Source organism: Leptolyngbya sp. AS-A5, assembly GCF_039962495.1.
Lineage (GTDB): Bacteria > Cyanobacteriota > Cyanobacteriia > Leptolyngbyales > Leptolyngbyaceae > Leptolyngbya.
Genome location: NZ_JAMPLL010000006.1, coordinates 1 through 225,238, shown reverse-complemented (window position 1 = coordinate 225,238; position 225,238 = coordinate 1). Strand labels below are relative to the sequence as shown.

Here is a 225,238-nt window from a genome sequence, read left to right as displayed (position 1 = left end):
CGCAACGATTTCTCTCCGCGTTTGAACCGCTTCGAGGACACTTTCATCCAAAGCAACATGAACTAAGTGCAAAACGCTACCGAAAACAGCTGCGTCAACGATTTGAAGAGTGGCGAGAAGTTGCTGGGCTGAATTCTGCTGCGTAATCAGAGGGATCAAGACTGCTCAGGAATTATCGTGCCTAATTTTGAATCTGTTCCGTTAAGTTGATAATGCCCGTTTTACATCTCATCCCCGGAATCCTCGTACAGCAGAGGTGTATCTCGAAGCAGTACAGCTGGCTTAAACGATTGAAGTTCTAGAATACCGATATGAGTTACTACGTAGACTTGCACAATTACTGGATGACAACCAGCAAACCGATGAAGCGATCGCGTTACTCAATGATTATGCTGTTCCTCCAGTGACGCGATCGCTTCAAGTCTGCTTTTCCTAAATCTCCCTCCCAATCCGTCTTTCCTTCAAATGAGCAGAAGCAATATTCTTCTACCTTTGCTGTGCCAGAGGCAACGGACTTGCAGTTGAACGAAGTGTTTAAATTTCGGCTGTCAAATCTAGCTGCCTAACATTGAGCAACGCTTGAATATTTAAGGATTACTGTACTTAATCCTGAACCTACGTGGTTAAGTTGATAATCCCCTAGCCTCGAATGCTCAACTATCTAATGGAAAATAGCGTTCAGTCTCATCAGCTTGGATCAGGCTCAAAAGAGCCTCGCTGATCACCTTTTGCTCTTCCTCAGTAAAATTCATCTTAATTTGAGTTGCAATCTCATCTTCGCTGAGGTTTTCATCAATGAGGGCTTGAAAGCGTTGCAGAATAGTAGCAACACGATCGCTAGAGCCGTTTTCTGCATTCATGAGTTATTCCTCGCGGAGAATAGAGCTTGAATCAGTCTTAGTTAAAGAAAAATACACAAGAGATACATTCTAATCTTACCGTAATCATCATCGTGCAAGCATGGAAGATTGATGCTTATGTCGCAAGGATTTTAGATTGACAAACGAACTGGTTTCGTTCGTATTGCCGTCGGTTTTGAATAGATTGTCATTAAACTGAAGCTTCGTTTCAGAATCTGTAACTCATTCACAAACTTTATATTGACAAATCAGAATAAGGGTCAAACGTGCTTGTTGTTGAAACCTCGATAGTAATGCAATCACATTGACTAGGATGCCTACAATGTTCTGTGCGAATCCCGCATTTTCAAGTTCAAATCGACTAAGATAATGCAGCAAACTATCACACATTTTTCAGAAAAACTACTTTGGAGCAGCGCAATTTTAGGAATGGCGATCGGAATGATTCAACTTCCTGCGATATCGTCAATTGTAAGCAATGCTCCTCCAGATAATATCTATCACGAAAATGAGGACTTACCCGACGATGCCGATGTTTTCCCACGAATGGGCAAAATCGCCGGAACTGAGCGGGAGCAAACAAACTGTCGTGTTGCGCCATGGGGTCGAGTGGTAACGCGGTTCTCAGGAAATTCGTTTGTCCAAATTAATCACCGCCAGGTTGATCGCAAGGGTGAGTCCTGGCTTTAAACCGCGAGCACGTACTCGTGTAGCGAAGCTATCGCCATTGCTGGATTCATGACAGCCGTATTGACCTGCTGTGAAGGTTTTGGAGTAATTGAAATGACTATAAATTATCCAAACTCTCGCTCGCTCTTCTTTCTTATTGCAGGCTGTTTATGGTTCAGTAATATGATCGCTGGATGTGCCACAACTCAGCAACAGCCTCAAGCAACAACGACAATTTCACCCACATCAGTATCTTCTCCAGCACCCTCTGCGAGTTCAGTAACAACTCGTCTTTCGGAGATACAACAATGGACAACGATTTTGAAGGGCAACACTGTGCATGGACTGACCTTTAGCCCAAATGGAAAGCTGTTGTATCAGGACAAAACCCTTTTGGCTGAGATTCCCGTCACCTATGTCAGTAATGGCAACGTGAAGTATGCTCAATGCTTAATCGTGTCTGATCCGTCGCCCTCCGGCAGATTCAACATTGTCAAAGGCTGTGAAGAACCGACCGATGACGTGGGACTGTGTTGGGCGGTATTTTTAGTCGATCGACAAGCCAAAATTGCTAAGAAAGTCGGTATTGCAAAATATGGTGGACAAGATTGGGTGCAGTGGTCAAGCGATGAACGGTATGCTGTGTTTGCCGAATCCATGGAAGGAGTGACCTGGTTTGTCGCGCTTGATTTGCAATCCCAAGATGCCAAGATGTTTCAGCAGACCTCTGCTGTTGCAGATTTGAGCAGCTTCAAATGGTTGGACAATCGTACCTTTCAGGCGAACGTCTCTTGTGGAGATCGTTCAGATTGCGTCGCATCTCCATTTTGGGGAGATATCACTAAACTATTTAGTAAGTAACAGATTTGAAATGGCTCGTCAATTGTTTGTTCTCTCCATGACGATCTCAGCCCTGTTGGGTCTAACCTTAACATCGGCTGCCGTTGCTCAAACTCCGGCGCAGTCTGCTTGTCCGCAGTTCCTTACGCCACAGTTACCGACAAACTTTAAACCCAAGCTTGTACAGGAACTCACTGGACACACCAGCTTTGTTTACTCGCTGACTTTCAGTTGCGATGGGCGAAGGCTAATTTCAACTAGCAGCACGACCGATCGATCCGCTAGAGTTTGGGATTGGCGATCCGGTAAGCAGCTTTTTAGCTTCACTGCCAGCAACCCCTATGATTGGTTCACTGCCGCTTTCCTTTCACCCGATGGGCAAACCTTGGTGACAGCAGACTCTATCGGTAAAATTCAGCTTCGAGATCCTGAAACTGGCAGGGTGCGCTCAGATTTTCCGAGTCGGACTCGTGGGTCAGGCATCGTCACTTTCACTCGTGATGGACAGACCTTGATCAACGCGACGGGTACAGGAGGTGACTTTGGCATTACGTTGTGGAACTTCAACAGTCGCCAATCTCAACGGATTGTGGGTACTTGGGCAGATGTATGAGCGATTACGCCTGACGGCTACACCTTAGCGGCGGCTAGCAGTAATGGCACTGCCAAAGTTTGGAATCTTCGCAGTGGTCAAGTGGTTAGTACCTTACCCAACAGTTCGACTGCTGGAGCTGTAGCAATTGCGCTCACGCCCAGTGGTGAATCGCTCGTGGTGGCGTATAGTGATGGCGCTCTGAAACAATGGAATGCTAGAACTGGAAAGTTCAGTCGCACTCTGTTTCGAGGTATTCAACCGAAGTCGGTCGCAGTCAGCCCTGATGGTCGTACCTTGGCGATCGGCTACTACAACCATATCCGTCTATGGAACCTCAACACCAATCAACTTCTGCACAACTTGCCTGCCAATGCCCTCGGTTCTCAACTGTTGCGCTTCAGTCCCAATGGTCGGTTTTTAACCAATACCGATGAAACCGGTGCCATGATCCGTGTGTAGCAGCTTGCACCCTAATAGGTTGAAAGGAATGCTGATGCAGACGAGTTACATCTTCTGTGGTATCGCTTCAATTCGTCATCGAGAATTAGCTGAATGATTACAATGATTACCACAGCATCAGTGACGAATTTTCTTCAATCTCGTGTTGACCCATCGGTTTCAGATATTGTTTTGATTGGGTCAGGAATGTTTTCGCAAGCCTTTTCGTTTCGTCTCGATCAACAGCAATTTGTGATTCGGATAATTCGTATGAAGAAGACTTTCAGAAGGATGCCTTTGCTTATTGCCAGTTTGCATCAGCACGGTTACCGATTCCCAGGCTAATTCAATGCGATCGCTTGAACGAAGGTTACTATTTTGCGATCACAGAACAGTGCCCCGGCAGGACGTTGAATGACCTGGAACCGCGATTGATTCAACCAACCTTACCGAGCTTATTTGAAGCACTCCACGCGATCCATACTCTCGATAGCTCAAACTATACCGGCTGGGGACTCACCGATGCTTCTGGCAACGGTCGCTTTGCGTCTTGGCAAGAGTATCTGCTGTCGTTTTATAACCAAAAGTTCGCTTTCACCTGGGATCAACTCTTTGAACACACAGTTATGGAGCAAGCCTTCTTTAAGACAGTGTTTGCTGCGATGCAGATTGTTTTACCATTCTGTTCCACAGCTAAATATTGGGTGCATGGTGACTTTGGATTTGATAATGTCATGTCGAACAGGCAACGGGTCACGGGCGTTCTCGATTGGGCAGAATCTCGATTGGGAGATTACGTTTACGATATTGCTTATCTAGAGTTTTGGTCTGAGAATGTTTGCTACAAACAACAATGGCAAGCCTAGATTCGAGATCAAGAGATAAGATTGTCGCTTGTGAACTTTGAAGAGCGACTGCGCTGCTACATACTGCATATTGGATTAGGAGGATTAGCGATCGCGGCAATTCAGAATGATAGAGAAGATTACGCTAGGGTTAAAGCAAAACTACAAATGATTCTTGATGCTAGATGAAAGGGTATTTTCGTCCCAAAAGACAATATCTAAACGCAGGAGAAATTAAACTTGTCCAACAACCTGATGGAAGTAGTCCTTCAAATCGCTTAGAGAACAGTCTGGAGAAAGCAATGCGGTGTAATGGTCGGGGCGCAGCAGTAGCTTGAAGGGCTGATGACTACCGAAAATTTCAACCACTTTTGGGTAAAGCGGAATGACATGGAAATCAATGAAGTTCCCGTATTGCGCTTCGACTTCTTGTGCTAAATGATCATAGTTCTGTCGCCCATCAGAGAACACAAGCAAGTGAAATTTTAGATCGCGAAGCTGATGGTAAATGTTCTCCCCATCTATCAGAAAATAAGGCATACGATCGCCTGCTTTAATCTCAAACTTATGGTCTTGCTGATGTTGGCTGAGAGAACTATCGTCATAGTTCAAACCAATTTGAGACACCATCGGAAACAGGAACTCTTTCGCAGTATTGAATTGCGTCATAATCCCCGCAAGGCTTGGCAAGATCTTGTCGCGGAAGAAGCGGAAATACCAGCGATCGCTCGCTGCGATATCAAAAAATTGGTCAGTTGTATGCAACAGCCGTTTCGCATTCGCCAAGCGTTCCTCGTTATAGGTTGTCAGTAACGACTCATGTGCCTTGCCCTGCAACACAAATGCTAACTTCCAGGCAAGATTGTAAGCATCCTGAATGCCCGTATTCATCCCTTGTCCGCCAGCAGGTGTGTGGATATGGGCAGCATCACCTGCAAGAAAGCATCGACCTACAGAGAATTGTTCGGCGTGACGAGTATGAACTTTGTACGTCGAAAACCATCGCACTGTGTTGATCTCTAGCGGCAATTGCACCAGTTGCTTCACTTTCGCTTCCACTTCATCGAAGGTGACTTCTCGATCCGGCTGCTGATTGTATTCGGGCAAATTGCCAACCAATCGCCAGTGCTGCTCGCCTTGCATTGGAAACATCAGTGCAAACGAGTCACGTCCTGGGGCAGCGTAAAGGGTTGCCTCATCTCCCAGAAATTTTGCCTCCACATCTGCGACATAAAACAGGCGTGGGTAAGTCGAGCCTTCAAACAGAAGATTGAGCAAATGTCGGGTTGGACTGTTCGCACCGTCACAGCCAACCAAGTATTGAGCGACGATCGTCTGCGTTTCACCGCTTGCCGTTTTGACGATCGCCCTGACTCCCTGTGCATCTTGTGTCAAACTTTCTAACTCAGTCTGCCACTGCACGTCTTTTCCATGATGCTGAAGATGCTCGTAAAGCAGTCGCTCATTCTTGCTTTGCTCAAAAATGAGGAAAAACGGAAATGGGCTAAGTTGTCCACCGAAGCCCGAAAAGTCGAGATGGGCGCTGATTTTGCCTCCGTGCAGCAAGGCGACGTTCTGCACCTGTTCTCCCCCGGCAACGGCAGCTTCTGCCAAACCTGCTTGGTCGTAAATCTCCAGCGTCCGCGCGTGAACGACCAGTGCCTTAGATAGCTCAGTCACTCCTTGTTTGCGGTCAACAATGACAAAATTGATGTTGTAGCGCATTAACTGCACAGCGAGTGAAAGCCCAGTTGGTCCTGCTCCGACAATGATGACATCTGTTTGAAGTGCGGAATCTAGCATTGTTTAATGCCTCCTCTTCCTCTGTTGAAGCGATTGAACTAAACCGATCAGTTTAGCTTGCTATCACTAAACTAATTGGTTTAGTTTAGAATGTCAAGAATGAATGGATAATTCAGACTTAAGGACGATTGAGCATGAAACAGGAAAAATCGGAGCGTACCGATCGACAACTCTCACCCGAAAAAACCGAAGCGATTTTAGCCGGGGGAATGCAAGAGTTTTTAGTGCATGGGTATGCGGCAACGAGTATGGATCGAGTTGCGATCGCCGCTAAAGTTTCAAAAGCGACAGTGTATAGCCATTTTCAAGGCAAAGAAAGCTTGTTTATTGCGCTGATTCAACGGCTCGTTGAGCAAAAGTTCCAATCTATCTTTGGTGCAGCGGATGCTGAAATTTTGCAAATGCCGCCGCAGACTGTTCTAAGAGATTTTGCGAACCGAATGCTAGACATTGCCCAGAATGAGCCGCAGTTCTTGAACTTCATGCGGCTCATTCTGGGTGAATCTGGGCGATTTCCGCAGCTTGCTCGCGCTTTTGTCTCTAACATCGAGCAAACGGCTTTTAGAAAGCTCGTTCACTATTTCACGAATTGCCCTCACTTAACTCTGTCTGATCCAGAAGCAACAGCGCGAATTTTTATCGGTACGATCGTGCATTTTATGATTGTGCAAGAGATGTTACACGGTGGAGATATTTTACCGATGGAGCGCGATCGTCTCGTGAGCCAGTTGATTCACTTGATCACAAGCAACAATTGAGTTCAAGTCAGTGTCGTAGTCGATCTGAAGCGGCGTACATCAATGCGAGCAGTACGATCGTCAATCATCATAAAGCTCAGTCCCTGAATCCATCGCTGTGGAGCAGCATAGCTACAATTACTACCAAGAGCAGGTTCTCCTTGTGAAATCAGGGGTTGACCGATCGCTTTTGATACCTCTGCAAGGGTCATGCAATCTGAAGTGCCCCAATTTCCCTCAATGCTAGTTGAGAATTACTGCTCAAGTCTGTTCCTCTACCTTTGAGATTTTTGAGAATCACATCGGCTCTTGGTGAAAAGCCATCTCCATACTCGCGAGGATAGTACAAGATCACATAAAAAGCTCGACCATCAATTTCACCGATGTAAGCATGTGAGAAGATTTTTGGAATGGTGCTTTCTTCATTTGAAGTCATAGTTTGTCTTCTTCGTTCTAAAAAGCTATGACGTGGCATGTACAATCGCTTCAAAAATGGATATTTGGATCAGTTGCATTGAGTCTATTGGCAGGAACAATAATGGCTTGCCAAAACCAGCCATCGATCGTTGCCAGTTCTCCAACTCTTGCTCCGGTTTCCTCGGCACAAGATGTCTATCGCAACGATCGCTTAGGGTTCGAGTTTCGCTATCCTGAAAAGGATTTTGTGGTCGATCCATCGACCAAGGTTCCACCGACTGAGGCAGATAAGATCGCGACGATCGAGATCTGGACGAAGGAACGTTACCAAAAGCTCAAAGCAGGGGCTTATGAAGGTGGAACAGAATATCCTGCCAATGTTCAAGTTGCCGTTTATCAGAATTCAAAAAAGCTAGACTTGCAGAACTGGATACAACAGAATAATCGATTTGCCGCTCCACAGCAATTCAGGACAACCACGATCTCAGGTCAAACCGGAATCGCTTTTCAGTCGAGTGGACTATACGAGCATGAACATATTGCTTTTCAATCTGATGATGAGATTACTTTGGTTACGTTATCTAAAACTGGTTACGGCAATAATGATGCAGCTTACCGAACCGCCTTTGATCAAATCATTCGCACATTTAAGAAGATTTAGCATTTCTGGTAGGCACAATACCAGGCTTGGAAACAGAACCGCTGTAGCGTGCAGATAGAGCATTAAGAACGACAAGGTTAATCATGCACCAATACCGTCAAGGTTGAATCTCGTGCAGCCGACGATCGAGGAAACGGCGTTCGCTGTCATTGGTGACTAGCTCTAGTGCCCGGCCATAGCTTTGTGCCGCTGCTTCTGAAGCCCCGATACGACGGAGTAAATCGGCACGGGCAGCATGGAATAGGTGATAGTGGTCGAGTTCGGAGGTCAGCGCGTCCATCAGTTTGAGCGCCGTTTGAGGACTATCTACCATCGCGATCGCAACGGCTCGATTGAGGGAGACGATCGGGGACGGATGTAAGCGTTCCAAGACATCATACAGGCGAACGATCTGCGTCCAATCGGTGTCTTCTGCCCGTGCTGCTTGGCAGTGGAGAGCCGTGATCGCGGCTTGCAGCGCAAATGGGCCTGTTCCGCCGCGTAACGCCTCTTCAACTAGCGGTAGCGCCTCAGCGATTTGCGGCTGATTCCAGCGGCAGCGGTCTTGATCTTCAAGCAATACTAAATCGCCTCGCTCATCCAGACGAGCATCCCGTCGGGAGTCGTGCAGCAACATCAGTGCCACGAGTGCCGTTAGTTCTGAGGGCGGTTGTGGGGACATTAATGCTCTCAGAAGATGACCGAGCCGAATTGCTTCAGCGCACAGATCGGCTCTGATCATTGCTTCACCCCGTGTCGCCGCATAGCCTTCGTTAAAGATGAGATAGATCACACTCAACACTGCATCAATTCGTGGTGGTAAATCGGCTGTGTCTGGCACTTTGTAGGGAATGCCCGCATCCCGAATTTTGCGCTTAGCCCGCACCAGTCGCTGCGCCATCGTCGCTGTGGGCACCAGAAAAGCACGAGCAATTTCGTCGGTTTCGAGTCCACCTAGCATTCGCAAAGTCAACGATACCTGAGTCTCGATCGCGAGTGCCGGGTGACAGCAGGTAAAGATCAGCCGCAAACGATCGTCTGGAATTTCATCCATCTCGTAGGTTGGCTCCTCGCTCGCTGGAATCAACCCAGATGCCGCATACCATTCCAGCTTTTCCGTCAGCCGCGATCGTCGCCGCAGGCGATCAATTGCTTTATATCGGGCGGTACGGATAATCCAAGCGCGAGGGAGAGATGGAATACCGTCCGCTTGCCACTGATTCACCGCTGCCGCAAACGCTTCCTGTGCTGCCTCTTCTGCAATATCAAAATCTCCCACCAGCCGAATCAAAATGGCAATAATCCGCCCCCATTCCGCCCGGTAAACGGAAGCAATTGCCTGACTGACCTCTGATTTTGCAGTTGGAGCCATACCTAAACCTCAAAATTTTGAGTAAACCTGTCGATTTGAGCGATTCCCGTTCGACTGACTTACAAAAGGAGGGGGAAGCACGATCGTACTAGATGAAAAAATTCTTTGGCAACTTGTCGATTGCAACCCCTGCCGTTCGACTCACTGATTAAAGGAGGCAACCGGATGAAGTATGTATTACTGATTTACCTGGAAGAACATGTCATGAGCGAAGCTGAGCGAGAACAATGCTACACAGACTCGGCTCAATTGGCGCGGCAACTGGACTCGAAAGGGCAGTATCTCTCGACCGCACCCCTTCATCCCGTTGCCACGGCAACCAGCGTTCGGGTCAGAGCGGGGAAGTCGTTCGTCACCGATGGACCGTTTGCAGAAACACGCGAACAATTGGGGGGCTTTTTCTTGATCGATGCCCCGGATCTCGATGAAGCGATTGCGATCGCCAACCAAATTCCTGCCGCAAAAGTCGGTACGGTCGAAATTCGTCCGGTCGTTGAAGTTGCGGGACTACCAGGGCAACTCTGACTGCGCTTAACTTTCAAACTTAAAGTTCACCTTGAGGCAACCGACTATGCAAAACAATTCCAAGATCACGCCCTGTTTGTGGTTTGACGATCAAGCCGAAGCTGCCGCTCAGTTTTATACCGCAATTTTTCGCAATTCCAAGATTGTCCACATCGCTCGGTACGGAGAAGCGGGGCAGGAAATCCACGGAAAACCCGCCGGAACAGTCATGACCGTGAGCTTTGAACTCGATGGTCAACCGTTCACAGCACTGAACGGCGGTCCAGCCTTCAAATTCAATGAGGCGATTTCCTTCCAAGTCTATTGTGATACCCAGGAAGAGGTGAACGATTACTGGCAAAAACTGTCTGCGGGTGGGGATGAAACCGCCCAGCAGTGCGGCCGGCTCAAGGATCAATACGGGGTTTCATGGCAAATCATTCCCCGCATCCTCATCGAGTTGCTCAATCACCCGGATGCAGCAACCTCCCAAAAAGTTATGACTGCCATGCTGCAAATGAAGAAGATCGAGATTGATGAACTCAAGCGCGTTGCTGCCGAATAGCAATAAGCGCACCAAACCCTGAATTATCCAGCTCAAAACCAAACAGGAGATTTCACAATGAAAGTCATGGTTATTATCAAAGCAACTCCAGACTCTGAAGCAGGTGTGATGCCGAGCGAACAGCTTTTGACCGAAATGGGTCAATACAACGAAGCATTAGTCAAAGCAGGCATTTTGCTCGCGGGCGAGGGACTCCATCCCAGTTCGAGAGGCGTGCGGGTTCACTTTTCAGGATCCGATCGAAGCGTGATCCAGGGACCGTTCAGCCAAACTCAGGAGCTAATTGCAGGGTACTGGCTCTGGCAAGTGAACTCAATGGAAGAAGCGATCTCCTGGGTGAAGCGCTGTCCCAATCCGATGCCAGGAGAATCCGAGATTGAGATTCGTCCCGTGTTCGAGGCAGATGATTTTGGTGAAGCCCTGACACCCGAATTGAGGGAGCAGGAAGACCGCATTCGTACGCAGATTGAAACACTGAAACAAGAGTAACGGATGACGCACACACTCAAGTTATTTTCACGATCGAACCATTAACGCATCAACCATAGTGAATTACTGGAGAAAAACCTCATGCAACTGAATCCTTACCTGATGTTTGACGGGAACTGTGAGGCAGCATTTAAGTTTTACGAACATTGTTTTGGCGGCAAAATTGTCACGCTGATGACGCACAAGGAAGCCCCCTCAGCAGAGCAAGTGCCTTCTCAATGGCATGACAAAATCATGCATGTTTGCCTGGATTTGGGAGACCGCTTGTTGATGGGATCAGACTGTCCACCTGGATATTTTGAACCTCTCCAAGGCTTCTCTATGCAGATCAGCATTGATGACCCTACCCAGGCAGAGCGGATTTTTGATGCTCTAGCAGAAAACGGCACGGTCAAAATGCCTTTTGAGCAAACTTTCTGGGCATTTCGATTCGGAATGTTAGTCGATCAGTTTGGCATTCCGTGGATGGTGAACTGCGAGAAGGGAGCTTGACTCGTCATTTCTAATCAATGCTGTCCCCCTCCAACCATTTTCCACGTTCCCTTGTGGAGAATCTCTCGCTACACGGCTTTATATCCAGAGGAGATAAGATTGCCTGCGGAACTCCCACTCGCTCGGCAAGACTTCACGAGCATGGCTGTTGTTCTCGAACAACATCTGCTGGGTCGGCAGTGTGTGGTCGGTGAATAGGTGACGATCGCTGATTTTGTCCTCGCTTACACACTGGATTGGGCGAACGAGCTTCAGCTACTTGCCCCTTTTCCAACCTTGACAACTTACATGGAGCGAATGTATGAGCGACCCAAGGCACCGATGCGAATCGCGATTGCGCTAGCTAGTATCGGTAACTGGAGTGAGTACGATTAAGTTCTGCACGATTGTCGCGTCCTAGGCTTGATGGACTTGTATGCTGAGAGAGTGTGGGAGAACGACAAAGCAGCAGGTCATTCTTTTGTTTCTTCTATCTCTTGAGCATCGACTGAGCGTCGATAAGCCTCGACCTCCGCTAGAAAATCATCAAAGGTTGGATCATCGGCAAAAATACCTTGGTGTTTCCTCCAGGGATTAGCCTCTACGGATAATGGGCGAGACTCAACCTCGATTGTGACAAATTCACCCCTTGCCAATTTCTCTTCCAGCATCGCTTTTGCTTTCGCGGTGCCTCTGGCAAGCTTCGCTAGCGCTTCCTCCTTCGTTTGCCCTTCTGCCATCACACCCGGTACATTCACAACCGATTCGGCAAACTGCTGTTGGGGCGGATTCTGCACAAACACTTGATACTGCACGGTTCAAGCCTCTTGGTCGTTCGGCTTCAATTTTAACCAATTTCAATCTTTAATTTGAGCGAGCTTGTAATGTGGAATCTGCTGACTGTCTTTACTCAAATCGTCCCCAGAAAGCATAAAACTCAAAATCTCAACACAAATCGGAGCGATTATCGCTCAAAGCTTTTCTACAAGTGCGTCTGGGCGATTGAGGTAAGGATTGAGATAAAACAGGGTGCAATGTGAATTGAGATAAGCTACAATCCTCTCCATCGTTAGGTTTTAGAAATTAATCGCACTCGATTCGTAATCGAGCGGTCGCGGGTTCAAATCCCGCCATCGGCTTTCTAAGTAAATGGCTGATCCCGGAGTTTGATGAGGCTTTCAAGCTTCGCTTCTGTCATTTGCTACCTCATCTCACATAAATAAAAAACACCCCGACCACATCTTCGGAGTGCCTTTTACGTTAGACGCGTATTTGCGGCTATCTAAGTTCCCATATCAATAGAATAATTTTGCTCTGTTTCCCGTAAATCAGTCTTAAGGAATGGATGCTCTCGTCCGATCGGAATAGTTCATCACGCAATGCTGCAACTCTTGAGGCTGATGAAATCAGACTTCCTGCAGGAAGTTCAGTCGTTAACCTGCCTGAGCAACAGCAGCTTACTCAAGAATTAGAAAACCACTCCCACAATGGTTTGAGCTTGTTGAACGATCGCACTGATAAGCTGATGAGTTGCAGGGAGTGAATCAATTCCCATTCCCGCACAAAGCAGCATCATGTACAGAATCGAATACTTAAAGGTCGATCGAGCTACCATCAAATCCGACGGAGCCTGCATCAAATTCCAAGCTTTTTGCACAAAGATGCCGCCTAATAGAAGCGCGATCGCGGCATACACTGCACCCATCACATGCAGCGGATAAACTAACAGCAGCGACACCGGAATCAAAGATAGCGTGTAGTAAAAGATCTGCTTGCTCGTTGGTTCATTCCCATTCACCACAGGCAACATCGGAACACCAACTTTGGCGTAATCTTCACGAATCAGAATCGCTAGCGCCCAGAAATGCGGCGGAGTCCAAAGAAAGACGATCGCAAACAACACCCAAGCCGCCCAACTTAAATCACCTGTCACCGCAGCCCAACCGACTAGCGGCGGAATCGCACCCGCAGCCCCACCAATCACAATATTCTGGGTGCTATGGCGCTTTAGCCAGTGCGTATAGACGACCACGTAAAAGAAGATTCCCGACATTGCCAGACAAGCACTCAGCAAGTTCGCGAAATACGCTAACAATCCAAACGAAGTTAACGCCAATGTGACGGCAAAGATGAGCGCATCTCGAACACTGACTCGACCGGATGGAAGCGGACGGCTGCGAGTCCGTTCCATGATGTAGTCGATATCGCGATCGTACAAACAGTTAATTGTGTTCGCTGATCCTGCTGCAAATGCGCCACTGATCAACGTCACGATTAGCAGTACCGGATCAACCTGTCCCTGAGCCGCAATCCACATTCCACCTGCTGTTGTAATCAAGAGCAACAGAATAATGCGCGGCTTGGTGAGTTGCCAATAGCTTTTAATAACTTGAAGAAAATCTTGGTTGTGGCGGATTACGCCCGTTGCTGAATCTTGCATTTTTTATCTCGGTCAAACGTAGAGAGAGTAAGCATAAGTTATTCAGATCTTAAGCTTCAACTTTGACGACCTGCCCTTCAGCCGAATCGCGCAAAGCCAGCACCGTAAAGACCAGTAATGTTCCGAGTAAAGCGGCTCCGGTTAATTGGTGAGCGACGGTTAGCGGTTCAACTTGCAGCTGCAAGCGGAAAGTTGCTACTCCTAACGTAATTTGCAGTACCAGAAGCAATCCGGCAACATTGATTAAACGACGCAGAAGGGGATGCAAGGCAGGAGTACGCCAAGCCAAAATCACCAAAGTGAGCACAGATAGAATCGGCGGCACAATTCCTGCAATGTGGCTATTCATGATCGTACACAGTTGCGACTGTCCAAAGCATTGATGCAATGCCCACTGCGACGACACTAATCCGCCTAGAATGCTCTGAAAGTAAACAAAACCCGTCGCAGCAATTCCGACTAACCGAAGCTTTCCAACCGTTCCGGTGCCTTGATAAGGAATCAGTAAGGTTCCGATCGTCAATAACGTGCTGAAGAATAACAATCCGGTTCCCAAGTGCGCCGTCACAATATCAAAGCGCAGTAGCTCTGTGACCGTCAAACCGCCTAAAACGCCTTGAAACACAACTAAGAACAAGGCAAACAAAGCTGCCCAAGATGTCCACTTCGGTAAGTCGCGGCGGAACCACCAAGAAACGGCGACCAAGGCGATCGTACCGAATCCAATCGTGGTAGCAATCAAGCGATGGAACCATTCAAGAAACACTTCAAGATTCATCTGACTGCGAGGCACAAACTCACCATAACACAAGGGCCAATCTGGACAGGACAATCCCGCATTCATGACTCGCGTAGCACTGCCCAACGCCATTAGAAATAAAGTGGCGACTGCCAAACCGAAAACGAGGCGAGTAATCCAACTGCGAGCCTGAGTCGGATGAGAAATCGTGGAGGGATCAAACAGTGAATCAGACATAATTAATTCCGAAAGGCGGATAGTCGTTCTCTAGAAATAAAAGTTCATGAAGCGTGAAGCATCTGCTCTAGGTTCTACTTTAGTGACGTAATCTTAAATTAGGATCGAGTTTTGGAAATTCTTTGGATTTCGCTTAAATAAAGTCCACACTGCGTCTTTAGTTGGGGCTGATCCCAAAGAAAACCTTAAAGATCAAGAAATTTGCCCCCCAGATTCGATTCGCCTGCCCTACCGTGGAAGAAGACTAGACTGGATTGAGCAAGCATTCTCAATAGACACTGTTCTCTCTACTCGTTGGAAAATTGTCAAGACGGCAACATAGACAGCATAAATCTCTACCTAAAAGCTGTTTACCCAATATCCAGAATCTAGAACCCTTGAAGTAGTTATAGGCAAGATTGGTGAGCCGTGAACATTCCTAGTCAAATTTCAACTCTCCTCGCGGGCATCATTCTGACGCTCGTAAGCCTTTGGTATGGTCAGAACCATAACCTACTCCCGGTCGCTGCTTCCGAAGCAGCTCCACTGATTGATCAGTTGTTTGGTGCAATGTTGACGATCGGCACAGGCATTTTTCTTCTTGTGATCTTTGTGCTGGTTTATTCGTACTTCCGCTTTCGCCGTGATCCCGATGACCTCAGCGACGGGCCACCCGTCCACGGCAATATTCCGCTTGAAATTCTTTGGACGGCGATCCCGGCAGTGATCGTGCTGGGGATTTCGGTGTATAGCTTTGAGATCTACAACACTGAAAGCGGTATGAATCCGATGGATCACTCGATGGCGGCGCACTCGAAGCAGTCGCATCAAATGGCACAGATGAAAGGAGCGGCGATCGCAGCCCCGTTAATCGCGCAAGTTGATCCCGTCGCCAAAGATGCGGAAGTGCGTCAGAATGCTGCAACCGATGCGATCGAGGAAAAAATTCCTTTGCGAAAAGATGCTCCCGCTGCTGGAAACGTTGCCCCTAGAGCGGGTTCCATTCCCGCGACCGGACAAGAACCGTTAGTTATTAATGCCGCAGGAATGCAGTACGCTTGGCTGTTTACCTATCCTGAAGAAATTATTGCAGGTGAACTGCATTTACCTGTGGGTCGTCCAGTCGTCATGAATATCACGGCGAATGATGTGCTTCATGCGTTTTGGGTGCCTGAGTTCCGATTGAAACAGGACGCTGTGCCGGGAAGACAATCTGAAATTCGCTTCGTTCCGACCAAAGAAGGAGACTATCCGATTATTTGTGCGGAACTGTGTGGAGCCTACCATGGTGCAATGAAATCTCATGTCGTGGTGGAATCGCCCGAAGCTTATGAAACTTGGCTTCAAAGCCTGAAGGTCGCGCAGACCAATGCAAGCGATCGTACGATCGCGCTAAATCCTGCTGAGATGACGGACACCGAGTACCTCACACCCTACGCCCAAGAAGCGGGTGTCACTCCTGAACTGCTGCATCAACTTCATCCGATGAGCTAACCTCTAAAACACCTTTGCTATGACACAAGCAGCCCAAATTCAAGAACAAGCGAATCGCCCCGCTCACCCAGATAAAAAGGGCGATTGGAAACAATACTTTACCTTTAGCACTGATCACAAAGTCATCGGGATTCAGTACCTTGTAACAACCTTCGTCTTTTATCTGATTGGCGGCGTGTTGGCAACGATGGTGCGGACAGAGTTAGCGACTCCAGAATCTGATTTTGTCAGCCGCGAAGTGTATAATAGTCTGTTCACCGTTCACGCAACGGTGATGATCTTTTTGTGGATTGTTCCTGCGGGAACAGGCGGCTTTGGTAACTATCTTGTGCCTCTGATGATCGGGGCACGGGATATGGCGTTTCCGAAGCTCAACGCACTGGCATTCTGGATGATTCCGCCGGCTGGAATTCTGCTTATGAGCAGCTTTCTGGTGGGTGCGCCTGGTGCGGGATGGACGAACTATCCACCGCTGAGTCTGATCAGTGGAAAAGCCGGAGAAATGATCTGGATTCTCAGCGTGTTGACTCTGGGAACCTCTTCGATTTTGGCGGCAATTAACTTCTTGGTGACGATCGCCAAAATGCGGACTCCCGGCATGGGCTGGAACCAAATGCCTTTATTCTGCTGGGCGATGTTCGCTACCTCCATTCTGGCGGTGATTGCTACTCCGGTATTGGCGGGTGCATTGATTCTGCTGTCGTTTGATGTGTTGATTGGAACAGCATTCTTTAATCCCACTGGGGGCGGCGATCCGATCGTTTATCAGCATTTATTCTGGTTCTACTCGCACCCTGCGGTTTACATCATGATCTTGCCTGTGTTCGGCATGATCTCGGAACTGATTTCCGTTCACGCTCGTAAGCCGATTTTTGGATACAAAGCGATCGCTTACTCCAGTCTTGCCATCTGTGGCTTGGGCTTAATCGTCTGGGTTCACCATATGTTTACCAGTGGCACACCGCCCTGGATGCGAATGTTCTTTATGATCACGACGATGATCATTGCTGTTCCGACTGGAATTAAGGTGTTTAGCTGGTTGGCAACGCTTTGGGGTGGAAAATTGGACGACAGTTCCGCATTGCTGTTTGCGATGGGATTTATTGCGCTCTTCGTGATCGGTGGAATTAGCGGTGTAATGACGGCTTCTGTTCCGTTTGATATTCACGTTCACGATACTTACTTTGTCGTCGCTCACCTGCACTATGTTCTGTTTGGCGGTAGTGTATTCGGATTGTATGGAGCGTTCTATCATTGGTTCCCGAAAATTACGGGGCGCATGATGAATGAGGCTTGGGGCAAGGCTCACTTCTGGTTAAGCTTTGTTGGGTTTAACTTGGCGTTTATGCCGATGCACAAGTTGGGCTTAGAAGGCATGAACCGCCGGATTGCGGAGTACGATCCCAAGTTTGCAACGCTGAATTTGATTTGTACGATCGGTGCCTTTCTGCTGGCGATGTCAACCATCCCGTTTATTGTGAATGTCACTTGGAGTTGGCTACGCGGTGAGCCTGCGGGAGACAATCCTTGGCGGGCGTTGACGCTGGAATGGATGACCACTTCTCCGCCTCCGCCAGAGAACTTTATCGCTGATCCGGTGCTGGCAACAGGCCCTTATGACTACGGTTTAGCGCCACGATCGACTGAGGTAGATGTGCCATTCTCGGATGCCAGTAATCCAGCACTGTCGGCTGGCCCTAGCTCGACGCTAAGAGCAAAGCCTGATCCCGTAGTTGCTGCCAATCCGAGCGATCGGGGAACCGAAAGCAACAATCGATAAAGCCTTGTAAGGATGAAGTGGCTTCATCCTTTTGTCCTTTATTCTTGCAATACCCATGACGACTATCGATCCTGCAAAAACTTCTCGCGACTACCAACAAGAAGCGATCGCAGAACCTGCCCATCATCAGGAGCATCCCGATCTCCGCATTCCTGGACTGATTGTGTTTCTTGCGGCTGAAGGAATGATCTTTCTAGGGTTATTCATGGCATATATTGCCTTTCGTGCCGTGACTCCGGACTGGCCTCCGGAAGGAACGCCAAAACTAGAACTCTTACTGCCTGGAATTAACACGGCAGTTCTGATTGGCAGTAGCTTTGTGATTCACAATGCGGATCAAGCAATTCAGAAAAATGATGTGAAAGGCTTGCGGTTGTGGTTTGGGATCACGGCGCTGATGGGGGCTGTGTTCTTAGCAGGTCAGCTTTATGAGTATTTCCATTTAGAATTCGGACTGAGAACAAACATTTTTGCCAGCACGTTTTATGTTCTAACTGGCTTTCACGGGCTGCACGTTTGTTTTGGGTTGATTCTGATGTTGGCGGTACTGTGGCGATCGCGCGTTCCGAATCACTACAACAGCGAAAAACATTTTGGAGTCCAAGCCGCAGAAATCTATTGGCACTTTGTTGATGTCATCTGGATTATCCTGTTTATCCTGCTGTATCTTCTGTAAGTTTGATAAATTTAGAGGACGGATGGAGTAGTTTTGCTCCATCCGTTTTTAATTGAACTTAAAGATCTTGCGTTTTGCCTATTTATGCTGTCAACGTTTGTGATTACCCTGCGCGAAGGCGTAGAAGCAGCACTCGTCGTGGGAATTGTGCTGGCTTATTTGAGTAAAGCGGGTCGATCGAATCTCAATCCTTGGGTTTACGCTGGTATTGGTGCGGGTATAGTTGCCAGCGTTGCCGTTGGGGTTGTCTTTCTTTGGACATTGGGAAGTTTAGAGGCTTCCAATCAAGTATATGCGCCAGTGTTTAAACCATTGCTCGAAGCGATATTTGGATTGATTGCGATCGTGCTTCTGAGTTGGATGCTGATTTGGATGACAAAGCAGGCAAAATCACTCAAAGGAGAAGTCGAACGCGAAATCGATCAAGCAATGCAAACCAATGCCGCTTGGGGTGTGTTTGGCTTGATTTTCTTTGCGGTGCTGCGGGAAGGATTTGAAACTGTTGTGTTTATCGCAGCACAGTTTCAGCAAGGGTGGTCGCCTGTGATTGGTGCAGCGGGGGGATTAACAGGCGCGATCGTCGTTGGCATTCTCTTGTTCAAGCTGGGTGTGAAAATCAATCTGAAACAGTTCTTTCAGGGGATGGGAATTTTCTTGCTGCTGATTGTTTCTGGATTGGTGATCGGAGTATTGGCGCACTTGGATAAGAGCTTTGCAATTCTGTCTCAGTTGAATCCGCGCTATGCCAGCTTATGTCTCTCTGAGCCAAGTTCTTGCTTTCTGGGTGGATTGATTTGGGACGCTTCAACGGTGCTATCGCAGAAACAATTTCCAGGAGTCATTCTGCATACATTGTTTGGATATGTCGATCGACTCTATTGGATTGAAGCGATCGCTTATCTCAGCTTCCTTACGATCGTGGGTCGTTTGTATTTACAAAGCCTAAATCCTGTTAAGGAACCAAAACCGTCAGCGCTTTCGGAACAACCTTAAAATGCGCGGGCGTTGTCGTCGTGATTTCACCATCCGTATTAATTGATTTCGCCTTTGGCACATACACAAAAATCTCTTTTCCTTGCCAAGACTGCACCCAGCGAGATTGGGTATGAGTTCCACGGCGCAGAGCAGGCAGCGCCAGCGCCATTTGCCACCAGTGATCAATCTCTAGACTGTAGAGATCCAAGCGTTCATCGTCGATCGCGGCATCTTCCGCAACTGCCATTCCGCCACCGTAATAGCGACCATTGCCGACAGCGATTTGAACGGTTTTCACTTTCTGCGATCGACCATCGCACACAATTTCCGCTTTAAACCGCCGCGACTTCCACAACACCTGAAACGCAGTTGCAGCATAGGCAAATACACCCCAGCGCCGTTTAGCGGTCTTAGTTAAGCCGCGTGTAATCTGAACACTCAAACCCAAACTTGCAACATTAAAGAAATACTTGCCATTTACCCAACCGAGATCAATTTGTTGCTTCTTACCGTTCGCAATCACCTGACACGCTTCGGGCAAAGTTGAAGGAATGCCGAGCGTTCTCGCTAAATCGTTTGCCGTTCCGAGCGGCAGAATTCCAAGCGGCAACTTTGTTTCGATCAACCCTTCAACGGCAGCGTTCAGCGTGCCATCTCCGCCACCGACAATGACTAGATCCACGCGATCGCGATGCTCCCGAATCGTTTCCGCTAAGCGAGACGAACGATCGGTCGGTGCTTCGAGCAGTTCAAAGCCCAATACGTTTAACTGACTAATTGCAGCTTCAAGCTGAGCCTGTCCCTTACGGGCATTGCGATTGACGAGAAGGAGCGCACGACGAACCATGATAACCATCACAAGAATGCAGCCGATGCCGCGATTTTAGCGAATGTTCAACGTTCTCGCACGGATATACAACAATCGCTAAGATCGCGATCGAGCAAAAGTCGCCCAAAACGAAGCGAAATCCTCGATCGAACTCAGCACCTCGACACTAAGCCGTTAAGAAAACCACATCAGAATGATACAGTTTGATTCTAAGTATCCTCTTCCATCCGTCCTATGACTGCTCCAATCCTTGAAGTTGAAAACGTTCATGCAGGCTATGTCAAAGACCTGGACATTTTGCAAGGTGCGAATATGCGCGTCTATCCGGGTGAACTGGTGGCGATTATCGGACCCAACGGAGCCGGAAAATCAACGCTTGCCAAAACGGTGTTCGGATTGCTGAAGCCGCATACCGGAAACATTCGCTTCAACGGCAACGAAATCGCAGGACTTCGATCGGATCAAATCGTGCAGCGGGGCATGTCCTATGTGCCACAGCTTGCGAATGTGTTTCCGTCTTTGACGATCGAAGAAAATCTCGAAATGGGCGCATTTGTCCGAGATGTCCCGCTCCAACCGCTCAAGGACGAAATCTATCAGCGGTTCCCCCGTTTAGCAGAACGACGTAAGCAAAGAGCTGGAACCCTCTCCGGTGGCGAACGGCAGATGTTAGCGATGGGAAAAGCTTTGATGCTCAAACCGAATTTGCTGTTACTCGATGAACCTTCTGCGGCACTGTCTCCCATCTTGGTGAATAGCGTCTTTGATCAAATTAGACAGATTAATCGGGATGGAACCGCGATCGTGCTGGTCGAACAAAACGCCCGCAAAGCCTTGGAAATGGCGGATCGAGGCTATGTATTAGAAGCGGGGCGCGATCGATTTGAAGGAGTTGGATCAGAATTGTTGAACAATCCGAAAGTCGCAGAACTTTATTTAGGCGGAGGTAGGGCACGCGGTTAAAGAGGGATTAATCTTTCCTACTGTTGAGAGAGAGTGAGTAACCCCGAAAGACAGAGAACGACTGTAGTTTTTCTTTTTACAGTTAGGGAGTATAGGAAAGCACAGATTTTCTAACGTCATTTACTACTTTACCTTTTGAGGAAACCTATGAAATCTCACATGAACCTTGCTCAACGTACACTCGCTATTCTGAGCGCAACTGGAACCGCTGCCGTGATGGCATTGCCCGCATTTGCTCAAGCAGTGCCCACACAAGGCGTTGTTAACAATGGCGATGTCAACCGCCTGGAAAACCAAAATCAGTTCAATACTCAAACCCCCGGTAGCACTTCTGATAACTGTGTACCTGTAGCTGGTGGTGTGGGTGGCCCGATCGACTCCGAAACTTCGAGCAGCACTGGAATTGCACCGTCGAGCTATGACACTGCCAGAACTGGAGTTGACAATGGTAGCCTGACTCTGAATCCAGATCTCAGTGTCCGTAACAGCAGCGTTCGTAACAGCGCAAGCAGCTCGATCGGCGGCACCAATAATACTCAGAACTTAGACTCGAGTACCGCGGCTGCGAGAATTGGCGTTCCCAACACGGCTGGCACGACTACTAACCAGAGCGCTAACGCTAATATGAACGGCGACATGAGCATGAACCGCAGCATGAGCAGTTCGGTCAATTCGACCTCAGCGAACAACACTCAGAATTTAGATTCGAGCACTGCGGCTGCGAGAATTGGCGTTCCCAACACGGCTGGCGCAACGACAAACCAGAACATGATGGGTTCAACTGCGAACGAGAACACGATGGGTTCAACGACAACCTACAATTCCAATTCGGGTGTGCGTCCTGTTGCAGTCAATCGTCAGTTTGACGCAAACAACCCCAATCCGGCAGTAGCATACCGCTACAACGGTCCGGCAGGAACGGCTGGTCATGAAGTGATATCGAATTTGAATGCGCTCCAATACGGTCAACGATCGTTCAGTGCTAACGCTGGATCAAATCAAGTCGCTTCGTCGGTGTCTGTTGCTTGTGCGCCTCGTTAATAGCGAATTCGAGGATCGATGTAAGCGTTAATGATGTCGATCGCAATACTAGCGATCGCAACAATAGACGCAAAGAAAACAACGATTCCTTGCACGGTTGGATAATCTCGTTGAGAAATGGCTCGGTATAAGCGATTTGCAAGTCCGGGCCATGAGAATGTCACCTCTGTAAGAATTGCTCCCCCTAACAACGCAGCGAATGTCAGCCCCAGAATTGTGATCACTGGAATCATTGCATTTTTCAACGCATGATTGATCAGGATCTTCAATTCTGGGATTCCTCGTGCGCGGGCAGCTTCGACATATTCCGCTTGCAGAGTTTGCCTCAGATTAACACGCACGATTCGCTCAAAAATGCCGCTGATTAACACCCCAAGCGTAATCGCAGGCAGCGCAAGATAATAGAGCGCAACTAGAAATTGATCCAGATGACCACTGAGCAGACTATCGATCGTATACAGCCCCGTGACCGCTTGCGGAGGCGCGATCGTGAGCGGAAATCTCGTTCCCAGCGGAAACCATTTCAATCCAACAGCAAATACAAGCTGCAACACCATGCCGAACCAAAACATTGGAATGGAATAGGTGATGATGCCAAACAGCCGTCCACCTGCATCTAAGGCAGTGTTCGGACGCGAGGCGGAAATTGCACCCACAGTAATCCCAACCGCGAGCGCGATCGCCAACGACACGATTGCCAGTTCGACAGTTGCCGGGAAGAACTTACCAATAATTTCCCAAACGGCTTGTCCTTGAGTGGTTAAGGATTTACCTAAATCGAGTCGCAGCAACGACCCCATGTAGTCTAGGTATTGAAAAAATAAAGGTTTACCGAGTCCTAACTGATTGCGGAGTTCATCTTTCGCGGCTTGGGGTGCTCTTGGCCCTAAAAGTGCATCGACTGGATCGCCAGGAGTTGCTCTGAGTAGAAGAAACACGATCGTTGTGATCAACCAAATCATCATTGGAGCCATCAACAATCGGGATAAAACGTAGTAGCGTAACGCGCTCGATCGAGACATGAGTTGTTGCCTAGTGAAAATTGGTGCGTGTACCCGACACGGTAGAGGCGCTTCGGCGAAACGTCTCTACCCGGATTTATTGGAACCGATCGACCAGCGCCGCTCGCGCCTGTTCTCGATCGTCAAAATGAATCTTCTCCGTACCCAGAATCTGATAATCTTCGTGCCCTTTACCCGCGATCAACACGCCATCGCCGGGTTTTGCCTGCAAGATTGCGGTTCTAATCGCAGTCGCACGATCGCTAATCACAGTCGGGTTGACTGATTTTGGAATTCCAGCCACAACATCTTCTAGAATCTGCTCTGGATTTTCGGTTCTGGGATTATCCGAAGTGACGATCACCTGATCGGCTAACGCTGCAGCAATGCTCCCCATTTTCGGGCGCTTGGTACGATCGCGGTCTCCCCCACAGCCGAACACACAAATCATCTGTCCCCCAATAAACGGACGAGATGCTTTCAGCATATTTTCCAAACTATCCGGCGTGTGAGCATAGTCTACAATCACGCTGATATCTTGATCGGGTTTAATTTGAACTTGTTCCATCCGACCCGGAACTCCTGTAAATCCGGGTAGCGCTTCCACGATCGCGCTCAATTCCAACCCTAACTGTAATCCTGCTCCTACTGCTGCCAGCAAATTCGCTAAGTTAAACTGTCCGACTAACGGCGACTTAAACGCAGCTTCGCCCTTTGGAGTATGCAGTGTACCACTCACACCGTCTGATTCATAATTCAGATTGCTTGTCCACAGATCCGCTTGTTGCTGAGTGCTGTATGTCCAAACAGAGTCGCGATGCAACTGATTGACCAACTTCTGCCCATACGGATCGTCGAGATTGACGATCGCTTTCCCTCGCAAATAATCGCCATCAAATAAGAGCGCTTTGGCTGCGAAGTAGTCATCCATATCGCGGTGAAAGTCGAGGTGATCTTGGGTCAAATTGGTAAACACTGCTACTTCAAATTCGCAGCCCAATACCCGACCTTGAGCGAGAGCATGAGAACTTACCTCCATCACGCCATATTTGCAGCCAGCATCGATCGCTGAAGCTAACTGGTGCTGCAATTCCACCGGAAACGGAGTCGTATGCAGTGCCGTTTGCTGAAAGCCTTTCCAGCGCGTGTAGAGCGTTCCAAGTAGAGCAGTGGGTTTTTGCAATTGCGTCAGCAAATATTCAATCAAATGCGTGGTCGTGGTTTTGCCATTCGTGCCCGTGACCCCAACCAACTTCAGCTTTTGAGCCGGAAAATCATAAAACGCAGTCGCTAAATCGGCGCAAGCTTGAGCCATGTCGATCGCCGGAATCACGAGCGGTGGCGGCTCGGACTGAAACGCCGGATCGCCCATCGCCCGACTCGCAGCTTGCGGAGACACGATCGCCGCGATCGCACCTGCCGCGATCGCGCTTTGCCAAAAATCTCCTCCGTCCACACGAGTCCCCGGCATTCCGATAAACAAATCGCCCATCTGACAGGAAAGCGAATTCGTGGTTAACCGTTTGACTTCAGCATTGAGCGCGGGATGATTCGGAATCTCGCCCATGTTCGGAAGCTTGGCTAATAATTCTTTAAGCTGCATCGATAACTCCTTGCCCAATCGAGCTTCGCCTACGTTTTAAGCGTTTGATGACATATATTTCTGTAACATAGATTCCACTTGTTGAACGGTCGATCGTGGAGAAAGACGCGGCAGCATTTTATCCTCAAAATACAAAACCGGGATTTCGTATTGATACGCCTGAAACCAATCGTCGCGGGTCGTGATATCCCGAATTTCGAGTTCAAACGAGAAGCTGTGGATTTGCTCTAATTTCTCCTGCAACCCTTCACACAGATGGCATCCGGGCTTACTGTACAGAATAAGTTTCATGACTGCGTGCCAAATCATCCCCCGATATTATGACGAAAACGGTTTTAATTACAGGCGCATCAACGGGAATTGGTCGATCGACCGCTTTACTGTTCGCACAAAAAGGTTGGACAGTGATTGCAACGATGCGAACTCCCGAAAAAGCCGATTGGCTCACCGAAAACATTCATCCACTCCGGCTTGATGTCACCGATCGAAATTCAATTCAAAGCGCGATCGCTCAATCCTTGTCCCAATTTGGCGCGATCGATGTCCTAGTCAACAATGCAGGCTATGGATTGATCGGAGCATTCGAGAATTGTTCACCGGAGCAGATCCGTAAGCAGTTCGATACGAATGTGTTTGGACTGATGGAAGTCACAAGAGCCGTACTACCGCATTTTCGTGAGCGGCGATCGGGAGTGATTGTAAGCATTTCATCGATTGCGGGTCGAATATCGTTTCCGACCTACACAATGTACAACTCCAGCAAATGGGCGGTTGAGGGCTTTTCTGAAGGGCTGCAATACGAATTAGAGCCGTTTAACATCCGCGTCAAATTAGTTGAACCCGGTCCGATCAAAACCGATTTTTTTGATCGCTCTCCCGACATTGCCCGATCTGAAATTACTGCCTATGACGAGTTTGTCGATCGAGTTTTGGCAAACCTGAAACAGGCAGAGAATCAAGGCGAACCCGCAGAAGTTGTAGCAGAAACGATTTACCGAGCCGCAACCGATACTTCGCGGCGATTGCGGTATGGGAGCGATCGTGTCGGTCGCCTTTTCCTCACATTGAGAAAGGTGCTGCCTGACCGCGTGTTTAGTACAATTATTCGCAGTGGTATGACTCGCTAAATTTATGATCAAGATTCTTCATTTGTCGGATATTCATCTCGGTAGCGGGTTTGCTCACGGCAAGATTAATCCCGAAACTGGATTGAATACGCGACTGGAAGATTTTGTCGCTACTTTAGGAAAATGTATCGATCGCGCCATTTCTGAACCCGTGGATTTAGTGCTATTTGGCGGCGATGCGTTTCCGGATGCAACTCCGCCTCCCTACATTCAGCAAGCCTTTGCAGGACAGTTTCGCCGCCTTGCCGATTTAGGAATTCCTGTTGTTCTCTTAGTTGGAAATCACGATCAGCATTCTCAAGGGGCGGGCGGTGCAAGTTTGTGCATCTATCGAACGCTGGGTGTGCCTCATGTGGTTGTGGGCGATCGATTAGAAACGCATCGCATCCAAACCCGAAACGGTGACATTCAAGTGATTACCTTACCTTGGTTGACGCGATCGACGTTGTTAACTCGCCCTGAAACCGAAGGGTTATCAATGTCGGAAGTGGGACATTTACTGCTCGATCGATTACGAGCGGCAATGGAAGGTGAAATCCGTCGGCTCGATCCCACAATTCCAACCGTATTGCTGGCGCATTTGATGGTGGATGCCGCAAGCTATGGCGCAGAGCGATTTCTAGCCGTTGGTAAAGGGTTCACAATTCCATTAGAATTTTTAACTCGCGATGCGTTCGATTATGTGGCGTTAGGTCATGTGCATCGACATCAAATTTTGTCAGAAGATCCGCTTGTGGTTTATCCCGGCAGTATCGAGCGCGTTGATTTTAGCGAGGAACATGAGGAGAAAGGCTATGCTCTGGTGAAAGTCGAGCGCGGTTCGACCACGCTCGAATTCTGCCCGCTGCCTGTGCGCTCATTCTGCACGATCGAACTCGATTTAACCGAGTCGGACGATCCCCATTCAGAGTTACTGGCGGCGATCGAGAATAAGCCGATTGAAGATGCCGTCGTTCGCGTCATTTACCAAGTTCGTCCTGAGCAGATTGATTTGATCGATGATTCCGACTTGCACACTGTTTTATCGATCACGCACACCTACACGATTCAGGCAGGATTGCTCAGTCAGATGTCACGATCGCGCTTACCGGAATTAGGGGTCGGAAGTGCGATCGAGCCTTTAGATGCCCTCAGAGCCTATTTAGCCAATCGCGAAGACTTGAAACTGTTAGCTGAACCGATTTTAGAAGCGGCAAAAGCGTTACTAGCAGAGGAAGAGTTTTATATTGAATCGGATGCTGGAGAAATGGAAGCCGGGCAGACGCAATTGAAGCTGTTGTAGAAGCCAGTCGTTTTATCTGTAGCGATCCTGAATCAGTTGTGAAGTGGGGAGTGGGGTGTTGTTGCAAGAACGATCGCCAAACAAACCATCTTCAAAAATCAAATAAGGATTAATCCTTCACCTGAATTACATCGGTAGATTGATGGCAATAAATTCACAAAAATCTACAGTTTGATTATTAGCGGAACGATAAGTTCAGGAATCGCTAATCGCCTCAAATCTGCTGTTCTATTTTTGTAATTCATTTACTGGAAATTAATATGCCACGCCTAGTTGGGAAACGCTCAAATCCGACTCCCGCGATCGCGCTGATTATTCTCGCTGCCGCTGCCCTTGGAGTCTCACTTGAATACTACGGATATATGAATGTTGTTCCCGGATTTGGTCGTACTGTGCCTTATCCGATCGATCAAAATAACGACTTTGACGCAAGATAACTTGCTGAATTCTTATCAATTACATCCAAGCTTTAATAAGAGGGCATCATGAGAAAAGGAAGTGACATCATCGGCAGAACAATTCTTGCCTTTGATACTGGCAAGCGCGTGGCACGAGTTCAAGACCTCATCTTTGATCAAGACACCAATCAATTGCTAGGGATTCTAGTTCAAGAATCAGGTTTATTTCATTCAGCAAAGGTCGTTCCGCTTCAAGCAATCTCCGCATTTGGAAGCGACACTCTAATCATTCCAACTAAAGAAGCGATCATTTCTACACACCACGATGAGCGAATTCATCGGGTATTTCGTCGCAATATTATTCTCAAAGGCACCCGCATTGTTACCACCGACGGACGCTATCTCGGCTCTGTCGTCGATCTGTTCTTTGACGAGCAAACAGGCGCAATCGAAGGCTACGAAACGTCGGGCGGTATCTTTGCAGATGCTTATTCGGGTCGATCGTTTATTCCTGCACCTCAGACGATCCGCATCGGTCGCGATGTCACTTTTGTTCCACCCGAAACGGCGGAACTGATGGAAGAACAAGTCGGCGGCATCCGGGGTGCAATGCAAAGCGCATCGGCTCGCATTCAAGAAGGCTCAGAAGCGGCAGGTCAAAGCATTCAAACCGCAGCCCAATCGACACAGGAGCAGCTCCAACGCAGCGCAGAAGCCGCAAATACAAGACTCCAAGCCGCGACCACCACCGTCTCGAATGGATTTGAAAACGGAACGCACAGCGCCACCACAACGATGACAAATCAACTTGTCGATCCCGATGAGCAGTTTGCCTATGTGATTGGAAAGACGGTCGATCGCGATATCTACACCGATGACGGACAACTGCTGATTGGTAAAGATCAAGTCATCACCCTAACCGTTGCCGAAGCGGCTCGCTACGCAGGCGAACTAGAAAGCCTCTACCGCGCCGCAGGGGGAAGCTTGACTGCACCCGCTAACCGCCAGCTTCATGAATTGGGAGAGCGCGTTCAAACCGGATTTCAAGAAGTCAGCGATCGCGCCCGGACTGGATTTCAAACCTTGACTCAAAGAGCAAATGAAACCTTCTCGACGGTGACGGCTCGATTCGGAGTCGAACAAGCTAAAGGACGACGCGCCGATCGCATGATTCGCGCTGACAGTGGTGCGATCATCGCTGCACCCGGTCAGATCGTTACCGATATCGTGATCCAACGTGCCAAAGCCACCAACCGAGAAACTGCGCTCCTAGATGCAGTCGGATTGCATCCAACCGAAGCAGTTCGTGGTACGACAAACGATTCTTTAGCGATCGTCCGTACCCGCTTACAAAATCACTCCTCGATCGCATCGAGCCGACTGCATCAAGAAGCTGCAATCTTCCAGGAGGAAGCTGCGATCGCCCGCGAAAATGCCAAAACGCTGTGGCACGGCCTCAAGGAGCGCTTCGCTGAATACCAAGGTCGTAGCGCTAGTGCAATCCACCGCAATCGCGTCGAACACGCTTTGGGTCGTCCGGTGAATCGAGTCATTCTTGATCGTCAAGACAACGTGATCCTGAACGTGGGTGAAATCATTACTCACAAAGCGATCGAGCAAGCGGAAACCAGTGGTGTGATCAACATTCTGCTTAATTCTGTTTACAGCAAAGAACCGACGATTCGCGAAGAAGAGCTACGTGCCCCTGAGTCTGGGATGGCATCGCTAGAGCAAGAACACGCGATTCACAACTAACGGGGTTGAGAATTGGGGAGTAAGCTGTGTTTCGGATCTAAACAGAATCGAACAGCCGTACTCCCCGATGTTCTTTCGCGCTCGTCCTCTAAAAAAAATTCAGTTTTGCTTGGAATTTACCCAGTTTGTGTGTTAGATTAAGCAAGGTTACGAAATCCGCGGGTCGCTAGCTCAGCGGTAGAGCATTCGGCTTTTAACCGACTGGTCTCGGGTTCGAATCCCGGGCGACCCATACTTTTCCGGGGCTGCTATTTCTTAAGCTTCAATTGATTCAATAAGGGCACTCTACTCTTTTAACGGTGACATAACGGTTGAAGAAGTAGAGCGCTCTTTTATTCTGTTAGCGCTTCTAAAGCGATACGTAGCAGTGAAGCTCACACAAAAGCGGTGAAGCTCACACAGAAAAGGTAGGTAGCATGAGGCTACCTACCTGAAATGTAGATCAAATAATCTGGAGCAATTAGGTTCCAGAAGTCCAGGAGTTGATGTACTCGATTTGGTCAGAATTTAGACTGTCGATCGAGAAGCCCATCGCTTGCAGTTTCAACCGTGCGATCTCTTGATCTAATTCAGTCGGAACCGGATAAACACCTGGTTCTAACTGTCCTTTGTTCTTGACCAGATATTCTGCGGCTAAAGCTTGGTTCGCAAAGCTCATGTCCATTACCGCGCTTGGGTGTCCTTCTGCGGCTGCCAAGTTCACCAAGCGACCTTCACCCAGCACAACGACTGATTTACCAGACTTGAGCGTGTACTCCTCGGTGAAGTTGCGAACGGTCTTCACATCAGTTGCCCGTTCTTTCAGCGCTTCGAGATCGATTTCGATGTCAAAGTGACCAGAGTTACAGACGATCGCGCCGTCTTTCATCGCGTCGAAGTGTTCCCCGCGAATCACATGCTTGTTGCCTGTGACAGTGATGAAGATATCACCCTTCGCAGCGGCTTCGGACATCGGCATTAGTTGGAAACCATCCATCACGGCCTCGATCGCAGCAACCGGGCTGATCTCAGTGACGATGACGTTTGCGCCTAAACCACGAGCGCGATTCGCTGTGCCTTTACCGCACCAGCCATATCCAGCCACAACGATCGTCTTACCTGCTAGGAGAATGTTGGTCGCGCGGATAATGCCGTCGAGCGTCGATTGTCCGGTTCCGTAGCGGTTATCGAAGAAGTGCTTCGTTTCTGCGTCGTTGACGTTGATGGCAGGGAACGCCAAAGCACCATCTTTGTTCATGGCTTCCAAGCGAACCACTCCGGTTGTGGTTTCTTCGGTGGTTCCAATCAAGTCTTCAATTTGGTGTTTGCGTTGTTGCACCAGGGTTGCGACCACATCACAGCCATCATCAATGATGATGTTAGGACGGTGATCGAGAGCGATCTGGACGTGCTTATGATAGGTTTCGTTGTCTTCGCCTTTGATTGCGAAAACAGGGATTTCGTAGTCTGCAACTAAGCTGGCAGCTACGTCGTCTTGAGTCGAAAGCGGGTTGCTAGCAATCAGAATCGCATCGGCTCCGCCTGCTTTGAGGGCGATCGCGAGATTTGCAGTCTCGGTCGTAACGTGACAGCACGCAACGAGTCGAATGCCTTCAAACGGTTTTTCTTGAGCGAAACGATCTCGGATTTGCTTTAGCACTGGCATTTCCCGCCCAGCCCATTCGATCCGCTGTTTACCTGCGGGTGCAAGGGCAAGGTCTTTGACTTCGTACTTCAAACGGACGGGTGTTGCGGTCATGAAAATGTTTCCTTAATAAGAGACATCAAGTGCGGGATGTGAAAACCCCTTAATACGTTAACTTGCATTTTCAGGATCAATTCAACGATCGCTAAAGTTTCTAAATCGATTCCATAGCGATCAGTAAGGATTGACAAAGCAAGCTAATCCCTAATCTCAGGTTCGATACTGAGCGAAGTCAAGGTGAGAGGTAAAGCTTCTTACGTGCTTTACACAGCCTTTCTTGACTCTTTTGAAAAGCTTAACGTTTCTTCAAGAAATTTGGGCGATTTCACTGAAATCCGATACCATAGTACAGAAATACCATTCTTTTTCGAGGGAAGAACCGATCCAGTTTGGGGCGGCGATCGCTCTAAAATCTACCCCAAGATGTAGTGAATAGTAACTACAATAGAGAAGTAATGAATTCTCCCTTCTCCATGCAAGATGTCGTTCCAGTAGGTCGGTTTTTCTCGATGGGCGGTGGACGGGTTGGGCAGTATCTTTCGAATAGAGTTTTAAGTGTGAGGACTCCGTTTCGACGATATGCGCGATCGTCTGAGGTGTGTTATCTCGGTTTTGAGAAGTTTAGCCAAGCCCAGAAGTTTGCTCAATCCCTTGCAAGTTCAGGAATGCGCTTCTCGGTGCAGAAGAGTCAAGTGCTGACTCAGTTTCCGTATGAGATCAAGTTGTCTGGCGATACGGAGACGGCTCGACGACTCGCGTATTGGGATCGCAAAGACCACGATCGCGCCATTGTTGCATCGCATAAATCTGCGATCGCAGCATAGCTCGATCTCCTTGAAATCGTAGCGATTATGCACTACAATAGTACAAGTGATTCAGGTTCTTGTTCCATGACGAAGCATTATATTCTTCAGCTTGATCCGAGCGCCAAGTACGAATGGGATCGGTGTTCGCTTCGTGATCCGATTACTGCCGATCGCCCTGGTTTTGCGGAGCTAATCGCGCAAGCCGTGGGTGAGCAACCCGGTTCCTACCTTGTGTCCGTCAAGATTGAAGTGCAAGTCTTAGAGCAAGCTGCACCGCAGTCTCAGCACGAGACACAGCTTCCACCGATTTCTGAGTTGCCCACTCATGCGCCTGTTCTGCAAGGAATGGTCGCTTAATGGCTGAAAGGTTTGCTGCTGTTCGTAGTCGGCTGTCAGTTTTGACCCGATGGCTACTGACCACTTATTATTTTCAGGAATGTCAGTCATGAAACTTCGTTTAGATCAATATCCCACCGCGATCGCCCAAGCTGCCCAGCATGTGAATGAGCTAGAGCAGAAGATCGCTGAGATCCGCTATCATATCGCTCGGTTAGAAGGCAATGCCGATATGGTGGTGGCGTTTGAGACGGCGCTGAAGAACGATAACCAGCGCAAGGCGCGGCGGTTTGAAGTGCTGCAAGTGAATTCCGAGTATCAGCGGGGGATCGATGCCCTCAATCGCGCAACGACTGAGAAGGCAAATGCGTTTGCTCATCTAGAGCGGTTGCGGAATGAGTTCAGCGTAGCCAAGCTAGAAGCGCGGTTGGCGATCGCACAGCAATTGAGCGGGTTAGAATCGCGTGAATTGGTTGGACTGTAATTGGTTGAACTGTGGAGACGCGATCAATCGCGTCTCCACGGAGGGTTGAAAGACTCCCGGTGAATCTGTAGCAGTAGAGCCTTTTTGAGTTCTACTGCTTTTTCATAAAAAAAGACCTCCACCACTCGCGGCAAGGTCGTTCAGTTGATTCAAGTTCTCAGAGCATAGCGTAATCGAAAGGTGGATCGAATGCAAGAAAGAGTGGTGGTGGTGATTCGGGATTTAATGAAACTTCAAGGTGTGAGCATTCGACAGATCTCTGCCAGAATCGCTGAAGAGCATGGGGGAAGCGCATTAGGATACACACAGCAGATCAACCGTATCCTGAATGATCCAGCGTATGAACCGAGTTTTGCAACCGTTGAGAAGATACTATCAGCGTTGAAATTTTCAATGTGGCAATTGCCCTCGAATCTTAGAACGATCGAATCCCGATTAGATAAGTTAAGTGATGAAATTTATGAGATCAAGAACACCGTTGCTCAGCTTTGTGCATCGATTGAGGCAATATCCAACGATCGCGACAAAGTACAGTAACATCTACAAAAATTAGACTGTATGAGCATTAAGCAAATGCTACGTCTCGATTGAGCCGCGCTGACAAATCGATTTATGATTTTGAAGTGGAGTGGAGGCCTTGATATGCAGTGTGTGGTAGTTGATCCATCGGTTCCGGGGCGATTGGCACTCAAAGAAGTCGAGCGACCCTCGCTTTTGCCATCGCAAGCTTTGGTCAAAGTTGCAGCCATCTCGCTGAATCGGGGAGAAGTAAGACGCGCTCAAACCGCTGCCGCAGGATCACGACCGGGATGGGATTTGGCAGGAACGATCGTCACTGCTGCCGCTGATGGGTCAGGCTTTGCGGTTGGAACACGGGTGGTTGGATTTGTGTTGTCGGGGGCTTGGGCGGAATATGTGGCAGTACCGACGGATGCGATCGCAGCCTTACCGGATCAGGTTGCGTTTGCCGATGCCGCAACGCTTCCGGTTGCTGGATTAACGGCGCTGATGGGGCTTTCAAAGGGCGGATCACTCTTAGGAAAATCGGTTCTGATTACTGGCGCGTCGGGCGGTGTGGGATATTTTGCCGTTCAGTTGGCGCGGCAAGCAGGGGCGATCGTTACGGCACAACTGCGGCGATCGGACTGGATTAATTTTGTGAAAGAAGCAGGTGCTCATCGAACGATCGTCGGAGAATCACTGCAAGAATTTAGCCCGTATGATTTGATTCTGGATTCGACAGGCGGCAGTTTGCTTTCAAACGCATTAAGCGCGATCGCGCCGGATGGAATCTGTGTCACGTATGGAACGACGGCAGATGAAACGGTGACGATCGACGCGAAATCCTTTTACGGTGTGGGTGGCGCAAGCTTATACGGCTTCATTTTGTTCCACGAACTGAAGCGCCAACCTGCTGCCGCTGGACTCACAAAATTGGTGCAATTCGCTGCCGATGGAACCCTGAAACCCCATATCGATCGCATGGCTTCTTGGAAGGAAATCGCAACTCTCGCGCAGCAGCTAACCGATCGCCAATTTGTCGGCAAAGCGGTGCTGCATCTCGATTAGCATTCCACGATGTTTAGGGGATTGCTGCAAGAGGTCTAAAGCCGATCGCACAATTTCATCCGGTTCGATATCCAAGCACTCTAGATTGTAAGGGCACTCGAACGCATAGCAAGGATGGCAATCGGTAGGTTGTCGCAACAGTCGTGCAAATCCGCTGCGCGGCTCCCACTGGCATTCCAGTTCAGTCCCCGCAAACAGGATAATGCTCGGTGTTTTAGTTGCATCGGCAATGTGCATCGTTGAAGTATTGTTACTCAACATCAGTTCTGCATGAGCAATCAAAGCGGCAAGCTCTGACAAGCTAGTTTTGCCAATCAAGTCGATCGCGCAATTGCCCAATACTTCCAGCACAATTCCAGCCCGATCGCGATCTTTCTCGACTCCGGTGACAGCGACTTTCCAGCCTGATAGATTTGCAAGTTGTTTCGCTGCGATCGCAAATCGCTTTGCATCATAGTTGCGCGATTGGCAGCTTGTCCAAGCATTCAGAACAATGTAAGGCTGATCAATCAGTTTGAGATTCGGGAATTGAATTTCTAGGGAACGATCGCGCACCTCAAACCCGACCGACTCGATCAAACGTAGATTTCGTTCCACTTGATGCAGATCATCCGGTGCAGCAGGAATTTCATGCGTGAGCATTGCGCCGCCTGTTTCTTTTGATTCTCCTAACCGGAGCGGAATTCCTGCCAAACATGAAGCAAACGCGGCTGGATGCGGAGACTGACTAAAGCTTGTGAAGATGATCACAGCATCAAATCCGCGTAGCTTTTCAACTAACTGCCACTCCCGCGCTGGCTCAAACGGCAATCGCCCTAAATCCTGCCACAATACGCGCCATGTCAATACCTCATCGACCCACGGCAACGCCGCAGCCGCAGCCGAACCTCCGGGACTTGCCATTAAGGTCAACTTTGCTTCGGGCAAGTTTTCTTTAATCGATCGCAAGGCTGGACTGGTCATGATCACATCACCAATATTGTCCAACCGCATCACTAGCAAATTTCTAACCGATGTCCAAGGTTGAGCTAACACAGAATTTTCACTTAATCAAATGCTTTGAGCTTCCAGCAATTGAGTTGCAACTGCCATCACTCGATCGACAGAAATTTCATCGACACAAGTTGCCCAATCTGCGCTTTGCGCGGAGCGCAATTCCGTCGGAACCGAGCATTCGCCACTGTACCAACAGGACTGGACGGTAAAGTTTTCAATTCTGCGCTCTGGACAGTTCAAATAGCCTTGTAAATTAACGTGCGGTTGCGGTTGTCCGTACCGTTCATACCAGGATGGGCCAAATAATGTGATTGTTGGCGTTCCCACTGCTGCCGCAACTCTCGCGGCTCCAGTATCACTAGCAATCATCAAATCAACCTGAGAAAGCATCGCAGCCAGTTCTCGTAATGTTCCTAATTCCCATAATTTTGCGTTGTTAATCTGGTCTGAAATGAGTGCTGCTTGTTCGCGATCGGAGCCAACTAAAACCACGATCGCAGCCTCTAATCTCTGTCCCAGTTGAATAAAATTCCGTTCATCCCAGCGTTTAATTTTCATTCCTGCATCAGGACAAAGCACAACCAGAGGAGGTGCTAAACCTGCAAGTTTTTCTCTGGCAGCCTGGTACTCTTCAGGCGTGAGATACAGTTTAGGCGGCAGGATTGCAGATTCTAAGATCAAACCTTCTGACAATAGAATCTGAGTAAATCGATCGCTGACAAACTGATTCGGAGGTGGCGATCGCCAAAGATTTGATACCACACGATCAGCACGACTAGAAATTAATTGATCAATGCGATCGTAATTTGTATCTGAAACAATTAAGTCGAATGTCTGCTCAGATAAAAGCTGCTCGATCGCCTGTCTGACATTGTGTTTATCTGCATAGACAACTCGCTCAATGAATGGATCATGCTCCAACAATAATCCGCCTGGCGCAAACGTCAGCACGGTCATCTTGGCTTGATTATGACTGCGCCCCAATGCTTGAATTGCAGACAGCGCAATTAAAACATCTCCAATCCCACCCAATAGCTCAATAAATAGAATTTGCTGCATCTGAACGATTACGAACCCTCCCTGATTAGCTACCAGGTGCAGTAGGCTGCTGTCATTGCTCTAAAGAGAGAAATTACTCCGACTGCATCTGGCAACCCAGCTTAAGCAGCGATCGCTACAGGGAATTTTCAGTAGAACAGAGCAAAATTAGCAAAAATCGTTGCAGTCGCCCAAAACTCGCTTATAATCCAGCCAACTCTTCGAGCCGCGCTCGACAGCACTCTTTGCTTCTATCGCCATGCTGAAATTCTTCAAACTCGAACTCATTTCCGCGATCGCCCTTCTCATCAGCACTTCTGCGATCGCGGCTCCCTTAGAAACTTGGCGCTTCGATCCAAACACCAACCAGCTTGAAGTCACCGTGCCTGCTGGAATTACACCGCGCTATTCTCTCATGGCACAGCCGACCCGGATTGTGCTTGATCTTCCTGACACTCAGATTGCCGCTGTCAATCCAAGAGGGACGTTTTCAGGAGCCGTTCGCGAAGTTCGAGTGTCGCAATTTCAGCCGAATATTGCCAGAATCGTTTTGGAACTTGCCCCCGATACCGAATTAAGCAATCCGCAAGCTCAACTTCAACCCGTCAAAAGTACCGAGCAAGGGCAAAATCGCTCTGCTTCAGCAAGTGTCCGCTGGACGCTCCGTCCCATGCTTGCCGCTTCTGCAAATTCAAAAGCTGTGTTTAATGCGGCGCGTCCAGTTCAAGTCGCACCTGTTCAAACGTCAGAGGCTCAGACTGCGACTCCTCAAACTTCAGCGCCAGCAGCTGCGATCGCCCAAGCCTCTGCCAACGATTTTGGTTTACCACCTGCTCCACCTGCAATCAACGTTGCACCAGAAGCGCCGCCTTCGGTGACTGCACCCCCCTTGCCGCCTGCTCAGGCTCGCCCGTTGCCAACCGCACCCACGGCACCCACTGCTGGATCGAGCAATAAGCCAGGAAGTAGCCTATTGTTTCCGACTGCACCTGCACGATCGATACCGCAATCGAATCCGCTCCAATTGCCCGAAGTCAACTCTAGCTTGGAGATTCCTCGATCGTTTCCGCCCGTGATTGCTCCGGCTACTCCACCAGAAGTGACTGTTCCGCAGCTTGAGCAACGCTCAGATCCGCCACGATCAACACAGCGCCCCTTAGAAGATGCTCCAGTTCCAGCGCGATCGAGAGTAATTGAGTTTGGTCAGCCTTTGCCACGTTAACGTCAGTTCGATGCAATTTTCGCTGCCCCTCACAACTTCGGCTTATTCCAGACCCGCTAGAGCAAAGGATGCCGCCATGAATTTATGCAACCACTTGCATCGTTTACCAGCCTAAGCGGGTCGGTTGTTCATACACTCGTTTCAAGGTGTTGACATCCCTTGCTGAAATTAGAGGAGGAGTGCGAACCTGCGAGAAGTACATCACATCGGTTTCAAGCGAGCTGTGTCCCCAAATGCCTAAAGCGTGACCGAGTTCATGACGCGCCGCCGCAAGCATTGACAAATCTGGGCGGTTCGGCTGAACTCGAATAATCATGCGATGCTGCAAGATTGCATCTTGTTCATACAGTTCAAAGCGAACGTCCGCAAATCGAACGCGCTCAACGGGAGGAAATCGGAGCGGAATCGAAGCCCGATCGATCCGAATATCTGCGCTGTCCCTACGATCGACTAGTTCCAATGGAAAATAAGCTTTCCATTCATTTACCGCTTGCGTCATCAGAGTTACCCAAGTCTGACTCCACTGATCCGCAGGCTGAACGTAGACCTTCACCGGAAAGCGCGACCAAACGAGATATTCAGGTTCTGTTTTTTGCACTCGATCGAAGTAATCGCCCGATCGATCTGTCCACTGTGCCAAAACGGACGGTAACGGATGAACCCTCGGAACAGACAACGCCACCCCAGAAATCGCCCAAAACAAAACGCATCCGACTGCAAAAAGAGCAATCGAATGCGTCCTGAACCAGCGAAATCTTACCGACCCAGCCATCCCGCACTCAGAATCACTGTGATTCCCATAAAGAGGATCGTTAACAGCCAAGTGGCGCGATTCAGGGTTGTTTCTGCGCTCTTGGTGCTAGTAAACAGTTGAGCTTGACCGCCTAGACCGCCTAACCCATCGCCTTTGGGACTATGCAGCAGCACCAGAATCACGATTCCGACCGCAGAAAACATCCAAACTGATCTCAAAACTGTAAGTAGCGTCATAAGGTCAATACGATCGACATACCCTTCATTATATTGACATTGGCGTTGTATTGATTCGCTTTACGCGAGATTGGGCATTCTGGCAGAAAAACGTAGTTTCCCTGAGTGTCATGATTAACGCTGTTCGTTTTGCTGTAGTCGGCGGAGAAGCAAGCCTGAATGGCCTGATTAGAACGCTCCTTAGCTTGTTCAACTTCACCCTAATTCAGATTGGAGATGTTCGGCTTTCGTTTGCGACGTTATCGGCTCTTGTTCTTCAAATCGGCTGTGTCGCGATCGCCTCGCGCATTATTAAGCAGCTCATTAAAAAGCGAATTTTAGCCAGCTTTGGACTAGAGCTTGGGACACGCGAATCCCTTTCTTCGCTGGCAAGCTATGTCGTTGCGATCGCAGGCTTTTTCTTTGTTCTCGATTCTACCGGAATTAATCTAAGTTCTCTCACCGTTTTTGCGGGGGCGATCGGGTTGGCAGTTGGTATTGGCTTGCAAAATTTAGCGAACAATTTCATTAGTGGCATCATTTTATTGCTCGAACAGCCGATTCGCGTGGGCGATTTTGTCGAAGTTGGAACCGTACTCGGAACGGTTGAGCGCATCTCACTGCGATCGACCCAGATTCGGACGGGAATGGGCTTATCGGTGTTTGTGCCCAATAGTGTGCTGGCAAACAATAGTTTGATCAATTGGACGCATCTTGATCCGACTTGCTGTGTGGCGCTTCAGATTGCGGTTGCAGATACGAATGATTCGATGTTAGTCACAGAGGCAATGTTAGCCGCAGCGTATGAAGAACCGGATATTTTGTCTTCGCCGCGTCCGATCGTCTTTTTCAAGGGCATCGAAAATAACTCGTTTCTGTTTGAGATTGAAATCTCGATTGCTCAACCGATGCGAAGAAGTTCGATTAAAAGCGCTTTACTCTTCCGCATCCAAGCCAAGTTTCAGGAATATGGCATTACTTATCCGAGCAAGAGTGTTCTGATTCGGACAGAGCATCCGAATCAGATGCCTGTGTTCATCGAACAAGCTGCTACACCATTCGAGGAGTTAGCAACGAATCAAAAGTTGAAACGATCGACCGCCATCACGCTCAAAGAGATGCTTCGCAAGGTGAGCTACTTTTCAACTCTGAGCAATTTTGAACTGAGACACATTATCGAGGAGGGATATCAGAAAAAGTTTGCAGCAGGTGAGACTATCTGCCGCGAAAACGATCCCGGAGATTCGTTCTATATCATCTTGTCGGGTTCGGTGGATGTGTTTGTGGAGTCGATCGACAAGCAAGTTGCAGTCCGCGTGGCGGGCGAGTTTATCGGAGAAATGTCTTTGCTGATGGGAACGTCTCGAACTGCAACGCTACGAACTTTAGAGGAGACGATTTTATTTGTGGTCGATCGCGGCAATCTGCAACGGTTATTGCGAAAACAGCAGGAGCTTGCCGATCGTATTTCAGAAGAGTTAGTCAAACGGCAGGATAGCTTGGAGCGCTTAGGAATTAAGATTGGTGCTCAGGAAGAACCGCCGCTCGTTCAGATTCGCAAACGGATTCAAATCATATTTGGAATTTGATTGACGTTAACGAGCGTTGAGCTTTTTCTGCACTTTCGCGATCAAACGTTTGAAGGCAAGCTGAGTTAAACGCGATCGAGTCAAGGGTGCAATTGTGGCGGGATGAGCTTGTTTATGGTCAAAAAATTCATTCACTTCACGTAAAATTACGTTCAATCGGTGCAGAATATTGGGCGATCGATATTCATCAAAGAAACTAGCAGGTAAAGGGGGTGTAGGGTTAGCGATCGCTCTCAAAATTCGCTGAACATCATACTCGGTCGAATAACCCGCAATTTTCTGACAGTTAAATCCTGGATCTAAGTAATCTGACAATCCACCGTTCACGCTTGAAAACACTTGACATCCACACGCCATTGCTTCCATCGGTTGCAGTCCAAAACCCTCGCTCACACGCTGTTGCGCCCAATACTCGGCAGAATCGTATAAATAAACTTTAGTCCGATTGAAAACAGTTGAGAGACTATCAACGAAAGTATTGATAATCTCAACTTTACAACGCTGCTGAAGTGCAGGAATTAACTGATTAATCAAATACTCCGAGGATTTTCGTGTGTGGATCAAAACATCAATATCGCGATTCAGATCTAAAACGCGAAATTCATCAGAGATTTGATTTGGCAAATAATAGATTAGTGAATTTGGTGAAAGCTGTCCCCAATATCCTAGTGTATTGCGGCTAACCGTGACGATCGGAACACTCGAAGGCAATGTAAAACCATAGCCTGCACTATGAGCGTGATAAATCGCGTGATAGTTTTTCAATCGGTTGGCTAACTTTGCGACATCAAACCCCCAGCTCATCACAAAGATAATGTTGCTCAAGTCTTTCTGCTCCAGCACATCATCGAGAAACAAAGTGCCTTTCTCGCGTTGTCGATAAGTGACAATCTCTGCTGGACAAAGCTGCTTTGCCAGTTCAAAGGCTTTGAGTTCTGCCCATAAGCCTCCGCAGGCAAAGCGTTTTCCAGTCCCAGGCAGCAAGAAATAAAGCGATCGCATCTCAAGTCACATCATTCGGTGTGGGTATTCTATTGCAGCGATCGTTCCAGCGCAAGAAAAGAAATCAAGCCTTGCATCAAGGGTTCAATCCGGAAGGATGGCTCAAAATGAGGTACTTGATTCTGGTGACTCGGAATCAGAGACAGCAAGTGTGTTGATGGTGCAGCTTGATTGTCCTGGGTGTTAAACGATAGATCAAACTGCTTCACCTGATTCTGCTGTAGAGGAACTGATGAAAAGAATAATGGGGTCGTCGCTGGACGGTCACGTCCTCCTGTAGCAGAGCTATCGCTCACCTTTGCAATACAAGTCGAATCAAACGGAATCGAAGCATTCAGCACATCGATCGCCGCGCTTTGCCGCGCAGCATCAGCACGATCGAACCCCTTTGCCCAACTTAAACCGAACTGATACCGATCGTTGCGGCTCTTTGCCCAAACTGAACTCGCATTCTTCACCATGAAGTCTCTGTAACGCGAGTTCGGTGAAGTTTGATGCAGGTAAGCTAAATTGCGAATGAAAATGCCCTTAAACTGCGGCCCGTCCTCTCCACAGTTTGGCTCGCAAGGTTCGCGCAAAACTCCATTTCTAGAAAGATGCTGAATTGTTGCATTGGCGATCGTGTGAGCTTGATTCAGGTAAGAACGGTCTTTTGTACTCTTATACAAATCAACCAGTCCCCCAATCACTACGCCCTGGTTATAAGTCCAGGTTGTTTGTCCGTTGTTGCGGCAACGATCGTCGAGTCCATCATTAACTAAATTTTGGCGGTTGATCATACCTGATCGTTTGATCCAGTTCCAGCCGCGCTTTGACCAGTCGAGGTAACTTCCTTTACCGTAGTCATTCACGGTGCGTTGATGCAACCGGATAGCAATAGTAAAGAATAACTCATTCGTGATTGCGTTTTTATACTGACGATCTTTGCGCCACCACATGCCGCCGCCGCATTTTGAATCCCATCCTTTAGTCATGTCTCTGAAGATGGCTTTTGCGGTGTTGAGATAGCGCTTTTCACCGGTTAGATCGTATGCCTTAATCCACGTCAACGCCCACCAGCCTTGGTCATCATACACATCGGCTTCGGTGAATCCTGTTGATTTTTGCTTGTTGTAGGTGTTGGAGATGATGTGGCGGTAGGTGGACTGATTCGTCGTGCGCGAATAATCGATCGTCGTTTCGAGCGCGTTTGCTGCATTCCACCAGCCCGTCGATTTCCAAAGTCCTGTAGAACTGCTGTAAAACAGTTGAAGCGCAGCCATTCCAGCGGCAGCGGCTTGGCAAACTCCGGGTAGAACCATAACCGAGCATCTCCTTAAATCCTGGTCACAACAATTGGGTCACAAGGTAATTAAGGATACTGCCCTAGATTATTTTTTTAACATAACTCAAAAAACAAATATTACTCGCTGACTGCGTGTTGCTTTAACTCAGTCAGGCTGGCATATTCGAGTGCTGCGGCATGAGTTGAAGCCAACACAACCGGAGGCGCGACCCCTGCATCAAGCGCTTCTTTCCAACGAGCAGCACACAGACACCAGCGATCGCCCGGTTTTAATCCGGGAAAATCATAAAGGGGCATCGGAGTGCTGAGATCGTTTCCGCGAGATTTGGTGAATTCGAGAAACTCGGCGGTTAGCTGAGCGCAGACGACATGAACACCCGTATCTCCGGCTCCGGTGCTACAAAATCCGTCGCGATAATATCCCGTCATCGGCGAGGTGCAGCAGCTTTGAAGTTCCTCTCCTAAAACATTTCTAGCGCGTGAAACCATGATCAGTTCTCCCTATTGATGTCTAGTTTTCCAGGGCTTGCTGGAGTGCCTCTTGTTTGAATCCAACAAATACCGCCTTTCCATCCTTCACAAATAGTGGACGCTTCAGCAGCATGGCATCTTTTGCAAAAGCGTCCACCCATTGATTGTCTGTCCAAGCTTGTTTTTCTTCTCCTAAAGCCCGGTAAGACTGCCCTGACGTATTTCGCATCGGTTTTGCTCCCAAGGCTGAGACCCAGGCTGCGATCGCAGCCTGGGTGGGCGGTTGATCTTTTGTGTTGATAAAGTCGTAGGCGATCGCGCGATCGTCTAGCCATTTGAACGCTTTTTTACAGGTTCCACAGGTGGGAATGCCATAAACTTGCAGAGTCATCGATTCTAAGCTTTGATTGCCTTGATGATTCTAAAGCAGAACATTCACCAAGATCCAATAGATCACTAGCGTTCCAATAATTCCAATCCATAATTTTGCTTGGTTCATAATAATAAGGGTTTTATGTTACGTGAGTGATAAATTTTCCGCTTCGGCTTGAGCGGAGGGTTGCCCCCTAAATCCCCCACGAACGGGGGACTTTGAGCGAAGAGGTTCCCCGAACTTAGAGAGATTCTTAACGCTCACAGTTCCTAAATATGCGGGATTTAGAGGGCTACCCGGAGCATTATTGAAGCTATCTCCAGTTTGCGATCGTCACTGCCCCAATGGGATCTACCACAAGAGCGAGACTGGCTTAGCGCTCGACCAGTTGCCGGAAGCGGCGATCGTTCATGATTTGCTCAAATTCAGGATCGCCTTTGGCATCTTCCCGGTAGCGAGGATTGAGCCGAATGGCTTCTTCGAGGTTTTCGATCGCCGCCTGGGTATGTCCCTGAAGTGCGTAACAAATGGCTTTGTTGTAGTACGCAGGCGCATAGCTTGGCTGAATATCGATCGCAAAGTCAAAGCTTTCAAGCGCATCACGATCGCGCTCTAGCTGAATCAGCAGATAGCCGCGATAGTTCCAAACTTTGTAGGCTTCAGAATTGAGTTTGAGGGCTTCATCAAATGAAGCTAATGCTTCGGAATAGCGTGCCAACATTTGCAGCGCTAATCCACGATTCAGCCACGCGATCGAGTCTTTGGGACGAATTTGCACCGCTTGATTGAACGAGCGAAATGCTTCTTCGTGGCGCTGCAATTTGCCCAGGGCGACGCCCCGATCACACCACGCCTCTGAGTAATCGGGATCGAGTTGAATTGCGCGATCGTAAGACGCGATCGCCTCTTTGTATTGTTTCAGTCGTCCCAGCGCCAAACCGCGTCTCAGCCAGAGTTCCGGATTGTTGGATTGCTGCTTGATGGCGTGATCGTAATGTGCGATCGCCGCCTCAAATTGACCGGATCTAAATAACTCCTCAGCCTGGTCGAAATCGGTCGATTCTACTGACTCAGCCGTGGAGGTTTCAGCAGGCTCAGGACGGCGATTTTGGGCTTGTTCACGCAGTCCCGAAAGTTGAGAAACGAACTCAAGTTCTAAATGCTGAAGCTTGTTGAAAATCGCTTGTTTTTGCTGCACTGCATCGGATTCGAGGAGCCGCAACTTGTCGAGGAAGTTGGTTCTTCCTTGAAGCGCAGTCGATTCTAACTCTGAGAACTGAGATGAAACTTCTGCCCCTCGCTGGTCGAGATCGGCTTGCAGTTGTTTTTGACGCTGTTCGAGCTGCGATAATACTTCCGTTTCTTTCTGGTCGAGGTTGCGCTGTACCTGTTTTTGATGTTCCTCTAGGTGCGATCGAACTTCCGTCGCTGTTCCTGAAAGTTCCGTTTCTAACTGTTCAATCCGTTCGCTGACTTGATCGCGCTGCTGTTGGGTATCAAGCTGAAATGCGATTAGCTGGGCTGCAAATTCTGCTTTGAGATGACGCAGATCTTCGAGGAGTTGATTACGTCGATCTTCTGTGTCAGTTTGTACGTCGCTAAGTTGTGTAATGTAATCTTGCTCGAATTGCGTTAAGCGTTGCAACATTTGATCGCGCTGGTGTTGCGCGTCAGATTGTAGCTGATCGAGCTGCGTTGTAAATGCGGTTTGCGATTTCGTTAAATGTTCCTGTGTGAGTTGTTGCTGCTCTGTGGCAAATGCGCCAATTTCATCGAGTTGTGCGATTAATTGATTTTGTAATTCCGTGAATCGATCGACGACAAGCGCGCTTTGCTGGTCGGTATCGGTCTTTAACGTTGTGAGATGGGCGACGAAACCTGAAGCAAGATTTTCTAGCTCTCGTTTTGATAAATTAACTTGCGTTTCGAGTCCGGCTAAGAGTTCGGACTGCGATCGTGACAACTGAGCCGTTAAGCCCGTTAAACTTTCTGCATCTTCTGAAATTCGGCGCTGCAATTCCTGAACTTCGACTTCGAGTTGAGCGATCACATTGCGGGACTGCTGAATTCGGCGTTCTGCTTCCTGTTGAACATCTTGGAGCTGATGCTCAACCTCGGAGAGATGCTGAAGCTGCTCTAATCCCCGTTCGACAATTTCACGAATAATAATCCGTCGGAATCGCCACAACGCCACAAGCAGCGCGATCGGAAACACGGTTAAGGTAATCAGCGCCACATTCAGCAGCATACTGGAGCGAGTTAAGGCACGATCGATTTCCGATTCCACTTGCGATCGGACTTGCTGCTCTTGTCGCAGTTGGGTCAGTTCCTGCTGCGGGGATTGCTGCGCTCGGACAACTTCAATCGAACTGAGCGGAGCCGAACAGACGAGAAATCCGCCCAGTAGAAAGGCAAAAACTGATTGATTCTTTTTCAGCATAAAGAATTTCCGCTCGATCAATGGAAGTTGTACTATTGTCCAATTTACCAAGCCGATTCCAGAATTCGCAGAAATTATCTTAATGTTGCAGCTTTCTAAACGGTTTCCGGCTTACTATCGCGCTGCATCAGTTCGCCAACGGCTGACTGGGGCGTAATTTCTCCCCGCAGTAAGCGATCGACCTGAGTGGAAATTGGCATCGAAATTCCTTGAGCTTGCGCTAATTTGATTAAAACCTGAGTCGTGTTAATTCCTTCTGCGGTTCCTTCCAGTGTTGCTAGAACTTCGGAAAGCGTTTTCCCTTGTGCGAGTCCATACCCAACTTGATAATTCCGGCTCAAGGAACTGCTACAAGTTGCCAATAGATCACCCAAGCCCGACAAGCCGTAAAACGTCTCCGGTTTCGCACCCCAATACGTACCGAGCCGAATCATCTCAGCCAGTCCCCGTGTCACTAATGCCGATTTCGCATTCGCACCCAACTGCAACCCGTCACAGGCTCCAACGGCGATCGCAATCACATTTTTCAAGGTCCCACCCAGTTCAACCCCAAGCGGATCAGCATTGGTATATACCCGAAATCGCGCGGAGGAAAAGGCTTGCTGAACGCGATCGGCAACGGCTTGATCCCGACTCGCAACAACACTGGCAGCAGGTAGCCCTTGCTGGATTTCCTTAGATAAATTTGGCCCGGATAGAACTGCGATCGTACTCTCTGGAAATGCAGCCTGCCAAACCTGCGAGGGCAGCAACGGCAACGCCGTTTCACTGCCCGATTCAGAATCTAATCCCTTCGTTGCCGTAACGATCGTCGGCATCGTAATCGAAATTTGCTTAATCACCGATCGCACGCCTTTCATCGATACGGCTGAAATGACAAGATCGGATTGGGCAATCGTTTCATCCAGGGATCGATCACTTTGCCGCGACCACGCTGCGACCTCATGCCCATTGTCTCGTACCAATCCTGCCAGCGTTGACCCCCAAGCCCCCGCCCCGATTACCGTAATCCTCATCGCGGATACTGCTTCATCAGCGCCTGAACCTGCTCGGCATGATAGGAACTCCGAGTTAATGGAGTCGAAACCACCTGCAAAAAGCCGATCGATTCGCCATAGTCCCGCCAAGCATCAAACTGCTCTGATTTAACAAAATTCTGCACCCCTAAATGCTTCTGACTCGGTTGGAGATACTGCCCGATCGTCAAAATATCGCAGTTCACCGCTCTCAAGTCCTGCATCGTCTCGCGCACTTCAGCATCGGTTTCACCCAATCCCACCATGATCCCCGACTTGGTGTAAACGCTTGGATTAGTGTCGCGCACCTGTTTCAGCAATTCGAGCGATCGTGCATAATTCCCTTGCGGACGTACCCGACGATACAGCCGTGAAATCGTTTCAGTATTGTGATTCAGCACTTCAGGAGACGCACTTAAAATGACCTCCAGCGCGTCCCAATCGCCGCACAAATCCGGAATCAAAACTTCGATCGTCGTTTTCGGTGAAACCGATCGGATCTCCTGAATACAGCGAACAAACTGCGATGCTCCACCATCCGGCAAATCATCCCGATTCACCGAAGTCACCACGACATGATTCAACCGCATTCGTCGCACCGCTTCCGCGAGTCGAGTCGGCTCGGTCGGATCAAGCGGCTTTGGCTTCTTCTCAAAATCAATATCGCAATAGGGGCAAGCACGAGTACAAGCAGGCCCCATGATCAAAAATGTCGCTGTTCCCGCATTAAAGCACTCACCGATATTCGGGCAAGATGCCTCTTCGCACACCGTATTCAGCGCTAAATCTCGCAAGACTTCTTTGACAGTTCCGACTCGCTCCCACTGAGGAGCTTTGACCCGTAGCCATTCCGGTTTAACAACCACTGCTTTACCTATGTGTGCGATCGCGTTTTGCGTGTTCTATCTTAATTTGTCCTGACTCTTCTTAACAACCCTGGAATTTTTCGCAAATCCCTCGACGCAGACGCAAACTTGCATTATGATGAAATACGCATTGCAAAAAATGCTTTGCGGGATGTAGCGCAGCTTGGTAGCGCACCTCGTTCGGGACGAGGGGGTCGTAGGTTCAAATCCTATCATCCCGATTTTGGTTAATTGACCGCATGAAACACTGACGATCGCCGCGATCGCTCAACGACTCACAGCAAATAAAAGCCCCGATCCGTCAAGAATCGGGGCTTTATTGTAAGCACAACGACACAGAAGCTTAAACTCGACCGCGTAGCATTTGCGCCATTTCGTTTTGCTTCGGCGACATTTCCAGCGCCACTTCTTCCGTAATTTGACCTTGCTCGTACAGCTTGTACAACGATTGATTCATCGTACACATCCCGTCAAATCCGCAGCGAGGAATAATTGCTTCAATCTCATCGAGTTCCCCTTTGCGGATGTAATCTCGAATCGCATCAGTATTGATCAAGATGTCATGGAACGCTGCCCGCTTGCCGTCCGTCGTCCGACATAGCCCTTGTGCGACGACCGCCACCAGCGATTCCGCCAGCGCAACCCGCATCGTTGCCTGTTCGTTCGGTTGATAAAGGCTGAGAATCCGCTCGATCGTTTTCACCGCGCTATTCGTGTGCAGGGTTCCCATGACTAAGTGACCCGTTTGCGCTGCTTTTAAGGCTGTGTTGACCGTTTCCTTATCTCGCATTTCACCGACCAGGATGATGTCTGGGTCTTCCCGGAGCGCGGCTTTCAGAGCGTTGTCAAATTTGCGGGTGTGCATCCCCACTTCGCGGTGCTTGATCAAGGCTTTGCGGCTTTTGTGAATAAATTCGATCGGGTCTTCGATCGTAATAATATTCTTCGGCATCTCCTTATTGATGTAATCGATCATCGCTGCCAGCGTAGTCGATTTCCCTGATCCGGTAGGACCTGTAATTAGAATCAACCCCTTGTGATAGTGACAGATATCCTTGAACACCGTTGGCAGGTTTAGCTGCTCCATCGTCAAGATTTTCAGCGGAATCAAACGCAGCACCATCGCTGGGCCGTGTAGCGAACCGAAGATATTAATCCGAACCCGCGCAAAGTCGTACTGAGTCGCACCGTCGAAGTCCATACTTTCTTCAAACTGGCTGATCTCCTCCTCAGACAATACTTCCCGCAGCCAACCCATGAACGTTGCATGATCCGTTTCAGACCATTCGGTCGTTTCGATTTCGCCTCGGTTGCGATAGCGCGGAACTTCACCCACTCCCAAATGAACATCCGAAAATCCTTTATCAAATGCGGTGCGGATGATTTGTTCTAGGGTCGGTGAGTCAGAGCGACGAGACGCAGTTGGGGCAGACGGTGGAATTGTGGGGCGATGTCCCATTGCAGGGGGAGGAGTTGCTCCAGTCGGAGTTGTCAACGGTGCAGAAGGCGAATTAGCTGGAATTGGGACAGGCGGAGCGGGCGGACGACTTGCAGGCATTGCCAAGGTTTGAGTCGCGCCATTTCTTACTGCTGGCTCAGTCACTTCCGCAGATAGATTGGGCATCGTCCGTAGGGAAGGCGGCGGTGCAGGAGGCATTCTTGGAGCAGGTGGCGGAGGAATGTCGCGAATGGCGGCAGTGCTCTCAGTGTGCGGCGCGGATGAACGCTGTGATTCTAGTGTCATATGCCTACGTTGATAAAATCCCTGAGTACATGGGTTGGATTAATCGGGTGGCGGGGGCAGAGGGGCGAATGAATGCTCGATTTGGAAAATCTTTACGGTTTGAACCTTGGCACGGTGAATGCCAGACCCCTAACATGAATTAAGCTTTCCCAGATGTCACGGGGGAGTATCAAGAGGGATGAGGAGCTATGAGTGCGTCGGAGCGTTGGTACGTAGTGAAGCGACCCACTGCCCAATGTCAGATTTTGACTGAGGATGAGCTAGAAAAAAGCCAAACGACAAATCCCTCTGAGATCGTGGAGCATTGGGGCCCATTTACCTCAGAGGGAGAAGCGATCGCGCGTCGCGTCGGATTAATTCGATCAGGAAAATGCCAGCCGAGCTAGTTTTTAGCGCGGTTGCCTTGTTTAGCGGTAATGGCTTGGTTGAGTACCTGCATGGCTTTAACGTACTGCGGGTCGTTAGCAGTGCCAATCTTCTCGCGGTCTTTCACTAAAGCTTGCCGCTGCTGTTCGCTCAGTTCAACCACCACATCTGGGTCAATTCCATGCTTGTTGATGTCGCGACCCTTGGGCGTGAGATATTTCGCGATCGTCACTGCCATTCCCGATCCGTCACCCAGGCTGCGAACCGATTGGACTAAACCCTTACCAAAAGTTTTCGTTCCGACGATCGTGCCGCGCTTGTTATCTTGAATGGCGCCAGAGAGAATTTCACTGGCGCTGGCTGAACCGCCATCTACCAGTACGACGAGCGGCTTATCGGTCAAGGCGCGACCGTTGGCTTCTTCTTTATCTGAAATGCCCTGGCGATCGACGGTTGAGACGATGCCGCCTTTGGGAACCCACATCCGAGCGATGTCCACGCTGGCGTAGAGCAATCCGCCGGGGTTCGATCGTAGGTCAAGCACATAGCCTGTGACGTTCTCTTTTTCCAGCTTTTGAATGGCTTCACGCATCTCCGGAGCGGCATTTGCGCTGAACTGAACGAGACGAATGTAGCCGACCTTGCCCGTCGGCGATTGCTGAACGCTAGCGCGAACGGGATGAATTTCAATTTTGGCGCGTTTGAGGTTGAACTCTAGCTGCTGAGTACCGCGTAGAACCGTGAGCTTGACTTGAGTGTTCACAGGCCCGCGAATCAGCGTCACGGCTTTGTTCACGTCCATTCCTTCAGTGCTTTTGCCGTCGATCTGCTGGATGATGTCTTTCGCCTGGACTCCGGCGGCTGAAGCAGGACTCCCCTCGATCGGCGAAATTACCGTGAGTTTCTTGGTTTTTTCATCGGCTGCAAGCTGGATTCCCACGCCTGTCAACTCACCGGAAGTATCGATCTGCATATTGCGAAACTCATCCGGGTCCATAAAGCGCGTGTAGGGATCGCCCAATCGCTTGAGCATTTCCCGAATTGACTTGTAGGCTTCGGTTTTGTCTTTGTAGCTGCGGTTGAGATATTGGCTCCGCACCGATTTCCAATCGACCTGATTAAATGTCGCATCGACGTAATTGCGATCGATCACTTGCCAGACTTCATCCACAAGCTCTTTAGGACTATCCCGAAAGAACGCTTGCCCTTTATTAAGATGAATCCCGGCTCCGGTGATGGTCACTGCGGTAACGGCGGCAGCCGTTGCTCCTAAGACAAGCGCTCGTTTCGTCATGACTATACCTGCTGAAGTTCTGGAGAAGTGACAAAAGGTTATGCTCAATTTAACACAGGCATTTAGGGCGATCCGTAATTATTGCCCAGTTTTTGGATGGGGATTTGGCGATCGCCGCAAAAAACGGGAAAAGAAGAACTCAAACCGTCAAGATTTGTTTCGCTTTCTCTTGCTGCTATTTCGGCTCGATCCATTTGCCGTCCCCTTTGATCAGGTTAATCAGTTCTGCAACGCCTTGATCTTCTGGGACTTTCTTGATCTCTTCGCGTCCTCGGTACAGGGAAATGTAGCCTGCTTGCTTCCCGACATAGCCATAGTCGGCATCTGCCATTTCACCCGGGCCATTGACGATGCAGCCCATCACGGCAATGTTTAATCCGGTTAGATGATTTGTGGCTTCTCGGACTTTTTGCAAGACCTCTTCTAGATTGAACAAGGTGCGACCACAAGACGGGCAAGCCACATACTCAACCATCGTGCGCCGCAGCCCCAACGCTTGCAGAATGCCATAGCAAACGGGGATCTCTTTTTCTGGAGCCTCGGTTAGAGAAACGCGAATAGTGTCACCAATGCCCTCAGCTAAAAGGGTACCGATGCCAGCCGTGGATTTAATCCGACCATATTCGCCATCTCCCGCTTCGGTCACGCCGAGATGGAGCGGATAAGCCATGCCTAGTTCGTCCATGCGTCTGACCATCAAACGATTAGCCGCCAGCATGACCGGAACTTTTGAGGCTTTGAGCGAGATTTCAAGGTTGTAGAAGTCGAGCGACTCGCAGATGCGGATGAATTCGAGCGCAGATTCTACCATCCCTTCTGGGGTATCACCGTAAGTAAACAGCATCCGTTCTGCCAGCGAACCGTGGTTCACGCCGATTCGCATTGATTTGTTCTGATCTCGCAGGGAAATCACCAATGGAGCAAGCGTTTCTCGAATTTTTTCGCCGATCGCGTCAAACTCAGCCTGCGTGTATTCGGTGGTTTTCGGCTTTTCAAACACATACAGACCGGGATTAATCCGCACGTTATCGACGTAATTTGCCACTTCTAGGGCGATCTTCATGCCGTTGTGATGCACATCTGCAACGAGCGGAACGGGCATATAAGTTTTGTGCAGGCGATCGCGGATTTCTTCCATCGCTTTCGCGTGTGCCAAGCTAGGAACAGTGACGCGGACGATCTCGCAGCCAATCTCATGCAGACGACGAATTGCCGCGACTGACCCTTCAATATCGAGCGTGTCTTCGTTGATCATCGATTGAACGGCGACGGGATGATCGCTGCCGATCGAGATGCTACCCACAGGAACAGAGCGAGTTTTGCGACGATGAATCGTAGTGTCAGTGGAATACTGAGCCACCGGAGTAGCCGAGGCGATCGGGGTAGGCAGAGTTTGCATAACGCGGGGATGATGGGTCGATAGCAAAAAAGACAGAATCTCACCAATGAGAGCTTCTGTCTTTCAGATTGCCATAGAAATGAACCATTTAACCGCATTTTCCGCCTATCCCCGGCATAAGCGAGATTCTTGTTTAACAGAACCTGCCATTGCTGCACTTTGCAGCGTCATAAAGGCGCGAAAATCTTCTTGATCGTACTTCGAGGAGAGCAGAAGCCGCAGTTGATTTTCGGCTTCGATCGAGAGCAGTCCGGTCGTTAGCGCTTGTTGAACGACTTCGCGAATTCGTGACATAGCAAACACCCCAACAGCCACAAGTGAACGAGTTTCAGTACGAACAACCCAATGGATTTATGCAATTCCGTAGAATTACGCTTTCGACTGACAGAAGTTTCAGGCTAAATCGATGGTTGAGATCTTAGAGGAGCTTCTCTAAGAAAAGCGGTATAGCAATGAACAATTTTTGAATTATCCAAATTGTTCAAATCCAGACCAGAACTAGCCTTGACGCAGATTGACGAATTTGAAGCGAGAATGTTCCCAGACTTTGAAAACAATTTTGCTCTACGATTCTGATTTCAGTTAAGAGACGGCTAATCCGGAGGAAAAAACGAAATGATACAAACAGGAGGGAGGGCTGTGCGAGTTTTCCCTATGTCCCCAACTGTTTGCCGCTTTGTATCAGAGGTTACTCATTTGGAGGTAATTCCAGCGCGATCGTGCCTAAGTTTCCTTTGCGGAAATCAGTGAGAACTTGCCGTGCAGTGCGTTCTGCGTCACCCTTATAATTCAGGTCTGCCAAGGTTTTGATATAGCTTTCTCCGGTTAGGTCTGCGATCGCGAGTCCGTAGCGCGATTCCAATGCCGCAGAGGAGGACTGCAACAATTCCACCAAAGATGCTGCAACTCTTTGATTGTCGTAAGCTGCTTCGCCAATATCGTCACAGATGGCTAGTTTAATGGCGGCTTGCTGATCTGTAAGCTTGTTGGGCAAAACTCCGGGCGCGTCGAGTAATTCGATTTGGTCAGAAATTCTCACCCATCTCAGTTGCCGCGTTACGCCGGCACGACGGGCACTTTCGACTACTCGCCGTTTGAGGAGTCGATTGATCAGCGCCGATTTTCCGACATTGGGAAAGCCAATGACAACGGCTCGAACGGGACGAGCCAGCATCCCGCGATCGAGCCTGCGCTGATTCATTTTGACTCCTGCCGTTTGGGTAGCTTTGGCGATCGCTTCGATCCCCTTACCGTGTTGAGCATCGGTAAACAGCGGCTCCTCGCCCCGCTCTTGAAACCACTGTGTCCACTGCTCTCTTGCTTTTTGCGGGATCATATCCACTCGATTCATTACCAGAATTCGCCCTTTCTCCCCGATCCATTGATCGACCTGCGGATGATGCGTGGACAAAGGAATTCGCGCATCCCGAACTTCCAGCACGACATCGACGCGCTTGAGTTGCTCTAGAAGCGCTCTTTCAGCTTTGGCAATGTGACCGGGATACCACTGGATGGAAGGTGCAGACATCTTAAGTTAATTCTCGAAGAGTTGGGCGGGCGTGAGTTGGAGTTGGGGAAATCGGAGGGAGCGGATCGAGCGATCGTCCTGGAATGTTCCGATTTCAGCGTATTCCTCACCTTGAAGTGCCAGAACCGTGATGGATCGATTTTCGGGATCAATTAGCCAATACTCAGGAATGCCCCGCTTGGCGTATTGAGCGCGTTTGCGGATGAGATCACGATCGCGATTGGCTTTTCCAGGACTGAGTACCTCAACGACAAGCTGAGGAGGCGGTGCGTCAATTAGGATCGTAAGGCGTTTCTGAGTCAGAGCTAGGTGAACTTGATCTAGAATCACCAAGTCAGGATATCGGTTTGCTGCATCTTCTCTTTGCAGCACTGGAACTTGGATTTCGCAGGTATGAGGGCGAATTAACCGAGGTGGAACTCCTGCCTCTACAAGTTTAAGTAGAAGAAGGTTAGGAATAAAATCATTCGGCTCAGATTCTGGTGGCAAGGCGAATAATTCTCCATCGATCAGCTCATAGCGATTATCTGTCCCGTCATCGAATTCCAGGTACTCCTCAAACGTGGCAAATTTGGGTTTGGCTTGAGTCATCGGTTAAGGAACGACTAGGACAGGACAGGGAGAAAGGCTGATCACTCGATTGGTGACGCTATCGGATGCGCCTTCGGTCGTGAGTCCGAGACCCCGACATCCCATGATAATCAAATCGGCTTCCACCTCATCAGCGACATCACAAATGGTAAAGGCAGGCTTGCCCTCGCGCTCGATCGCATCGACTTCGATCCCCTGCTGCGAAAAGAGCGATCGGGCACTTTCCAGCAGTGTCGCAACGGCTGTCGGAGACGACATCGCATCGGGATGATCGCTCATCGTTTCCACTACCGAGAGCAGAATCAAGCGGCTTTGATGCACTTTGACGACATCCGCGACCGTTTCAACCGCTTGACGGGAATCGCGGCTTTCATCGATCGGAAACAATACAGTCTTAAACATAATTTCAAATCCAGACTCAACTTATTTCCAGCATTACAGAAACTTCGATCATAGGTGACGCGATTAATGGAAAAATAAGAAATAGGTAGAAAGACTCATTTAGGAGCCAAGATCGTGCCGAAAAAGACTGTCAATGATTTATCGTCCGCCGAATTACAAGGCAAGCGTGTTTTAGTTCGGGCAGATTTCAACGTGCCTGTGGATGATCAAGGGAACATTACCGATGACACGAGAATTCGCGCAGCATTGCCCACGATCAAAGCGCTCACCTCAAAAGGAGCAAAAGTAATTTTATCCAGTCACTTCGGTCGTCCGAAAAATGGCCCCGAAGATAAATATCGCTTAACCCCGGTTGGAAAAAGACTTTCAGAACTGCTCGGTAAGCCCGTGGTCAAGACCGATGACTGTATCGGGGATGAGGTCAAGTCGAAAGTCGATGCGATGCAGCCTGGAGACGTTCTGCTGTTGGAGAACGTGCGATTCTACAAGGAAGAAGAAAAGAACGATCCGGCATTTGCTGAGAAATTAGCCTCGGTTGCAGATTTATACGTCAACGATGCGTTTGGAACCGCTCACCGCGCCCACGCTTCGACCGAGGGTGTCACCAGATTCCTCAAGCCCTCAGTTGCGGGATTGCTGATCGAGAAAGAATTGCAATATCTGCAAAGCGCGATCGAAAATCCTCAGCGCCCCTTGGCAGCGATCGTCGGTGGCTCGAAAGTTTCCAGCAAAATCGGCGTAATCGAAACCCTGCTCGATAAGGTAGACAAATTGCTGATCGGCGGCGGTATGGTGTTCACGTTCTATAAAGCGCGTGGCTTGTCGGTTGGTAAATCGTTGGTAGAAGAAGACAAGCTGGAACTTGCGAAATCCTTGGAAGCGAAAGCGAAAGAGAAAGGCGTTGAACTGCTGCTGCCGACTGATGTTGTGGTTGCCGATAACTTTGCGCCCGATGCCAACACTCAAACCGTGAGCGTCGAAAATATCCCCGATGGCTGGATGGGCTTAGATATTGGCCCTGATTCTGTGAAAACCTTCCAAGCGGCTCTGGCTGACTGCAAGAGCGTGATCTGGAATGGGCCGATGGGCGTGTTTGAAATGGATAAATTCGCCAAAGGAACTGAGGCGATCGCGCACACTTTAGCTGAACTCACCCCGAAAGGTACAGCGACGATTATTGGCGGTGGCGATTCGGTTGCAGCCGTTGAGAAAGTCGGAGTGGCAAGTCAAATGAGCCACATTTCGACGGGCGGTGGCGCAAGTCTGGAACTGCTCGAAGGCAAAGAACTTCCGGGAATTGCAGCGCTCGATGAAGCATAGAGTTTTCTGAAATTAAGCAAGCCCGTCGATCGCAGTTATTTGCGATCGACGGGTTGTGTTTTATCTCGGATTGACTTTACCGATCGTCTTCAGCTTTCCATCCGGTTCAACTGTCCAGACATCGTAACTACCGACAACATCGCCTGCTGCGTCAATATCAACATCCCCACTCGCGCCTTGATAGTTGATGTCTTTTCCTTGACGCAGCAGCTCTAAGCCCTTACACACATTTGTTACCATTTCTCCGGGTGCATTCGTCACCTCGCGTAGCTTATCTTTCATCGCCTCGCCCGTATTTGACTTTGCAGCTTGCGCGGCTAATGCCAAAATCGCAGCGGCATCCCACGCATGAGGCGCATAAGCCACGAGCGGACGTTTTTGCTTTTCTTCCCACAGTTTGGTAAAGGCAGCTAACCCTGCACCACTCGCGCCCGGAACGGTTCCAAGCGCTCCGGCGACGATCGACCGGTTGTTCTGTCCTTTGCCAACTTTATCCACGAAATCCTGCGAGTACACGCCATCGGTGAATAAAAACTGCATATTCTGGCTTTTTCCTTGTTCGTAAGCAGATTTCGCAATCAAGCTGCCCGTGTCGGCATACATCACTGCCATGACCACTTGTGGATTTCCGGCAAAAGCTGCGGCGGCTTCGGCTTCAACGGTCGTCGCCTTCGGATCATACCGAGTCGGTCTATCTTTGTTCGTCACCTTGCCACCCAGCGCTTCAAACGATTTGACAAACTCGCGCTCAAAGCCAACCCCGTAATCGTTGTTGATCACGATCGTTCCAGCCGTTTTCAGATTGCGCTCACTGGCAAGTTTTGCCAACGCTTGCGCTTGATAGATGTCGGGCGGTGCAGTTCTTGCCCAATAGCCTTGATACTTGCCTTCTTTGGCTTGCTGAGTGAATACAGGACTGGTGCTTCCAGGAGAGATGAGGACAACTTTATTGCGAACGGCGATCGGGATCGCAGCCGTTGAAACGCTACTGGCGAACGAGCCGACAACGCCCGCGACTTTTTCCCGTTCTGCCAATCGCGTCATGCCTTCTGCACCTGCGGCGGGATCGGTTTGGTCGTCTACTCTAACAAGGGTAACAGGTTGACCGTTGACACCACCGCACTGATTCACGGCATCCACCAGCATCGGGACAGCGTTGACCATTTGCTGTCCAACTGAGGCGAGGTCTCCCGTTGAAGGCAGGAGCGAACCGATTTTTAAGCCCCCAGCAGGTGCGGCAGAGCCAGCAGGTGATGCCGTTCCGCCTTGTCCGGTAGGTGGGGCGGATTCTTGGCAAGCGGCAGCAAGTAACCCCACAGAGAGCGTGAGGGCAGCCAGCGACAGAGCGCGACCAAGTTTAGGGCGAGAAGCCAGGTTACTCATTGCAGGTTCAACTCCTTTGAACGATCGAGAAATCCGAGTGTAGATCTTAAGTGAAGCCGATCTTAAACCCAAGACTCCCGAAATTCAGCATTATTTACTGAAATTCGTCGATCGTTCGAGTAACCACCAGAGTTCACCTTGCGGTTTGATCAGTCTTGCAGGGTAAGTATTTTCATCTGCTTGGTCGGCAAAAATCTGAGTGAGGGCGTTGTATTTGCTTGCGCCCGCCACCATGAAGATGACGGTCCGTGCTGCATTGATTAGCGGTGCGGTGAAGGTGATGCGGGGATTGCCATCTTTGTCGCCCACAGTGATGAGACGATCGCGCACTTGTAAAGCAGGGGTATGAGGAAACAGGGATGCCGTGTGAGCATCATCGCCGATACCAAGCAAAATCACATCGAAAGCGGGAAATTCTCCTGGCTTGGCGTTGAAAAAGGTTTGCAGTTCAGCTTCGTGTTTTTGAGCGGCGATCGCCGGAGCAGCGTCATCGGTTGGCATCGGATGAATATTTGCAGGGGGAATCGGCACTTTATCCAGCCAAGCCAAACGCGCCATGCGTTGATTGCTGTCAGGATGATCTGCCGGAACATAGCGTTCGTCACCCCAAAAGATGTGGAGCTTATCCCAAGGAAGATTTTGCTGCGCTAGTTTTTCGTAGAGCGGTTTGGGCGTGCTACCGCCGGAAAGCGCGATCATGGCAGTGTTGCGAGTTGCGATCGCAGTGTGGAGGTTTTCGACCACGAGTTCGAGGGCGCGATCGACGAGCGCATTTAGATCAGCGAGGATTTCAATCTGTGGATTCATCGGAGCAATTTCACAATTCTTCTTCGTCAGGATAAAGGAAGAATTTTCAGATCTCTGCTGTCTTTAGATCGATGTAAAGATCGATGTAAGAAATTTGAGTTCAATCAGCCGATTTGACTTTTTGCCATTTCAAGAAACGCTTCTGCTTGCTGAAGTTGTCGAATCGCGTCTGCTTCACTGAATGCCTCGTCAATGTCGTAATCGCCTTGAATTCGAGCTTGTTCTGCCGTAATTAGGGCTTGATGAAACTCTTTTGGAACTTCACCGGATCGAACAAATTGCTTGCCAAAGGCAGATAGCACACCGGAATGGGTTGAGAAAGACAGTCCTCTCCCAATGAGCATTGCTTCAGCAGCATAGAACATCGTGTAGTAAGCTCGCGTGATCGCAAACTCAAACAATTCCTGCTGCTGAAGCAACCTAACAGCCTGAAGACCACGATCGGCTTTTTGCAGAAGTTTTTGCTGCTCAGGGGTCATACTAAAATCCCTTCACGACGTACATTCAGGAAAAATGGAGTTTTTTCCTGCTTAAAGCGATCGAGCGATGCGAATCCCAAAGAGACTAAGACTGTGTTTTCTAGACAAAGATCGCTCACAAACTCGCTGGTTCGCTGGATTTCTTGCACCACATTTAAGGGCGCTTTCAGTACAACGAGGATATCAATATCTGATTGCTCAGTTGCTTCTTTTCGGGCTTGTGAGCCATAGAGAACAATATGAGCTAATTGATCTCCATACTCCTGCTGCAAATAGTCCCGCAGTTTCGACAAAATTTCTGGCAAGTCGGGGTGAGTCATAGAGGACGCGATCGCGAACTGTATCCCAATTTTAGAAGAGCAATCAATCGAGAAGCAGCCAGTGACAATTTGAATTGCTCGATCGACAGTGAAACCAAAAAATCGTTTGATCTTTGATATCGGTGATATAAGAGATAAACAAGAAAATCTTGATCGAAATTTTATGGTTCAGCAAGTTTTCTCGCTTTGCGAACGCTACTCCCAATATCTTGAGCATCACGCGATTGTATTGCAGCCAAAGATTCGGCAGAGCATTCAGCAAGGATTAGAAGGGACAGAGGCGGAGCAGCCCCAATCAGCCTTAGAGCGCAATAATGTAGCGATTGCAGCTTTAATTGAGGCAGAGCAGTGCGACCCACCCTTTCGAGGAGTCTTGCTGGATACCGCGATCGAGCTATTGAGTCCAGTGATTCAGGAACATCCGCTCTGTGCAGCCCATTTTGCCTTGATTCAGTGTTTGGTTGGGAATACATCCGAAGCAATTAATCTTGCCTTTTCAACGTTTATTCAAACCCTTGAAGCGGATTCATTCGCAATGGGAGCGGTCTATCTGCCAGAGCGATCACTGCTAGAAACCGTTCTACGAGCTGATACCGGAAAAATGCAGGCACTGTGTCTATTGAGTGTAGTCTTGCAGCAATCGCAGCTTGTTTTTTATAACAGTCCTGGACTACGATTCCTCAATTTATCAACTCAGGTTTTGCCCCCAAACCGCTCGACGGCTCTGAAATTAGGAGTTGCCTCTTTTATCAATTTCCGATGGGAAGGTTTAGCTGCTTTATATCAAGCCAAGCAGCTTGATCCCACACATCCACAGGTTTTACAGGCGCTTTTCCTGGCTTACCGGGAGTTGAGACAGCCTAAAAGTGCAACGCGCTGGTTAGAAATCGCTCAAACTCTGCGATCGGACAAAATGAATGCTTGGCGATGGGTTGATACCTCGATCGACAATGACATTACCTATTTACCGTTTGAGAACAGTGTGCTTGCGGTTGAAGCCAGCTTTCGGAGCATTGTGACAAGCGTGTTAATTGCTGAGGGTGACTGGTTTGAGAAAGAAATGGAGTTTTGGCGATCGCAGATTCAGGCTGGAATGACGGTGATTGATGTGGGCGCAAATGTTGGAGTGTATACGTTTAGCGCGGCTGATCGAGTGGGAAAAACAGGGTGTGTGATTGCGGTTGAACCGTTTTCGGGCTGTGTTCGCTGCTTAGAAGAAACACGCCGAATTAATGATTTTTCTCAGGTACGAATCTGTGCTGGAGCGGCTAGCGATCGAGTAGGAACTGCAAAGCTTTCTCTGCAAAGTGCAAGCGAACTGAATGAAGTGATTGAAGCAGAAAGTGACACCGAGAACGCTGAAGTCATTAAATGCTTTACTTTGGATAGTTTGATTGAAACAGAACAAATCAATCGAGTTGATTTTCTCAAAATTGATGCTGAAGGTCATGAAATGCAAGTCCTCAAAGGAAGCGATCGCATTTTGTCCGAGTTTAGACCGACCATTCTTTATGAGAATATTGCAGGCAGTAAGACAACGAACTTACCCGTTGCAGAATATCTCATCGCGAAGAACTATCGACTGTTCTGGTATCAACCGTTTGTTCAAGAGTTAGTTGCCGTAGAGACACTCGATGATCTGCAAGGCAATCTGAATGTGATTGCACTACCTCATTAAGGAATTACACTATGCCGATTTTTCTCAATGCTCTTAAGCAGAACGGATTGCTTGATCGCATTCACCTCAGTATCTGTAATGTTGGATCGAGAAAAGTGAGCGCACAAGATGACTATGCAAGGCAAGCCTGGCGGGTCTTTGCCCCGAATCTGACCATCTATGGATTTGATGCTGATCCAGAGGCTTGTGAGGCTGCGAATTTAGAGTTTGAAGCACGAGAAGCAGATTGGAGTGAATTTCACATTCCGATCGCGCTTGCAAAAGAATCGGGAACTGCAACGCTGTATGTGACTAAAAATCCAATGTGCAGCTCTCTATATCGCCCGAACGAAGAACTACTTCAGCATTTTTCCGGTTTGCCTGCTCTGGTCAATTTAGACCACACTACAGAAGTCGAAACGACAACGCTGGATACTTTTTGCCAAGCAGAGTCGATCGACGAAATTGATTTTTTGCAGATTGATGTTCAGGGTGCAGAACTTCAGGTTTTGGAAGGTGCAGTTCAGATTCTGAATCAGAGTGTTCTAGTAGTTCAAGCAGAGGTTGAATTTTCGCCGCTCTACGAGAATCAGCCTTTATTTGCAGATGTGGATGCTTTTCTGAGACGGCAAGGGTTTACGTTGTTTGATGTATCGAAGGCGCAGATTGCAAGATCGCCCATCCGGTCAATTAATCGTCCTGGACAATTATTGTGGGGCGATGCAATTTATCTTCGTGATCCGTTTGCTGAGAACACGCCAGAGCAATTCAAAACACCCGACCAAATCTTCAAACTTGCCTGTATTGCAGATGCTTTGCAGTTCACGGATTTTGCCCTCGAACTTCTAAAGACACTCACTTTGAAGCATGGAAAAGATTCTAAGTTTGATTTTGAAAATACTATTCTTACAGTTTTGAACCAGATGCCAGAGTTAGGTCAGTCTCCAGGAGCAATGGCTTTGATTGCTGAACTGGAGACTTGGAGGGCTATCCAATCTTAGCCTTCTGTATAGGTTTGCCACATTTCCAAATAGGCAGCTTCCATTTGTCGAGTAAAGGCTTTCGCATTCCAAAGTGGCGCTGTTTGACGCGATCGCATTAAGTCCCAGTGAATTTTCTGGCGAAGGGCTGCATCGGTTCCCAGCTTCACGCCCCATTCGATGTATTCTTCATCTGTCCAAGCAATGCCTTCGGTGATACCCGCATTTTTTAGCATTGTGTAGCTGTTGCGGGCAGCGAATTGTTCGCCCACGCGGGTAACGATCGGAACTCCCAGCCAGAGTGTTTCGAGGGTGGTCGTTGCGCCGTTGTAGGGGAAAGTGTCGAGAACGACATCGGCAATTTGTAAGTTAGCGCGATGGGTTTCGCTCGAAGGATCGCCCTTGAGGAATCGCAGTTGATTAGCGGATACGCCTTCTGCTTCGGCAAGCTTGAAAAAGCATTCTTGCACTGAGTTCGCATCCGATAGCCCTTTGATTAACAAGTAGCTATTCGGAACTTGCTTGATGATTCTTAACTGAGATCTGACATGCTCCTCATGGCGTTTGTAGCCTCGCTGAGCACTGAGAAATACGATCGCATCTTGAGGAATGCCGAGGTCTTCGCGGCGTAGCGTTGGAGGATCGACTTCAAATCCGTCTACGGCAACGTAGGTTTGAGGCAATCGCCAAAATTTTTCGCTGTAGTAGCCCTGTGCATCGTCGGGAAGGACATAGGGATCAGCGATGAAGTAGTCGATCGTGGGTAAACCAGACGCATCCCAACCCAACCAAGTCACCTGAATCGGGGCAGGCTTGAGAGAGAGAACCTGACAGCTTATATCCAGCGTGATGCTATCTAGATCAATTAGAACATCAATCTCATCTTGATAGATTTGGTCTGCGATTTCTAGATAGGTTTCCTCTTTATACGCATGGTACTTGTGAGCATAGTCTACTGCATCAGCAAACCAAGCCTGTAACGGGTCGTACATCTCTCGGTATCCAAGAAAATATCCATGAACTTCGACTTGCTCAGGATCGTGATGCTGGAATAACCATCGCGCTAACCAACCGACAGAATGCGTTGCCATGCAGTGAGAGAGATAGCCCACTTTCAAGCGTTGACCTGTGCGATCGCGCTTTTGATGAATGTACTGTTTTCCAATCGATGCGGCATGACGCTGAATTTCAGATTGAGCGAACTTCAGAACCTGGTTCTCTAGGGTTCTCCATTGTTTGGGTTGGTCTTGTAGATAAACAAGATAAAAGGCTGAATTGAGCAGTCGGGTCAATTGAAAAGGTACTAGATTAGGGGGCTGCTGCTCTACCACTGCTTCTAACAAAGTGAAGTGATGCTGAGCAACTTGAACGGCTTCTTGCCAACGTCCACCCGCTCCAAGGAGTCCACGCAAGATTAAACTGTTGGAATAAACTTGCTCAATTAAGCTGTCTGAGGATTCATATCTTAATTTCGCAATTTCAACCCCTTGGTTGTGGTTTCCTGAGTTCTGATGAAGTGACGCAAGTAAGCCCAGAATTTCTGGCTGGGTCGGATCAATTCTGAGCGTAAATTCTGCAAGCTTGATAGCAAATGCGTAATTAAACGTCGTGAATCCGAAGCGAAGTAGTCCATCCACGATAGATCCGGCTAACCCAGGTGTGTCCTGCAACTTCATAATTGCAACTTCTGCAAACTCAAGCAGTGAGTTAGAGGCTGGAGCAATCTTCAGAAGTTTATCAAAGACGTGCAGGAGATGTTCAGGCGAAAATTCTGCTTCAGGCTCCGCAAGTTTCTGAATTAGCCCGATTTCTTCGAGAAATGAGTCTGTTAAAAGGTTGAGGTCGATCGAGAGCAAAACGAGCCACAGCAAGTTATCAATGTCGCCGGGACAGAGTTCTCGAAGGTGCTGTCGAATTGCCCAAGCAGTTGCTTGCTGTTGTTTTGTGCTGCGTTGTTCTGCTTCGGTCTGGAGAATTTGGCTCAGTTCAGCAACAGCAGCATCAATCTGATCCGAATCAATTTCTGATAGCGCAAACAACCAGGTCGTTTGTGCTTCTTCTTCTTGTCCTTGGAGCAAAAGAAGCAATCCCAAATACCAGTAGTGAGAGTACTCAGAAGGCTCTGCTTCGACGGCTTGTTCATATAGAGCCGTAGCTCGATCGAACTTGTCTTGGTTGATGTAGTGTGCTGCTTGTTGTTGCCAATCTGGTGACAAACTAGCGGGGGGCATGAAAGTTGTCATAGAAGATATCAACGGCTGGGTGCAGTTTGAAACATGGTATTGCAGAAAAAGAAAAGTGAGTAGAGAGAATCTACCCACTTTTAGCTTTAACAATTTGAGCTTTAAGTTAGACTACTTGACTAATGAAGAGCCATTAGCGCAGCTAGCAGCATTATTGCCATTAGGAGCGGTGCCAAGTCCAACTGCGGTCACTCCTGGGGCATTATTCTCACAAAGGATTCCGGTGGTGTTGGTTTCGCTCGTGGTTGCGTCTGTTGTCAAAAACACGCTTCCACCATAGGAACGAAGCGAAGTCGATTTAGATGTGCCAAGGCTCAAACTGGTAGTGACCGTCTTATCGCCACCACTGGTAGAGTAGCTGTAGTTTTCAGTCTCGGCAGCGACGGGCTTCGATAACGTAGTCAAGTCACTTGCAAAGTTACCCTTCTCCATGTAAAACGCTTGCTGAGTGCGGAGCAATGTACCAACATACTGCTTCGCTTCAGATTGCTTACCTTTGTTTGCTTGGTTCAAGAACGAAGGAAGTGCGATCGCGGACAGAATACCGATGATGATGATTACAACGAGCAATTCAATCAGGGTGAAACCACCTTCTCTTTTTTTCGAGACCAAGTGGCTGAGGAATTTTGCCTTCAATTCAGATTTCATGAGAGACGTTTCTCCTTTAAGGTGCGGTTTGTTTGAACTTCTAACGCCTGAATCTAATCTGCCCAGCGCGATCGCATTTCATATCACGCATCAAAAAAATTGGAGGTTAGTCCGACGACTCCAGTAGAAGATAGAGATAGGATTCAAGATCTTGCATCGCCAGGGTTAACTGTTCGATCGCGCTACTGACTGAAACAGGTTCTAGCGTCATCGAATCGACGGGTTTCAGCTTCAAATAGCGATCGGCTAATGCAGTAAACGGTTGTGGACTATCCCAGAGCGGCAATAGTGTGGCTGCGATCGTGCTATCCACAAAGAAGTTCACGCCTTCAGGAACCGAACTCGTCAGATAGCGCGTAATCAACATCGGGGCTTGTTGTTTGATCGATCGCTCTAAGCTCTCGCGCACTTCTGAAGTATTCAACTGGGGATGCAGATGCACCGTTGTTGCTTTCCAATCTGCAATCTCCCAATCATCGAGTGATAGTTTTGGCTTTGCTTGACCCGAATGACCACACCAAAAATCTAACAATCGATGTTCCGCATTGAATAGCTCATAGAGATGAAGCTGCTGCTCAATTGAACATCCAGGTAAGCTCATTGCCAAAAAAGACGGCAAATCATCGGGCTTCTCAAACAATGACATCAAATTCCACCGCTGCCAGTTCACCATGCTGATAAACTCCAGCCCAGCGCGTCGCAGCCCATCAAACAGATCTGGAATCGTATAGCCCTTATCTTCCTGAAAAAGCAGATTCATCAGAACCCACTCATTGCGGTTTTCATCTGGATTACTGCGGAGTGTTCGCTTCAATTGAACATTGGGCTTGAGCGCTTTGAGCGTATCGACTGCAAGCTCAATTTCTAAGTCTTCTGGATTATGATCCATCAATCCCATTAACTGAAACAGCTTCTGCGCTCGAAAATACAGATATCGCTGAAGCTCGCTGTGCAAATTGCTGCGAATAATGCCTTGAGGCTTTAGCACCGACCTCATTGCTCGGAGTCCATCGGCAATATCTGCAAACAGATACAGCACCTCATCACAATTGATATAGTCAAACTCAAGCCCAAGCTGCGGTAAATCTTCAATCCCTATTGCATAGAACTCTGCATTCTCGATGCCGTGATACTCCATGCGCTTTCTAGCAAACTCCACCGATCGTTCAGATAAATCAATTCCGACAATCTTTGCACCAGGATTCGCTTGAGCTAGCGCCAGACACTTACTCCCCGTTCCACAGCCTGCATCTAAGATGATGGCATTCTTCGGATCAATCACCATCCGATCGCGCAGATAGTAAGGTGTCACCAAATTGTGAATGAACATCAACTCAGCGTTGTCTTTCGGTGAGTAGTCGATCGACGTTTTCGGATAAGGCTCAAACTCAAACTGCTGCCGAATCTTCTCTAATTTTTCCGGAGATGCTTTGCTCATGGCTTGGGTCGGCTTTCTTGGATGGGCACTGAGAAAAAATTTCTTCCAATATGCCCGTGAAGTTGAGATTAACCTCCGTGAAGCTACGGCTTAATTCGGTCGACGAGAAAATTATTTAGGAGAATTTGCTGTTCCAGTGCAGACAAAGCGCAATTTCTCCGTCATTGTGAACGATCGTCATCGCCCCGTCGAATATAGACCCTGACTACAACGATCGCCGAGAGGACTAAATCCACAGCAATATTTTCCGGCTTTGCATCGGACAAATTCCACATCCAACAAAATCACATGGCATAATGATGTGTCTGACCTGATTAGGGGAACTGATAGCACTCCCAAAACCGACTTAATTTAAGGAGAAAAAATGGCACGAGTGATGGTCGTTGGAGCGGGTGGGGTGAGCCGCGTTGTTACTCACAAACTTGCTGCACTGGAAGAGTTTGATGAAATCCTACTCGCCAGCCGGACTCTAGAGCGATGTAATCAGATTGCTCAGAGTATTTCTACAAAGCCCATTCAGACCGCACAACTCGATGCGGATGACGTGCCCCAAACCTTAAAGCTGCTGGAGGCGTTTCGCCCCGATATTCTGATTAACGTGGCTTTGCCCTATCAAGATCTAGCGCTGATGGATGCGTGTCTGCAAGCAGGCGTACACTATCTCGATACGGCAAATTACGAGCCTCCCGACAATCCCAAATTTGAATATCGCTGGCAGTGGGCGTACCAAGAGCGCTTTTTTGAGGCTGGACTAACCGCCATTCTCGGCTGCGGTTTTGATCCCGGTGTGACGGGCATCTTTACCGCCCATGCGCTCAAACATCATTTTGATGAGATTCACGAACTCGATATCGTGGATTGCAATGCTGGGAGCCATGGTCGCGCCTTTGCAACGAACTTCAACCCAGAAATCAATATTCGCGAGATTACGCAACCCGGACGCTACTACGAAAAAGGCGAATGGGTCACGGTACCGCCGTTGTCGATGCACCAGTCAATCGAGTATCCGGAGATTGGCGATCGTGAGTCGTACTTGCTCTATCACGAAGAACTTGAATCGCTGGTCAAACATATTCCAACCTTGAAGCGAGCGCGGTTCTGGATGACCTTTTCCCAGACCTATCTCACTTATCTCGATGTGCTGCAAAACTTGGGTTTGACGCGGATTGATCCGATCGATTACGAAGGAACACCCGTGATTCCGTTAAAGCTGCTGAAAAAGCTTCTGCCTGATCCGTCTTCCCTAGCAGCAAACTACACGGGGCAAACTTCGATCGGCTGTCATCTGCGCGGCATCAAAAACGGCAAACCGCAGCAGTATTATATTTACAACAACTGCGATCACGCTAAGGCTTACCAAGAAGTCGGAGCGCAAGCCATTTCTTACACGACAGGAGTTCCGGCGGCGCTCGGAGCCTTGATGGTAGTAAACGGCGCTTGGCAAAAACCAGGAGTGTTTAATGTCGAGCAGCTTGATCCTGATCCCTTTATGCAACGAATCGGATCGCTCGGTTTGCCGTGGCATGAAGTGATTGGTCATCCTTCGCCATTTGCAGAGGTGTAGCAATGATTAACAATGCAACTTTGGCGACGATTCCGTCGCCTTGCTTTGTGCTGGATGAAGCGCGGCTTGAGCGCAATTTACAAGTGTTTGAGCGAGTCCAGCGATCGGCTCCCGTGAAAGTGCTACTGGCGCTGAAGGGGTATGCACTGTTTCATAGTTTTCCGATGATTCGGAAGTCTCTTTCGGGTGCTTCGGCAAGTTCGCTCTGGGAAGCTCGGTTAGCAGCAGAAGAGTTTGGCGGTGCCTTGCACGTTTACTCGCCTGCCTATCGCGATCAGGATTTGCCGGAATTGTTCGATCGTGCTTCTCATCTGACGTTTAATTCATTAAGCCAGTGGGAAAGATCGCGATCGTTGGCAGGGTCTACATCGATCGGGCTGCGGATTAATCCGTTGTATTCCCCGGTCAAAACTGCACTTTATAACCCCTGTCAGCCTGGATCACGTTTAGGAGTTTTGCCGGAGCAATTGGGCGATCGCTTACCCGATGGCATCAGTGGCTTTCTATCGCACAATCTCTGTGAAAGCGATTCTTTTGCGTTAGAAAAGACTCTGCATCAGATCGAGCAACACTATGGTCATTTGCTCCCTCAGATTCAATGGTTGAATCTGGGCGGCGGGCATTTGATGACGCATGAAACTTATGAGGTGGATCATGCGATCGCAGTGCTTTCTGCATTTCACGATCGCTATCCGCATTTGCAGTTGTACTTAGAGCCGGGCTCTGCGATCGTCTGGCAAACCGGATTCCTATTAAGTACGGTTCTAGATTTGATTCCGGTTCAGGATCTGACGCACGTCATGCTAGATGTGTCATTTAGCGCTCATATGCCTGACTGCTTAGAGATGCCGTATCAGCCTGCAATTGTCGGTGCTTCGGTGCTGGAAGCTGGAAAAGTCGGGTATCGCTTGGGTGGATCAAGCTGTTTAGCTGGGGATTTCCTCGGAGATTATCAGTTCGATCAACCCCTCTCCATCGACGATCGCATTGTGTTTGAAGACATGATGCACTACACGATGGTTAAAACCACGATGTTCAACGGAGTAGCTCACCCCGCGATCGGCTGCCTCAAGCGAGATGGATCGTTTGAACTGTGGCGGCAGTTTGGCTACGAAGATTACCGCTCCAGAGTTGGGTGAAGATTGCAGAAGATCAACCGCGATCGTGAAAATCATGTTTTACGATGTGATTTGGCACGATCGTGGTTTCTTTATGTCTAAACGCAAAAAAGGCAAGCCAGAGTGGATCAAAGAAACGCTGCAAATGAGCGACAATCACGGCTGGAACTCCAAACCTGGCTACAAAATTTTTGTGGCAGGGCGGGGTGCCGTACGATTTGATGTGCCGCAAGATTGGCATTTTGAACCCGATGAAAAATCTTTTTGCTTCCATGACGCGCCACCGCCAAACGATGACTGTCGGCTGGAAGTTTCTTACAACCATCTGCCCGAAAACGATTGGAGCTTGTTTCCACTCGCGCATACCGTAAAAAAGATTGCGATCGAAGACCGGCGCGATGTGATCGAGCAAAGCGAAGTTGCCACGCTAAAACGCCAAACTGCTCGAATTGCCTGGATACAAATTAAGTTCATCGATCCGAACGAAAATCGCGAAGCCTATTCCCGGATTTGTGTCGGTCTTGGCTCAAAGATTCAATGTCTGATCACGTTTGATTACTGGGCAGATCAAGCAGAAAAGCTCACGCCTGTTTGGGATGAAGTGATGAATTCGCTGGTGTTGGGCTTGTATATTCGCGACCCAAGAACAGGCTTTGCGATGCCAGATTAGCGCGATCGACTTGATACGATAATCAAGCGGTTTACAGTTTGATTCATGGTTCAGACGATTGTTGTGAAAATCGGGACTTCGAGCCTGACTCAGCCAGAGTCGGGACAGCTTGCATTGGCGACGATCGCGGCTTTGGTGGAAGTTTTAAGTCAGCTGCGCCGACAAGGACATCGCGTGGTGCTGGTGTCGTCCGGTGCGGTCGGGGTCGGATGCTCGCGATTAGGCTTGGTCGAACGTCCGCGATCTATGTCTCTTAAGCAAGCGGTTGCTGCAGTCGGTCAAGGGCGATTGATGCGGATTTATGATGACTTTTTCACAGCGCTGCAACAACCGATCGCGCAAGTGCTGCTAACTCGTGGAGATTTGATTCAACGTAGCCGATACGTGAATATCCTCCGCACGTTTCAAGAATTGCTCAATTTGGGGGTCATTCCGATCGTCAATGAAAACGATACGGTTGCTACCGATGAATTGAAGTTTGGCGATAACGATACACTCTCCGCACTGGTGGCAAGCGTGGTCGATGCGGATTGGTTGTTTTTGCTCACGGATGTCGATCGCTTATACTCTGCCGATCCCCGCAGCAATCCTGATGCTCAACCGATTACGATCGTCAAACATATCGATGAACTTGCACAGGTACAAACCGGAAGCTCCGGGACGCAATGGGGCACAGGGGGCATGGTCACGAAGATCGAAGCCGCTCGAATTGCCACGGGAGCAGGCGTGAGAACGGTGATTACCCAGGGTCGATCGCCGCAAAACCTACTGAAGATTCTTTCGGGTGAATTAATCGGCACTCAATTTGAACCGCAACCGCGTCCGTTTAATGCCCGTCAACGCTGGATCGCTCATGGTCTTGTTCCCGTTGGACAGTTGTATCTCGATGAAGGCGCAGTGAAAGCGATTCGGACATCCGGACGATCGCTCTTAGCTGCCGGAATTATTCAAGTCGAAGGCGAGTTCGATAGTCAGAACGCCGTCAAAATCTGCGATCGCTCCGGTGTCGAGATTGCGCGGGGCATCGTCAACTACAACAGTGACGAACTCGAAAAGATCCGGGGTCGTCAATCTGACGAAGTTGCAAAGATTCTCGGCTATGTGGGCGAAGAAACCGTTGTACATCGTGATAATCTTGTCCTTTCGTGATCGCCCCTGCTACAATTCAATCCCGAATAACCCCTCAATCCCGAATCACCCCTGCCGAGGAGACCTGTGACTCAAGTGACCTATTCTGAATCTGTGCAGTCCTTTCCAGTTCTAGGGCTACCGATGCACCTATTAAGCAGCTACGATCGCTGGCTGAGTGAGCGGATCGAGCAACGTTTGGGTTGTCATGTGATCACGCTAAACGCCGAGATGACGATGCAGGCAGAGCAAACTCCGGCACTGGCAAGGACAATTCATCAAGCTGAACTGGTGATTCCAGATGGATCAGGGATTGTGCTGTATGGACGGCTTCACGGCAAGCGCATCCAGCGAGTTCCGGGAATTGAACTGGCACAGACTTTACTGGAGCGATCGACCCAATTTAGAGAGCCTTGGTCAATTTTCTTCTTCGGCGGTGCGCCGGGTGTGGCTGAGACTGCGGCGCAAAATTGGCGACAAAAGATTCCAGGAATTTCGATCGTCGGAGTGCAAAACGGCTATCTCAAGTCCGAAGACGAAATGGAGTTTCTACACAGACTCAAAACGCTACAACCGCGTTTGATCTACGTGGGGTTGGGTGTGCCTCGCCAAGAGTTGTGGATCGCACAGCATCGTCATCTTTGCCCGAATTCCGTTTGGGTTGGAGTCGGCGGCAGTTTCGATGTTTGGGCAGGCACAAAAAATCGCGCTCCTCAATGGCTCTGCGACAATCATTTAGAGTGGTCGTATCGACTGTATCAGGAACCCTGGCGCTGGAAGCGAATGATGGCGCTTCCAAAGTTTGTTTTGCGATCGGTCATGTATCGCTTGACAAAGCGCAATCCCGTAAGCGGATAAATGCACCGAATCGAGGATGTGTAACGGCATAGAATGAAGGCTGAAGGGGGATATCCCTCCTTCTTTGTATCCTTCATAGTTTAGATTCATGCTCCATCCCGAATTCAAGCAGCGACGCGATCGCTTTATGTCCAAAATCGGTAACGGAACCGCAATTTTCCGCAGTGCGCCGCTGGCGGTGATGCACAATGATGTGGAATACAATTTTCGCCAGGACAGCGATTTTTTCTACCTCACCGGATTTAACGAAGCAGATGCGGTTGCGGTATTTGCACCTTGGCATGAAGAACATAAGTTTATTCTGTTTGTGCAACCCAAGGATCGCGATAAAGAAACTTGGACGGGCTATCGAGTTGGAGTAGATGCGGCAAAAGAAAAGTATGGAGCCGATGAAGCTTATCCGATCACAGAATTGGATGAGAAGGTGGCGCAGTATGTCACTAAAGCAGAGCGAATTTATTATCACTTTGGACGCGATCGCGCCTTTAACGATCGCATCATTCGTTTGTGGCAGCGCTGTATTGCTCTACATGAACGGAATGGATTTGGCCCGACTGCGATCGAAGATCCAAGCTTCACGCTGCATCCGATGCGGTTGGTCAAGAGCGAACATGAACTTTCAGAAATGCGACGGGCGGTAGAAATTGCAGCGGAAGCTCATAATTTGGCGCTAGAGCTTCGCAAGCCTGGACTGTATGAGTATGAAATTCAAGCGCAGATGGAGCATCTCTTCCGGCTTAGGGGAGGACAGGGAATTGCTTACCCGTCGATCGTCGCTTCAGGTCACAATTCCTGCATTCTGCACTACACCGAGAACGATCGCCAAATGCAACAGGGTGAATTGCTTCTAATTGATGCGGGATGTTCGTATAACTACTACAACTCAGATATCACTCGGACTTTCCCCGTGGGAGAGAAGTTCACCGAAGAACAGCGCATTTTGTATGAGTTGGTATTGAAAGCGCAACTGGCTGCGATCGAGCAAGTCAAACCCGGAAATCCTTGGAATCAATTTCATGATGCCGCCGTTCGAGTGATCACCGAAGGCTTATTAGAGCTGGGCTTGCTGCAAGGTGAGATCGAAGAAGTTATCAAAGAAGAGAAATACAAAGCCTTCTTCATGCACGGTACTGGGCATTGGTTGGGGTTAGATGTGCATGATGCCGGAGCGCGGAAGGTTGGCGAAAACTGGCTAAACTTCCAGTCAGGGCAAGTCGTGACCGTAGAACCCGGAATTTATATCAGATCGGACTTCCAACCCTTAGAAGGACAGCCCGAAGTCAGCGATCGCTGGCGCGGCATTGGCATTCGGATTGAGGATGATGTGTTGGTGACAGAAACCGGAAATGAAGTTCTCACGGCAGCCGTTCCGAAATCAATTGAAGCAATGGAGCGATAAGAGCGATGTTTGCACTCGTGTCTTGCGATCGCATCGAACTTCCACCCGGAGCCGTCCTGCGGCTTCCGGGAACTTGGCAGGACTACATCACTTTGAGCGAACAACGGGGAGATAAATCAATTCCTCGAATGAAGTATCGAGATGGAGAGATTCTATTGATGTCACCGCTCCCCATACATGGACTAGGCGCAAATTTATTAGGCAATATTGTAGAAACGATTCTGGATCACCTAGAGCAGGAATACGATGCTTACACCCCTGTCACGATGACCATACCAGAAGCGTCTGGAATTGAGCCAGACGTTTGCTTTTACATTGATAACTGGCAAGTTTCATCCGGCAAAGATCGGATTGACTGGCAAGTTGATCCGCCCTTTGATTTGGTGATTGAAATAGATGTCACCAGCTATAGCAATGTGGATGATTATCTCCCTTTCAAAGTACCGGAGGTGTGGATGTTCAAGAATAAACAGCTTTGGATTTATGGATTAGAGAACGACGCTTACGTACCACAAGAACGAAGTCGCTTTTCTCCAGAAATTCCTATCTTCGAGATTGTTGCTGAATGTGTTCAAATTGCCTCGGAGCGAACGACTAGCGCTGCAATTCGTAGTTTACGGCAACGGTTAAATTAGGAGTAATCGCCTTATGACAACCACCTTAGTTCCATCTCAGAAACAAACTCCACTTCTGTTTGAAGCGCTTACCTGGCGGGAATTCAAAGCCGTTGAGCAATTGCTCGATCGTCCTGGTTATCGGCTTTCTTTTTTAGAGGGAACGTTGGAGATTCGACAAATGCCTGGTGAACCACATGAAACGGTTAAAAAACGCATTGCTGCTCTATTGGAGCTTTACCTATTGTTGAGAGGATTCGACTTTACTCCTACAGGTTCGATGACCCTGGAGAGTGAATCTGGATTGGTCAAGCGAGAAGCTGATGAATCGTACAAACTTGCACCAGGAAGAGCGCACCCTGATTTAGCGATCGAGGTTGTTTTTACAAGCGGTGGCATCAATAAACTAGAAGCTTACAGACGCTTAAAGATTGCGGAAGTTTGGTTTTGGGAAGATGGTGTTTTAGAGATTTATCATCTACGGGGTGAAGGCGATCAGCGACGGTATGAAAAACTGACTAACAGCGAGGCAGTTCCCGGAATCGATCTTGAACTGCTTTTACGCTGTATCAATATAGTCAATCACGTTGAGGCAGTCAAAACGTTTCAACAAGCAATTCAGAAGTAAGGACAATGGAACTACCAGAATTAGATCGTGAGACGATCGATAGAATTCTCGAAATGGCATGGGAGGATCGCACTCCTTTTGAGGCGATCGAACTGCAATTCGGACTGAGCGAAAAACAAACGATCGCGCTGATGCGTCGGGAAATGCAGGAATCGAGCTTCAGAATGTGGCGTAAGCGAGTCAGTGGTCGTAAGACAAAACACTTAAAGCAGCGTGATTTTCTTGAAGGGCGGTTTCGCTCACAAAATCAAAAAGGCTCTTGAGCACAAATGCAGAGTTCTATTGAGAATTATTATTAATATCCTTGCTCTAAACTGCGAAATAATTGATAATTCTGGATCTCGGCTTATCGCAGTCACTAGAGCGCCTCATGTCAACCCCAAATTTTCTTAATGCCCTTAGCCGTCGGCAATTGATTCAGTTAGGACTGATTTCAGGGACAGGAGAGGAAATCTATGCCGATGTTGAAGATCAACTGAATGAGCGTAAAGTACCTGAATTCAAGAGTTCATTGATTGCGCTGCAAGATGAAGTCAAAGCTGGAGCTAAAAATGCAGAGAAAATCAGCACCGGATATCAATCTTCACTAAAGTCGATCGATGCTGCAATCAACGCTTTACCGGAATCTGAACGTCAATCTCCGAGATTTGTGCTGCAAGTGATCAATGGATTGTTAGATACGGCAAACTCGGAATATGGAGCGGCGATCGCAAACAATAAGATTTCTCATACCAGATTGATTTGTGGATGCGACAGATTCTCGCCCCCTAAATCCCCCAGAATGGGGGACTTTGAGTATGATCTGTCGCATTCTATGTTTAATTCGGTATCAGCACTTTGTTTGGATACACCGATCGCTTGTATCTGGTTCAAGCCGTTGCTTACGTGGCCTTTCTGTTCACCGTGGGAAGCCTGTACTTTCAATCGCTGCTGGGTCGATCATGGTTTTCACGGCGGCAAACTCCAAAGCAAAATTAATCCCATTCTGCCGCTTCTTCTGCTTCTGCTTGAGCGATCTCCCTTCTAACCGCTTGCCAATCAACACGCTTCTGATCTCGAATTAATTGTCCCTGCTGCAACTGTAGAACTCGATCGCTAAACTGTTCCGCCCATTCCAACTGATGCGTTACGACTAAAACTGTAGATTCTATTTGAGTCAGAATTCTTAGCAGTGTTTCATTCCGATTCGCATCTAGATTTGCGATCGGTTCATCGAGCAACAATACTTTGGGCTGACAAATGAGAGCGCGAGCGATCGCAATCCACTGCCGCTCTCCGGTTGAAAGCTCTAACTCAGATCGATCGAGCCATTCACGCGGAATACTCATGCGGTCGATCGCGTGATTAATTCGCTGATCAATCTCTCTAACATTTCTCAGTTTTAGCGGATAGCTCAATGCTTCTCTCACTGTCATTCCGAGTAGCTTCGGTTCTTGTGCAACAAACAGGATCTGCTGCCGTAACTGTAATACCGGAATGTCCTGATAACGGTTGCCTTCAAACTGAATCAATCCTGCACTTGGTTCTGCTAATCGATTGATCAATCTCAGCAATGTGGTTTTACCAGAACCCGAAGCCCCGACGATCGCAATCCGATCGCTTTTGTTCACCGTAAACGAAACATTTCGCAGAATCTCACTTCCTGCAATTGGAGTTCCTTTCTGCGTGATTCTGCTTGGAGCGAAGCTGACTTGATCTAACCATATCAACATCAGATTTTTCCTAGCGAGATTGCTGTCGAAACTGTCCAAGCATCAATCAGCAGCAACAAGAACGTGAATCCTAACAGAATCAAATACATCCACGGTTGCGACAACGGTTTCACATCAGTAGTATCAATGCCTGTTTCCGCTTGGACGCGATTCACTAATCGCGTAAATCCAGCCACGCGCATTGGCAATAGATATCCTTCACCGGATTTACTTAGAAAGTAATAAACCAATCCGCCTTGTCCAGTCGATCGTGGCTTCAGCGCTTTGACTTCTGACCAAGGCAACTGCCACCCTTTGCGAAAGACCTTCGGAACCCAAGCAGGATAAGTCACTTGAATTCCGTCTGCATCCAAGATCACGCGCTCACTCAATGCACCAAATAATGCAATAAAGCCGATCGCAATTCCCGCCCATAGCCATCCACTTGGAACCGGAGCATCGGTGGTTTCAGCCAGTACAGGAAGCGGAGTTGTTAATGCAATATACAAACTGAGCAACGTCAATCGAATCAACGGCGAAATCCGAAAAACATCAGTTGAGGGCGTTTCAGTTGTGGACGTTTCAGAAGTCATGCAATTTCACCAATCCAACTCAGAATCTTACGATTTACGATTTCCGGTTGTTCATCGTGCGGACAATGACCCGCATTTTCAATCTCAACCAGTTCCAGCTTTTGATTGAGTTTGACACAAAATGCAGCCAGACTCGGCGGCACAAACTTATCCTGCTTGCCCCAAAACAACAGCATTGGAATCGTCATCGTCGGCAAAATCGATCGCGCCCGATAGTCCGTAATCTTTGGGGTTGTCACCATCGATCGCAACGCCTTGACCGCACGGGGATCACGCGCCGGAATTGATAAAATTTCCACCAGTTCATCGGTAATTCCGTCGGAACTCGCATACGCCTGCCGCGCCCACAGCCGAATCAAGCGCGAACTCCGCAACACGCGAAAGAACGGATTAAAAATCAGTGGAAACGTGAAAATACTCTTACCCACGGCTGCGATCGGACGAAACACTTTCACCAGCGCTCCCGCCCATTCCGGCGAATCCAGCACCGAAGAATCCGGCAGATTCAGCATCACAACCCCTCTCACCATTTCGGGATACGCCTTCGCCACCGCCAAACACACCGAAGACCCGATCGAATTCCCAATTAACACCACAGGCTCCCCCACAAAGGTTAGCCAAAAATCATGCACTTGTTCGATCCACAGCGCCACATTGTAAGGCGCGATCGCTTTCTCCGAAGCCCCAAATCCCAACAAATCCAAGGCATACACCGTATGATGCTGGCTTAACACCGAGACATTATGCCGCCAATGCCCGATCGAAGCCCCGAATCCATGAATCAGCAGCAACGGCGGCGAACTTTCTGATTTTTGCGATCGCTGATAAGTATATCGGGTTTGCCATCCACGCCAGATCCAATCGCGCTGACTCCCAATTCGCTGCCGCCAAGGTAAAGCATCTACCACAATTTCACCGATATCACTCTGTTAATCTATTTTAATCGGATGCCCGAACCCCGGATTTTTGATTCCTGCTTTAGAATTTACGTAACAAACTAGAGAGAAATTTCCCCAGACTGAGTAGAATGGCGAATACAAACTCTCAGTTCGACCCCTCGATCGAGCTAATTTTATCGATCGAATTGTGTCGCCCTTATCCACATTATTCAACAGGTGCTTGTGATAGAAAAAAGACCCAATCGAGATATGCCCGTAATCAACGAGCGAATTCGATTTCCCAAAGTTCGTGTGATCGATGCAGATGGCTCTCAGCTAGGGATTATGACCTCGCGTGAAGCACAAACGATGGCAGACGAAAAGGAACTCGACCTCGTACTTGTGAGCGACAAGGCTGATCCCCCTGTCGTCAAAATTATCGACTACGGTAAGCACAAATTCGAGCAGGAAAAGAAAGCCAAAGAAGCGAAGAAAAAGCAGCATACCGTAGACGTGAAGGAAGTCAAAATGCGGTACAAGATTGAGGAACACGATTACAACGTGCGAATCACCCAAGCCGAACGCTTCCTCAAAGCTGGCGATAAAGTCAAAGCGACGATCATGTTCCGAGGGCGAGAAATTCAGCACAGTGATCTTGCGGAGACTCTGCTAAAACGAATGGCGACCGACCTCCAGGAAATTGCTGAAGTGCAACAAGCGCCGAAGAAAGAAGGGCGGAATATGATGATGCTGCTGGCACCGAAGAAGTAGGAAGTAGGGAGTAGAGAAATCCTCCCCACTCCCCATCTTTTAAGCCAAATGACTGGGACAACGGGATGATCTCTCGCTGTCCCTTTTGCGTGTTTTGGGGGTTGCACACAATATCTTCGATCGCATCTTGGGCATCTTAGAAAGGATTCCGAGATCAGAGGAATCCTGTGCATGACTTAACCGGACACCCCATATGGCTTCGACAAATCAAGCTTCCAAGAGAGTCGGAGAACATCCCTTTCTCCGCTGGATTAATCTTCGCTCTGGTGAAGGCAATCGAACGTTTTGGATGTTCGCCTTCTATACCTTCACGTCAACGGGGTTGATGTGGCTCGAAGCCTGTTCGGTTGAGATGTTTCTCGCACAGTTCGGAGCCGCGAACTTACCCTTAATCTATATCGTGAGTGCGGTGATTAAGATTGGCTTGGGATGGCTGTATTCTGAGCTTCAGCGCTACTTACCCTTGAGAATGGTGATTGTGGCGATCGCCCTGCTGCTCGCGTCTCCATTGCCGATCTTTTCACTCGGTTTAAGCGGTGCGTTTGGAAACACGGTCGGACAGTTCTACGCGCTGCAAGTAACCGTCTTTGCCATGCAGCTTTGGCTTGAAGCCAGCCATGTTCTCAATGATCTCAATGCCTCGATTACCGCAAATCAGCTCTTCAACATTCGGGAAATTAAGCGCACCTATCCGCTGATTAGCAGCGGAATTTTGGTCGCAGATGTTGTGGGCGGATTCTCGCTGCCGTTTGTGTTGGGATTGTTTGCACGAGACACAGCGGTTTCACAAGTGTTGCTGATTGCTTTCGCATTTATGGTCGTTGGCGTAATCATTCTCTGCAGTCTGAGCCACACTTATCAACAGTCGTTTCCAGAAGGGCGACGCAAACGGGAAGAGCCGATCGCGGAGCATTCTACAACGCGACTGCGAGGACAGACGCGGCGATATATGCGGCTGTTGCAGATTTTCTTTGCGCTGGCTCAAGTCTTCTTGCTGCTGGTTGAATTTCAGTTTCTGACTCAACTAGGTCGCCATTCTGGAGCTTCGGTGCAGCTCGGCGGTGGCGAGGTTGCCGGATTTTTGGGAATCTTTAATGGCTCATTGGGAATTTGTGAGTTGGCGATGCAGTGGTTATTTTCGAGCCGCATTCTCGATCGCATGGGAGTATTCCGATCGCTGATGTTGCTGCCGATGATCGTAATTGCATTTACCGGAGTGTCGATCGCGGGAATGTCTTCAGTATTTCTGAGCGTTCTAGCAATGCGGTTTTTCTATGAGTTGCTGCACTACACTTTGTTGAGCGGCAGTGTGCCGTTTTTGTTTTACTCAGTGCCGGATCACCTGAGAAACCGAGAACAGGCAAAAGTGCGCGGCATTGCTGAACCCATTTCAACCGCGATCACCGGGCTGGTTCTGTTGGGACTGGGGAGAGTGGGGGCAAATGGAATCGGAGTTGCAGAGCAGAACTTGAATTTGGGGTTGATGATTCTGTTTGCACTCGGCTGGCTTGCGACGATCGTTTTACTCAAAAAAGAGTATCTCAATCTCTTAGTGCTGAATGCGGGACGGGGGCAACTGAGTACCTCAGACGTAGATATGAAAGCGCTGCGGCAAAAGACGATCGAAACCCTGGAAAACCCCGGAGCCGATGAAGATAAACGCGCCTGTATTGAATTCTTGAGCCAAATCGACGGTAAGAATGCGGCGGAAGTGCTTGCGCCATTGCTGTTAAAGCTCACTCCCGAATTGCAGCACAGAAGCATCGAAGTCATGCTGAATCATCCCAATCCAGCCTTCTTAAATCCAGTCAAGTCGCTCTGCTCTCAACGTCCTGAACCAGAAGTCATGGCAGTCGCCCTAGAATATATCTGGACGACCGGAGAGACGACTGCTTTTAGTGAACTGCGGCATTATCTCAAGCCAAATCAGCCCTCGATCGTTCGCGCTACGGCTGCATCGTTGATTCTACGTCAGGGTACGATGTCGGAAAAAGCAGAGGCAACCTATGTGTTACAGGCGCTGTTAACACACAAACAGATGCAAGAACGGGTAATCGGTTGTCGAGCATTAGGCGGCGTAGTGCATTTGCAAGGATTGCGGCTCTGGCTCAAACCTTATATTCCAAGACTGTTAAAAGATCCCTCGATCGAAGTGAAATCTGCCACGCTCGAAGCGATCGCAGCGACTCGATCCGAGGAGTTTTACCGCTATTTGCTCAGCGGGTTGTATTGTCGTCCGACGCGCCCAGCCGCAAAATCAGCGCTGGTTCGTCTCGGTGATGAGGCATTACCCAGGCTGATTCGACTTGCCGATGATGTAGAACGTCCGCCGCTCGTTCGGAGTGAAGCTTTTAGCGCGATCGGTCAAATTGGCACACCCGAAGCGATCGATCTTCTAATTTCCCGCTTGGTGACTTCTTGGGGAACCACACGACGCTTACTGCTGCGGATTCTCCTAAAAGTACCAAACGAACGCGGCATCGAAGCGGTGGCGGAGCGTTTAGGCAGAGCGGGAATCGAGGAACTGATCGAACAAGAGCTAATGTTTATGGGGCAAATCTATGCGGCATTAATGGATTTGATTGAAGACCGAGTGCGCTGCGAAGAGACGAAACTGCTCAGAGCCGCCCTGGAAATTTTGCCGAAAGACAGCATTGAGCGACTGTTTCTGCTGATGAAGTTTCTTTATCCGATCGGCTCGATTCGAGTGGCAGAATTCAACTTCCAGTCTGATTCTCGTGCAGCGATCGCTCAAGGCTTAGAAATTCTCGATAGTACGCTCGACATTGCCAGTAAGAGAGCACTACTGGGGGTACTTGATCGAGAATTACCGATGGATAAGCTGCAAAGTTTATCGAGCCTTGTACCCTACACTCCGATGCAACCGGATGCACGGCTGAATCATTTGCTCGAACTGCGGCATTTTATCTCAGATTGGGCACTCGCCTGCTGCTTTCATTTATCTAGGCGGGCACGCTGGAAGAATCTTAATCCAGATGCGATTCGATCCGGTTTGCGGCATCCCAGAGGATATGTGCGAGAAGCGGTATTGAGCTATGTTGCAGAGCAATATCCGCAACAGTTAGGGCGAGTTTTACAAGGATTCCAAAATGAGCGCGATCCGATCGTGGCAAAGCAGGTAAAACAGATGATGCAGGAGTCGGAGATTATCCTACCCGAAGAAATTTCGCGGGTGGTTCCCCGACATCCGAATCTCAGGGTGATCTAGTTGTTGTGTGAGAAAACGTGAGCGATGCTGAACAGTTTTGAGCGATTGCTGCTAGTACGAGGCGTTCCCATCTTTAAGGAACTGCGGGACGATTTTCTGGTGCGGTTGGCATCGATTATGGAAGAACGATCGTATGCGGTGCGGGAAACTATTCTGATCGAAGGTCAAGAAGGTCGATCGATGTATGTGATTTCCAAAGGAGTTGTCCGGGTGCATAACGGTAGCCGGGATTTGACATTTTGCAAGCGCGGCGATTTTTTTGGGGAGATGTCGCTGTTTGATTCTGCTCCCCGATCGGCTTCAGTGACCGCGATCGAGCCGTGTGAATGTTTGGTGCTCACTCAGCAGCAGCTTTATGAAGCAGTGGATGAAACGCCCGGAATTGCCCTGAATCTGATCAAAATTCTCTCGAATCGGGTGCGAGACATGAACAAAGAAATCGAAGTGCGAGATCAAGAAATCCGGACGCTCAAAGGCGAGCCGACTACGAAGATTCAGTGAAGATTCAGTAGAGTGAAGATTCAGTAGAGTCGAGTGCTTCTTTTGCAAGCTGCAAAATTTCCGACTTCACTTGTTCATGATGATTAGCTGCACACCAGGGACGCAGATACAGAATCGTGCTTTCTGATGTAATCGATTCTACATGGCAAGTGGGTCTTGGTTCTCGCAAAACGAGCGGATGCGGTTGCACCAAAGACAATAAGTGCGTAATGGTGGATTCGATGTCGCGTTTGCCAATATCAATGTGCAAATCGACTCGTCGAGTGCCCATGATGGTATTGTTTTTCAGCGTTCCGCTAAATAAATTACTGTTGGGAACGGTGATGCGAACATTGTCCGCAGCCACGATCGTGGTCGAAAACAGCCCAATATTATCCACAGTTCCAGAGACTCCTGCGCCTTCGATCGCATCTCCGACTTCAAACGGTCGGAAACTCACCAGCATCACGCCTGCGGCAAAGTGAGACAGGCTATTTTGCAGCGCTAGACCGATCGCTAGACCTGCCGCACCAATTACAGCAACGATCGTGGTCGTTTGCAGTCCGACTGCGTTGAGTGCCGCGACACCGCCTGCCATCCACACTAAAATTCCTGCCACCTGAATCAAGAATTTTTGCAGCGTCGGTTCTGCATACTTCAGCAAGCGAAATCCGATCGGTCTAATTAGATTCACTGTCCAGCGCGTGAATAGGAGAATCACGATCGCCCAAGCCAGCTTCGGGAGAACCTGAAGCGCTAAATTGATTAGATTGCGTTGCAGGAATAACTGATTAATGTTTTCGTTAATTGCAGTTGCTGCCTGAGCGCTGACGAATAGCATAGAAACTCCTTCTTTGTTGTCCTCGCTAGATTAATACATGAGAAATGGGAGCAGTCCTGAAGGGGATCAGTGTACCGCGATCGCAGCGACGCGACTAATCACGCCACGACCAGAAATTTCGCAACGCTCAATTCAGGTACACCGTTCACCCATCAAATTGGTATCAGATTGAACCTTTACGATCGCCCTTCAGTCTAAGGAGTGAAGCTGATTCGTTGGCTTTCAACTGTTCACTTTTCTACAGAAATGATGAAAAAATTCTCACTGATCCTCCCCGGTGCGATCGTGCTTTTGATGGCTGCAACTCCCTTTGCGGTTCAGGCTCGTCCTTCTGGCTTGTTATCACAGCAAACCCAGCAACAACCCAAACGCGATCGAGCGAACAAACTCAATCTCACGGATGCTCAGAAGCAGCAAGCAAAAGCGATTCGAGATCAAGTCCGCGATGGCATCGTTCGGGAAGTGCTGACGCAAGCCCAGCGCGATCAGTACAATGCGGCAAAGCAGCGCAACGAAAGAGTATCCTGGCGATCGCTGAATCTTTCTGACCAGCAAAAAACCGAAATTCGGAGCCGGATGCGGGCAGCTAAGGAGCGTATGGAGCGCGAAGTGTTGACGCAAGAGCAGCGCGACTTGATGCAACAGAGACGTAGCCAGCGCCAACAGCGCGGAGTTCGTCCGGGCGCATAGTCCAGGTTCATCATCTTAAGAGTTCATCGAGGGCATCTGAATTAGATGCCTTTTCTTTTTGTAATTGGCAAAGTTCTCCTGAAACGATCGATTGACACAAGTACCCCCAAGTGATGATAATGGGAGTTTGTTGAAAACTTTAGACTCCTGAAATCCCTTGGCTAACGTAGTTGTAATAGGTGCCCAGTGGGGCGATGAAGGTAAAGGCAAAATTACCGATCTGTTGAGCAAATCGGCGGATGTCGTTGTACGCTATCAAGGCGGTGTTAATGCTGGGCATACGGTCGTTGTCAAGGATCAGACCTTCAAGCTTCACCTCATTCCGTCTGGAATTCTGTACCCGGATACCGAGTGTATTATCGGTTGTGGAACCGTCATTGATCCGAAGGTTTTGATCGAAGAACTCGATCAAATCGAAGCGCTCGGCATTACGACGAAGAATTTGCTGATTTCTGAAACGGCGCATGTGACGATGCCGTATCACCGTTTAATCGATAAAGCTGCAGAAGAGCAGCGCGGCAATCACAAAATTGGTACGACTGGGCGCGGAATTGGTCCAACCTACGCCGATAAGTCGGAGCGGGTAGGCGTTCGAGTGATTGACTTGATGAATCCGGAAGGGTTCCGTGAGCAACTGGAATGGACGATCGCACAAAAGAACCTCATTCTCGAAAAGCTCTACAATCTGCCCCCGTTGAATGCCGAAGAGGTTTTCACCGAGTACATGGGCTATGCAGAACGGTTGCGCCCTCATGTCGTCGATAGTTCTCTGAAGATCTACGATGCGATTCGCCGCAAGCGCAATGTGCTATTTGAAGGCGCTCAAGGAACGTTACTGGATCTCGATCATGGCACTTACCCGTATGTGACCTCCTCGAATCCGGTATCGGGCGGTGCGTGTGTTGGAACGGGGATTGGCCCAACTGTGATCGATCGCGTCATCGGAGTGGCGAAAGCGTATACGACTCGCGTGGGTGAAGGCCCATTCCCCACCGAACTGCACGAAGAAATGGGCGCTTTGTTGTGTGATCGCGGTGCTGAATTCGGCACGACGACTGGACGACAACGGCGCTGTGGCTGGTTTGATGCAGTGATTGGACGGTACGCCGTTCGCATCAATGGTCTAGATTGTCTAGCGATTACGAAGCTGGATGTCTTAGACGCAATGGACGAAATCAAAGTATGTGTTGCCTACGAAATCGATGGGCAGCGCTGCGAAGATTTTCCCAGTAATTCGCGCTTGTTTGCTCAATGCAAGCCGATTTACGAAACCCTTCCCGGATGGAAGCGATCGACCGAAGACTGTCGATCGCTCGACGACTTGCCAAAAGAAGCGCTTGATTATCTCAAGTTTTTGGCAGAATTAATGGATGTACCGATCGCGATCGTTTCTCTGGGAGCCAAACGCGATCAAACCATTATTGTTGAAGATCCCATCCACGGACCCAAACGGGCGCTTTTGTACACCAACGAAACGCCTCAGCCTGCTAACGTTTAGTTACTTTTAGGTTAAATTATGCCGTTCTCGATCGAAGCTCAAAAACGTCCCGAAGGAAGCAAGCCGAATGCGCTGCGTCGCGATGGCAGAATTCCTGCAACTTTGTACGGTCACAATGGAGTCGAGTCCATTCAGCTCGTCGTCGATGCGAAAGCTGCGGGCTTCTTAGTCCGGGATGCTGCACCGAATAAGTCGGTTGTAGAAGTGAGCATTCCAGAATTGTCCTGGAATGGTAAGACTGTGATGCGCGAAGTACAAACCCATCCGTGGAAAGGTTCGCTCTATCACATCAGCTTCTTTGCTCAAAAAGATTAGTCAAAGATTTGTCGTTGCGGCTTGCCGACGAATCTAAGGTATATAAAGCTAGGGAGAGATCCCTGGCTTTTTTAGTGAATGGAATTATGACGACTACGACTCTTCCGCCGATCGTTGAAGCACTGCTTGATCCGGCAATCTATGGCCATCCGGTGAAAGATACGATCGAGCTTGTACAGACCCACGTTTCTTATGTCTTTCTCACCGGGGACTATGTTTATAAGCTGAAAAAGCCTGTGAATTTTGGCTTCTTGGACTATTCCACGCTGGAGAAACGCAAACATTTCTGTGATGAAGAGTTGCGGTTAAATCAGCGCGGCGCGGCGGAATTATATCTGGGTGTGTTGCCTGTGACACAAGCGGGTGAGAAGTTCATTCTGGGCGGAGATGGTGAGGCTGTTGATTATGTGGTGAAGATGCAGCAGTTTCCGCAGGAGGCTTTGCTCAGCGAGATGTACGATCGCGGCGAACTCACCGAACAGCATTTGATTGATTTGGCAAAAGTTCTAGCAGCATTCCACAAGTCCGCACCAACGAACGACTACATCCTGAGCTTTGGGGAAGTATCGCAGATTCGACAAGCGATCGACGAGAACTATGAACAAACCGTTGGATACATTGGTGTTGCTCAAACTCAAGAACAATTCGATCAAACAAAAGCTTACACCGATAAGCTATTTGCTGAGAATGAAGCTTTGTTTAAGAGTCGAGTTGAACATCGATTCATTCGTGAATGTCACGGTGATGTTCACTTGAGAAATATTTGCTTCTGGAACAACAAGATTTTACTGTTCGATTGCATTGAGTTTAATGAGCCGTTCCGCTTTGTCGATACGATGTTCGACATTGCTTACATCATCATGGATTTTGATGCTCGAAATCGCTCTGATCTGAGCAATCTATTTTTGAATGCGTATCTTGAGCAATCGGGCGACTGGGAAGGCTTACAAGTTCTGCCGCTTTACAATAGCCGTCAGTCTTATGTGCGGGCAAAGGTGACATCGTTTTTGCTGAGCGATCCGAGTGTTCTGGAGTCTGTTAAGGCAGAGTCGAAAGAGACTGCAAGCCGCTACTATCGCTTGTCTTGGGAATATACCAAACCCAAACAAGGCAGGCTCATTTTGATGTCGGGACTATCGGGATCAGGCAAAAGCACGATCGCATCAAAGCTTGCGCGAGAATCAGGAGCCATTCAAATTCGCTCTGATGCGGTGCGTAAACATTTAGGTGGCATTGGGTTAGACGAAAAAGGCGGTGATTCGCTTTACAGTGCCGAAATGACACAAAAGACTTACGATCGTCTCCTCAATTTGGGCATCACTTTGGCATCTCAAGGGTACACCGTGATTCTGGATGCGAAATACGATCGTCAAGCATTACGCGCTCCGGTAATCGAGCAAGCACAAGCAAAGGGAATTGCGATCGAGATTCTTTACTGTGAAGCTCCGGAAGAGGTGTTGCGCGATCGGATTGCGCAGCGTCAAGGAGATATTTCTGATGCGAATCTCGGTGTCTTGGCTCAACAATCCTTTGAAGCATTTACTGAGACTGAGATGCCCTTGGTCAAAACAGTGAGCTAAGTTAACTGTTATGGAGGCAGAACTGGTTTTGCCTCTATACTTGAAACTACTCCAAGGCTTTCTTCTAGTTCAGATAGCGTTCTTTGGTCTGTTTAAGAAGCTAAACTCGGAAGAGCCAAAGGTTTAACTGTATCCGGTTGCGGCTTCTGCCATTGCAGCGAAGTCAGCCGCATACACCATCAATTTTTTGGGAATACAGCCGAGATTGACGCAGGTTCCGCCCAGGTTAGCAGATTCTGCGATCGCGACTTTTGCACCATAAGTTGCGGCTTTTTTAGCAGCAGCGAGTCCACCGGGATCTGCTCCAATTACAACAAGTCGTAAGTCATGATCACAGCTTTAATTTTGATCAAAGCGTAAATTGAGCGATCGCCGGTTTTCGGCTACCCAAAGAAAGGTTTAAGCAGAGTGAAGGGGAACCGCAGATAGAGGTGACAAAACGTTAAGCTGCTTAGAGTTTAAATGCAATCCATTGAAGCGAAAATCATGACCGAGAAATTAAAAAAGGGCGACCATGTAGAGTGGAATACTTCTGGCAAAAAAACTGAAGGTGAAATCAAAGAAATTATCACCGAACCGACCGATTTTAAGAATCATCATTTTGAAGCATCAAAAGAAAATCCTGAGTATCGTGTGGAAAGTTCAAAGAGTGGAAAAGATGCCATTCATAAAGGTGAACAACTGAAGAAAACCAAGGAGAAAAAATAATGGCGCAACATACTGCCACGCAAAATCAAGAGACTCTCAAAGAGTTTCAAGAAGCGGTCAATATGTCGGCTAAAGAATTAGAAGCTTGGTTAAAAACAGAAGAATCTCTTTCGGTTGGAATGAAAAGCAGCGAAGATGCCGAATCCACTGGGCATCAATCGGGCAGACATACAATCGAGCTTTTACATAAAAAAAAATCGGATTACGATGAGGCTGACTTTAACCATATGCGGCGGGTGGTTAGCTATGTTCATCGACATTTAGCAGAAAAACCAAAAGGCGATATTGAACATACGCGCTGGCGCTATTCGTTAAAGAACTGGGGACATGAGCCGCTAAAAGATTAATCATTCGAGCGATCGCACATACGATCGCTCACTTAAAAATCTAGGTATACGATTATGATTCCTGAATTGGGTTTAGTCTGTATTTCTGCATCAAAAACGGTGCGATTTAAGACGATTACAAGAAAGCGATTATTGCAATTTGATCTAGTCGAACAAGAGCGATTATTGCGCGAATTATATGCTGAGAATTTGCGGCGATTAGGGATTGCGATCGAGTTTTGTGCAGACAATAAAATTGGGCTTTATCGACTCGGTTCAGGAATGTTTCCGTTTGCCGATGAGCCGTTAGGATCTGCAATTCTAGAAGAGTTTGCAGAAGCAATGGGGCTAGTTGGAGAGCAAGCAAATCAGCTTCGAGTGCGGCTAGTTTTGCATCCAGATCAGTTTGTCGTGTTGAGTTCCGATCGTCCAGAAGTGATCGAAAATAGCACCAAAATTCTCGCGATGCACGCCCGGATTTTTGACTTATTAGGATTACCTCAATCTCCGTGGGCATTGATGAACATTCACGGTGGAAAGGGCGATCGGGCTGAACGATTAGTTGAAACCATTCGTAGTTTGCCGGATAACATTCGTCTACGGCTCACACTCGAAAACGACGAATACACTTACGGGTCAGAGCAAATTTTAGCGGTTTGCCAAGCGGCAGAAGTTCCGCAATTGTTTGATGCTCATCATCATGTGATTCATGAAAAAGTGGAGAGCTACGAAGACGAAAGCGTGATTCGGGCATTTGAAGCGGCGCGATCGACCTGGGAGAATCCAGATTGGCAGGTCGTTCACATTTCTAATGGGGCGGAAAGTTTCTTAGATCAAAAGCACAATGATTACATTACGGTGATGCCAAGCTGTTATCGTCAAGCCCCTTGGATTGAGATTGAGGCAAAGCAAAAAGAATTTGCGATTAAAAAGCTTCAGGATGAATGGTTGTATTCGGATTTGAATGTGCTGCCACCTGTGATCACTGAGACAGAGAAGCCGAAAGCGGAGGAAATTCAAATTGAAGCGGTCACACCCTCGACACAGGATGAAGAACCTTCTGATCTAATGGAGCAACCTGTTTCGGTGTAGTTAAAAGCTGAGTTTTTGAGGTTAATTATGACTTTTACACTCGATCCTGCCGTTGGTACTCCGAATCAAGAAGCTGCGCTCCAAGCCTTCGATCGGTTTGTTTCACAAATATCTCACTCCTCTAGAATGGTTGCCATTCATGATTCAGATGCCGATGGAGTGACAGCGGGAGTCGTGTGGCAACGAGCATTCGAGCGAGCCGGATTCGCCTCAGTGCATCGAGTCATTCCCGATCGAGAGCGCAATGCTTGGACACCCAACAATCGCGCGATCATTCAATCCGCAAATCCGGCTTATCTATTTGTGATGGATTTGGGCAGCCGGTCTGAGCCTGTGATTGCTGGAATTCCGACTTGTTTTATTGATCATCACCACCCCGAAGGTGTTCCTGACGGAGATACATTAATTACCGCATACACTTGGGAACCGATTCCGAATACTTCCCTGATCATTTGGCAACTGTGTCAAATGATCGCAGATATCTCTGATCTCGATTGGATTGCAGCGATTGGAACACTGAGCGACTTAGGCGATCGCGCTCCATTTGAACTGTTAACGACAGCAAAACGAAAGTACACCGCAAAGTACCTCAAAGAAGCAACAGCGCTAATCAATGCGTCTCGACGAGCTTCTCACTATGATCCGGAAGTTGCAGCACGAGCATTATTAAATCATTCCAGTCCGAAAGCATTAGTCAATTCAGAAAGTGCAGATGTACAACACCTGCGATCGGCGCGGGAAGAAGTCAAATTAGCACTCGATGAAGCTCGAAAAACGGCTCCAATATTCTCTGGAAATGTGGCCCTAATTCGGATGAATTCGCCGTGTCAGATTCATCCGTTGATTGCTCAGAGTTGGCGTGGTCGTTTATCGCAAATGATTGTGATTGCGGCAAACGAAGGCTATATGCCAGGACGAGTGAACTTTGCAGCACGATCGAACAGTGCTAATGTCCTCGAATTTCTGCGGAGTCAAAACCTTTCAGTCGGCGAAGGCAGTTATGGGCATGGACATGATCAGGCATCGGGAGGTAGCTTAAGCATCGAGCTTTGGAATGAACTGTTAGAGAAGCTAGGCTTTCCCAGGACAGCGTTTGCAAAAGTATAAAACTATCCCTTAAGACTGAGCGATTTATCTCTGAGGTAGATGCAACTTTAGGTTTCGATAAACGAGCATAGAAATGAAAATCGCGTCCTCACTAAAGATAAATGCACGGTAGTTTAGTTGCGCCCCTGCCCACCCGATTGATGCCAGAGGCGATAGAATCCATTGTTACAAATAATCCCTACTACAAGGCTGAACAAACGTTCAGTGAGCTAATCGAAGCTGAGAACTTAGATCAGCGCCTGAGTGAACTTGCCGATCAGATTCGTTACTTTGAAACCGCGCTAACGTTTGCACTCAAGGAAGCTTACGATCAAGCGCAGGGTTCTGATGCAGCACATCTTTTCCTGCAGCGTGTTCTCTATCGAATCAATCGTTTGAACCTATTTTGGTATGACGATCTGACTCATTACACGAATGAGCGATCGCACTATCTGCAAAAGATTCGCAACGAAATCGAAGCAGCTTGGCAAGCTTGGGAACTGAAGCAAATTGATACTGAAGGGTATCAATCGATTGATCTCAAACAGGCATTGCTCGATCGTTATCAAGCCGATCTCGATCCGGAGCTATCCGCCGATGCGATTTACCTGCGTAAAGAAATGCCGTTTGAAGGCTATCGGTATCTTTTAGCCATTACCTCGTTTGATGGATTGGTGGAAGCAAGCCGTTTATCGCGGATTCTTGGTGGTGCTGCAAACGAAGTACAAGCCACTTTAACAAAAGTGCTGCTCGAAGAATACGGCAATGGTCGCCTATCGCGGAAGCATTCGACCTTCTTTGCCAAGATGATGACCGAATTAAGTCTCAGCACTCAGCCAGAAGCATACTTTGATCTGGTGCCCTGGGAAGCTTTGGCAACGACAAATCACAACTTCCTGCTAACTGAATGTAAGCGTCATTTTCTGCGCTATAACGGCGGACTCGCTTACTTTGAGGTCGCAGGTCCTTCGGCATACCGCAACTATCTTGCAGCGGCACAGAGACTAGAGCTGTCTGAGGGCGCAATGGGGTATTGGGACTTGCACATCAAAGAAGACGAGCGGCACGGACGCTGGATGATCGAAAACGTGACGTTGCCTTTGGTTGATATGTATCCGCAGCAAGCTTGGCAGCTTCTGTTGGGATATGACCAAGAGAAACTCATGGGCGATCGTGCAGGTGCGGCCATTGCTGCCATGATTCGACGTGGAGTAGAAACGGAATCATTGCCTGCGATCGTGCCTCAGTAAGCGACTAAAGGTGTGAGGGGGCGGGTTGTCCGCCCTTATTTGTTTGTTGTGATTTGTGTTGTGATTTGTATTGATGAGGGTATTACCTTGACTGGGACATTATTAAAACCGATTTCGCAGACTACTGAAACCGAAGTATTTTTCTGCCCTGAAGAATCACATTTCTATTCGCATTGTTTAGAACGGTTAGTTTTTTCGCAGTGCGATGATTCACGGTTGATTGTTGAATTTGGTTCTGGGGATGGTAGCCCGGTAATCAATTCTTTGGTGCGATCGCGCTGTAATGATGTGATTCATGGGTTTGAACTGAATCCATCTGCTTATGGTGTGGCAAAATCGAGAATCAATCAGTGTAATTTGCACGATCGATATGTCTTGCACAATAAGTCATTCTTTGATGCTGCACCAACTGATGCAGATTGTTTGATCGCGAATCCGCCTTACATTCCCGCGCCGGACAATCAGATTCGGATGCCGCTCCTGCATGGCGGCGTAGATGGAGCCACGTTAACGAATCGATTGCTGACTCTGGACTATGCGAACGTGATGGTCTTGATCTCAAGCTACTCGAACCCATTAGGAACTTTCAAATGTGCTGCCGAGCAAGGATACACGGTTGCAGATTTTATGGTGACACCGTTGCAGTTTGGTTGCTATAGCTCTGAACCGAAGGTGAGAAATTGGATTGAAAAGCTCCGGGAAAACGGGCAAGCATTCTATTCGGACAACATCTATTTTCTTGCAGGTGTTCTGTTCCAGCATTCTAGTATTGCATCTGTCGATATGTCAGATGAGCTAGTTCGCGTCATGACTGCTTTGTAAAACCCAATTCTGTAAAACCCAATGTTGAGGGTGTGACTGATTTACACCCTTTTCCAATCGATATGTCTAAAGTTGATATCTTAATCCCAACCTACAATCGCGCTTCAGCATTAGCTGTTACATTAACCAGCCTGATTGCTCAGACCTTTCAAGATTTTAATGTGATCATTTCAGATCAAACTGAAGATCCAAACGAAATTGCTTCCAACATAGTCCAAACGCCAGTTCGAGCTCTACGATCGCACAATCACAAAGTTCAAATCCACCATCACTTACCCCGTCGCGGCATGGCAGAACAAAGACAGTTCTTGCTGGATCAAGCAACTGCTCCTTATGTTCTGTTCATTGATGATGACATCATCCTAGAATCATTTGTCCTGGAACAATTCGTTACTGCGATCGAAGAGGAGAACTGTGGTTTTGTCGGCAGCGGATTGATCGGACTCAGCTTTATTCAAGATGTTCGACCGCACCAACAAGCGATCGAATTTTGGGATAGTCCAGTGCAGCCCGAAAAGCTCCAACCGGGAATGCCAGAATGGGAACGTTGGAAGTTACACAATGCAGCAAACCTGTATCATATTCAGCGATCGCACAACATTACTCCAGACCAACCTCGAAAATACAAGGTTGCTTGGATTGGAGGCTGCGTGATGTATAACACCCAAAAGCTTCGAGAGGTCGGCGGTTTCAACTTCTGGACAAAGCTTCCTGAGAATCACTGCGGCGAGGATGTTTTTACTCAACAGCGAGTAATGGCAAAGTATGGCGGCTGTGGTGTGCTGCCATCTGGCGCATATCATCAAGAATTGCCAACAACGGTGGTCGATCGTAGCTTCAATGCTCCAGTTGTACTGTCGATCGATGAACCATTTGATACGATCGAGGGCAACGAGTTGAGCTTATCGTATGATTCCTGAGTTTTTCGATCGTGCTTCAGTCGGATCTGTTTGGCGTGTTCCGTATCAGCAACGAGCAATTGAAGCGGAACAATGGGCGAAAGAACACAACATTCCGCCTGCAAGTGACGATCGAATTCGGGTTTGTTTGCTAGCAATCGATGTGCAAAATACGTTTTGTATTCCCGATTTTGAACTGTTTGTTGGGGGTCGATCGGGCACTGGAGCCGTTGAAGATAATGTGCGACTGTGTGAGTTCGTTTACCGCAATTTAGGTAGCATTACCGAAATTGCTCCAACAATGGACACGCATACAGCAATGCAAATCTTTCATCCGATTTTCTGGATCAACGAAGCCAGAGAGCATCCCACTCCCGCAGCAACCCTAATTTCATATGAAGATGTGCAGAAAGGCGTGTGGAGAGTCAATCCAGCGATCGCGCCCAGTTTGAAAACCGATTACAATACCCTCAACAGTCACGCGCTCCACTACACGAAACAGCTAACCGACGAAGGCAAGTATCCATTAACGGTGTGGCCTTATCACTCAATGTTGGGTGGAATCGGCCATGCGTTAGTGTCAGCAGTTGAGGAAGCTTTCTTCTTTCATTGCATTGCCCGTAGAAGTCAGACCAGCTTTGAAATCAAAGGCAGTCACCCGCTTACAGAAAACTATTCGGTGCTGAGTCCGGAGGTTCTAACGACAGTTGGTGGTGAACTATTGGCACAGAAAAATAGTCAGTTGATTGAGAAATTACTCAAGTTTGATGCGGTGATCATTGCAGGCCAAGCCAAGAGTCATTGTGTGGCTTGGACGATCGACGACTTACTCACCGAAATCCAAGCCTATGACCCTAGCCTAACCAAGAAGGTCTACCTGCTCGAAGATTGCACTTCTGCGGTTGTGGTTCCGGGCGTGGTCGATTATACCGAGCAAGCCGATCGCGCTTATGATCGCTTTGCTGCTGCTGGAATGCACTTGGTAAAATCGACCGATGCAATCTCCGATTGGTTCTAGCGTGAGGAACGGCGGCGGAGTCGGTCAATCGTGACTGCCACGATGATCACTAAACCTTTAACGACTAACTGCCAGAAGTAAGACATATTCAGCAGCGTCAAACCGTTGTTCAGTACCGCAATGATCAACGCACCCAGCAAGGTTCCGGGCATGGTTCCAATCCCACCCGTGAAGCTTGTGCCGCCGAGAATCACAGCCGCGATCGCATCCAATTCATACCCATTCCCCAACAGTCCAGTCGCACTATACAGGCGGCTGGAACTCATGATACCTGCCAACCCTGCTAACAATCCACTCACACCATACACAAACAAGAGAATCCGACTGACTTTGATTCCGGTAAGTCGCGCTGCACGTTGGTTTCCTCCCACTGCATAAATCTGCACGCCTAGAACCGTCCGACGCAGCACAAACCAGCTTGCTAAAACAGTCAACAGCGCAATCACAACTAACCAGGGAAAGGGGCCGAGATAGTTATTGCCAACCCAAGCAAAGTTTAGATTACGGTTCAAGACAGTCGTACCGTTTGCTACGAGGTAAGCAGCTCCTCGTAGCGCAGTTAAGCCGCCCAAAGTCACAATGAACGGAGGTAAGTCGAGAAAAGCAATCAGCGCACCATTGATCAACCCGATCGCTAAGCCAGTTAACAATGCGGCTGGAATCGCAAACCAACCCAATGCGCTTGAAAGCGAAACCAGCACTCCAACAACCGCAGACACCCCCAAAATTGATCCCACCGAAAGGTCAATCCCTCCAGTCAGAATCACAAAGGTCATTCCCGTTGCTAGCACAATGTTGATTGATGCTTGCCGGAGAATGTTCACAGCGTTTCCCGCCGTGGGAAAGTTGGGAGTCAGCACCGAAAACAGAATGCAAATTAGAATTAGAATCGGCAGAATCCCAGCCACCTGAAGCCAGTTGTTTGCAGGTTTGCGCTGAACAGGGGGGCGATTGCTCGGTTCTCTTAACGGACGTAGTTCTGTTTGACTCATAGTGCGGCGACCTCCGATGCGCCAGTAGCATAAGCCATAATGTTTTCTTGGGTAATCTGCTGTCGCGAACCGTCAATCTCACCGACGATTCTTCCTTGACGCATCACTAACACTCGATCGCTGAGTCCGATCACCTCCGGCAGTTCGCTCGATACCATCAGCACCGCAACGCCTGTTTCCGCCAAGTCACTAATGATGCGGTAAATCTCGCTTTTTGCGCCGATGTCTACGCCGCGTGTGGGTTCATCGAGCAGAAGCACTCGTGGTTTAATCGCGAGCCAGCGAGCCAGGAGTAGTTTTTGCTGATTCCCTCCAGACAGATCCATTGCGCGAATTTCCAGGTTTGCCAGTCGAATGTTGAAGTTTTCGACCGCATCGTTAGCAATCTTGCCGAGCGTTCCCCAGTTAATCACTCCTGCTTTGGCATCCTTTCTCAGCATATTGAGGATGATGTTTTTGCCAGAACTCATTTCGAGAAATAAGCCCTGATCTTTGCGGTCTTCGGGGACATACCCAATTCCAGCGGCGATCGCATCTTTGGGCGATCGAATATCGAGCTTCTGACCATTTAGAAAAATCTCACCGCTCGTTTTTGGATCAGCTCCAAAAATCAGCCGCGATAGCTCCGTTCGTCCGGCTCCGACCAGTCCCGCTAAACCCACAATTTCACCCGCCCTCAAAACTAAATCAGTGGGTTGCACCTTGCGCCCATCGCTGATGTGCCGGGCTTCCAAAACAACATTGCCGCGATTTGAGCGGCGTTCATGTTGATAAAAGCCCTGCATTGATCGACCCACCATCATTTGCACCAATCGTTCCGGAGAGATCTCAGCGCGATCGAGCGTTCCAATATACTGACCATCGCGTAATACACTGACCCGATCCGCCAGCGCATATACTTCCTCCATGCGGTGACTGATATAGACGATCGCAATGCCATCGCGCCGCAATCGGTGAATCACTTCAAACAGACGTTCTGTTTCTCGATCGGACAGTGCCGCAGTCGGTTCATCCATGACCAAAATGCGGCTATTGTCCTTGAGGGCGCGGGCGATTTCGACTTGTTGCTGCTCTGCGATCGACAAGTTTGAAACCACATCATCGGGTGAAAAACTTGCGCCCAATGCTTGCAGCACTTTGACCGCTTCCCGATGCATGGCTTCGCGATCCAACAGTTGCCCGCGATTGATCTCGCTGCCCATAAAGATATTTTCAACCACCGTCAGATTCGGAGCGACATTCAATTCTTGATAAATCAAATTAATGCCTGCTCGTCTGGCGATACCTGGATCAGTGATGTTGAGCCGCTGACCATTCACCCAAATCTCACCCTCATCGGCAATGTAAGCGCCCGCCAAAATTTTCATCAGCGTGCTTTTTCCGGCACCGTTTTCACCCATCAGGGCATGAACTTCACCCGGATAAAGCGTGAGATTGACGTTTTGCAGTGCCGGAACGCCGCTAAACCGTTTCGTAATCCCCTTCATTTCGAGGACTGGAGCCGCGATCGACGGATTATGCGGCACGGATTGTTGATTCATTATCATTACTGCCACCCTTTGTATTGGCTCACGTTGTCTCGCGTAATCAACTGCACAGGGATTTGAATATTAGGATCGGCGGGTCTTTGACCGTTTAAGATGTCATTGCCGACTTGCACCGCTTTCTGAGTCATGCCCAATGGATTTTGGGCAGCGGTCGCGACAAACAAGCTGCTGTTGTCTTCGATCGCCGCTTTCGCTTCCGGTGCGCCATCTACTCCGACAATAAAGAACTCGCTGCGTTTTGCTTGTCGGGCTGCGAGTTCTGCACCCACCCCACACGGATCATTGATGGCAAAGACCGCATCGATTTTAGGAAACGAGACCAGCAAATCACTCATCACCCGTAATCCACCGTCCCGGCTCCCTTCGGCGTTTTGATCTTTAGAAAGAACTTTAATTCCAGGATATTTTGCAAAGATCTTTTCACAGCCTTCAACGCGATCGAACACCGATTGCACCGGCGGACCGTTCACAATCACCACATTCCCTTTGCCTTTTAAGCGATCGGCAATGTATTGGCAGCTTAGTTCTCCCGCTTGCAGATTGTTCGAGGTAATGGTTGCATCGACTCCACCGCCAGCCCCCGTATCTACGGCAATTACCACCGTTCCAGCTTGTTTTGCTTTTTCAACCGCAGGCGCAATTCCTTGACTATCTGCAGCATTAAGAATGATCAAACTGGTGTTGGCTGCAATAAAGTTTTCAATCTGGTTGAATTGTTGGTTTAAGTCATATCCCGTCGAAACCACGGTTGTCCGAACTCCATCTCCGCCGATCTTTTGCGCTTCGGATTGTGCACCTCTGCCCATCAATACAAAGAAAGGATTACTCAGATCACCAACGGTTACAGCAACCGATCGCAGCTTTGAGTTTGCGTTGTTCTGGTTGGTTTGCTGAGTCGATGAACACCCAACTAAAACACCGCTGATCAGCCCCAAAGCGCCTACCGCACCCAAACCACGGCATAACGCTCTGTGAAATCTATCCACGTTCTTTTCTCTCCCATAAGCAACTGAATGAGAGTCAACTGAATCTAAACCTGCATACCATCGCGCAAATTTGGCACGATCGAACCTGTCTCAGTCTTTCAGAACTTCATGCCTGAATGATGCGAGGGATTGAAGCGGACGACATAAAAATCGCGCTGCTACAAAGAATCATGATTAAATCAGTCTTGAAGTGAAGTCGTCTTGAGAACAGCGTTTCAATAAAGCGAAGAATTGCAATGGTTTTTGCAGAGATGTATTCAAATTGAATTCCTAACTTTTATCGTGCGCTGAACTAGAAATTCGACACATCCATCTAACTGTGTACGGCTAAGGATAGATTAAAAGAATGAGTCAGCAAAAGTAGCCCTGGCTGCGAATTTGCAGCTTTATTGCGTTTGATTGCAGCCAGAGGGGTTCGTAAAATGTAACCTAAAACACTAAGCTTTCTTTACCCAAAGCGATCGTGGCATCAGACAATGAATCGTCTTCGCTCCCGGTTCAATTCGTCCGATTCGCGCATCCATCGCTAAACTTGCCAGCGCATAACTATCCAACATCGATAGCTTCCTCAATTGCGCAATCTGCTCGATCATTTGCATCGAAGCAAGGTTCATCGCAGTCTGCACATCGGCATTTGTCGCCGTTGTGACATAACTATCGCGGGTGTCTTGCGTTGGGTTAGGAGCGCGTTTCGGGCCGGCTTTCTTTGGCAACATACAGTAAGTGCCCTTCACCTGATTAACGATCTCAGCAACCTGGCAATCGCCGTAATTGTTCATGAACTGCTGTGCTTCTTTGCTCGATATGCGTTTCCAGTCTGAGACAAATTTCACCGTTTGTTCGTTCAGCATATCAACGGCTTTGTTGAGATCGCGATCGTATCCCAAAGTAATCCAGTGAGTTGGTGTTTCAATCCGAGGAAATGAGAGCGGCGTTTTTTTGATCACTTCGATCGTCATATTCAATTCACTAAACGCACTCTCGATCGCGGTTAAATTCACTTCTCCATTTCCTTGTGCCGCATGAGAATCGCCCGACCACAACAATGCGCCCTCGACAAACACAGGCAGATAGATTGTTGTTCCCTGCACCAATTCGCGACAGTCCAAATTTCCCCCATGCGCCCCTGGTGGAACCGTACTATATTGACCGCTTTCTGCTCTTGCAACCCCAAGAATTCCGGGGAACGGACGCACGGGAATCTCAATTCCCGGTAAAAATTCCGTCACACCCCGACCCAGATCGAGATAGAAATGCTTGACTTGCGCTTCAGTGAATTTGTCCGGGAACTGTCCTAATTTCAGATTGCCAGGAAGGTTCCAGTTCGCGCCATAGCTGCGGGGAACAATCCGATTGATCCGCACCTTCAGCACATCACCGGGCATCGCTCCTTCCACGAAAATTGGGCCTGTGACGGAGTGAGGGCCACGACCCGGATAATCGACACGGAGTTTAGTAATTTGTTCGATCGACGATCCTGGCAAAATCTGGTTCAGCGATGCCATCATCGTTTCCATCACGACGGTATCACCGGATTTGATGCGAGCGCGAGGCGGTTCTGCATTGTTAAACCAACCCCACTGCGCCGTTTCATCGTTCGCGGGTAAAAGATACACGCCGCCCTGATATTGACCGACATAACCTTGTCTCAGCGCATTGATTTCAGGACGCTTAGAAGGTTGATTATCTTGAGCGTTTGCTTTAGAGAGCATGGATACGGCGGCAGCACTTGCAGCACTACCGATTAGAAAATCTCGACGCTTGGGCATATAGAAATAATGGGTCAGGTCGGAATTCATTATTTCCTACGGGTTCGCTATAAAATGTGACATAAGCTACTGTTTACACGGTTGGCAGGTTGGGCAGAAATGCGCCGATCGTCCCGCCAACTTTACCCGCTCGATCGTCGCTTCACAGTTGCGGCAGCGATCGCCATCCCGCCCATATACCCAAGCAATCCCGCCATAGTTGCCATTCACCCCCGACACATCGCGAAAATCGCTAAAACTCGTTCCTCGCGCTGCAATGCTATCTTTTAGCACTCGAATGACATTCGCTCGGAGTTTGGAGGCTTGTTCGATCGATAACTCACTGCACAAAGTTGCCGGATGAATGCCACTGAGAAATAAAGCTTCATCCGCATAGATATTGCCAATTCCCGCAACTAAGGCTTGATCAAGCAGTGCATTTTTAATCGGACGCTTCCGGTTTTTTAGCTGCTCGTAGAAGTAGAGATCTGAAAAGTTATCAGAAAATGGCTCATGTCCTAATCGCTGAAGTCCCGTAATAATCGTTTTTGGGTCGCGATCGTCCTCGACGTGCCACATCTGCCCGAACGTGCGCTGATCCACAAACCGAAGCTCTCGATCGTGATCAAAAAACAGTCTTACTCTCGTATGTTTCTGCAATGGGTCTGATTGTTTCACCCACAAAAGCTGTCCAGTCATTCGCAAATGCACACCGAGCCAGCCCACCGGAGCTAATTTCGCCAAAAGGTACTTTCCGTAGCGCTGCCATTCTGCGATCGATAAGCCTTGCAATCCAGCGATAAACTGATCAGCGATCGGGTAAGCGATCGTGCGATCAAGTAACACGTCTCCCCCAACGATCGGCTGATTTAGCGTCACTTGGTTTAAACCCAATCGAACCGTTTCAACTTCAGGCAGTTCAGGCACAGCGAATACACTCGTAAAAGTCCATTCTAAAAAACTGAGCCAGCACCAACAGAAGAAAGGTACTGGCTCAAACTTAATTATCGCAGAGAAATTACTCTGCTTTCTTGGCTGCGGGTTTTGCCGCTGCCGCCGCTTTCTTTGCGGGCGGCTCAACTTCTTCGAGTTCGCTCAGTGCAAAGTTATTGGTGTTGACACCGCCAGCTTGACCACTGTAGCCCGTGTAATTGACCTTATCAAAGCGCACAATCACCGGATATTTGATGCCGCTTTGGTCGATCGAGGCAACGGTGCCGACATCGCGATACCAGTAGGACTCTTTACGCAGAATGCGGACTTTTGAACCACGTTGAACCATGACTGTTCTCTTCCTTTTGTTTTGAAAATTAACGAACTCAATCTATGCAAAAACACATGATGCCGCGTCAATTTTCCTCAATTTACTACGGGAGTTGAACCGAAGCGCGATCGCCGTTACGAGTTGAAACATTCTGATACAAATTCAGCCCAAAGCCACGTCCAGAAACATCATCAGCACAAATCCAATCATTACGCCTAGCGTCGCTTGCTTCTCGATTCCTAAGCTGTGCGACTCCGGAATAATCTCATCGCTGATTACAAATAACATCGCTCCGGCTGCAAAGGCCATTCCCCACGGCAGCACGATCGCGGCGATCGAAACGACCCCCGCCCCGATTAAACCTCCGATCGGCTCGGCAAGTCCTGTTAACAGCGCCACACCAAATACCTTTCGTCTGCGGTAGCCCTGAGCCAGAAGCGCGATCGCTACGACCAATCCTTCGGGAAAATTCTGCAAGCCAATTCCCAAGGTGAGCGCAATTCCATTCGCCACATCGCCCCCACCAAATCCAACTCCGACCGCTAATCCTTCGGGAAAATTGTGCAGCGTAATCGCAATCACAAACAGCCACACTTGACGTAATCGGCTTGCAGTCGCTCCTTCTGCCCCTTTAATGAAGTGTTCGTGCGGAAAGTAGCGATTTGCTAACCAGAGGAACGCACCCCCAAGCAGAATGCCACAAACAACGATCGCGGCTGCGGTTAGTTTGTTCTGCGTCAACTTCTCCGCCGCTTCAATGCCCGGAATCACCAGAGAAAAAGAAGTTGCAGCTAACATCACGCCCGCCCCAAACCCCAAGAGTGCACCCTGAGTTTGCGGAGTAATTTCCTTGATGAAAAAGATTGGGAGCGCGCCTACTCCGGTGCCCAATCCCGCGACTAAACTCCCCGCTAACCCCAAAAGTGTGACGTTATCCGCCATAAGTGCGACCCCGCCAGCTTTTCGGCTTTCGAGTAGAAGACAGGAAGATTCGGAAGACTGCGGCTGGATCAGCTAAAGGAGAGAGCCAGAATAACCAAGCACCTTTGGCAGAAGAACGATCGTAGGACTGCAAGACTGCCGCATTTAATCCAATTCGCATCGCGACCAATGCTCCATTCAATCCAAGGGCAATCAATGCAGGTAATGTTGTATGTCCAGAAGAGACAATCCAAGCGCTTACAATCAACAACGGAATCGGCAATGCTTGAACCAAGATCAAAAATGCTAAATCTCCCCAAACTTGCGCGGGTGTTGCAGCATCTTTGAGATCGAGCGATCGACCCCATTCATCCCAGGTTTCCGCCATGCCTTCGTACATTCGGACTTTCAGCACGTTTGCACCATCGAGAAAGCCCACTTTTGCACCCGTTGCCGCAATGTTACGAACGAGCGTGACATCATCGCAAAAGGAACCTTTGGCGCTAGTGTAGCCGCCCACTGTTTGAAGGAGCGATCGACGACAAAAGAAACACTGCCCGTTTGCCATCACCCGCTCTGGAGAGCTACCAATTTCACCCGCTGCCCCGAATCGATACACCAGCGTCATCAATAACGCAGGCTGAAGCCAAAACTCACCCGGATATTTGAGAATAAATCTCGGTGACAACGTGATCAGATCGTAGCCCTCAGTTGTCGCCGTTTCGAGCAAGCTACACACCAAACTTGGATGCGGAATCGTATCGGCATCAATTCCCAAAATCCACTCGCTGTCCGGCGAACTCGCCAAAAATCCGTTATGCAGCGCCCACGGACGACCGACCCAATCCGAAGGAAGCGGATCATCATTCATTAATCGAAATCGCGGATCAGTTTCTTGAGCAGCTTTAACCAAATCCGGCGTTTTATCGATCGATCGACTATCGACGATCGTAATCTCTCGCACTTCATACGTTTGGCGCGTCAACCCTTCGAGACAGGGTGCAATGCGCTCGGCTTCATTCAACGTCGGCACAACGACGCTCACCGCACCCAAAAAAGACGGATTCGGTAACTGAGGCTGAAGGGGGGAACGACGCACCGCACCTTTAAGCAACCGTGATAGCAAAATCGCCGCCGCCGGGATTTGAACCAGCAACAACCCAAAGAAAAATCCATCTTGAAACGCAAAAGCCTGGGAATCGACTAATCCCAGGCAAATCATTCCGGTGTGCAGCATAAAATTCGTCAACCCTTTAACCCCTTATCGCCTTGAATGATTACAAAAAAGAGATGCTCGATCGAGCATCTCTTCTCAATCTCTATTTTTGAGAAAGTCCGACCGAAACGGTGGGCACATCTCGCGAGACCGTCCCAGAAAGCGAAGCTTCGAGTCCTTGAGTGGGTCTACTCATCCACCAAAGACCGATCGCCGGAACAACTCCCAGCACAATGCTCATGCAGGTTGGAATCAAATAGCGCGAATCCAATTCTGCCACCGTAATGATCGCCCCAAATGCAAAGTTAATCAGGTAAACCACCAGCGGCACTGTCAATTGAGCGCGAGTTAAGTTTAGCGGCTTTGCTCTCCAGAACAAGGAAGCCACAAACATAAATAGCGCACCAGTTCCGAGCCAGCCCGTGACATTGCGATAAGGCATTCCAAAGAATTCGCCGACTTCGCCAAATTCCCAGAACGGATAAGGTGCCTGGCTCATTGCCGGATCAAGCACGAAATCCCATGCCGTTAACAGAACTGAACCCAGTGCGATCGCTCCAGTTAATTGCGCCCACATCGGTAACTTCAAGCTTTCTAAGCCTGCTCTTGCCAGTACAAAGCAGCACAAGCCGACATAGAACCACGAGAGCGGAATTGTGAATGGCACAAGTCCAGCAATCTTATAGCCCAACCCGCTCAAATAGCCGTATGCCCCAAAGGGAAACCCTGTACTTGTACCGAGTAATTCGCTTCCCAAAGATAGAAACACCGCAGGCAACATAAAGGTGAGCCAGTGCCGCATTCCGAGCGTTCGGTAAGCATAAAGAGCTACCGTAATCGCGCCGAGCAGAATATACCCCACACCGCCATTTGCCATGCTCCAACCGAAAGCAGATTGCCCGATCTCCGGGAGGGAAGCGATAAATTCTGGATTGGGCAGCACCAGTAATAATCCTGCTAATCCAAAAGCCAGCGCCAACGTATGTCCCACCAAACACAGGCGCTCCACAGTAACCAGTTGCTTCATACCGTTTCCTCAGAAAATATGGCACTTATTTTGCCTGATCATACAGTTTACAAATCTTCAGGCTCATTCTTGCGTTTCCGATGATGCTTTTTTAAGATTTCCGTAAAAAAGATCGCTGCATTCGGTTGAGGCACGATCGCGCCAAAACTTCAGAATCATCCGAAACGTCCTTCTGATTAGTGATAGATGATCTGTTGCTAATTTTCTTCCTTTACAATCTCTTCAGGATCTCCAGTTCCTTGCTATGATCCCCTCAATCTCTTCACATTCGGATTGAATGGCTCAGATTAATAGTGCGTTCACCCTCTTTTTGAGTTTGATGGTTGAGGCAATGCCCTTTTTGCTGCTGGGGGTATTGTTCTCTGGATTGCTTCAGTTTTTTGTGGATGAAAAGAAGCTTGTCGCAATTCTGCCAAAAAATCCGTTTCTAGGCGCGTTTGCAGGCAGTTGTATTGGATTTCTGTTTCCGGTGTGCGAATGCGGCAATGTGCCCGTGGCGCGGCGGTTAATGCTACAGGGTGCGCCGATATCGGTGGCGATCGGTTTTCTGCTGGCGGCTCCGACGATTAACCCGATCGTCTTTTGGGCAACTTGGACAGCATTTCGCGATCAGCCGGAAATTGTGTTCTATCGCATCGGGTTTTCGCTGGTGATTGCCACGATGATTGGCTGGGTGTTTAGCGCTCAGAAAGATGTGCGCCCCCTGCTGCAATCGAGCGTTGCATCCTATCTTTCTCGCAAACTAGATCCGCCTAAATCCTCGGCTTCACCGTTGTTGCAGTCGGGGACTTATTTTCTGGGACAGTCGAGCAAGCCGCTGATTACTGACCCGATCGAGCTGCAAACCGCCATGGAAAGCACCATTTCAAAACCCACTAGCTATCGCCTGAGATTGCTGCTCGACAACACGCTTCAAGAGATGCGCGAGTTGGGCGGCGTTTTGGTTTTAGGAAGCGCGATCGCGGCGATTTCGCAGGTGTTTGTGCCGCGTGAAATTATTCTCGGCTTGGGTCAGGATAATGTCACCTCGATTCTGGCAATGCTGATTTTGGCGGCGGTGGTTTCGATCTGCTCAACGGTTGACTCATTTTTCGCGCTGTCGTTTGCATCGACGTTTACGAGCGGATCGCTGGTTGCATTTCTCGTCTTTGGCCCCATGATCGATCTCAAAGGTGTGGGATTGATGCTGTCGGTGTTTAAGGCGCGAGCAATTCTCTATATTTTCGGATTGGCGGGATTGTTGACGTTTCTATTTTGCTTGTTTGTGAACTTGTATATCAGTTAATGATGTCTAGAATTCCTTGGCATATTTTGATCCCGTGGCTGGATCTGTTAGCGCTGATGGCTTGGGGTTTGGCAATTCTCAAGTTCTGGTTAACGAATGAATTATTTCTGCTGATCCATCCAAATTACAAGATTTTGACGATCGCAGCCGGATTCTCGCTGCTGGTGATTAGCGGTATCAAAGGCTTTTTTGTCTGGAAAGCCAGTCGAAATGCGCGACCGATTCCGAGCGATTTGCCGCATATCACGCTGTTTCCGCCAGGGCTTAGTAGTGCATTGTTGTTGGGGGTCGCGATCGCCGGATTGATCATCACGCCGCGCCCGTTTACGAGTCAGACGGCAATCGATCGCGGCGTGAATGATTCGATTACGCTGACGCGAGTTCGACCGCAAACGTTTCGCGCTTCGGCTCGGACTGAGGATAAAAGCTTGATTGACTGGATTCGGACGCTTCAGGTGTACCCAGAGCCCGATGCTTACGCGGGGCAAAAGGCGAAATTGCAGGGATTTGTGGTCGTCACACCGGAATTGTCCGATCAGTATTTCTTGCTGACCCGATTTGTGATTACGTGCTGCGCGGCGGATGTTTATCCGGTGAGATTACCGGTGAAGTTGACCACGGGGTCGCGATCGGACTACAAAGTTGATTCTTGGCTCGAAGTCGAGGGTCAAATGACTACAGAAACTTTGGCTGGCAAGCGCCAATTAGTCGTTCAAGCAAGTTCAATTAAGCCAATTCCAGAGCCGAAGAATCCTTACGATTATTAGCAAACGGGCGGGGAGATGGTAGTTTCCTCGCCGATGCTCGATTATTCCACTTCGCCGGGTTCTAGAATGCGCTGGAACAGGTAGCCCGTTCCGCGTGCCGTCAGAATCAGTTCGGGGTTACTGGGGTCGTCTTCTAGCTTGGCGCGGAGGCGAGAAATGTGGACATCCACGACGCGGGTATCGACGTGGCGCTCAGGTGTGTAGCCCCAAACTTCCTGAAGAATTTCTGATCGCGAGAACGGTTCCCCAGAGCGACTCACCAAGAGTTCGAGCAAACTAAACTCCATTCCGGTTAGCCGGATGCGTTCGTCGCCTTTATACACTTGGCGCTTGTTTGTATCGATGCGGATGCTGTTGATGTGAATCACACCAGAACTGGGAATTCCGGTGACACCTGTTTTATCCACGCGACGCAGAACCGATCGAATGCGGGCTTCGAGTTCCTTGGGAGAGAACGGTTTCACCACATAATCATCGGCACCGAGTTCGAGTCCGGTAATGCGATCGGCGACATCCCCAAGCGCGGTCAGCATGATAATCGGCACATCAGACTCTTTGCGGAGTTCCTGGCAAACCCCGTAGCCGTCGAGCTTCGGCATCATCACATCGAGAACCACTAGATCTGGATCGGCATTGCGGAAAGTGTCGAGGGCTTCTTCACCGTCTGCTGCTGTCACCACATCGTATCCAATCATCGACAAGCGAGTTTCTAGAATGCGACGGATGCTGGCTTCATCGTCTACAACCAGAATCTTTTCTTTATGACTTTCCACAGTTTGTAATGCTCCTTGAAGTCAAATCTGTAGTCGTTAATTTTTTCAACTTTTATTATGGAGATAGTAGCTCACTTTTTAATTCTCAGGCTATCAAATCCTGATTATGGCTGAGCTTCAGGCTTTCTTAAGCTTTACGAAAGTTCACAAGTAATCTATTCTTTTAAGTTTTGCAAATGCCTAAAGTACGATCGACGTTTGTTTGCAACGATTGTGGAGCGGAATTTTCTCAACATTTCGGTCGCTGTCCGTCTTGCTCGACCTGGAACTCCCTCGAAGAACAGGTCGCTCGTCCGGCAACTCCGCCCGCAGCGATGGCTCAGATTACACGGATACGCGGCACGAATGGCAAGAGTCGATCGAATACTCCTGCCCAAGCGATCGCGTCGCTAAAGCTAAACGAGATTTCTGATCAGGCTCAAGATCGCCTTGCATCGGGATATGTGGAACTCGATCGCGTGTTGGGCGGTGGGATTGTGCCCGGATCGCTGGTGCTGATTGGCGGCGATCCGGGAATTGGGAAATCGACGCTGCTGCTTCAGACGGCAAATCGATTGGCGACGCGCTATCGAACGCTGTATGTCTGTGCGGAAGAATCGGGACGACAGGTGAAATTGCGGGCGCAGCGATTGGGCGTGGGGAAAAAGGCGACTCCTGAAGAAGCGGAATTGATTGAGCCATCTGAGGAGGGCAGTCTTCATCTGTTGCCAGAGATTGATTTGGATACGATTTTGACCGAGTTGGAATCACTGAAGCCGAGAGTGGCGATTATCGATAGTATTCAGGCGCTGTACTACAGTGCGCTGACTTCGGCTCCCGGATCGGTATCGCAGGTGCGAGAGTGTACTTCGGTTCTGATGCAGGTAGCGAAACGGCAGAATATTACCCTCTTCATCGTTGGTCACGTCACCAAAGAAGGCGCGATCGCAGGCCCGAAAGTGCTAGAACACCTGGTCGATACGGTGCTGTACTTTGAGGGCGATCGCTTTGCAAGCCATCGATTGCTGCGATCAGTGAAAAATCGCTTCGGGGCGACACATGAAATCGGCGTGTTCGAGATGGTCGATCAAGGGCTACAAGAGGTGCTCAACCCGTCGGAGTTGTTCTTGGGCAGCCGAGAAGATGCCGCATCGGGGACGGCGACGATTGTCGCTTGTGAGGGTACTCGTCCGATCGTCGTGGAGTTGCAGGCGTTGGTGAGCGCGACGAGTTACAGTTCGCCGCGTCGATCGACCACGGGAATCGAGTACAACCGATTGCTGCAAATTCTGGCAGTGCTGGAAAAGCGAGTCGGTATTCCCTTATCGAAACTGGATGCTTATGTTGCCTCGTCGGGCGGTTTGAATGTAGCTGAGCCTGCAGCAGATTTGGGTGTAGCGGTGGCAGTGGCGGCAAGTTTTCGCGATCGTATCGTTGATCCGTACACGGTGTTGATCGGGGAAGTTGGGCTCGGCGGACAGGTGCGCCCGGTTTCTCAGACCGAATTGCGATTGAAAGAAGCCGCGAAACTGGGATTCAAAAAAGCGATCGTGCCTAAAGGTGCAAATTACGGGGATGTAGGGATGGAAGTAATTCCGGTGGCGCGGGTGCTAGATGCGATTAGTGTGGCGCTGGCAGGAAGTCGGACACGACAGGCAGAGGAGCATGAAACAGAGGAATAAAGAAAGCTCTGCCTCAATGAGGCAGAGCTGATTCTCTAAAGGAATAAAAGCGGCATCGACAAGCTAGGGTGATGCAAACCCATGGCTTTTGTCAACGATCGATACCCGGACTTGCGAAAGCTTGCCCTTTTGAGCGATTTCTAGCTTTCGCAAGTCCGGGTTCACCGTGACTGATTACTCAAAGCAAAGCTTGAGGTTATTTGCCGATGACCGCTTTCGCACGCGCCACAACGTTCTCCACGGTGTAGCCGAATTTCTTCATCGCTTCACCGCCCGGAGCCGAAATTCCGAAGCGCTCAATGCTGATCATGTCGCCTTCTGATCCCATGTACTTCTGCCAGCCAAAGCTCGAAGCTGCTTCTACAACTAAGCGCTTTTGATCCGCTTTCGGGAAAATCGTGTTTTTGTAAGCTTCATCCTGCTCCTCAAACAGTTCCCAACAAGGCATTGATACCACGCGAACTTTGTAGCCTTCAGTCCGTAGCTTCTCAGCCGCTGTAACACACAAGCTGACTTCGCTTCCGGTTCCAACCAAGATGATGTCCGGCAGGTCGTCGCTACCCGAGAGAATGTAAGCGCCACGGGATACAGCATCGATCGAGCTGCCATCCAGGTTCGGCAAGGCTTGACGAGTCATTGCCAGCAGCGAAGGCTGATCGCGGCGCTCCATTGCGATTTTGTACGCGCCAGAGGTTTCGTTACCATCAGCAGGACGGAAGACCAGCAGGTTCGGGATGGCGCGTAACGATGCGATCGTTTCGATCGGTTGGTGCGTTGGGCCATCTTCACCCAAAGCCACTGAGTCATGCGTCATGACATAAATGACTTGAGCTTGCGACAGTGCCGACAGACGAATGGCTGCTCTCATGTAGTCTGCAAACACCAGGAAGGTTGCACAGTAGGGAATCAGCCCTGAACCGTGTAGCGCAATGCCGTTACAGATTGCGCCCATTCCATGCTCACGGACTCCAAAGCGGAGGTTGCGGTTTTGATAAGAGCCTTTCTGGAAGTCGCCGAAGCCTTTGAGTAGAGTCAAGTTCGAGTGGGTTAAGTCGGCAGAACCGCCGATTAATTCAGGAACGACAGGCGCGATCGCGTTTAGAGTTTTCTCAGAGGTTTGACGAGTAGCTAAGCCTTTGTCTTCGGGATTGTAGGTCGGTAGGCACTTTTCCCAACTGTCCGGAAGTTTGCCGCTCAGCATCCGCTCAAATTCTGCGGCTTCTTCGGCATACTTCGATTTGTAGTTTGCAAACGTCGCATTCCATTCGTCTTCGAGTTTTGCGCCGCGATCGATCGCTTTGCGCCAGTGGTTCAACGCATCTTCAGGCACAACAAACGGTTCGTGATCCCAACCGAGATTGTTCCGCGTTGCCGCAACTTCATCGCCACCCAGTGCCGCACCGTGAACGCCTGCGGTGTTGGCTTTGTTCGGAGAACCATAGCCGATCGTCGTGCGAACTTTGATCAAAGTCGGTCTACCGGTTTCCTGCTTCGCCGTTTCGATCGCTTCTTGGATCGCTTGCAGATTGGTGTCACCGTCGGGAACGACTAAGACTTGCCAGCCGTAAGCTTCAAAGCGCTTGCCCACATCTTCCGTAAAGGAAACGGAGGTATCACCGTCGATCGAAATGTGGTTGTCATCGTAGAGTGCGATCAGTTTACCGAGTCCTAAGTGTCCAGCGAGTGAACAAGCTTCACCGGAAACACCTTCCATGTTGCAGCCATCACCCAAAATCACGTAGGTGTAGTGGTCTACGATCGTCGCCTCTGGCTTGTTGAACTTCGCTGCCAAGTGCGCTTCCGCCATTGCCAATCCAACCCCGTTGCAAATCCCTTGACCGAGCGGACCTGTCGTGACTTCTACACCCAGGGTTTCAAAGTTTTCCGGATGTCCGGGAGTGCGCGATCCGAGCTGACGGAACTGCTTGATGTCTTCGATCGTCACGCTGTCGTAACCTGTCAGGTACAAGAGCGCGTATTGCAGCATCGAACCGTGACCCGCCGACAAAACGAAGCGATCGCGATTAAACCATTTGGGATTTTTCGGGTTAAACCGCATGAACTTATCCCACAGCACAAAAGACATCGGAGCTGCACCCATCGGCAAGCCTGGGTGTCCGGATTTTGCCTTTTCAACTGCGTCGATCGCTAAGAAGCGAATCGAATTAATGCAAAGTTCTTCGAGTGACTGGGCTGCAACGACCATGATTTCTGTTAAGAATGAACGACGATTGGGCAATAACGGAAGAATTCGGACAGAACGCGAATACCTGTTTCCATTATGAAGAATGGTAGGCAAAACTACCTAATCAGAAAAAGCTATCGGAACCTGCTATTCGATAACAGCCTCCTAATAATCCTCGATAACGGTAGACACTTCAAGCTCAGGGCACAAACTTTTTGAATGCCAGTGTGACGTTGTGTCCACCAAAACCGAAGGAGTTTGAAAGCGCCACGTTGACAATATGATCACGGCTTTGATTCGCCACGTAATCTAAATCACACTCTGGATCAGGCTCAACTAAGTTAATCGTGGGAGGAACGCGATCGTGCTTGATTGCCATTACGGTTGCGACCGCTTCGATTCCCCCAGATCCGCCGAGTAAGTGTCCGGTCATCGATTTGGTTGAGCTGACGAGAATTTGATGAGCGCGATCGCCAAGGGCAGTTTTGATCGCCATGGTCTCGTTTGGATCATTCACGGGTGTACTTGTGCCGTGAGCGTTGACGTAATCAACTTGATCCGGGGTTAATCCGCCATCTTTGAGGCAGAGCTGCATTGCTCTGGCGGCATCTTTTCCGCCGGGAGTTTGGCTGGTGATATGGTAAGCATCGCAAGTCACGCCGTAGCCGACGATTTCCGCGTAGATTTTGGCTCCACGGGCTAGAGCGTGTTCCATTTCTTCGAGCAGAAGAATGCCTGCCCCTTCACCGAGTACGAAGCCATCGCGGTCTTTGTCAAACGGACGGCTAGCGTGAGCCGGATCGTCGTTGCGGAGGGAGAGCGCTTTACAAGCGGCAAAGCCAGCAACCGCAAGCGAGGTCACGGCAGCCTCGGTTCCGCCGCAGATCATCGCCTGAGCATAGCCGCGTCGAACCCATTGAAAGGCATCACCGATCGCGTTTGATCCGGCAGCGCAGGCTGTCACTGAACAAGAGTTCGGGCCTTTCGCACCGATTTGAATCGCGGTTAAGCCGGCAGCCATGTTCGCGATCATCATCGGAATCATGAACGGGCTACAGCGATCGGGGCCTTTGGTTAGATTAACTTCTTGCTGATCTTCCAGCACTTTCAAACCACCAATGCCCGTTCCGATCAACACGCCGACCTGCTCGGCGTTGAGGTCGTTGATCGTGAACTCGGCATCTGCCAAAGCTTGCTTACTGGCTGCGATCGCGAGTTGACAGAAGCGATCCATCCGCTTGGCTTCTTTGCGATCCATATATTGATGCGGGTCAAATCCCTTCACCTCAGCCGCAAAACGGCAATCGTGCCGGGACGCATCAAACAGGGTAATCGGGGCAACGCCATTGCGCCCGCTCATCAAACCGTCCCAGAACTCAGAAAGCGTATTGCCGATCGGCGTAACTGCACCAAGCCCTGTGACCACAACGCGCTTATTTACCGAATTTGTCATGATGTCCAATAAAGAAAGGGAGTAGGGAGTTGGGAATAGGGAGCGGGGGGTGGCACATTGCGTCTCCCGACTCCCGACTCCCGCTCATTATGCGGTTTCTGCAACTCTGCTGCTGATGTAATCGACTGCCTCTTGGACAGTGGTCATCTTTTCTGCCGCTTCGTCGGGGATTTCGATTTCAAATTCTTCTTCGATCGCCATTACAAGCTCAACGACATCGAGCGAATCGGCACCGAGATCGTTCTGGAAGTTTGATTCCGGACGGATGGTGCTGGGATCGTCGATGCTCAACTGTTCTGCGACGATCGCTTTGAGCTTATCAAACAATTCTTGACTCATGATTCCTCTTGGGTTGCAGCAGCAACAAATCTGACTAAACGAAAAATCCACTCCTCCGTTGTTCTGTCATGGCAAAGATTGCTGGCTGCTGTGCACCCAACAATTTGAGCTTGACAATACGGTTTTGAGCATTTTTTCATCTTACCCCGTAAGAATCTCGTTTCAGCTTTAAAAGAGAGACACAAGAGCGATCTTATTTCAGTCCTTGATGAGCAACGTTGTACGCGATCGAGAGTGAGATTTAGAGCGATCAGTTAGGCGTCGATTGCTTTTCCTCAGATGCTGAAAATTGACGCGCTAATTTCTGATGCTGGTGGAATTGGTTCGCATCACTTAGAAGGTTAAGAGAAATTTAGAAGGTTAAGAGAAATTTTTAGAATGCAAAGCTGTGCATCAAACGGCAATAAAACAATACAGATTTCTGGGACAAAATCTATCCTAAAGCGTAATTTTTGAACCACGGCTTCCCTTACAACTGTTGAAGTTGACCAGATGCAGGTGGGAATGATTTCAGATCAGCCGATCCAAAAAGATGTTGAAGAGAGTTTTATTTTTCCAGCCTCATTTGCTCAACAGCGCTTATGGTTTATTGAACAACTTTTGCCGGGAGCCTCTCTCTATAGTATCCCCCTGGTCTTTCGGTTGACGGGTGATTTAAGGCGATCACAGCTTCAGCAAAGCATCGATGCGATCGTTCGGCGGCATGAAATTCTCAGAACAACATTCGAGCAGGTTGATGGGCAGTTGCTTCAGGTCGTAGCTCAAGCCGCGCAAATCCCACTGAAATCTACTGATTTACGAACAATGCCTGCGAGTGTTCGCGAGAACATTGCAGTAGAGGAGATTTGGCAGGAGATTGAGCGACCGTTTGATTTGAATGCTGGGTCACTATTGAGATCGCGTCTTTGGCAGTTACACGATCAAGAGCATTTGTTTCTAATTTTGCTGCATCACATTATTTTCGATGAATGGTCGAGCGGCGTTTTAATTCGAGAGTTGGGGGAGTTTTATGCGGCGATCGTTCACGGTAAGCCTGCGGTCCTGCCAGAACTGCCTGTGCAATATGCAGATTTTGCTCACTGGCAACGACAGTATTTGCAAGGCGAGGTACTGACAACCCAGTTGCACTATTGGAAGCAGCAGCTAAAGGATTTACCTGCACTCAATTTGCCAAGTTCTATTTCTCGCGAGGATGAGCCACGTTACCGGGGGGCGAGTCAATTAATCGAGTTACCACAGCAACTATTAGACGCGCTGGAGGAATTAAGTCAGGAAGCGGGTGTCACGCTATTTATGACCTTATTGGCAGCGTTCCAAACTTTGATTTATCACTACACGGGACAGACAGATCTTGCGATCGGTTCTCCGGTTGCGAATCGCCATCAAAGCGAATTAGAGGGATTGATTGGCTTTTTTGTGAATAGCTTGGTGCTAAGAGCGGATTTAACGGGTGATCCAACGTTTCGAGAACTCTTAGATCGGGTGCGGAAGGTGACATTAGCTGCATATGCTCATCAAGATTTGCCGTTTGAAAAGCTAGTTGAAGAACTCCAGCCAATTCGGAACTTGGGGCAGAATCCACTGTTTCAGGTTGTATTTGCGCTACAAAATACGCCGATGGAACAATTAGTGTTACCCGGTTTAGTGTTAAGTCCAGTGGATTTAGAAACAAAGACTTCGCGCTTTAATCTGGAAATTTATCTTTGGAAGTGCGGTGATAACTTTCGGAATCTATGGGGTAAAGACTGGCAACAGACAGACGGATTACGCGGCATCCTTGTTTACAACACTGATTTATTTGATGGCAGCACGATCGCAGCTCTGCGCCAGCATTTTCAAACGCTATTAGAAAGCATTGTTGCAAACCCAGAAACTTGTTTGTCTGAACTATCCTTGTTAAGTGTTCAAGAGCAAGACGCATTACTCAAGCATTGGAGCAGTCATCGCTCTCATTATCCTGCAAGTGTCGGAATCCATCAATTGTTTGAAGCACAGGTTAAACAAAGACCAACTGCGATCGCGGTTCAATTTGGTGATCAATCATTCACCTATTCAGCTTTAAATCAAGGAAGTAACCAGCTAGCGCGGTACTTGCAGCGCTACGGTGTGCGGGCGGGAATGCCTGTTGGAATCTGTTTAGAGCGGGGAATTGAAGCGATCGCAGCAATGTTAGCTGTGCTAAAAGCGGGGGGTGCTTATGTGCCGCTTGATCCAAGCTATCCATCAGAGCGATTGCAGTTCATGGTCGAAGATGCGGGAATTGCAATCATTTTAACCCAAGCAAGTTGGGCAGAGCGATTTGATCGAACTAGAGTGATGTGTTTAGAGCAGGAGTGGAGCGCGATCGCTGAAGAATCGGATGAAAATTTATCCAATGCTTGCACAGGAAATGAGCTTGCTTATGTGATTTATACTTCTGGTTCAACTGGAACACCCAAGGGAGTAATGGTGTCCCATCGCAGCGTTAATCGATTGGTGTGTGATACGAATTACATTGAGATAGAACCGAACGATCGAATTGCACAGGTAGCAAGTTTGTCCTTTGATGCAGCAACCTTCGAGGTTTGGGGAGCATTACTGAATGGAGCGCGATTAGTTGGGCTAGAGCGAGAGAGTACCCTTTTGCCGACTGATTTTGCGGCTCAATTGCAGCAGCATCAAATTAGCATTCTGTTTCTGACAACGGCATTGTTCAATCAAACGATTCGTCAGATTCCCGATGCTTTCCGTTCGCTCAAATTCCTATTATTTGGGGGCGAGATGGCGAATGTGGAGTGCGTACGATCGCTGCTGCATCAAGGAAAACCTCAACATCTCATGCATGTTTACGGCCCGACAGAAAACACCACGTTTTCAACCTGGTATGAAGTGCAAAGCGTGTCAGAGAATGCAACTACCATTCCAATCGGTCAAGCGATCGCCAATACTCAGGTCTATCTATTAGATGCAAGGCTAAATCCAGTTCCCGTAGGGGTGAGCGGTGAGATTTACTTAGGGGGTGATGGTTTAGCGCAGGGATATCTCAACCGCCAGGAATTGACCGCAGAAAGATTTGTTCAGGTTGGAGACTTGAGGCTTTATCGGACGGGCGATCGAGCGCTATATCGTCCTGATGGCAATCTTGAGTTTTTGGGGCGAATGGATGACCAAGTTAAAATCCGAGGATTTCGAGTTGAGTTAGGTGAGATCGAGGCAATTCTCATACAGCATCCGAAGGTACAGACCAGCATAGTCACGGTGCGGGAAATAGACCACGATCGCCAGTTAATTGCTTACATTGCTTCTCAAAGCTCTGAAGAGGTAACGGAGAAAGAGCTAAGAGCATTTCTCAAAGCTAAAGTACCTGCTTATATGTTGCCTGCTGGGTTTGTAATGTTAGATGCGCTGCCTTTGACTGTGAATGGCAAAGTTGACCCCAAATCATTACCTCTTCCGAACTTCAGCAGCATAAAAGAAAATAGTCTGGTGCTTCCCGCAAACTCATTAGAAGCATCACTGATTGAAATCTGGATTCAACTGCTTGGGCGCGAACAGATCGGAACTCAAGACAGTTTTTTTGAGCTAGGGGGGCACTCATTGTTAGCGACTCAGCTTGTTTCACGCATCCGCGATCGATTTCAGGTTGAACTCCCCTTGCGATCGGTATTTGAAGCGCCAACGATCGCGCAATTAGCCCAAAGAATCGAAGCTTTAGGACAAACCAATTCGTGCCATCGTGAGGAAATTGAACTATGACGAACCGAACGATCGCTGAATTGGTGTCTTATCTTCAGAGTTTAGATGTTCAACTATCGATTAGGCATGATCATGCTGAAGTTCGATTGCGCTGTAATGGTCCAGAAGGAACTTTAACAAAAGAGTTACGCCAGGAATTAGCTGGGCGTAAAGCTGAAATCATTTCGTACTTGCAATCTACTCAATCCGCTCAACTCAAAACTCAAGTATCTCCTTTATCGTTTGCTCAGGAACGATTGTGGTTTTTGTACCAACTTGCGCCTAATAATCCGTTCTACAATGTGCCTGCTGCCATTCGCCTGAAAGGAACTGTGAATCGAGCGGCTTTGGAGCGATCGTTTAATGAGATTGTGCGCCGCCATGCTGCCCTTCGTACTCGATTTGCTGTGGTTGACGGTCAACCCGTTCAAGTCATCGAACCGGATATCAAAGTTGATTTATCAGTGGTGCAGCTATCCAACGTCACAGCGCGTGAACAGATGAGCCACCAATTAGCGACGACTGAGGCACAGCGATCGTTTAATCTCGCAACGGATTCACTTTTACGAATCACACTGCTGGAGTTTAGCTCAACAGAAGCAATGCTGTTGCTCACCCTGCATCATATTGTTGCAGATGGCTGGTCGCTGGGTGTGCTGGTTCAAGAATTAGCGCACTGTTACACCGCGTTTGTTGAGGAACGATCGCCAGGGTTACCACCCCTACCGATGCAGTACGCCGATTTTGCTTGCTGGCAGCGCAACTGGTTGCAGGGAGAAATTTTAGAAAAACAACGATCATACTGGCTGAAGCAGCTACAAGATTTACCCGTACTGAATTTACCGAGCGATCGCCCTCGTCCTACAGTTCAAACCTATCGTGGCGCAACTTATCCTCTGCAATTTTCTCTAGAGCTGACTGAGCAATTAGAAGCTCTGAGTCAGCAAACTGGAACTACTGTGTTTATGATTCTGCTTGCAGCATTCCAGACATTGCTACATCGATATACAGCGCAAGAGGACATTGCGATCGGTGTTCCAATTGCAAATCGTCATCGCAGCGAAGTAGAAGGATTAATTGGCTTTTTTGTGAATAGTTTAGTGATGCGATCGGATCTGTCTGGCAATCCAACATTTCGTGAACTATTGGAGCAGGTTCGCAAGGTCGCATTAGAAGCTTATGAACATCAGGACTTACCGTTTGAGAAGTTAGTCGAGGAGTTAGATCCAGAGCGGGATCTGAGCCGTAATCCTTTGTTTCAGGTTGCTTTTGCACTCCAGAATGCTCCGATGCAATCTTTAGAATTACCTGGATTGACCTTAGAACCTGTACCCTTAGAGTCAGCTAGTACGCGATTTGATTTAGAGGTTCACTTGTGGGAACCTGCACACGGATTACGCAGCTTATGGCGATCGCAAGCAGGCTTAAGCGGATTTATTTCCTACAGCACAGATTTGTTTGATCGCGATCGCATCAGTCGTTTAGTTGGTCATTTTCGAACCTTGCTTGAAAGGGTTGTGGCGAATCCTGACGATCGCCTATCTGATCTCCCTTTACTCACTCCTGTAGAACACCAGCTTCTAGCTCAGTGGAACCAGACTGAGAGCCAACTTCAGAACGATCAATGTTTTCATCAAATCTTTGAAGCACAAGTACAGCGCGAACCCAACGCAATCGCACTTGTTTCAGAGCAAGAAACGCTCACTTATCAACAGCTCAATCAGCGAGCCGATCGCCTCGCACAAACTCTCAGACACCTGGGAGTGCAAGCCGATTGTTTAGTGGGATTGTGTGTCGATCGTTCTGCCAATCTGCTGATTGGGATTCTCGGAATTCTCAAAGCGGGAGGAGCCTATGTGCCGCTCGATCCAAACTATCCCCACGATCGACTCCGCTTCATGCTGATGGATACTCAGGTTTCAGTTTTGCTTACACAGTCTTGGCTGATTGATGTTCTCCCTGAATCATCCGCAAAGATTGTGTGTTTAGATCAACCGCTTCCACTTGATGAAGAGTGCGCGATCGCTTCTCCCCCAACGCCCGATCAGCTTGCTTATGTGATTTATACCTCTGGCTCTACAGGCACACCTAAGGGAGTGCTTTTATCGCATCGAGGATTGTGCAATGTGGTTGAAGCACAGCAACGAGTGTTTCATCTATCTCGCAACAGTCGAGTTTTGCAATTTAGTTCCTTGAGCTTTGATGCCTCCATTTTTGAGATTGCTTTAGCACTGGGTTCTGGCAGCACACTCTACCTCCCGTCTAAGTCTGCTCAGCTACCGGGAATCGCTTTGATACGCTATCTACAAGACAATGCGATTACTCATGCTTTATTAACGCCAGCCGTCTTAGCTGTGTTGCCGTCGGCGGATTTGCCTGCGCTTCGGGTGCTGATTACAGGGGGAGAAGCTTGCTCTCAGCAGGTTATCGATCGCTGGGCAGTCGATCGCTTGTTCTTTAATGCGTATGGCCCCACCGAAACCACAATCTGGTCAACTGTTGCCGAACTTCACCCCGGCGATCCTCCCCTGTCGATCGGTCGTCCGATTGTTAACACGCAAGTTTATCTCTTAGATACCCACCTCAATCCGGTTCCTGTTGGCATTCCAGGCGAATTGTATATCGGCGGTGTAGGGCTTTCTTGGGGTTATCTCAATCGCTCGGAATTAACCACAGATCGATTCATACACAAAAAAGACTTGAGACTCTATAAGACAGGCGATCGTGCTTGTTATCGCGCGGATGGTTCGATTGAGTTTCTTGGTCGAGTCGATGATCAAATCAAAATTCGAGGATTCCGGGTTGAACTCGGTGAAATTGAAGCCACTCTACAGCGTCATCCTGCTATCCAAGATGCAGCCGTTCTCGCCTCTGGAGCAACGTCGAATGAGATGCGGTTAGTTGCTTATTTTAGTTTAGATCTTCAACAGTTACAGCAAACATCGCTTCAAACTCAACAAGTCGAGCAACAGGTCGAACAATGGCAAACGCTCTACAACCAAACCTATCAATCTCCAGCCTCTCGTTTTAACATCACAGGCTGGAACAGCAGCTACACCGGAGAGCCAATTCCTCCAGAGCAGATGCAAGAGTGGATCAGCGATCGAGTCCAGCAAATTCTCGTGCTTAAACCAAAACGAGTGCTAGAAATCGGCTGTGGTACTGGATTGTTACTGTTTCAGCTTGCGCCACATTGTCAGAAATATGTAGGCACAGATTTTTCAAAAATTGCTTTAGAAGGAGTTCAGAACCAACTAGCAACACTTCCTCAAGTGGAGCTATTGCATCGAATTGCGACTGATTTTACAGGGATTGAGTCTGAATCATTTGATGTGGTGATTTTGAATTCGATCGTGCAATATTTCCCCAGTGTCGATTACTTAATGCAGGTGCTAGAAGGAGCGATTCAAGCTGTAGCACCAGGAGGAACTTTATGGATTGGTGATGTGCGAAATCTATCATTGCTCACTGCTTTTCATGCTTGGATGCAATTTTGTAAAGCAGACGCAGGAATGGAGCGATCGACCCTGCAAAAGTTGATGAATCGATCGCGCTTTGAAGAACCAGAACTTGCGATCGATCCAACGTTCTTTTACGCATTACAAGATAGGTTTCCTCAGATTCGCTCTGTGCAGATTCGATTATCACGCGGGCAGCACCACAATGAAATGACTCAGTTTCGCTATAACGTTTTACTGCACATTAAAGCCAGCTTGATAGATGAGGCTCAACTGAAATCTCCTGCAATTCAATCCCTAAACTGGAAAATAAACTCAGTGAATGTCGAGAAGATTCAGGAAGTTTTAATTCAGACGCAGCCAGAAATCCTCATCATCCAGAATGTTAAAAACAGTCGAGTGAATGCTGCTGTTAGAACTGCAACTTGGTTAAGTCGTGGAAAAACACCAAAAACAGTCGGGCAAATGCGAGAACAGTTACAGGAATCGCCCGAATTTGCGATCGATCCTCAGGATTGGTACAGCTTAGAAGCATTACTGCCCTACACTGTCGAGCTTACCTGGACAACTGAAACAGAGACAGGTGATTATGATGTATCTCTGATCCGACAAGATATTGATGCTAAAACTAGCTCTCGTTCGGAAAGAATCAACTCATGGCAACAATACACAAATAATCCGCTTCAAGCTGAATTTGCGCGGCAATTGGTTCCTCAATTGCGCCAATTTCTCAAAGAAACCCTGCCGGAATATATGATTCCGTCTATCTTTTTACCGCTAGAAGCACTTCCAATCACAGTAAATGGTAAAGTCGATCGTCAAGCTCTACCCGCCTTCAGCGAAGAGATCACCCACAGCGCGATCGCTAAAAGTTCAACTCATCCTACAACTGCCACAGAAACAACCCTATTAGAGATTTGGCAAAATCTTCTAAGACTAAAGCAGATCACAATTCACGATAACTTCTTTGAGTTGGGCGGACATTCCCTGCTCGCAACCCAAATGACTTCTCGTGTTCGCGATGCGTTTGGGCTAGAGCTACCCTTAAAGAGCGTGTTTGAAGCACCCACGATCGCTCAACTCGCTCCCATTCTCGATACTTTACAGCAGCCCGCCTCAAAGATTCCGCCCTTAGTTCGACTCGATCGAACAGCTTTCCGCCGTCAACGATCGACTCCAGCCTCGAACATTCCCGACAAACCCTCTGTATCTTGGTCGCCCTTAGTCCCGCTCACACTCGGAACCAGCAAACAACCTTTCTTTTGCATTCATCCGATGTTTGGCGTTGTGCTGCCCTATCTAGAACTTGCAAATGCTCTAGATTGCGATCGCAGCTTTTATGGACTACAACCGTTGGGGCTGGATGGAAAAACACCACCGCTTAATCGAATTGAAGCGATCGCAGCTTACTACATCAAAGCAATCCAAACGGTTCAACCTGATGGAGCTTATCTTCTAGGAGGCTGGTCTTTTGGTGGCATTGTCGCCTTTGAAATGGCGCAACAACTCACCCGTGCAGGATATGAAGTGAAACTCTTAGCAATGCTAGACACCCCCGCTCCTTGCTATAAACCTTCCTTCTATCAAAGCCTGAAGTTTCTTTTAGGCACTGCACTTTGGTCAACCCTGCCATTTTTACTCGACTATAGTACCCTTGCGCTCGATCGACTACAAGCTCGAAATTCTTGGTTTTCGCGCTGGCAATGGTCTACGATTTTGCGCTTAATTCCCGAAGAAACTCGGCTCCGATTCCTAGAAGAATCTGCCATTCCCTCACTGCTGCGGATTGTTTATGCCAATGCTCAAGCGACCTATCAATATGCGCCTCAAGCTTATCCACATCGTATGGTTCTGTTTAAAGCGGCTGAACAGTCCGATCGCAATTCAATCGATCGCAATCTAACTGTAGGCTGGGATGCTCTAGTCAATGATCTTCAAGTGCATCAAGTCCCAGGTAATCACCTCTCTTTACTCAAACAGCCCCATGTGCGAACCTTAGCGCAACAGTTAAATCAATATCTTGTAGATTAAAGCCGTCGTGCAGCGCAATATTTACGGTCTTGATCCGATTGCGGCTCCTGCCAAGAATAAGCAAAATGACTAATCGCCGAAATACGCGGCGATAGCGATCGCAATGCCTCCATTTGCACCTCTAACGGCGGACGATTGCTAATCGATTCCTGCCAAACTCCAGCTAAAACAGGTTTTACCTCGGTTCCCGGTGCTGCCTGCGCTAACACGCGCTGAACCTGCTGCACAACGCACTTTGCATTCCCACAAGTTGCATAAGACATCGGATGCCATGCGATATTACGCGGAAAACGATCCCACGGCTGCAAGCGAGAATCATACCCCTGCCCGATCGTCTGATTGCCCTCTGGAAAAAACACCGCTCCTGCTGGCAGTCCTGCTTGTCGCACCGGATAGACCGCCAGATTGAGAAAATCAACCACGCCCTGCATGGCATGAGCCACACTCAACCGCCACAACTCTGCTTGCAAAACTCCGGCTCGCTGAGCCAAAGAGCCACGGGTTTCGATCGCGCCGGGAATGCGTCCCTGCCACATCGGACTTTTCTCACGCGGAAACAGCTTATCGACTGTCGCAACATCGCTGGCACTGATAAAGCCACGATTGATATAGCGTTTGATCAATTCCCGCCCTTTGTTATTCAAACCCCGATCGATTAGCGCTTGCCTCGATGCCTCTCCAAAAATCCACAAATCCTGCACGCTGGTTGTAATTGATTGTTTACCTCGACTGCGCGGATAGCGAATGTAATCAAACAGCACACCATCAGGCTTACGCTTGAGGACTTCTTGCATCATGCGGTAATAATCCTGTTTTGCTAGCAGGCTGTACGGGTCAATAAAGGCTTCATCCGGGTTCAATGTGCCTAAATCGGTACTCAGCCCCGCAACCGTATTGGCACGAAAGCTAGTCTGCCCACGACCATTACGTAACAAGGTCACTTGCTTTTCAGGCTTGATCGCATAGGTGTAGCCAAAGTTCATGCTAAACATCCAGGCATACACTTTTAAGCCACGATCGCGCCCTTTCTGAATCACCTGAGCTAACAAGTCAGCATTATTCGGAGATTGCACCATCGATTGCCATGCGGTTGGATTGTTCGCAGCAGGCAGCAACACTTGTCCGTTGAAGAATGTTTCAACATAAATCTCGTTGTAGCCGCGATCGATAATCCGATCTAATACCTCGTCGATCGCACCCGGTCGGGTATCACAGGCATACAGTCGCAACCAAATCCCCTGAGTTTTCAGCCAGTTCTGATTGCGACACTGCCGCAGTTGCTCCGCCTGTTGCCGAATTAAAGTTTGATAAGATTGCTGGGCTTCAGGGGTGCCATTCAGCGCTGCCCGGCGAGCCCCATCTTTCTGCCGGATTGCGTCTGTAGTTTGCTGGCAATAAGGTAGAAATTCCGCCTTAGCAACGCTCTGACATAGACCTTGGGCAACTAAACTGGTTGTAACGATCGCAAAAGCGATTCGGCTCCGAAGCCGACGAACGGAAACGAACATAAAGTCAGATTAATTCAACAGGTTCACAGTCATTCCAGAGTTTAGCGTTGAATTCAAAACTCTGAAGTAGGAGAATGGTCTCTTTATTTAGATGAAAGCCGCATGAGTTGCGATCGTTGAAAAATTTTCCCTGCATTAGCTCCGCGCCCAGCGAAACTTCCGGTCTGATTCCTGAATCGGCAAATCGTTGATGCTGGCTTCACGTCGTCGCATCAAACCATTCTCGGCAAACTCCCACTGTTCATTGCCATAGGAACGGTACCAGTAGCCAGAATCGTCGTGCCATTCATACTCAAACTTAACCGAAATCCGATTGTCGGTAAAGCTCCAGAGTTCTTTTCTCAGCCGATAATCTAGCTCTTTATTCCATTTGCGCCTGAGAAATGCCCGAATCTCCTCGCGCCCGTTGAGGAACTCCGATCGATTGCGCCATTGCGAGTCCTCAGTGTATGCCAACGCTACGCGATCTGGATCGCGAGTATTCCACGCATCTTCAGCCGCTTGAACCTTAGCTTTTGCCGTTTCAAGCGTAAACGGCGGTACAGGAGGTCTCATTTCCATCAGTTAGCCCGAAAATGTCGGTGTCCATTCTACGCGCTAGATTCAACCCGACAATGGACGAAATGCTTAAGCTTTTTCACAACAAAACGCACCAGCCTGCTTGAACTGATGCGTCTTCAATCTCGTTAGAGATCAGAGTTAAACCGCCATATCGCCTGGATCGGAGTTGTTTCCAGGGGCAATTCCTAGCTGTTTGCGGCTTTTTTTGAGTTGTTTCCACAACGATCGAATTTCTTGAAACGATTCTTCAGGTGTCATCTTACCGCCTGTCTCCAGACAGCAAATATACGACACTCGCTGAGAAAACTCCTGCAAATTCGCATTAAACACCAAATTCTCTGGTTTGACTTGCCCCCGATAGCGGCTGCGCGGGTATAAGAAATTGTGTTGATCTGCCATCTCTTAATCTCCTGATAAAAAGGGTTTTGGTGTTTGCGCTTCAGCGACATTATTCGCTGGGTTGCACGATCGCGGGTTGCTCCTGTATGAGAGGAAATCTGACCAATATTCTAATTTACCTTGTCTTAACCAAAGGTTAACCCAGTCTTCCGGAGGATGTTGTATCTAAAAACACGATTTTGCCGAAATTGATTCATATATCGAACTACAACCGTAATCTCAGTTTTCACCGATTTTGGCGCAAGCTTTCACAACGCAATAGTTTGTTGTTGGATAAGTTGCTCACTAGGTTTAGAGACGATTAGTAAACCGTAGTTTGACAGTGGCGTTCGAGCACTGAATAAAAGATCGAGAATGCAGCACATTGAATGCAGTAAATTGTCTGTCTTTGTAATAAACCGTAAGAAATCTGTACGATAGGAAGGATTTTCGGTCACATTCGCGTGTGCTATAGGCATCGCCCACTCCAATATGATCAACTCCCTGTCCTGGTTCAACTCGTTTGTGTTTTCACCCCCACTGCTCGCTGCTGCCGAAGCAGAAAGCAGTTCTCTCGTATTGGCAGGCGTTCTGCTCAGTTTAGTCGTCGTGTATTTTGCCAGCAAAATTGGCGGTGAGATTTGCGCTCGACTCGACTTGCCCTCGGTTCTTGGTGAGCTTGTTGCGGGTGTGATTGTCGGTGTGTCCGCGCTGCATTTGCTGATGTTTCCAAGTGCGGAGTTCGATGCAAGCCGATCGCTGGTGATGCAAGCGCTCCAAATGACTGCACATCTTAGCCCCGAATCGCTCAATCTCGTATTTGAAACGCAGAGCGAAGTGATTTCAGTGCTTGCAGAGATCGGAGTCGTGATTCTGCTGTTTGAGATTGGGTTAGAATCCGATCTCAAAGAACTGATTCGGGTCGGTTGGCAAGCCGCGATCGTCGCTTGTGTCGGGGTCGCCGTTCCCTTCGCGCTTGGCACAGCCGGACTGATGACCCTTTTTAATGTCCCTGCAATTCCGGCAATTTTTGCGGGAGCCGCCCTGACTGCAACCAGTATCGGCATCACCGCACGGGTACTGTCGGAACTGCAACAGCTTAGCTCTAAAGAAGGACAAATCATCATCGGAGCGGCAGTTCTAGATGATGTGCTTGGAATTATCGTGCTGGCAGTGGTTGCAGGACTGGCAAAAACTGGAGAAGTACAAGTCACCAGCGTTATTTATCTGATTATCAGTGCTGCTGTCTTTTTAATCGGTAGCCTCTGGCTCGGACGATTGCTCAGTCCCTTGTTTGTCACCCTGGTGAATGAGCTGAAAACTCGCGGACAGCTACTGGTAAGCGCTTTGATCGTGGCGTTTGTGCTAGCAGATATCGCCGCCGTCATTCAGCTAGAGGCAATTTTAGGCGCGTTTGCTGCGGGATTAATCCTGGCTGAAACCGAGAAGCGGGCGGAGCTTGAGGAGCAAATCAAGCCGATCGCAGATATGCTTGTGCCTGTCTTTTTCGTCGTCGTCGGCGCGAGAACCGATGTCAGTGTGTTGAATCCGTTTGATCCAGCGAATCGCGAGGGCTTGATTATGTCTGCCTTCTTGATCGTGGTCGCGATCATGGGGAAAGTGGTCACGGGCTTTACGCTTTTTGGGCAACCCGAATTAAATCGACTGGCGATCGGAGTCGGAATGATTCCACGAGGCGAAGTGGGGCTAGTGTTTGCGTCGTTCGGTGCCAGCACAGGTATCCTTTCAGATGCATTGCAGGCAGCGATTATTGTCATGGTGATTTTAACCACCTTTCTTGCACCGCCGATGTTACGCGTCGTCTTTCCTCAAACTAACTCTGTAGCTGTTCCAAATCTCAGTAGCGTCGATGACCTCTGAGCAAAAAAATTAGGCTGAACTTGAGGCATCCATACTAAAATGCTCTAGCCCAAACCTGAGAAATGAAATTTTTTAGGTTTGGGATGTCCTTGTGTCACGCTTTGGGGTGTATGCAGCCGCTATTTCTGAAAAATTTGATCTCGCCTTTAAGAAACTCGATCGTGGTTCTTTGCGTCGCCAACATCGAGTCTAGACAACTCTATTTTCCAAACAAAACGAAGCGCAAATTTCCAGATCTCAGGAACGAGCTTGGGAATATTAAGTCAGTCGATCCAGTGATTTGATTTTGCTCTGAATTTTTTGAGTAATAATCGTTGAATTTCTGCGGTGAATATCAGCTTCAATCTTGATGTTTAGCTGAGCAAATATTCATCGATCGTGGGTGAGAGAGGATGCAAATTCAATTTTGGAGATCGAAGCTGTCAGCGAAAAGTCTTAATTTCGTTGCTCAATTTTGATTATCAAAGCATAGAAATGATTGCCGAAAAATAGCGGCGCAACGCACAAAAGGAGAGAAAAGTTGGAACGCGATCTTCAGTCTACCAGTGCAAAAAAGTCTCAAAGAAGATTTCATTTCCGGACTTACTTTTTGCTCTGCTCATTCTATTTTTTGCTATTCACCTTTCCGGCTCAAGCAGCAAGATTACAGTCCTGGCGCTTGAGTCCAGCCCAGAATCAATTGGAATTTTCGACCGATGATGGCGTTCAGCCCAAGGCACAACTGCTGAACGATCCAACTCGATTGGTAATCGATCTGCCAGGTGTCACATTCGGGCGACCACAGGTCACAGAATCTTATAACGGTGGCGTGCGATCGATTCGGGTGGGACAGTTCGATCGCCAAACCACTCGAATTGTCGTTGAATATGCACCCGGATACACTGTTGATCCGAGCCGCATTCAATTTCAAGGCAGAACCGCAAATCAATGGTCGGTACAGCTTCCTACGCCAACCTTTTCAGGCGTTGCAACTCCTCCTGTAACCCAACCTCCCATTACCCAGCCCCCCACTGCTCAACCCCCCATTAGCCAACTGCCGCCAACTTCGACAGGTCGCACCTTTGTTCAGAGCCTTCAAGCAACCGGAGATGGCTTATTTCTAAGAACAACGGGCGCTACTCCACAAGTTCGATCGCTGAGATCGAACGATCGTCGCCAGATGATCATCGACATCTTTGGCGCAACCCTTTCTCCGAATCTGTTTCCGCGTGACCTTCCAGTGAATGTGAGCGGTGTCTCTCGCGCTCAAATCTCACAATTCACGCCAGATAGCGTTCGCTTGACCTTAACGCTGTCCCCCCAGAGTGCCGATTGGCGAGCTAGCGCGAGTCCTTCTGGCGGGTTAATTGTCTTACCTCAAGCTGTAGGTTCAACTCCGATCACATCATCTCCGGTCACACAGCCTCCAGTCACGCAACCTCCTGCCAGTCAAACCGCGATCGTTCAATCTGTCGAGCTTGATGCGAATCGCCAACTGATTATCCGTGGCAATCAGCCACTCAGTTACACCACAGGCTGGGATCGGGCGACTGGATCATATCGAGTGTTGATTCGATCGGCACGTACCGACCAGAGCTTTAGAGGGCCTCAACTGCCTGCAGGTAGCTCAATTCTGCAAGCGCGAGTCCGGCAAGACGGCAACGATCTCGCACTCTTGTTCCTGCCTGCTGCAAATGTGCAGTTTGGCGACATTGTGCAGACATCTCCGCAGCAGTTGATCTTACCTGTGCGTCGCGGATTGTTCCCGATTACACCGCCGACGACAAATCCGCCGACGACACCCCCAATCACGCCTTCTCCGATCCCAGTCCCGCCTACGACTAATCCGCGTCCCGTTCCGCCGCGTGTTCCCAATGGTCGCCTAGTCGTGGTAATCGATCCGGGACATGGCGGGCCTGACCCCGGAGCCGTTGGCATCAGAGGAATTCAAGAAAAAGAAATCGTGCTCGATATCAGCCGCCGTGTCCAGGCAAATCTAGAGCGAGGAGGGGTTCAGGTCGTGATGACCCGCAACGCTGATACTGACTTGGATCTCCAGCCCCGCGTCGATATTGCACAGCGAGCAAATGCAACCGCATTTGTCAGCATCCATGCCAACGCCATTAGTATGAGTCGTCCCGATGTGAATGGGCTAGAAACATACTATTTCCAAAGTGGCTTGGAACTGGCCCGCACAATTCATCGCAATGTCCTGCAAGGAACCGGAGTTCAAGATCGAGGAGTTCGCAGTGCTCGCTTCTTTGTTTTGCGTCGCACCTCGATGCCTTCTGTTCTAGTGGAAGTTGGGTTTGTCACAGGTCGGACTGATGCGACTCGCTTGGCGGAGTCATCCTATCGTCAGCGCATGGCAGATTCGATCGCTCGCGGCGTTCTCGAATATCTAGGGAACCGCGGTTCGCGTTAAATCCTACCCCTATGGTGTTGAGCCACTTGGCAAGAGCGCTTAGACTGAGATGAAAGTAAGAAGCCTGAAGCAAAAAATCAGAGTACGATTGCTTCAGCCTTCTGGCTTTTGATGTTCTGATCTGAATGTTCTGAGTGGTGTGAGGAAGTAAGACATGATCAACCTGGGAGAAGAGTTCGGTTGCTTAGCTGAGTCACCGAATGGCTCAAATCCGATCGGGCTATTTGATAGCGGGGTCGGTGGCTTAACGGTGCTGCGCGAGATGTATCGCCAGCTGCCGAACGAATCGCTGTTGTATTTTGGTGATACTGCTCGTGTTCCGTATGGCACTCGATCGCAGGCCGAAATTATTCAGTTTGTGCGCGAAATTTTGAATTGGATGGTAGAACGTCGCGCCAAAATGGTGATTATGGCGTGTAATACCAGTTCGGCATTGGCGATCGAAACCATCCGCCAAGAGTTTCCAAGTCTACCGATTCTGGGTGTGATTCTGCCAGGTGCAAGGGCAGCCGTCAAACAAGGACGACGCATTGGAGTAATTTCGACTCCTGCCACTGCTGCCAGTGATGCCTATCGCCAAGCCATTCTTGAAGTTGAGCCGACCGCTGAAGTTTGGCAAATTGGCTGTCCTGAGTTTGTGCCATTGATTGAGCAAGGGCGAATTGAGGATTCTTATACTTATAAAGTCGCTCAACGTTATCTCAAGCCGCTATTAGATCAAAGCATTGACACGCTAATTTATGGCTGTACGCACTATCCGCACCTCGCTCCGGTTGTGAGATCTATCGTCCCCAGTTCGGTACAGCTGATTGATCCGGCCGTCTCCGTTGCGAAAGCAGCCGCGCAGGAGTTGGAATTGCTGGGCTTGCGATCTGCACAGCCTCCTTTACCGACGCAGTTTTATGTCAGCGGCACTCCAGAGCCATTTGTGGAAGTGGCGCAACGCTGGCTCGGTTACACTCCGACAGTACAGCAAGTGACACTCTCGGAATCGGTCGCCGTGGGTTAAGACCGTTGGTTAAAACTATTTGGAGCCTGGCGAAGGGGCTGAGTTTGCGCTTGTCACCACTGCTCCAATTCCTCAAGCGTGTTGAAGTTAAGCGGCGCGATCGTGCCGCTTGAAACCGGCTAAACTGAGAACCGCAAATTTTTAATCCCCTAGATTTGCGGATTTATGAGTAAAATAAGGTCACAAGCCGTAAAAAAACTTAACCTATAGCTTCTGAGTCGGCAACTACATGACCTCAGCCACATCCCTCTTTTCTCCGGTAGAAGCGGATTTACGTTTACTTGCCGAGAACCTTAAAAATCTGATCGGTGCGCGTCATCCTATTCTTTACGCTGCCGCAGAACACCTGTTTAGCGCCGGAGGAAAACGTATTCGTCCTGCGATCGTCCTGCTCGTTGCTCGTGCTACGATGCGCGGACAGGAGATTACTCAGCGTCATCGCCGTCTTGCGGAAATCACTGAGATGATTCATACCGCTAGCTTGGTGCATGATGATGTGATCGACGAGTCGGAGATGCGGCGAGGACTTCCCGCAGTTCATAGCCGATTTAGTACACAGGTTGCTGTATTAGCCGGGGATTTTCTGTTTGCTCAGTCGTCGTGGTACTTGGCAAATCTAGAAAATATCGAAGTGATTAAGCTATTGTCTGAGGTGATCAAAGACTTTGCCGAAGGTGAAATTCAGCAAGGATTGCTTCGTTTTGATACAGGTTTAACGATCGACTCTTATCTAGAAAAAAGCTATTACAAGACGGCATCTTTGATCGCAAATAGCTCGAAAGCGGCAGCACTATTGAGTGATGCTTCCGATGCAGAGGCACACAAGCTGTATCAGTACGGACGGCACTTAGGCTTAGCGTTTCAGATTGTTGATGATATTTTCGACTTTACCAGTTCAGCCGAGGGGCTTGGAAAACCTTCGGGATCGGATTTAAAGAGTGGAAATTTGACGGCTCCGGTGCTGTATGCCTTAGAAGAAAAGCCTTATTTAGAAGAGTTAATCGATCGAGAATTTGTTCAGGAAGATGATCTAGAACAAGCCTTAGCGCTGGTAAGAGATAGTCAAGGCATTCAAAGAGCGAAGGAATTAGCAACCTATCATGCCAAAGCTGCGATTGAACATCTATCAGATTTGCCGCCTTCTGACTCGCGCCAAGCTTTGATTAAGCTGACAGACTATGTATTGAACCGATCGTATTAAAGCTTAAAGTTTGACTTCACTGAATCTAGGCAGGTAACACTGCCTTTTTTTATTGCAAAATCTAACTGGCGATAGAAGAAACTTGCTTCTATCGCTATCTAGCTATATAAAACCATCCTACGATTTCTGACTCCTGAAGGATGGGGATTGCGCCATTTGTTACTACGCTTAAACGCAATGGTTATGAAATTTCACATTTGTTTTCATTCATCGTGTTTTGGTAATAGAAATATGGCTATCTCAGGTGAGCGTCCCCGGATCGCATTGATTTCCGTACATGGCGATCCCGCGATCGAAATTGGCAAAGAAGAAGCGGGCGGGCAGAATGTCTACGTGCGGCAAGTGGGCGAAGCGCTCTCGCGGCAGGGGTGGCAGGTCGATATGTTTACTCGTCGATCGATTGCTGATCAACCTGAGATTGTGCAGCATAATCCACATTGCCGCACGATTCGGCTCACCGCAGGCCCGAAAGAATTTATTCCGCGTGATGATCTGTTTGGTTATTTGCCCGAATTTGTGCAGAATTTTCAGCAGTTCCAAACTGATTCGGGCGTTGAATACCCGTTAGTGCACACCAATTATTGGCTATCGTCTTGGGTCGGCATGACGCTGAAAAAGCTCCAAGGCTCGAAGCAAATTCACACTTATCATTCATTGGGAGCCATTAAGTATCAATCGGTTTCAGCGATTCCGATGATTGCAAAGACGCGGCTTGCAACGGAAAAACAATGCCTCGAAACCGCAGAGCAGATTGTTGCCACCAGTCCTCAAGAGCAGGAACATATGAGATCGCTCGTTTCGCAGCATGGCAACATTGATATCATTCCTTGTGGAACCGATATCGAGCGGTTTGGTCAGATTTCTCGCGCTGAAGCTCGCGAGGTTCTGGGATTGAATCAAGATGACAAGATTGTGCTGTACGTGGGACGGTTCGATCGACGTAAAGGCATTGAAACTGCAGTCCGCGCTGTCGGGCGATTACAGCACGAGAATCTGAAATTGATTATCGGAGGCGGTAGTCGTCCGGGACAAAGCGATGGGATGGAGCGCGATCGCATTGAAGGGATTGTAAATGAATTAGGCTTACAAGATATCACGCTGTTCCCCGGTCGTTTGGGGCTTGAGAATTTGCACTTGTACTACGCTGCGGCAGATGTTTCGGTGGTGCCGAGTCATTATGAGCCATTTGGATTGGTGGCGATCGAAGCAATGGCAAGCGGTACTCCGGTGGTGGCTTCAGATGTGGGTGGATTGCAGTTTACAGTGATTCCTGAAGAGACTGGACTGTTAGCGCCCCCGAAAGATGATGCGGCATTTGCACAAGCGATCGATCGAATCTTATCTGATTCAGCTTACCGCTATCAGTTGGGACGGGCGGGACGCGATCGGGTAGAAGCAATGTTTAGCTGGGATGGCGTGGCTTCTCAGTTGAGCAAGCTGTATCAGCAAGTGTTGAGTGTGCCTGCTGTGGAGCGATCGGCGGTGAGTGCATAGCTGCTAAAAGTTAGACACACAGAGCTTCAACGGTTTGAAGTTCTGTGTGTTTATGGTTCTTCGGGGATTGGAGGGGCAATATCATGATTTCTCGATGCTAAAAAGATAAATCCATAAGTTTGTATCTAGAAAAACGTTATCGCTCATAAAGTTCTGCTCGATCGAACTCGTAATCCTCAGGCAATTTGAAAGAGTATTGCTGAAGTTGCTCTAAAAAACGTTGTTTTCTGGGTTCTAGATTTTGTGTATCGTTGCTCTGCAACTGGGGTGATTCTTCAATCAGAACGAGAAATAGCTTCTTTCCTTCTAATGCCGCATCTAGCTTTTCATCCAGCACCAAGTTACCATCGCGGTAAGTTGCTTGAAGACCTTGTTCATTGCTGATTGCCCCAAGTCAGGAATGCGCTGATCATGGCATAAGTGAAACGTGCGCGGCAACGACTTTCCAACCGTCAGCCGTTCGCATCCAGGTTTGGCTTTGTCGTCCAGTTTTACCAGAGCGGACAAACTCCGTATTTGCTGTAGCAAAATCCTGCCCGTAAGTGGTGATCACTGTATTTTGTAGGGTTCGATCGAGTCCCACCGCCGATCGCCCTGCCCGAAATTGCGCGATCGTCTCATACCCATATAGATTCTCAGTTGCACCATAGCGAATCGTATGCGGACTTTGCCAAAAAAGCTGATCTAACACCGCAACATCATTACTAATTAAAGCCTTTTCATATTGTTCAAAAACGGCAGTCACTTCCGCCAACACATCAGGAAGGTTAATTTCCATCGCAATTTGCTCCTCAACCTTTAAGACTATACTTCCTTGCAGATTTCAAACATCGTTCAGTTTGATACGGTCAAACTATCCCGAAATGATGTTTGAAATCATGAATTTAGCCGTCGCCGAGCTTCCTACCGAAATTCCCACTGATCCGATCGAGTCTGCCGAAGCGGTTGGATTACACTACGTCAGCAACGAGATGCCAGGAATTCGACGCAAGAGATCGGGAAAAAGCTTCATTTATTTTGATCCGAATGGCGCTCGTATCAAAGACGAGAAAACGATTCAACGCATTAATTCTCTTGCAATTCCGCCTGCTTATCGGGATGTGTGGATTTGTCCGCTTGAAAATGGGCATTTGCAGGCAACTGGACGCGACGCAAAAGGACGAAAGCAGTATCGGTATCATCCACTGTGGCGATCGATTCGCGACCAGACAAAATTCTCCCGCATGATTGCTTTTAGCCAAGCCTTACCAGAGATTCGGCGGCGATTAGAGCAGGATTTAGCGCTTTCCGGATTGCCGAAACAAAAAGTATTAGCGACTGTTCTCAAGCTCATGGAACTAACGCGAATTCGAGTCGGCAATGAAGAATACGCGAAAACAAATGAGTCTTACGGTTTAACAACATTGCACGATGACCATGTGAATGTGATTGGCTCAAAAGTTCGCTTTGAATTCCGGGGAAAAAGCGGAGTTGATCATGCGATCGATATCAACGACAAACAACTTGCAAAGATTGTCAAACGTTGTCAAGATCTCCCCGGTCAAGAGCTTTTTCAATATTTAGATGAGAATAAACGACCGCAAGATATTAAATCGAGTGATGTGAATGATTATCTAAGAGAAATCACAGGTCAAGATTTTACAGCAAAAGATTTTCGCACTTGGGCAGGAACAGTTTTAGCCGCTACTCATTTAGCTGAAATTGGCAAATTTACCTCACAAACAGCCGCAAAAAAGAATATTACGCAAGCGGTTAAATCTGTGTCTTCTTATTTGGGAAATCGTCCTGCAACTTGTCGGAAATATTATATTCATCCGGGTGTGTTAGAAGCGTATTTAGATGAATCGCTGCATGATTTAGTTGAAAAACACAGCACGATCGTCATCGAAGACTGCCACGCGCTCCAGGCTGAAGAATTAGTCGTGGTGGCGCTGTTAACAGGAGAAGTAAAGGATTAATTGCATCCTTGAGCAAACTGCTTACTATGGATTAGAGCGCACGATCGCAAATCTGACTGGACTCAAATTCGGTCAGTTGAAATGCCGCGCTCAAGGTAAAGTAGGGAAAGTTTTATTAAGAAGCATTACATCGGGTTCATGGATCTGCGATTTCTGTACAGTCAGCTACTCGTTCAATGCCTCCTTGGAGTTTCTGCAATTGTTCTTGCAGAACTGATACGGGACGCTTATCACCTTGCCGGACACTACTGGCAACCCCTAAAACGTTTTCATAATCTACACCACAAAGCTTATCGTCCGGATTTGACGATCGCCAGTTTAGAACTTTACCAACGGGCGCAACTCTACAATGATGTGCCAGAATCACTGGCAATGTTCAGCGCCACAACCCTACTGGCAGGTTTGACCCAAATGCCGGGATTCTGGTTAGGATCACTCTACTCGCTGGTATTTCTAATTCCAGCTTTGGCACGATCGCAAGGGTTACTTTTACAAACCGATGTCACCCACAAGCCTGGGGATTTAATTGATTTACCAAAGCCTTGGATTGTGAATCGCACTTATCACTGGCGACACCATTTTGATCAGCCAAATGCTTATTTCTGTGGTCACTTTACGATCGTAGACAAAATGCTGGGAACAAGCTTGTCGCTCAAAGATAAAGTCGTGGCGGTTACAGGAGCGTCTGGCACGCTGGGACAGGCGTTAGTTGAAGAATTAACTCGGCAAGGTGCAAGAGTGATCGCACTAACAACCCGTGAAAATGCAAGCTTTGATCCCAAAGTTGAGGTACTGCAATGGCAGATCGGAGCGGAAGAAGACCTTCGATCGCGCCTGCAAAAAGTGGATATCTTCATTCTCAATCATGGGGTGAATGTGTATGGCGATCGTTCTCCTGAAGCAATTCAGACTTCATACGAGGTCAATACTTTTTCAACTTGGAAGCTCGCAGAATTATTCTTAGAAACTGTTACTGTGTCCTCGCATAAAGCACTCAAAGAGCTTTGGATCAACACTTCAGAAGCAGAAGTAAACCCTGCTTTTAGTCCGCTTTATGAACTATCGAAGCGAACATTAGGTGATTTGATTACTTTGCGGCGATTAGATGCACCTTGTATTATTCGGAAGCTGATTTTAGGCCCGTTTAAGAGTCAACTCAATCCTTATGGAGTGATGTCAGCATCGAGTGTCGCTTGGGCGATCGTTGCTTTAGCAAAACGAGATTTTCGGGACATTATTGTGACGATCAACCCGCTTACTTATGCGCTGTTCCCGGTAAAAGAAGCGTTACAGTCGCTTTACTTCCGATTGTTTACAAAACCCTAACTTTTAGATTTCGAGTAGTGTGAGAACTCCGGTTGCGCTAGACGATCGGAGTTCTGTCGCTTTCATAGAATAGAGAAAGCACGAGGAAAGCTTATGTCATTCAGCCCGTTCAAAACGCTCGGTGAAGTCGTCAAAGAATTTCAGGTGCGATATACCGAAGCAGAATTTATTCAGCAACTCGCATTTCAGATTTCTGAGTATTTTCGAGAAGATTTGCAGCTAATGATGCGCGAGGCAGTGGTTGATAATTCTGAGTTTGCGATTTGTGAGAATTTAATCTATCCCGTTCTCAAGGAAGTTTGGAAACACTACCGCGATCGCTTCATCATCTGGAGCCATCAATCCCTGAACTACGATGAAAGGCTGGGTGGCTTTCCAGAGTACATTCTGGCACGTCGCTCTCCACTCGGTAAAGTCGTGTTTGACAAGCCCTATTTGCTTCTAGTCGAAGCGAAACAAGACAACTTTGAAACAGGTTGGGCGCAATGCCTTGCAGAAATGATTGCGGCTCAGAAACTCAATGGAGAACCGGAAATTATCATTTACGGAATTGTGTCGAATGGCGATCGCTGGCAGTTTGGCAAGCTCGAAGCCGAGGTCTTTACCCGTAACACAACCTTCTTCACGATTCAGGAACTCGATGTTCTGTTTGGCGCATTGAACTACGGGTTTCAACAGTGTGAAGTGCAACTGAGAAGTTATGTTGCGATTTAGTTTTTTACAGTTTGTTACCTTGTCTGGTTCCTCACCATCAACGTTTTAGACTTGTAAAGCATCCTCGATCGAACCCCGTATTTAACGCTATGTTTCCAACCCATCGCCCTCGTCGGCTCCGCACCCATCCCCAACTGCGCCGCATGGTGCGGGAAAACGTTTTAACCACCAGCGATTTAATTTACCCGTTGTTTGCTGTGCCCGGACAAGGAATTGCCAATGAAGTGAGATCGATGCCGGGAGTGTATCAGTTGTCGATCGATAAAATTGTCGAAGAAGCAAAGCAAGTTTACGATCTTGGCATTCCTTCGATCATTTTGTTTGGCATTCCTGACGATAAAGATACCGATGCAACCGGAGCCTGGCACGATTGCGGTATTGTCCAAAAAGCAGCAACAGCCGTCAAAGAAGCCGTTCCAGAGTTAATCGTGATTGCGGATACGTGCTTGTGTGAATACACCTCGCATGGGCATTGTGGCTATCTCGAAGTGGGCGATTTGACTGGGCGCGTTCTCAACGATCCAACCCTAGAACTGCTGAAGAAAACCGCAGTTTCGCAAGCAAAAGCTGGAGCCGATATTATTGCGCCCTCTGGCATGATGGATGGCTTTGTCGCTGCAATTCGAGCAGGATTGGATGAGGCTGGATTTCAAGACATTCCGATTCTGTCTTATGCAGCGAAGTATGCGTCTGCTTATTACGGGCCATTCCGGGATGCTGCGGAATCGACTCCGCAATTTGGTGATCGTCGCACTTATCAAATGGATCCTGGCAATTCGCGAGAAGCGATCAAAGAAATTCAACTCGACATTGCAGAAGGCGCAGATATGCTGATGGTGAAGCCTGCTTTGGCTTACATGGACATCATTCACCAGGTCAAGCAAGCGTCTAACCTTCCCGTCGCGGCTTACAATGTGTCGGGTGAGTATGCGATGGTGAAAGCCGCAGCCCTGAACGGCTGGATCGATGAAGAACGAGTCGTCATGGAGACCTTGCTCAGCTTTAAGCGGGCGGGAGCAGATTTGATTCTGACTTATCACGCGAAAGATGCAGCCCGTTGGCTAGGTGCATGATTGTTGAATAGAACTGTTGCGGGGATGCTTTGCCGAATCAAATCTGCGGCTATCCAAACGAAGTCCGTCTACCTTTGATTCGGCAAAGCATTCACGCTTCATGCAAAGATTTAATATCAGTGTCAAGCGCGATCGTGCTTCTCGTGTTCTAAGCAACCTGTAGTTTCAGGAAAAGTTGTAGGAGAAAAACTGCGTTAGAATTCCCCTGCACTGGATAGAAGGAAGTGTTGTGAACTGGAAGCGAATTCTGCCTTATCTCACTCTGTTACTTTGGGTTTTGCCGATCGTTCTAATTCGCAGTTCTCAGCAAAGCCTGATGGCACACGATGAAGGGATTTATGCAACGCAGGCACGAACCATTCTGAGAACCGGAGACTGGATCACGCCACAGTGGGGCGGGGGATATAGCTTCGATCGCACGATCGGAATTCAATGGCTGATTGCCGGATCGTATTTGTTATTTGGAACGAATGAGGGAGTCGCACGACTCCCAAGCGCGATCGCGTTTGTGCTGAGTGTGTTGCTGACGTACGCGATCGGGGTACGGTTGACTACGCCTCGAATTGCTTGGCTTGGGGCGGCGATTTTTAGTGTGATTCCGTTAGTAGTGCAATACGGACGATTAGCTACGCAAGATATGGTTCTCGTCTGCGTGGAACTGATCGCAATTTGGACGCTACTCATGGCAGAATCTTCAGAGCGTCCCTGGAGGTTTCTGACAGGCTTGATGTTTGGTGTGGGATTCATGATCAAAGGATTCATGATTATTCCCGCGACGATCGCGCTATTTCCTTATCTAATTTTTCAGCATCGCCGCCATCGTCATTTGTTTGATCCCCTACTGTACTTGGGATGTGCGATTGGGTTATTGCTACCGATTTTTTGGCTATGGGCAGCAGTTGAAAAATATGGAACCGCCCCGATTCAAGAACTGTTTGGCAAACTAATTCATCTAAAGGGGCAAACCTATCAGGGTGCAAATCAGTTCTATTATCTCTGGAATATTCCTGCAAATGGTTTTCCTTGGGTCTTTTTCGCGTTAGCTGGTTTGTGGCTTTCGTGCTTTCATTCTGATATTCGAGCATTGTTAAAATCGAAGCAGAGTCGTTTTTTACTGATTGGCTATCCGGTTATATTATTTATTGAATTAAGTATCTTTGGAACGCGAACACACTATTATCCAATCCAGTTAATGCCGTTTATTGGATTATTCGCGGCGATCGCACTGTCTCATCTTGCATATCTTTACAGGCAGCGCAAACAAACGGGTTTATTCATCGGGCTAAATCTATTTATAGGCGCGATCGCAATAATTTTGCTCGTCATTGTGAATCGGCGCATGATGATTGCTCAGGTATTTTCAACCACACTGCGGAGTGGCACGATCGAATCGATTGCGCTGGTTGTGCTGGCTGTGGGATTAGGGTGGCTCAGCTTACCTGTAATTTGGCTACTGCGGAACCGTGTTTCGAGGCATCAATCTGCAAATTATTGGATCGCAGTTTGGCTACTCACATCCTGGTTAGCGATGGCAATGCTGCACCTGACTGGATTATGGGGAGATTATGATCCCCGACTCAAACAGTTTTTGTCACAGCCGAATGTTCAGTCAATTTTGCGATCGCAGCCTGTGAGTTTTGTGGTGAATGAAGCGTTGATTGGTCGCGACGATCGCAAGCGGCAATTGCTGCTGAATTTTTATACGCCCCAAATTGGGCAATACATCAAAGATCCGAAAATTTCACCGAATACAAAGTACGCCTGGATTGATCCCAATCTTGCCAAAACGTCGATCGTGAATTACGAGCCTGAAGAAATTTTTGAGGGTTGGGTCTTGGCGAAGCGCTCAGGCTCTTGACAAATTATCACATCCTAAGATTCCAAAAGCTTGAGAGATTTTTGCAAAAGAGTGCCTCAAATCTGGCGATAGAGTCTAGCGAATGAAGCCTGAAATGCTTACCAGGAAGAAAAATCAAGAGGAGCAGGCGAGCCGATCGTCCTTTTTTGATCCATTTGCTTGACAGTGATTCCAAACTCCTTTAAGTTCCTTATTAGTAACTTATGTCAATTAAGATAGAATTTGCGGGCAGATTACTGCGAGTTCTAGCTAGTTTGGGCATATCGAGTCCTGGTGGAACACTTCAATATGACTATGAAAAGACGGCTTTTTTTGGCTTCTGGTGCAGCGATCGCCGCTGTGACTGCCCATCAAATTTGGCGATCCAACACCGAACAATCGATCGCCGCACCCCGCGTTCTCAATCTCTACTCTGCTCGTCACTACGATAGCGATAACGCTGTCTATCAAGGCTTTACAAAAAAAACAGGTATCAAAGTCAACTTGGTTGAAGCGGATGCCGATAAGCTGATCGAGCGGATTAAAAGCGAAGGCGCAAACAGTCCCGCAGATGTTCTACTCACTGTAGATGCAGGGCGCTTGTGGCGTGCTCAACAGGAGAATTTACTCCAGCCTGTGCAATCCTCCACGCTCACCCGTGCAATTCCTAAAAACCTGCGTGAACCCGGTGGGCACTGGTTTGGCTTTACTCGGCGGGCGCGGGTGATCGTGTACAACAAAGACCGCGTGAAGCCGTCTGATCTCTCGACTTACGAAGATTTAGCCAACCCGAAATGGAAAGGACGCATTGTCGTGCGATCGTCGAGCCATGTGTATAACCAATCGCTTTCAGGGTCGATGCTGGCAAAGCATGGCCCTCAAAAGACCGAAGAATGGGCGCGGGGACTGGTAGCAAACTTTGCGCGATCGCCTGAAGGCAACGACACCGCTCAGATTAAAGCAGTCGCCGCCGGACAAAGCGATCTCACCTTGGTCAATACCTATTACGTAGTGCGTCTAGCTAAGTCCAATAAGCCGGAAGACAAAGAGATCGCTTCTAAAATCGGAGTCTTTTTCCCAAATCAGAAAGAGCGAGGCACTCACGTCAATATCAGCGGTGGTGGCGTAGTGAAAACGGCTCCCAATCGTGAAGCAGCGGTACAATTTTTGGAATATCTCGCCAGCCCGGAAGCTCAGGCCATCTTTGCGGGAAGCAACAACGAGTATCCAGCGGTAAGAAGTGCGACGATCGATTCGGTCTTATTGAGCTATGGTAAGAACTTCAAAGAAGATCCGCTGAATGCTTCGGTGTTTGGTAAAAACAATGCAGAAGCGCTAAAAATCATGGATCGCGCAGGCTGGAAATAGCAGAAATCTCAATGTCAACGCTGTTTGATTTGATTGCGAAAGGCGGTCCCGTAATGATTCCAATTGCGGGACTTTCGATCTTGACGATCGCTTGTGGTTTGGAGCGATCGTTGTTCTGGTCACAAGTATTACGGGGTGAGGCTCGCGTCGCTCACCGAATCTTAGATGCAGCTCGATTTGATTTGCTTGAAGCGAGATCGATTGCAGAAGCCGCAACGAATTTGCCGATCGCACGGTTCATGTTAGCAGGGCTGAAACTTGATCAGCCTTCTCCCGAAACGGTGCGATTGGCGCTCGAAGCAGCGGGCGATCGGGAATTTGTGCAGATGCGAAAGGGCGATAAGCTGCTTGAAACGGTGATTGCAATGGCTCCATTGTTGGGGTTGTTGGGAACAGTCACCGGATTAATTATCACGTTCTTTAATCTCCGAGTTGGAGGTGGAACAACGGTTGACACGAATAAAGCTGCGGCTGGAATCGCCGAAGCCTTAATCACCACCGCAGGCGGCATGATCGTGGCGATCGTGGCACTGGGCATTTTTCGGCTGTGTGTGGCGTTGCAGGCGAATCAGGTTGATTATTTTGCGGATATGGGCAGCGAGTTGGAGTTAATTTATCGCCAATGGTATGAGCGCAAACGGGAAGATTAAACTTCCTGTCCGAGTGCGGCAAGTTGCGCTCGTGCTTTTTGCAAAGATTCAAACCACTCTCGTTCTGGATCGCTATCTGCTACAATTCCCGCGCCAACCTGCCCCCAGACGATCGCACTCTCTTCCTGACGTGCATACAGCAACGTGCGAATCAGAATGTTGAGATCAAGATTTCCACGTCGATCGAGATAACCACAAGAGCCATAAAACAAACTGCGCCGCACAGGTTCTAACGCTTCAATAATCTCCATGCACCAGACTTTCGGGCATCCGGTAATGGTTCCACCCGGAAACAGAGCGCGAATCACATCGATCGAATTAAACTGTGGCTGTATCTTGCCAATCACATTGCTGACTAAGTGCATCACATGGCTATAGCGTTCGATCGCGAGTAATTCATCGACCTGTACACTGCCCCATTCACACACTCGTCCCAAATCATTACGCTCTAAATCCACTAGCATAATGTGTTCGGCTTGCTCTTTAGTGTTGCCGAGTAATTCTTGAGCTAGATCGTGATCGTGTTCGATCGTGGTTCCACGCGGCCGAGTTCCAGCGATCGGGCGGGTTTCTGCCATTCCGTCTTTTAGTTTGACCAATCGTTCTGGAGAACAGCTAATCACATCCCCCCAAGGCGTTTTCCAATAGCTGGCAAACGGTGAGGGATTAATGGATTGCAGCGATCGATAAATTGTCCAGCTTTCAGCTTCGGTTCTCGCTTCAAATCTCAGAGATAAATTAGCTTGAAAAATATCACCCGCTCGGATGTGTTGTTTAGCCTTGAGAACGATCGCTTCATAGTCCGTTTGCTTCATGCAGAACTGAGTCTCAAATGCTGAACTTTTGAAGGAGGTTTGAACTAAATTTGATAGTCGTTTCTCAAGCTGATCTAATTGAGATTGATGGCCTGCTGCCAACCATAAAACTTGCTGCTCATGATCTAACACCGCAAAGCATTCTGGCTCATACCAAAACGCCACCGGAAACGGTAAAGTTTCTGGTTTGAGATACGGAAGCCGCTCAATCTCCCAAGCAAGATCATAGCCCAGCCAGCCCAACCAACCGCCCGTAAACGGTAAATGCTCTGGCGCTTGAGAAGGGATTTCCTGCTCGATCAACTGATTGAGAAACGGCAGAATTTTTCCGATCGCAGGTGTCCAAACTCTAGCCGATCTAGGCTGTCCCGCACAGATAGAAAAGCGCCCCAACTGCGGATAGTCTGGCGATGCTGGAGAAGGACTTTCTAATAAAGCTGCAATCTTATCCTGCAAAAACAAAGCAGTAAACACTTCTGAACCTGTGCGCTGATGCAATGGAATCGATCGCCAAACCCAAGGAAGCAACATAAAAGAAAACAGCAACAACGTAAGCTAACGGCAGTTCAACGAGTCTTTCTGCTTCGTTGAGTGCGGCGATCCGAATCCATCATCAAAGCAAGTTACTTCTGTCTCACTGACATTAAGCCTTATCCTACGATGTGCTGCTTCAAATTAGTGTGTCAGCAGTGCCACCGGAAAATCTTGCAGGGCATCTTTGAGCGCGATCGTGCTTCCAGTATGTTCAGTCTCGGAAATCGCATTCTTCCAACCTGAAGCAGGAAGCTCAATTGCAGTATCTGCCCAAATTTCACCCATTGGCAGTTGATTCGGTTGAATCAATCGGGTGAAAAATCTGGGTGCGATCGTCACCACCATTTGCCCTGCATCTTTACGCGCAAAGGCAATGATGTGATCTTTGAACTTTCCGGTTGCTTCTAGCGGAATATACTCGCCACTGAGAAAGACCGACTTGAATTGATTCCGCACTTTTAGCGCTTGCAGTGTGAGGAACATCTTCACTTGTCCGTCTTCTGGCTTTTCTAAAAGTTTTGGCATTAACGCTAAGGGTGCTGCGGCTTGCATCGCATCTAGAAACGCTTCACGGATTGTAAAATCAACCGGACGGCGATTATCTGGATCAACCAAACTGAGATCCCAAAGTTCAGTGCCTTGATAAAAATCAGGAATACCCGGAGAAGTAATTTTGATCAAAGCTTGGGATAAAGAATTGAAAATCCCATAGTGCGAAATCTTCTGCTGGAAGGGCAGGAATTCTTTGAGAAACTGATCGTCCGCTAGAATTGCTTTCACAAAGTTAGTGCAAGCTTCTTCATAGGCACTATTTGGACGTAACCAAGCCGTAGAGACTTTCGCTTCTCGAATTGATTTGATCGCGTACTGCTCGACCCGATCGACAAACCCATCCATTTCACTTTCCTGGAACGGATATGCCCCCACTAACGTTTGATAGAACGCATACTCGTCATTCGCGCTGGGCATCGACGCTTTCTTGTGTTGAATCTTGTATTGATGATTCATTTCACGCCATTTTTGTACTTGCGCTTGCCATTCATCAGGAATTTCCGAAAGTACATTAATTCTGGCACGAAGGTCTTCGCCCCGTTTTGTATCATGTGTAGAAGTTGCATTCATTGCAACGTTCCAATGCTGTTGTCGATACTGATTAAACTGGTGAAACTCGGTTGTACTAATACCAAATCGACCCGGATCACCACCGACTTCATTTAGAGAAATCAAGCGGTTGTACACAAAGAATGCAGTATCTTCAACGCCTTTTGCCATCAGCGGCCCGGTGTACTGCTGAATCCGCATTGCAAAATAAAGCCATTGTTCTTTATCTTTTGCCGTGAGCGAATCATCGTATTCAAGCAGCAGCACTTTCTCGACAAAATCTAATTCCTTTTGTGAAAAAGGCTGATTTTCGCGAGCAATCTCGATCGCATTTTTGACGTAATTACGATCATCTTCTGCAACTCCCTCTTCAGTGGTGTAAGTGCGATAGATCGAAAATTGAATTAGGACTTCAGCGATCGCGCGTTTCAAGCCATTAATCGTGAAGTCATTGCCGTAGCGGTCTTTAAGCGAAATATCTTTTAGCAAGGCGGCTAAATTATCTAAATCGCCTGCCAAATTCTTATCAAGAATCAAGCGCTTCTTATCAAGCACAACTTCTTCAAAAGGAATCGATCGACCCTGAATCCGTTGATAAATTTCATCAAAGCGCGGCTCGTTTTGCACATCACAAAACACGCTATTGAGGTAATTCAAGTAGTCATATCCTGATGTTCCTTGAATACTCCAGTCTTTTGGCAGATCTTCACCAGGCTGTAGAATCTTTTCTGCGACAATGTAAGTATCGCCTACTTTCTCCTGTAGCCGATGTAGATATTGTTTTGGATTGGAGAGACCATCAATATGATCAATTCTAAGTCCGGTAACTTTACCCTCTTGGATGAGCTGAGCAATGAAATTATGCGTGTAGTTAAACACTTTTTGCTCTTCAATTCTCACCGAAATTAGCTCATTGACTGTAAAAAATCTGCGATAGTTGATTTCCTCAGCTCCAACCTTCCAATAAGATAAACGGAAAAACTGCTCTGACAATAGCTTGTCTAACCAATCCACGCTGTGCGAATTGCCTGCTTCACCGTTGAAAAATTGAATATTTTCATCGATGAAATTTTTAACTTCAGGATTTCCTTCATACAGCTCCCAAAGCAATCCTTTAACGAATTCAGCTTGGTCTTGTCTCTGTTTACCACCCGACTCAGCAGGTAAACTTTTTAACATATAGAGAACAGCAAGAAGCTTAACAAAATCAGGATTTCTTCTTCCTAAAGTTTTAGCTAATTTTCCTAAATCGCGAGTTAGAAAGATCGAATAAGATTCAAGCCTTAAAGGAACTCGAAGTGCATAATAATTAACTGATAATCCCTCTTGACCGTACTGAAGTTTGATATCTCCATTCTCTAAGCAGGAGCCATAAAAGTCCCCCAGTAACGGCGCGAGAATCGGTTCTTGACTGCTTCTAAAGGGCGAATTCCAAGCCAGATCAAAGAACTGTAAATATTCTGAATCAAAGCCGTTTTCTAAAACGTCCATTAGATAGCGATTATTGCTGTCGTAAGACATATGATTTGGCACAATGTCTTGCAGCCATCCCATATTGTGATGCTGTAATTTTTCGACGAGTTGATCAAACACTTCTGGTGTCCCTAATTCTGGATTGAGTTGTGTCGGATCAACTACATCATATCCATGACTACTACCCGCTTTCGCCTTAAAAATAGGAGACGCATAGAAGTCAGAAATGCCTAACTTTGCCAGATAGCCCACAATTTTGGCAGCCGCTTCAAACGGAAACTCTTGACGTAATTGAACTCGATAAGTTGCTAGTGGAATTCGCATAAGTCCTCAATTAATAGCGTTCATAAACCACAAAACTTTGTGCGCTCACTTGCCCACTTTCGCCGTGCTGTCCTTTTTCTGGCGCGGTCGGGCTTGCGTGTGCCGAAGGCAGCGCTTTCTTGCCCATCCAGCGATCGTCTGATGAATCTAACAGCTTCCGCCACTGCCCATCTGGAAACTCAAAAGTTTGCTCCGACTGGTTGAAACTCATCAGAATTAACAGCGTTTGTTCAGCGCTCGATCGCTGCAACCAAACAAACTGCTTTTCTTCTTCAGCGCAAGCTGAAATCGAATCACGATCGCGATTGATTAATGCAGGCAGCGATCGACGCATTCTCAATAATTCCTGATAAAACTCCCAGAGGATTTTATACTTCCCGGCCTGATGGCGCTCCCACTGCAAAATGCATTCTTCATAAGTTTGCACAGCTTCAGGATCAGGCGGTTCACCATCAAAATGAAAGTGTTTAAACTCTACTTTTCTGCCTTGCCGCACCAGTCGAATTAACTCAGGATCAGAATGGCTGACAAAGTAGGTAAAGGGCACTTCTTCTCCGTATTCTTCACCCATAAACAACAGCGGAATATATGGCGAAAGAATGATTGCTCCTGCCGCCAACTTCAAGCCTTCAAATGAAATTAATTGCGATAACCGCTCTCCTTTCATTTGATTACCGATTTGATCATGGTTTTGAATACAAACCACAAATTGAGTCATTGCACAATCGGTTGCAGGCGCACCATGAAAGCGCATCCGATGGGGGGCATATTTCCAGTCATAAACAAACGTTTCACGATACGCTTTTGCTAGATCTTCACAGGTACCAAAATCCTGGTAATACCCAACATCTGCTCCCGTTAACAAAGCGTGTAAAGCATGATGAAAATCATCGCTCCACTGTGCATCTAATCCAAATCCATTCGCTTGCTTCGATCGCACTAATTTCACATCGTTTAAATCACTTTCAGCAATTAGGTAGAGCTTGCGGTTCTGCTGGCGTGAAAGTTCATCAACGCGATCGACAAGTTCGGATAGAAAATGCCGCGCTCCCAAGTCGTAAATCGCGTGTACCGCATCTAATCTCAGCGCATCAATGTGAAATTCTTTCAGCCAGTACAGCGCATTTTCTATAAAGTAGCTGCGAACACAATGACTATAAGCATCATCGTAGTTAATTGCTTTACCCCAAGGAGTTTTGTAGGTTTCAGTAAAGTAATCGCCATACTGATGAATGTAAGTTCCTTCAGGGCCGAAATGGTTATATACCACATCCAACATCACAGAAATTCCGTGTTGGTGGCAGGCATCCACTAGCTTTTTCAGACCCGCTACACCGCCATAAGAATTCTGTACGGCATAAGGATATGTCCCGTCATATCCCCAGTTGCGATAAGCCTTTGGATCATCGGTTCTACTGTCTCCAGGAAACTGCGCGATCGGCATAAGTTCGATCGCCGTAATTCCCAATTCTTGTAACGTTTGCAATCGCGGAATAATTGCCTCAAACGTTCCCTCTGGCGTAAACGTTCCAACATGCAACTCATAGATCACCATATCTTCTAAGGTGATTCCTTTCCATTCCCCATCGTGCCACTCAAACTGATGATCTACGACGGCTGAAGCTTCATGCACCCCGAACGGCTGAAATTGCGAGGCGGGGTCAGGATAAGACTGCTGATCATCCAGCCGATAACGGTACTGCGCCCCCGGCTTGACATCAGAAATGATCGCGCTCCAATATCCCTCAGCCTTCTGCGCCAATTCGACCGATCGCTCACCCAATTCCAAGGTCACACTCTGCGATCGCGGTGCCCAGACCGTAAATTCAGCACGATCGTCGCCTAAATACCAAGCCCCTACTTTCATAGCAATATCGATGAAGGTTCAGCAAATTCCCGCCAATTGTTCCCGCATGTTGAAAAACGTTGCAATCAGCTTGCTGTCACAGTATCTGAATTGCCCCGATTGGCTTATCTATCTGAAGTGGGAGCCAAGGGATGAAATTTTATCAGAGCAAAACACCCAATCGGACGATCGCTGCAAGGAAATTTTTCGCTTCGGTTTGAGCGCTGCCCCGGATCTTAAGCAAAAAATTTAGAAAGCTTTCGGGCTTCGACAGAAGAAGTTTATTCTGATGCCGAAGCCATCTAAAAATGGTGCCGATCACAGCAACATTTCTTAAGTCTAAAGAAACACCCGATGTTGCAGTGACGGCATTTGTCGCCGGACTTGCTCTAATCGCCCTGGAATGATTTCCGCGATCGCCACTCCCGGCATTTCTCCGGCATCCGCCAAAATCACACCCCACGGATCGATAATCATCGCGTGCCCGTGAGACTGCCGCAGCGAATTGTGTCGTCCAGTTTGAGCAGGCGCAATTACATAGCACGTATTCTCGATCGCTCTTGCCTGTAACAACACCTGCCAGTGATCCTTCCCAGTATGCGCCGTAAACGCAGCCGGAACAAACAACACTTCTGCACCCATCTGAGTCATCTGGCGATACAGTTCAGGAAATCGCACGTCGTAACACACCGATAAGCCAATACTGCCCAGCTCTTTCGACGGGTGGATTGGCGGTACTCGCGTTCCGGCTACCACGGTTGCCGACTCGCGGTAAGTATTGCCATCGGGGAGATTCACGTCAAACAGGTGCACCTTCTGATAGCGGGCAAGTTCTTGACCATTCGGAGCCACCAACAGGGCTGTGTTGTAAACCCTGCCTTGCTCCACCGGAACCGGATAGCCACCGCCCAAAATCGTCACCTGAAAGCGTTGCGCCATCATCTTGAGGAATTTCTCACTCTCAAGCGCGATCGTTTCCGCTTGGGCAAGCTTGGCTTCTTCGTCCCCCAAAAACGAGAAATTTTCGGGCAAACCAATTAACTCTGCGCCCCGGCGAACCGCCAGATCAATCAATTCTTCTGCTTGTGCCAGATTCTTGTGCAGATCGGGCAAGCTATTCATTTGTACAGCGGCAGCTAAGTAAGACTTCATGGGATCAACTCACGGAATAGGTTAGAGAATAGCTCTAAATTTTACCGAGTTTTTAAAACAGCTTTAAGTGAGCAAAATCACCTCTGGAAATTGCTCACTTACTACTTTAGACTGCGGTGATCCCGATCGAAATATCTTTTCTATGAATCTGATCGCTCTGGCGGATTATGATGCACCACGAGATGCACCATCGAGTTAATCGTGCCCGCAATTCCTGCGACTAATAAAAACATCATCAGCATCGCCAATGCCGAGAATGGCGATACCACAAATAAGATTAGCAACGTCATCACTAAGAGCGACACTACAGCCCGGTTCATATCCAACTCCTACGCTTGAAAGCCGTTTTCACCTTAGCGATGCAAGATAGGATTTGCCCTCTAACGAAAGCCACAGTTCAATTTATCCAAGCACAGAAAGCGTAAAATTCCTTCACGGTTGCATTGCAAACATTCAAGTTATGATCACGCCTAATGAGCGATCGAGCGCGATCGTCAAGAGCAGGTTAAACCTATAAATTCTGTGCAATTTCCCCGGCAATCACTGTTATGAATGAATGGCAAAAAGACTGGTTTGAAATGTTTGACACGATCGCGGATCAGATTGAAGGTTTTTTTCTCGATGTGGCGTTAGATGTGACCGAAGCGCTGAATGGAATGGTTGAATTTTCAGAAGAAGTTTCATCACATCTAAACTCGGCGCTCGTCGATGAGGTTGAGCAATCGCTGACGGTCTTAGTTAGCCCAATTTTAGAGGCGTATTTTGGCATCGGAGGGGCGATCGAGGACATCACGCAACCTGTTACCCAAACCGTCGAACCGATGCTGAAGCAGCATCCGGTCTGTTCGGGCTGTCGTCACTTTCACGGACAGTATTACGGAGAAAGCTTGCTGATTTGTGGAATGCACCCCTACGGAGTCGGAGAAGGAGCTGAAACCTGCCCGGATAAGGAAGCGGTCAACTGGGGCGTATTTAGTCGCTCAGACGACTCTGAAATCTGGTAGATTGCGCTAGAGGCGCGGACGGGGAGCCGAAGCCATCCGGGGCATCGGAGCCGCCGGTTTCCGCGCCATATGACCATTCTGAGCAGGCGGAACCGCCTTCAAAACTTCCAGGTTGAGCCGATAGCCGACATTGCGAACGGTTTGAATTAGATTCGGCTGACGTGGATCGATTTCAACTTTTTTCCTCAGTGAGAGCACATGAGTATCCACAGTCCGAGGATTGTCGATCTCATCGGGCCAAGCGCGTTGTAGAAGTTCAGCCCGGCTCAGCGCCGCTCCACCCGCCTGCGCCAAGACATAGAGCAAGCTAAATTCTTGCGGCGTGAGTTCGATCAGTTCGCCTTTGAATCGCACTCGTCGATGAACCAAATCGATCTTCAAATCGCCAAAATCGAGGTTAATCGGGGGTGCCGCGACGCGTTGTCGGCGCATCAGTGCTTCTACTCGGGCAAGGAACTCTTGCATTCCAAAAGGTTTGGTCAGGTAGTCATCCGCGCCCGATCGCAGACCTTCGACAATATCAGATTCGGCTGTCCGTGCAGAGAGCATCAAAATTAAACACTGTTGCTGCTGAAGCCAGCGGCAAAATTCCAGGCTGTCACCCAAAGGCATCTCAGAATCGAGAATCACCAGATTCGGTTGGCGAATTAAAAAAACTTCTCGCGCTTGGTGCAGATCAGCGGATTGATGCACTTGGTAGCCCGTCTGCTGAAGATGCCATCCTAGCAGCGATCGCAGGTGCGGATTTCCCTCAACGATTTGTATGTGAATGGCTCCCACGGGGGCTAATATCCTCAAAATGCTTGAGACAAGGGTAACAAAGCTTATCCGGTTCGGTTTGTAACGGGTGCTACCCCACTTAAACGGGTTTAGACGATGACCCACCCCTCGGTATACCGATCTGTAGAATTGGTATACCGATCTGTAGAATTTCGATACAAACCGAGAGACTTCGGGACAAAATGTTAATGTTAGGTAATACCACTGTGAGTCCGATGTCAAACGGCATCTATATTCTCGTCGATCGCATATGCTTCAAGATTCATTGACGATCCGTTACTATCAACGCCTCTCCGACAACCTCGTCGAACTCTGGAACCGTGGCTATCGCTTTGATGATCTGCGGCTTTATCTGGACGGCTATTTGTCGGCACTCAGACAGGCTAGCGTTCTAGAGCCGTATCAAATCAATCGGCTTGAAGAGGAAATTACGCGCTACATCTACGATCCGTCTAACTTTGACAGCGTGATGCCGGAACCAGATTATCGATAAAGAAGGGGCACGATCGTGCCCCTTCTTTGTTGAGATTAGGAGGCGAGGGCAACTTCGACGAGCTGTTGCAGTTCGCCTTTCTGGTACATCTCGATCATAATGTCCGAGCCGCCGATAAATTCCCCATTGATATACACCTGGGGAATTGTGGGCCAGTTCGAGAAATCTTTGATACCTTGGCGGACCTCGTAATCTTCCAGTACGTCTACGGTTTCATACGGAACACCGAGAGTGTTGAGAATTTGCACGACATTATTAGAAAAGCCGCACATTGGCATTAATTTACTGCCCTTCATGAACACAACAATTTTGTTGTTAGTCAGGAGGGTTTTGATTCGATTTTGAACGTCGGTAGTCATAGGAATTTTACGGGGGTAAAGGAAACGTCAGTTTTTCGTTGCCCATTCTTCGGGCGTGTAGGTATTTAGTGAAAGCGCATGAATTGCCTCGGATGCCATCGCTTGCTGAACCGCACCATAAACCAATTGGTGCTGCTGAACTCGTCGCTTTCCAGCAAATGCCGGGGAAATTACTGTCACCTCAAAATGTTCACCATCTGGGCTGACCGCTGTAACTTGGGCATCCGGCACTCCTGCTTTGATCATTGCCTCAACTTGATCCGGGCTAATCATGCTTTCTCCTCGTGGTTAAATCGATCGCTCGCTTTTCTAGTCTAGCGGTTGATGCTAGCGGATATAGAGAAAAACTTGCTATCGAGTTTTTCTCCATTGCTGAATGGCTTTTTGTGCTTCAGCGTACACTTGAGGGCGATCCTTGGGAACGAGTTGAGCAGCGGCTATCGCTTGCTGGAACTGCTTCTGGGCAGCGCGTTGGCGAGCGATGTCGAGAATGTTACGGCTCCAGCGATCGATATCTTGCTGTGCTTGAGCGTAAAGCGGATCACTAGGGGGAATTTCACGGGCGCGATCGATGGCTTTACTGGCATCAGACGCGAGGGTAGGCTTGATCAGCGATCGGGCTTCGTTCAGGGTTTGCGCGGAGGAGTTTGTCGCTGGATTGGTGGATGCACTTGGAGAGGCGATCGCTTGGGGAGAAGCTTCAGGTTTTGCAGTCTGCTGCCCCCCCGTAAAGGCTGACCAGTTGCGGAACAGCACACCGAGCAGCAAGATCAGCAGAATTGCACTTCCGCCAAAGATTAGCCGCTCCCAAAACATCTGATTGTACTGAGGTTCTTCAGGGGGTAAAGGTGGAATTGGGTCTGGCTCAGGTTGAGTTGGGGCTTCAGGCAAGCTCAGGTCAGGTACGGGGTCTGGCTCGATTTCAACTGGATCAAGGATAAATTGTTCTGGAAGATCTTCGTGGGGTGGTATATTTCCTGCGGTTGCACCCATAATTGTCGGTTGAGTCGCGAAATTATAGAATGACGGATCGCCCTCTGCGCTCAGATATAAATCATCTTGGATGGCAAATGGATTTGAGGATGCCGCTACCCAGGATTCTGTTTCCGCCCAGTTTACAGGCATGATGACTTGATAAAGCTGCTGTGGGTCAGAGACGACTAGCACTGGATCTTGAATGGGTCGATCGTTGTGATCACACAATTCCGGCAGACGCGCCTTGAGAAATTCTTCTAAAGCAGACAACGTAGAGCATTGATGCGATCGCAATCCTTCGATCAATGCCTGAGTAAATAAGCCGTGATTGTGGGCGGGTGCTTCGTGAGAGAACTGCTCAGGACGACAAGATAAAAACGTCGGAATACCCGATTCACGCGCCAGCGCGATGGTTTGTGTTCCAACTTTTTCGTTGGAAACGGATGCCGAACGATTGATATCGAGCAACACCAGAATCTTTTGAGTGGGGAGCGATCGCAAGGTTTGAAACAGCGATCGGACTGATATTCCTGTTTCTTGAACGCGAGTAGGATCGCCATCGATCGGAAGCAAATAATCTTCGCCATCTGTACAAATACCGTAGCCGCTGAAGTAATACCACAGACCCTCTTCAGGCTGGAGCTTATCTTTAAGAACGGCTAACCAATGCAGTAAATTTGCGGAGGTGGGATCGGTGGAATGCTCGAACAATTCCGGTGAAGTATCGGTGAGCAACAAACAATGCTCGGGTAAAAAACCAGCATCACCGACCAGATTTTCACAGAGAGATTGGGCATCTGGTTGGGCAAAATGAAGGGGTTGAAGGAACTGGTAGTGATTGATTCCGATAGCGATCGCCCAATAGTTGCTCATCCCAACACCTCGACTGTTTCTAGAGACTCGCGCAGTTCTCGCGCTAACACATCATATGAAAAAAACGCTTTTTTGCAACAAAAACCTAACCCTCAACTAACATGAATCGCAGCTTTTCTATTGTTGTTCGTTCTTTGACTCCTATGGCTTTTCGTTCTTCGTTGGTTCTGAGTTTGCTGACATTTGGGTGTGCGATGTGGAGTATTGATGCGATCGTTGCGCCGATCGCGGCTGAGGCGTATACGTCTCGGATTGAGGTGACACTCGATCGAGGGTCGAGTGAGACTTATGAAAGCTTGGTGCGACGAGCGGAGTTAGTGGCGCGAACTGCCGCCCAACGGGGATTCGATCGGGATCTGTTAGCTAGCGAGATGTCCATTGTAATCGTGGGGCGCAATAGTGGAATGGCGGCTCCGGTGGTGACGCTGTGGGTAACGCGATCGCAGTGGCAGTCTCTTCCAGAGACTCGACGCTGGGCGACTTACTATCGAAATTCTGCTGGATTGCTGGGATTTTAGTTGAACAAAATCGCCCTGGATTCAGGGCGATTTCTTTTAATGCGCGTACATTTGATCTAGGCGTAAAAACGTTTGTAGCAGCACGTTCGTTCCTTGAACACATTCTTCAGGCGAAGTATATTCTTCGTGAGAATGACTAATTCCCGCACGGCTCGGAATAAAAATCATCCCCATATCCGTAATTCGTCCAACTTCTTGAGCATCGTGTCCGGCACGACTCGGAAGCTGCATATTCGATAGGTTGAGCGTTTGACATACTTGCTCGATCGCGTTCATAATTCCCGGTGCGGCTAGCGTCGGAAGAATGTGCAAGGTTTGACGCATTTCGATTTCGGTTCCGGTGGCATCGGCGATCGCGCTAATTTCTGCTCTCAGTTGCCCGACCAGTTGTTCCAAGTGCGATTGCGACAAATCCCGCAGATCGATCATTAAATCGACTTCTCCAGGCACAGTGTTTGTCGCATTGGGGGAAACGGTTAAATAACCCACGGTTGCAACTTGATCTCCCGGTGTCTCTAACGCGAGTCGATTGACTGCAAGAACGATTTGCGCTCCGGCGACTAACGCATCTTTCCGCAGATTCATCGGAGTTGTTCCCGCATGGTTTGGGCGACCTTTGATCTTGACTGCAAAGCGATATTGACCGACCACACCTGTAACCACGCCGATCGGAACTTGAGCATTTTCCAAAACGCCGCCTTGCTCAATGTGCAGTTCCACAAATGCAGCAATATCTTTGCGTTTTGCCGTGGCAATCTGCGACCAATCGCCACCGACTTTGGCTAAACAGTGCTCGATCAATGAACCATCTAGTCGGACGTAATACGCTGGATCTTCATGCACTTCACCCGCGATCGCTTTACTGCCAATCACCGATCGTTCTTCGTCGCTGAAGACGATGACTTCGATTGAATGATCTAAGCGAACGTTGTTGTCTTTGAGTGTCCGCACGACTTCGATTCCTGCCAACACACCCAAACAGCCATCAAATGCACCTGCAACTGGAACGGTATCTATATGTGATCCGGTGGCTAAAACAGGAGCATTCTCGAATCGACCCGCATAGCGACCGATCACATTTCCAGCCGCATCAATTCGCGTCGTCATGCCAGCTTCTTCCATCCAAGCTTGCACCTGCTGTCTCGCTTGCACATCCGCATCCGTGAACGCGATTCGGCAGACTCCACCGTTTTCGAGTTTGCCGATCGCGGCGAGGTCGGCAATGCTGCGATTTAGGCGATCGCCATTAATCGATAAGCGGGTTGTCGTGGATAAGGGTAAGGGGGTCAAGGTCATACTGTCACCTGTTGTAAAAGACGAAAATAAGCAATCTGGGAAATTTCAGCGATCGCTTGTCGCATCTCTGTGGCTTGGGAATGTTGCAGACGAGTTTCAAACGCTTCGAGAATACTGGTTTTGGTGTGATTCTTGACCGCGATGATGAAGGGAAACCCGAACTGAGATTTGTAGCGCTGATTGAGCGAGTGGAAGCGATCGTACTCGTCGGGTGTGAGGCGATCGAGTCCCGCTCCAGCTTGCTCTTGCACCGAGGCTTCCGCCATTTTTGCTTTACTGCCTAGATCCGGATGGGCACAAATCAGGGCGAGTTGCTGCTCATTACTCATAGTGCTGACAACTTCAAGCATTTTCTGATGCAAATCATCCACGTCCTTGAAGGGTCGCTTTTCCCAGGCTTGAGCCGCGATCGCCGGAGTTTGTTCAAAAATCTCGCCTAATGCTTCGCTAAAGGCGGATTGATCCAGTTGATTGAGTTGTTCGAGCGAGTAAGACATTATTGCAGCGGCCCTGTAAGAATCGTTTTGGCGATCGCACCTGTGACAGCGCTAGGAGATTCCTGGCGCAGTTGGTCGTACCATTGAGCGGTAATTTCAGGATCTTTGCCGTGAATCACCTCGGCACGATTCCGAGCTTTTTTGACGATCGAACTGGTGCGATCTTTGCGAGAGCTTTCGTAACGCTTCAAGGCATCTTCAACGCTAATGTTTGTGGTCAGCAAAAAGTGATTCAGCATATACACATCTTCGAGTGCCTGACAGCCCCCTTGCCCCAAGTCTGGACAGGTGGCATGAGCCGCATCACCAAGCAGTGCTACTCGTCCCCGCACCATGCGATCGACTGGGCCGACATCCGAAATTTCTAAGCGATTTGTTTTTTCGGGATCGATGCGCTGAATCAACGCTTGAACCGGCTCAGCCCATCCCTGGAAATGCCCCACCAGTTCAGAGCGAATTAATTCAGGTGGCGCACTGGTTCCCGACGGTAGCGGCACGTCAAAGAAGAAATACAGGCGATTTCCGCCCACGGGCATCATTGAAGCGCGTTGATGATTGCCCACATAAATTGTCCAAGTATTCGCGGGAGTTAAAGCTTCATCCACTTCGACCAATCCGTTCCAGTTCACATAATCGCGGTAAGTTGGATGAACTTCGCGATCGAGCACATATTGCCGCAGGGTCGATCGCACTCCATCCGCAGCAATCAGTAAGTCACCGGTCGCCTGATGTCCATTCTCAAAGGTTGCCGTCACTTGCTCCCCGTGTTCTTCCACTGCAATACAGCGATGTCCCAGATTCACTTTGCCGGGATACGCATCGAGTAACATCGCTTGCAGGTCTGCGCGTGCAACAGGGTAAGGGCGCTGTCCCACTTCTTCGATCAAAGGCAGAAGGCAAATGTGATTCAGGATTTCGCCTTGGCTGCTGAGATATCGCATCGCATCCATTTGACCCCCGATCGCCGCAATCTTTTCGCCTAGTCCGAAGCGATTCAGCACTTTGACCCCGTTCGACCAGAGCGAAATTCCAGCCCCCCGTGGACGCAGTTCTTGTGCCCGTTCGTAGACCTCGACCTCATATCCAGACTGAGAAAGCGCGATCGCAGCAGTGAGTCCTCCAATTCCGGCACCAATCACGACGACCTTTAAGCGATACATATAGCGATTCTCCCTAGAGATTGAGCGGATCTTTATCTTTCACAGATGCGCCCGAAAAGCGGGTGAACTCCGGGCAGATTTTTCACTGACAGATTTTCACCCCTTGATTGTTACAGATTTCAAGCATACTGTATACAATTGAATTCCGTTCTCGGTATTGAGAAGGATCTATCTTGCGAACCTAAAGAGATTCCAATGCTTGAGCGGTCTAGGTCACGCAACGCTAAAAAATAAAGAGTTGCTAACCCAGAGCAGTACGGTGAAACCGTTCTTTTGAAAGTTCTATACCATGACAAAAGGAGAGTTGGTATCGTGACGAGCAATGTGACCCCCAGAAATCGTCGTGTCTTTATTTGTGGCTCTGCCCTCCGGGGACAGCCTGATCATCAGAATTTACAAGGTGCAGAATTTATTCGGACTGCTGCAACGCAACCGCGCTACCGCTTGCACGTTGCGGGAGAGGATTGGCACCCTGCGATTCATGAAGTGGAATCGGGCGGAATTTCGATTCCTGGGGAAGTGTACGAGATGACGCAAGCCCAGTTCGATTACCTCGCTTCAAATGAGCCACCCAATATGTATCCGACCGATGTGTATTTGGATAACGGCGAAGTTGTGACCGCTTTCCTGTATCCCAAGGCACTGATCGATGAGTACAATCTGCCCGACATTTCTAATACTTATGGCGGCTGGGCAGCGTACAAGGCGAGAACTGCTGCTGTTTGATTAATTTAGTACCTTTTCATGATGAATCAGGCGTTAGAGAATCGATTGTTTCTCACTCTCAATGGCGATCGCCTTTGTCTAAAAAATGTGTCGCCTTCGATGACCCTGCTGCAATATCTCCACCAAACTCGCCGCACCGGAACGAAAGAAGGCTGCGGCGATGGGGATTGTGGCGCTTGTACAGTCGCGATCGTCGGTCGCGATGCTGCGGGAAATCCCACGTATCAAGCGGTGAATAGCTGTTTGATTCCGATGGGTGCGATCGCAGGTCGAGAAGTTGTCACGGTCGAAGGCATCGCGAACGGAAAATTGCATCCAGTTCAAGCAGCAATGGTTGAAACGGGTGGTTCTCAATGCGGTTACTGTACGCCTGGTTTCATCATGAGTATGTTTGCTGCGTATTATGCGGGCAATGTTGATGATCTTTCAGTCGAAGGGAATTTGTGCCGCTGTACAGGTTATCTACCGATTCGACGGGCAGCGCAGCAAGTCACGAATGCTCAACCTTCAGATCAGTTCTCTGAGCGGTTGAAGCAAGCGGACTTAGATCTCAGCCCGATTACATACAGCAATCAGGAACAGCAGTTTTATCGTCCAACGCAGTTATCCGAAGCTTTAGAGTTATTGCAGCAGTATCCAGATGCAATGTTAGTGGCGGGAGCAACGGATTTAGGCTTAGAAATGAGCCACCATCGTCAAACTTTTCCGATTTTGATTTCGCTGGAAGGGGTGACGGAACTTCAGCAAATTGAGCAAACCGACGATCGTGTCACCATTGGTGCAGCCGTCCCACTTTATCAAGTCGAAACCAATCTACACGGGATGTTTCCCAGCCTCGATGAAATGCTGCATTTGTTCGCAGCGCGACAGGTGAGAAATCGAGCGACGATCGGTGGCAATATTGGCACCGCTTCCCCGATCGGTGATTTGCCTCCAGTGTTGTTGGCACTCGATGCAGAAGTGACGATAGCGAGTTTAATCGGAGTGCGATCGTTACCATTAATTGAATTCTTCAAAGGCTATCGTCAAACTGATCTAAAACCTAGCGAAATTATTGTTTCAGTAGCGATTCCGAAAACGATCTCTGAGAATGCTGTTAAACGTTTGAATCATTCCTACAAGATTGGTAAGCGCGGAACTGATGACATTAGCATTGTCGCGGCTGCTTTCATTATCGATCTCGATTCTGATCACAAAATTGTTCATGCTCGATTGGGATATGGCGGAGTTGCAGCCACTCCAGTGAGAGCGATCGCAGTTGAAAACGCGCTAGTCGGTCAACCTTGGACGATCGAAACCATTCAACAAGTCAAACCCTTATTAAAAGAGATCTTTACTCCATTAACTGACTTACGCGGCAGTGCGGATTATCGAAAACTGCTGGTTGCAAATTTGTTTGAAAAATTCTTTGTAGAAACGGAGGATCAATCATGAGCGTCGGTCAGCATAAATCCCACGAAAGCGCAGCCCTCCACGTCACCGGAAAAGCCATCTACACCGATGAGCAACGCTTACCCGCTGGAATGCTCTCGGTTTATCCGGTGATGGCTCCTCACGCCAAAGCGAAGATTCTCAGGATTGATCATGCTGCCGCATCCGAAGTCGAAGGCTTTGTCACAGTCGTTACTGCGGCAGATGTTCCGGGTTTGAACAATACAGGCGTGATTGTTCACGATGAAATTTTGTTACCGACGGATGAGATTAGTTATTGGGGTCAAGCTGTTGTCTGGACAGTTGGAGAAACCGAAGATGCAGCGCGAGAAGCAGCAGCGAAAATTAAGATCGACTACGAACCGATCGAGCCAATTTTGAGCATCAAAGATGCGATTGCAAAAGACAGCTTTCATTCAAAACTTCCCACGATTAAACGCGGCGAGCCGCAAAGCGCCCTTGCCACTTCTGCCTTCACCCTGAGCGGCGAAGTTTCAATGAATGGTCAAGATCACTTTTACCTTGAAACCCAAGCGAGTTGGGTCATTCCAGATGGTGAAGGGAATTATCAGGTCTATTCATCAACCCAACACCCCACCGAAACCCAAATCATTATTGGTCATGTGTTAAATCTGCCTTCAAATCGAGTCACCGTCACCTGTATTCGCATGGGCGGCGGATTCGGCGGCAAAGAATCTCAAGCAAATCCCTACGCCGCGATCGCTGCCATTGCTGCTCATAAAACAGGTCGCCCGGTGCGGGTGAAGCTCAAGCGATCGCACGATATGACCCTCACCGGAAAGCGCCACGGTTTTCTCGGAACGTATCAGGTCGGCTTCACGGAGACTGGGAGAATCACAGCGCTCGATGTGGATCTCTATGCTGATGGCGGCTGGAGCCTAGACTTGTCGCCGCCTGTGTTGCTACGGGCAATGCTGCACGTCGATAATGCTTACTACATCCCAAATCTAGAAGTGCGAGGCTCGATCGCCAACACCAACAAAGTCTCAAACACCGCCTACCGGGGCTTTGGCGGGCCTCAAGGCATGGTTGTGATTGAGGATATTGTCGATCGCATCGCCCGTACCCTCAATCTCGCACCTGAAATCGTGAGAGAGCGCAACTTTTATCACGGTTCTGGCGAAACCAATACCACACACTACGGTCAAGAAATTGTGGATAACCGTCTCGATCACGTGTGGAGCGAAGTTCAAGAGAAGTCCAACTTTGGAGAGCGAAAATTCGCGATCGCTCAATTCAATCAATCCAATCGCTACAAAAAGCGCGGACTTGCGATTACTCCAGTTAAATTCGGAATTTCTTTCAACAAAACCCAATACAACCAAGCAGGCGCACTCGTTCACATTTACACCGATGGCAGCATTCAACTGAATCACGGTGGAACCGAGATGGGACAAGGCTTGCATACGAAAATGCTGCAAGTCGCGGCAACGACTCTGGGTGTGAACGTCGATCGTTTTCGTATGATGCACACCAGCACCGATAAAGTCCCCAACACTTCCGCGACTGCCGCTTCCAGTGGGGCTGATCTCAATGGTCAAGCCATCAGAATTGCTTGCGAAACCCTCAAAGATCGGCTTGCGACTGTTGCCGCGCAGTTACTCAAACTCGACACGCCCAGTGAATTAGTATTCGAGGACGATTGGATCTACTGCCCTAGCTATCCCAGCACCCGCATCTCATTCGACGAAGTAGTCAACCAGGCTTACGGCTATCGCGTTTCGCTCTCAGCCACTGGATACTATCGCACCCCAAATCTGACTTGGGATAGCGCGACCGGAAAAGGTAGACCCTTCTACTACTACGCTTACGGGGCAGCAGTCAGTGAGGTCGAAGTCGATGGCTTTACGGGAATGTTCAAACTGCGTCAGGTGGATATCGTGCATGACGTGGGAGAATCGCTCAACCCCTTGGTCGATCGCGGTCAAATCGAGGGCGGTTTTGTTCAAGGCATGGGCTGGCTGACCATGGAAGAGCTGGTCTGGGATGCTCAAGGACGGCTCCGCACCGATGCACCCAGTACCTACAAAATTCCGACGATCTGCGAAGTGCCCGAAGCCTTCAATGTTCACTTATTACAATGTGCAGCCCAAACAGGCGTAATCTACGGCAGTAAAGCGATCGGAGAACCCCCGTTTATGTTAGCGCTGTCGGTGCGTGAAGCGATTCGATCGGCGATCGCGGCATTTGGGCAAGTCGATTCTGTACCGCTTTCCTCTCCTGCGACTCCCGAAACGATTCTGTGGGCGATCGAGCAAGTTCGCGCTAGTTCAATTCAACCTGCACTTAGCGAAGTCCGTTAATCGTCCTCAACTTTTAATAGCTGCTTGTCGATCGTTTTCAAGCGCGGTCGCACCACTTCCTCAGACAAAATCCGCTTTCTGAGAGCATCGTTCAGCGCGTTTTTCTCCGCCAACAACAATCGCCGCCGCACCGCATCAAAGCGCGAATCGCGAATCGCAATTTCCGTTGCCTTTTCCGATCGCCGATTATAAAAATTTCGCAGCGATCGTTCTGCGGCAGCGATCCGGATTTGATAGCTCGATCTCAATTCTTCATACACCGATTTCGGCAGCACTCCACTCTTCAGCAAGGTATCCAACTCATCTTGTGCTGCCTTTGCGGTCATTAACTGCGACTGCAAGCCTTCAATCCATTGCTGCACTTCGGACGTGTGCGACAGCCTTAATCGCTGCACGGCGAGGGGCAGTCCGACTGCTTGACCCACGAGCGACAACAAAACGGCTCCAAACACAATCACAATCAGCGACTCTCTGCCCACAATCTCCTCTGGCAAACTCAGAACCAGCGCCATCGACAGAGAACCCTTAATATTTCCCAGAAACAACACGTGCTGCCACTTGAGCGGCACAGGTCGATCGAACATCCCAACCAATGCTAGCAACGGATACACCGCTAACACTCGTCCAATCTGGTACGCCAACACCGCCAACAACACGGCAGGTAGAGCGCGACCCAACGCATCGAGCCGAAGCTCCAACCCAATCAGCAAAAAGATAAACGTATTTACCCCAAACCCGGCATACTCCCAAAAGCTCAGCACGGTAATCCGACTCGATGCCGACACGCTCTGAGAGCGCTCCAGATTCCCAATCATCAATCCGGCGATCACAACCGCTACCACGCCCGACACTTGAAGAAATTGACCCAACTGAAACGCACTCAGCGCCACTGCCACCGTCAACAAGATGCTACTAAGCGGATCGTCCTCGGATTGTCGATACAGTCCTACACCCAAGTAGCCCAGCACCAAACCGATCACCATCCCACCGACAATTACGACCACAAACTCACGAATTCCATCAATGACTGTAATATTTCCAGTAGCGTTAAATTTCAAAATCAAACTAAATAAAACGAGCGCAATTCCGTCATTAAATAAACTCTCGCCTTCGACGATCGTGATTAATCGCGATGGCACCGCAATTTCTTTAAACACAGCAATCACCGATACCGTATCCGTAATCGCCAAAATCACTCCCCCTAACAGCGCCGGAATCCACGCGATCGCCAGCCCAAACTTCAAGCCGATCGCCGTCACCCCTACCGCTATCAGCACACCAGGTCCCGCCAGCAGCAAAATGGGCATCAGCGTACTTCTCAACCGCCGAATATCCGTATTAATCGCCGCCTCAAACAGCAAAATTGGCAGAAACAAATTAATAATCAGTGCCGAATCCAGCCCCACTTTACGCGGCAAAAATTCCGCGATCGCCACACCCGCCAGCACCAATCCCGTCACATACGGAACCTGCAACCGCCGCGACAGCAAAGCCACGATCGTTGCCACCAGCAGCAAAATAATCAGTACGGTGACTAACTGCGCGAACTGCCCCTGATCGCTCGTTGCGATCGCCAAAATTTGCTGTGTCATCATTTCTTGATGCTTCTGCCCTGAATCGTCTGTAAAGACCATACTGGATCTAGGCGAGTTTCCGCGCTTGAAGAACTTCCATTAAGATGTTCTTTTGACTTGCATTTGAGGATCAAAACCAGTGAGTCCAGAAACCCTTGTAAAATCTCCCACTCCCGCACCGTTTTCGATCGCAGAATTTGACGATTACGTCATGACCACCTATGCCCGCTTCCCGTTGACTTTAGTTCGCGGGTCAGGTTGCCGCGTGTGGGATGACCAAGGACGCGAATATCTGGATTTTGTCGCTGGAATTGCCACTTGCACCCTCGGTCACGCTCACCCCGCCCTGATCGAAGCCGTCACCGAGCAAGCCAAAACTCTGATCCACGTCTCCAATCTTTACTACAACGCACCCCAAGGCGAACTGGCGAAATGGCTGGTTGAGCATTCTTGTGCCGATCGCGCCTTTTTCTGTAACTCTGGAGCCGAAGCCAACGAAGCTGCGATCAAACTCGCTCGGAAGTACGCTCACACCGTCCGCAATATCTCCAATCCCATAATTATCACGGCAAATGCCGGTTTCCACGGACGGACGCTTGCAACCATCACCGCAACCGGACAGCCGAAATACCAGCAAAACTTTAATCCGCTTGTTCCCGGTTTCCACTACGTTCCGTACAACAACCTGGAAGCCCTGAGAAGTGCGATCGCTGAACTCGACCAATCGGAACCCCAAGTTGCCGCAATCATGCTGGAAGGCTTACAGGGTGAAGGCGGTGTGCGTCCGGGCGATCAAGCTTATTTCCAAGCGATTCGTCAAATTTGCGACGAAACAGGAATTCTCCTGATCCTGGACGAAGTGCAGGTCGGCATGGGACGGAGTGGCAAACTCTGGGGTTACGAAAATCTCGGCATCGAACCCGACATCTTCACCTCAGCAAAAGGTCTAGGCGGTGGAATTCCGATCGGTGCAATGCTCTGCAAATCTCGTTGCAATGTTTTCGCACCCGGAGATCACGCCAGCACCTTTGGCGGCAACCCGTTTGCCTGTGCCGTTGCACTTGCGGTCTGCCACACGCTCGAGCGCGAAGATCTGCTCGCTCACGTCCAAGCGCGGGGCGAACAACTGCGATCAGGACTGGCTCAACTGGCTCAAAAATATCCATCGCGAATTGCAGAGGTTCGGGGTTGGGGACTGATCAACGGTCTGGAACTCACAGCAGACAGTGCCTTTACTGCCGCCGATGTGGTTAAAATCGCAATTCAAGAGGGCGTTCTGCTCGTGCCAGCCGGTCTAAAAGTCCTGCGCTTTGTCCCCCCGCTTATCGTCACCCCTGAGGAAATCGATCGCGCCCTTGCCGCAGTCGATCGTGCCCTCACCGAGTTGGGCTAACTCTCTCAGACTAGAAGACTCTAAATCTAAAAATCTTCTTCAGTTTGGAGAGCTTCCTTTTCTCAAAATCTCCACGACTGGGGGACTTGGGGGCAATCCAACGCTTTCATCGAAGCAGCTCCCTATCAATCTTTTGCCAAATGTCCTCCATTCCCTATAATGGAGGACTGTAATAAATCCTAATCTGAACTAATCGGAGATCAAGCGATGTCACGTCGATGTCAACTCACGGGCAAAAAAGCCAATAACGCAATGGCAGTGTCTCACTCACACCGCCGCACCAAGAAACTCCAAGAAGCCAACCTGCAAGTCAAGCGCATTTGGTGGGAAACGGGCAAGCGCTGGATCAAACTGCGCCTCTCCACCAAAGCCATCAAAACGCTAGAACACAAGAGTCTAGACGTGTTCGCTAAAGAAGCAGGAATCGATCTGAGCCGCCTGTAGAACGTTCGCCAAATAACATAGGCAGATTCGCAACAATTAACTTTTTGCACCGCAAGCATTGATTCTCCGATCGCTTAGGTGTTTTTGCGGTGATGTCTAGCGCATAAAACTGGGGTAAGCTTTTCACGGCTTCACCCCAGTTTTGCTATCTTCATTTGCTAAAATCCTTGTGCCTGATAGCGTTCCCTGGCGAATGGGTAATCTACGTGCATCGCGCTTTCTCTCGATCAAGAAACCGCGCCACTCCGAGACGCACCGAATATCCAAAATCATCCTACGTAGCTTGCCGGACTCATCCTTTAGCTACTATCGATCGTGAGAGCGCGTGTCTTCTCGGATGACCTTGCCGCAAATTATGAAGACAGTAGAAGAAGTCACTCGGCACTGATGAAGTTTTGATTAAATTCAGACCATCATCTTGCCTCTTCACCAAGGAAAAATCAGACGATATCTAGAAATAGATTTCGTCAATTTAATTTTCTTTGCCCCTGTTGATTTGCGATCGCGAATTGCCCCTTCGGATCGAGTGTTGTTCGATCGTCACTTTTGTTTCTGCCAATTCAGCAGCTATGTCAAATCGCAAACTTACATTCCAGGGCTTCTCCCGCAAAGGCGGAAGACTCTACCGCAAGATCACAAAATCTTTTGTAAATAGAGTTCTGCGCTACGTTTTGCTCTATCAGCGTCGAGGCAAGCTTTCTACATCAGGCTTTATCTTGCCGACCACAGTTCTGCTGATTTTAGTTGTAGCGCTGACGGTCGGCGCACTCACATTCCGGGCATATAACCGCAATGTGCAAGTAATTGGCGAAGCGCAGCAGCGAGTGATTTACAACGCCGCGACTCCCGCTATCGATCGGGCGCGATCAAAGCTGGAATTCCTCTTCGATGCCACTAAAGATACACGCTTGCCGAGCGGTATCCCTTCACAAGCGACGCTCGAAGCTATGCTGCTCAACAATGGCACCATGCCGCGCACTGGTGCTACCTTTGCGAAGCTGCCCTACAAAGATGCCGAGGGCAAAGAAGCCGATGCTTACACATTTCCCGATGAGACCCGCATCGACATTAACAAAGACAACGAAATCGATAACGCCTGGTATTTCCGTACAGATACCAATGGTGATGGCAAACTTGATACCCAAGATTCCACGGTTGTTTACTCGATCGTCTTAAATACACCCCTCCCCGACTTAGCAAACAGCAGCGCGGGTACTCCAGCAAAATCGATCGCAACTAAAATGTTGGAAGAAACAGACGATGCGGTCAAAGCTGGAAATCGCTGGGTCAGACAAGCGCCGCTCAGCGTCGATGGTGCTTTAGGCTGCGCTAGAAACTCTGGTGGCGGCAATGCGGGGCCTGAAGGCTGGTTTGAAGACAAAACTACCACCTCGAAACTACGAAAGAATTTCCAAGTCGATGCGCTAGTCATTCCGGGCAACGCAGGCGGAACGAAAGCCACGCTGGAATTTACCCAAGATCGCGAACTCGATCGCGGCAACAAGTGGGGAGCCTGGTTCCGCCATGACTTAGAGATTTATCCGGGTGCCGATTTCAGGTGGAATGGCGCAATGCACACCGAGGGCAACTTGATTATTGGGGCTGGGCTGAAGGCTGACGGAGCACCAGAACCCCAAGACAAGTTCACCGCGTACCTGATCAGTTCTCCGTCTTCCTGCTTGTTCACGCCATCGGCTTCTGAAATTAGTGTGACCGATCGACGGGAAGGAAAAGATGATTTGCTCGGACTTGTGGTAGCAGGGGCGATGCAAGATGGCAAATCAAATACCAATGACAGCAGTACCATTCACCTTCACAGTAACACTCCGGATAATGGTAATAGCCAAGTCAAGCTCACCAGTACAACAGATAACGTCTCAGACGAAGCTGGACAAGACTTGTACCGCATCACGACTGATCCAGAAGCCGTTCTGCTGGAAAATGGCTACACAAACGTTCCGGTCGCTGCAAACATTAGCAACCAAGATCGCAATAATCGGGTTAAAAACGTAAATCCAGCGAAACAAAATCTGCCGGATCTGAAAAGAGGTAGTCTGCCGCAGCGGGTCGTTATTGAGAAAGCAGATGCACCTTATGTAGACGACTTGTATCGGGCGGATAATCTCTGGGGACCTAAGCCCAAGTACGGCAGCGATCCAAATAAAATTGTGCCGGATGGGAAGTATGGACAGTCGATCGATTCAGGCAATACGGTCATGCTCAACGATACAGTCGCCCCAGATGATGCTGAGGCTTCAGGCGTTGGGCTGGATGGCTACTGGGAGCGACGTGCGCGTGTGACAGGGCTGAGACTGTTGGTAGGACAGCGACTAGAGCTTGGCAACCTGTTCACCTGGTATGCACCCCGAAATCCAAACGGGGATAACTATGTGGCAAACAGCAGCGCTACGGTTGATCAAGATACTTACGAACACGAGGGAGACCCGCTCTATCCCGTCACGGTCAAGCCGTATCCCGTCACTCCAACCGGACAGCTTTCTCATGTCGATCTGCATCGCCGATCGCTGCGTGATAATCTGTCAGCAGTTCAAAGCACCGCCGTCTATCATTCTGCGGAAGATTTAGATTATCCGGTAGCTTGTCTTGTAACCACTTCACATCCTGGAACCGTTTGGTCACTGCGGCAGGCAGTCACATTCCGTCCGTCTGAGTTCTTTGGCACAAACGACAGTGGTGTCGCAGATACCACGGCAACTTCTCTACTCACCAACTTCTTTACAGGAGTCGGAACGAATGGATGGGAATTTACAACTCCGGGCGGAGATTACAGCGGCTTCCTAACCGCAGTTCAAAACGAAACTGGTTCACTGCGGTTAGCGCTACAAAACTTGGCGAATTTCGCAGGTGATCACCAAACGATCGGAAGCGTCCTCAAGAGCGGCGCGTTTCCTCCTACGCCAAATGCAGCAGAAATTCACCCTTACCCAGCGCTTTCAATGTGGGGAGACTACTCTAATCTGAAACGCGCACTTGCGAACTTAAAAGCTGCTAACAACGATTTCACTAAGCTCAGCATCGCCGATCGCACCTATATTCAAACGGCGGCTTGTACGCTTGGAATGTTGGCTTACAACATTGATCGTATCCAGAAATTCGATCCCAGCGCGATCAATGGACTAAATGCACCAAACGATATAGACATGGGCAGCAGAGGTAACAACAGACAGCGCCTGATGGCAAAACTGGGACGCGATCTCTGGAGACTCATGGATGGAGTAAACGATGGTGCGACAAGCTCCAACCCAGAAGTTCTCCCTAGAGAGCAGCTTGCAACCTATGACTACTCTGTGGCGGGAAACCGCAGAGCAAACCTGTATAACCCTAAAGATTATCAAGGCGTAACCCCAGAGGCGCTAATCGGTGCACTAAGACAATATTTGTTAACCAGAGGAACGGCAACAAACGGAGACAACCTTAGACCAGATCATCCAGAGTTCGTGGCTGAGATGCGACTGGCAGAGACAATCATGCTCAATCATCAGATTCGCCGCGATCGCACCTATGGATTCAAGCCATCACCCAGATTCGGACAATACACCGTCTTTCCAGGGGGGATGAATAATCCAATCACAATGCCAACGGCTTGCGACCCCGATCAATTTGTTTTTACTGGTGGTCTAGATGGTGACACTGATCTCAGAACTGGGATGTCGGCAGATCCCGTTCTTTCCAGATCCTCAACGACGCTAAGTGCCAGTGGATTAGCTCCTGTTTCTCTACCCACAGATCCGAGAGACTACAACACGGTCTTCCCTTCTTCCAGAGGCAGCAACGGACTGAAACGCGACCTGGCTTATTATCGATTTGCCCTGTCGAAACTGTGCGGAACACTGGATGAGAGCGGAACCCAAGTCTTGCCCAAATTCCCTGCTCTTTACTATCTGTTCCCAGAGGTTGATCACGACTATAACGGTGATGCGTCTACAGACGGCTTTGATCATGCACAACCCACGACTGAGCCTTACATCGCAGACAGCTATGTTGCTTCGATTCAAGCTGAATTCAAGCGAATCAGTAGCACGAAAGCAACAGGTCGAGCAGGTCATCCCAGCGTGTCATTCACGTTTCCGATTTGTCCGCCGAACACCAATACTCCAGTTTGCAATGCGTACAACGATCTCAGCCGTAAACCGGACGATCGCAATCCCGCAAGTCCAACAGGTGAATCGGTTAGGGTCATTCCGATCGAAGACTACTCGGTAAGCAGCATCGCACTCACCCCTCGTCCGACAACAATGACGGATTGGGATCTACCAACCAACACCTCACCCAGAAGTTTTGCAACGAAAGCAAACTTCTCAACCAATATCATTCTCAAAGCAGACAGCCCCACCGGAAGTCTAACCCGTGTTGCAGTTCCATTCCTCGATCGAGCGTTCTTCGATGGACGACAGTTAATGCTGGTGCGGACACTGGATGTTGACTTAGGAATGCTCCGCAGTTCGCAAGTTGGATCAAAAACTGCGGTCTGGCTACCTCAAAGCGGCATTGTCTACGCTTTCCGGGAAGATGCCGTTCGAGAAGATGCGATTTCTAGACCCGCTTGTACAACAACAGGCTGCGAGATGGATTTGCGAGATCCGGCAAATCCGAAAGATCCAAAAGTGAGACCCGTCAATCCTGCGCCCCCCAGAACCACTCAAAGCGATCTCAATTCTGGAGAGAACGGCATTTCGACAAAATCGGTCGATCGCTTCCCCGATCCCGATCGACGAATGCACGGCTTCCGACTCCGCAATGGGATGCAACTCAAGCGCAATGACAGTCTTGAAGGCACAGCTATCAATGCTGCCGACAATATCAAGGGATTGTCGTTCTTTACCGACCAGCCCGTATACATTCAGGGCGACTTCAACCACCATCAGGACGGTGACGACGATACAACGGGAAACCGTTTAGAGGAGTTTGATGGGACTGTTACAGCTCAACTTCTGAATGACGATTACTCGAATTTCTACACCCGCAACAGGCCTGATCCGAACTTTGCAGCACCGGATAGAGATCGTTGGCGACCGTCAGAAATTCTGGCAGACAGCATCACGATCTTGTCTAATGGCTTCTGTGACGGCTCGATCGCGGATACGTTCGTTCGTTACAATCGCGATACCAACACGGATGTGATCGGGAACGGCTTCAGTCTCGGCGGCACTGCGAGATACCCAGTCCCAGATTCTTTCCCGGTATCTGTTACGAACTTAACGGATACGAATAGGAAGCGCGACTATTACCACGAAAACAGCGGCTTGTTTGACCCTGGTTGTGCCGACGCAATCAACACCTCTTTCCACAACCAAAATCGCCCTGCTCAGCAAATTCTAGCGAAGACCGCAGGCAGCCGAGACGGTTGGACTTGGGTGCGTGAGAACTCCCGATATGATGCGATCGCAGAACGCCGTGGTGACATAAACGCATCCAACCCCAATACCACACAGCACTTTGTTGACATCACTGCCCCGATCAAGATTTCACGGTCTGGGCAACCGCTAGTGGTACGTGCTAGAGACATTACGGCGGGCGATTCCAACACACTAGGGGTGCGCGAAAAACCGCTTCCGCCTGTTGCCTTCAACGTTCTATTTCCCGAAAGAGCTTACTACGGCTACGGTCAGGACGTTGGTGAGAATAGTGTCTATGCCAGCTATGGAACAACCGACGGCATGAGAGAACCGAATCTATTAAATGCGCTTGAAACCCGGGTCAACTCCATCATTGTGAGTGGTATCAATCCCTCACGTTCAAAACAGGGCTACGGGGGCTTACACAACTTCCCACGATTCTTAGAAGATTGGGACAGTAAACAATTGTTCTTCTCAGGCTCCTTGATTCAACTGAGCTACGCCAACTATGCAACCTCTCCGTTTGAGCTTGAGAACATCGAACCATCGCTTTCTAGCTGGGGTGCCAAGTTAGCATCCGATCCGGACAAACAGAATATTCCGTATTACAGGGCACCCAAGCGAAGCTGGGGCTACGATGTCGGGCTGCAATTTAGTCCAGCTAGCCCTGCTGCTGCCCGCTTTGTCTCGGCAAGTAAGAATCGGAGTGAGTATTACGTTGAGCCGCCTGCAAGCGATCCGTACATTGCCAATCTATGCAATGCAGCAAAATCGGCTCTCAATCTGAATACAAGCTGTCCAAGTAAGTGAGGAGGTTGAGATGGTATCCAAATTCACAAAGCGACAAACACCTCTCCCCTCTAGACTGGGAGCGCTCCGCCTTATTCACAACGGCACGATCGCTAAGCATTCAGATGCAGGTTTAACGCTGATCGAGAGCTTAATTGCGATCGTCGTGATCGCCATCACAATGGTCAGCATCACTCCCCCGATTTTCTGGGCAGTCGCCTCACGAGTGCAAGTCCAACGGGCAGAGCAAGCCTTAAAGCTGGCACAAGGCGAAATCGATCGCGTCCGGGTCATCATCGAGCGCGGCGAAACTGCCAATCTTCCTCCCTCTGTGGCGAATTTAACCGAAGCAGATGTGCGTAACTCTACTTCAGGTCGGTTCCCTGCTGCACCCAATACTGCTGGAACTGGAGTCATCTCTACCAGGGCTTGTACCAATGTTGGTAGCATTCCAAGCGCGATCGGAACGTTCGCTCAATTGGATACAAATGGTGACTGTGTTGGCGATTATCTGCTGCAAACCTTTCGTAGCCAAGGATTTGATCAAAATGGCAATCGATTTGAAGGCACAACAGGGCAAGTTCTCACAGGATTTGTGATGGGTGTTCGAGTGTACTCGGCGATTGCAAGAGACGAGCTAACTGCACAGCGAGGTGAGACGCAGCCTGCTTCTTTGCGCGGCACAAATGGTCTTGGCAATCAGCGTAACCGTCCCTTAGCGGTTCTCTACTCGACGATCGTTCGCAGCAGCGAGAGCCAGAATCTAGAGCTTTACCGCAAGCTCTGTCCAGCCGCAAGCCAGACGACTGGAGCCTGCTAAGTTTGGCATCGCTAAATGCAAGGATGCCTTGTTCTTCTTACAGAACGTGACAATACTGCCCGATTCCTATCAAGGCTCGGGCAGATGCAAGACTTTTATTCTCGTCCAGCAATGCTCTAAATCCCTGCCCAACCTTACCGTAGAGAAGAAATGATTAAGTCATTTTTGAAGCGATACCAAAAACATCATCTCCGTACCAAAGCAGGTGGGTTTACGCTTTTAGAACTCCTCGTTGCGATGCTCGTGGGTTCACTCATTTCGGCTGGACTCCTGTATATCGTGGTGCAGCTCATTGAGACGAATCTGCGCGAATCGGCTCGAAGCGATACCCAGCGCGATTTACAAGCAGCGATCGATTATATTGTCCGTGATGTCCGCGAAGCCGTCTTTGTGTACGACGGTGAATGCTTGCTCGATCGTCCAGCCAGCCCGAACAACACACGCTGCCCTGGATTAAGGAGTTACTTACCCGAAACTATTGTTGGCACCAGTGGTTTCGGCACGACTAATAATGTTCCAGTATTGGCGTTTTGGCGCGTTGATCCACTGCCCGAGGAACTAAAGGCTGTTTGCACTAGAAATAGCGATGCTTATTCCAGTTCGGCTGCGCTTCCTGCTGCAATTCAGAACGTCCCCTGTCTGTCTGAGCGAATGTACACCCTCGTCGTCTATTCGCTCAACCGGGAAACCACAGGTCGTGTGAGTCGCGGTCGCGCCAGAATCGTGCGCTACCACCTGCCTCAATTTACGGGGAGTAGTGTTCCCACAACAGGGTCGCCAGTGCCAGTTACAGGATGGGTCAATCCACGCGGGAGAACTGACGGAAAAGAAACGAGTTTTCTCGCTTGGCCCGTTGAGCGGTCTTCGCTGTCGCAGACACCCCTAGTTTCACTACAAACCAGTAGACCCGTAAGTAATAATACTAACACCTTACCGCTAACAGACTTTGTAGACTGGGTTGGATTGTATAACCCATCTGACTCGTCTGGTAGAGGACGAGCGCCTAATCGATCAACAGAAGGTCTCATTTTGACTCCACGGGACGGAGCTTCAGCCACAGCCGATCCTCCACGCGGTTTTTATGTCTATGTTCGGGGAGGAGACCGAGAAGGCGATCTCAATCAGGAAGTTGTCATCCGAATTCAGGGAGATGCGGCGGGTAGACCTGGTGTGCCGGATATAGGGGCTACAAATCGCCCCAGAGTGCCCATTGCGCTCGAAACTCGTGTCTTGACTCGCGGTGTCACTAACAAAACGCAGTAATGCCTTACTCCAGGTTAAATTTATGCAAAGCCAATCTTTTTTCAGATCTGACTCTACGACAAACGGCTTCACCCTACTGGAAGTGCTGATCACCGTGATTTTGATTGGGATATTGTTCGCGATCGCGGCTCCAAACTGGGTTGCATTCATCAATCAACAGCGAGTGGGTTCGGCTCGGAGTCAAGTCGCTCAAGCAATTCGGACTGCCCAGTCTCAAGCACAACAGACCAAAGTGAATCGCGCAGTCGTATTTGACAATAACAATGGTCAACCTCGATATGCGATCGTCGCTGCAGCGAATAACTCAGTTGATATCGATCAAATTACCAATTGGCAAACGCTCGGTGATGGCAGCATTCAACCCGGCATCATTCGTCTTTGGGGCGATCAGGGGACTGATCGAAACAGAGCGACTCTGATTTTTGATGGTTACGGTGCTATTGTCGCTAGTTCGGTGCCTTACGCGATTACAATCGGAGCCGCGATCGGAGTCAATCCAAGGCGATGTGTCTCCGTCGAAACGTTGCTAGGTGCAACCGCAGAAAATTCAGATGCAGCATGCCCAGCAGCGCCTTAATTTTGGAACTTGAATTCTGTGTTAAAGCACTTAAATTTGAGTCTTGAATTGATAGGAATTAAGCCATCATGGATGTGACGCTCCATTTCTGTCATGCACGACTTTAGACACAAAATTCACACCAAGCAACACAAAATCATTCAAGCTTATTTGCGGCGAAACCCGTGGCAGTCCAGTCAGGGGTTTACGCTGTTAGAGGCCATCGTCGTGGTTGCACTCTTTGGCATTTTAGCGGCGATCGCGGCTCCTGCTTGGCAAGCCCAGTTAAACACTCAGCGACTCAACGCGGCTCGAAGCCAAGCCGTCACTGCCTTATCCGAGGGGAAAACTCGCGCAAAGCAGCAGAACATTCCGTATGAAGTCGGGTTTCGGCAGCAAGGGCAGCAAGCTCAGTGGGCGGTCTATCCAACGAATGCAAATCCGTTGGTTCAGCCCTGGCAGAACCTTCCTGATGGTGTGAGGCTACTTGGTTCGCCGGACACAACACTACTTCAGCGAGACAATAGCATCTATCGAATTCGGTTTAATCACCGGGGAGGAGTCGATGGGCAATTGGGCCGCGTAACCTTCTCCACGCCATCAGGAGGCGGCACTAAGCGGTGCGCGATCGTCTCTAACCTCCTCGGTACAGTCCGAGAAGGAGAGAACCGACCGACTCGCCAGAATAATCCTTGTGACTAATCACTGCTTTGCTGGAGTCTTTTTGCGATCGAGTTTGAAGATCAGGGTGGATAAAGGTGGGAGGCAGAGGTCGATCGAGTAAGGATGGTTGTGGTAAGCCCATTCGTCTGTCCATTTACCGCCGAGATTGCCCATATTGCTGCCGCCAAATTCGCGAGCATCGCTGTTGAGCAGTTCGGTGTAGAAGCCTGCCTCTGGAACACCCACGCGGTAGTGACTATGAGGCTGCGGGGTAAAATTACACACCGCTACAATAAACTCTCCTGGCTCTTTTCCTCGGCGAATGAAAGAGATGACGCTATGGCGGTTGTCGCTACAGTCGATCCAGGAAAATCCTTCTTCAGAAAAATCTTGAACATAGAGCGCGGGTTCCGATCGATAGAGCGAATTCAGCGTCTCCATGAAGTGCTTCAGTTTTTGATGCGGCTCGAATTGCAGCAGATGCCAATCAAGGTCGCCCCAGACATTCCATTCGCTCCACTGTCCAAGCTCCATGCTCATAAATAGCGTTTTCTTGCCGGGGTGGGCAAACATATAGCCATACAAGCAGCGTAGATTGGCTAGTTTTTGCCATTCATCACCGGGCATTTTGCCGATCATGTTGCTCTTGCCATGCACGACTTCATCGTGCGACAGCGCCAGCATGAAGTTTTCGCTGTGATGATACCAAATGCTGAAGGTGAGATTGTTTTGGTGGAATTGGCGGAACCACGGATCCATGTGGAAGTAGTCCAGCATATCGTGCATCCAGCCCATGTTCCATTTGAGGTTGAAGCCTAAGCCGCCCACATAGGTGGGCCAGGAAACCATGGGCCAGGACGTTGATTCTTCCGCGATAGACAGACTTCCTGGAAAGTAGCTGAACACTAGATGATTCATCTGGCGCAAGAACTCAGCCGCTTCGATGTTTTCTCGGCCGCCGTATTGGTTGGCGACCCATTCTCCGTCTTTGCGGCAGTAGTCCAGGTAGAGCATGGAGGCAACCGCATCGACGCGAATTCCATCAATGTGATATTTGTCGAACCAGAAGAGCGCATTGGCAACGAGATAGTTCCGCACTTCGTTGCGCCCGTAGTTGAAGACCAGCGTTCCCCATTCTTTATGTTCGCCTTTGCGGGGGTCAGCATGTTCGTAAAGGTGAGTGCCGTCAAAGAAGGCGAGTCCATGCCCATCTTTGGGGAAGTGTCCGGGAACCCAGTCTACGATCACACCGATGCCGTTGAGGTGACACTGATCGACAAAGTACATGAAATCTTGCGGGGTGCCGTAGCGGGAAGTGCAGGCGTAATGTCCAACGACTTGATAGCCCCATGAGCCGTCGAAGGGATGTTCTGCGATCGGCAAAAGTTCGATGTGAGTAAAGCCGAGTTCTTTGACGTAAGGAATGAGTTTCTCTGCAAGTTCTCGATAAGTGAGGAATCGCGCTCCGGGTTTAAGATCGGTGACGATTACAGGCGGAATAATTTCGCCGTTAGCGGAGCGGGCGGGTTCGGCAGAAGAAGCATGAAGCCAAGAGCCTAAGTGAACTTCATAAACCGAGATGGGTTGAGTTAAAGCATCGGTATGACGGCGCTTTTCGAGCCAGTCTTGGTCGTTCCAGGTGTAATCGGTTAGATCGGTGACGATCGAAGCCGTTTTCGGACGGACTTCTTGCTGAAATCCGTAGGGGTCAGATTTTTCGTAGATGTGACCCGCTTGGTTTTTGATTTCGTATTTGTAGTGAGTGCCGATGCCGAGTTCGGGAATGAAGAGTTCCCAGACTCCGGTTGATCCCCGTCGCATTTGGTGCTGTCGTCCGTCCCAGTGGTTAAAATCACCTAAAACAGAGACGTTGCGGGCGTTGGGTGCCCAGATTGCAAAGTAAACGCCTGCAACCCCGTTTTGGGTCGTGAGATGTGCGCCGAGTTTTTCGTAAATTCGGTGGTGATTGCCCTCGGTGAACAGGTGCAAGTCAAACTCGGTGAGGAAGGGAGACGGAAAGGCGTAAGGATCGTAGATGACGTGATCGTGTTCGCCCTGTCGAATCCGGAGTTGATAGTTGGCGAGTTCTGATATGTCGATCGTGCATTCAAAAAAGTGAGGATGATGCAAGGGTTGCATCGGGTATTCAGCGCGGGATTCTGGCACGATCACAGAAACCGCATCGGCAGTGGGTTGATAAGCTCTGACCACCCAGACCGTTTCGCCGTCTCGCTCGATTGGATGAGGGCCAAGCACCTCAAACGGATCATGGTGCTGGTTTCCTACAATCCGCTCTACCTGGTCTGGGGCGATCGTCATCGACATGAAGCTACCTACCTTAAGTGGGTTGTGTTAATTAGTTCAAAACTGGAACGTGATTAAACTTTAATGTAAAAGTTCTGTAATAGAAATTAGCAAATCATTGTGAAAGTCTCAATTCTTTTTGTTAGCTTTGGCCGCTGAGTCCGTTTACAAGGAATTGTAATAAAAGACTCCCAACTGATGTAATCGAAGTCAGGAGTCATTTCGATTATGAAAATTCCGAGGCAATCAGATTCAGGCGCTACCTGTGAAGGCGACTTCCGGGAATTTGGCTTGCGCTTCTGCCATGGGGCGATTTTTGCCTTCTTCTTGCCAGTAGTTGATGACTTCGGTTGCTTTGTTAAGCAATTCGACGCGATCGACTTCTGAAATCCAGTGTTTTTTCTCCAACTCGGTCTTGAGTTGTTCCCAGGCATCGTTGCGGGGCCAGAAGAAATAAGAAGTCAGCGGGCTTGTTCCCTTACCCACGACTTGATCTACTGCCAGCGCAACGTTTTCGTCGAGCCACAAAACTTTTAGAATAAACTTCGTCAACTTCTAACCTCCAGCGCAGTCCCAAGCTTGGAATATTACGATCAGCTATTCTACCGCACAGTTTCGGTAGATGATGGAAATCGCTGCATAGAAAGTGGGAGAAAGTGTCGTGGCGGTTGTGGTGTTTGATATTGACGGGGTGGTGCGAGATGTCAGCGGGTCGTATCGTCGGGCGCTAGCGGACACGGTGGAGCAGTTTACAGCGGGGCAGTATCGTCCTTCGTCGCAGGAGATTGATGCGCTGAAGGGTGAAGGGGTTTGGAATAACGACTGGGAAGCGTCGCAGGAATTGATTTATCGCTATTTCGAAGCGCAGGGGCAAGGGCGCGATCAATTAAATTTGGATTACGGTGCGATCGTTCAGTTTTTTCAGTCGCGTTACCGGGGAACTGATCCGATTAACTGGACGGGCTATATTTGCCAAGAACCGTTGCTTTTAAGTTCAGATTATTTGAATCAACTGAGTGAAGCGGGGATTCAATGGGGATTTTTTAGTGGTGCGACTCAAGGCTCGGCGAGGTATGTGTTAGAGCGCAGAATCGGTTTAGAGTCCCCAGTGCTGATTGCGATGGAAGATGCGCCCGGAAAGCCTGATCCAACGGGGTTATTTCTAACACTGGAGCGATTAGAGGATGAGGGCGATCCGGTGCTTTATGTCGGGGATACGGTAGCCGATATGTACACGATCGTTGAAGCCAGAAAGGTTTATCCAGAGCGATCGTGGATCGGGGTTGGAGTGTTACCGCCGCATGTGCAAGAGACAGGGGCGCGATCGATCGCTTACGGAGAAACGTTGAGACAGGCAGGAGCGGCGATCGTGCTGAGTAACGTGAAAGAGTTAACTCCAGAAGTTGTAAAACAATTAATCACCCAAAGTTAATTGCAAATTTCAGGGTGGATCTAACTTACGTGCTGCTTGTCGTTAGATCCATTTGTTCGTTTCTGATGAAAAACTGCTTTTTTTTCACAACAAACTGCCTGTTTCTTACGACAAGCTTCCTGTTTCTTAGGTTGGGCTTCAATGAATTAGGTTTATTAATGTTGTTGTAACGACGATCGCGATTTTTAGCTTATTTGCTTATCGTTTTTGAGAACAATCAAGATCCTTATGAAAAAGCAAAAGGCGATCGTGATGAAGCTGGTCGGAATTTCAAACGAAGATTAAACTGGCGTGAGTCTCCAGCAAAGATGTGCCTAGGGAAAGGGTGAAAGAAACAGAGTTGTTTCTTAGAAGTTCGACGAATTTTTCGCTTCGTTGATGTCCAGTCATGCCCCCTCAATCCCCCATTCTGGGGGACTTTGAAGATTGGAGAACTTCCCCATATTTGGGAATGGCTTTGCTTTAAGTCCCCCATTCATGGGGGATTTAGGGGGCGACTCGTAGATTCAAACGCAGCCAAAAACTTCTGTCAAACTGACGTTAAACTGTGCCATTTTTTAAGCTTAGGCAAATTAAATCCAAAAATTATGACCCGCAAGGATTAAACTTGCGGGTCATTGTGCGATCCTATTTCGATTCAATCTCTACGATTTGAGGCTGAGAAAATTCTCTAGTGCGATCGTCATGGTTGGAGGCCAGCGGCGGACAGTCTTCACCCAGTCAAGGTCTTTATACCGTTTGTCGAGTCCGACCGCAGATACCCATTGGCTCTCTGCTTCACCTTGCTTGCCTTGTGCCCAAAGCGCGGCGGTTAAAGCCGCTCTCATGTCCGCGAACTTCGGATATTTACGCACCAAGTTTCTCATCGTGCGAATTGCCTCTTCAGTCTGCCCAAGTTGGTATTGAGCCAGCGCATAGTTCGCGCGAGCAAAGGCATAGTCTGGAGCAGAATCGGCAGCTTTGAGGAAATCTTTTGCGGCAATCTCCCATTGTCCGAGTCCGGCTTCCGCGTTGCCGCGATTGTTGTATGCCGCCGGATCGTTTGGATCAAGTTCGAGCACCTTGTTGTAATCGGCGATCGCTTCATCCCACTTGCCTAAGCCCTCTAATGCCGTACCGCGATTGAGATACGGGTCAGGGGCGCTTGGATCAAGCTCGATCGCTTTATTGAAGTCTTCGATCGCGCTTTCGAGTTTGTTTTGGCTAACTTTAGCGTTACCGCGATTGCTCCAAATAGCAGGATTGTCAGGCATCAGGTCGATCAGTTCCGTCCAAAAGGTTTCAGCAGCGGCAAAATTACCTTTATTGGTGGATTCAAACGCTTGCTGTCTGAGATTTGCCAACCGCTCGAAAACTGAAGTAACAGACGGCATCTCAGAGTCAGCCAAGACCGGAACCGGATGCCACGCGAAAGAGAGCGCGATCACGACAATCAGCAAGGATTTGAACAGATGACGAAACATGAAACCTCCAAGACTTTAAGACAGAAGCGCCAACTGGTTATCAGGCGGAGTGTAGCCCAGATGTTTCCAAGCGGCAGCCGTGGCGACGCGACCACGGGGAGTACGGCTAAGATACCCAATCTGCATTAGATACGGTTCATACACTTCTTCGATCGTTTGAGCATCTTCGCCAGTCGAAGCCGCAAGCGTTTCAAGTCCAACAGGCCCGCCATTATGTCGTTCGATCATGAAGCTCAACAAGCGGCGATCTGTCCAGTCAAGACCGCAGGGATCGACGTTGAAGAGTTGAAGCGCTTCAGCGGCGATCGTGCGATCAATGTCCCGCATAGATTTTACTTCAGCATAATCGCGGACTCGTTTCAACAAGCGATTGGCAATCCGAGGAGTGCCACGAGAGCGACGGGCGACTTCTTCGGCTCCGTCGGTAGTGAGCTTCATTTTGAGCAGGGCAGCCGTGCGGAGAACGATTTGCGAGAGTTCGTCGATTTCGTAAAAGCGCAAGCGTTGAATCAGACCGAAACGATCGCGCAGCGGAGAAGTTAACGCCCCAACTCGCGTCGTTGCCCCAACTAAGGTAAACGGCGGTAACGGCAGCGATTGAATTTTGGCGGACTTGCCTTTTCCTAAGGGAATATCCACCCGAAAGTCTTCCATCGCGGGATAAAGTAGTTCTTCTGCGACCTTTGCCAGTCGATGAATTTCATCAATGAACAGAACATCTCCGGGCTGAAGCCCAATCAGCAAGCCCATAATGTCGCGAGGACGTTCTAAAGCAGGAGCGCTGGCAATTTTGCATTTCACGCCCATCTCTTGCGCCAAAATCAGCGACATGGTGGTTTTACCCAGTCCGGGAGGTCCATAAAGCAATAAGTGATCTAGAGGTTCATTGCGAGACTTCGCGGCACGAATCGCAATATCCAGCACATCCTTCAGGTCTTTTTGTCCGACATACTCATGGAGCGACTGTGGACGGATTTTTTCTTCGAGTTTGCTGCGTTCTTCAGGCTCCGGTTCGGCTTGGAGAATGGTTGTCTTTGCGGATTGAGTATCACCAGCGGGGACAGACTGCACCATGACGGACAACTCGCCAGAGGACGCAGAAGCTTTATCCCGATCGTTGGGCTGTTTTTTAGATGAAATGATCGCCATAATTGTGAACAATCATACCTAGAGACATCGAACATGGAGATTCCGTCTACCTTTTCCGTCTCGGATTCGATTTCGTTTGAGGGCGCGATCGAACTCACTCAATCACTCCTTCAAGAAGTCGAACAACGTCGCGTACCGGAACCTGAACTTGAACGAATCATAACTGCATTAGTACAAAGTGAGAATGGTGCGCGAGGATTTTTTGTCACTTATTTATCTGACGATCGCGAGTTTATTGATCAAATCCTGCCAACCGTCGTGTCAGCGCTGTTGAAATCCGAGGAGACTGTCGGAGATCTACTGGCAAAAAACTTAGCCATGTCTACGGGAATGATTCTGACTCATACGCGCAACCAAAACCCACAGATGGCAGCAGGTTCAGCACGGGTGCAACGTCGAACAGAGGCAATTATTAAGCAAATGCAATCGTCCAAAGTTGATCAACATCTCGATCAATTGAAAACGACGATCGAGACCGGAACCGGAGAGTATCAGCGCTTTCTAGAGCGTTGGAAATATGACGCAGAGCAAAAAGCCGCAATGTTAGAAGCAATCAAATCTGCGCTCTCAACCTGATATCCTGACCAAAAGCGAGGTGAAAGGAGTTCTCTGTGCTGGTACCTGTGAAAGTTGCGGCGCGTAAGTTTGGAAGGGTTTTACATTTGCTGCCTGTGCCGCCGCACTGGTGGATGAAGTTAGACTTGCTCAAGACCCTGGTTCAGCGCGATTTAGAAGCAAGATACAAAGGCTCCGTTCTAGGGAATGCTTGGGCGATTCTGCATCAGCTTGCACAGCTATTAGTATACACGTACTTATTTTCGATCGTTCTTAAAGTCAAATTGAGTCTTCGCGGACTACCTACTAACGAGTTCACGTTTGGATTGTGGTTGTTTGCGGGGTTAATTCCTTGGACAGCTTTTGTTGCGGGCTTGAGTGGCGCAGTCGGTTCGGTCATCGGTCAGCCAAACTTGATTAAGAAAGTCGTGTTTCCGCTGGCGCTGTTGCCTTTGGTTCCGATTTGTACAGCGCTGGTAGAAAGCTCGTTTGGCATGATGTTGCTGATTACATTTATGGCAATCAGCGCCAAGACGATTCACTCAACGGTGTGGCTGTTGCCCGTGGTATTGTTGCCGCAGTTGCTGTTCACGGCGGGATTAGGCTACTTGTTTGCCGGATTGACGGTCTTTCTACGCGACATTCCCCAAACGATCGCGGTGCTGCTGAGTTTATGGTTTTATGTCACTCCGATCGTATATCCTGCGTCGTTAATTCCTGAAGCTTGGCGGTTCTGGGTGTTTTGGTTCAATCCGATGACGGCGATCGTTGAAGTTTATCGCGATGTGTTTCTCGTCGGTGAAATGAAGCACTGGCATGAATTGGGCGTATTGTGGGCAATCGCAGTCGTTGCGTTTGCGCTCGGGTTTGGGGTCTATCGGCGGTTGCGTCCGGCGTTTGCCGACGTAGTTTAATACGGGCATTAAGATGGCGGAGTGAGGTTAAGAGGAGGCTTATGGACGAGATTGCGATTTCCCTAAAGAATGTCTCGAAGTGTTATAAGCGCTATGCTCATCCGGTCGATCGACTCAAAGAAATTCTCTTGCCTGGAAAGAGTCGGGCGGAGTCATTCTGGGCGATTCAGGACATTGATTTAGACATTTCAAAGGGCGAAACGGTTGGAATTGTCGGGCAAAATGGCGCGGGAAAAAGTACGCTGCTGCAAGTGATTACGCAAACGTTGACTCCGACCACGGGAAGCTTGAGGGTCAACGGTCGAATTTCGGCATTGTTAGAGCTAGGTAGCGGATTCAATCCAGAGTTTACAGGACGACAAAACGTATTTTTTAATGGTCGAATTCTGGGATTGACTCAGGCAGAAATCGAGGAAAGATTCGATAGAATTACGGGATTCGCTGACATCGGAGACTTTATCGATCAGCCTGTTAAAACCTATTCCAGCGGGATGTTTATTCGACTGGCTTTTGCCGTTGCCGTGAACACTGATCCGGACATCTTGATTGTTGATGAAGCACTGGCAGTTGGAGATGTCTTTTTTCAGCAAAAATGCTTCACGCGATTGAGAGAACTGCAAGAATCGGGTGTGACGTTGTTGTTTGTGTCGCACGATTCGGGGGCAGTTTGTAAGTTATGCGATCGCGCGATTCTGATCGAACACGGGAAGGTTGTTTTAGATGCCACACCTCGGCAAGTTGTCGATTTATACGAAGCAAAACTATTAAAACGAAAAGATCAGACTCCAAACAGCATTGCTATCACCATGCCCGATTCACAAGGAAAGTCTGATCAAACCGCAGTGATGAGTTCAGGCTCAGTCAAACCCCAATTCGTTCAGCTACTCGATGAGCACGATCGCGTCATTCACACGGTTTTGAGCGATGCTGAAATTAAACTTGCGATCGCGCTTGAATTTCTAGAGTTTGCTGAAGATCCGCACGTTGGCTTTAAGATTCGCGGTCGCACTGGAGAAGTAGTGTTTGAATCGAATACCTGGTGTATGCGGCAAACGATCGGTAAGGTGGAAGCGGGAACCTCGATCGAAGTGCGCTTTCTATTCAACGTTCCATTGCCTCCAGGTGAGTACACCATCACATTAGGCGTTGCGGATGGCGGCATTGGTCAATACGAATTTAAGCGATCGTTGCTGATGCTGCATGACACGATGACTTTGAAGGTGCTGCAAAATCCAGATTCAATCAACTGGAGCGGCATGGTTAATCTGTCGCCGCAGTTTGAAATTTACGCAAAAAACGTGAGCTTGCGATCGCAGGAGACGCTTTCTGAGTTGAAGTAATCCGAATTAATTTGTGAAACCAACACCTGACCCTCACCCTAAATCCCTCTCCCTGAGGGAGAGGGATTTAGGGTGAGGGCAAATTTATCCCTTCTCATAGATCGACCCATAATGCTGCTGTCCGCATCTTTGCTTGAGCAAGTTAAACCCTATACGCTTTGTACGCCCGATCGACTGGAAAATCTCGCGGCTCTTTGCAATTACCTGAATGCCCATGCAATTCCAGGAGATTTTGTCGAATGTGGAACCTATAAGGGCGGCTCAGCCGCGATTTTGTCCAAGTTCCTCGAACAACGGCATCTTTGGCTGTATGACAGCTTTGAAGGAATGCCGACGACCACAGAAAAAGACGGCGAAGATGCAAAACGCTGGATCGGGGAGTGCGTGGGAACGATCGCAGACGTGAAAGCCGTTCTCCGTGCAGCCGGCACCCGCGAATCTTCCTACACAATTAAACCCGGATGGTTTGAAACTACGTTTGGGCAAGAGCTACCGCAGCAAATTGCACTCCTACACTGTGATGCCGATTGGTATGATTCGGTCACTTTGGTTCTAGAGACCTTTTATCCGCGAATCGCGATCGGCGGCTGTGTGATTCTCGACGATTTTGGACATTGGGAAGGCTGTCGAGAAGCTTTTTATGATTTCTGCAATCGACAGGGTGAGAAGCCTGTTTTAGAACGGATTGGAACCGATCAAGCCTTTTGGATCAAAGGTCGATCAAATAATCGCATTCCCATTTCTCAAATCAACCATTCTGGCAATCAGTCGTTTGAAACCCTTCAAGCATTAGAGCAGAAGCTACAAACCATTCAGCTTGAACTCGAACACGCCCGATCGACGATCGCCGCAATGGAAACTAGCAAATTTTGGAAACTTCGATCGCTGTGGTTTCGTCTGAAAAACTTGGTTTAACCTCTATCAGAGGCAATCGAACGGCGTGACCAACGGAAATCCTCAGTCACTTGGTATACTACTGGATGCGATCTGCACCTTCAAAACACGAGTACTCATGACTTCTAGCGATTCATCCACTCCGATTGTCGATCAGATGCCGACAGGGGAGCGTCATATTCCTGTCCAAGCTGGAGAGGATACGTCGCTTGCTAACGTCGATCACATGATTCGATATGCGATGGTGGCTCCGTTCGTTCGCGGAAAACGAGTCTTAGATATTTCCTGCGGCACAGGATATGGGACGCAATTCATCGCGCTGCAAGGTGCGCGAGAAGTCATCGGCGTAGATGTGGATCAAGCCTCGATCGATTTTGCCTCGAAATATTATCAGCATCCGCAGGTGACTTATTTGCAGTCAGATGCCCATTATGTCCAATCGCTCGAAGATGCTTCGTTTGATTTGATTGTTTCGTTTGAAACGATCGAACATCTGCCGCATCCTCGACAATTTCTGGCTGAAGTGCGACGGTTGCTTAAGCCCGATGGGCAACTATTTTTATCCTGTCCAAACGATCATCGCGTTTCGCCCTGGATTAGTCCCTATCATTTACATCGCTTTCGGTTCAACGAGTTTCGCGATTTGTTTTTGAGCTTGTTTGGGGAAGCGGTATTTTTTGGGCAGCACTATATTGTCGCAAGTTGTCTCGTTAAGCCGATCGCTCCCCAGTCTAAAGTGTCGCAGTTTGATGCGTACCAAAACAGCTTGCCCGACGGATTCTTTGGACAGCATTATTTAGAGCATCTATCGTCGATCGAACAGGCTGATGGTTATCTCGCTGTTGTCGGTGTAGACGAATCTGAGTTAACCAACCAAATCAGTTTGTCGCAATCCGCTTTTCAATCGCTTCTGAAATCGGTGTTTCATGCACAGGGGGCAGGGGTTCAACAACAGCACGATCGACTTCAAGTTCAACATCTGCAAGCCCAGTTAAATCAAGCTCAACAAACCGTCCAGCTTGCCCAAACCAGAATTCAAGCAATGGAAAGCAGCAAATTTTGGCAACTGCGAAAAGGCTGGTTTGGCATCAAACGCAAACTGGGTTTACCCGTAAACGAATAATTATCTTTTAGAGAACTGAATCGAAAATGTCAAAGCGGATTGTCTGTACAACGACCACCAAAAATCATTTGGCTTATGCAAGAACGCTAGCAGAAACGCTGCTGGAGCATAATTCAGATGCAGAACTTTATGTTTTATTAGCCGATCGATTAGACGATGCCTTTGATCCAGATTGTGAGTCATTTAAGTTAATTTCGCTTGAGGAGTTACCCGACCAGCACTTAGTTGAGCAAATGACGTTTTACTACACGCCATTTGAGCTTTGTTGTGCATTACGAGGCGTGTTACATCAATACATTTACGAAACCCTTGCTCCAGAAAGCTGGATTTTTCTAGACTCTGATGTGATGGTTTGCCACTCATTAGAAGCGATTTTTGAGCAGTTGTCTCAGGTTTCCATTTTATTATCGCCGCACGTCACCACTCCGATTTCGCTCGATCGTGCCCCCAATCTAGAAGTAACTTTGCTCAGAGGTGGTACTTACAACGGCGGATTTCTCGGGCTCCGGCGCACAGACGAAGCCTATCGATTTATTAACTGGTGGAAAACAAGACTCGCTTACTACGGGTTTGCCGACCCGCAAGTGAGTGATCCGCGTGGATTGTTTGTCGATCAGCTCTGGCTCAATCTTGCTCCTGTCTATTTTCAAGATTTTGGGATTCTTTGGCATCCGGGTGCGAATATTGGTCACTGGAATTTTTATGAGCGGCAGTTTGAGCGCGACCCTAACGGCAACGTTCTCGTCAATGATCAACCGCTCTTGTTTTTGCACTTTAGCGGTTGGGATTTGTTTAATCCGTATCAAGTTTCAAAATATAGTTTGCTTGCCTACGAGGAGCAGTTCAATTCACCGTGGGGAAAGATGGCAAAACTTTATCGTGAAAAACTGCTCAAAAACGGTTACGAAGCCACAACTTCTTTACCTTATGCGTTTGCAACATTTCAGAATGGAACACCGATCGATTGGGTGACGCGGCGCGGCTATTACGAGGAGCTAAGACGCGGAACAGAAGCAGACGGCTCACCCTTCGATCATCCTGAATATGCTCAAACCCTGTCTTATCGCCCTAACAGCACTCAGTTTTTAGCAGCACAATTGCATCAAACAGAGCAAACGGTTCATCAGCTTCAGACCCAGGTAGAGCAGGCTGAAGCCACGATCGCGCAACATCAGCAAACAATTGCACAACAGCAACAAACAATCGAACAGGCCGAGGCCACGATTGCACAACAGCAGCAAACAATCGAACAAGCCGAGGCCACGATTGCACAACAGCAGCAAACAATCGAACAGCAGCAACAACAGATTCACGAGAAAGACGGTATGCTTGATCAAATTCAATTGCGGTTGCAGGCAATTGAGAATAGTAAGTTCTGGCAATTTAGAAATCTGTGGTGGAAGCTTCGGCGATCGCTGGGACAATCTGATACTTTAGCGCAGTAACTTCTCGCAAGAGACAGAATTGTGAACGGTACAATTAGACCGAATTCTGGATGTGATTCAACAGATGTAATTCAACAAGGGAATGGTGGAGATGGGAGCGGATCAAGTTCAAATTGATGTCGATAAGTTAATGCAGCAGATTACTGAAGATGTTGCCAATCGTCCACTAATTCCGATCCCACTTCCAGCTTCTGAGGTCGTTCAAGAGCCAGTTCAGTTGATTGCTCGTCCGTCGCTGTGGAAAAGAGCTAAGGGCAGAAGTAAGCGGTATGCGTTAGCAATTGCTCGGCGAGCCAAACACTTAGGGTCACGAGCGCGGCAATCGCTTGCCGCAAAAAAGCACAAGCTTAAAGCAATGATTGTGCAATCCAAGCCTGCCCCTCCAGTTGTTGAAACATCTATCGCGCCCCCCCAACCCGTTCCGCCTCCGGTGGTTGAAGTACTGATCGAACCCTTTGTAAATCGCAGAGATTCAGAGATTCGGATTGCTGTTTTGACTCCTTGCTTAGTCGATGGCGATGCCGTGGGAAACGATGTGATGGGAATGTATCACGTCTTAATGAAGCAGGGCTATGTGTGTCAAATCTTCTGCGATGTCTGGACAACCTCCGCTGTAGAGGTGAAGCACATCAGCCAAATCAAATCATTCTTGACTAAACCTTCAGATATTTTGATTTATCACTATTCTGTGGGTTGGGATGCTGCCTTAGTTCCGATTCGAGAAATTGACTGCAAGAAAGTGGTTAAATATCACAACGTAACACCGCCGCAGTATTTCGAGAACTTTAACCCAGACTATACCAACGTCTGTCGGGCGGGACGCGCACAGCTTCAAACGATCGCCAACCTTCCAGGAGCAACTTATCTATCAGATTCTGCCTATAACGCTGGTGAGCTGCTTGAACTGGGTGTATCGCCTGAAAGTAGTTCAGTCTTGCCCCCGTTTCATCATATTGACAGCTTACAGTTTACAGAGCCAGATTCTTCGGTTCTAAACGCTTACCATGATGGCAAGTTCAACATTCTCATGGTGGGTCGATTGGCTCCGAACAAAGGTCACGCTGCGTTAATTGAAGCCTTTCATCATTATTACCGCTATTACAACCCCAACAGTCGCTTACTAATTGTAGGTAAAGCCGATCCCCGCTTAGACAAGTACAGTAACTTTCTGAGCCAAAAGGTTGCAGAATTAGAACTTGCAAATGCAGTCGTATTCACCGGAGGCGTTTCTGCGGAGGCGCTGAAATCGTATTATTTGGTATCGCACGCTTTCATGATTACAAGCGATCACGAAGGATTCTGTGTGCCGCTAGTCGAAGCCATGTCGATTAAGTTGCCGATCGTCGCTTATGGCTCCACTGCCATTCCACACACGATCGATAAAGCAGGCTTAGTGTGGTCGCAAGCTGATCCTGCCCTACTTGCAGGTTCGCTCGATCAAATTGCAACCAGCGAGTCTGTAAGCCGTCAACTTGGTCAATTGGGTTGGCAACGCTATGAAGAGGTATTTTCTAATCGCAGGATCGAAGCAAAATTTCTTCAGTTGATCAATCATTTAGCCGTAGAGTCGAAATGAAACGAATTGCACTGGTTGTTCAACGCTGTCATCCGAGTATTGTTGGTGGCTCAGAGTCCCTGGCTTGGCAATATGCGACCCTGTTGCAGAATCAATTTCAGGTGGATATTCTCACGACAACTGCGCTGGACTACAAAACCTGGGCAAACGATTTACCCATTAAGTGCGAGACCCAAGGCAACATTCGGATTTTCCGGTTTGAGGTGACGATCGAACGTAGTGCATTCTGGGAAAGGTTACATGAACGTTTGCTGCACGATTTTCATCGGGGTCGATCGCTCTCCTATTGGACAACTGCGCTACAGGAAGAATACATCCGACAGCAGGGGCCTCATTCTACGCCGTTGCTCAAATTTCTGGGTGATCGTCATGCAGAGTACGAAGCCGTTCTCTTTTTCACGTATTTGTATTCCCCAACTTATTTTGGGGTCGAGCAAGTGCCGGCTGAGAAGGTTCTGATTGCGCCAACGCTGCACGATGAAGCACCCGCTTATTTTCGCGTCTATGGGGATATGGTTCACAAGGCACGATCGCTGATTTGGCTGACCCACGCGGAGCAACAATTCGGGCAGGCGCTTTGGGGAAAATTGCCCGGAAAAGTGATTGCAATGGCGATCGATACAGACTTACACTCGCCCATGGAATCAGACTATCCCTACATCTTGTACTGCGGTCGAATCGACGCAGGTAAAGGCTGCGCCGAGTTGATCGAGTTTTTTACTCGGTTTAAGAAACGCTACCCGTCGAAGCTGCGGTTAATCTTGACCGGACAGAACCACATGGTACTGCCGCAGCGCGAGGATATTGAGTTTCTTGGATTTGTTTCAGCGACGATGAAATTTCAGTTGATGGCAGGCGCATCGGTTTTTGTGATGCCCTCTCCTTACGAAAGCTTCAGTATTGTGACTTTAGAAGCAATGGCACAAGTTACGCCAATTTTAGTGAATGGCGCTTGCCAAGTTCTAGTTGAACATGCGGAGCGCAGCGAAGGCGGTAAAATTTACACCGACTACACCAGCTTTGAGCATCACCTTAAAGACCTGTTATCAGACCCAAGCCAGCAGGAAAGAATGGGCAAATTAGCCAGACAATATGTGTTGCAGAATTATTCATTCGAGCAAATTCAGAAAAACTTGATTGAGACAATTCAGTACAATACGTGAGCGATCGTTTGCTATTTTTTGTGAGCTACTGGCAATTCAATGATTGTTGCAATTGCAGAGGAGCATTGCAAAACAGGCAAACCGGAGTAAGCTGTAAGGCGAACTGAGGCATTGAGTGCGTGAAGGAGTGGCAAGTACGATGAAAAGAGCATTGATTACCGGATTAACTGGACAAGATGGGTCGTATCTCGCAGAGCTTCTGTTGCAGCAGGGCTATCAAGTGTTTGGGCTAGTGCGACGATCGAGTTCGGGCAATGTCGATCGCATCAGTCATCTATCGGGAACGATCGAGATTTTGTCGGGTGATTTGCTCGACCAGTGTTCTCTGATGGATGCTATTTCTTACGCACAACCAGATGAACTCTACAATCTAGCTTCTCAAAGCTATGTACCACTCTCCTGGACACAGCCCGCTTTAACGGCGGAATACACCGCTTTGGGTGTGTCTCGGCTGCTGGAATCGATTCGCCGCTGTAAGCCGGATGCTCGATTTTATCAAGCTTCAAGTAGTGAAGTGTTTGGGCAACCCGACGAGTCACCGCAAACAGAACGCACTGCTTTTCGACCTAGAAATCCTTATGGTGTCGCGAAGGCGTATGCCCACTGGATGACCATCAACTATCGGCAACAGTACGGTCTTTATAGCTGCTGTGGTGTGACCTACACGCATGAATCTCCACGACGCGGAACTGAGTTTGTGTTCCGCAAAATCACACGCGGAGCAGCGATGATCAAGATGGGACTGGCAAAGGAATTGAAGCTGGGAAATCTGGATGCTAAGCGGGATTGGTGTTACGCCAAAGATGCAGTCAGAGCGATGTGGATGATGTTGCAGCAAGAGCAGCCGGATGATTACATTATTGCGAGTGGCGAAACGCATTCGGTTCGAGAATTGGTGCAGACGGCGTTTGATTGCGTGGGGTTAAATTGGGAGAACTATGTTTCAGTTGATCCAAACTTCTACAGACCCGATGAAGAAGTGCAATTAGTCGGGTCGATCGATAAAATTCGCCAACAGCTAAACTGGGAGCCGCAATATTCTTTCAAGCAGTTGGTTGAGTTAATGGTCGATCACGATCTGAAGGAATTGAGCGAGTCATGAGGGTTGCGATCGATGTTACGCCTTGGATGTCAAAACCCAGTGGAATGGGACTTTATGTCGCAAATCTAGTCCAAGGCTTAACAACGTTGCAAGCGACTGAATTTTTTGATTTGGAGCTAATTTATCAGCCTCGATTGAAGAATTGGCTCACAAGAGATTTAGCGTTTCCAGAGTATTTGCAGCCGTATTCTAATCTGAGGTTGTTTCCATTTCCGGTACGAATTTCAAATCTGTTTATTCAGCTTCCATTGCTGTCCGCTCATTATTTGGAAAGTTATTTTAATCAGGCTGACATTGTTCATGGAACAAACTACACCGTTTTTCCAATTCCGGGAAAGCGCAAGGTGATGACAATCTATGATGTGAGTTTTGTTAGATATCCTGAGTATTCCAACTCTACGGTGAGGGCTTATACCGATCGCTTAAAGAAATGTCTTGAATGGACGGATTTAGTTCTAACCATTTCACATAGTTCTAAGCAAGATATTGTTGAATATTTAGGCGTTGATCCGAGTCGAATTTGGGTAACTCATCTAGCAAGCCGTTATTCTCAAGTTGAACACCCTAAATTAGAACCATCTAAGCCTTATATTTTGTTTGTTAGCACGATCGAACCTCGAAAGAATATCAAGGCATTGATTTCTGCGTTTGAATACTTGAAGAAAAATTATCAGATCGACCATGAGCTACTTCTAATTGGGCAAAAAGGCTGGCTTTACGAACCGATTTTTCAGCAAATTGAACAATCTTTCTATCGCTCCTCGATTCGGCATTTAAGCTATCTAACAGATGCTCAGGTCGCCCAGTTTTATCAGAATGCTGATGTTTTTGTGTATCCATCGCATTATGAAGGATTCGGAATGCCCGTGTTAGAGGCAATGACTTTGGGCACGCCCGTTGTCACCAGTAATACTTCATCATTGCCAGAGGTAGCGGGAGATGCAGCAATTTTAGTTGAGCCGACTGATATTCAGCAAATCGGAGAAGCAATTTTTAAGGTGATTCACGATCGTCCCTTCCGCGATCGTTTAATTCAAAAAGGCAGAGAACAAGCTAAATTATATTCTTGGGAAAAGACAGCAAAAGCAACGTTAGAAGCTTATCGATCGATTCTGTGATATTAATCAACCTCGCATTTCTAGCCTCAAAGCCCACAGGTCATACAGTGTATGCCAAAAATCTATTGCCTGGTTTAACTCCCCTTAAACCAGTGTTATTAACTGGACAAGATATTCCTGATTATTCCTGTTATAAAATTTCAGATCAGTTGACTCCAGATCAAGGAAAAAAAGGACACTTTAAGCGCTTGAAATGGACTCAGTTTGATCTGCCTAAAATCTATCAAAAGCTTCAAGGCAACCTTATTTTTTCTCCAATTCCTGAAGCCCCAATATTCACGAAATGCCGCTACGTTGTAACCTTACACGATTTTATTCCGCTGCGATTCCCACGCTTTACGTCTCCTCTAACACAGTATTACAGATACTATATTCCTCACGTTCTGAATCAAGCTCAGCATATTTTGAGTGATTCAGAATCGACCGCAAATGATGCGATCGCATTCTACAAAATTCCAGCCAACAAAATCACTGTTGTTCCATTAGCTTACGACAGCCAACATTTCAAGTTTCTCGATCTGTCAACGCAAAACTATTTTCTCTATGTGGGAAGACACGACGCTTATAAAAATATTGGGCGATCGCTCACCGCTTTCTCTCAACTTCCGGAAGACTATGAATTTTGGATTGCAGGCTCACCCGATCCAAGATTTACCCTTAGTTTAGAGGCACAAGCTGAGGAGCTAGGAATTCGCGATCGCGTCAAATTTCTCAGCTATGTTTCTTATGCCGAACTGCCCGAATTAATTAATCGTGCGATCGCGCTTGTTTTCCCTAGTTTATGGGAAGGATTCGGCTTACCTGTGCTAGAAGCAATGGCGTGTGGAACTCCAGTGATTACCTCAAATCTTTCTTCACTGCCTGAAGTCGCGGGAGATGCAGCACTACTCGTTGATCCGTACAAAGAAAGCGCGATCGCAGAGGCAATGAAATTGATCGTGACTGATAGCCAACTACGCCATCAACTGCACCTCAAAGGACTCGATCGTGCCTCAAACTTTAGCTGGCAAAAAACGGCAGCTCAAACCGCTGAAATTCTCAGCCAGTATTTGTAAGCCTACTTCTTCGCCATCAGCATAACCACGCCACAAATAATAAATGCCACTCCAAATAAGCGAATTACTGGAATCGACTCATTAAACAGAAATTTTCCCATCATCACTGAGAATACATACTGCAACGCTACCGCAGGCGCGAGAATACTTAACGGAACACGAGTGAGCAATAAGATATACAAAATGGCGCCAACTCCGTAGCAACAAAGACCAATGACCAGTTCAGGTATTGTTGCAATTCCGAGAACATGACTGATTGCATTACTCGCTGTCACTTGACCGAGCTTCAGCGCTCCGGACTTGAGGAAAAACTGACCGCTCACACCAGCAATGATCGAACCTAGAAACAGCAAAAATTCTTGAACACTCACAAGTAATCCTTAAGTCATTCATTTCATATTCAGTGTACAGCCCGCTTGAACACCCACCAGGAAATCCAATTCTTAAGCTACGATTTGTCTTGAAGTGAAATACAAGCCGATGGACTCTTCAACCTCTGTTAGACCCACTTACACCGATGAGCAGATTTCAGTTTGGTTACGCTGCTTGCTGACTTTAGCTTGGGCAGATGACAATTTCGATGCCGCTGAGCAAGAGTTGATTGTCTCGCTCACCGATCATCCCTTAACTCAGGAAGGAGCCGCACGATCGTTCCCTGCTGCTTCTGACGATGAACTGCGAGCGAGCTTCGGATCAGATGCAGACTTAGCTGAGAACTTCTTGAGAACTGCAGTGATGGTATCTTTAGCCGATGGTTCTTATACCTCAGCCGAAGATGCAATCCTAGAGCAGTTTTGCCGCACGTTGAATTGTGGAACTGAGATTCTAGAAAGTCTGCGGCTGACCTTGTGCGATTGCGCTCAGTCGTCTGAAACTCACGCTCCTCACTCCAATCTTCATCCTCATTCAGATCCCCATTTAGATGTGTTGAAACCAGTGCGATCGTGGCTCGATCGCACTGAGATTCACGATCCGAAAGTGGCTCGATTCATCTGCAAAATGATTCCGCCCCAGTGTCCCTTCGAGCGCACGATTACCCTATTCGGGCACAAGGTGATTCACATCCCGCCGCTTTGTAAATTGAATCCGCTTTATGATCAGCTAGTCGGAATTCGCTTCCGGGCGCTGTCCTACCTTGCGGATGAATGCGGCGAAGATGTGGCTCCTTATTGCTGAGGATAAATTAGGATCTTATAGGTATCGGGTGTTGGAGAAACTGCACGATCGACCGCTTTTGCTAAATCTTTAAGTGGGAAGCGATCGCTAATCAACGCATCAACATCAATTCGCCGTTGAAACACAATGTCGGCGGCTAGTTGCTGCACCCGATACGAGGAACTGTAACTGCCCATCAAATCGATTTCGCGCCGATACAGCACATTTGGATTGATCGGAATTTCGACTTCATCGGGAAACTCTGCAAAGAAGAGAATTTTCCCACCTTTGCGGGTGCAATCGATCGCCTGAAAGAATGCTTTATCGCTGGGAACCGCCAACAAACTAACATCGACTCCCATTCCTTGAGTCATCGCCTGAATTTTGCTCGAAAGATCAGCATCCCGCGCATCAAAGGCGGCATCGGCTCCGACACTTAGCGCTTTCTCGATCCGGGACGGGAGCAAATCGGTAGCGATCGCGCTTGCTCCAAAATATTTCACCAGCATGATAAACATCAGACCGATCGGCCCTGCTCCCGTAATCAAAACGGTCTGTCCTGGCTGAATCTGCGCTTTCTTCACTGCCTTTAAGCAGCAATTCGTCGGTTCAACAAAACTCGCTTGCTCAAACGTCACATCGTCGGGAATTCGCATCAATCCCCCGTTTCGCACAATATGTCCCGGAACTTTCACATACTGAGCAAATCCGCCACCGCTCGGCACAAATCCGGCTGTCGTCGTGATGTTCTTGTACACCTCACACATCGAGAAATTCTCGTTCAGACAATAGGCGCAGTGCATACAAGGAATGTGATGCAAAACGATGACGCGATCGCCAGCATTCCAGTTTTTCACTTCTGTTCCAATTGAAGCGATCGTGCCTGCGGTTTCGTGCCCAAAAATCCGAGGCGGCTCTAGCAAGGGATACTTGATCTTTTTAATATCCGACTGACACAAGCCCACGACTTGCACCTGTACTAACACTTCGTCGGCTGCAATTTCGGGTTTTGGAACATCTTCGTACTGGAGTTGATTCACTCCACGAAAGACTTGCGCTTTCATAGTTGGATGAATTGGAAGGGGTCGATCGAGACTCTACCACTAACTTTCTATCTTGCTTAGATAAACTGAAGAAAAATCTCTACTTTAAAGACCTGCTAGATAGATGGCATTTGCAGAGGCTTGCTTGGTGCGAATGGCAGAACTTTATCCAAGCAGTTCTGCTTTCACGATCGCACCCTGGAACTAAAACCACTTGCTCAAAACTCCATTCACCGAGATGATTGAGAAGATTTTTAGCTTAGAAAAACAATGCGGGAACTGATTGCAGATGTGCTGGTTGTGGGAGGCGGAACCGGAGGAACAGCCGCAGCAATTCAAGCCGCAAGGCGGGGAGCCAAAACAATTTTAGTCAGCGAATTTTCCTGGCTCGGTGGAATGCTCACCAGTGCAGGTGTTACCGCTCCTGATGGGAACGAACTCGCAGCCTTTCAAACCGGAATTTGGGGCGCGTTTTTACGAGAACTAGAACAGCGTCAGCCTGGAGGACTCGATAATGCTTGGGTGAGTTTCTTCACGTATGAGCCGCACATCGGAGCCGAAATCTTTGCCGATTGGGTGAAAGTCTTGCCGAATTTACGGTGGATTCAAGGCGAAACACCAGAGAAAGTTTTAAGAAAAGATAATCGCATCCTCGGAGTCGAATTCCAAACCGTCAAAGTCGAGGCAAAAATCACGATCGATGCCACCGAACTCGGTGATCTACTCGAACTCGGAGACATTCCCTATCGCTGGGGCTGGGAACTGCAACCCGAATTCAACGAACCGAGTGCCCCGATCGCACCCAACACACTCACTCAAACTTACCCAGCCCAAGCCCCAACTTGGGTTGTTGTGATGCGCGACTTTGGCGAATCAAACGCGCCCGAAATCCTCAAACCTCTAAATTACGATCCAACCAAATTCGAGAAAGCTTGGACAAACTACGGAGCCGAAGCCTTTCTCAATTACGGACGCTTACCCGGCGATCGCTTCATGATCAATTGGCCCATCTCCGGCAACGATTACGGCGAAGGTTTGGAACGCTTGCTCAACCGAGAAACCCGCACCCAATTCCACCAGGAAGCCAAAGATCGCTCCCTCAGCTTCGCCCACTTCATCCAATCCCAACTCGGAAACCGCTACGGACTAGCAGAAGACACTTTCCCGACAGGCGCCCTTGCACTTCATCCTTACTATCGAGAAAGCCGCCGACTCATTGGAATCGCTACGCTACGTGAACAAGACTTACTGCCGCAAGAACGAGTCGCTCCCTTACCGTATCGAGTCGAAGCGATCGGCTGCGAATACGCTGAAAACTTCTGTCAATCGATCGCGATCGGCAACTACGCCAACGATCACCATTATCCGAGCGGCGATATTCCCCTCAAACCCAAATCAATTCGCTGGGGAGGACGCTGGACAGGAACGCCCTTCACAATTCCCTACAGCTGTCTTGTACCGCAAACGATCGACGGCTTCCTTGTCTGCGAGAAAAACATTTCCGTCACTCACATGGCAAACGGTGCAACCCGATTACAGCCCGTCGTTTTAGGCATCGGACAAGCCGCAGGGATGGCAGCCGCACTCTGCATCGAGCAAAACTGTCAGCCGCGAGAGTTAAATGTGCGATCGCTCCAACTCGCCTTAATCACTGACCCGGCTGCTCCTGCTGCTATTTTCCCACTGTTCAATCTGTCGCCTTCTCACCCCGAATGGCTGTACTGGCAACGCTACTATATCAACCATCCAGAAAGCTATCCCAATAACGGTGAATGCCCTGCAAACTCCAGAACGCTATCTCCCAGCGCAACGGCTCAACGCTTTTCAGGAAGATTCGATCGTAAAGCAATACAGGACTATGAATTGACTTTGAGCGATCGCCCCAATCAAAGTTGGGCGCTTATCACTTTAGAAACAGAAATCAATGCTCACCTCCAGAGCATCCCATCCGGGCAAATACTGAATGGATTTGGCAAATTTAACTACTCAGGAAATTGGGTCTTAGTAGAAGCACTGAACTAGAAGTTCTCAGACAAACACTAACAGTTGTCAATCTAGTAAAGCTACTGAATTTTATTGGGTTCATTTATTTCGTCCTGATCTAAAAGCTTCATAGCTGTAAAGAGATAGGTTACCCTAAGAATGTATCTCCTATGAATGCTCAAGTTCTAGTTGCGCTTTTTATCTCGCTTGTCGGAGTAATTACTGTCAGTCAGCACACTGAAAATAGCAATAATCTCACCTCTCAGTTTAATGTTGCTCAAGAGGTTCAGCCGTTTGTTGATCATAGAGGGAGCGGACGAATTTATACCGACGCTGTGACAAACGAACTCTAATCTTTTCGTGCGGTAAGGGTTTCCGAAAAAAGTTTCTTCAGAACGCAGACAACCCTTCTAACGTTTGTTTCCCAATCAGAAATAACTTTCCATCCTAGAAACAAAGGCTATAGAATTCGACTGTTGAGTTTCGGCTGAAGTTGGGCAAGCTCAAGACAGCAAGTTGTCATCACACACATTAATGTAAACTTGGCGGCGGCTTCCTAATTATAAAGTTTTGCCTTACAGAAAGTCCGTGCGATTACGGATCGCAGTCTCTCACTGTAGACTAAACTTTACGACTGTTTTGACTGTGTTCCTGTTTCAGTGGTGGCGCTTGATATGACCAATGACCTCGATCTGATCAAATTGCTCAGCCCTAGCGCGATCGATCAGATCATGTTGTATCTTGCCTTTAGCGCTATGCGAACCGGCGGACACCGACATGGTGCATTTCTCGATGCCGCAGCCACGGCTGCCAAATGCGCGATTTATATGACGTATTTGGAGCAGGATGGCAATCTCCGGATGACGGGGCATTTGCACCATATTGAACCAAAACGAGTCAAAGCGATCGTCGAAGAAGTCCGGCAAGCCCTCAGTGAAGGCAAATTACTCAAAATGCTAGGGTCTCAAGAACCTCGGTACTTGATTCAGTTGCCCTACGTCTGGATGGAACACTATCCCTGGCTGCCTGGACAATCGCGGGTTCCGGGAACAAGTTTGACTTCGGACGAAAAGCGCCTGATCGAACGAAAACTGCCGCCTAATCTTCCAGATGCTCAATTGATCAATTCTTTCCAGTTTTTAGAGTTGATCGAATTTCTGCATACTCGCTCGCAAGAAGATCTACTCGAAGAACAACGAATGCCCCTGAGTGAAGCGCTGGCAGAACATATTAAGCGACGGCTTTTGTACTCTGGCACTGTCACCCGCATCGACTCGCCTTGGGGAATGCCGTTTTATGCGCTCACTCGGTCTTCCTATTCTCCAGATGACCACGAAGAACGAGCCTACGTCATGATCGAGGACACAGCGCGGTTTTTCCGTTTGATGCAGGACTGGGCACAGCGTCAAGGGCGGGTGATGCGCGTGTTAGAAGAATTGGATATTCCAAGCGATCGGGTGGAAAGCGCGATCGCAGAACTTGATGAAATCATTCGTAACTGGGCGGATCGCTACCATGCAGAAGGCGGAGAGCCGTTTGTCGTGCAAATGGTGTTTGGTTCTGCTGAATTGTGATCAGCCCTCACATTACGCAATTTAAAGTTTTGCAACTGTCTGAAAGAGTGTAACAACACGCCAGAGTACACTAGGCATTGATTCTGAGAGTAAGCGGTTTTATATCGTGAATTTCAGAACTAACAGATGATGCCAAGTCATAAGCACTAATCTGGAGCCTTCCATAATATGTCGCATACGGTCAAAATCTATGACACCTGTATTGGGTGTACGCAATGTGTTCGGGCTTGCCCGACCGATGTTCTAGAGATGGTTCCCTGGGATGGGTGTCGTGCGGGTCAAATCGCATCTTCGCCTCGTACCGAGGACTGTGTTGGTTGTAAGCGGTGCGAAACCGCTTGTCCGACCGACTTCCTCAGCATTCGGGTTTACCTCGGCGCTGAAACAACACGCAGTATGGGTCTGGCTTATTAAGGCAAAACTTCATACAGCAATCATTTTTCATTTATGTGGGTTCAAAGTTATGGGGGCAGTTCGCCCTCTTTTTTTTGCCCTAAATCCAGGCTGAGAAGTCCTGACTAAATTGTGCCAGAGACAACAGGTGAACGCGATCGCTCTCTTTTGACTGCTGCCGCTCCGATGCCGTGTTGTAGCCCCAATCCGCCAGAAATAACTCAACTTGCGTAAGGGTTTCTTGTTTCTCTACTGCTTCTAAGGTTTTCAAGCGATCCTCAATGAACCAAATTGAAGCCGTTTCTCCATACGCTTGTCTCAGTTCACTCAAAACTTGCGGCTTAGGACGCTTCGATTCTTTACCGTAGACCTGTTCGGGTCTGAGTTCAATTCCCTGTTGATGTAGTAGCTGCTTGATGAATCGCCCTTCTTTGGTACTGATAATTACGAAATCAGTTGAACTGCTCAGAACCGATCGCAACCGCTCCAAAACTCCTGGATAAAATTCGTGTTCTGCGAGCCAGCTTTCTAGATCTGTTGCGATTAATTGATCTCGAATCGTATCAACGATCGCACCCACCTCTAAAGGCTTCAGATGATTGTCTGTAACGATTTGAGCCGCGATCGCAGTCCAATTCTGAAAAATTTCTGCTTCGGTGATTCCTGTAGCCAACGCTCGAATCACGAGCGGCATTTCCCAGCCTGTCTCAACCACGGGACGCAATCGGTAAAATGCAGGTGCGATCGTTGCGTCTGGAGGCGCTGTAACCTGCCAAATTTGCGCGTAAGCCTTCCAAGCAGTCTGAAAATACTCCTTCAGCCCATCGCAAATCACACCGTCGAAATCGAGCGCTAGAACGCGGGGAATCACAGACATTTTGTTAGAAAATGGCAACTTCCTCAAAGTAGCGCATTATTCGTCCGCGATCGCTTCAACTAATGGGCGCTTCGTGCTGGTCGTGACGATCGCGTTCATCGCATCCGGGCTAACAATGCCGCCAGAAATAATCACCTTAAACGCATCTTCGATCGGCATCGACAAGTTAATCACGTCCGTTTCAGGCACAACCGCATACCAACCTGTTGTGGGATTCGGAGTCGTGGGAATGAACACGCTCAGCATGTCATGCTTAAAGTGCGATTGCACCTCAGCTCCGATTGCACCTGTGACAAATCCAAGCGACCAAACGCCCTGACGCGGATACTCCACCAACACCACGCGGCGAAACTTACCGCTTGAATCGCGCAGAATCGTCTCTAGAAGCTGCTTCAGCGTCTTGTAAATTGCCCCTGCAAGCGGAATCGCTTGTAGCACCTGTTCGCCCACATCAAGCAGCCAACGTCCGGCGATATTTCGCGCCATCAGCCCGATAAATAGAATGCTGAGCAACGGAACCGCTAAACCCACTCCAAAATTGAGCAGATTCACCAAAAATGGGTTCAAGCCGTCAAACGGGTTTAGCTGCTTAGGAACACGAGTGAGAAAATTAATGACCCAAGTCGCGATCGTATAACTCAACCAAATCGTCGTTGCTAAGGGAATGACAACGAGCAACCCGGCAATCAGATCGTTTTTGAGGTCTTGCTTAAGACGATGGATCACAGACACCCTACTCTCCTTCATCTGGGGCAATTTCTGCCATTAATATAATTTGGGAGCGGAGACAAAAGTTAGCACGCTCCCAAAGCACTGATTGTAGCCGCGCTACTTTATTTTTAAAGCCTGTAAAGAAATGTTGCAACTTTAGGAAGGTTTCTAAGCTGAATCTCATTATTTAATCATTGATTCCCCTTCGACCATATCCGAATGGAATTAGTATATTATTTTACATTTTGAGATGCAACGTGAGCAGGCTCAGGAATTTTGGGGGCTTCGACTGACGAATTTTTGAGTTCCCACATCTTGAGCAAGATCAAATATTCATAAAATGCTTGTAAGGTACACCAAGTAAAACCGGGATAGCCATCGAGAATGCCCCCCAGCAGAAAATACATATAGAAAAATCGAATTAACGGACGAAACGGCAGGCGTAATGAAAGATCTTTAAGGGCGCGTCGCCGCTCCACCTCTGAACGTCCGAAAATGAGCAATCGCCAATCAATCGAACCAGATTCCAGTTGACGCAGCGTTTCGATCGCCTCGTTCGTCGAATAGCGATTATGTTTATCAATCCAGCGACTAAAGCCCTTTCCAGAAGTGTAATGCGGGTAGGTTTCCTGCAAAAATCCAGTCGAGCCTTCGACCACCTCGCGTTCGGTATGTCCGTAATCCGTAAACCACACCTTCTCGCGCTGAAATAGGCGCAACTGATAACGTGGGTATTGGGTACTGCGGCGAATCCAGTGACCCATAAACATCACCCGCTCAGCGACATAATATCCTGCGTGTTCAGCCGTCGCGATCGTATCCAGACACTCTTGAAACAGTTCCGGAGTCATCCGCTCATCGGCTTCAAGAATGTAAACCCACTCGTATTTCACCGGAACCGATCGCAGCATCCAAGTACGCTGCTTGCCGTGGCTCTCAAATCGATGTTGAACCGTTCTAATTGGATAAGACTGCGCGATCGCCATCGTGCGATCGTCGCTATAAGAATCAACCACCACTACATCATCTGATAACAGCGCCGATTCAATACAGGCAGCAATTTCGACTTCTTCGTTATGGGTCAGGATGAAGATGGAGAACATAAAACAAAAAGATGAAGAGGGCAAAAGGGACGAATATTCAGGTTAAATTCCTTCTCTATTTCTCCCTTTTTTCACGCTTCATCTTTCATGGGGTTGAATTTAGCGCATCACAGGCTTGCGCTTGCCACCGAGAACTCCCATCTCCTTCAAGCCTGTCCAACCAATGAGAAAATAGCCCAGTGACAGCAAGAGACTACTAATTCCAACTCGAACTCCGGTTTTCCAAAATTCACCTCTAGCCTGACTCTCAGCTTGCTGGCGACGTTCGCGCAGTTGAGTTAGCTGCTGGTTACGAAATTCTTTAGCGCGATCGGCAACCGAGCCCGGATTTGCTTTCAGCGCTTGCAGTTCTTTCTGAGCGCGTTGTGCTTGAGTTAATTGATCGCCTTTGAGTTGACCGCTTGCGATCGCAGCATCGATTTGTCTTAGCTGGTCATCCAACTGCTTCGCCTGATTGGGATCGCGCAGAGCTGCACTAATTTGGTCTTGTCGCTGCTGAACTTGGGCATTGAGCTGGGTTTCAGCATCTCTGGATTCTCGATCAATGCGCTCTAATGCTTGGTCTGAAACTTGACGGGTGTTATTCAAATGCAGCGGGAACGCGATCAGAAACGCCAGTCCCAGCAGAAGCGAGAGCAGAAGCGCCCAGAAGCGAAACGTCGTAAACGGTTTGGCGCGATCGCCTAAAGCGAGAGAACCCGCTTCAAGAAATGCGCTCAGTGATAGGAAACCGAGTCCGACCATCGGGATGATACCGCGATCGACAAACTGCGTCACTACACTGGCAAACCAGGCTTTGTCCGAAAAATTCGGGGGAATTAGAAGAGAAATATAGTCCACCAGCGCTGACAAAATCAAAATAATGCCAACAATTCGGAGGATGAAGGGGGCGGTAGGAAGAGAATTCGTTGCTTTCATCGGGCTTTACAGTTCTAACGGTTGTCTAGGGCATCTGTCTAGGGCATCGCAAATCACTCAAACCCTCTGGGCAATTGAGACCTCTGCGCCATTTTTCTAAGGAAAGTGCATAAAGTCGCCTTAGAAACTCAGTCATTTTACATGGGTTATCTCACGATTCAAGCGCAGGAATACCGAAGAAAAATTGCGCGAAAGAGCGATGAGAATCTGAGAGTTGCACCGCAAGTAGAGGGTAACATTGCCGCGTCAAGAAATCACAAGCTTTTCTGACTTGAAACATCTAGGGTTTTGGCTTTATGGTGTCGATTAATCCATTCTGTTCCCACCTCTCCGATGACTGAAGTTGCAGTAATCGCTCAAAAGCTAAATATTTATACGCTGCAAAGTGTGGCAGTCAGTAAAGGTAACGTGATTGTACCGATGTTAGATGGACAATTGCTAAGAGTTACGCCAGATGGAAAACAAGCCCCGATCGTCAATTTAGTGCAAGCTGAGTTAGGTGTGCCATTCGGAATTAGCGAGCAAGGCGAAAATTTGATTGTGACGGTTTCAGGCTATCTCCCTCAACATTATTTATTGCGAGTGCAACCTGATGGCAAAGTCGAAACGATCGCAGATTTGACGCGACGGAGCGGATTTTATGGTGCGCCCTTTGGGGTAATAGTGGAGCAGGGTGATTACATTGTGACGTTGGCAACCGATGTGATTGATTCAGCGAGTGAATTGATTCGGGTCAGCCCAACCGGAGAAATTAGCCTGATCGCCAATTTGACTTTGTTTGGCAATCCGTTCGGTCTAGTGGTACAGGATCAATCGATCGTCGTGGCGCAATCTTACGGGCAGTTGGTACGAGTCGAAAAAGGCAAAGCAAGCACGATCGTGGATCTCAAAGCGCAAGGGTTTGGAATTCCTTTTGATGTCACGATTTGGCGCGGTCAATTAACTGCAACAACCAATTCTGGGCGAGTCGTCCAGGTCGACGCAAATGGAAAAGTGACAACGATCGCGGATTTAGCAAAAGCGAAATATCAAATTCCATCAGGGATTGCAACGCTGGGCGAAGATTTGATTGTGACGACAAACGGCGGATTTGTCTTGAGAATTTCCGCTTAGAGCGAACGAGCGAATTGGAATGTGAGTCCGTCGCAACCTGAATTCGTGCCTGTAGCTGTTACGAATTGAGACAAAATGGCAAGACTAGGGATACTGAAACCCCTGTCTCCCGTGACGCGAAGGAGTGCTGATCGCATGGAATACACCATTCCAGAACTAGAACCCATTAGCCGCCAATTCATGATGCTCGATCGACCAAAGAAAACGAAAATGCTCGTCGTCGATGACGAACCCGATAACCTCGATTTGCTCTACCGAACCTTTCGTCGCGAATTCAATGTTCTGAAAGCAGAAAGTGGCATTCATGCGCTGCAAGTCTTAGCGCAAGAGGGTGAGGTTGCGGTTATTATTTCGGACCAGCGGATGCCCGAAATGAAGGGAACAGAGTTTCTCAGCCGCACCGTGCCCGAATTCCCCGATACGATGCGGATTATTCTGACTGGGTTTACCGATGTTGAAGACTTAGTCGAGGCAATTAACTCTGGACAAGTTTACAAATACATCACAAAGCCTTGGGATCCAAACGAACTCAAAGCCGTCGTGCAACGAGCAGCCGAAACTTACGAATTGCTCAAACAGCGTACGGAAGAATTACGCCGATCGCAGTCTCAAACCGCTTTGTTGTCCACGATCGTTGCTGTCGCTCAGCGCCATAGCACCTCGGAAAGCACGCTAGAGCCGATCGCGACTGCCTTTGGTGAAAACTTCGCTGCCGATCGCTGCACTGTCCAATTGGTTGAAAATGGTACTCTAACAATCGCGGGAACTTATGGCATGAGCAGCGATTTCGATCTCGTGCAATCGCAAGCGGTGAAAGACGCGATCGCAACTCAGCAAATGCAAATTGTCACGGAAACTAACGATGTTGCCTTCAGCGCTCATCTCGTTGTTCCAGTCACACTCCGAGGCGAAGTTCTCGCGGTGCTCTCCCTGCAATGGAAACAGCCGCAAAGTCTGCGAGAAGATGAGCTTTTGTTACTGCATCTCTCAGCCCAGCAAGTCGCTCTGGCGTTAACCTGTACTCGTTCGATCAAGAGTGCCGTTGCTGCCTAATCTAGCCCGATGAGCCGCTTCTCTAAAATTGCTCGTTCCACTTCTCTAAAATTGCTCGTCCCAATTGAACCGCCCGAAACTTAGAATTTTAAACAGAACAATTTTAGAGAAGCACTCATCATAAATGAATTCTGATCATATTCAAGCGTTGTTCGATCGTATCGCTCCAGTCTACGACGAGCTTAACAACGGTCTGAGCTTTGGACAGCATCGCATCTGGAAGCGTATGACCGTGAAGTGGAGCGGTGCCAAGCCCAGAAATATTGCCCTTGATTTATGCTGTGGTAGCGGCGATATTGCCCAGATGTTAGCGGAAGTTGTCGGTAGAACCGGACAGGTGTACGGCGTTGATTTTTCTGCCGCTCAACTGGAAGTTGCCCGCGATCGTAGTGAACGTCGCTGCATTAAACCTCCCATTCACTGGGTCAAGTCTGATGTTCTAGATTTACCGTTTTCTGATAATCATTTTGATTGCGCGACGATGGGATACGGCTTGCGGAACGTCGTGGATATTCTTGGCAGCCTCAAAGAGATTCACCGAGTGCTAAAACCTGGAGCAAAAGCCGCAATTCTAGATATGCACCGCCCAGACAGCAATCTCGTGCGTGCGTTTCAGCAGTGGTATCTCGACGAAGTGGTGGTTCCGGCTGCTCAGCGCTTCGGCTTTACTGAGGAATACGCCTATATTTCACCCAGTCTCGACAAATTTCCGACAGGCAGAGAGCAGGTTGGCTTAGCAAATCAAGCGGGTTTTACCAGTGCTACCCATTATCCGATCGCGGGCGGTACGATGGGAGTATTGGTGATTACAAAATAAGGCGATCGCCTGTTTACCCCTCATTACTTCTTAGTCCCTGTGGATCTCTCGACGCTCTGGCTTTTTCTAGGCCCTCCTGTGGTTGGTGGAGTCATTGGCTACTTCACCAACGATATTGCGATTAAGATGCTGTTTCGCCCGTATCGAGCGCTTTACCTCGGCAAACAGCGACTTCCGTTTACGCCCGGACTCATTCCTCGCAATCAGGAGCGCTTAGCAAAGCGAATTTCTGACACAATTATGGGGTCATTATTGACTCCTGAAGAATTGCAGAATTTGGCGCGACGACTTTTACAGACGGAGCGAGTTCAGGCAGCAATTCTTTGGCTATTACAACTCGCGATCGAGCAAGTTCAGGAAAGCAAAGGGCAAAAAACAGCAAAGATTTTAGGCAATATTTTGAGAGACCTATTTGGTCAGTCTTTGCCGCGATTGCTGAGAGTTTTAGCGCGTCAAGAAGAATTTCTTGAAGACCAGTTAAATCATATTTTCGACCAAGTTATTCTGGAGTTTCAGCTTACCGAAGACCAAGCAGAAAAGCTCTCGGAATGGCTGATTCAAATGGTAATTCCGCCGGATGTTTTGCGTCAAACTTTGGTAGATTTTCTCACCGATCGTAATATCCAGGTGATCGATGAAGGCTTCCGAGAAAAAACAAGTGGTACTTATTGGGTTGTTGCAAATTTATTCGGCATTCGGAATACTCTCACTCGACTGAGAACATTTTGTTTAGATGAGAAAGAAGCCAGCAATTCTGTTTTGTCTGAGCTAATGTTTTCACTCGGTGTGAAACAGCGCTTTAAGGAATGGCTGCAAAATATCTCACTCCAAAATCTACCTGTTTCTACCGTTAGGCAACTTCGTAAAACAATGCGAGATAGCACCCGACATTATTTGCAAGATCGAGGCTCGGAAGTCCTGCAAGGACTGAGTGAATCGGTCGATTGGGAGAATGTTGCGTCGGTAGTGTTAAACCGATTACAAAGTTCAGAAGCGGTCAATTCTTCTTTGGAACTTGTGAGCGAAGAACTAGCGTTAATTCTGGAGCGTTATCTAGAAAAAGATTTAGAAAATATTGTTGCTCAAGCCATTCCAATTTTGAATATTGATCAAGTCATTGTCGATCGAGTCAAAGCAACTTCTCCAGCCGATTTAGAAGCCGCAATCAACGGGATTGTTCGGAGTGAATTGCAGGCGATCGTGAATCTTGGTGGAGTTTTGGGATTGCTGATCGGGGCGCTGCAATCCGCCTCACTCTTACTCCGCTAAGAGTCATCTAAATTCTCGTTTTCCTCGCTTTTCATCAACTGATCAATGTCGAGCTTACGGAGAGATTGCTGTCGATTTCTACGAGATTCGCGCCGGTATTTTTTCAGTTCTAAGCGCGGCTCATATTCTGTCCCTTTGCCCGTTGTTTTGAGCTTTAGAACCTCATCGGGATCAGATTGCTGATTCAATTGAGTTTCATATACGATCGCGTCTTCCAGAAAATTCAAGTAATGCTCATACCGCTCCCACTCTCCTCGCACAGTACAGCCAGGCTCGTCTCGATGTAAGCAATTACTAAACTGACAGCTTCCCTCTGCTAGTCTTCGACGCGCTTCTGGAAAATACTGCACTAATTCTTGGGGCAAACAGCACAAATCTGGCTGATTAAATCCTGGGGTATCTGCAAGTAATCCGCCTGTTGGAAGCTCAAATAACTCAACGTGGCGCGTCGTATGCCGCCCTTTTTCTAACTTTCCAGAAACCGCACTCACCCGCAAATCAATATTAGGAATAATCTGGTTGATTAAGCTAGATTTGCCAACACCAGAAGGACCAGAGGCAACGGTAATTTTCTGGTTTAAACGTTGCTTTAACTCAATTAAGCCAAGTTGTTGATGAACACTGATAAAAATCGGCTGATAGCCCCATTCGCCTAGTCGAGCTTTCCAGCATTCCTGCTCGTCGATCGACACTAAATCACTCTTACTTAACGCCAAGCAAACCGCTACTCCAGTTGACTCGGCTTTAACTAAAAATCGACTCAGTTGATAAGGCTCGATCGTCGGAGAGGCAAGCGCAAATACAAGCAAAATTTGATCGACGTTGGCGATCGGCGGACGATCCAATTCTGATCGCCTCGGAAACACCTGCGAGATTGCGCCGCGCGCTCCGTTCCAGTCTGGCTCCTCAATGAGAACGCGATCGCCCACCATGACACGCTGCCCGATCTTCTTTAGCCGGGTTCGTCGAGTACAAAGCAACATTAATTTGGGTAGCGTCTCCTCCTGAAGTCGCACCTGATAGAAATTCGCTTGCACTGCTAAAACCGTACCTGTGATTTGGCGCGGCTGATCACCTTCCAAAATCTTGCTGAAGTCTTCAAAACTCATAAGATCTCAACGGAAGATTAACGACGAATTTTGACAGCAAAAAAGCTCGATCGATCCTCGATACTCTCAATCTTGTAGCCTTCCATCGTCAGGCTGTCTGGTACCTGCTCGATCGGTTCTCCCGGGTCGAGCCAAACTTCCAACAGCGAACCCGGAGTCATCTGCTCTAGCCGTAGCTTGGTGCGAACGAAATTGATCGGGCAAGGTGTCCCGCGTAAATCCATCTGCACATTTGAGGTTTCTGCTGGTTGACTCATCCGCCAAAAATCTTCCCGATAAAGCCTTCAACACCGCCTTTTCCGACGCGATCGCCCCTAATTTTTGCCAGTTTTTCCAGCAGCTCTCGCTCTTCTGGACTAATTCGCGTTGGAATATCCACCGATACCGTGATCAAATGATCCCCACGGCTCACCGGATTCCCAAGTTTCGGTACGCCCTTGTTCTCTAGCGTCAAAACCGTTCCCGGCTGAGTCCCCACAGGAATCGTTAACTCCTCTTCACCATCAACCGTCTTGACTTCGATCCGAGAACCCAGAATTGCCTGTAGATAACTAATTTTGACATCTGACAGAACATTAATTCCATCACGACGAAAATCAGCGTCCTCGTTGATGAAGAGATAGACATACAAATCGCCCGCAGGCCCGCTGCGCTGCCCCGCATCACCCTCACCTGACACTCTCAATCGAGTGCCATTATCGACACCTGCTGGAATGGTGATTTTGAGCTTTTTCGTTTCCTGTCGCTGTCCATTGCCGCTACAAACTTCGCATTTCTCCTCGATCATCTGCCCAGTACCGTTACAGGTTGGACAAACGGAAACTTGAGTAAAACTGCCAAACGGAGTCCGAGTTGCACGACGAACCTGACCCGCACCCGAACAAGTTGAGCAAGTCTTAGGGCGAGTTCCTGGCTTCGCACCACTGCCACTACAGTTCGTACAGGTTTCCAGATGGCTGATCCGAATTTCCTTTTCACCGCCAAACACGGCTTCGCGAAAATCTAGCCTTAAATCTAGCCGCAGATCATCGCCTCGGACTGGGCCACCTCGCCGTCGGGTTTGACCCCCAGGTGCCCCACCCGCAAATCCACTAAAAAAGCTTTCAAAGATATCAGCAATGCCACCCATATCGCCGAAATCTTGGTAGCCCCCTGCACCGGCGGCAGAACCAATACCCGCTTCACCAAAGCGATCGTACCGCGCCCGCATCTCTGGATCAGAAATCACCTCATAGGCGCGGTTGATTTCTTTGAAGCGCTCTTCTGCACCAGGCTCTTTGTTAACATCCGGGTGATATTTTCGAGCGAGACGACGGAAGGCTTGCTTGACTTCTTCCTTGTCCGCATCACGGGAAACGCCAAGAATTTCGTAGTAATCACGAGCCATAGGGTAGAGATTCAGGGGGTAAGAGGGCTAAAAAGAGGCGTAGGGCAACGGTCTAGACTCCCTATATTACTACCCTACACGCTCAACTAATCGACTGTCTCGTAATCCGCAGTGACGGTCGCATCTGTCTCAAAGCTGAATCGGCTCATATCTGCTGCAACCGTTTCATCTTCAAAATTCATACCAGAAGTGGTGCGCATTTCAAAGGCAGAATTTTCGGAAGGTTGAGCACTTTCATAAACTGATGAACCAATGGTATACAACAGTTGCTGCAACCCGTCGAGATGCGTCTTCACTTCATCGATACTAACCTTTGGATCAGCGATCGCGCTTTTCAGCCCCACAATTTTCTCGTTTGCCTGCACTTTCAGACGATCGTTAATGAATGCGCCGCTTTCTCTCAGCGTCGTTTCATAGCTGTGGAATAAGTTGTCTGCTTGGTTCTTCAGTTCTACGAGGTGCTTTCGACGATTATCTTCTTCAGCAAAGAATTCGGATTCTTGCCGCATGCGCTCAATTTCAGCATTGCTCAAGCCGCCTGTGTTTGAGATTTCCACACTTTGGGCGCGTCCTGTCCCTTTGTCGCGGGCCGAAACTTTCAGAATTCCGTTGGCATCGATTTCAAATGCCACCTCAATTTGAGGCACACCTCTGGGTGCGGGCGGAATTCCAGTCAGTTGAAATTTGCCCAGACTCTTGTTATCTCTTGCCATTGCCCGCTCCCCTTGCAGGACATGAATTTCAACCGAGGTCTGTCCATCGGTTGCAGTTGAGAAGACTTGAGTTTTGCTGCTGGGAATCGTGGTGTTGCGATCGATCACGCGGGTAAACACTTCCCCTAACGTTTCAATTCCCAAAGACAAAGGTGTGACATCAAGCAGCAGCAGGTCTTTGACTTCACCGCCTAAAACTCCCGCCTGAATTGCGGCTCCCAGCGCTACCGCTTCATCAGGGTTCACAGAGCGATCGGCGGTTTTGCCGTTAAAAAACTTCTTCAGCGCTTCTTGAACGGCAGGAATGCGCGTCGAGCCACCCACTAACAAAATGCGATCGATATCTGCCGTAGACAAGCTCGCATCTTTTAACGCCTGCTCCATTGGATCGATCGTGGCTTGAATTAATCGGCTTGACAGCTCCTCAAATTTGGCGCGAGTCAACTCGATTTCCAGGTGTTTCGGTCCTGTTTCGTCTGCGGTGATAAACGGCAAATTGATCGAAGTGCTGAGCGTCCCGGAAAGCTCGATTTTTGCTTTCTCGGCCGCTTCTCTTAGCCGTTGAAGCGCCATTTTGTCTTCAGTCAGGTTAATGCCTTCCTGCTGCTGAAACACCTCGTTTAGCCAATCTACAATACAAGCATCAAAGTCATCACCGCCCAGATGATTGTTGCCCGATGTGGCTTTTACTTCAAATACGCCATCCCCAAGCTGCAAGATCGAGACATCAAAGGTGCCGCCGCCTAAGTCAAAGACTAAAACGCACTGATCTTGATCTTGCTTATCCATTCCATAAGCTAGAGCTGCCGCAGTCGGTTCATTGATGATTCGCAACACTTCGAGTCCAGCGATCGTGCCTGCGTCTTTTGTCGCCTGACGCTGAGCATCGCTAAAGTAAGCAGGAACCGTAATCACCGCCTGTGTCACTGATTCGCCTAAGTAATTCTCCGCATCCTGCTTGAGTTTTTGCAGGATCATGGCGCTAATTTCCTGCGAGGTGTAATGGCGACCGCGAATTTGCACATCCACGGTCTCGTCTTTGCCCTTCGCGCAGTTGTAGGGGACTCGCGATCGCTCAATCTGTGTATCGTCCCATCGCCGTCCGATGAAGCGCTTAATACTAAATACCGTGTTTTCAGCGTTGGTGACAGCCTGCCGTTTTGCTAGTTGACCGACTAGACGGACAGCTTCGCTGTGCCCTTGGGCACCGCCCGTTTTACCGAATCCCACCATGCTTGGCGTGGTTCTTCCGCCTTCAGAATTCGTGATGACGACGGGCTGCCCGCCTTCTAACACAGCTACACAACTATTCGTTGTTCCTAAGTCGATGCCGATGACTTTTCCCATATCTAGCGCTGCCGAAAGTACGCGAGGTGAACGCAGAACGCAAGGTTCCTAGTTAGTTTTCCGTAGCTACGGACAAAGCTGAACTAACTTTACAAAGGTTTCCCTGTTTCAGAATTTTCTTAACGTTGCGTTCACAGACAAGCCGCGCTTGTCGATCGTCGTACTTTCACAGGTCGCTAACTTTGGCTAGTAGATTCGTCTTCGGGCGGTGCGGCAACTTTCACCATCGCATGACGCAATACTTTGTCATCGAGCGTATAGCCGCGCATTAGCTCTTCTACGACCGTTCCTTCAGGATGTTCGCTCGTCGGTTGGCGCATCACTGCTTCGTGCAGGTTTGGATCGAACTCCTTACCTTCTGCCCGCATCGGTGCTACTCCGACTTTCTTTAGGCGATCGACCATATCCTTGTAAACACCCTGATAGCTCTTGTGGATATTCGACTCGCTTTCGGTCTGGGGCTTGATCTGCGATCGAGCACGCTCAAAGTTGTCCACCACAGGCAGCAACTCTTTCACCGTATTGCATTTAATTTGCGTTTCTAGCTCTTCTCGCTCTCTCTGAGTGCGACGACGGAAGTTCTCGAAGTCTGCGGCGATTCTCATGTACTGATTGTTCAGTTCTTCCGCCTGCTTTTTCAATCCTTCGATTTCTCGTTCTTTAGCGGCATAGTTCGATCGTAGCTCCATAAACGCCGCTTCATAATCCGTCGTGTCTTGGTCAGTAGAACCTTCTACACCAGAGTTGGTTTCCACAGCGTCGCTCGCTGGCTCAGATAGAGGATCAGAAGATTCACTGACGGGTGCTTGAACTTCATCGGGCTGCTGCTGCTGATTTTGTTCGTCGATCATTGTGCGCTAATTCCCCTGTATAGAACGCTGGCTTAAGCAAGCCTCTCTCATCCTAGCGAATGGGATGCTGGATGCCGCGCCGCTTATAACCGTTAAGCATCATATCGCACTGCTCTGGATTTAATCTCGCTCCGAAATGAAGCGATCGGCTTCATGCGTTCTTCAAAAAACATTTTGGGCATTCTCAATATGGTGATCTTCGTTCATCCGTTATGACAAATTCTTCTTCTGCCCGGCGTGCTCTTGTTGTCCAAAACAACTTTTCGCCGTTTGGTAACAAACTGATTCAATCTGGCTATGTCAATAACGAGCAGATGCAGCAGGCACTGATCGAGTGCCGCAAGTCAGGTAGACCGCTTACCGCAGTTCTAGAGGCGATGACCGGACAGCAGTTGTCGCCCGATCTGATTCGTCAATATAAAAAGCAGCAACTGTTTGAGTTGAAGATTCTCTACGGAGTTGAATCGCTAGATCCTGAGTTAAATCAAGTTTCCGCAACTCAAATCGGCAGCTTGATCGGCGACTTAATCCCGGTCGAACTCTGCCGCCGCTACAATCTCATCCCGCTTTCTCAAAACGAGGGCAATCCCCCGTCGCTCTTGGTAGCAATGGTTGATCCAGACAACCTCGCCGCTCAAGATGAGCTGAATCGAATTCTGCGTCCAAAGGGATTGGGGCTTCAGCGATTGGTGATTACGATCGACGATTACCAGCGCCTGATGTCAGGCTACATGGATGCCCGGCTTGAACAGGAAAAGCAGCTCGAAGCGCAATCTAGGGTCGATGTTCGCTCTGACCTTGAAGGCTTAGAAGGACTGGCAGAACTGAAAGAAGACGACAGCGCCGAAATGGATCTCGATGCATCAGCAGATGCAGAGGCGGCTCCGATCATTGCGCTGGTGAACAAGATCTTGATCAAAGCCCTGCAAATGGCGGTGTCTGACATTCACGTCGAGCCACAAGAAGAATCCCTCCGCATTCGGTTTCGCAAGGACGGTGTCTTGCGAGAAGCGTTTGAGCCATTCCCGAAGAAGATCATTCCGGCTGTGATCGCCCGCTTCAAGATTATTGCTCAACTCGATATTGCCGAGCGTCGCCAGCCCCAAGACGGTCGGATTCGCCGAATTTTTGATGGACGCAAGGTAGATTTCCGGGTGAACACGCTCCCCAGTCGATACGGCGAAAAAGTGGTGCTTCGGATTCTCGATAACTCCGCCACTCAGCTTGGCTTGGACAAGCTGATTACCGACGAAACCTCGCTCCATACGGTTCAAGAAATGGTGCGGCGACCGTTTGGATTGATCCTGGTGACAGGTCCAACTGGGTCAGGAAAAACGACGACGCTCTACTCAGCCCTGGCAGAGCGAAATGATCCAGGAGTCAATATTAGTACAGCAGAAGATCCGATCGAATATTCGCTTCCCGGCATCACCCAGGTTCAAGTGATCCGCGAAAAAGGCATGGACTTCGCCGCAATCTTGAGGGCCTTTCTCCGACAAGATCCCGATGTGATTCTGGTGGGTGAAACACGAGATAAAGAAACCGCAAAAACCGCGATCGAAGCCGCGTTAACGGGCCACTTGGTTTTGACGACCCTGCACACCAATGATGCGGCAGGTGCGATCGCTCGACTGGATGAAATGGGCGTTGAACCATTCATGGTTTCTGGTGCACTGATCGGCGTTGTCGCTCAGCGGCTCGTGCGAAAGGTCTGTGATGAATGCCGCATTCCTTACACTCCCACTCAAGCAGAACTGGCGCGATTTGGCTTAACCGGTGCGCGAGATGCTCAGTTGACCTTGTATAAAGCGAACACACTAACAGCACAAGAAATTCAAGACGCAAAGGTAGGGAGTCAGCTCTGTCAAAAGTGTAACGGGGTGGGCTACAAAGGGCGGTGCGGTGTTTACGAAGTCATGCGCGTAACCGAGAGTTTACAAACCCTAATCACTGAGGGCGCACCGACCGAGCGCATCAAAGAAGTCGCAGTCGAAGAAGGAATGCAAACCCTGCTTGCCTACAGCTTAGAACTTGTGCGCCAGGGACTTTGCACCCTCGAAGAAGTCGAGCGTGTCACTTTCACTGACACAGGGCTAGAAGCAGAACTCAAAGCGAAGCGCAAAAGTTCACTTACCTGCCGGACTTGTGGTGCAGAGCTACAGCAAGACTGGCTCGATTGCCGTTACTGCACGACTCCCCGCTTTCAGGATTGATCTAGCTGTCCTCCAGAGTGAACTAATTTTCAATTTTCTCAATCTAGCAATCAGGAGCAAATCAAATGGAATTAATGATCGAAGACTTGATGGAACAACTGATCGAAATGGGCGGTTCAGACCTGCACCTGACGGCTGGACTGCCGCCCTATTTCCGCATCAGTGGTCATCTTCAGCCGATCAGCGATCAGGTTCTCAACGCCGAAGAGTGTCAACGGCTGATCTTCAGTATGCTGAACAACACACAGCGTAAGAACTTAGAGCAAAACTGGGAGCTTGACTGCTCTTATGGCGTTCGTGGACTGGCACGATTCCGGGTCAATGTTTACAAAGACCGCGGAACCTATGCCGCTTGTTTACGAGCACTCAGTTCCAAAATTCCGAACTTTGAGAAGCTGAATCTGCCAGATGTCGTGCGGGAAATGTCCGAAAAGCCAAGAGGATTGATTCTGGTGACAGGCCCGACTGGATCAGGAAAAACAACCACACTGGCAGCGATGATTGATTTGATCAATCGCACCCGCGCTGAACACATCCTCACGATCGAAGACCCGATCGAATTCGTGTACGAACCGATCAAAAGTCTGGTTCACCAGCGTCAACTCGGTGAAGACACGAAGAGCTTTGCCAATGCCCTCAAAGCCGCGCTGCGTGAAGATCCAGACATCATTCTGGTGGGTGAAATGCGGGACTTAGAAACCATTTCGCTGGCGATTTCTGCGGCTGAAACAGGTCACTTAGTGTTTGGAACGCTGCATACCAGTTCTGCAGCTCAAACTGTTGACCGGATGATCGATGTCTTCCCCTCCGAGCGTCAAACTCAAGTCCGAGTCCAGCTTTCTAACTCGCTGGTTGCCGTCTTCAGTCAAACGCTGGTTCCCAAGAAAAATCCAAAACCCGGTGAATACGGACGAGTGATGGCGCAAGAAATCATGATCGTAACTCCTGCGATCGCAAACTTGATTCGCGAGGGTAAAACCGCGCAAATCTACTCTGCGATTCAAACGGGCGGAAAGCTGGGAATGCAGACCCTGGAAAAAGTCCTTGCTGATCAATACAAAGCAGGACTGATCACCTTTGAAGCGGCTGCCTCTAAAACCTCGCGCCCAGACGAACTTCAACGCCTCATCGGCGGAACACCAAACGGCGCTGCCGCCGGAGCCGCACTCAAGCGCTAGTCTCACTTTCGCACTCCGTTCCCACCATTCCTACTGAAATCCTATGCCAATCTACGTTGCCCGCGTCCGAGATGCCAAAGGAAACGCCAAAAAAGAAAAAATCGTTGCTGATTCTCTCAGCGAAGCACGATCGGCACTGCGCGAACAAGGACTGTTTGTGCAAGAACTAAAGCAAAATGAGAGCTTTGACATCAATAAAAGTTTTGAAAATTTCCAAACTTCACTGGTCTCTGTTTCGGTCAAAGATCGAGCGGTTTTCTCCCGCCAATTTGCTGCCCTCGTTAATGCAGGGGTTGCCCTGGTTCGGGGGCTAGGCGTACTAGCGGATCAATGCACAAATCCCAAGCTAAAAAAAGCACTAATGGAGATTAGCAGCGATGTTCAGCAGGGGGTGAACTTATCCGACGCGATGCGGAAACATCCTCAATGCTTTGATGGCTTGTACGTCAGTATGGTGCAAGCCGGAGAAACAGGTGGGGTGCTCGATGAAGTGCTTAACCGGCTTGCCAAGCTGCTTGAAGATGTTGCTCGATTGCAGAACCAAATTAAATCCGCGATGAGTTATCCGGTTGTCGTTGGCTTTCTCGCAACAGCGATCTTTCTAGGAATGACGATCTTTCTCATCCCAATTTTTGCAGGCATTTTCAAGCAGCTTGGAGGCGACTTGCCCGCCTTCACGCAGTTAATGCTGGACATCAGTGCATTTCTGACGAGTCCTGCCGCCTTTAGTCTCTTAATCATTATTCCGCTCATCGTTTTTGCCTATAAGCAATACTACAAAACGCGGGTTGGACGAGAGACGATGGATCGCTTCTTTCTAAAAATGCCATTGTTTGGGGATTTGATCCAAAAAACGGCAACCGCAAGATTCTGCCGCACCTTCGGTGCCTTAACGCGCTCAGGGGTTCCGATCCTCACTTGCTTAGAAATCGTGCGAGACACATCAGGCAATCAGATTGTGGCAAACGCGATCGACGAAGCCCGCAAAGAAATTCAAACAGGCGGCATGATCAGCATCGCGCTCCAAAAAGAGCAAGTCTTTCCAGCAATGGCAATTCAGATGATCAGCATTGGAGAAGAAACTGGAGAAATTGACAAGATGCTGATGAAAGTGGCTGATTTTTATGAGGATGAAGTAGAACAAGCCGTCAAAGCCCTGACGAGCATTATGGAACCAATTATGATTCTATTTCTTGGCGGCATGGTTGGAAGTATTCTAGTTGCGATGTACTTACCAATGTTCGCGATTTTCGACAAGCTGGGTTAGACCACGATCGCGCTCTTCATGGTGATTTGGGTCAGGTGGTTGGCGCTGAGACTGCTAGCATCTGACCTTTGTTCTCTGGATTGAATGCTATGGAAATTTCCGTTCAAAAAGCCCAGTACGAGGAACTACTTGCTACCTATAGCCATTCGCTCGAAGCGATCGAGCTTTTAAAGTGCCATCGTAGTTATCTTGAAATGATTCCTAGTATGCGTCGTGCCGAAGAGAGCGTCATTACAATTCCATTGCCGATCGTGCGAATCCGTCAGACCGTCCACGCGATCGATGCGACCAACATCACAGCCGCCGAATCCCAGCTCCTACCCTGTGAGTTGGCAATTCTCATGTGTGATCCAGAGTGGAAGATTAAAACGGGTAAAGAAATCTTCGTGTTTATCCACCGACCTGATGAAGACTTCTCAGATCTACTCGGTCGATGGCGACGCACACAGCTAGCCTTGGGCAGAGAATACGAATGGGTAATGCCCCCGCGATATCAGCACTTTCTTAACGATGGCGCAGAGAAAGTTTATCCGCTTTTCGTTGTATTCGAGCAAACTGCTGAGCGGATTAAGCGGGGTCTAACTGGAGCACACTTACCGTTTGCAGTTCAAGCAGCTCCAGAGAACTCCGCTGAAGCGCTGGAAACAACACTCTCTAACCAAGCTGAAGCATAAAAGCTCCAAGTGATAAACCACTTGAAGCTTTCCAGTTGCTCGATCTAATTTGGCTTGCGCTTCGACTTCTGCTTGCGATGATTCACAGCGATCATCGCGTGATCAACCGGAAATCCGGCAATCGGAATCACCTGATACTTGCGCTCTTCCTCTAGCTGCTTCAACTCGCTATAGTTCACCCAGTGAATACAATCAACTGGGCAAGTGTCAATCGCTTCTTGAATCAATTCTTCAGAATCGCCATCTTGTCGAATGACCCGCGATCGACCATAATCTGGCTCGATGTAGAACGTGTTTCGCGCAACGTGAGCGCAGTGCTTACAGCCAATGCAAGTAATCTCATCAACGTAAACTCCGCGCTGTCGAAAAACTCCCCCCAACTCAGGCTCTAGGCCCGATCGTCCCTCCGCTTCCCGCAGGAATCCACCCAGCTCAGGCTCTAGACCTGAACGTTCAGGAGCAAGGTCAGAAGAGAAATGCTCCTCTTGGGGCAGTTGAAAGGAGTCAGGCATTACGCACTCCAGCGTTGTAGGACGAGACGAATCGAACCATCTTCATTCTTTTGTTGCTCAGACAACTGGAAGCCTTTCTGAGCACTTTCATTGACAATCGTGTGATACGCGTAACGCTGCGTCACCTTGCTTAAGAAACGATCAACTGAATGATCGAGGTTCCAGAATTGCAGGTCGGCAACCAATTCATACTCGTGACCGTTCCAGGCAAATCCAACATCGTAGCCGTTATCCTGCTCGATGACGACTTCCGCAGCTTGAGTCTGACCGCGATAACCTCGGACATCGCGGGGGCCAGATTTCCAGTCCATGCCCAGATCAGACAGGGCAGACTGCAAAGAAGTCAAATTACGGATTTGTGTTTTAATTTGGCTAAAGTGTGACATGGCAGTAGTTATGATTCAAATTGCAAGGGGTTTAAACAAACTTACCAATCGCTGTAGGTTGCTTGGGTCTTAATGGTTTCGGAGGGTTTGACCGTCTGGGCAAAGTATTCAGAGGTGCGCTCTTGAGCCATCACTCGACCCAATTGCGCTTCGATCGCGGTTGTGACTTCCTCGCAGGAGGTTCCCACAATTCCGGTCACTTTTTCCTGCACTCGACCATCTGGATAAATAATGAACTCTAAGGTTTCCATGTGGCTTGCCCAAGGTAAGAAATATCCAGCAAAACAGCGACCTCACTTCAGAGATAAATTTCAATGGGATTTATCGAAATTTACCTGTTTTTAAAAGCTTAGCTATTTCACTTTAAAACGTTACAGAACTTTGCAGTTAATAGAAGTAGCTTCTAATTAATTGTCAGTTTCGCTTAACTTCAAATCAGAGTCAAGACATCGCAACTCTGTACAAGTTATAAAGGCCGGATTGCTCTCAATGTTTCTTCGCGAAGAAGCAGAAGAGAAAACCGAAGTCCGCATCCCCTTCCAGCTTGACGAAGACTGGAGCGAGGGCGCAATAACCTCTTGATCCAACAGAATTGCGAGGTAAACTCACGAGACGCTTTACAGAAGTATGCATTTGTTTAATTCTCGCAGACTTCTATCAATAGGCTGATCCCCAGATGCTGCTCAGCCTGAGCGAATTGAATGAGGAGTATCGCCGGATTTCAAAAGTAGCAAGTGAGGGGTCTTGCCCTACGGGGGAATTCATGAACTATGTGTAAATATTGTTACAGTGAGTCACGCTTTGTCCTGTTTCTAGAACTCTGTAACCAACATGGTGCCCTCTATCACGCCAGGAACCCTGTTACGGCAGCGGTATTTGATCAAGCAAGTTCTCGGTCAAGGAGGATTTGGGCGGACTTATCTCGCGGCCGATCAGGAACGCTTCAATGAATTGTGCGTCATCAAGGAGTTCACGGTTCCGTATCGGGATGACACCCTGGTAGAGAAAGCAAAAGCGCTGTTTCAGCGGGAAGCGAGTACCCTTTATCAAATTCAGCATCCGCAGATTCCACAGTTTTGGGCAGCGTTTGAGAGCGACCAACGGCTCTTCCTTGTACAGTCTTACATCCAGGGGCAAACTTACCGCAGCCTGCTACAAGCGCGTCGATCGCAACAACAGACGTTCTCTGAGGCTGAGATTCTTTACTTATTGAGTCATTTATTGCCTGTTCTGGCTTATTTACACGATCGCGGCATCATCCACCGAGATATTTCGCCGGAAAATATCATTCTGAAACTGCCGGAGCGCGTGATTCCAGCCGAGGCTATCCCGCCTCAAGGGCTGCCTGTCTTGATAGATTTTGGAGCTGTAAAGGAAGCAGCAAGCCATTGGCCGATCATTTCGACGATGACTCGCGTGGGTAAGATTGGCTATGCTCCACCGGAGCAACTGCAAACCGGAAATGTCTTTCCGCATAGCGATTTGTATGCGCTAGGTGCAACTTGCTTGGTACTGTTAACTGGACGAGAGCCGCAAGCACTGCTCGATAGCCAAACTTTAACCTGGCGATGGCAGCCCTACACGCAACTGAGTGACCCACTCGCTAACGCACTTCAGAAAATGCTGGCTCTACACCCAAATGATCGCTATCAATCTGCTCAAGCAGCCTTAGCAGACGTGCAGCCGTTGATCCAAGCCACAGTGAAAACAACGCTGCTCAATCCAAACCTGGAACCTCCTCAATCAATCGATCGAGAAATCGCACCCGCAGCGCGGGATCTGAGTCGGAAGCAATCTACTGCGACGAGAAAAACTTCTCTGCTGATGACAACTCAGTTAGGTCGTGGAATAGCGGACAAGCCGAAGCCTGGAACCGCTAAGCATTCAAACAGAAGATTGGCAAGGATGAACCGCTGGGCAGTGCCGAGCGCGATCGTCTCTAGCTTGATCATCTCAGGAGGAATCGGGTTGCATTTATTTAGAGTCACTGAGCCACTCCCCAGCACCCAGCAGATTAAAACCGATGCGCCATTTCGCAGCAAATCTGGAATCACCAGTAATGGTCAGCCCCAGCAGATTCAGTTTGCGCCGGGTGCCATTTCGGCAGTAGTAGTGGGAAATCTAGACGAGCGAAATTCTGAGTCTTATACCCTCGAAGCGTCTCAAGGACAGTTTATGGCGGTGACGATCGAGGGAACGGGTGTCCTTATGAACTTGCTTCAGCAAAACGGACAGCCGATCAATAAATCATCGAACCAGACCCGTAGTTGGATGGGTCAGCTACCAAAAACGGGTCAATATACGATCGAAGTGACTGGAACCGGAGCATATTCGATAGATGTGGCAATTCCACCCGCTTCTCAGTTTGTAGACTCGAAGATTCAGCATATCCAGTTTCCTAGGGGCCAGAATCAAACCACTGTCACCGGGGAAGTTCAACCAAAACAAGGACAACGATACTTGCTCAAGGCATCTGGTCGTCAGATTATGACAGTTCGTTCACTCAAGGGCGATGTTTCTGTGGCTGTGCTGGCTCCGACAGGACAGCGAGTTGAGAGCCGTTCAGCAGAGGCGCACCACTGGCAGGGGCGATTGCCGATGGATGGAGAATACACGGTTGAAGTCACCTCAAAGCGCAAGCAATCCTTTGCTCTAGCATTCGAGATTTATTAAGGCATTAACCTAGCGCGGTGAGGGCGATCGTACTGCACGATCGCCCTTTTTCTACTGTGCTTCCAGGAAAGTTTGAACGACACCCTTTGGAGTGAGGCGTAACCGGATTGTAGGTGAGCCACCCCCTTTAATCGGCGAGACGAACGCCTGACCAGTAACCGGAAATGCAGAGTCAAGAAAGCGACCCGCAGCTTCACCCAGCGGCTCAATTCTATCGATCGTGCCATCAGGCTTAATAGTGAGGCGATATTCGACATCCTCGGTCATGCCTTGGGGAGGGTTCCAGTTCTTCTGGAAGAATGTTTTCACTTCGGCAACTTGTGGAATGGCTGTTCCTGCTGCAAGAGAGGGGGGAGCTTGAAGACTAGCAGCAGCAGGTGAAGAAGCGCTGCGACCGGCAATCTGGACATCTCCGGTAGCTGGCGGAACGGGAGCCGTGTCGGAATTCGCCGATCGAGCCGCTGCATTTGGCTGAGTCGCGGGTGCTTTAGTCTGGTCGGGAATCGCCGCAACTGGCACATCTCGCACGGGAATCTCAAGCTGAGGGGGGGGAGCAGTCACCACGGGTTCTTGAGAGACTTTAAGCCTTGGAGCTTGAGCAGGCTGAGTTGGCGTTGTCGGAGCGGTACCAGGAGTCGGCACGGCTGTACCGGGAGGAAGGGAAGTGAGCGGAGGTGGAGCAGTTGGCAGGGTTGCGATCGTGTTGGGTGCGGTCGGACTCGGCAAAGGTTGAACCGGGAGCCGCTGATCGTTGCTGCTGGCCCCTTGACTGGTGGCGATTTGAGTTGGGGCAGATGGCTCGAAGACGCGCGCGATCGAGGCGGTAATACCGATTGCAACAATTAATCCGGCTGCGATCGTGCCCCAGGCAGGTGTCGCGTTGAGCCAACGAGGTTTTTCCAAGGTTGGTAAAGCTGTGACATCTGCAGAATATTCGTCGAGAGCCGCTGCGAGATCTGCGAGTTGCACTGCGCTCAGTTGCAGCATTGCGCCCGAAGCATCGTTAGCGAGAGTGCCGAGATAAAGCTGGTGGGAGATTAAGCCCTTGGGTTGCAGATAGATTCCCGCAGAATTTTGCTGGGACTGAGCGATTAAATCGGGAGCGGGTTCTGCAACAGTCGTTGTGGAATGCTGGCTGAAACGACTGGACTGACTGAGGAAGTTTTGAACGTAGTGGCTGACGGCATCGCTGAGGGCTTCGAGCTGGACACGATCGCCTCGAACGGTAGCCCATTGATCCTCGCTGACTCGTGGATCGTCAAAGCTGAGTTTAAAGCGAAGATTTTTTAGCACCGATTGTCCCATCCAGCGGGAAAGCGGTGAGTCTTTCGCGGCAATTTCTAAGGTGCAGGTGGGTGGAGTGTAACGGCGAATCACAGAGTTAGGTGAGGGCATGGGTTCAACAGTTAAGCACGTCAGTTCGGAGAGGCGGGCAGTGAGCGATCGAGCAAGGTTAGCCAAAGCCGTCGAACGCCCTGCGGACTGCCATAAAAGAGCAAATCGATCAGCAATTTTAGAGCAAGCTGGGTGAGGATCTCCGTGGAAACGGTATCGCCCTGTTCCATGCGCTCTTGGTAGGTGTTTTGGAAGGTATCCAGGTAATTGCCCAAGAGCGCCGCTTGATGGGGTTCGCGATTTTGCTCGGTGAGTTGTTCGAGCAGAGCCACAGCACGACGAATCAGTTCATTCTGCTGTTTTGCGAGGTGACAGATAATCAGCGTCAGTGCCCTTGCTTCATCGACATCCAGTTTTTTGCGTCCGCCTTGTCCTTTCCGCAAGGGACTCGATTGCCTCAGCCGCCAGAGTGAAACACGATCGCTAATCATCGATTCGAGATTCAATTCAGTTGCCGCTTGTAGCATGGCTTCTGAGGAGAGATTGGCGATCGCTTCGATCGCCAGCAAAATCAGATCCAGTTGAGCTTTGATGTTGTCTAACTGGTCGGGATTGGGCTGGGCGGAAAGGTGATGATTTTCCCAGTTGGAGGGAGAGGCGGTGGGCTGCACAATCGAGGTCATAAATTCAGCTTAAGGAACACCCTTGAGAATGGGCAGATGGTTACAGGTCTTGAAACAGCGACTGCGTTCAATTTCAATTTGTTTCCTCGCCTAAATTCAATCACAAATCAGGCAAGGGACGAGAAAAGTTCTGCCAATAGATAGAGTTTCAACCGAGTAGGTTCTGAGTCAGGAAAAACGCGATCGCTGCACTCGAAATCGGCACCGTTAAGTTATCAATGCCAAATTTCGAGAATGCTTCTAATGCGGCTGCACTCAATCCTACGATTAGCGCAATCAGCCAGATTTGCCAGAGATTACCGATCGTTCCTAGCAAAATTAAGGCACAAACGGACGCGCTAATGACTGCCATTGCGCCAGATCCTTCCCAGCTTTTTTTCATATCCCAAAGGTGATAGGAATGCCTGCCGAAGCGCTGTCCAATCAATGCGGCGAATCCGTCTCCCCAGGTCATTACAAGAATTCCGATCGCGGCAAATTGTGGCTGAGCGATCGTCCAGAACCATGCGACTAAAACGCCAATACTGACCGCATAGAAGAACGTCCCGAAGCTTTTTCGTCCAATGCTGTTGATATTGGGCAGGATTGGGACGTAATAGGAGAGCAGCGTGATCGCGCTAAAGACGATTGAGGCTCCCACACCCAGCCAGAGCGGAGTATTCAGCCACCAGGCAATCAGAATGACGTTGCCTGTGCCGATGTGAATCACCTTGCGAACCAGTTCGTTACTGTTGGTCGATCGATTGGCAATTTCGGCACACACGCCGACTAGCGAAAGCCAGAGGAGGACGATCGCAACTTGCCCAAATAGAGAATGAGTCCAGCTAGAATCCACAAATTTTCCATCTAACCCGATGTTTTCACTTTATCGGGTTTGGCTGTCAGAAAGGATCGTCCATGCGCCATAGCGATCGCTATAATGCGCCAAAATTTTCTCCACTTGGTTTCGCACTTGCGAGTTGTTGGGATCAGAAAATTCGATTTCCAGGCTGCCAATTTGGCTCAGCGTGTATTCAAATTGCTGGGAAGCCTGGGGAGTGAGGCGAGTTTGAACGCCATCGACTTGAGTGAGGTGGGCTGCAACTTCGCGGTAGACTGCCAGAGGTAGGGTTGGATTTTGAACTGAATAACTCACAGCGATTTTCCGTTTCCATTTGCATTGTAAGGAGGCAGGGTACAGCAATTCACTTCATCAAGGCAAACCTTGCCCCATTGGAGCGCCCATCTAACGAGGGCGACGCGGTTTTCGGTTTCAGTTTTGGTCAGGATATTGCTGATATGGTTATCAACCGTTCGCTTGCTGATTTCTAGTTTTTCCGCGATGTCTTGGTTGGTTAAGCCAGCGGCTACTAATTCAATAACCTGCAACTCGCGTTCCGAGAGCGGCGCTTGTGCTTGAGATTCACCGTCTGACATAACGATATCCTAGGCTGTGTATATGTACTGATCTCTAACTCCATTCTAGGTGGAAATGCTCAATTCGCAAATGAGATCTGAGGCGGCAATGATTTGAAGTTGAAGGGATGTTGGGGGATCAGCATTGGTTTTGAGAAAATCGATAGACTAAGAGAGGCGTTAGTTCAAATCAAATTTGTTAGGGCGAATCATGCAGCATCCGAAGTCGGTTCCAACTGTGTCGCTCGATCGACGGACATTGAATTATCAAGAAGCTTACCCCTGCCCGATTTGTCGTCATGGACAGGTGGAAGGATTAACGCTGATGGATGCGTTTGCCTGTAATTTCTGTCGTCATATTTTCACGGCGAACTTGAACGAGCAGACGGTTCATGTGGAGGATAGTTCGCAGCCGATGACGTGGCGGTGGAATGGGCGCAAGTGGCAGGCGGCGAATCAAACTGATGTGGATTTGTCGATCGTGATTTGGCTGGTGGGACTGGCATTAGTGGTGCTGCCACCGAGTTTGATTTGGTTGCCGTCACAAGTTTTTGTACCGCTTGATGGCAGTTCTGGTGCTTGGTTTCCGAGGTTTTGGATCACATTAACGTTTGCTTGTCATTTCGGATTTGTCTCTTGGCTGTTGGCAGAACACTATCAACTGCCATTTTATGTTGCGGGTAAAGTTAGGATTCGACGCTGGTTAGAGCGGTTTTCATCCTAAGTGATTCAGCGAAAAATGCGGCTGAGATCGAGAACAAATTCTGGTAGAACGGTTTCACCTGAGAGGATGTCGGGACTTTGCAACGTTTCTACGGGTTGCTCTTGACAATCGATCTTGATTTGTTGAGTAATTGGATCGATTAGCCAGCCGAGATGCACCCCGTTTTCCATATATTCTTGCATTTTGGCTTCGAGGTCTTCGAGGTCGTCAGTCCGCGATCGCAGTTCAATGACAAAGTTGGGGGCGATCGGCGGAAATCGTTCTTGGTCTTCGGGAGTGAGCGCATTCCAGCGATCGTTCGCTATCCAGGCAACATCGGGCGATCGCCTTGCTCCATTCGGTAACTTAAAGACGGTTGAAGAATCAAAGACGACTTCTAATTCTGTCTGTCGATTCCACAGGGTTACATCAGTCGTTAACTCAGCATTACGTTTTCCAGAACCTCCTCCGGTCGGTGGCATAACCACTAGCGCTCCGGTTGCTGTGCTTTCAATTCTGAGTTCTGGATTTTGCTGGCAGAAATTAAGGAACTCGTCGTCGGTGAGTTCGATCGTCGGACGCAGATTAATCACTAAGGCAGTCATGCGTTGCCTCGCTAAATCGATATCTGTAGCGTAGCAAGAAAGCAAAAGTTGAAAAATTACAACATCGAAACCAATGGTTTTCTCCGTATTTGGATCAGTAGGTGCGACTTGCGCCGTGATCATAACTAACCTGAGTTCGGGTTAAGCCGGGAGCAGCAGATTGTGGTCGAGCGCAATGGACGGTTTCTTCGGTTGATGGCAGTAGGCAATCAAGCCGCCGAGAATGTTGACAAAGCAATTG

At 48.8% G+C, this 225,238-nt stretch carries 211 protein-coding genes, 2 tRNA genes and 2 pseudogenes; 117 read left to right on the top strand and 98 right to left on the bottom strand.

What is annotated here, in order from left to right; translation table 11 throughout:
* Positions 1-653: 653 nt before the first annotated feature.
* Positions 654-860, bottom strand: coding sequence for a hypothetical protein (locus NC980_RS10715; RefSeq protein WP_190379141.1), 207 nt, complete (start codon positions 858-860; stop codon positions 654-656).
* A 369-nt stretch (positions 861-1,229) separates the two neighbouring features.
* Between NC980_RS10715 and NC980_RS10710 the strand changes: the two genes are divergently transcribed.
* The 5 genes from NC980_RS10710 (at position 1,230) to NC980_RS10690 (ending at position 4,268) form a co-directional block, all read left to right on the top strand.
* Positions 1,230-1,550: a hypothetical protein gene (locus tag NC980_RS10710; protein ID WP_190379140.1), complete on the top strand. Its 321-nt coding sequence runs from the start codon at positions 1,230-1,232 to the stop codon at positions 1,548-1,550.
* A gap of 93 nt (positions 1,551-1,643) precedes the next feature.
* Positions 1,644-2,390, top strand: coding sequence for a hypothetical protein (locus NC980_RS10705; protein ID WP_190379139.1), 747 nt, complete (start codon positions 1,644-1,646; stop codon positions 2,388-2,390).
* A 10-nt stretch (positions 2,391-2,400) separates the two neighbouring features.
* Positions 2,401-2,982, top strand: coding sequence for a hypothetical protein (locus NC980_RS10700; protein WP_190379138.1), 582 nt, complete (start codon positions 2,401-2,403; stop codon positions 2,980-2,982).
* An 81-nt stretch (positions 2,983-3,063) separates the two neighbouring features.
* Positions 3,064-3,423 carry a hypothetical protein gene (locus NC980_RS10695; RefSeq protein WP_190379137.1) on the top strand — a complete coding sequence of 120 codons (360 nt, stop codon included), beginning with the start codon at positions 3,064-3,066 and terminating at the stop codon, positions 3,421-3,423.
* 152 nt (positions 3,424-3,575) lie between these two features.
* Positions 3,576-4,268, top strand: a complete 693-nt coding sequence (locus tag NC980_RS10690) for a phosphotransferase (RefSeq protein WP_190379160.1) — start codon at positions 3,576-3,578, stop codon at positions 4,266-4,268.
* 213 nt (positions 4,269-4,481) lie between these two features.
* On the opposite strand, the gene NC980_RS10685 is transcribed toward NC980_RS10690, so the two are convergent.
* Complete coding sequence (locus tag NC980_RS10685; protein WP_190379136.1) at positions 4,482-6,050, bottom strand: FAD-dependent monooxygenase; 1,569 nt, start codon at positions 6,048-6,050, stop codon at positions 4,482-4,484.
* Between the two features lie 134 nt (positions 6,051-6,184).
* Between NC980_RS10685 and NC980_RS10680 the strand changes: the two genes are divergently transcribed.
* On the top strand, positions 6,185-6,808 hold the full coding sequence (locus NC980_RS10680; RefSeq protein WP_190379135.1) for a TetR/AcrR family transcriptional regulator: 624 nt from the start codon (positions 6,185-6,187) through the stop codon (positions 6,806-6,808).
* 2 nt (positions 6,809-6,810) lie between these two features.
* Here the strand turns inward: NC980_RS10680 and NC980_RS10675 are convergent, their stop codons facing one another.
* Positions 6,811-6,999, bottom strand: a complete 189-nt coding sequence (locus NC980_RS10675) for a hypothetical protein (protein WP_190379134.1) — start codon at positions 6,997-6,999, stop codon at positions 6,811-6,813.
* On the bottom strand, positions 6,996-7,223 hold the full coding sequence (locus NC980_RS10670; protein WP_190379133.1) for a hypothetical protein: 228 nt from the start codon (positions 7,221-7,223) through the stop codon (positions 6,996-6,998). The genes NC980_RS10675 and NC980_RS10670 overlap by 4 nt, the downstream gene beginning before the upstream one ends.
* Before the next feature lie 102 nt (positions 7,224-7,325).
* Between NC980_RS10670 and NC980_RS10665 the strand changes: the two genes are divergently transcribed.
* On the top strand, positions 7,326-7,865 hold the full coding sequence (locus tag NC980_RS10665; protein ID WP_199298726.1) for a hypothetical protein: 540 nt from the start codon (positions 7,326-7,328) through the stop codon (positions 7,863-7,865).
* A 97-nt stretch (positions 7,866-7,962) separates the two neighbouring features.
* Here NC980_RS10665 and NC980_RS10660 read toward each other — a convergent pair whose 3' ends face one another.
* On the bottom strand, positions 7,963-9,216 hold the full coding sequence (locus tag NC980_RS10660; protein WP_190379131.1) for an RNA polymerase sigma factor: 1,254 nt from the start codon (positions 9,214-9,216) through the stop codon (positions 7,963-7,965).
* Positions 9,217-9,381: 165 nt separating this feature from the next.
* Between NC980_RS10660 and NC980_RS10655 the strand changes: the two genes are divergently transcribed.
* From NC980_RS10655 to NC980_RS10635, 5 genes are all read left to right on the top strand, one after another.
* Positions 9,382-9,741 carry a YciI family protein gene (locus tag NC980_RS10655; protein WP_190379130.1) on the top strand — a complete coding sequence of 120 codons (360 nt, stop codon included), beginning with the start codon at positions 9,382-9,384 and terminating at the stop codon, positions 9,739-9,741.
* Between the two features lie 46 nt (positions 9,742-9,787).
* Complete coding sequence (locus tag NC980_RS10650) at positions 9,788-10,285, top strand: VOC family protein (RefSeq protein WP_190379129.1); 498 nt, start codon at positions 9,788-9,790, stop codon at positions 10,283-10,285.
* 57 nt (positions 10,286-10,342) lie between these two features.
* Positions 10,343-10,774: a YciI family protein gene (locus NC980_RS10645; RefSeq protein WP_190379128.1), complete on the top strand. Its 432-nt coding sequence runs from the start codon at positions 10,343-10,345 to the stop codon at positions 10,772-10,774.
* An 81-nt stretch (positions 10,775-10,855) separates the two neighbouring features.
* Positions 10,856-11,266, top strand: a complete 411-nt coding sequence (locus tag NC980_RS10640) for a VOC family protein (RefSeq protein WP_190379127.1) — start codon at positions 10,856-10,858, stop codon at positions 11,264-11,266.
* 198 nt (positions 11,267-11,464) lie between these two features.
* The gene (locus tag NC980_RS10635; protein WP_199298725.1) at positions 11,465-11,641 is read left to right on the top strand and encodes a glutathione binding-like protein; all 177 of its coding nucleotides are present in this window, start codon (positions 11,465-11,467) and stop codon (positions 11,639-11,641) included.
* 77 nt (positions 11,642-11,718) lie between these two features.
* Here NC980_RS10635 and NC980_RS10630 read toward each other — a convergent pair whose 3' ends face one another.
* The 3 genes from NC980_RS10630 to NC980_RS10620 form a co-directional block, all read right to left on the bottom strand.
* The gene (locus NC980_RS10630) at positions 11,719-12,060 is read right to left on the bottom strand and encodes a type II toxin-antitoxin system HicB family antitoxin (RefSeq protein ID WP_190379126.1); all 342 of its coding nucleotides are present in this window, start codon (positions 12,058-12,060) and stop codon (positions 11,719-11,721) included.
* A gap of 653 nt (positions 12,061-12,713) precedes the next feature.
* Complete coding sequence (locus NC980_RS10625) at positions 12,714-13,685, bottom strand: heme o synthase (protein ID WP_190379125.1); 972 nt, start codon at positions 13,683-13,685, stop codon at positions 12,714-12,716.
* A 49-nt stretch (positions 13,686-13,734) separates the two neighbouring features.
* Positions 13,735-14,661: a heme A synthase gene (locus NC980_RS10620; protein WP_190379124.1), complete on the bottom strand. Its 927-nt coding sequence runs from the start codon at positions 14,659-14,661 to the stop codon at positions 13,735-13,737.
* 408 nt (positions 14,662-15,069) lie between these two features.
* Between NC980_RS10620 and NC980_RS10615 the strand changes: the two genes are divergently transcribed.
* From NC980_RS10615 to NC980_RS10600, 4 genes are all read left to right on the top strand, one after another.
* Positions 15,070-16,134: a cytochrome c oxidase subunit II gene (locus tag NC980_RS10615; protein WP_190379123.1), complete on the top strand. Its 1,065-nt coding sequence runs from the start codon at positions 15,070-15,072 to the stop codon at positions 16,132-16,134.
* Positions 16,135-16,153: 19 nt separating this feature from the next.
* Positions 16,154-17,914 carry a cytochrome c oxidase subunit I gene (gene ctaD / locus NC980_RS10610; RefSeq protein ID WP_190379122.1) on the top strand — a complete coding sequence of 587 codons (1,761 nt, stop codon included), beginning with the start codon at positions 16,154-16,156 and terminating at the stop codon, positions 17,912-17,914.
* 55 nt (positions 17,915-17,969) lie between these two features.
* Positions 17,970-18,590, top strand: a complete 621-nt coding sequence (locus NC980_RS10605) for a heme-copper oxidase subunit III (protein ID WP_190379121.1) — start codon at positions 17,970-17,972, stop codon at positions 18,588-18,590.
* A gap of 84 nt (positions 18,591-18,674) precedes the next feature.
* Positions 18,675-19,583, top strand: coding sequence for an FTR1 family protein (locus NC980_RS10600; protein ID WP_190379120.1), 909 nt, complete (start codon positions 18,675-18,677; stop codon positions 19,581-19,583).
* Here NC980_RS10600 and NC980_RS10595 read toward each other — a convergent pair.
* Positions 19,543-20,412: a lipid kinase gene (locus tag NC980_RS10595; protein ID WP_190379119.1), complete on the bottom strand. Its 870-nt coding sequence runs from the start codon at positions 20,410-20,412 to the stop codon at positions 19,543-19,545. The two genes, NC980_RS10600 and NC980_RS10595, sit on opposite strands and share 41 nt — an antisense overlap.
* Positions 20,413-20,628: 216 nt before the next feature.
* Between NC980_RS10595 and NC980_RS10590 the strand changes: the two genes are divergently transcribed.
* Together NC980_RS10590 and NC980_RS10585 are read left to right on the top strand one after the other, a co-directional pair.
* Complete coding sequence (locus tag NC980_RS10590) at positions 20,629-21,357, top strand: ABC transporter ATP-binding protein (RefSeq protein WP_190379118.1); 729 nt, start codon at positions 20,629-20,631, stop codon at positions 21,355-21,357.
* A gap of 147 nt (positions 21,358-21,504) precedes the next feature.
* On the top strand, positions 21,505-22,398 hold the full coding sequence (locus tag NC980_RS10585; RefSeq protein WP_190379117.1) for a hypothetical protein: 894 nt from the start codon (positions 21,505-21,507) through the stop codon (positions 22,396-22,398).
* Here NC980_RS10585 and NC980_RS10580 read toward each other — a convergent pair.
* From NC980_RS10580 to NC980_RS10570, 3 genes are all read right to left on the bottom strand, one after another.
* Positions 22,395-23,420 carry an ABC transporter permease gene (locus NC980_RS10580; protein ID WP_190379116.1) on the bottom strand — a complete coding sequence of 342 codons (1,026 nt, stop codon included), beginning with the start codon at positions 23,418-23,420 and terminating at the stop codon, positions 22,395-22,397. The two genes, NC980_RS10585 and NC980_RS10580, sit on opposite strands and share 4 nt — an antisense overlap.
* A gap of 76 nt (positions 23,421-23,496) precedes the next feature.
* Entirely contained in the window at positions 23,497-25,002 is a 1,506-nt protein-coding gene (locus tag NC980_RS10575) for a UDP-N-acetylmuramoyl-L-alanyl-D-glutamate--2,6-diaminopimelate ligase (protein ID WP_190379115.1), read from the bottom strand.
* A 36-nt stretch (positions 25,003-25,038) separates the two neighbouring features.
* Complete coding sequence (locus NC980_RS10570) at positions 25,039-25,293, bottom strand: glutaredoxin family protein (RefSeq protein WP_190379114.1); 255 nt, start codon at positions 25,291-25,293, stop codon at positions 25,039-25,041.
* A gap of 29 nt (positions 25,294-25,322) precedes the next feature.
* On the opposite strand from NC980_RS10570, the gene NC980_RS10565 reads away from it, so the two are divergent.
* From NC980_RS10565 to NC980_RS10545, 5 genes are all read left to right on the top strand, one after another.
* A complete protein-coding gene (locus tag NC980_RS10565; RefSeq protein WP_190379113.1) occupies positions 25,323-26,129 on the top strand; it encodes an SDR family oxidoreductase in 807 nt (268 codons plus the stop codon).
* Positions 26,130-26,133: 4 nt separating this feature from the next.
* Positions 26,134-27,411 (top strand): exonuclease subunit SbcD, encoded by a 1,278-nt coding sequence (gene sbcD / locus NC980_RS10560; RefSeq protein ID WP_190379112.1) that lies wholly within the window; start codon positions 26,134-26,136, stop codon positions 27,409-27,411.
* A 260-nt stretch (positions 27,412-27,671) separates the two neighbouring features.
* Positions 27,672-27,848, top strand: a complete 177-nt coding sequence (locus NC980_RS10555) for a hypothetical protein (protein WP_190379111.1) — start codon at positions 27,672-27,674, stop codon at positions 27,846-27,848.
* Positions 27,849-27,896: 48 nt separating this feature from the next.
* Entirely contained in the window at positions 27,897-29,564 is a 1,668-nt protein-coding gene (locus NC980_RS10550) for a PRC-barrel domain-containing protein (protein ID WP_190379110.1), read from the top strand.
* A gap of 160 nt (positions 29,565-29,724) precedes the next feature.
* Positions 29,725-29,796: transfer RNA gene (locus NC980_RS10545), tRNA-Lys, on the top strand.
* Between the two features lie 228 nt (positions 29,797-30,024).
* Here the strand turns inward: NC980_RS10545 and ahcY are convergent.
* Entirely contained in the window at positions 30,025-31,302 is a 1,278-nt protein-coding gene (ahcY, locus tag NC980_RS10540; RefSeq protein WP_190379109.1) for an adenosylhomocysteinase, read from the bottom strand.
* A 401-nt stretch (positions 31,303-31,703) separates the two neighbouring features.
* Between ahcY and NC980_RS10535 the strand changes: the two genes are divergently transcribed.
* The 5 genes from NC980_RS10535 (at position 31,704) to NC980_RS10515 (ending at position 34,443) form a co-directional block, all read left to right on the top strand.
* Positions 31,704-32,072: a hypothetical protein gene (locus tag NC980_RS10535; protein WP_190379108.1), complete on the top strand. Its 369-nt coding sequence runs from the start codon at positions 31,704-31,706 to the stop codon at positions 32,070-32,072.
* A gap of 66 nt (positions 32,073-32,138) precedes the next feature.
* Positions 32,139-32,411: a hypothetical protein gene (locus tag NC980_RS10530; RefSeq protein ID WP_190379107.1), complete on the top strand. Its 273-nt coding sequence runs from the start codon at positions 32,139-32,141 to the stop codon at positions 32,409-32,411.
* 88 nt (positions 32,412-32,499) lie between these two features.
* Positions 32,500-32,874, top strand: a complete 375-nt coding sequence (locus NC980_RS10525; protein WP_190379106.1) for a hypothetical protein — start codon at positions 32,500-32,502, stop codon at positions 32,872-32,874.
* Positions 32,875-33,063: 189 nt separating this feature from the next.
* Positions 33,064-33,411, top strand: a complete 348-nt coding sequence (locus NC980_RS10520) for an XRE family transcriptional regulator (RefSeq protein ID WP_190379105.1) — start codon at positions 33,064-33,066, stop codon at positions 33,409-33,411.
* 105 nt (positions 33,412-33,516) lie between these two features.
* Positions 33,517-34,443 carry a zinc-binding dehydrogenase gene (locus NC980_RS10515; RefSeq protein ID WP_190379104.1) on the top strand — a complete coding sequence of 309 codons (927 nt, stop codon included), beginning with the start codon at positions 33,517-33,519 and terminating at the stop codon, positions 34,441-34,443.
* Here NC980_RS10515 and NC980_RS10510 read toward each other — a convergent pair.
* The gene (locus tag NC980_RS10510) at positions 34,396-35,478 is read right to left on the bottom strand and encodes a glycosyltransferase family 9 protein (RefSeq protein ID WP_199298723.1); all 1,083 of its coding nucleotides are present in this window, start codon (positions 35,476-35,478) and stop codon (positions 34,396-34,398) included. The genes NC980_RS10515 and NC980_RS10510 overlap by 48 nt on opposite strands.
* Positions 35,479-35,493: 15 nt before the next feature.
* Positions 35,494-36,498 carry a glycosyltransferase family 9 protein gene (locus tag NC980_RS10505; RefSeq protein ID WP_190379103.1) on the bottom strand — a complete coding sequence of 335 codons (1,005 nt, stop codon included), beginning with the start codon at positions 36,496-36,498 and terminating at the stop codon, positions 35,494-35,496.
* Positions 36,499-36,736: 238 nt separating this feature from the next.
* On the opposite strand from NC980_RS10505, the gene NC980_RS10500 reads away from it, so the two are divergent.
* A complete protein-coding gene (locus NC980_RS10500) occupies positions 36,737-37,699 on the top strand; it encodes an AMIN domain-containing protein (protein WP_190379102.1) in 963 nt (320 codons plus the stop codon).
* Between the two features lie 103 nt (positions 37,700-37,802).
* On the opposite strand, the gene NC980_RS10495 is transcribed toward NC980_RS10500, so the two are convergent.
* Positions 37,803-38,381: a peptidase gene (locus tag NC980_RS10495; protein ID WP_347273084.1), complete on the bottom strand. Its 579-nt coding sequence runs from the start codon at positions 38,379-38,381 to the stop codon at positions 37,803-37,805.
* Between the two features lie 74 nt (positions 38,382-38,455).
* Positions 38,456-38,689 (bottom strand): preprotein translocase subunit SecG, encoded by a 234-nt coding sequence (secG, locus tag NC980_RS10490; protein WP_190379100.1) that lies wholly within the window; start codon positions 38,687-38,689, stop codon positions 38,456-38,458.
* A 110-nt stretch (positions 38,690-38,799) separates the two neighbouring features.
* Between secG and NC980_RS10485 the strand changes: the two genes are divergently transcribed.
* A complete protein-coding gene (locus NC980_RS10485; protein ID WP_190379099.1) occupies positions 38,800-40,257 on the top strand; it encodes a mechanosensitive ion channel domain-containing protein in 1,458 nt (485 codons plus the stop codon).
* A 6-nt stretch (positions 40,258-40,263) separates the two neighbouring features.
* Here the strand turns inward: NC980_RS10485 and NC980_RS10480 are convergent, their stop codons facing one another.
* The 7 genes from NC980_RS10480 to lipA form a co-directional block, all read right to left on the bottom strand.
* Entirely contained in the window at positions 40,264-41,259 is a 996-nt protein-coding gene (locus NC980_RS10480; RefSeq protein ID WP_190379098.1) for a glycosyltransferase, read from the bottom strand.
* A 29-nt stretch (positions 41,260-41,288) separates the two neighbouring features.
* Positions 41,289-42,560, bottom strand: a complete 1,272-nt coding sequence (locus tag NC980_RS10475; protein ID WP_242027169.1) for a glycoside hydrolase family 76 protein — start codon at positions 42,558-42,560, stop codon at positions 41,289-41,291.
* A 101-nt stretch (positions 42,561-42,661) separates the two neighbouring features.
* Positions 42,662-43,033 (bottom strand): DUF2237 domain-containing protein, encoded by a 372-nt coding sequence (locus NC980_RS10470; RefSeq protein WP_190379097.1) that lies wholly within the window; start codon positions 43,031-43,033, stop codon positions 42,662-42,664.
* Positions 43,034-43,055: 22 nt separating this feature from the next.
* Positions 43,056-43,406 carry a Spx/MgsR family RNA polymerase-binding regulatory protein gene (locus NC980_RS10465; RefSeq protein ID WP_190379096.1) on the bottom strand — a complete coding sequence of 117 codons (351 nt, stop codon included), beginning with the start codon at positions 43,404-43,406 and terminating at the stop codon, positions 43,056-43,058.
* 355 nt (positions 43,407-43,761) lie between these two features.
* On the bottom strand, positions 43,762-45,828 hold the full coding sequence (locus NC980_RS10460) for a tetratricopeptide repeat protein (RefSeq protein ID WP_190379095.1): 2,067 nt from the start codon (positions 45,826-45,828) through the stop codon (positions 43,762-43,764).
* Between the two features lie 95 nt (positions 45,829-45,923).
* Positions 45,924-46,844, bottom strand: a complete 921-nt coding sequence (locus NC980_RS10455) for an NAD(P)H-dependent glycerol-3-phosphate dehydrogenase (protein WP_190379094.1) — start codon at positions 46,842-46,844, stop codon at positions 45,924-45,926.
* Positions 46,841-47,710 (bottom strand): lipoyl synthase, encoded by an 870-nt coding sequence (gene lipA, locus NC980_RS10450; protein ID WP_190379093.1) that lies wholly within the window; start codon positions 47,708-47,710, stop codon positions 46,841-46,843. Before lipA ends, NC980_RS10455 begins: the two co-directional genes overlap by 4 nt.
* 147 nt (positions 47,711-47,857) lie before the next feature.
* Between lipA and NC980_RS10445 the strand changes: the two genes are divergently transcribed.
* Positions 47,858-47,931 (top strand) — tRNA-Pro (locus NC980_RS10445).
* A 122-nt stretch (positions 47,932-48,053) separates the two neighbouring features.
* Here the strand turns inward: NC980_RS10445 and NC980_RS10440 are convergent.
* Positions 48,054-49,454, bottom strand: coding sequence for a type IV pilus twitching motility protein PilT (locus tag NC980_RS10440; protein WP_190379092.1), 1,401 nt, complete (start codon positions 49,452-49,454; stop codon positions 48,054-48,056).
* A 188-nt stretch (positions 49,455-49,642) separates the two neighbouring features.
* On the opposite strand from NC980_RS10440, the gene NC980_RS10435 reads away from it, so the two are divergent.
* Positions 49,643-49,840 (top strand): hypothetical protein, encoded by a 198-nt coding sequence (locus NC980_RS10435; RefSeq protein WP_190379091.1) that lies wholly within the window; start codon positions 49,643-49,645, stop codon positions 49,838-49,840.
* Here the strand turns inward: NC980_RS10435 and ctpC are convergent.
* The 6 genes from ctpC to NC980_RS10405 all read right to left on the bottom strand — a co-directional run bounded on the left by ctpC (position 49,837) and on the right by NC980_RS10405 (position 55,034).
* Positions 49,837-51,120 carry a carboxyl-terminal processing protease CtpC gene (gene ctpC, locus NC980_RS10430; protein ID WP_347273107.1) on the bottom strand — a complete coding sequence of 428 codons (1,284 nt, stop codon included), beginning with the start codon at positions 51,118-51,120 and terminating at the stop codon, positions 49,837-49,839. The two genes, NC980_RS10435 and ctpC, sit on opposite strands and share 4 nt — an antisense overlap.
* Before the next feature lie 169 nt (positions 51,121-51,289).
* Positions 51,290-52,513 carry a (E)-4-hydroxy-3-methylbut-2-enyl-diphosphate synthase gene (gene ispG, locus NC980_RS10425; RefSeq protein ID WP_190379089.1) on the bottom strand — a complete coding sequence of 408 codons (1,224 nt, stop codon included), beginning with the start codon at positions 52,511-52,513 and terminating at the stop codon, positions 51,290-51,292.
* 105 nt (positions 52,514-52,618) lie between these two features.
* Complete coding sequence (locus tag NC980_RS10420) at positions 52,619-52,807, bottom strand: hypothetical protein (RefSeq protein ID WP_190379088.1); 189 nt, start codon at positions 52,805-52,807, stop codon at positions 52,619-52,621.
* Between the two features lie 394 nt (positions 52,808-53,201).
* Positions 53,202-54,041: a ribosome biogenesis GTPase YlqF gene (gene ylqF, locus NC980_RS10415; protein ID WP_190379087.1), complete on the bottom strand. Its 840-nt coding sequence runs from the start codon at positions 54,039-54,041 to the stop codon at positions 53,202-53,204.
* Between the two features lie 6 nt (positions 54,042-54,047).
* Positions 54,048-54,632 carry a Uma2 family endonuclease gene (locus NC980_RS10410; RefSeq protein WP_190379086.1) on the bottom strand — a complete coding sequence of 195 codons (585 nt, stop codon included), beginning with the start codon at positions 54,630-54,632 and terminating at the stop codon, positions 54,048-54,050.
* Between the two features lie 3 nt (positions 54,633-54,635).
* Positions 54,636-55,034 (bottom strand): universal stress protein, encoded by a 399-nt coding sequence (locus NC980_RS10405; RefSeq protein ID WP_190379085.1) that lies wholly within the window; start codon positions 55,032-55,034, stop codon positions 54,636-54,638.
* A gap of 114 nt (positions 55,035-55,148) precedes the next feature.
* On the opposite strand from NC980_RS10405, the gene NC980_RS10400 reads away from it, so the two are divergent.
* Entirely contained in the window at positions 55,149-56,354 is a 1,206-nt protein-coding gene (locus NC980_RS10400) for a phosphoglycerate kinase (RefSeq protein ID WP_190379084.1), read from the top strand.
* A gap of 60 nt (positions 56,355-56,414) precedes the next feature.
* Here the strand turns inward: NC980_RS10400 and NC980_RS10395 are convergent, their stop codons facing one another.
* The 4 genes from NC980_RS10395 to NC980_RS10380 all read right to left on the bottom strand — a co-directional run bounded on the left by NC980_RS10395 (position 56,415) and on the right by NC980_RS10380 (position 59,343).
* Positions 56,415-57,737: an ABC transporter substrate-binding protein gene (locus NC980_RS10395; RefSeq protein ID WP_190379083.1), complete on the bottom strand. Its 1,323-nt coding sequence runs from the start codon at positions 57,735-57,737 to the stop codon at positions 56,415-56,417.
* Between the two features lie 90 nt (positions 57,738-57,827).
* Positions 57,828-58,544 carry a 6-phosphogluconolactonase gene (gene pgl / locus NC980_RS10390; protein ID WP_190379082.1) on the bottom strand — a complete coding sequence of 239 codons (717 nt, stop codon included), beginning with the start codon at positions 58,542-58,544 and terminating at the stop codon, positions 57,828-57,830.
* Positions 58,545-58,648: 104 nt separating this feature from the next.
* Positions 58,649-59,023 carry a HEPN domain-containing protein gene (locus tag NC980_RS10385; protein ID WP_190379081.1) on the bottom strand — a complete coding sequence of 125 codons (375 nt, stop codon included), beginning with the start codon at positions 59,021-59,023 and terminating at the stop codon, positions 58,649-58,651.
* Positions 59,020-59,343, bottom strand: a complete 324-nt coding sequence (locus NC980_RS10380; protein WP_190379080.1) for a nucleotidyltransferase domain-containing protein — start codon at positions 59,341-59,343, stop codon at positions 59,020-59,022. The genes NC980_RS10385 and NC980_RS10380 overlap by 4 nt, the downstream gene beginning before the upstream one ends.
* A 163-nt stretch (positions 59,344-59,506) precedes the next feature.
* On the opposite strand from NC980_RS10380, the gene NC980_RS10375 reads away from it, so the two are divergent.
* Complete coding sequence (locus NC980_RS10375; protein WP_190379079.1) at positions 59,507-61,021, top strand: FkbM family methyltransferase; 1,515 nt, start codon at positions 59,507-59,509, stop codon at positions 61,019-61,021.
* 11 nt (positions 61,022-61,032) lie between these two features.
* Positions 61,033-62,001: an FkbM family methyltransferase gene (locus NC980_RS10370; protein ID WP_190379078.1), complete on the top strand. Its 969-nt coding sequence runs from the start codon at positions 61,033-61,035 to the stop codon at positions 61,999-62,001.
* Here the strand turns inward: NC980_RS10370 and NC980_RS10365 are convergent.
* The 3 genes from NC980_RS10365 to NC980_RS10355 all read right to left on the bottom strand — a co-directional run bounded on the left by NC980_RS10365 (position 61,998) and on the right by NC980_RS10355 (position 66,309).
* Entirely contained in the window at positions 61,998-64,223 is a 2,226-nt protein-coding gene (locus NC980_RS10365) for an O-linked N-acetylglucosamine transferase, SPINDLY family protein (protein ID WP_242027168.1), read from the bottom strand. The genes NC980_RS10370 and NC980_RS10365 overlap by 4 nt on opposite strands.
* A 111-nt stretch (positions 64,224-64,334) precedes the next feature.
* Positions 64,335-64,871, bottom strand: coding sequence for a type IV pilin-like G/H family protein (locus NC980_RS10360; protein WP_190379077.1), 537 nt, complete (start codon positions 64,869-64,871; stop codon positions 64,335-64,337).
* A gap of 106 nt (positions 64,872-64,977) precedes the next feature.
* A complete protein-coding gene (locus tag NC980_RS10355) occupies positions 64,978-66,309 on the bottom strand; it encodes a class I SAM-dependent methyltransferase (protein ID WP_190379076.1) in 1,332 nt (443 codons plus the stop codon).
* A gap of 364 nt (positions 66,310-66,673) precedes the next feature.
* Here NC980_RS10355 and NC980_RS10350 point away from each other — a divergent pair, with 364 nt between their 5' ends.
* The 10 genes and pseudogenes from NC980_RS10350 to NC980_RS10305 all read left to right on the top strand — a co-directional run.
* On the top strand, positions 66,674-67,873 hold the full coding sequence (locus NC980_RS10350) for a saccharopine dehydrogenase family protein (RefSeq protein ID WP_190379075.1): 1,200 nt from the start codon (positions 66,674-66,676) through the stop codon (positions 67,871-67,873).
* A 2-nt stretch (positions 67,874-67,875) separates the two neighbouring features.
* Positions 67,876-69,012 (top strand): carboxynorspermidine decarboxylase, encoded by a 1,137-nt coding sequence (nspC, locus tag NC980_RS10345; RefSeq protein WP_190379074.1) that lies wholly within the window; start codon positions 67,876-67,878, stop codon positions 69,010-69,012.
* Between the two features lie 73 nt (positions 69,013-69,085).
* Positions 69,086-69,661 carry a hypothetical protein gene (locus NC980_RS10340; protein WP_190379156.1) on the top strand — a complete coding sequence of 192 codons (576 nt, stop codon included), beginning with the start codon at positions 69,086-69,088 and terminating at the stop codon, positions 69,659-69,661.
* Positions 69,662-69,706: 45 nt separating this feature from the next.
* Positions 69,707-70,810 carry a glutamate 5-kinase gene (proB, locus tag NC980_RS10335; RefSeq protein ID WP_190379073.1) on the top strand — a complete coding sequence of 368 codons (1,104 nt, stop codon included), beginning with the start codon at positions 69,707-69,709 and terminating at the stop codon, positions 70,808-70,810.
* A 123-nt stretch (positions 70,811-70,933) separates the two neighbouring features.
* On the top strand, positions 70,934-71,647 hold the full coding sequence (locus tag NC980_RS10330) for a WecB/TagA/CpsF family glycosyltransferase (protein ID WP_190379155.1): 714 nt from the start codon (positions 70,934-70,936) through the stop codon (positions 71,645-71,647).
* A gap of 88 nt (positions 71,648-71,735) precedes the next feature.
* Positions 71,736-73,046 (top strand): aminopeptidase P N-terminal domain-containing protein, encoded by a 1,311-nt coding sequence (locus NC980_RS10325; protein ID WP_190379072.1) that lies wholly within the window; start codon positions 71,736-71,738, stop codon positions 73,044-73,046.
* Positions 73,047-73,051: 5 nt separating this feature from the next.
* Positions 73,052-73,681, top strand: a complete 630-nt coding sequence (locus NC980_RS10320; RefSeq protein ID WP_190379071.1) for a Uma2 family endonuclease — start codon at positions 73,052-73,054, stop codon at positions 73,679-73,681.
* 13 nt (positions 73,682-73,694) lie between these two features.
* The gene (locus tag NC980_RS10315; protein WP_190379070.1) at positions 73,695-74,288 is read left to right on the top strand and encodes a Uma2 family endonuclease; all 594 of its coding nucleotides are present in this window, start codon (positions 73,695-73,697) and stop codon (positions 74,286-74,288) included.
* A 5-nt stretch (positions 74,289-74,293) separates the two neighbouring features.
* Positions 74,294-74,551 carry a TIGR03643 family protein gene (locus NC980_RS10310; RefSeq protein WP_190379069.1) on the top strand — a complete coding sequence of 86 codons (258 nt, stop codon included), beginning with the start codon at positions 74,294-74,296 and terminating at the stop codon, positions 74,549-74,551.
* A gap of 182 nt (positions 74,552-74,733) precedes the next feature.
* A pseudogene (locus NC980_RS10305) lies at positions 74,734-75,015 on the top strand (helix-hairpin-helix domain-containing protein); the annotation flags it as partial.
* Positions 75,016-75,262: 247 nt separating this feature from the next.
* Here NC980_RS10305 and NC980_RS10300 read toward each other — a convergent pair.
* The 3 genes from NC980_RS10300 to NC980_RS10290 are packed head-to-tail and all read right to left on the bottom strand — an operon-like array spanning position 75,263 to position 77,480.
* Positions 75,263-76,000, bottom strand: a complete 738-nt coding sequence (locus tag NC980_RS10300; protein ID WP_190379068.1) for an ATP-binding cassette domain-containing protein — start codon at positions 75,998-76,000, stop codon at positions 75,263-75,265.
* On the bottom strand, positions 76,000-76,572 hold the full coding sequence (locus tag NC980_RS10295) for a hypothetical protein (protein ID WP_190379067.1): 573 nt from the start codon (positions 76,570-76,572) through the stop codon (positions 76,000-76,002). Before NC980_RS10295 ends, NC980_RS10300 begins: the two co-directional genes overlap by 1 nt.
* Positions 76,569-77,480, bottom strand: coding sequence for an alpha/beta fold hydrolase (locus NC980_RS10290; RefSeq protein ID WP_190379066.1), 912 nt, complete (start codon positions 77,478-77,480; stop codon positions 76,569-76,571). The genes NC980_RS10295 and NC980_RS10290 overlap by 4 nt, the downstream gene beginning before the upstream one ends.
* A gap of 207 nt (positions 77,481-77,687) precedes the next feature.
* Here NC980_RS10290 and infC point away from each other — a divergent pair, with 207 nt between their 5' ends.
* The 3 genes from infC to NC980_RS10275 all read left to right on the top strand — a co-directional run bounded on the left by infC (position 77,688) and on the right by NC980_RS10275 (position 81,951).
* Complete coding sequence (gene infC, locus NC980_RS10285) at positions 77,688-78,221, top strand: translation initiation factor IF-3 (RefSeq protein WP_190379065.1); 534 nt, start codon at positions 77,688-77,690, stop codon at positions 78,219-78,221.
* Between the two features lie 193 nt (positions 78,222-78,414).
* Complete coding sequence (locus tag NC980_RS10280; protein ID WP_190379064.1) at positions 78,415-81,450, top strand: HEAT repeat domain-containing protein; 3,036 nt, start codon at positions 78,415-78,417, stop codon at positions 81,448-81,450.
* A 24-nt stretch (positions 81,451-81,474) separates the two neighbouring features.
* Positions 81,475-81,951 carry a cyclic nucleotide-binding domain-containing protein gene (locus NC980_RS10275; RefSeq protein ID WP_190379063.1) on the top strand — a complete coding sequence of 159 codons (477 nt, stop codon included), beginning with the start codon at positions 81,475-81,477 and terminating at the stop codon, positions 81,949-81,951.
* 4 nt (positions 81,952-81,955) lie between these two features.
* Here NC980_RS10275 and NC980_RS10270 read toward each other — a convergent pair whose 3' ends face one another.
* Positions 81,956-82,771, bottom strand: a complete 816-nt coding sequence (locus NC980_RS10270; protein ID WP_190379062.1) for a mechanosensitive ion channel family protein — start codon at positions 82,769-82,771, stop codon at positions 81,956-81,958.
* 246 nt (positions 82,772-83,017) lie between these two features.
* Between NC980_RS10270 and NC980_RS10265 the strand changes: the two genes are divergently transcribed.
* The 4 genes from NC980_RS10265 (at position 83,018) to NC980_RS10250 (ending at position 86,854) form a co-directional block, all read left to right on the top strand.
* Positions 83,018-83,461, top strand: a complete 444-nt coding sequence (locus NC980_RS10265; RefSeq protein ID WP_190379061.1) for a P pilus assembly/Cpx signaling pathway, periplasmic inhibitor/zinc-resistance associated protein — start codon at positions 83,018-83,020, stop codon at positions 83,459-83,461.
* 157 nt (positions 83,462-83,618) lie between these two features.
* Positions 83,619-84,959, top strand: a complete 1,341-nt coding sequence (locus NC980_RS10260) for an adenylosuccinate synthase (protein WP_190379060.1) — start codon at positions 83,619-83,621, stop codon at positions 84,957-84,959.
* Positions 84,960-84,977: 18 nt separating this feature from the next.
* The gene (gene rplY / locus NC980_RS10255) at positions 84,978-85,274 is read left to right on the top strand and encodes a 50S ribosomal protein L25 (RefSeq protein ID WP_190379059.1); all 297 of its coding nucleotides are present in this window, start codon (positions 84,978-84,980) and stop codon (positions 85,272-85,274) included.
* An 86-nt stretch (positions 85,275-85,360) separates the two neighbouring features.
* Positions 85,361-86,854, top strand: coding sequence for an AAA family ATPase (locus tag NC980_RS10250; protein ID WP_190379058.1), 1,494 nt, complete (start codon positions 85,361-85,363; stop codon positions 86,852-86,854).
* A 156-nt stretch (positions 86,855-87,010) separates the two neighbouring features.
* Here NC980_RS10250 and NC980_RS10245 read toward each other — a convergent pair.
* Positions 87,011-87,163, bottom strand: a pseudogene (locus NC980_RS10245) (FAD-dependent oxidoreductase); the annotation flags it as partial.
* A 177-nt stretch (positions 87,164-87,340) separates the two neighbouring features.
* Here NC980_RS10245 and NC980_RS10240 point away from each other — a divergent pair.
* The 8 genes from NC980_RS10240 to NC980_RS10205 all read left to right on the top strand — a co-directional run bounded on the left by NC980_RS10240 (position 87,341) and on the right by NC980_RS10205 (position 94,055).
* Positions 87,341-87,562, top strand: coding sequence for a DUF2945 domain-containing protein (locus tag NC980_RS10240; RefSeq protein WP_190379154.1), 222 nt, complete (start codon positions 87,341-87,343; stop codon positions 87,560-87,562).
* Positions 87,562-87,909: a DUF3140 domain-containing protein gene (locus tag NC980_RS10235; protein WP_190379057.1), complete on the top strand. Its 348-nt coding sequence runs from the start codon at positions 87,562-87,564 to the stop codon at positions 87,907-87,909. Before NC980_RS10240 ends, NC980_RS10235 begins: the two co-directional genes overlap by 1 nt.
* A gap of 54 nt (positions 87,910-87,963) precedes the next feature.
* Positions 87,964-88,980 (top strand): UV DNA damage repair endonuclease UvsE, encoded by a 1,017-nt coding sequence (gene uvsE, locus NC980_RS10230; RefSeq protein WP_190379056.1) that lies wholly within the window; start codon positions 87,964-87,966, stop codon positions 88,978-88,980.
* 27 nt (positions 88,981-89,007) lie between these two features.
* Positions 89,008-90,087, top strand: coding sequence for a DHH family phosphoesterase (locus NC980_RS10225; RefSeq protein WP_190379055.1), 1,080 nt, complete (start codon positions 89,008-89,010; stop codon positions 90,085-90,087).
* Positions 90,088-90,227: 140 nt separating this feature from the next.
* The gene (locus NC980_RS10220) at positions 90,228-91,316 is read left to right on the top strand and encodes an iron-containing redox enzyme family protein (RefSeq protein ID WP_347273104.1); all 1,089 of its coding nucleotides are present in this window, start codon (positions 90,228-90,230) and stop codon (positions 91,314-91,316) included.
* Between the two features lie 87 nt (positions 91,317-91,403).
* Entirely contained in the window at positions 91,404-92,138 is a 735-nt protein-coding gene (locus NC980_RS10215) for an SAM-dependent methyltransferase (RefSeq protein WP_199298735.1), read from the top strand.
* Between the two features lie 62 nt (positions 92,139-92,200).
* Positions 92,201-93,058: a glycosyltransferase family A protein gene (locus NC980_RS10210; protein WP_190379053.1), complete on the top strand. Its 858-nt coding sequence runs from the start codon at positions 92,201-92,203 to the stop codon at positions 93,056-93,058.
* Positions 93,048-94,055, top strand: a complete 1,008-nt coding sequence (locus NC980_RS10205) for an isochorismatase (protein ID WP_190379052.1) — start codon at positions 93,048-93,050, stop codon at positions 94,053-94,055. Before NC980_RS10210 ends, NC980_RS10205 begins: the two co-directional genes overlap by 11 nt.
* Here NC980_RS10205 and NC980_RS10200 read toward each other — a convergent pair.
* From NC980_RS10200 to cruF, 9 genes are all read right to left on the bottom strand, one after another.
* Positions 94,052-95,047 (bottom strand): ribose ABC transporter permease, encoded by a 996-nt coding sequence (locus NC980_RS10200; RefSeq protein WP_190379051.1) that lies wholly within the window; start codon positions 95,045-95,047, stop codon positions 94,052-94,054. The two genes, NC980_RS10205 and NC980_RS10200, sit on opposite strands and share 4 nt — an antisense overlap.
* Positions 95,044-96,588, bottom strand: coding sequence for a sugar ABC transporter ATP-binding protein (locus NC980_RS10195; RefSeq protein WP_242027164.1), 1,545 nt, complete (start codon positions 96,586-96,588; stop codon positions 95,044-95,046). The genes NC980_RS10200 and NC980_RS10195 overlap by 4 nt, the downstream gene beginning before the upstream one ends.
* Positions 96,589-96,593: 5 nt before the next feature.
* The gene (locus NC980_RS10190) at positions 96,594-97,580 is read right to left on the bottom strand and encodes a substrate-binding domain-containing protein (protein ID WP_190379049.1); all 987 of its coding nucleotides are present in this window, start codon (positions 97,578-97,580) and stop codon (positions 96,594-96,596) included.
* Positions 97,581-98,017: 437 nt separating this feature from the next.
* Positions 98,018-99,379 carry an acetamidase/formamidase family protein gene (locus NC980_RS10185; protein ID WP_242027163.1) on the bottom strand — a complete coding sequence of 454 codons (1,362 nt, stop codon included), beginning with the start codon at positions 99,377-99,379 and terminating at the stop codon, positions 98,018-98,020.
* A gap of 36 nt (positions 99,380-99,415) precedes the next feature.
* The gene (locus NC980_RS10180) at positions 99,416-100,255 is read right to left on the bottom strand and encodes a DNA-formamidopyrimidine glycosylase (RefSeq protein WP_190379048.1); all 840 of its coding nucleotides are present in this window, start codon (positions 100,253-100,255) and stop codon (positions 99,416-99,418) included.
* A gap of 91 nt (positions 100,256-100,346) precedes the next feature.
* Positions 100,347-100,610 carry a photosystem I reaction center subunit IV gene (locus tag NC980_RS10175; RefSeq protein ID WP_190379047.1) on the bottom strand — a complete coding sequence of 88 codons (264 nt, stop codon included), beginning with the start codon at positions 100,608-100,610 and terminating at the stop codon, positions 100,347-100,349.
* A 144-nt stretch (positions 100,611-100,754) separates the two neighbouring features.
* Positions 100,755-101,534 carry a ZIP family metal transporter gene (locus NC980_RS10170; protein ID WP_190379046.1) on the bottom strand — a complete coding sequence of 260 codons (780 nt, stop codon included), beginning with the start codon at positions 101,532-101,534 and terminating at the stop codon, positions 100,755-100,757.
* On the bottom strand, positions 101,524-102,762 hold the full coding sequence (cruG, locus tag NC980_RS10165; protein ID WP_242027162.1) for a 2'-O-glycosyltransferase CruG: 1,239 nt from the start codon (positions 102,760-102,762) through the stop codon (positions 101,524-101,526). Before cruG ends, NC980_RS10170 begins: the two co-directional genes overlap by 11 nt.
* Positions 102,763-102,832: 70 nt before the next feature.
* The gene (gene cruF, locus NC980_RS10160; protein ID WP_190379045.1) at positions 102,833-103,756 is read right to left on the bottom strand and encodes a gamma-carotene 1'-hydroxylase CruF; all 924 of its coding nucleotides are present in this window, start codon (positions 103,754-103,756) and stop codon (positions 102,833-102,835) included.
* Positions 103,757-104,033: 277 nt separating this feature from the next.
* Between cruF and NC980_RS10155 the strand changes: the two genes are divergently transcribed.
* Both NC980_RS10155 and NC980_RS10150 read left to right on the top strand, forming a co-directional pair.
* Positions 104,034-105,041: a permease gene (locus NC980_RS10155; RefSeq protein WP_190379044.1), complete on the top strand. Its 1,008-nt coding sequence runs from the start codon at positions 104,034-104,036 to the stop codon at positions 105,039-105,041.
* Complete coding sequence (locus NC980_RS10150) at positions 105,041-105,808, top strand: TIGR03943 family protein (RefSeq protein WP_190379043.1); 768 nt, start codon at positions 105,041-105,043, stop codon at positions 105,806-105,808. Before NC980_RS10155 ends, NC980_RS10150 begins: the two co-directional genes overlap by 1 nt.
* Positions 105,809-105,849: 41 nt before the next feature.
* On the opposite strand, the gene rpaB is transcribed toward NC980_RS10150, so the two are convergent.
* Positions 105,850-106,581 carry a response regulator transcription factor RpaB gene (gene rpaB, locus NC980_RS10145; RefSeq protein ID WP_058997053.1) on the bottom strand — a complete coding sequence of 244 codons (732 nt, stop codon included), beginning with the start codon at positions 106,579-106,581 and terminating at the stop codon, positions 105,850-105,852.
* Between the two features lie 176 nt (positions 106,582-106,757).
* Between rpaB and radA the strand changes: the two genes are divergently transcribed.
* Complete coding sequence (gene radA, locus NC980_RS10140; RefSeq protein WP_190379042.1) at positions 106,758-108,242, top strand: DNA repair protein RadA; 1,485 nt, start codon at positions 106,758-106,760, stop codon at positions 108,240-108,242.
* 196 nt (positions 108,243-108,438) lie between these two features.
* On the opposite strand, the gene tkt is transcribed toward radA, so the two are convergent.
* The 3 genes from tkt to acpP all read right to left on the bottom strand — a co-directional run bounded on the left by tkt (position 108,439) and on the right by acpP (position 112,219).
* A complete protein-coding gene (gene tkt, locus NC980_RS10135; RefSeq protein ID WP_190379041.1) occupies positions 108,439-110,448 on the bottom strand; it encodes a transketolase in 2,010 nt (669 codons plus the stop codon).
* Between the two features lie 178 nt (positions 110,449-110,626).
* Complete coding sequence (gene fabF / locus NC980_RS10130) at positions 110,627-111,880, bottom strand: beta-ketoacyl-ACP synthase II (protein ID WP_190379040.1); 1,254 nt, start codon at positions 111,878-111,880, stop codon at positions 110,627-110,629.
* Between the two features lie 87 nt (positions 111,881-111,967).
* Entirely contained in the window at positions 111,968-112,219 is a 252-nt protein-coding gene (gene acpP, locus NC980_RS10125) for an acyl carrier protein (protein WP_190379039.1), read from the bottom strand.
* Positions 112,220-112,723: 504 nt separating this feature from the next.
* On the opposite strand from acpP, the gene NC980_RS10120 reads away from it, so the two are divergent.
* Both NC980_RS10120 and NC980_RS10115 read left to right on the top strand, forming a co-directional pair.
* Positions 112,724-115,954, top strand: a complete 3,231-nt coding sequence (locus NC980_RS10120; protein ID WP_190379150.1) for a non-ribosomal peptide synthetase — start codon at positions 112,724-112,726, stop codon at positions 115,952-115,954.
* On the top strand, positions 115,951-121,422 hold the full coding sequence (locus NC980_RS10115) for a non-ribosomal peptide synthetase (protein WP_190379038.1): 5,472 nt from the start codon (positions 115,951-115,953) through the stop codon (positions 121,420-121,422). The genes NC980_RS10120 and NC980_RS10115 overlap by 4 nt, the downstream gene beginning before the upstream one ends.
* Here the strand turns inward: NC980_RS10115 and NC980_RS10110 are convergent.
* The 3 genes from NC980_RS10110 to NC980_RS10100 all read right to left on the bottom strand — a co-directional run bounded on the left by NC980_RS10110 (position 121,419) and on the right by NC980_RS10100 (position 123,890).
* On the bottom strand, positions 121,419-122,930 hold the full coding sequence (locus tag NC980_RS10110; RefSeq protein ID WP_190379037.1) for a hypothetical protein: 1,512 nt from the start codon (positions 122,928-122,930) through the stop codon (positions 121,419-121,421). The genes NC980_RS10115 and NC980_RS10110 overlap by 4 nt on opposite strands.
* A gap of 135 nt (positions 122,931-123,065) precedes the next feature.
* A complete protein-coding gene (locus NC980_RS10105) occupies positions 123,066-123,491 on the bottom strand; it encodes a nuclear transport factor 2 family protein (RefSeq protein WP_190379036.1) in 426 nt (141 codons plus the stop codon).
* 138 nt (positions 123,492-123,629) lie between these two features.
* On the bottom strand, positions 123,630-123,890 hold the full coding sequence (locus NC980_RS10100) for a hypothetical protein (protein WP_190379035.1): 261 nt from the start codon (positions 123,888-123,890) through the stop codon (positions 123,630-123,632).
* A 471-nt stretch (positions 123,891-124,361) separates the two neighbouring features.
* Here NC980_RS10100 and NC980_RS10095 point away from each other — a divergent pair, with 471 nt between their 5' ends.
* The 5 genes from NC980_RS10095 to NC980_RS10075 all read left to right on the top strand — a co-directional run bounded on the left by NC980_RS10095 (position 124,362) and on the right by NC980_RS10075 (position 131,858).
* Positions 124,362-125,750: a cation:proton antiporter gene (locus NC980_RS10095; RefSeq protein WP_190379034.1), complete on the top strand. Its 1,389-nt coding sequence runs from the start codon at positions 124,362-124,364 to the stop codon at positions 125,748-125,750.
* 520 nt (positions 125,751-126,270) lie between these two features.
* Positions 126,271-128,154, top strand: coding sequence for an N-acetylmuramoyl-L-alanine amidase (locus NC980_RS10090; RefSeq protein ID WP_348253920.1), 1,884 nt, complete (start codon positions 126,271-126,273; stop codon positions 128,152-128,154).
* A 154-nt stretch (positions 128,155-128,308) separates the two neighbouring features.
* Positions 128,309-129,163: a glutamate racemase gene (gene murI / locus NC980_RS10085; protein WP_190379032.1), complete on the top strand. Its 855-nt coding sequence runs from the start codon at positions 128,309-128,311 to the stop codon at positions 129,161-129,163.
* A gap of 229 nt (positions 129,164-129,392) precedes the next feature.
* Complete coding sequence (gene sds, locus NC980_RS10080) at positions 129,393-130,364, top strand: solanesyl diphosphate synthase (RefSeq protein WP_190379031.1); 972 nt, start codon at positions 129,393-129,395, stop codon at positions 130,362-130,364.
* 231 nt (positions 130,365-130,595) lie between these two features.
* Positions 130,596-131,858, top strand: coding sequence for a glycosyltransferase family 1 protein (locus NC980_RS10075; RefSeq protein ID WP_190379030.1), 1,263 nt, complete (start codon positions 130,596-130,598; stop codon positions 131,856-131,858).
* Between the two features lie 136 nt (positions 131,859-131,994).
* On the opposite strand, the gene NC980_RS10070 is transcribed toward NC980_RS10075, so the two are convergent.
* Together NC980_RS10070 and hpxZ are read right to left on the bottom strand one after the other, a co-directional pair.
* Positions 131,995-132,198: a hypothetical protein gene (locus NC980_RS10070; RefSeq protein ID WP_348253919.1), complete on the bottom strand. Its 204-nt coding sequence runs from the start codon at positions 132,196-132,198 to the stop codon at positions 131,995-131,997.
* 69 nt (positions 132,199-132,267) lie between these two features.
* Positions 132,268-132,636: an oxalurate catabolism protein HpxZ gene (gene hpxZ / locus NC980_RS10065; protein ID WP_190379028.1), complete on the bottom strand. Its 369-nt coding sequence runs from the start codon at positions 132,634-132,636 to the stop codon at positions 132,268-132,270.
* 100 nt (positions 132,637-132,736) lie between these two features.
* Here hpxZ and NC980_RS10060 point away from each other — a divergent pair, with 100 nt between their 5' ends.
* From NC980_RS10060 to NC980_RS10030, 7 genes are all read left to right on the top strand, one after another.
* The gene (locus NC980_RS10060; protein WP_190379027.1) at positions 132,737-133,816 is read left to right on the top strand and encodes a DNA topoisomerase IB; all 1,080 of its coding nucleotides are present in this window, start codon (positions 132,737-132,739) and stop codon (positions 133,814-133,816) included.
* Positions 133,817-133,954: 138 nt separating this feature from the next.
* On the top strand, positions 133,955-135,142 hold the full coding sequence (locus tag NC980_RS10055; RefSeq protein WP_190379026.1) for a bifunctional sterol desaturase/short chain dehydrogenase: 1,188 nt from the start codon (positions 133,955-133,957) through the stop codon (positions 135,140-135,142).
* Positions 135,143-135,235: 93 nt separating this feature from the next.
* Complete coding sequence (locus tag NC980_RS10050; RefSeq protein ID WP_190379025.1) at positions 135,236-135,856, top strand: hypothetical protein; 621 nt, start codon at positions 135,236-135,238, stop codon at positions 135,854-135,856.
* 89 nt (positions 135,857-135,945) lie between these two features.
* On the top strand, positions 135,946-136,929 hold the full coding sequence (gene hemB, locus NC980_RS10045) for a porphobilinogen synthase (protein ID WP_190379024.1): 984 nt from the start codon (positions 135,946-135,948) through the stop codon (positions 136,927-136,929).
* Between the two features lie 229 nt (positions 136,930-137,158).
* Entirely contained in the window at positions 137,159-138,787 is a 1,629-nt protein-coding gene (locus NC980_RS10040) for a glycosyltransferase family 39 protein (RefSeq protein WP_190379023.1), read from the top strand.
* 288 nt (positions 138,788-139,075) lie between these two features.
* Positions 139,076-140,134: a Fe(3+) ABC transporter substrate-binding protein gene (locus NC980_RS10035; RefSeq protein ID WP_190379022.1), complete on the top strand. Its 1,059-nt coding sequence runs from the start codon at positions 139,076-139,078 to the stop codon at positions 140,132-140,134.
* 11 nt (positions 140,135-140,145) lie between these two features.
* Positions 140,146-140,784, top strand: coding sequence for a MotA/TolQ/ExbB proton channel family protein (locus NC980_RS10030; protein ID WP_190379021.1), 639 nt, complete (start codon positions 140,146-140,148; stop codon positions 140,782-140,784).
* Here NC980_RS10030 and NC980_RS10025 read toward each other — a convergent pair.
* From NC980_RS10025 to NC980_RS10005, 5 genes are all read right to left on the bottom strand, one after another.
* Positions 140,781-142,130, bottom strand: coding sequence for an anthranilate synthase component I (locus tag NC980_RS10025; RefSeq protein WP_190379020.1), 1,350 nt, complete (start codon positions 142,128-142,130; stop codon positions 140,781-140,783). The genes NC980_RS10030 and NC980_RS10025 overlap by 4 nt on opposite strands.
* A 144-nt stretch (positions 142,131-142,274) precedes the next feature.
* Positions 142,275-145,031 (bottom strand): malto-oligosyltrehalose synthase, encoded by a 2,757-nt coding sequence (gene treY, locus NC980_RS10020; RefSeq protein WP_190379019.1) that lies wholly within the window; start codon positions 145,029-145,031, stop codon positions 142,275-142,277.
* A gap of 10 nt (positions 145,032-145,041) precedes the next feature.
* Positions 145,042-146,898 carry a malto-oligosyltrehalose trehalohydrolase gene (gene treZ / locus NC980_RS10015; protein ID WP_190379018.1) on the bottom strand — a complete coding sequence of 619 codons (1,857 nt, stop codon included), beginning with the start codon at positions 146,896-146,898 and terminating at the stop codon, positions 145,042-145,044.
* Positions 146,899-147,216: 318 nt separating this feature from the next.
* Positions 147,217-148,029, bottom strand: a complete 813-nt coding sequence (locus NC980_RS10010) for a carbon-nitrogen hydrolase family protein (protein ID WP_190379017.1) — start codon at positions 148,027-148,029, stop codon at positions 147,217-147,219.
* Positions 148,030-148,169: 140 nt separating this feature from the next.
* A complete protein-coding gene (locus tag NC980_RS10005; RefSeq protein WP_190379016.1) occupies positions 148,170-148,349 on the bottom strand; it encodes a hypothetical protein in 180 nt (59 codons plus the stop codon).
* A gap of 228 nt (positions 148,350-148,577) precedes the next feature.
* On the opposite strand from NC980_RS10005, the gene NC980_RS10000 reads away from it, so the two are divergent.
* Positions 148,578-149,033 carry a hypothetical protein gene (locus tag NC980_RS10000; protein WP_190379015.1) on the top strand — a complete coding sequence of 152 codons (456 nt, stop codon included), beginning with the start codon at positions 148,578-148,580 and terminating at the stop codon, positions 149,031-149,033.
* Positions 149,034-149,039: 6 nt separating this feature from the next.
* Here the strand turns inward: NC980_RS10000 and NC980_RS09995 are convergent, their stop codons facing one another.
* The gene (locus NC980_RS09995) at positions 149,040-149,813 is read right to left on the bottom strand and encodes a winged helix-turn-helix domain-containing protein (RefSeq protein WP_190379014.1); all 774 of its coding nucleotides are present in this window, start codon (positions 149,811-149,813) and stop codon (positions 149,040-149,042) included.
* Between the two features lie 250 nt (positions 149,814-150,063).
* Between NC980_RS09995 and NC980_RS09990 the strand changes: the two genes are divergently transcribed.
* Positions 150,064-150,306 carry a DUF6761 family protein gene (locus NC980_RS09990; protein ID WP_190379013.1) on the top strand — a complete coding sequence of 81 codons (243 nt, stop codon included), beginning with the start codon at positions 150,064-150,066 and terminating at the stop codon, positions 150,304-150,306.
* Positions 150,307-150,341: 35 nt separating this feature from the next.
* Here the strand turns inward: NC980_RS09990 and grxD are convergent, their stop codons facing one another.
* The 3 genes from grxD to NC980_RS09975 all read right to left on the bottom strand — a co-directional run bounded on the left by grxD (position 150,342) and on the right by NC980_RS09975 (position 152,513).
* On the bottom strand, positions 150,342-150,665 hold the full coding sequence (gene grxD, locus NC980_RS09985) for a Grx4 family monothiol glutaredoxin (protein WP_190379012.1): 324 nt from the start codon (positions 150,663-150,665) through the stop codon (positions 150,342-150,344).
* A 27-nt stretch (positions 150,666-150,692) separates the two neighbouring features.
* Positions 150,693-150,938 carry a BolA/IbaG family iron-sulfur metabolism protein gene (locus tag NC980_RS09980; RefSeq protein WP_190379011.1) on the bottom strand — a complete coding sequence of 82 codons (246 nt, stop codon included), beginning with the start codon at positions 150,936-150,938 and terminating at the stop codon, positions 150,693-150,695.
* A gap of 78 nt (positions 150,939-151,016) precedes the next feature.
* Positions 151,017-152,513 (bottom strand): caspase family protein, encoded by a 1,497-nt coding sequence (locus NC980_RS09975; protein WP_190379010.1) that lies wholly within the window; start codon positions 152,511-152,513, stop codon positions 151,017-151,019.
* Positions 152,514-152,656: 143 nt separating this feature from the next.
* Here NC980_RS09975 and NC980_RS09970 point away from each other — a divergent pair, with 143 nt between their 5' ends.
* The gene (locus NC980_RS09970; protein ID WP_242027161.1) at positions 152,657-153,031 is read left to right on the top strand and encodes a hypothetical protein; all 375 of its coding nucleotides are present in this window, start codon (positions 152,657-152,659) and stop codon (positions 153,029-153,031) included.
* A gap of 36 nt (positions 153,032-153,067) precedes the next feature.
* Here the strand turns inward: NC980_RS09970 and NC980_RS09965 are convergent, their stop codons facing one another.
* Genes NC980_RS09965 through hpxO form a run of 3 tightly spaced genes read right to left on the bottom strand, consistent with a single transcriptional unit; the run spans position 153,068 to position 155,984 of the window.
* On the bottom strand, positions 153,068-154,327 hold the full coding sequence (locus tag NC980_RS09965) for a Zn-dependent hydrolase (protein ID WP_190379008.1): 1,260 nt from the start codon (positions 154,325-154,327) through the stop codon (positions 153,068-153,070).
* Positions 154,324-154,824, bottom strand: coding sequence for a 2-oxo-4-hydroxy-4-carboxy-5-ureidoimidazoline decarboxylase (gene uraD / locus NC980_RS09960; protein WP_190379007.1), 501 nt, complete (start codon positions 154,822-154,824; stop codon positions 154,324-154,326). Before uraD ends, NC980_RS09965 begins: the two co-directional genes overlap by 4 nt.
* On the bottom strand, positions 154,824-155,984 hold the full coding sequence (gene hpxO, locus NC980_RS09955) for an FAD-dependent urate hydroxylase HpxO (protein WP_190379006.1): 1,161 nt from the start codon (positions 155,982-155,984) through the stop codon (positions 154,824-154,826). The genes uraD and hpxO overlap by 1 nt, the downstream gene beginning before the upstream one ends.
* A gap of 312 nt (positions 155,985-156,296) precedes the next feature.
* Between hpxO and NC980_RS09950 the strand changes: the two genes are divergently transcribed.
* From NC980_RS09950 to xdhB, 3 genes are read left to right on the top strand one after another with little or no spacing between them, the layout of a single operon-like run.
* A complete protein-coding gene (locus NC980_RS09950) occupies positions 156,297-156,710 on the top strand; it encodes a gamma-glutamylcyclotransferase family protein (protein WP_347273045.1) in 414 nt (137 codons plus the stop codon).
* Between the two features lie 18 nt (positions 156,711-156,728).
* A complete protein-coding gene (gene xdhA / locus NC980_RS09945) occupies positions 156,729-158,144 on the top strand; it encodes a xanthine dehydrogenase small subunit (protein WP_190379005.1) in 1,416 nt (471 codons plus the stop codon).
* Positions 158,141-160,465 (top strand): xanthine dehydrogenase molybdopterin binding subunit, encoded by a 2,325-nt coding sequence (gene xdhB, locus NC980_RS09940; protein ID WP_190379004.1) that lies wholly within the window; start codon positions 158,141-158,143, stop codon positions 160,463-160,465. The genes xdhA and xdhB overlap by 4 nt, the downstream gene beginning before the upstream one ends.
* Here the strand turns inward: xdhB and NC980_RS09935 are convergent.
* Entirely contained in the window at positions 160,462-162,057 is a 1,596-nt protein-coding gene (locus NC980_RS09935) for a sodium:proton antiporter (protein WP_190379148.1), read from the bottom strand. The two genes, xdhB and NC980_RS09935, sit on opposite strands and share 4 nt — an antisense overlap.
* A 121-nt stretch (positions 162,058-162,178) precedes the next feature.
* Between NC980_RS09935 and NC980_RS09930 the strand changes: the two genes are divergently transcribed.
* The 7 genes from NC980_RS09930 to NC980_RS09900 all read left to right on the top strand — a co-directional run bounded on the left by NC980_RS09930 (position 162,179) and on the right by NC980_RS09900 (position 173,363).
* On the top strand, positions 162,179-163,432 hold the full coding sequence (locus tag NC980_RS09930; protein ID WP_190379003.1) for an acetylornithine/succinylornithine family transaminase: 1,254 nt from the start codon (positions 162,179-162,181) through the stop codon (positions 163,430-163,432).
* A gap of 207 nt (positions 163,433-163,639) precedes the next feature.
* The gene (rpmB, locus tag NC980_RS09925) at positions 163,640-163,876 is read left to right on the top strand and encodes a 50S ribosomal protein L28 (RefSeq protein WP_190379002.1); all 237 of its coding nucleotides are present in this window, start codon (positions 163,640-163,642) and stop codon (positions 163,874-163,876) included.
* Positions 163,877-164,445: 569 nt separating this feature from the next.
* Positions 164,446-170,043 carry a hormogonium polysaccharide biosynthesis protein HpsA gene (hpsA, locus tag NC980_RS09920; RefSeq protein WP_190379001.1) on the top strand — a complete coding sequence of 1,866 codons (5,598 nt, stop codon included), beginning with the start codon at positions 164,446-164,448 and terminating at the stop codon, positions 170,041-170,043.
* Between the two features lie 10 nt (positions 170,044-170,053).
* Complete coding sequence (locus NC980_RS09915) at positions 170,054-170,842, top strand: type II secretion system protein (protein WP_190379000.1); 789 nt, start codon at positions 170,054-170,056, stop codon at positions 170,840-170,842.
* A gap of 150 nt (positions 170,843-170,992) precedes the next feature.
* The gene (locus tag NC980_RS09910) at positions 170,993-172,105 is read left to right on the top strand and encodes a prepilin-type N-terminal cleavage/methylation domain-containing protein (protein ID WP_190378999.1); all 1,113 of its coding nucleotides are present in this window, start codon (positions 170,993-170,995) and stop codon (positions 172,103-172,105) included.
* Positions 172,106-172,127: 22 nt separating this feature from the next.
* Positions 172,128-172,682, top strand: coding sequence for a prepilin-type N-terminal cleavage/methylation domain-containing protein (locus NC980_RS09905; RefSeq protein WP_190378998.1), 555 nt, complete (start codon positions 172,128-172,130; stop codon positions 172,680-172,682).
* Positions 172,683-172,775: 93 nt separating this feature from the next.
* On the top strand, positions 172,776-173,363 hold the full coding sequence (locus NC980_RS09900) for a prepilin-type N-terminal cleavage/methylation domain-containing protein (protein WP_190378997.1): 588 nt from the start codon (positions 172,776-172,778) through the stop codon (positions 173,361-173,363).
* Here NC980_RS09900 and glgB read toward each other — a convergent pair whose 3' ends face one another.
* Both glgB and NC980_RS09890 read right to left on the bottom strand, forming a co-directional pair.
* A complete protein-coding gene (glgB, locus tag NC980_RS09895) occupies positions 173,364-175,649 on the bottom strand; it encodes a 1,4-alpha-glucan branching enzyme (RefSeq protein WP_190378996.1) in 2,286 nt (761 codons plus the stop codon).
* Positions 175,650-175,880: 231 nt separating this feature from the next.
* Positions 175,881-176,180, bottom strand: a complete 300-nt coding sequence (locus tag NC980_RS09890) for a 30S ribosomal protein PSRP-3 (protein WP_190378995.1) — start codon at positions 176,178-176,180, stop codon at positions 175,881-175,883.
* A gap of 94 nt (positions 176,181-176,274) precedes the next feature.
* Here NC980_RS09890 and NC980_RS09885 point away from each other — a divergent pair, with 94 nt between their 5' ends.
* Entirely contained in the window at positions 176,275-177,060 is a 786-nt protein-coding gene (locus NC980_RS09885) for a TIGR01548 family HAD-type hydrolase (RefSeq protein WP_190378994.1), read from the top strand.
* Positions 177,061-177,704: 644 nt separating this feature from the next.
* Here the strand turns inward: NC980_RS09885 and NC980_RS09880 are convergent.
* Both NC980_RS09880 and ruvB read right to left on the bottom strand, forming a co-directional pair.
* A complete protein-coding gene (locus tag NC980_RS09880; RefSeq protein WP_190378993.1) occupies positions 177,705-178,523 on the bottom strand; it encodes a tetratricopeptide repeat protein in 819 nt (272 codons plus the stop codon).
* 15 nt (positions 178,524-178,538) lie between these two features.
* On the bottom strand, positions 178,539-179,672 hold the full coding sequence (gene ruvB / locus NC980_RS09875) for a Holliday junction branch migration DNA helicase RuvB (RefSeq protein WP_190378992.1): 1,134 nt from the start codon (positions 179,670-179,672) through the stop codon (positions 178,539-178,541).
* A 33-nt stretch (positions 179,673-179,705) separates the two neighbouring features.
* On the opposite strand from ruvB, the gene NC980_RS09870 reads away from it, so the two are divergent.
* The 11 genes from NC980_RS09870 (at position 179,706) to NC980_RS09820 (ending at position 191,957) form a co-directional block, all read left to right on the top strand.
* Positions 179,706-180,248 carry a hypothetical protein gene (locus NC980_RS09870; RefSeq protein ID WP_190378991.1) on the top strand — a complete coding sequence of 181 codons (543 nt, stop codon included), beginning with the start codon at positions 179,706-179,708 and terminating at the stop codon, positions 180,246-180,248.
* Positions 180,249-180,295: 47 nt separating this feature from the next.
* Entirely contained in the window at positions 180,296-181,141 is an 846-nt protein-coding gene (locus NC980_RS09865) for an ABC transporter permease (RefSeq protein WP_190379147.1), read from the top strand.
* Between the two features lie 41 nt (positions 181,142-181,182).
* Entirely contained in the window at positions 181,183-182,481 is a 1,299-nt protein-coding gene (locus tag NC980_RS09860) for an ABC transporter ATP-binding protein (RefSeq protein WP_190378990.1), read from the top strand.
* 111 nt (positions 182,482-182,592) lie between these two features.
* Positions 182,593-183,396 carry a TylF/MycF/NovP-related O-methyltransferase gene (locus NC980_RS09855; RefSeq protein ID WP_190378989.1) on the top strand — a complete coding sequence of 268 codons (804 nt, stop codon included), beginning with the start codon at positions 182,593-182,595 and terminating at the stop codon, positions 183,394-183,396.
* 97 nt (positions 183,397-183,493) lie between these two features.
* Positions 183,494-184,498, top strand: coding sequence for a class I SAM-dependent methyltransferase (locus NC980_RS09850; RefSeq protein WP_242027159.1), 1,005 nt, complete (start codon positions 183,494-183,496; stop codon positions 184,496-184,498).
* Positions 184,499-184,524: 26 nt separating this feature from the next.
* On the top strand, positions 184,525-185,943 hold the full coding sequence (locus NC980_RS09845; RefSeq protein ID WP_190378988.1) for a glycosyl transferase, group 1: 1,419 nt from the start codon (positions 184,525-184,527) through the stop codon (positions 185,941-185,943).
* Between the two features lie 91 nt (positions 185,944-186,034).
* Positions 186,035-187,519 (top strand): glycosyltransferase family 4 protein, encoded by a 1,485-nt coding sequence (locus NC980_RS09840; protein WP_190378987.1) that lies wholly within the window; start codon positions 186,035-186,037, stop codon positions 187,517-187,519.
* Positions 187,516-188,682, top strand: a complete 1,167-nt coding sequence (locus NC980_RS09835; protein WP_190378986.1) for a glycosyltransferase family 4 protein — start codon at positions 187,516-187,518, stop codon at positions 188,680-188,682. The genes NC980_RS09840 and NC980_RS09835 overlap by 4 nt, the downstream gene beginning before the upstream one ends.
* Positions 188,683-188,821: 139 nt before the next feature.
* Entirely contained in the window at positions 188,822-189,784 is a 963-nt protein-coding gene (locus NC980_RS09830; RefSeq protein WP_190378985.1) for a GDP-mannose 4,6-dehydratase, read from the top strand.
* Positions 189,781-190,902 carry a glycosyltransferase family 1 protein gene (locus tag NC980_RS09825; RefSeq protein WP_190378984.1) on the top strand — a complete coding sequence of 374 codons (1,122 nt, stop codon included), beginning with the start codon at positions 189,781-189,783 and terminating at the stop codon, positions 190,900-190,902. The genes NC980_RS09830 and NC980_RS09825 overlap by 4 nt, the downstream gene beginning before the upstream one ends.
* The gene (locus tag NC980_RS09820) at positions 190,899-191,957 is read left to right on the top strand and encodes a glycosyltransferase (RefSeq protein WP_190378983.1); all 1,059 of its coding nucleotides are present in this window, start codon (positions 190,899-190,901) and stop codon (positions 191,955-191,957) included. The genes NC980_RS09825 and NC980_RS09820 overlap by 4 nt, the downstream gene beginning before the upstream one ends.
* A gap of 2 nt (positions 191,958-191,959) precedes the next feature.
* Here the strand turns inward: NC980_RS09820 and NC980_RS09815 are convergent, their stop codons facing one another.
* Positions 191,960-192,328: an EamA family transporter gene (locus NC980_RS09815; RefSeq protein WP_190378982.1), complete on the bottom strand. Its 369-nt coding sequence runs from the start codon at positions 192,326-192,328 to the stop codon at positions 191,960-191,962.
* 109 nt (positions 192,329-192,437) lie between these two features.
* Between NC980_RS09815 and NC980_RS09810 the strand changes: the two genes are divergently transcribed.
* On the top strand, positions 192,438-193,133 hold the full coding sequence (locus tag NC980_RS09810; RefSeq protein ID WP_190378981.1) for a Mo-dependent nitrogenase C-terminal domain-containing protein: 696 nt from the start codon (positions 192,438-192,440) through the stop codon (positions 193,131-193,133).
* On the opposite strand, the gene NC980_RS09805 is transcribed toward NC980_RS09810, so the two are convergent.
* On the bottom strand, positions 193,124-194,176 hold the full coding sequence (locus NC980_RS09805; RefSeq protein WP_190378980.1) for an alcohol dehydrogenase catalytic domain-containing protein: 1,053 nt from the start codon (positions 194,174-194,176) through the stop codon (positions 193,124-193,126). The two genes, NC980_RS09810 and NC980_RS09805, sit on opposite strands and share 10 nt — an antisense overlap.
* A 249-nt stretch (positions 194,177-194,425) precedes the next feature.
* Between NC980_RS09805 and NC980_RS09800 the strand changes: the two genes are divergently transcribed.
* From NC980_RS09800 to psaC, 4 genes are all read left to right on the top strand, one after another.
* Positions 194,426-196,177, top strand: coding sequence for an FAD-dependent oxidoreductase (locus tag NC980_RS09800; RefSeq protein WP_190378979.1), 1,752 nt, complete (start codon positions 194,426-194,428; stop codon positions 196,175-196,177).
* A 131-nt stretch (positions 196,178-196,308) separates the two neighbouring features.
* Positions 196,309-196,491 carry a hypothetical protein gene (locus NC980_RS09795; RefSeq protein WP_190378978.1) on the top strand — a complete coding sequence of 61 codons (183 nt, stop codon included), beginning with the start codon at positions 196,309-196,311 and terminating at the stop codon, positions 196,489-196,491.
* 321 nt (positions 196,492-196,812) lie between these two features.
* Positions 196,813-197,712 (top strand): heterocyst differentiation master regulator HetR, encoded by a 900-nt coding sequence (gene hetR, locus NC980_RS09790; RefSeq protein WP_190378977.1) that lies wholly within the window; start codon positions 196,813-196,815, stop codon positions 197,710-197,712.
* Positions 197,713-197,880: 168 nt separating this feature from the next.
* On the top strand, positions 197,881-198,126 hold the full coding sequence (gene psaC / locus NC980_RS09785) for a photosystem I iron-sulfur center protein PsaC (RefSeq protein WP_009458117.1): 246 nt from the start codon (positions 197,881-197,883) through the stop codon (positions 198,124-198,126).
* Between the two features lie 79 nt (positions 198,127-198,205).
* Here the strand turns inward: psaC and NC980_RS09780 are convergent, their stop codons facing one another.
* The 4 genes from NC980_RS09780 to NC980_RS09765 form a co-directional block, all read right to left on the bottom strand.
* Positions 198,206-198,982, bottom strand: coding sequence for an HAD family hydrolase (locus NC980_RS09780; RefSeq protein WP_190378976.1), 777 nt, complete (start codon positions 198,980-198,982; stop codon positions 198,206-198,208).
* 36 nt (positions 198,983-199,018) lie between these two features.
* A complete protein-coding gene (locus NC980_RS09775; RefSeq protein WP_190378975.1) occupies positions 199,019-199,729 on the bottom strand; it encodes a DUF502 domain-containing protein in 711 nt (236 codons plus the stop codon).
* A gap of 197 nt (positions 199,730-199,926) precedes the next feature.
* Positions 199,927-200,796, bottom strand: a complete 870-nt coding sequence (locus tag NC980_RS09770; RefSeq protein WP_190378974.1) for a glycosyltransferase family 2 protein — start codon at positions 200,794-200,796, stop codon at positions 199,927-199,929.
* Between the two features lie 99 nt (positions 200,797-200,895).
* Entirely contained in the window at positions 200,896-201,714 is an 819-nt protein-coding gene (locus NC980_RS09765) for an HpsJ family protein (protein WP_199298718.1), read from the bottom strand.
* Between the two features lie 333 nt (positions 201,715-202,047).
* Between NC980_RS09765 and NC980_RS09760 the strand changes: the two genes are divergently transcribed.
* The 4 genes from NC980_RS09760 (at position 202,048) to NC980_RS09745 (ending at position 205,966) form a co-directional block, all read left to right on the top strand.
* Complete coding sequence (locus tag NC980_RS09760) at positions 202,048-202,827, top strand: hypothetical protein (RefSeq protein WP_190378973.1); 780 nt, start codon at positions 202,048-202,050, stop codon at positions 202,825-202,827.
* A gap of 135 nt (positions 202,828-202,962) precedes the next feature.
* Complete coding sequence (locus NC980_RS09755; protein WP_190379144.1) at positions 202,963-203,880, top strand: response regulator; 918 nt, start codon at positions 202,963-202,965, stop codon at positions 203,878-203,880.
* A gap of 124 nt (positions 203,881-204,004) precedes the next feature.
* Complete coding sequence (gene ubiE, locus NC980_RS09750) at positions 204,005-204,697, top strand: bifunctional demethylmenaquinone methyltransferase/2-methoxy-6-polyprenyl-1,4-benzoquinol methylase UbiE (protein WP_190378972.1); 693 nt, start codon at positions 204,005-204,007, stop codon at positions 204,695-204,697.
* Between the two features lie 39 nt (positions 204,698-204,736).
* Positions 204,737-205,966, top strand: coding sequence for a DUF445 family protein (locus NC980_RS09745; protein WP_190378971.1), 1,230 nt, complete (start codon positions 204,737-204,739; stop codon positions 205,964-205,966).
* On the opposite strand, the gene rsgA is transcribed toward NC980_RS09745, so the two are convergent.
* From rsgA to grpE, 5 genes are all read right to left on the bottom strand, one after another.
* Positions 205,963-207,075, bottom strand: a complete 1,113-nt coding sequence (gene rsgA, locus NC980_RS09740) for a small ribosomal subunit biogenesis GTPase RsgA (RefSeq protein ID WP_190378970.1) — start codon at positions 207,073-207,075, stop codon at positions 205,963-205,965. The two genes, NC980_RS09745 and rsgA, sit on opposite strands and share 4 nt — an antisense overlap.
* Before the next feature lie 17 nt (positions 207,076-207,092).
* Positions 207,093-207,332, bottom strand: a complete 240-nt coding sequence (locus tag NC980_RS09735) for a sulfurtransferase TusA family protein (protein ID WP_190378969.1) — start codon at positions 207,330-207,332, stop codon at positions 207,093-207,095.
* The gene (dnaJ, locus tag NC980_RS09730) at positions 207,329-208,462 is read right to left on the bottom strand and encodes a molecular chaperone DnaJ (RefSeq protein ID WP_190378968.1); all 1,134 of its coding nucleotides are present in this window, start codon (positions 208,460-208,462) and stop codon (positions 207,329-207,331) included. The genes NC980_RS09735 and dnaJ overlap by 4 nt, the downstream gene beginning before the upstream one ends.
* 86 nt (positions 208,463-208,548) lie before the next feature.
* Positions 208,549-210,522, bottom strand: coding sequence for a molecular chaperone DnaK (gene dnaK / locus NC980_RS09725; protein ID WP_190378967.1), 1,974 nt, complete (start codon positions 210,520-210,522; stop codon positions 208,549-208,551).
* Between the two features lie 176 nt (positions 210,523-210,698).
* On the bottom strand, positions 210,699-211,373 hold the full coding sequence (gene grpE / locus NC980_RS09720) for a nucleotide exchange factor GrpE (RefSeq protein ID WP_190378966.1): 675 nt from the start codon (positions 211,371-211,373) through the stop codon (positions 210,699-210,701).
* Positions 211,374-211,585: 212 nt separating this feature from the next.
* Between grpE and NC980_RS09715 the strand changes: the two genes are divergently transcribed.
* The 4 genes from NC980_RS09715 to NC980_RS09700 all read left to right on the top strand — a co-directional run bounded on the left by NC980_RS09715 (position 211,586) and on the right by NC980_RS09700 (position 216,705).
* Complete coding sequence (locus NC980_RS09715; RefSeq protein WP_190378965.1) at positions 211,586-213,586, top strand: GspE/PulE family protein; 2,001 nt, start codon at positions 211,586-211,588, stop codon at positions 213,584-213,586.
* Positions 213,587-213,651: 65 nt separating this feature from the next.
* Positions 213,652-214,764 (top strand): type IV pilus twitching motility protein PilT, encoded by a 1,113-nt coding sequence (locus NC980_RS09710; protein WP_190378964.1) that lies wholly within the window; start codon positions 213,652-213,654, stop codon positions 214,762-214,764.
* 43 nt (positions 214,765-214,807) lie between these two features.
* On the top strand, positions 214,808-216,031 hold the full coding sequence (locus NC980_RS09705) for a type II secretion system F family protein (RefSeq protein ID WP_190378963.1): 1,224 nt from the start codon (positions 214,808-214,810) through the stop codon (positions 216,029-216,031).
* A gap of 95 nt (positions 216,032-216,126) precedes the next feature.
* Positions 216,127-216,705, top strand: coding sequence for a hypothetical protein (locus NC980_RS09700; protein ID WP_190379143.1), 579 nt, complete (start codon positions 216,127-216,129; stop codon positions 216,703-216,705).
* Positions 216,706-216,749: 44 nt separating this feature from the next.
* Here NC980_RS09700 and NC980_RS09695 read toward each other — a convergent pair whose 3' ends face one another.
* Genes NC980_RS09695 through NC980_RS09685 form a run of 3 tightly spaced genes read right to left on the bottom strand, consistent with a single transcriptional unit; the run spans position 216,750 to position 217,854 of the window.
* On the bottom strand, positions 216,750-217,217 hold the full coding sequence (locus tag NC980_RS09695) for a ferredoxin (RefSeq protein ID WP_190378962.1): 468 nt from the start codon (positions 217,215-217,217) through the stop codon (positions 216,750-216,752).
* On the bottom strand, positions 217,217-217,603 hold the full coding sequence (locus NC980_RS09690) for a DUF1257 domain-containing protein (protein ID WP_190378961.1): 387 nt from the start codon (positions 217,601-217,603) through the stop codon (positions 217,217-217,219). Before NC980_RS09690 ends, NC980_RS09695 begins: the two co-directional genes overlap by 1 nt.
* Positions 217,604-217,644: 41 nt before the next feature.
* The gene (locus NC980_RS09685; protein WP_190378960.1) at positions 217,645-217,854 is read right to left on the bottom strand and encodes a DUF2997 domain-containing protein; all 210 of its coding nucleotides are present in this window, start codon (positions 217,852-217,854) and stop codon (positions 217,645-217,647) included.
* A gap of 580 nt (positions 217,855-218,434) precedes the next feature.
* On the opposite strand from NC980_RS09685, the gene NC980_RS09680 reads away from it, so the two are divergent.
* Positions 218,435-220,276, top strand: a complete 1,842-nt coding sequence (locus tag NC980_RS09680; protein ID WP_190378959.1) for a serine/threonine-protein kinase — start codon at positions 218,435-218,437, stop codon at positions 220,274-220,276.
* Between the two features lie 51 nt (positions 220,277-220,327).
* Here NC980_RS09680 and NC980_RS09675 read toward each other — a convergent pair whose 3' ends face one another.
* The 5 genes from NC980_RS09675 to NC980_RS09655 all read right to left on the bottom strand — a co-directional run bounded on the left by NC980_RS09675 (position 220,328) and on the right by NC980_RS09655 (position 223,710).
* Positions 220,328-221,737: a DUF4335 domain-containing protein gene (locus NC980_RS09675; RefSeq protein ID WP_190378958.1), complete on the bottom strand. Its 1,410-nt coding sequence runs from the start codon at positions 221,735-221,737 to the stop codon at positions 220,328-220,330.
* Positions 221,692-222,294 carry a DUF3038 domain-containing protein gene (locus NC980_RS09670; RefSeq protein WP_190378957.1) on the bottom strand — a complete coding sequence of 201 codons (603 nt, stop codon included), beginning with the start codon at positions 222,292-222,294 and terminating at the stop codon, positions 221,692-221,694. The genes NC980_RS09675 and NC980_RS09670 overlap by 46 nt, the downstream gene beginning before the upstream one ends.
* 148 nt (positions 222,295-222,442) lie before the next feature.
* The gene (locus NC980_RS09665) at positions 222,443-223,129 is read right to left on the bottom strand and encodes a phosphatidate cytidylyltransferase (protein ID WP_190378956.1); all 687 of its coding nucleotides are present in this window, start codon (positions 223,127-223,129) and stop codon (positions 222,443-222,445) included.
* 30 nt (positions 223,130-223,159) lie between these two features.
* Entirely contained in the window at positions 223,160-223,429 is a 270-nt protein-coding gene (locus NC980_RS09660; protein WP_190378955.1) for a hypothetical protein, read from the bottom strand.
* Complete coding sequence (locus NC980_RS09655) at positions 223,426-223,710, bottom strand: response regulator transcription factor (protein WP_190378954.1); 285 nt, start codon at positions 223,708-223,710, stop codon at positions 223,426-223,428. Before NC980_RS09655 ends, NC980_RS09660 begins: the two co-directional genes overlap by 4 nt.
* Positions 223,711-223,900: 190 nt before the next feature.
* On the opposite strand from NC980_RS09655, the gene NC980_RS09650 reads away from it, so the two are divergent.
* Positions 223,901-224,413, top strand: coding sequence for a hypothetical protein (locus NC980_RS09650; protein WP_190378953.1), 513 nt, complete (start codon positions 223,901-223,903; stop codon positions 224,411-224,413).
* A 5-nt stretch (positions 224,414-224,418) separates the two neighbouring features.
* Here the strand turns inward: NC980_RS09650 and NC980_RS09645 are convergent, their stop codons facing one another.
* Positions 224,419-224,997 carry a Uma2 family endonuclease gene (locus NC980_RS09645; RefSeq protein ID WP_190379142.1) on the bottom strand — a complete coding sequence of 193 codons (579 nt, stop codon included), beginning with the start codon at positions 224,995-224,997 and terminating at the stop codon, positions 224,419-224,421.
* Between the last annotated feature and the right edge of the window lie 241 nt (positions 224,998-225,238).

What these genes read in the sequence shown, in the direction of transcription:
- NC980_RS10715 (WP_190379141.1), bottom strand. Translation starts at nt 860, where the DNA reads ATGAATGCAGAAAACGGCTCTAGCGATCGTGTTGCTACTATTCTGCAA.
- NC980_RS10710 (WP_190379140.1), top strand. Translation starts at nt 1,230, where the DNA reads ATGCAGCAAACTATCACACATTTTTCAGAAAAACTACTTTGGAGCAGC.
- NC980_RS10705 (WP_190379139.1), top strand. Translation starts at nt 1,644, where the DNA reads ATGACTATAAATTATCCAAACTCTCGCTCGCTCTTCTTTCTTATTGCA.
- NC980_RS10700 (WP_190379138.1), top strand. Translation starts at nt 2,401, where the DNA reads ATGGCTCGTCAATTGTTTGTTCTCTCCATGACGATCTCAGCCCTGTTG.
- NC980_RS10685 (WP_190379136.1), bottom strand. Translation starts at nt 6,050, where the DNA reads ATGCTAGATTCCGCACTTCAAACAGATGTCATCATTGTCGGAGCAGGA.
- NC980_RS10680 (WP_190379135.1), top strand. Translation starts at nt 6,185, where the DNA reads ATGAAACAGGAAAAATCGGAGCGTACCGATCGACAACTCTCACCCGAA.
- NC980_RS10675 (WP_190379134.1), bottom strand. Translation starts at nt 6,999, where the DNA reads ATGACCCTTGCAGAGGTATCAAAAGCGATCGGTCAACCCCTGATTTCA.
- NC980_RS10670 (WP_190379133.1), bottom strand. Translation starts at nt 7,223, where the DNA reads ATGACTTCAAATGAAGAAAGCACCATTCCAAAAATCTTCTCACATGCT.
- NC980_RS10665 (WP_199298726.1), top strand. Translation starts at nt 7,326, where the DNA reads ATGGCTTGCCAAAACCAGCCATCGATCGTTGCCAGTTCTCCAACTCTT.
- NC980_RS10660 (WP_190379131.1), bottom strand. Translation starts at nt 9,216, where the DNA reads ATGGCTCCAACTGCAAAATCAGAGGTCAGTCAGGCAATTGCTTCCGTT.
- NC980_RS10655 (WP_190379130.1), top strand. Translation starts at nt 9,382, where the DNA reads ATGAAGTATGTATTACTGATTTACCTGGAAGAACATGTCATGAGCGAA.
- NC980_RS10650 (WP_190379129.1), top strand. Translation starts at nt 9,788, where the DNA reads ATGCAAAACAATTCCAAGATCACGCCCTGTTTGTGGTTTGACGATCAA.
- NC980_RS10645 (WP_190379128.1), top strand. Translation starts at nt 10,343, where the DNA reads ATGAAAGTCATGGTTATTATCAAAGCAACTCCAGACTCTGAAGCAGGT.
- NC980_RS10640 (WP_190379127.1), top strand. Translation starts at nt 10,856, where the DNA reads ATGCAACTGAATCCTTACCTGATGTTTGACGGGAACTGTGAGGCAGCA.
- NC980_RS10625 (WP_190379125.1), bottom strand. Translation starts at nt 13,685, where the DNA reads ATGCAAGATTCAGCAACGGGCGTAATCCGCCACAACCAAGATTTTCTT.
- NC980_RS10620 (WP_190379124.1), bottom strand. Translation starts at nt 14,661, where the DNA reads ATGTCTGATTCACTGTTTGATCCCTCCACGATTTCTCATCCGACTCAG.
- ctaD (WP_190379122.1), top strand. Translation starts at nt 16,154, where the DNA reads ATGACACAAGCAGCCCAAATTCAAGAACAAGCGAATCGCCCCGCTCAC.
- NC980_RS10605 (WP_190379121.1), top strand. Translation starts at nt 17,970, where the DNA reads ATGACGACTATCGATCCTGCAAAAACTTCTCGCGACTACCAACAAGAA.
- NC980_RS10600 (WP_190379120.1), top strand. Translation starts at nt 18,675, where the DNA reads ATGCTGTCAACGTTTGTGATTACCCTGCGCGAAGGCGTAGAAGCAGCA.
- NC980_RS10595 (WP_190379119.1), bottom strand. Translation starts at nt 20,412, where the DNA reads ATGGTTCGTCGTGCGCTCCTTCTCGTCAATCGCAATGCCCGTAAGGGA.
- NC980_RS10590 (WP_190379118.1), top strand. Translation starts at nt 20,629, where the DNA reads ATGACTGCTCCAATCCTTGAAGTTGAAAACGTTCATGCAGGCTATGTC.
- NC980_RS10585 (WP_190379117.1), top strand. Translation starts at nt 21,505, where the DNA reads ATGAAATCTCACATGAACCTTGCTCAACGTACACTCGCTATTCTGAGC.
- NC980_RS10580 (WP_190379116.1), bottom strand. Translation starts at nt 23,420, where the DNA reads ATGTCTCGATCGAGCGCGTTACGCTACTACGTTTTATCCCGATTGTTG.
- NC980_RS10575 (WP_190379115.1), bottom strand. Translation starts at nt 25,002, where the DNA reads ATGCAGCTTAAAGAATTATTAGCCAAGCTTCCGAACATGGGCGAGATT.
- NC980_RS10570 (WP_190379114.1), bottom strand. Translation starts at nt 25,293, where the DNA reads ATGAAACTTATTCTGTACAGTAAGCCCGGATGCCATCTGTGTGAAGGG.
- NC980_RS10565 (WP_190379113.1), top strand. Translation starts at nt 25,323, where the DNA reads ATGACGAAAACGGTTTTAATTACAGGCGCATCAACGGGAATTGGTCGA.
- sbcD (WP_190379112.1), top strand. Translation starts at nt 26,134, where the DNA reads ATGATCAAGATTCTTCATTTGTCGGATATTCATCTCGGTAGCGGGTTT.
- NC980_RS10555 (WP_190379111.1), top strand. Translation starts at nt 27,672, where the DNA reads ATGCCACGCCTAGTTGGGAAACGCTCAAATCCGACTCCCGCGATCGCG.
- NC980_RS10550 (WP_190379110.1), top strand. Translation starts at nt 27,897, where the DNA reads ATGAGAAAAGGAAGTGACATCATCGGCAGAACAATTCTTGCCTTTGAT.
- ahcY (WP_190379109.1), bottom strand. Translation starts at nt 31,302, where the DNA reads ATGACCGCAACACCCGTCCGTTTGAAGTACGAAGTCAAAGACCTTGCC.
- NC980_RS10535 (WP_190379108.1), top strand. Translation starts at nt 31,704, where the DNA reads ATGAATTCTCCCTTCTCCATGCAAGATGTCGTTCCAGTAGGTCGGTTT.
- NC980_RS10530 (WP_190379107.1), top strand. Translation starts at nt 32,139, where the DNA reads ATGACGAAGCATTATATTCTTCAGCTTGATCCGAGCGCCAAGTACGAA.
- NC980_RS10525 (WP_190379106.1), top strand. Translation starts at nt 32,500, where the DNA reads ATGAAACTTCGTTTAGATCAATATCCCACCGCGATCGCCCAAGCTGCC.
- NC980_RS10520 (WP_190379105.1), top strand. Translation starts at nt 33,064, where the DNA reads ATGCAAGAAAGAGTGGTGGTGGTGATTCGGGATTTAATGAAACTTCAA.
- NC980_RS10515 (WP_190379104.1), top strand. Translation starts at nt 33,517, where the DNA reads ATGCAGTGTGTGGTAGTTGATCCATCGGTTCCGGGGCGATTGGCACTC.
- NC980_RS10505 (WP_190379103.1), bottom strand. Translation starts at nt 36,498, where the DNA reads ATGCAGCAAATTCTATTTATTGAGCTATTGGGTGGGATTGGAGATGTT.
- NC980_RS10500 (WP_190379102.1), top strand. Translation starts at nt 36,737, where the DNA reads ATGCTGAAATTCTTCAAACTCGAACTCATTTCCGCGATCGCCCTTCTC.
- secG (WP_190379100.1), bottom strand. Translation starts at nt 38,689, where the DNA reads ATGACGCTACTTACAGTTTTGAGATCAGTTTGGATGTTTTCTGCGGTC.
- NC980_RS10485 (WP_190379099.1), top strand. Translation starts at nt 38,800, where the DNA reads ATGATTAACGCTGTTCGTTTTGCTGTAGTCGGCGGAGAAGCAAGCCTG.
- NC980_RS10480 (WP_190379098.1), bottom strand. Translation starts at nt 41,259, where the DNA reads ATGCGATCGCTTTATTTCTTGCTGCCTGGGACTGGAAAACGCTTTGCC.
- NC980_RS10475 (WP_242027169.1), bottom strand. Translation starts at nt 42,560, where the DNA reads ATGGTTCTACCCGGAGTTTGCCAAGCCGCTGCCGCTGGAATGGCTGCG.
- NC980_RS10470 (WP_190379097.1), bottom strand. Translation starts at nt 43,033, where the DNA reads ATGGTTTCACGCGCTAGAAATGTTTTAGGAGAGGAACTTCAAAGCTGC.
- NC980_RS10465 (WP_190379096.1), bottom strand. Translation starts at nt 43,406, where the DNA reads ATGACTCTGCAAGTTTATGGCATTCCCACCTGTGGAACCTGTAAAAAA.
- NC980_RS10460 (WP_190379095.1), bottom strand. Translation starts at nt 45,828, where the DNA reads ATGCTGAAAAAGAATCAATCAGTTTTTGCCTTTCTACTGGGCGGATTT.
- NC980_RS10455 (WP_190379094.1), bottom strand. Translation starts at nt 46,844, where the DNA reads ATGAGGATTACGGTAATCGGGGCGGGGGCTTGGGGGTCAACGCTGGCA.
- NC980_RS10440 (WP_190379092.1), bottom strand. Translation starts at nt 49,454, where the DNA reads ATGACACTAGAATCACAGCGTTCATCCGCGCCGCACACTGAGAGCACT.
- NC980_RS10435 (WP_190379091.1), top strand. Translation starts at nt 49,643, where the DNA reads ATGAGTGCGTCGGAGCGTTGGTACGTAGTGAAGCGACCCACTGCCCAA.
- ispG (WP_190379089.1), bottom strand. Translation starts at nt 52,513, where the DNA reads ATGCAAACTCTGCCTACCCCGATCGCCTCGGCTACTCCGGTGGCTCAG.
- NC980_RS10420 (WP_190379088.1), bottom strand. Translation starts at nt 52,807, where the DNA reads ATGTCACGAATTCGCGAAGTCGTTCAACAAGCGCTAACGACCGGACTG.
- ylqF (WP_190379087.1), bottom strand. Translation starts at nt 54,041, where the DNA reads ATGTCTGCACCTTCCATCCAGTGGTATCCCGGTCACATTGCCAAAGCT.
- NC980_RS10410 (WP_190379086.1), bottom strand. Translation starts at nt 54,632, where the DNA reads ATGACTCAAGCCAAACCCAAATTTGCCACGTTTGAGGAGTACCTGGAA.
- NC980_RS10405 (WP_190379085.1), bottom strand. Translation starts at nt 55,034, where the DNA reads ATGTTTAAGACTGTATTGTTTCCGATCGATGAAAGCCGCGATTCCCGT.
- NC980_RS10395 (WP_190379083.1), bottom strand. Translation starts at nt 57,737, where the DNA reads ATGAGTAACCTGGCTTCTCGCCCTAAACTTGGTCGCGCTCTGTCGCTG.
- pgl (WP_190379082.1), bottom strand. Translation starts at nt 58,544, where the DNA reads ATGAATCCACAGATTGAAATCCTCGCTGATCTAAATGCGCTCGTCGAT.
- NC980_RS10385 (WP_190379081.1), bottom strand. Translation starts at nt 59,023, where the DNA reads ATGACCCCTGAGCAGCAAAAACTTCTGCAAAAAGCCGATCGTGGTCTT.
- NC980_RS10380 (WP_190379080.1), bottom strand. Translation starts at nt 59,343, where the DNA reads ATGACTCACCCCGACTTGCCAGAAATTTTGTCGAAACTGCGGGACTAT.
- NC980_RS10375 (WP_190379079.1), top strand. Translation starts at nt 59,507, where the DNA reads ATGGTTCAGCAAGTTTTCTCGCTTTGCGAACGCTACTCCCAATATCTT.
- NC980_RS10370 (WP_190379078.1), top strand. Translation starts at nt 61,033, where the DNA reads ATGCCGATTTTTCTCAATGCTCTTAAGCAGAACGGATTGCTTGATCGC.
- NC980_RS10365 (WP_242027168.1), bottom strand. Translation starts at nt 64,223, where the DNA reads ATGACAACTTTCATGCCCCCCGCTAGTTTGTCACCAGATTGGCAACAA.
- NC980_RS10360 (WP_190379077.1), bottom strand. Translation starts at nt 64,871, where the DNA reads ATGAAATCTGAATTGAAGGCAAAATTCCTCAGCCACTTGGTCTCGAAA.
- NC980_RS10355 (WP_190379076.1), bottom strand. Translation starts at nt 66,309, where the DNA reads ATGAGCAAAGCATCTCCGGAAAAATTAGAGAAGATTCGGCAGCAGTTT.
- NC980_RS10350 (WP_190379075.1), top strand. Translation starts at nt 66,674, where the DNA reads ATGGCACGAGTGATGGTCGTTGGAGCGGGTGGGGTGAGCCGCGTTGTT.
- nspC (WP_190379074.1), top strand. Translation starts at nt 67,876, where the DNA reads ATGATTAACAATGCAACTTTGGCGACGATTCCGTCGCCTTGCTTTGTG.
- NC980_RS10340 (WP_190379156.1), top strand. Translation starts at nt 69,086, where the DNA reads ATGTCTAAACGCAAAAAAGGCAAGCCAGAGTGGATCAAAGAAACGCTG.
- proB (WP_190379073.1), top strand. Translation starts at nt 69,707, where the DNA reads ATGGTTCAGACGATTGTTGTGAAAATCGGGACTTCGAGCCTGACTCAG.
- NC980_RS10330 (WP_190379155.1), top strand. Translation starts at nt 70,934, where the DNA reads ATGCACCTATTAAGCAGCTACGATCGCTGGCTGAGTGAGCGGATCGAG.
- NC980_RS10325 (WP_190379072.1), top strand. Translation starts at nt 71,736, where the DNA reads ATGCTCCATCCCGAATTCAAGCAGCGACGCGATCGCTTTATGTCCAAA.
- NC980_RS10320 (WP_190379071.1), top strand. Translation starts at nt 73,052, where the DNA reads ATGTTTGCACTCGTGTCTTGCGATCGCATCGAACTTCCACCCGGAGCC.
- NC980_RS10315 (WP_190379070.1), top strand. Translation starts at nt 73,695, where the DNA reads ATGACAACCACCTTAGTTCCATCTCAGAAACAAACTCCACTTCTGTTT.
- NC980_RS10310 (WP_190379069.1), top strand. Translation starts at nt 74,294, where the DNA reads ATGGAACTACCAGAATTAGATCGTGAGACGATCGATAGAATTCTCGAA.
- NC980_RS10300 (WP_190379068.1), bottom strand. Translation starts at nt 76,000, where the DNA reads ATGTTGATATGGTTAGATCAAGTCAGCTTCGCTCCAAGCAGAATCACG.
- NC980_RS10295 (WP_190379067.1), bottom strand. Translation starts at nt 76,572, where the DNA reads ATGACTTCTGAAACGTCCACAACTGAAACGCCCTCAACTGATGTTTTT.
- NC980_RS10280 (WP_190379064.1), top strand. Translation starts at nt 78,415, where the DNA reads ATGGCTTCGACAAATCAAGCTTCCAAGAGAGTCGGAGAACATCCCTTT.
- NC980_RS10275 (WP_190379063.1), top strand. Translation starts at nt 81,475, where the DNA reads ATGCTGAACAGTTTTGAGCGATTGCTGCTAGTACGAGGCGTTCCCATC.
- NC980_RS10270 (WP_190379062.1), bottom strand. Translation starts at nt 82,771, where the DNA reads ATGCTATTCGTCAGCGCTCAGGCAGCAACTGCAATTAACGAAAACATT.
- NC980_RS10265 (WP_190379061.1), top strand. Translation starts at nt 83,018, where the DNA reads ATGATGAAAAAATTCTCACTGATCCTCCCCGGTGCGATCGTGCTTTTG.
- rplY (WP_190379059.1), top strand. Translation starts at nt 84,978, where the DNA reads ATGCCGTTCTCGATCGAAGCTCAAAAACGTCCCGAAGGAAGCAAGCCG.
- NC980_RS10250 (WP_190379058.1), top strand. Translation starts at nt 85,361, where the DNA reads ATGACGACTACGACTCTTCCGCCGATCGTTGAAGCACTGCTTGATCCG.
- NC980_RS10240 (WP_190379154.1), top strand. Translation starts at nt 87,341, where the DNA reads ATGACCGAGAAATTAAAAAAGGGCGACCATGTAGAGTGGAATACTTCT.
- NC980_RS10235 (WP_190379057.1), top strand. Translation starts at nt 87,562, where the DNA reads ATGGCGCAACATACTGCCACGCAAAATCAAGAGACTCTCAAAGAGTTT.
- uvsE (WP_190379056.1), top strand. Translation starts at nt 87,964, where the DNA reads ATGATTCCTGAATTGGGTTTAGTCTGTATTTCTGCATCAAAAACGGTG.
- NC980_RS10225 (WP_190379055.1), top strand. Translation starts at nt 89,008, where the DNA reads ATGACTTTTACACTCGATCCTGCCGTTGGTACTCCGAATCAAGAAGCT.
- NC980_RS10220 (WP_347273104.1), top strand. Translation starts at nt 90,228, where the DNA reads ATGCCAGAGGCGATAGAATCCATTGTTACAAATAATCCCTACTACAAG.
- NC980_RS10210 (WP_190379053.1), top strand. Translation starts at nt 92,201, where the DNA reads ATGTCTAAAGTTGATATCTTAATCCCAACCTACAATCGCGCTTCAGCA.
- NC980_RS10205 (WP_190379052.1), top strand. Translation starts at nt 93,048, where the DNA reads ATGATTCCTGAGTTTTTCGATCGTGCTTCAGTCGGATCTGTTTGGCGT.
- NC980_RS10200 (WP_190379051.1), bottom strand. Translation starts at nt 95,047, where the DNA reads ATGAGTCAAACAGAACTACGTCCGTTAAGAGAACCGAGCAATCGCCCC.
- NC980_RS10195 (WP_242027164.1), bottom strand. Translation starts at nt 96,588, where the DNA reads ATGAATCAACAATCCGTGCCGCATAATCCGTCGATCGCGGCTCCAGTC.
- NC980_RS10185 (WP_242027163.1), bottom strand. Translation starts at nt 99,379, where the DNA reads ATGAATTCCGACCTGACCCATTATTTCTATATGCCCAAGCGTCGAGAT.
- NC980_RS10175 (WP_190379047.1), bottom strand. Translation starts at nt 100,610, where the DNA reads ATGGTTCAACGTGGTTCAAAAGTCCGCATTCTGCGTAAAGAGTCCTAC.
- NC980_RS10170 (WP_190379046.1), bottom strand. Translation starts at nt 101,534, where the DNA reads ATGGCGGATAACGTCACACTTTTGGGGTTAGCGGGGAGTTTAGTCGCG.
- cruF (WP_190379045.1), bottom strand. Translation starts at nt 103,756, where the DNA reads ATGAAGCAACTGGTTACTGTGGAGCGCCTGTGTTTGGTGGGACATACG.
- NC980_RS10155 (WP_190379044.1), top strand. Translation starts at nt 104,034, where the DNA reads ATGGCTCAGATTAATAGTGCGTTCACCCTCTTTTTGAGTTTGATGGTT.
- NC980_RS10150 (WP_190379043.1), top strand. Translation starts at nt 105,041, where the DNA reads ATGATGTCTAGAATTCCTTGGCATATTTTGATCCCGTGGCTGGATCTG.
- radA (WP_190379042.1), top strand. Translation starts at nt 106,758, where the DNA reads ATGCCTAAAGTACGATCGACGTTTGTTTGCAACGATTGTGGAGCGGAA.
- tkt (WP_190379041.1), bottom strand. Translation starts at nt 110,448, where the DNA reads ATGGTCGTTGCAGCCCAGTCACTCGAAGAACTTTGCATTAATTCGATT.
- fabF (WP_190379040.1), bottom strand. Translation starts at nt 111,880, where the DNA reads ATGACAAATTCGGTAAATAAGCGCGTTGTGGTCACAGGGCTTGGTGCA.
- acpP (WP_190379039.1), bottom strand. Translation starts at nt 112,219, where the DNA reads ATGAGTCAAGAATTGTTTGATAAGCTCAAAGCGATCGTCGCAGAACAG.
- NC980_RS10120 (WP_190379150.1), top strand. Translation starts at nt 112,724, where the DNA reads ATGATTTCAGATCAGCCGATCCAAAAAGATGTTGAAGAGAGTTTTATT.
- NC980_RS10115 (WP_190379038.1), top strand. Translation starts at nt 115,951, where the DNA reads ATGACGAACCGAACGATCGCTGAATTGGTGTCTTATCTTCAGAGTTTA.
- NC980_RS10110 (WP_190379037.1), bottom strand. Translation starts at nt 122,930, where the DNA reads ATGTTCGTTTCCGTTCGTCGGCTTCGGAGCCGAATCGCTTTTGCGATC.
- NC980_RS10105 (WP_190379036.1), bottom strand. Translation starts at nt 123,491, where the DNA reads ATGGAAATGAGACCTCCTGTACCGCCGTTTACGCTTGAAACGGCAAAA.
- NC980_RS10100 (WP_190379035.1), bottom strand. Translation starts at nt 123,890, where the DNA reads ATGGCAGATCAACACAATTTCTTATACCCGCGCAGCCGCTATCGGGGG.
- NC980_RS10095 (WP_190379034.1), top strand. Translation starts at nt 124,362, where the DNA reads ATGATCAACTCCCTGTCCTGGTTCAACTCGTTTGTGTTTTCACCCCCA.
- murI (WP_190379032.1), top strand. Translation starts at nt 128,309, where the DNA reads ATGATCAACCTGGGAGAAGAGTTCGGTTGCTTAGCTGAGTCACCGAAT.
- sds (WP_190379031.1), top strand. Translation starts at nt 129,393, where the DNA reads ATGACCTCAGCCACATCCCTCTTTTCTCCGGTAGAAGCGGATTTACGT.
- NC980_RS10075 (WP_190379030.1), top strand. Translation starts at nt 130,596, where the DNA reads ATGGCTATCTCAGGTGAGCGTCCCCGGATCGCATTGATTTCCGTACAT.
- hpxZ (WP_190379028.1), bottom strand. Translation starts at nt 132,636, where the DNA reads ATGGAAATTAACCTTCCTGATGTGTTGGCGGAAGTGACTGCCGTTTTT.
- NC980_RS10060 (WP_190379027.1), top strand. Translation starts at nt 132,737, where the DNA reads ATGAATTTAGCCGTCGCCGAGCTTCCTACCGAAATTCCCACTGATCCG.
- NC980_RS10055 (WP_190379026.1), top strand. Translation starts at nt 133,955, where the DNA reads ATGGATCTGCGATTTCTGTACAGTCAGCTACTCGTTCAATGCCTCCTT.
- NC980_RS10050 (WP_190379025.1), top strand. Translation starts at nt 135,236, where the DNA reads ATGTCATTCAGCCCGTTCAAAACGCTCGGTGAAGTCGTCAAAGAATTT.
- hemB (WP_190379024.1), top strand. Translation starts at nt 135,946, where the DNA reads ATGTTTCCAACCCATCGCCCTCGTCGGCTCCGCACCCATCCCCAACTG.
- NC980_RS10035 (WP_190379022.1), top strand. Translation starts at nt 139,076, where the DNA reads ATGACTATGAAAAGACGGCTTTTTTTGGCTTCTGGTGCAGCGATCGCC.
- NC980_RS10030 (WP_190379021.1), top strand. Translation starts at nt 140,146, where the DNA reads ATGTCAACGCTGTTTGATTTGATTGCGAAAGGCGGTCCCGTAATGATT.
- NC980_RS10025 (WP_190379020.1), bottom strand. Translation starts at nt 142,130, where the DNA reads ATGTTGCTTCCTTGGGTTTGGCGATCGATTCCATTGCATCAGCGCACA.
- treY (WP_190379019.1), bottom strand. Translation starts at nt 145,031, where the DNA reads ATGCGAATTCCACTAGCAACTTATCGAGTTCAATTACGTCAAGAGTTT.
- treZ (WP_190379018.1), bottom strand. Translation starts at nt 146,898, where the DNA reads ATGAAAGTAGGGGCTTGGTATTTAGGCGACGATCGTGCTGAATTTACG.
- NC980_RS10010 (WP_190379017.1), bottom strand. Translation starts at nt 148,029, where the DNA reads ATGAAGTCTTACTTAGCTGCCGCTGTACAAATGAATAGCTTGCCCGAT.
- NC980_RS10005 (WP_190379016.1), bottom strand. Translation starts at nt 148,349, where the DNA reads ATGAACCGGGCTGTAGTGTCGCTCTTAGTGATGACGTTGCTAATCTTA.
- NC980_RS10000 (WP_190379015.1), top strand. Translation starts at nt 148,578, where the DNA reads ATGAATGAATGGCAAAAAGACTGGTTTGAAATGTTTGACACGATCGCG.
- NC980_RS09990 (WP_190379013.1), top strand. Translation starts at nt 150,064, where the DNA reads ATGCTTCAAGATTCATTGACGATCCGTTACTATCAACGCCTCTCCGAC.
- grxD (WP_190379012.1), bottom strand. Translation starts at nt 150,665, where the DNA reads ATGACTACCGACGTTCAAAATCGAATCAAAACCCTCCTGACTAACAAC.
- NC980_RS09980 (WP_190379011.1), bottom strand. Translation starts at nt 150,938, where the DNA reads ATGATTAGCCCGGATCAAGTTGAGGCAATGATCAAAGCAGGAGTGCCG.
- NC980_RS09975 (WP_190379010.1), bottom strand. Translation starts at nt 152,513, where the DNA reads ATGAGCAACTATTGGGCGATCGCTATCGGAATCAATCACTACCAGTTC.
- NC980_RS09970 (WP_242027161.1), top strand. Translation starts at nt 152,657, where the DNA reads ATGGCTTTTCGTTCTTCGTTGGTTCTGAGTTTGCTGACATTTGGGTGT.
- NC980_RS09965 (WP_190379008.1), bottom strand. Translation starts at nt 154,327, where the DNA reads ATGACCTTGACCCCCTTACCCTTATCCACGACAACCCGCTTATCGATT.
- uraD (WP_190379007.1), bottom strand. Translation starts at nt 154,824, where the DNA reads ATGTCTTACTCGCTCGAACAACTCAATCAACTGGATCAATCCGCCTTT.
- hpxO (WP_190379006.1), bottom strand. Translation starts at nt 155,984, where the DNA reads ATGTATCGCTTAAAGGTCGTCGTGATTGGTGCCGGAATTGGAGGACTC.
- xdhA (WP_190379005.1), top strand. Translation starts at nt 156,729, where the DNA reads ATGATGAATCAGGCGTTAGAGAATCGATTGTTTCTCACTCTCAATGGC.
- xdhB (WP_190379004.1), top strand. Translation starts at nt 158,141, where the DNA reads ATGAGCGTCGGTCAGCATAAATCCCACGAAAGCGCAGCCCTCCACGTC.
- NC980_RS09935 (WP_190379148.1), bottom strand. Translation starts at nt 162,057, where the DNA reads ATGACACAGCAAATTTTGGCGATCGCAACGAGCGATCAGGGGCAGTTC.
- rpmB (WP_190379002.1), top strand. Translation starts at nt 163,640, where the DNA reads ATGTCACGTCGATGTCAACTCACGGGCAAAAAAGCCAATAACGCAATG.
- hpsA (WP_190379001.1), top strand. Translation starts at nt 164,446, where the DNA reads ATGTCAAATCGCAAACTTACATTCCAGGGCTTCTCCCGCAAAGGCGGA.
- NC980_RS09915 (WP_190379000.1), top strand. Translation starts at nt 170,054, where the DNA reads ATGGTATCCAAATTCACAAAGCGACAAACACCTCTCCCCTCTAGACTG.
- NC980_RS09910 (WP_190378999.1), top strand. Translation starts at nt 170,993, where the DNA reads ATGATTAAGTCATTTTTGAAGCGATACCAAAAACATCATCTCCGTACC.
- NC980_RS09905 (WP_190378998.1), top strand. Translation starts at nt 172,128, where the DNA reads ATGCAAAGCCAATCTTTTTTCAGATCTGACTCTACGACAAACGGCTTC.
- NC980_RS09900 (WP_190378997.1), top strand. Translation starts at nt 172,776, where the DNA reads ATGCACGACTTTAGACACAAAATTCACACCAAGCAACACAAAATCATT.
- glgB (WP_190378996.1), bottom strand. Translation starts at nt 175,649, where the DNA reads ATGTCGATGACGATCGCCCCAGACCAGGTAGAGCGGATTGTAGGAAAC.
- NC980_RS09880 (WP_190378993.1), bottom strand. Translation starts at nt 178,523, where the DNA reads ATGTTTCGTCATCTGTTCAAATCCTTGCTGATTGTCGTGATCGCGCTC.
- ruvB (WP_190378992.1), bottom strand. Translation starts at nt 179,672, where the DNA reads ATGGCGATCATTTCATCTAAAAAACAGCCCAACGATCGGGATAAAGCT.
- NC980_RS09870 (WP_190378991.1), top strand. Translation starts at nt 179,706, where the DNA reads ATGGAGATTCCGTCTACCTTTTCCGTCTCGGATTCGATTTCGTTTGAG.
- NC980_RS09860 (WP_190378990.1), top strand. Translation starts at nt 181,183, where the DNA reads ATGGACGAGATTGCGATTTCCCTAAAGAATGTCTCGAAGTGTTATAAG.
- NC980_RS09855 (WP_190378989.1), top strand. Translation starts at nt 182,593, where the DNA reads ATGCTGCTGTCCGCATCTTTGCTTGAGCAAGTTAAACCCTATACGCTT.
- NC980_RS09850 (WP_242027159.1), top strand. Translation starts at nt 183,494, where the DNA reads ATGACTTCTAGCGATTCATCCACTCCGATTGTCGATCAGATGCCGACA.
- NC980_RS09845 (WP_190378988.1), top strand. Translation starts at nt 184,525, where the DNA reads ATGTCAAAGCGGATTGTCTGTACAACGACCACCAAAAATCATTTGGCT.
- NC980_RS09840 (WP_190378987.1), top strand. Translation starts at nt 186,035, where the DNA reads ATGGGAGCGGATCAAGTTCAAATTGATGTCGATAAGTTAATGCAGCAG.
- NC980_RS09835 (WP_190378986.1), top strand. Translation starts at nt 187,516, where the DNA reads ATGAAACGAATTGCACTGGTTGTTCAACGCTGTCATCCGAGTATTGTT.
- NC980_RS09830 (WP_190378985.1), top strand. Translation starts at nt 188,822, where the DNA reads ATGAAAAGAGCATTGATTACCGGATTAACTGGACAAGATGGGTCGTAT.
- NC980_RS09825 (WP_190378984.1), top strand. Translation starts at nt 189,781, where the DNA reads ATGAGGGTTGCGATCGATGTTACGCCTTGGATGTCAAAACCCAGTGGA.
- NC980_RS09810 (WP_190378981.1), top strand. Translation starts at nt 192,438, where the DNA reads ATGGACTCTTCAACCTCTGTTAGACCCACTTACACCGATGAGCAGATT.
- NC980_RS09805 (WP_190378980.1), bottom strand. Translation starts at nt 194,176, where the DNA reads ATGAAAGCGCAAGTCTTTCGTGGAGTGAATCAACTCCAGTACGAAGAT.
- NC980_RS09800 (WP_190378979.1), top strand. Translation starts at nt 194,426, where the DNA reads ATGCGGGAACTGATTGCAGATGTGCTGGTTGTGGGAGGCGGAACCGGA.
- NC980_RS09795 (WP_190378978.1), top strand. Translation starts at nt 196,309, where the DNA reads ATGAATGCTCAAGTTCTAGTTGCGCTTTTTATCTCGCTTGTCGGAGTA.
- hetR (WP_190378977.1), top strand. Translation starts at nt 196,813, where the DNA reads ATGACCAATGACCTCGATCTGATCAAATTGCTCAGCCCTAGCGCGATC.
- psaC (WP_009458117.1), top strand. Translation starts at nt 197,881, where the DNA reads ATGTCGCATACGGTCAAAATCTATGACACCTGTATTGGGTGTACGCAA.
- NC980_RS09780 (WP_190378976.1), bottom strand. Translation starts at nt 198,982, where the DNA reads ATGTCTGTGATTCCCCGCGTTCTAGCGCTCGATTTCGACGGTGTGATT.
- NC980_RS09775 (WP_190378975.1), bottom strand. Translation starts at nt 199,729, where the DNA reads ATGAAGGAGAGTAGGGTGTCTGTGATCCATCGTCTTAAGCAAGACCTC.
- NC980_RS09770 (WP_190378974.1), bottom strand. Translation starts at nt 200,796, where the DNA reads ATGTTCTCCATCTTCATCCTGACCCATAACGAAGAAGTCGAAATTGCT.
- NC980_RS09765 (WP_199298718.1), bottom strand. Translation starts at nt 201,714, where the DNA reads ATGAAAGCAACGAATTCTCTTCCTACCGCCCCCTTCATCCTCCGAATT.
- NC980_RS09760 (WP_190378973.1), top strand. Translation starts at nt 202,048, where the DNA reads ATGACTGAAGTTGCAGTAATCGCTCAAAAGCTAAATATTTATACGCTG.
- NC980_RS09755 (WP_190379144.1), top strand. Translation starts at nt 202,963, where the DNA reads ATGGAATACACCATTCCAGAACTAGAACCCATTAGCCGCCAATTCATG.
- ubiE (WP_190378972.1), top strand. Translation starts at nt 204,005, where the DNA reads ATGAATTCTGATCATATTCAAGCGTTGTTCGATCGTATCGCTCCAGTC.
- rsgA (WP_190378970.1), bottom strand. Translation starts at nt 207,075, where the DNA reads ATGAGTTTTGAAGACTTCAGCAAGATTTTGGAAGGTGATCAGCCGCGC.
- NC980_RS09735 (WP_190378969.1), bottom strand. Translation starts at nt 207,332, where the DNA reads ATGAGTCAACCAGCAGAAACCTCAAATGTGCAGATGGATTTACGCGGG.
- dnaJ (WP_190378968.1), bottom strand. Translation starts at nt 208,462, where the DNA reads ATGGCTCGTGATTACTACGAAATTCTTGGCGTTTCCCGTGATGCGGAC.
- dnaK (WP_190378967.1), bottom strand. Translation starts at nt 210,522, where the DNA reads ATGGGAAAAGTCATCGGCATCGACTTAGGAACAACGAATAGTTGTGTA.
- grpE (WP_190378966.1), bottom strand. Translation starts at nt 211,373, where the DNA reads ATGATCGACGAACAAAATCAGCAGCAGCAGCCCGATGAAGTTCAAGCA.
- NC980_RS09715 (WP_190378965.1), top strand. Translation starts at nt 211,586, where the DNA reads ATGACAAATTCTTCTTCTGCCCGGCGTGCTCTTGTTGTCCAAAACAAC.
- NC980_RS09710 (WP_190378964.1), top strand. Translation starts at nt 213,652, where the DNA reads ATGGAATTAATGATCGAAGACTTGATGGAACAACTGATCGAAATGGGC.
- NC980_RS09705 (WP_190378963.1), top strand. Translation starts at nt 214,808, where the DNA reads ATGCCAATCTACGTTGCCCGCGTCCGAGATGCCAAAGGAAACGCCAAA.
- NC980_RS09695 (WP_190378962.1), bottom strand. Translation starts at nt 217,217, where the DNA reads ATGCCTGACTCCTTTCAACTGCCCCAAGAGGAGCATTTCTCTTCTGAC.
- NC980_RS09690 (WP_190378961.1), bottom strand. Translation starts at nt 217,603, where the DNA reads ATGTCACACTTTAGCCAAATTAAAACACAAATCCGTAATTTGACTTCT.
- NC980_RS09685 (WP_190378960.1), bottom strand. Translation starts at nt 217,854, where the DNA reads ATGGAAACCTTAGAGTTCATTATTTATCCAGATGGTCGAGTGCAGGAA.
- NC980_RS09680 (WP_190378959.1), top strand. Translation starts at nt 218,435, where the DNA reads ATGGTGCCCTCTATCACGCCAGGAACCCTGTTACGGCAGCGGTATTTG.
- NC980_RS09670 (WP_190378957.1), bottom strand. Translation starts at nt 222,294, where the DNA reads ATGACCTCGATTGTGCAGCCCACCGCCTCTCCCTCCAACTGGGAAAAT.
- NC980_RS09655 (WP_190378954.1), bottom strand. Translation starts at nt 223,710, where the DNA reads ATGTCAGACGGTGAATCTCAAGCACAAGCGCCGCTCTCGGAACGCGAG.
- NC980_RS09650 (WP_190378953.1), top strand. Translation starts at nt 223,901, where the DNA reads ATGCAGCATCCGAAGTCGGTTCCAACTGTGTCGCTCGATCGACGGACA.
- NC980_RS09645 (WP_190379142.1), bottom strand. Translation starts at nt 224,997, where the DNA reads ATGACTGCCTTAGTGATTAATCTGCGTCCGACGATCGAACTCACCGAC.